This window comes from Candidatus Pantoea gossypiicola (assembly GCF_008632075.1).
GTDB lineage: Bacteria > Pseudomonadota > Gammaproteobacteria > Enterobacterales > Enterobacteriaceae > Pantoea > Pantoea gossypiicola.
Window position 1 is genome coordinate 1 of the sequence record NZ_VWVM01000004.1, and the last position, 229,025, is coordinate 229,025.

Sequence of the window (229,025 nt, forward strand, 5' to 3'; positions counted from 1 at the left end):
AAGATTCGGCTAAGTTCGAAAATGTGTACTGATAAGTTTCTGTCCAACCAGTTAAATTCGGCGCTCCTGGACGATATTTATTGAATTTTAATTTCCTGAAATCACATTGATGATGTGTCCGCGCTGATGGCCCAGCATGGTCGGCAGCACCGCCGCGATGCCATAGAGAACCCCTTTGATGCTTACATCGATCATCTGATCCCACTCTTCGACTCTGAGCGAAGCCAACGGTGACAGCGGCATAATCCCGGCATTATTGATCATCACATCAACCTGTCCCCACTTCTCCAGCGCAAACGCCACAAACTGCGCCACATCTTCTCGGCGCGTAACGTCCAGCGCTTTGATCGCCACCTCAGAGCCATTAAACCGCAGCTCTTCAGCCAGCGCGGCCAGACGGCTTTCCCGCCGCGCGCCCAGTAACAGAATGGCATCGGTTTTTGCCAGTTCACGTGCGATGCCTGCACCGATACCGCTTGAGGCACCGGTAATTAAAATCACTTTCTGCGTCATTTTGTCTCTCCAGTCAGGTTGTCACTGGCGATCATACGGCGGCTGGATTATAAAGATAATCCACCTGACGCTTTACAGACTGGTAACCAAATCTGACCAATGAATGCGGACAAGAATGCCCTCGAAGTTTTTGTGATTGTGGCGCAGACCCGAAATTTCCGGCTGGCAGCGGAACAGCTAGGCGTGACCCGTCCGGCGATCAGCCAGAGTCTGCGGCGTCTGGAAGACCGGCTCAACATCACGCTGATGCAGCGCACCACGCGTTCGGTTCAGCTGACAGAAGCCGGACAGCGGCTCTATGTGGAGGTGGCTCCGGCGATCAACCAGCTTAACCGCGCCGTCACAGATATTGCCGAGCTGGCGGCCGAGCCGCGTGGTCAGCTGCGTCTGGCGATCTCCTCGATTGCTGAGCGGATGCTGGGAGGCGAACTGCTGGCGAGCTTTATCACCGCTTACCCGCAGGTCGAGCTGGATATCACTGTGACCGATGACGAGTTTGATATTGTCGGGCAGGGCTATGACGCAGGCGTGCGGCTGGGAGAAGTGATCGCGCAGGATATGATTGCGGTGCCGGTCTCCACTGCGCAGCGTCAGGTGGCAGTAGCATCGCCCTTTTATCTGGCGCGTGCAGGCACGCCGCAACATCCCGAAGAGCTGGTCAGCCATCGCTGCATAGGCTGGCGTAAAGGGCCAGGCCTGGCACCTTATCGCTGGGAGTTTGCTGAGCAGGGACGGGAATTTGATGTCGCCGTTAATCCGCAGCTCACGACCAATGATATGGGCGTGATGATCCGCACCGCCTGTGCCGGGGGCGGCATCAGCTTTGGCATGGAGGAGACCTTTCAGCCTTACATTGCACGCGGCGAACTGGTGACGGTACTTGATGAGTGGTTACCCACCTTTGCGGGGTTCTACCTCTATTTTCCCAGCCGTAAAAATCTGGCCCCTAAACTCAGGGCGTTGATCGATCACGTCAGGCTGTGAAGAGGGCAGAAATGTCTGTTCATCAGCGCTGAAATTGCCGGACGCTGACCGGCTCCAGCCCGTCAAACGCTGAGCCATTCAGAGACCCCGCAATTGCAATATATGTCATGACGTTAAGCGGGGTTAAGGCGTGTCAGTGCTTCAGGCTGTCATGTTGTATCGGGTGATGATATTGATTTTAGAGTAGGGCACAGGCGGGTCGGACGCGGGCAGGAAACCGTGGAACTCCAGCAGCGTTCTGAAGGCGTGCAATGCGTCTAGCTGTAAATTGTGCTCGATCAGCGCATCAATTTTTCCGGCCTGCAGCAGGGCACAATTCTCCTGGTCGAGATCGTGACCGATACAGGCGTTCACATGCCGTTTTTGTTCGGCAAATGCGCGCAGGATGCCGGGATTGCCGCCGCCGACCGTATAGACCGCATCCGTGTCCGGATGGCTCTGCAAAAATTGCGTCATCGACTGATACATCCGTGCATCGATGCCATACCCGCCCGCGACCACGCTCACCTGATGCTGAGGTGCAAACTGCTGCATAGCACGCTCAAAACCCTGGATTCTCTCCTGTTCACCCATGAAATCGCGACTGCCGGTCACCGCCACAATATGTGAACGGCTGACCCGCAGCCATTTTGACATCAGAAAAGCCGCCACCTTACCGGCATCAAAGTTATCCATGCCGATATAGCGCAGGCGCGCGCTGTCGGGTAAATCGCTCATCATGGTGACCACCGGAACGCGTTGTTTCAGGAGCGACTCAATAGTGGGATTCAGCTCATCGGAGCAGGCCGCTTTCAGAATGACACCGTGACTGTGAAGCGCCTTTTTGTTCAGCAGCACATTAATAGCTTCCGCCGTGAGATTCGCGCCAAAGTGGAAACGCAGCTGAAGTCTGAAAGCCGAAAAGCTGGCGATCTGACTGCTGAGCGCTTCACGTATCAGTGGCTGAAAGCGGTCAGGGGTATGCATGATGACGTCGAAGTAGATCGTTCTGCCTTTGGCGAGCCCGGCTTTTTGCATCAGTTCCAGGTCCGCTATCGCCTGCTGAATCCGATGCTGAGTGCGCGCATGAACGTTGCCACGCTGATGCAGGGCACGATCAATAGTGGCAAGGCTAAGCCCCGACTGGGCAGCGATCTGTTTGAGGGTGAACTTAGCCATGCAGGACTCGCGACAGCAGAGGATAACCAGAGTTTTATCATAATACTGGCTGACAACTGTGGTTCAACAGAAATACGCTGTTCAGAGCAGGGCAGATGACAGCGAAAAATGCGGTACCGGGGACAGGCATAACAGATTGTATAAACCTGAAACTCAGTGTTACGCTCAAACGATATAATTAATCGACCCACTTCCGGTATTGGTAAAGTCAGATTCAGGCAGTGATGACACTCTTTTGACTATTTACTGGCAAAAGCACACTGCTGGCTTAAATAATCTCAGAGCAAGCTTTGAATTGGATAATTTATAACCTGGTTGCCGCTTCGCTTATATTTCCGATGAAATGGCTTTTTTGTTTTTTGACCCCCGATAATGTTAGACTGTATATGCATACACCATCGGGAGGTCGTGTGAAGTACGATAACGAAAAAGAGATCCGTGCGCTGGTTGGCGCGGTCGTCAGTGATTTGATCAAGGCGGGAGAGCCTGTTCATTTTCACGACATTACGGACGCTCTGTTTCGCCTGAGCGAAGAGACGCGTGACAGTAAACTGAAAGCATTGTGCCATGAAGCGATTGGCTTTTTTACGCGCAAAATGCATTAAGGTTGATGGCACCGATGTCGGGTGCCATCCAGAACCTTCCCCTACAGCCATAACTCCGCAGTACCGCCTTAACTGAGAATAAGACGCAGTAACCAGACCTCAAAAATATTCCAGCTGAAGAGTTTTAATATCAGTTTTGTTATATTTCTGTTTTTTTTAATTTAGTCAGAATTACCTTTTTTTAGCCTGAAATGACAACGCAGTTATTAACTTCATCGGCCAGAATCTTTATTCAGAATAAATGCTTCGTGAGATTTTAATCTAAGGTATTAATGGAAATATCTGCAATATCAGCGGGCTGAGGCAGCGTTTTCTTCTGCTTCAGTTGTTGCTTATACTGTTCTGACTATGTTTGATTTGAGAAATGATTATGCACGGCTGAATATCCTGCGTTACCGGCCAGACGACGTTCCAGTGCCAGCACAGAATTTTCCATCGCTTCTGCCAGGTTCGTCACTCCATTTCACACGGGTAACACAACGAGATCAGCTGGCTGCGACATTCCGGTGGATGCGGCAGCCAGCTGAGAACCCATTAATGTCCGTTCAGGTGGCGCACAGACTCTTCACCTGAATCGGTCCCCTTATCCTGTGCGGAACGCCAGAAATGATGGCCGTTTATGTCACCGGCCATCATCGTTCAGGCATTTACGCTCTGTTTCAGCAACGGCTCAGCCATCGGTTGAACGTGTGAGATGCTCCCACCGATCGATTTCCAGACTCATTGCCGCAAGTTTTTGCCGTACCAGACTCAGGGCATCACTGCCTAACAACAGATGCGCGGGTGGATTCGGGCTTTCCAGCAATGCCAGCATAGCCTGAGCAGCCTTTACGGGATTGCCGGGTTGTTTCCCGCTTTTTTCCACGCGGGCCTGACGAATGGGCCCGAACAGGGTGTCATAATCCGGAATAGTGCGGGCGCTGCGCACCATTGAACGTCCCGCCCAGTCGGTGCGGAATGAGCCGGGTGCCACGGCGGTGACGTGTATGCCGAACGGAGCCAGCTCTTTGCCCAGCGTTTCTGAAATACCCTCCAGCGCAAACTTGCTGCCGCAGTAGTAGCTGATGCCGGGCAGGGTAATAAATCCACCCATCGAGGTAATATTGATGATGTGCCCTCGACGGCGCTCACGCATACCCGGCAGGACCGCTTTCATCATGGCCACTGCGCCAAAAACATTCACATCAAACTGGTGGCGCATTTCTGCCAGGGAGGATTCTTCCATAATGCCCTCATGGCCGTAACCTGCGTTATTCACCAGCACATCTATCTGACCGACTGTGAACTCAATCTCCCTGACAACTTCATCAATATGCGCAAAGTCCGTGACATCCAGCAGGCGGCCCACGGCACGCTGTGCATCAAGCGCCTCAAAAGCCTGCAGTGCTTCGCGATTACGCACGGTACCGATAACCCGATGCCCGGCATGGAGGGCTTCACGCGCCAGTGCCAGACCAAAGCCACTGCTGACGCCAGTAATTAAGATTGTTTTAAAAGATGACATAAATGAACTCCCATGATCCGTAGAGATTGCATGGTATTCTCAATACTGTTGTGTTTTCAGACCCTATCTTCTCGTTTTCTTGCCTGATCTTATGAGGTGCCGTAATGACCGGAATGATTGCCCTGATCAAAACCCTGGCACCGCATGAGGGGTACAACCTTACGGCCTTGCCTGGTGTGCGAATTCTGCGCGCCGACCGTCCTCTTGCCAGAACACCCGTGCTTTATGATCCGGGTATTGTGATTGTTTGTCAGGGCAGCAAACGGGGTTACTTTGGCCAGCAGACCTACTTATATGATGAACAGCACTACCTCGCGGTCTCCGTTCCTGTGCCATTTACTATGGAAACTGACGCGTCCGTAGATCATCCTCTGCTGGCTATTTACATGCATCTGGATTTTCAGCTTGCCGCTGAACTCATCCTGCAGATCGATCAGCATCATGCTTCACACCCTCCCGCCGCGCCGCAGAGTATGATGTCAAGCCAGATGGACGACGCGGTTAAGAGCGCTGTGCTGGGTTTGCTTGAGGCCCTGAACAGTCCGCTTGAAACCACGATACTCGGAGATGCACGACTGCGTGAACTCTACTTTCGTGTACTCACGGGCGAACAGGGCAACGCCATGCGTGCCGCGCTGGCCATGCAGGGGCAGTTCAGCAAAATTGGCAGGGTCGTTAAGCATATCCACGCCACGTATGCAGAGCCGTTGACCCTGACTCAGCTGGCAGGGGAAGCGGGCATGAGCGTCCCGACCTTTCATCTTCACTTCAAAGCCATTATCAGGATGCCGCCGATGCAGTATGTGAAATCGGTACGCCTGCATCAGGCGCGCATGCTGATGGTACGCCAGCAAATGACCGCTGCCGCGGCAGGCTACGCTGTGGGTTATGAAAGCTCCTCGCAGTTTAATCGTGAATTTAAACGTCTGTTTGGCCTGCCCCCGGCTGAGGAAATAAAGCGTATGCAGCGTCACTTCTCTGTTCCGCCTGTGCAGCAAACGCCGGTATTTGTATCATCACATTAGTCAGGAGAGTGGAATCTGAGGCCATTTTTGGGATAACAAAACGAAAATCCGCTTTGCGCCAGATGTGAGCATAACGATTCCAGGCATCTGATTTTCATCTATTGTTAAAAGTCAAAGTCTGGTGAGAGGGTGTGAAAATTGAGCCGCGATATTGGTGTTTATATAGTTAAAGAAAAATTACCACCGACTGATGTTCTCAGAGATGTCATCATCCGGGCCGGATTCCCGTGCGTACTGGATGATGAATTTGATCCTCTGACGTTCAACGGCTTTCTACTCTGTCCTGTCAATGGGGCTCCTTCAGGCTTCACTTATTTCTCACGCGAGTTAGATGAGAATGAACTTAAAGAGTTAAATGCCGACTTCGTACCGGACTTAGTGATTGTGTTATCCGCGGGGAGATATGGATCTGAATGGATTTCTGCAGCAGCAACAGCGGGCAGTCTCGCGAGTTTTACTGAAGGGCTATTAGTAGATTATTTAACTGGCAGTCAGTTTTTTGCTAACGATGCAGTTAAATGGGCTAAATCTCAGATGCCGATTCGGCAATGATAACCCGGGGAAGCAAGTGATGATTACCCGGGTTATAACAATGCAAAATCTCTTTCTATGTCAGGCTGATTGGTCAGAAACAGGAGTTGACAGAGCCTGCTTTTCGCTTCTGGCGGACCTCATCTACATGGCGGGACTTATGACGTTCATGCCCTTTTCGCCACAATCCGCATTTCCACCAGTGCATTTTCCGGGATGAACTCGGACACGCCTATAGCAGACCATGCCGGATAGGGCGCTTTTATATATTCATCCTTTACATTAGAAAACAGCGCGCTATGTTTTTTCAGGTCAATATGAAACGTCGTCATCTCAAGAATGTTTTCATAGTCTAAACCGGCGGCTTTTAAATAAACGCCCAGCTTATAAAAGGCATCGTGAAATTGTTCCTCTGGATCCTTACTGATAGGTTTATCCTTTCGCGCTGCAGTTACGCCTGACAGATACACCGTGCCATCAGCATCGATGACGGGAGAGAAGTGCCAGTCATCGAAATAATGCTGAAAGTCTTCAGGAACGATCGATTTTATCATGATTACCTCAGGTTGATGATTTCGTCCTATGCCGGTGCTATTCAGCGCCTTCATAACCCGTAAAGCGCCGCTGGCTTACTGGTTTTCTTCTCTTATTTGTCTACCTTAATCTAAACGTACCGCCAGAACTTCTCCTTTTGCGCCTGGAGCACTAGCTGACTAAAGTCATTCAGACTAAACAGAAGATAAGGCAGAGCGGAAAAGTTTTTCTGACGCTCAGGAAGCAGTTGAAAAGAATGAGATTCTTATCGACTATGTTCAGATGACATTCGGGAATGGTATCTGCTTAGTCTCCGTCACTCAGCGACACGATGAGTCAGCTTCCGGGAAACTCTTTGCCATGCCTGACTTTACCAAAGACAGTGTTGATTTCAGCCAGAAGTGATTTCTGGCCTGTTAGAAGCCTGTAAATAATATCAGGCGCATTCGCGCGGGGCTTAATGAATCCATAAAACCTGCACGCCAATAAAAACAGGCTCAGATTAAACAATATTATCAGTCCACTACGAAACAGACTGCAGCGGCATCGAGAAGTTTAGCGTGTGAAAGGTGATACAGGAAGACGATAGTTAATATCAGGGCGACGGTAAGTCAGCTGCATGTTTATACTGTTGCTAACGAGCGCCAGTTGCAGCTTTATATTTAACAGTGTGATACAGGGTGTTATATCTTTAACATACAGCAAGTGATGAGAAAAATAGTATTGCAGGCTAAACATAAAAAATACCGACCACCCCTGACGCAAGATCGATGGCGAATCCTGCACAATATAATGTGCAGGATGCGGAGTGATTAACTTTGTAATTTATCACACAGCAGAGTAATACGAGCGTCTTTGGGAAATGAGAGGGGGATTTTGCTCAAAAAAGCATAACTACACCAGCCTGTATAGGGTCGTTACGGCCAGCTAAACGATTTGCAACTACGGTCGGGCTTTTTATACATAGCGGGTGGGTTTGTTAAAGTTCTTCGTCTAAAATTGCCTCAAAAGCAGAGTGTTAATCTCACTGAGCCTGCGTCATCGCCGACAACGCAGGCGAGGTCATCAGATGTCGGTATCGTCAGGTGTACGGCCTACTACAATTTCCAGCGTTCTGCGCAACACATCCAGTCTGATCACGTCGGAAGTACATTCCAGTTCGGCAATCAGGTAAAGAATTATCGCTTTGTTGGTCACCCGTCCATGATCAGCCACGATGTCACGAATTACTGCGCCCAGCAGTTCTGTTTCCGGTGCCAGCAAATCGCCTTCACTACGAAAATAGTCAATGATGGATAAATCTGATGAAGAGTGTTGCATGATTTTTCTTTCTCTGAGGAAAATTCGTTATACGCAATGGGTGACGTCAAAACGAGTGTAGACGTTGTTTTCGTTTTGCCCAGCCAGCCAATAAAATTTCACTTAAAGGCTGCCGCTTCGCTTATCGTTAGCCGTGTGTAACAGGCACGCAATACCCTTTATCAGTGCTTTTTAGACCCATCTGGTGGACCATCGCTGTTCATACGATGCGTCGTCTTATCACGTTCAGCACCATCACCCTGCACACGTTTACGCGCGGTGACCATGCCGTTTCGAACTTCAATGATGGCTTTGCGAATCACAGACACTTTAGTGTCGTCATCGGCATTAGCAGCCATGAGTTCAAGTTGTGCGATTAAGGCGTTACTCGACACCGGTTTGTCTGACTTAAGTAATGTCAGGACGGCTTCACCGATCATGACATCTGTCAGTTTCTCATCTTCACTTCTGTACATACTTGCTTCTCTGATTACGAATCAATGGCCATGCTGCGGGTCCGTATACGTCAGCGGGTGCAACGTAGTGCACCAGATACGGCAAGGCAGTACCGGGCTTCGTTCCTGTGGGTAAATCTTCCTGATGTTAGCTAAGAGCAGGCCTCGTGAATACTCTCTGAAGCCGTGAGCGAGCATTAATCTTCACGACGGAAAAGCATCGCGATTAATTCATGCAGATGGCTCTCTTCTTCTGGTGTCGCAGCCAGTTCAAGGCGGCGCAACAGTTTACTGCAAATTGCTTTACGGCTAAGGCTATGACCTGCGCGCAGAATTTCAACCACAACCGAACCCAGTGTTTCCTGTTGAGAAGGTGAGCTGGCCTGATTGAAGTAACGGGCAATATCGCTGATCGTTGCCGGGGCTTGTCCGTTCTGACGCATGTTTATTTCCTCAGATGGTGAAAGTGTATAACATTAATGGTGCGCAAGTTATACATCTTTTCAAAACTTGTACAGAATTTTGGATTTTTGGAATAATTTTTTTTGTGCAAAAAGTGCTATAGCTTTAAAAACAGGGTGTTACGAGGAGGTGGTGGAGCGGAGAAAATTGTACCATTATCTTGTACAGGAACAAGCCCTCCGGTGTTCCGACCTGATTATTCAGGCCGGCAGAAGGTAAGCAGTCAGGTTAACGCTTGAAGAGAATATCGTCAGCTGAGGCGCTGGTGGCCGGTTCGATACCCACATTTCTGGATAACCAGGTTGACGGACCCGTGGTACGTGAACCAATTGTTTTAAATCCCGTCAGCCATTGACGTGCAGTTTGCATCTGCTCAAGGCGATACTCATTCACTTCTGAGTCAGCCATAACCTGCAATTCTTTAATCAGCAGTTCAACGTTCACTTCCTGACCAGCATTAAACAGGTTCATTGCAGCTTCGCCAATGATGACATTCGCTTTTTCGTCGCTGGAAAAATACAAAATATCCTCCTGGTTGATTGCGGTAAGTAACATTAACTGTAGCAAAAAAATTCACCGGGCTTAATTAATTCGGCCTATCAATAAGATAATTTTAATTGTGAAATTGCAGCGCCTGTTATGAGAGTGTCATCCGGTAATGCAACGTCCTTTTGTCAGTGGCAAAGCGTAGATAAACCCTTTTCTTCATATCAGTCACCCCTTTCCCACTGTGTGTTACTGAAGCAGGCGGTAGCGAAATCCGCCTGTCGCGAAACCATAAACCTGTTCAATGCCACGCATCATCAAAAATAATCTTAATTATATCATAGGTTAATCGGGCAGATTTACAAAAGCTGACATCTGGGCCTGAATGCTGAAGAAACTTCACATCTCCCTGCTGGTCGAGAGATATAGCCTGTGCTATAAAAAATAGCCTATGCTAATTGTGTTCTGTTTTTAATCATCTCTGGAGCCCGCCCAATGGTCCCGATAAAAAAGATCACCACGCTGTTATTGAGTGCGCTGCTCACAACCCTGATGGTAAGCAGCAGCTATGCAGCAGAAAAATTTAAGATAGTGACGACGTTTACGGTAATAGCTGACATGGCTGAGAACGTGGCTGGCGATGCCGCGGAGGTCACCTCTATTACTAAGCCCGGTGCTGAAATACACGAATATCAGCCCACGCCCGGCGACATCAGGCGGGCGCAGGGTGCGCAGTTAATTATGGCGAACGGGCTTAATCTCGAACGCTGGTTTCAGCGCTTTTATCAGCATCTGGACGGCGTCCCGGAAGTGGTCGTTTCTGCTGGTGTCACGCCGATGGGTATTGGCGAAGGGCCTTATAACGGTAAACCGAATCCCCATGCCTGGATGTCACCGGACAATGCGCTGATCTATGTCGATAACATCCGCGATGCGCTGGTGAAATATGACCCGGTGAACGCAGAGACCTACCGTCAGAACGCTGCCGCTTATAAGCAAAAAATTACCGCTGCACTGGATCCGCTGCGCCAGCAGATTGCCGCTATTCCCGAGCAGAAACGCTGGATGGTGACCAGTGAAGGTGCGTTCTCCTATCTGGCGCGTGACCTGGGCATGAAAGAGCTCTACCTGTGGCCGATCAATGCTGACCAGCAGGGTACGCCGCAGCAGGTGAGAAAGGTGATTGACCTGGTGAAAAAAAATGCCATTCCGGCGGTGTTCAGTGAAAGCACCGTATCAGATAAGCCCGCCCGCCAGGTCGCCCGGGAAACCGGTGCCCATTACGGTGGTGTGCTTTACGTCGACTCCTTAAGTAACGCGCAGGGACCGGTGCCAACCTATCTTGATCTGCTCAAAGTCACGACTGAGACACTGGTGCAGGGCATTAAAGCGGGAGAGAAAGCGCAATGACAGACACCATTGTGGTTTCAGGCGTCACGGTAACCTATCGCAACGGACATACTGCGCTACATGATGCCAGCTTCAGCGTGCCGGGCGGATCGATCGCCGCGCTGGTGGGCGTTAATGGCTCCGGCAAGTCAACCCTGTTCAAAGCGCTAATGGGATTTGTGCGGCTCGCCAGCGGCAGCATCTCGGTGCTGGGGATGCCGACCCGCCAGGCGCTGCGCCAGAGTCTGGTCGCCTATGTGCCACAGTCGGAAGAGGTGGACTGGTCATTTCCGGTGCTGGTGGAGGATGTGGTGATGATGGGGCGCTACGGTCATATGGGTCTGCTGCGCAGGCCAAAGCCGCATGACCAGCAGATTGTCAGTGAGGCACTCGCGCGGGTCGATATGCTGGATTATCGCCATCGTCAGATCGGCGAACTCTCTGGCGGCCAGAAGAAGAGGGTATTTCTGGCACGCGCGATTGCGCAGCAGGGTAGCGTAATCCTGCTGGATGAACCCTTTACGGGCGTAGATGTGCAGACCGAGGCCCGAATCATCAGCCTGCTGGGGGAACTGCGCGATGAAGGTAAAACCATGCTGGTTTCCACCCATAATCTGGGCTCGGTTACGGAATTCTGCGATTACACCGTGATGGTAAAAGGCACGGTTCTGGCCAGCGGCCCGACCCGGACCACTTTTACCACCGCTAATCTTGAGCGCGCGTTTAGCGGGGTATTGCGTCATGTGATGGTGAAGGGGCTGGACGATCAGATCATCACCGATGATGAACGCCCCTTTATTGCACCTCATGCCGCACGGGAAGAGGGGAGCTGAACATGGCGCTGTTACTGGAACCTTTTGGTTATCACTACATGCTTAACGCGATGTGGGTTTCCGCGATGGTAGGCGGACTCTGCGCGTTTCTCTCCTGCTATCTGATGCTCAAGGGCTGGTCGCTGATAGGTGACGCGCTGTCACACTCTATTGTTCCTGGCGTAGCGGGCGCTTATATGCTGGGACTGCCGTTTGCGCTGGGGGCATTTCTCTCCGGCGGGCTGGCAGCGGGCAGTATGCTGTTACTTAATCAGCGCACCCGTTTAAAAGAAGATGCGATTATTGGCCTGATATTTTCCTCTTTCTTTGGTCTGGGTCTGTTTATGGTGTCGCTCAATCCGACTGCCGTGAACATACAGACCATTGTGCTGGGCAACATACTGGCGATTGCACCAGCCGATATTCTCCAGCTGGCGCTGATTGGCGGGCTGTCGATTATCATTCTGCTGTTTAAGTGGAAAGATCTGATGGTCACCTTCTTCGATGAGAACCACGCACGCGCCATTGGTCTGCGGCCTGAACGGCTGAAAATCCTCTTCTTTACTCTGCTCGCAGTTTCAACCGTAGCGGCGCTGCAAACTGTTGGCGCGTTTCTGGTGATCTGTCTGGTGGTGACGCCCGGCGCGACCGCCTGGCTTCTCACCGATCGCTTTCCGCGTCTGCTGATGATTGCTGTCGCGATTGGCAGCATCACCAGTTTTCTGGGTGCCTGGGCGAGTTACTACCTGGATGGCGCAACGGGCGGCATTATCGTGGTGGCGCAGACGCTGCTGTTCCTGCTGGCATTTGTTTTTGCACCGAAACATGGTCTGCTGGCTAACCGGCGTCGTGGCCGCCATCACCCTGAAAAGGAGCCTGGCTGATGTGGATACTGGAACCGTTTCAGTTTGCATTTATTAACAGCGCACTGCTAATCGCGCTGGTCGTGGCGATTCCCTGTGCGCTGCTGTCGGTATTTCTGGTGCTGAAAGGCTGGGCGCTGATGGGCGATGCCATGAGCCATGCGGTTTTCCCGGGCATCGTGCTTGCGTGGATGGCGGGACTGCCGCTGGCGGTGGGCGCGTTTGTTGCAGGGCTGTTCTGTGCCGTCGCCAGTGGTTTTTTGCAGGACAACAGCCGTATTAAGCAGGACACCGTGCTGGGCATTGTCTTCTCCGGCATGTTTGCGGTGGGGCTAATCCTCTACATCGCCGTGAAGCCCGAAGTGCACCTCGATCATATTCTGTTTGGTGACATGCTTGGCATAACCGGCGCAGATATCATTCAGACAGCGATTATCGCATTGATCATCGTTATGGTGATTGTTGTGAAGTGGCGTGATTTTATGCTGTTCAGCTTCGATCCTCAGCAGGCGCAGGTCTCTGGCTTACCCGCCCGTCTGCTGCATTACGGGCTGCTCTGCATGGTCTCGCTGACCATTGTAGCGACGCTAAAGGCGGTGGGGATAATCCTGTCAATTTCCCTGCTGATTGCGCCCGGCGCAATTGCGGTGCTGCTCACTCGTCGTTTTTCACATGCGCTGCTGGCGGCGGTTGTTGTGGCGGTGATCGTGTCACTGAGCGGCGTGTATCTTTCGTTCTTTATCGACAGTGCGCCTGCGCCGACGATTGTGGTGTTGTTTGCAGTGGTCTTTATTGTAGCCATGATCATTGCGGGGCGGAAAACCCGGCAGCTGGAACGGTTGAAACATCGTTATAACGAAAAGAGCGTCTGCGTTGATAAAAAATCCTGATGCAATAATAGGGCGTGATGAAATTCAGATTTCAGAGTGGATAGCGTCTCGTCACACTTCTTCTCATGCCTGAAAGTTGATGTTTGAAATGGCGAAAGATTCATCTTGTCGGGTCTGGCAGTGATATCCGCTCTGTGCCCGGAGCGGATAATTTAATCACTCAGTAATTATTAATGGTGGTATCAGCACAGATTCAGAGAGTTATGCGAAAAAACTAAAATAGCGCACTCCCTTAGAAATTTATGATTCCGGCAATGTATGTAGCCGGTTGAACAAAAAACACGCTTAGAAATAATTTGTATCAGAAATGTTTTTTAACACTAATTAATTTACTGAATTTTATCATTTTAAGTGTTTATTATCATATAGTTATATTTTTATTCAGACGTCATTCTCTCTTTCTCATCTCGTCGTTTTTCCCTCATCGTCTATATATCTTTCCTGTCGCGCCGTTATTAATGGCGCGGCCAGATAAAGTTTTCATGGTTTTTTATTCAACCTCACTTCTTAACACCAGAGCAACATAGCAATCTCAAAAATATAACGGAAATAATATGAAAATAGCCACGCGTCTTGTCGCAGGGTATAGCCTGCTGATCATTCTTTTTCTTCTCTGCACCGGGACGGCACTTCAAGCACTCAGGCAGGCCAGGGACGATATGGAAAACGCAGTAAATAACAAAATTTACCGCTATGAACTGATTCAGAACATGCGAAATGCGGCCAGAGACATGGCGATCGCAGTCAGGAATATTGCATTACTGAATGAACAGAATGACAGACAGCCTGAATGGAACAGGATGGTCGCTCAGAAAGCCATCTACATTCAGAACAGGGACAAACTGACTGCCAGTATGTCGCAAAACGTCTCAGCGGAAGGTAAACGTGCGCTGGAGAATCTGACCTCGACGGATGAATCCGCACTGAGTTTACTCATGACGGCGGGCAGGAAAGCGATGGCGGCGCCTCAGTCCGAAACCGTTGATTACCTGCTAAAAACCGTAAGGCCAGGTCAGCGAACAATGCTGAATGCCCTCGATCGGCTTTCGACTATTCAGATGCAGGTAAGCAGGAAAACCGTTCTGGATGCCAGGGCGGCCGCTGCGCAAACGGCTACGCTGATGTCGGTGATGGTATTGATTTCTTTCCTCGTCGCTATCGCAGCCTGTTACTCCATCATTCGTATGCTCATGCGTCAGCTGGGCGGAGAGCCTGCACAGGCACAGGCGCTGGCCGCGGCAATTGCGTCGGGTAATCTGACATCGCCTGTCCTGTTACGGCACAACGATACCTCCAGCCTGCTGGCCTCGCTGGATGTTATGCAGGTCAACCTGCGCAGCATGGTAGCGAATATCAGGGATAGATCGGCATCCGTTGCACTGGCCGCGGATGAAATCTCGCAGGGGAATACAGAACTCTCATCCCGAACCGAACAGCAGGCCGCTGCCCTGCAGGAAACGGCAGCAAGCATGGAACAGCTCACCGCTACCGTAAAAAGCAATGCAAGCGGGGCACATGAGACCGCCAACTCAGCCCGTGAAACCGCGCGCCTTACCCACGCCGGGGAAGCGGATGTCAAGCGTATGGCAGAGACGATGCAAGCCATATCAATGAGCGCGACTAAAGTCCGGGACATTACCTCCGTGATTGAAAGTATTGCGTTTCAGACTAACATTCTGGCGCTGAATGCAGCCGTTGAGGCTGCACGAGCAGGAGAAGAAGGACGCGGCTTTGCTGTAGTCGCGGGTGAGGTCAGGACACTGGCGCAGCGCAGTGCTTCTTCCGCCCGGGATATAAAACTGCTGATCGAAGAAGCGGTAACGCAGGTGGAAAGCGGCGTCATGGTCGCCTCGTCAACCGGTGACAGCATGATGAAAATTGTTGGCATGGTGAATGAACTGGCTGTGTCGATGGATGCGATTTCCCTTGCCTCATCAGAGCAGATGCAGGGCATATCTCAGATCAGTGTCGCCGTGACGCAGATGGACGGCGTGACACAGAATAACGCCGCACTGGTGGAAGAATCGTCTTCAGCCTCTCAGTCGCTCTCTGAACAGGCGCACGCGCTGCGCGGCATGGTGGCCGCATTTCAGGTGTGATGATCTCTGTTGATAGCGTTCATCTGCTGAAGCTGCCGCCGGTATCCCCACCTCCGGTGGTCTGCTTTTCCGGCAGATGACGATGGGTAACAGGCATCTGTCTGTCACCCAGCGGTCAGACAACATTCGTCTTTCAGTTTCTGACTACAGGAAAAAGAGCATGAAAGGGAACAGGGGGGAGAGTAAAGATACCCCTGTTGCCTCGTGATTCCACCTGAAGTCAGCCATGCCGCCTTAATGCGCTTTATGGCCCGGCTCGAACTGAATAAGAGTGCCGCAGCCTGAGCTGGGACGCTGAGAAATCTAACTCCCGCGCTAACCATTTTAATCACGCTTCGGGTGGAAGGGCAGATGACAGCATTGTGAATGATTCGCTTAGCGCTAAGCCTGAGCAAAACTGCCTGTACTGTACCCCGCGGCACTGCCGGTTAAGCTAGTGCATAGAACTTTCGACCTGCCGTTAACGCTGGCAGACCTTGCAAAATGTAAAATAGCACCTATGTGCACTGTGCGGGGATGGTCATCGCATCATTTACTGGTGCTAAAAAACCTCACTTCAGAAAACATCTCTTCTTATTGTCGTTATCGTTTCATTTCTCTTTTTCCCCCTAAGGCGGATATTTGCCAGCCGCACCAGTTGCTCGCCTCAAAACAAATTTCTGGCCGGGCAAAAGAGGGGCTGATGACTGACGAACTGCGAAATAACAAAAATAATTAATGTTTTTCAAAAAGTAGCCGATGAAGGAATTTGCCTTAACGGACAAAGCTGCGAGCGAAAAGGGTTAAAAAATCCGCGGCTTCGCATGGGCCGTCGCGCAGGCTTTCGTCAGGGCTTCGGGGCTTGTACCCCCGCAGGTGAGTAGAGAAGCGCAGCAGCCGTGCTACGAAAAGAACGGCGCTGCTGTACAGGGATTATTTTTATGGATATGGAATTGAAATGAAAAAAAGCACCGTTGCAGTGATGATGATGGCGACTCTGTCAGGCGGAGCCTGTGCAGATACAGATCGATTTTCACCGAATTTTTCCCCGGAAAGCTTTACTGTGTCGACGTCAGCCGGGATGCTGAGTGGCAAATCTCATGAGATGGTTTACGACACCGGGACAGGCCGAAAAGTCAGTCAGCTGGACTGGAAAATAAAGAATGTTGCTATTCTTAAAGGCGAGTTATCCTGGGATGCATACTCATTTCTGACGCTGAATGCGCGAGGCTGGACCTCACTGGCTTCTGGTTCGGGTCATATGGACGACTATGACTGGCTCGATGACAACCAGTCTGACTGGACGGACCATTCATCCCATCCTCGCACAGATGTTAATTACGCCAATGAATACGATCTCAATGTAAAAGGCTGGGCGTTACAGGGCGATAACTATAAAGCCGGGCTGACTGCTGGTTATCAGGAAACCCGTCTAAGCTGGACAGCTTTTGGCGGTTCATACAATTACGATAACGGCGCTTCTACGGGTGATTTCCCAAGAGGCGAGCGCGGTATTGGCTATAGCCAGCGTTTTTCCATGCCGTATATTGGCCTTGCGGGCCAGTATCGTATTAACGACTTTGAATTTAACGCCTTATTTAAATTCAGTGACTGGGTGCGGGCACACGATAATGACGAGCATTACATGCGCGATCTTACCTTCCGGGAGAAAGTGACTCATTCGCGGTACTACGGAACATCGGTAGATGCCGGCTATTATGTCACGCCAAATGCCAAAGTGTTTGCCGAATTCACCTACAGCAAATATGAAGAAGGCAAAGGCAGTACTCAGATTATTGACAGATTCTCTGGTGAATCAGCATCCCTTGGTGGAGATGCGGCTGGTATATCAAACAAAAACTATACCATTACAGCCGGTCTGCAATACCGGTTCTGATTCGCCTCTGCATGCCAGTTGATAATGTAACGTAAAGCCCCTTTGGGGCTTTTTAAAAGTTCAGCAAAAAGATAAAAATAGTCATTTCGTATGTAAATTCACAATTAAATTAATATGCTAACTTTTTGAGATGAAATCTCATCCCGGCAGGTCTGCCTCTTTTTTTATCGTGATTGAAAATCTTATTCAGTCGATACATATCGTTAAAAGCTATTGCCGTTTTCTGATAGCGTCCAGCACAACGCATCTTAGGAAGAGAAAATAAATGCCTGTCATCCCGAATGTTATGAGAATTGCTGCGTTTTTCCCCGTTATTTTGCTCACTGGCTGTTCCACGCTGTTACCCCTTAATTACACAGATTACGAAGGTAAAGATGCAGCGACGGTGGTGGCCATCAATCCAGAGGGATTTGTGGGTACATTTTATCTTTCGGTCTATGAGAAGAAAGGCAACTGTTATGACAGGGTTGATCGTCATCAGCTGGAGTCAAATCTTATCCCCTCTGCAGGGCGAGTTATGACCGCAAAGGTCAAGCCTGGCAGGCTCATGGCTTTTCAGCAGCTCAACACGATAATGAGCGATTACGACACACAAGGAAAAAAAACGAGATTCCCGGAAAGCTATTTACTCTCACAGTGGGTTCCATTTATTCCACAACCAGGCAAACGCTACTTTCTTGATACTAAATATGGTCCTCGGGAGATTTCGGCGGATTATTCTATTACTGTTCATTCAGACCCGGCCAGAATTGCGTCTGATTTTAAAACGCTCCCTCAGAATAACTGGGATGCCAGAAATCGTTGTCAGCATCTTATAGGCGGCAGCTGATCATGATTCAACTATCACTGTAATATCGTCACACTGAAGGCATGTTAAAAAATCGGCCAGTATCGCTGACACAGGAAGGGTTTGAGCATTTCTGCCACTCTCGCAGAGGACATGTATAGCCTTTAGAAAAGACTGGCATATCAATCCGCCAGAGACCCTCTTTCTGACCAGACTTCTCATCTGAAACATGTCTGATTAAGCACACCTGAACGCGCCAGTTCTTCTGCAAGAGCTGGCGTCATCAGGTGATCAGCCTTTTCATTCCGCCTGCTATCAGCCTTGCCACTGCGACTGGCGGATGATGTCGGGGCTGCCATTTGTGGAAAAATTAGTGAGGCGGCCACATCAATCCTGTAAGCGATACAGGCTGGAAAAATCAAGTAATATATCCTTTAAATTCAATAAAATGAATTCGCTATAGCTAATGTTATATAGCGCTGTGCTTGCCTTTTTGCCTCGGATAACGCTGACTTTTTCCCGACATGCCCGCCAGATTGCTAAAAAGCTGCTAAACCTTAAGACACAGATACGCGCGTAAAGATTAGGGTTATCACGATTTTCCCCGATTTAACTCCCGTCAGAACAAAACCTATAAAAAACCATCTTTTAGCCTCCAACAAGGGGAAGCAGACAATGTCGGAAAAAATATCGCTAACAATGCAGGTCAATGGTCAGTCGCAACAGATGCAGATCGATCCGCGAGTTACTCTGCTCGACGCCCTGCGCGAGCATCTTAATCTGACCGGCACCAAAAAGGGCTGCGATCAGGGACAGTGCGGTGCCTGCACCGTACTGATTAATGGTCAGCGGGTGCTGAGCTGCCTGACGCTGGCAGCCCAGGCGGATGGTGCTGACGTCACCAGCATTGAAGGACTGGCTTCCACCGAAGGTGAATTGCATCCGGTGCAGCGCTGCTTTATGGAGAAGGATGCCTTCCAGTGCGGTTATTGCACGCCGGGTCAGATCATGTCTGCTGTTGCCTGCATCAAAGAAGGTCATGCCGGTTCTGAAGATGAGATTCGGGAATATATGAGCGGTAATCTTTGCCGTTGTGGCGCTTATCCGCACATCGTCGATGCGATTAAACAGGCCGCTGCTGAGATGGCGAAGGAGTCCGCATGAATGAATTCAGCTGGAAAGTTGCGCAGTCACCTGAAGAGGCTGCCACTCTGAAACAGCAGCCCGGCAGCCAGTTGCTGGCGGGCGGCACGACGCAGCTCGATCTGATGAAGTGCGGCGTCTTCACGCCTCCGCAGTTAATTGGCATCAGCGGGATAACGGCGCTTAAAAACCTGCAATTTGACGACGAAAAAATCACTGCCGGTGCACTGGTGACCATGAGCCAGTTGGCCGACCATCCCGCCTGCCAGCAGAATGCACCTGCCATCTATGGCAGCCTGTGGCAGGCTGCATCCCCGCAGATTCGTAATATGGCGTCATTGGGCGGGAATTTACGCCAGCGCACCCGTTGTAACTACTACCGTGACCCGGCAACGTTCCCGGCCTGCAACAAACGCAATCCCGGTTCCGGTTGCGCCGCCCTGGATGGCGTTAACAGCAATCATGCGATTCTGGGTGCCAGCGACAGCTGCATTGCGGTCTATCCCGGCGATCTGGCGGTTGCGCTGGTGGCGTTTGACGCCATTGTCGTTCTGCAGAATCAGCAGGGCGAAACCCGCCGCATCGCAATTGATGACTTCTTCCTGCTGCCGGGCGACACGCCTGATCGTGAGCACGATCTGCGCGATGACGAGATCATTGTGGCCATTGACGTGCCACAAACTGAGTCACTCCGGCACTCACACTACCTCAAAGTCCGCGACCGCAGCTCCTATGAGTTTGCAGCAGCCAGCGCGGCCGCAGGCTTCACGCTGGAAAACGGCGTGATGCGTGACGTGCATATCGCGCTCGGCGGCGTCGCGACCAAACCCTGGCGCGTCCGATCGGTCGAGCAGGCGCTGGAAGGGCAGCCGTTTAATGAAGAGAGGGTGTTTCAGGCGGCAGAACGGATTATTCAGGAGACGCAGGCGCTGACCCACAACGCGTACAAAGTAAAACTGGCACCGCGAGTCATTGCACGCGCGCTAATGGCAGCAGGAGAAACCGCATGAGTGAAGTAAACGACAAAGCGCGTCCGGATGTGATCAACGCGAACTCAGCGGCAGACACCCGGGTTGAAGGCCTGGGCGCTGCCCGCTCGCGTGGCGATGGTAAAGTGAAAGTTACCGGTGAAGCGCGTTATGCGATTGAACATCAGCCGGAAAATCCACTCTACGGCGTGGTGATCCAGTCTACGGTTGCCAGCGGCCGCATCAGCCGCATGTCGACGGAAAAGGCGCAGCAGGCCGCAGGCGTGCTGGCGGTGTATACCCATCTGAATACGCTGAAGATCAACAAGCCCACGGCGATTGCCGATGGCGGCGCGGCGCAGTCAACCTACACCCCGATTCAGGACGATGTGATTATTCACAACGGTCAGAATATTGGTCTGGTTGTCGCCGAAACGTTTGAGCAGGCGACCTATGCCGCCTCGCTGGTGGAAGTTGAATATGAAACGTCCGATGCACTGATTTTTGCTACCGATGAGGGCGTGGAGCCGAAACCGCTCCCGAAGCAAGATATCGATATCGGCGATGCCGAGTCGGCTATGCAGCAGGCTGAGGTACGCCTGAGCCAGCGTTACACCACTCCGCGTGAATACAACATGCCGATGGAGCCGCACGCCTGTGTGGCGGAGTGGCAGGATGGGCGCATTACCGTCTGGGAGCCAAGCCAGTGGGTAGCCGGCGCGCAGGTGGAAATTGCCGAATGGATGGGCATTGAGGTGGAAAACGTGCGGATCATCTCACCGTATGTCGGCGGTGGATTTGGCTCTAAGCCGGTGCCTTACACCCACGTTGCGCTGGCGACAGTCGCCTCGCGGGCACTGCAGCGCCCAATCAAAGTGTCACTGACCCGCCCGCAGACGTTCACCGGGCTTGGCGGGCGTCCGGCGACCTCGCAGCAGCTGGAGCTGGGCGCATCGCGCGACGGCAAAATCCAGGCGATTATCCAGCGCAGCTTCAGTGAAACGTCACTCATCGACGTCTTTGCCGAGAACTGCAGCAAAGTCACCGCCCGCATGTATGCGGTAGGCAATGTCTCCGCCCGGCATCAGGTCAGGCCAATCAATACCGTGACGCCAGGCTGGATGCGCGCACCAGGTGAAAATCCAAGTGCCTTTGGACTGGAAGTGGCGATGGATGAGATGGCCTATGCCCTGAACATCGATCCGCTGGAGCTGCGTCTGCGCAACTGGGCAGATAAAGATTATCAGCTCGACCTGCCGTGGAGTTCTCGCCGTCTGAAAGAAGCCTATCAGAAAGGCGCAGAAGCCTTTGGCTGGGACAATCGCATCATGACGCCGCGCTCAATGCGCGAAGGGCGTGAACTGATTGGCTGGGGCATGGCCTCCGGCACCTATCCGGTCAACAAACTTCCTGCTGAAGCGAAAATTATCCTGACGCCGCAGGGCAAATTTGTGGTGCAGTGCGGTGGTGCAGATATCGGCACCGGGACCTATACCATTCTGGCGCAGACCGCTGCGGACATTCTGGGTGTCGCCTCTACCACCATTGAAGTAGAGCTGGGTGACACCGAGCTGCCGCGCGCGGGTGTAGCGGGCGGATCGCAGCTGGCGGGTAACGTGACCGCGGCGGTGAACGACACGGCCAAACGGATGCGCGATCAGCTGCTGAAGCTGGCCAGTGAACTGCCACAGTCGCCACTGAAAGGCACGCCTGCGTCTCAGCTCACGCTGAAAGGCAACGGGGTACAGCATAATCAGCGTAGCGATCTCGCCGTTTCCTTTGCTCAGCTGGCGACGCTGGCCCCGGCGGAGAGTCTCACCGTGAAAGGCGGCACCTTCCCGGACGATATGTCAGAAAGCGAGCGCGACAAGATGGTGCGTAATCTTAATGACGGCACCCGCCCCGAAAAATTCTCTGCCCATAGCTGGAGTGCGCAGTTTGTTGAGGTCCGGGTCGATGAAGATTTCGGTACCATTCGGGTTAAACGGATGGTGGCAGCGCTCGACAGCGGTCGTCTCTATAACCCGAAACTGGCGCGCAGCCAGTGGATTGGCGGCATGATCATGGGGGTGGGTCAGGCGCTGATGGAGGAGGGCATCGTCGATCCGCGTAACGGTCGGGTAATCAATAATAACCTCGCAGACTACCTGGTGCCGGTTAATGGCGACATCCCGAGCATTACGACCATCAACGTGGGCGAGCCTGATTTCGAGGCGACCACAATGGGCGGCAAACCGGTGGGTGAACTGGGTATTGTCGGCGTTGCGGCAGCGATCAGTAATGCGGTGTTCCATGCCACCGGCAAGCGCGTGCGCGACCTGCCGATTACGCTCGACAAGCTTATCTGAACCGGTTCCTGACCTGCTGCCAGCAGGCCGGACTGTGGTTATGCGGGCGCGGGCTAAGCCTGCGCCCGTTTTTCACGCATAGCGGAGAAAGAGAGTGAAGATTGCGCTGATTGTACTGGCCGCCGGGCTGAGTCAACGTTTTCGCCAGCAGGCGGGCGGGCATAAGCTGCTGGCTGATCTTGAAGGCAAAGCGGTATTGCAGCGCACGCTGGAGCAGGCCGCTGCCAGCGGGCTTGACCTGTTCGTGGTGACCCGTCCCGACGCACTGGCAATCCAGTCGCTTTGCTCGCGGGCGACTGTCGTGCTGTGCGACAGCGGCGGGCTTGGCGAGTCCATCACGGCGGGCGTGAATGCCAGCCGTGACTACGACGGCTGGCTGATTGCGCTGGGCGATATGCCGTTTGTGACGCCCGAAAGTTACCGCGCCGTCAGTACCGCGCTGGCGCATGCGCCGATCGTCAGGCCATTTATTGAGGGCAAGCCGGGCCATCCGGTGGGTTTTCAGAATCACTATTTCCCAGTACTGAGCACGTTACAGGGCGATGCCGGACGCCAGGCGATAGTGAAGTCACAGGCCGTCCCGCTGGAGCTTCACGATCGCGGTTGCCTCTGTGATATCGATTTCCCTTCTGATCTGCAGCTGATAAAGGAATTTTCATGATAACGCTGGATCAACGCGTGATTAATGCAGCACTGAGCAGTTGCCAGGCGGGCCAGCAGGTCTGGCTCTGCACGGTGCTGCGCACCTATGGCTCTTCGCCGCGCGCACCCGGGACACTTATGACGGTTAACGAAACCGGCGCGTATTGCGGATCGCTGTCAGGCGGTTGCATCGAAGAGGACTTTCTGGCGCAGCTGGCGGCGGGGGCGTATCGCGCCAGCAGTCAGCGGGTACGCTACGGTGAGGGCGGGATGCGTCCTGACGTCAGCCTGCCGTGCGGCGGCAGTCTGGAAATCGTCATTGAGTTTTTGCCGCCCGATGATGCCACGCTGGCGCTGCTGACGGCGATGCAGCGTGCGCTGAGCGGGCAACAGCCGCTGGTAAAAATAATACGGCCAGGCGAGCGCGCGCAGTGGGAGGCGATAGCCGCCGACAGGAGGCTGCCCGCACTGGATGCCAGCGAGCAGCAAATGTTATTGCCGGTAGGCGCGATTCCGGAACTCCTGATCGCGGGCTACTCCAGCGTGGCACATGAGTGCATCCGGCTGGGACAGATGCTGGGCTTTCACGTGCGGGTCTGTGAGCACCGACCGGAAATGCGAACGGAGCTGGAAAGTCACTTCAGCGACGCGGATAACGTGACGCTGGTGTCACAGCATCCGGCGCGCTGGCTGGAGCTGAACGGGGCGCACGCCGCGGTGGCGATTGTGGCACTGACCCACGATCCGCGCATTGATGACCTGACGATGATGGAGGCGATTGCAACCCCCGCATTCTACATCGGCATCATGGGTTCGGCGAAAAACAGTGAGAAACGACGGGCACGTCTGCAACAGTTCGCCGGGATGGATCGGGCCGAGCTGGACCGCATCCATGCGCCCATCGGCCTGCCTATCGGCAGCAAGACCCCGGCGGAGATTGCGGTGTCGGTCATGGCCGATATCGTCCGGGTGAAGAATAACGGGCAGTCAACTGCCTGAGCCCGCCGTCTTCTCAGGGGCCAGCCGATAAAGATAGCTGCCGGAATAAGGGATAGGCAGGAAATTACGAAACAACTGCTGTAACGTCTGCTCGGGATCGACGTCGCGGAACAGCTGCGGATAGAGCGTGGTAGCAAAGAATTCGGTCGCTACGACGTGCCACGGACTCAGGTAAAAGTTGTGCCAGATAGCTCCGGTATGCCCCTCCCGTAGCGCGGTCAGCTGCTTCAGCGCATTCTGCTGACCGGTCAGTGCCAGCAGGCTCTGCCGGGTCTGCAGCGTGGTGACGGCGGGGCCGAGCTTCAGCGCGCTCACCTCATCGGCGCTGCCGGTGCCGGTGGCAAAGTAGTACTCCGGCTGGGCCACAATCACGCTCTCCTCACTCAGCCGTCCGAACACGCCTTTGATCTGCTGGCTGGCGATGTTATTGCCACCAGCAAACGTCAGCAGCTCACCCAGATTGCCATTCACCGAGGTGACGCAGCATTCGCTGCGTCGTCCAAGATGTAACTGTAACAGCACGGACGGTTTCGGGCCGTGATAATCCGCCAGCCGATCGGCAATGCGCTGCATGTGGCTGCGGTAGAAGTGATTAAACTCAGCCGCGCGCTGCGGCTGATTTAGCACCTCACCCAGCAAAGTGATGCTGCGCTCGGTGTTTTTCAGCAGATTAACCCGCAGATCGATCTTCACCACCGGGATATGCGCCGCAGCGAGCATCTTCTCCAGCACGGCGCTGTTTTCACTGTCGCGCGCCAGCTGCGGCAGGATCACCACATCGGGTTTAAGTGCGATGACCTGTTCGGAGTTCATATCGTTAACGCCATCCAGCCCCACCACGGGAATCGTCTCCATTTGCGCAAACTGGCGGGCAAAAATCTGCCAGGTTTGAGGATCGTACTTTTTCAGATCCTGCGGCCAGCCGACAATATGCTGCAGCGGATTACCGGGCGTCAGCAGCGCGACGCTGTAGAGCATCCGGCTTTCACCCAGCACAATGCGCTGCGGATGGTCGGGAATCGTGACCTGGCGACCGGTGATGTCGGTCAGTGTTCGGGCATGTGCGCCAGCACTGAACAGCATCACGGTGATCGTCAGCAGCACTGCGCGTAGCGAGTTAAAATTCAACACGGGCCTGTACCACCAGGTTACGGGTTTCGCCTTCACGGACGCGCAAATTGCCGCCGCTTGAACTGTAGTAGTGCTGGTTAAACAGATTATTGATATTCAGACGCAGCTGGGTTTTTTCACCGAACAGGCGGTTGTTCCATACCACGAAGCTGTCTGCCACTACATAGTCGGGCAGGGTGAAGCTGTTATCAGGATCGCCCGCACGGCTGCCGACATAGCGCGCACCGCCGCCGAGCCTGAACGTGCCGGGCAGGGCGGTGATCTGCATATCATGACTCAGATAGAGCGCACCGGCATGACGCGGCGCATTCTGCAGGCGATTGCCGTTGTTATCCGGATTCACACGGTCGCTGACGATCTCTGCCTGATCATAGCTGTAGTTCGCACTCAAATCCCAGCCGGGTGCGATTTCACCGTTAAGCTCAAATTCAGCGCCGCTCGAACGGGCTTTATCAATCGCTCGCGTGCTGCCATTGATGTTCAGCGACATCGCTTTTTCATCAATCCGGTAGAGCGCCACTGTTGCCAGCAGTGTCGGCGATAGCTGCCATTTGCTGCCGACTTCCCAGCTCGTACCCTGTTCCGGCTTGCCAACATTACCGTCATCATCCACATCGGTGGATGGCGTAAACGATTTGCTGACGCTGGTGTAGAAAGAGAGGTCAGGCGTGAGTTTGTAAATCACCCCGGCCTGCGGCAGAAACTTATTGCCCTCATCGTTCAGAATTTCTGACTGGGGATTAACGCCGCGGGAGGCGCGCTGTTCATAATGCTGATAACGGCCGCCCAGCACCACTATCCAGTCCTGTGTGAGTGAAATACTGTCTTTGGCGTAGAGTGATCGGCTATGAATACGGTTCAGGTTGTTGGCCCCGGTAGTGTTTTCAGTGCTGTCATCTGTAACCGGTGACAGCATGTCATAGTCGGGATTGAAGTAGTTGAACTGGCGGTTGACCTTACCCTGATACTGATGGGCGCGATAAGTCTGATTCATCTCATAATCAGTGCCTGCCACAAGTGCATGTTGCATGCCCAGAATCTCCGGGTTGCCCAGCAGATCCCAGCTCACATATTTGGTTTTGTGGTTAAATCCGCGATTGGCATCGGCGCGACGAGTCACCACGCCCGTGCTGGCATTGACCGCCGTTACGCGCACCTCATTGTTGTCATAGCGCCGTTGATTCCAGCCCAGGGTGAGCCGGGTGCGCCACTCATCATTAAACTGCCAGTCATAGTGGGCATTCAGCGTTTTGTTATGGCCCCAGGCGTGGTTGGCTTTGTCATCCAGACGATCTTTGTAAGCAATATCGATCGGCCTGCCGTCGATAAAGGCCGTGCCGCGGTCGTAGGGAATGTCATAACGGTAGTCGGCATAGCTGATCAGAAAGCTGGCCTGCTCGCCAAACCATTGCAGAGAGGGTGCCAGCAGCGTGTGCTCTTCGCTGCCAAAGTTGCGCCAGTAATCCTGATTCTGCTTTTCGGCGATGAGCCGGAAGGCAAAACCATTGCCCAGCGGGCCGGTGACATCCAGCGTACCTGCACCGCCACCTTCACTGACATAACGTCCGGTAACGCTGGAGTGCCAGCTGTATTGCGGTTTTTTGCTGACCACATTGATAATGCCGCCCGGATTCTGAATGCCATACAGTAGCGAGGAGGAGCCTTTCAGCACCTCAACCCGTTCGGTCGTGGCATCAAAATTGAGCCCCTGACTGCTGCGGATGCCATCCCGGTAGACCGACCCATCAGCGTTACTGCCAAAACCGCGTCGTACAAAGCCATCTTCGGTACCCGCCAGCGTGTTGGCCTCTGAAACGCCGCTGACAAAGCGCATCGCATCCGCCAGTGAGCTGGCCTGGAAATCCTCCAGCTGCTGTTGTGTCACCACGCTGACCGATTGCGCCTCATTGAGTCGCGCCGTCGGCATTTTGCTGGTAACGCTGCTCTCGCTGGCGCTGTAATTTCCCTCTGAGTTAGCATCGGCGGTCACGGTTATATCCGAGGCGCTGTCGGCGGCTGCATTGACCTGCGGCATCATCATGCTTCCGCAAATCGCCACGACCAGAGCGGGGTGCCGGGCCGGATATCGCGAGTCTCTGTTTTTCATTTTTCTTTTCGTGTCTGTTTCTGGCAGTTTCTGAAGCAAATTCGCCCTGATGACTGGCTGTTATACAGGGCTTCCCTGGAGGTGGTCTGCAATATGCAGCGCTATAAGCAGAAGAGAACGGCATTCGGTTTCAGACATCATTATGTTGCCCGGACGACAATGCTTCTCATCTGTAATTGATAATCATTCAAACATTCGGTAGTGTAGTAGTAAATATAATTTGAACAGAATTTACTACATTTTTGCCGTATCGATTTTTAATGGCTCACAGTTCAGGCGACTGATTTATTTTATTGAAAATAATAATTATTATTTCATGTCGAGATGACAGGATATTTTTAAACCCTATCATTTGCAGGTGAAATCCAGCATGGCATCACGCTTTCACTACATTTTTTACTGTGAAATGTCCTCCATTAACCCGATCGGTAATAAGCCTTTCGGACCTGTAACGCGAGCAGCAGGAACAACATGAAACAGAACCGGCCAGGTAAAAACAGGGTGGATGTAATGGCAGAGCGTCTTCGCGCCCGCGAAAAGCAGCTTTCTCCTCGTCTGCTGGCTGTGGCGCGTTATATCGATCAACAGCGTGAAACGGTACTTGAAAGCACGGCGATGGAAATCGCCGTGGCGAATGCTACCTCTGATGCCACCGTGATTCGTGCTATTCAGGCACTGGGATTTAGCGGGCTGCGCGACCTTAAACAGACGCTCAGGAGCTGGTTTGGTGCCTCGCTGACCTCGGAAGATAAGATGATCACCACGGTCAGTGAGGTGACCAGTGACGTAAACAGCGCCATCGACTTTGTACTTGCGGGCCACCGGCATGCCTGTGAGGTGCTGTCGCAGCCGCAGAACCGGGTGGCGATGGCAGACGCCGTGGCGCTACTGAGTGAGGCGCGGGAAGTGGCTATTTTTGGCATTAACGCCTCAGGGATTCTGGCCGACTACAGCGTGCGGCTGCTGAACCGCATCGGCCTGCCCGCCTTTTCGCTTAATCGCGCCGGGATTGCGCTGGCAGAGCAGATGCTGGCGCTACAGCGTGGCGATGTGCTGATAATGATGGCGCAACAGTCGGCGCACCGGGAAGGGACCACCGTAGTGCGAGAGGCGAAACGGCTGGATATCCCGATTATTCTGCTCACCAACGCCACCGACTCTTTTTTTGCACGCGAGGCGGATGTGGTGATCAATGTGCCTCGCGGTGGCGAGAAGGGAAGGATTCCGCTGCACGGCACCATTATGGTCTGTCTGGAGATGCTGATCCTGTCGGTAGCTTCGGCGCTGCCGCAGCGCACGGTTAAAACCATGAAACGGTTACAGGATTTCAACCGCGGGCTAAAACCTGCCAGCAAAAAGTAGCCTGCTTAACTGCGTCATGACCGGAGTTTTCCGGTAAAAACTGGCTCACCTTTAAGTCAAATTTCTCCGCTTTGCGAGCGCGATCGCGTCTTTTCATCAGCCCGTTTATCAGGGCGACTACGCTTACAGCGTGCTGTGCCTCCGGGTGCGGCTTTTACTCTTTCTCACTCACTTTGTTTTGTGCGGAGCTGCTGATGAAACCCCTTCACGCGCAATACCTTTTCTGTTGTGCCACCCTGAGCCTCCTGTCGCCGCTGCCTGCGCTGGCATGGAGCGATCTCACCGTCTTTGGCGACAGCCTGAGCGATGGCGGAAATGTAGGACGCTTTACTTATGATGGTGCGACCCATCCGCTCTATGACGAGATCCTGGCGCAGTCGCTGGGCGACACGCTGCGTCCTTCAACCCAGGGCGGTAACAACTATGCCGAGGGCGGTGCCGTCGCAGTGCCCGCGATCAATCCGCTGTTCAATACGCAGGATCAGCTTGATCGTTACCTTGCAGCGCGCGACGGACGAGCCGATCCGGACGGACTCTATATTCACTGGATTGGCGGCAATGACTTAGCGGCGGCAGCTCTTGCGCCGCTCGCTGCACAGCAGATAGTGGATAACAGCGCCAGCGCGGCGGCCTCACAGGTCAGCCGGTTACTGGATGCCGGAGCCGGCACGGTCATTGTTCCGACGGTGCCGAACGTCGGGGCAACGCCCGCGCTGCTTCAGGCGATTCTGCAGGTGCTGGGTCCGGCCGCGCAGCCTGCCACCGCAGCGCTGTTTCAGTCGCTGAGCACCACCGCCACGCCCGACCGTGCCGCCAGAGAACAGGCGATTGAAACCGCGCTTAATGAGGCAGCTGGTCAGGTCTCATCGATTCCGCTGATCCGCGATGCGCTTGCGCAACAGCTGATCGCCGCCTGGCAGTTGCTGAGTCAGGAGGCGGCGGCGCTCACCGATAGGTACAACCAGGCGGAGGAACAGGGACTGGTAGCGGCACGCGGCAATATCGCGCGGGTGGATATCAATGGCCTGTTTAATGAGGTGATTGATAACCCGCGCCTGTATGGGCTCAGCAACACGGCGGGCATGGCGTGTCCGCCCGGCGTCTCATCCATGGACTGCACCGCCTCGACGCCAGGATTTTCGCAGTCACAGCAATATCTGTTCGCCGACCGACTGCATCCCAGCCCGGCAGTGCATGCGCTGATCGCCGATTATATTCAGTCAGTGCTGAATGCGCCGCTGCAGGTGGCTGCGCTAATTCAGGCACCGTCGATGCTGGTGGGCGATGCGCAGAATACGCTGGATGGACATCTGCAACAGCAGCGTCAGCAGCCCGCCAGCGCTGGAGAGTTTACAGTTTTCGGTGGCTATGCCGGACAGCAGCGAGATTTCCGCGGTGACAGCCTGCTGGATGGGGATGCGACAAGCGCGACCGGCACCGTGGGAGTAGGCTACCAGCTGACCGAACACTGGCAGGCCGGTGCAATGCTCTCTGCCACCTCGCAACGACAGGATCCCTCGTCGCGCTTTGATTATCGTTTACGTGGCAATCTTGTGGCGCTGTGGAGCCAGTTAAATTATCTGGATCGGGGATGGATTAATGCAGATGCCCATTACGCCGATCTTAACTTTGATGATATTGAGCGTAAGGTCAGGCTGGGACCGGCGACCCGCACGGAGAAAGGCAGCAGCGACGGCAACGTGCTGGGAATGCGGGTGCAGACCGGCTGGGATTTACCGCTGGGCCGCTATGTCACTACCGGCCCGATGGCGAGCTATGCGCTCGACTATACCCAGGTGGATGGCTACAGGGAAGAGGGCAACAGCAGTACCTCGATGCGCTTTGGTGACCAGACGCTGCACGCCCAAATCGGCTCGGTGGGCTGGCGTATCGACAGCAAAGATCTCGTGATCAATCCCTGGGCGCAGGTCAGCTACAACCATCAGTTCGGTGACAGCGACGCTGCTGTTACTGCCGGATTGAAATCGACCCGTACCGCTTTTACCCGCAGCAGTGGCTCACGGGATGATAACTGGATTGACATGGCTCTGGGTGCGAGCGTGCCAATTGGCACATCGGTGAACGCGTTTGCCGGCGTTTCAGCGGTGACAGGTAACAGCGACTACCATCAGGTGACCTGGAACGTCGGGCTTAACGCCCGTTTTTGAATAATAAGTTGTATCAAAAAGCCGTGAAGGGATCGTCTGCCGCTGTCTGAAACGTTGCGGCAGACGATGTTGCGCGTTGTTCGTTACGCCGTGGCGACAGAGCGTTGAATTCGCCTGGGGCGCGCGGTTTTCACACTTCGACCAGTGCCGCCTGCGCCTCCAGCTCACGAACGCGCGGTATCACTTCGCGGCCAAAGAACTCAACCTCTTCATGAAAGTGGAGAAACGCCAGCAGCAGCAGATCGACACCGGCCTGCTTCAGTTCGAAAATCCGTTCAGCAATCTGCTGGGGGGTGCCAATCAGATTGGTTTTGAAGCCGTCATTGTACTGCACCAGATCCTCAAACGACGATTTCGCCCAGTTTCCCTCTCCTTCGGGTGAGGCACTGCCTGCATTTTTGACCTCATGCTGGAAGCCTTTCACCGCATCCGGGTTGGCTTTGCTGATGATCTCCTGAAGTACCGCCTGCGCCTGCTGTTCACTTTCACGCGCAATCACAAATCCATTCAGTCCCACTCTGACCTGATGTTGATTGCGTGCCGCTTTTTCACGGATATCCGCGATCTGCAGACGGACGCCGTCCGGCGTATTCCCATTAGTGAAATACCAGTCTGACACCCGGGAAGCCATGTCACGTGCCGCACGTGAGCTGCCGCCCTGGAAAATTTCCGGTAACGGAGACAACGGCTTAGGTTTCATGGCGTAATCGCGAAAGCGATAAAAATCACCTGCAAAAGTAAAGTTCTCTTCGCGCCAGATGCCTTGCAGGCAGCGAATAAACTCTTCTGAGCGCAGATAGCGCTCTTCGTGGTCGAGCCAGGGTTCACCAATCGCTTTGAATTCGCCCCGGAACCAGCCACTGACAATGTTAACGGCGATACGTGGCCCATAGAGATGGCTGATGGTGGCGATCTGCTTTGCCGCTAATACCGGATTCCATGGGCCAGGCAGCAGCGCGGCGATCACTTTCAACCTCGAGGTGTGACTGAGCAGATCCTGTGAGAAGGTGACTGATTCGTGCTGGTTATCTGCACCATATCCGGCCGTAAAGCGGATCTGCGTCAGCGCATAATCAAACCCCGCCTGTTCGGCGATCTGCGCCAGCTTACGATTGTAGGCGGCGTCCCAGCGGGTTCGCTGCTCTATCTGACTGATCACCAATCCGCCTGAGACATTCGGAACCCAGTAGGCGAACTGTAAAGGCTGTGAAGCGGACATAGTCTCTCCTTATATAGCTGAATTAATGTGGTACTCATTTTTTCCAAACTTTCAGATATAACGAAAAGCCAAGCAGTAAACGTGCCATAAAGTAACTTACTGTTTTTATTGCAGTAAACAGCCTGGGGCGAGCCGGTCGTGTTGCAAATGCGGCACGGCTGAGACAACCGGGTTGCCAATGCAGCAGGGATGCCTGGAAGGAGGTGTGAACGGCGAATGCACTCCGTCACGCTATTGACGGCAACAGTGCCAGAATGTCAGTAACGCCGGACATGCTGTGATAACGTAGCGAAGCGCGACACGATTAGAGCCGGAGGGGAAAATGATAGTCAGACAGGCATCACCTGAAGAGGCGCATCGTTTATGGAATATCCGAAATCAGGCACTTCGTTACGGCTGCCAGCAGGTCTATCCACCCGATGTGCTCGCGGCCTGGACGCCGGACCGCATGCCCGCCAGCTTTCCTGCGATGATCCGCGTCAATCCCTTTTTTGTGATTGATGGCCCGGACGGCACGCCGGTGGCTACGGGTTCGCTGGATCTCGCCGCCGCCAGTGTTGAGGCTATTTTTACGCTGCCCGATTTCACTGGACAGGGAATGGCTGGCCTGATCATTGACACCATCAAAGCGGAGGCGCGGCAGCGTGGCTACCACCAGTTGACCCTTGCGTCGACACCGAACGCCGTCAGCTTTTATGAGCAGCATGGCTTCCATTCGCTGGGGGAAAGTCTCTATCCGTCAAAGCTGGCGGGCAGTGCCTTGCGCTGTATGGCGATGGCGATTGAGCTATAAATGCCTGCTGCGGCAAGGCTGGCGAAATGCGGCAAAAGTTTCCCGCGCAAAGACTTCGCAAGCCCACGCCGGTAAGGTATAGTCCGCGTTTTTTGGAGGAATCATGCTGACTGGCTCATCAACACGTCTTAATAAATACATCAGCGAGAGCGGTATCTGCTCCCGTCGTGACGCCGATCGTTACATCGAGCAGGGCAACGTTTTCATTAACGGCAAACGCGCCTCTGTGGGCGCGCAGGTATTTGCAGGCGATGTGGTGAAGGTCAACGGTCAGCTGATTGAACCGCGCGATGAAGACGATCTGGTGCTGATTGCGCTGAATAAGCCGGTGGGCATCATCACCACCATGGAAGAGGGCGAGCGGGATAACATCAGCGACTTCGTCAATCACAGCAAGCGCGTCTTCCCGATTGGTCGCCTCGACAAAGATTCTCAGGGCCTGATCTTCCTCACCAACCATGGCGATCTGGTCAACAAGATCCTGCGCGCCGGTAACAATCACGAAAAAGAGTATGTTGTTACCGTCGACAAGCCGATCACCGATGAGTTTATTGCCGGGATGAGCGCGGGCGTGCCGATGCTGGGCACGGTGACTAAAAAGTGCAAAGTGAAAAAGGAAGCGCCATTTGTCTTCCGTATTACGCTGGTACAGGGTCTGAATCGCCAGATCCGTCGCATGTGTAAGCATTTCGGCTTTGAAGTGACGAAGCTTGAGCGCACCCGCATCATGAACGTCAATCTCAAGGGATTGCCGCTCGGGGAATGGCGCGACCTCACCGATGACGAACTTGTTGAGCTGTTTAAACTGCTGGAGAACTCCTCTTCAGAAGACAAACCCGCGAAGAAAGCCAAAGCTCCGGCTAAAACGTCGACCGCGAGAAAACCGCAGAAGAATGGTGCCAGACCCGCTGAAAAAGCGGATGCGGCTGGTGCCTCGCGCAAGCGCTTTGTCCAGCCGGGACGTAAAAAGAAAGGGCGCTAAACCCAGCCCGATGCAGAGAGCGATATTCTCGCTCTCTGTGCTTTCACGGACGCATCACGGAATAACGCGCGCCGCCCGAAAGCGGGCAAACAGATCGCAGAACATCGCATCCGTCGCGCGATAACCGTGAAAGCCTGCCCGCCGCAGCTTACTGCCGTCGCCAAACATGTCGTAATTCCAGCCGAAAACAAAATCAGCGAAAGCACCGTCACTGAGTGCCAGAATATCCGCTTCAATTAAGGCGTGCTCCACGGCGATTTGCCGCCACAGCAAACGATAATCCTGAACACAGCTCACTCCAGCGCCAGAGATCACCATTGTTAATATTGAACGCCTGATTGCGTGCGTCAGGGCTGCGTGAAGCCCAGAGGGTGGCACTGGCCAGCAGTTCAGCATCGGTAAAATCGACCATGCTGTGCCAGGTTTCCGGCGAACCGGGAAAACGGAAAGGCAGTCGCGCTGCGCGACAGATCGATGCGTAGAGCGCCAGGCTCAGCGCCAGATTCATGCTGTTTCCATGCCGGTCACTGCCAACAACACCAGGGCGTACTGCGCTCCAGTGCCAGGCTTTACCCTGCTGTTGTGCGCTCAGCCAGTTCAGCTGTGCGGCGTTGAACTCAGCCCCCGGCACGCCGGGATCGCTTTCCCGCGCCGGGGTTTTGAATCGGCCCAGATGTGCGCCATACACCTTGTATCCCTGCATCAGACTGACATGCTAAAGGGGGGCGACATCCTCCATTTCCTGAACCAGATTCTGCAACATGGTGAGATTCGGTCCCACCATCGCCGCCCAGTCAGCAGCATTCAGCCAGGCGCTGTAGAAGATATGCGTAACGTCGGTGAGTGATGCCAGCCGTTGCTGGCTTTGCAGCCGATCGCGCAGATCCACCGCAATCGTCTCTATGCCGTCTGTGGCAGACCCTGAGCGATGACTCAGCGCGATTACCTGCCACTGGTCTGCGACCAGCGCCTGAGTCAGTTGCTGACCCACAATTCCACTGGCACCCGCTACCAGCGCAACCTGTTTACCCTGTGTTGTTTTCATGATTGTTATCCGATTAATAAAGAAGCCGCATTCTCACCTGCGTTAAATTCTGATTAAATCCCCTAAACCGGATATCACTTATCAGGAAAATCAATAAATGCAGAACAAACTGACTGCGATTCAGACCTTCGTCAGGGTGGCGGAAGCGGGTTCCTTTTCGGCGGCAGCACGACAAAACGGCATGAAGCAGTCGGCTGTCAGCCAGCAGATTGCCGCGCTGGAGGAGGCGCTGGGCGTGGTGCTGCTACATCGCACCACGCGAACCATGGCGTTAACGGAGTCGGGTCAGCATTATCTGCAACAGGTCAGGCAACTGCTTGGTGCGATGGATGAACTGGAGCAGCAATTGCGGCCCGGCTCGCAGCCGCTTCACGGCAGAGTGCATATTCAGTTGCCGAGCGGCATCGGTCAGCGACTGATGCCGCATCTGATCGCTTTCCAGCAGGCGCATCCAGCGCTGCGTCTGAATATAGCGCTGGAGGATCGCCTGTCGGATCTCGTTGCGGAGGGCGTTGATGTGGCCATCCGTCTCAGCGAGTCGCCACCTGCCACGCTGGCTGCCCGTTCGCTGGCCACGGTTGAAACCGTGCTGGTGGCTTCCCCTGAGTGGCTAGCGCGCAACGATCCGCCGCAGACACCCGATGACCTTATGCGCCATCCACATATACGTTTTAGCGGTATAGCGACTGATGCGCCGCTGCAACTGATCTCTGCGACCGCGAAGGTCTCGGTCCCGGTGGAAAGCGTGTTTCGGTCTAATAACAGCGATGCCTTGATGCAGGCCCTTGAAGCCGGCCTCGGGATCGGCGGCTTACAGACGTTGCCTGGCGCAGAGGCGCTGGCCTCCGGCCGACTGGTGCGGGTGTTACCGGACTGGCGACTGCCCGACCGCTATCTTTATGCCGTGTTCCCGGATGCCCGTTTTATTCCTGATAAGGTCCGTAAGCTGGTCGGGCGGTTGAGTGAGGTGGTGCGGGTAGCAGGGCAAAACGTCAGTTGATGGGCGCTGGAAAAAGAACAGACTCTGTTTGAAGTGTCCCCAACTTAAGGATAAAATATCCCCCGCGCGAGGATAGGGAATACACTGTACATGGACGCATTATTCATTGAGCTTTCCAGTTTTCAGAAATACCGGGCTGACTATCTGAGTGATGATCAGTATCGGCGATTTCAAAACATGTTGCTGGCTGACCCTGAAAAGGGTGACGTGATACCGGATACCGGTTGACTGCGTAAGGTTCGTTACAGGGATGAGCGCCGGCACAAGGGTGCCAGAGGTGGCATCAGAGTTATCTATTACTGGATGGACGAACAAGGCCAATTCATCCTGTTTACCATCTACGATAAAGATCAACGCGACGATCTAACGAAGCAACAACGTGATGCCCTGGCGACTGCGTTGAATATGATCAAAAAAGGGTTGAGACATGACTGAACGCGATATTTTCAGTGAACTGATGACGGGTATGCAGGAGCTCAAGGATCATCAGGAGGGCAAAATCACCCTGAAGAGTCATAAGGTTACTAAGCGCGCCCCTATGACCATTGCGCCGCAAGAGCTGCGTGACGTACGTGAAAAACTCAACCTCTCCCAGGCCGTCTTTGCTCATTATCTTCACACTGGCGAGACGACTTATCAGAACTGGGAACAGGGCAGAGCCAGACCTAATGCCCAGGCGGTTTTATTAATTCGCATGGTGCAACAGAACCCGGAAGCGCTTAAAACCCTCGCTAAGCTCTGATATCGACGTCCGGATGCCAGGCGCATTTTTTCACATATGCGCCTGGCATCCGATGTCCGGCGGGCTAACACAGCCTTCTCTTTCGCCTGACCAGACAGCGCTTTTCCCACCATAAGCCAGATTTTGAAAGACCCATATTCAGAGCAACGACACTTTTCACCCTGATCAGGGCGTGGCAGGATATGCGCAATCTATCAAGGAGTGAGCCTGATGTTACTGAAAGGTATGAACGATCCGCTGCTGAAAGCGTATCAGCATCCCAAATCACGGATGATGATCAGCCGTTTCAGGGGGCTGGCGGGCGACAGAAGACTCAGTGACTGGCAGGCGTTCTGTATTCTGGTGACCGGCTTTACCAATTACTGGTATGTGCAGGCTGGTCACTACACCATTAATGTTACGCTGACCAAAACCCGTCAGTTCGACTTCCTGCAGGACTTTCTTCATTTTACAGTTACCCTGGATGGATTGATCGGCGATGAACATTTTCGCAGCCCGGACTTTGTACTGCCACATTACGATGTGCCTTATGAATTCTGCCGCTGGCGCAACAAGCGCGGCTATGACGCGTTAACCACCTATGTCAGTAAGCAGGGAGTGAAATCCCATAAAGGGATGTTTGTCGCCTCGGAAGGCGTATCTCCGGAAGAGCAGGTGATGAAATGGGAGGGGGTGGTCAACGTCTATGACAAAACCTTTTTCAGTATGACTAACTTCAATACTACTCAGGAATTCCTGATTAAAGACATCCGTAAATCCATTCAGGACGGATTACTGAAGCACCTGAGTTTTTACCGCGATCTGTTTCACTACATCTTTCCCACACCGGCAGAGGCACGGTTGCAGGCGCGTGACGACAGGCGCTATCTGGCGAAAAGATAGCGCCCGGTCATCTTTACTCGCAGCCACTGGCATCCGCACTGAATGGTCGCTGAAAGGGAGCTCACTCTGTCGTTAGCGGACCTCTCTGCAGGTTTACCACTTCATCTCGCCGGTATTCACTTTTGCGCTGAGTTCCAGTGAGGCCGGCTCAGCCAGTTTTGGCCAGGCGGTGTTCATGGCGGCAATCACTGCTGCTGAGGTTTTGTGTTCTGACAGCGCCGCTTCAAAACTCTTCAGATAATTCAGCGTGAAATCTACAGCCTGCGAACCGGCTGGACGCGCACCCAGATAGTGTCCCGGAATAACATTTTTCGCGTTGAGCGTCTGCATTTCTGTGAGGATATGTCGCCACTCATTGCGGCTCTTAATGGTCTGAGTGTCAGCCGTCCAGACGTGGATGCCAGAGGAAAGGGCCGTACCGCCCAGAATGGTGCGCACAGAGGGGATCCAGATGTATGCAGCATATTGATCAGGATGACGCAGTTCCAGCGCCTCGCCATCCACGCTGAAGCGGGTCTGATGCGTAACGTCTGGCACAAAGATTTTATCCGGCGCGCCCTGTTTCATCTGAGGGCCCCAGTATTTCAGCTTGGCGTCATGGGTCTGCTGGATATGCTTTACCACTGCAGGTGCGGCAACGACCTTGACGTCCGGCCAGGCTTTAACAATCGGCTCCAGACCGAAGTAAAAATCGGGATCGCCAGAGGTGATCACAATCTCCTTCAACTTTTTACCCCTCTTTTTAATCATCTCTACCAGCTTCTCACCATCCTGGGTGCTGAACTGGGCATCAAACAGAATCGCTTCGGTTGGCCCGGAGACCAGGGTTGAGGAGACGGCAAAAATACCCTTCTCCTGCGGATTATAGGTTTCCAGTTGCAGCGTGGCTGCGCTGGCGGAGGCGGAAGCCAGAACAAGCATCACAGGTAACAGCACAGTTTTCATTGATCATCCTCAGAGATAAATGCCCGACTCAGGCAGGTGTAACGGGCGATGTTCAGAATCAGTAGCGCTATTCTACGCATCTGGCTATCTGTTAGAATTCCCGAAATCAGAGATGCTGAGTTTCATAATCCGAACAGGTGAGCAGAATGGACAGAGTGACGGCAGCTGTCGTTTTTAACCGGATATGCGAACTGGGCAGCCTGAGTGCTGCTTCGCGTGCGCTGGGGATCTCGCGCCCGATGATCAGCCGTTATCTGGAGGAGATGGAAAGGTGGGCGGGAACGCGTCTGTTGCATCGCTCGTCACGCCGGCTGACCCTGACGCCTGCCGGTGAGGCGATTCTGCAAAAGACCCGTCAGCTGGCCCTGCTTTCAGAGGCAATCCAGCAGGAGAACACGCAGGGCGTTCCGGCCGGAACGTTACGCATCGCCTGCGCGCACTTTACAGCACTTCATCTTGTCGGTCCGGTGATCCCCGATTTTCTGGCGCGTTACCCCGCACTGCGCATCGAACTGGAAATTAACAATCAGCCGGTGAGTTTGATTGGAGAGCGCATCGACCTTGCTATTCGCATCACTGATGCGCCAGAGCCGGGCGCTATCGCACGCCGCCTTGGGGAATGTCGCTCGGTACTCTGCGCCTCACCCGGCTATCTCCAGATGCGAGGCACCCCGCAATTGCCTGGCGATCTGACGCAGCACAACTGCCTCTACTACAGTCGTTTTGCCGGACAGAGCTGGCATTTCACCGCGGCAGGTGGAGAGAAAATCTCTGTCGCCGTTAAAGGGAATTTCAGTGCGGGTATCTCGTCACTGTTATGTGACGCAGCGATTGCAGATTGCGGGATAGCGATGGTGCCTGAACTGGAAGCACGCCATGCGCTTGAAGCGGGAAAGCTGGTTGAGTTATTGCCCGGTTTTGAGCCGCAGCGCATTGGCATCTGGGGGCTTTACCTGTCGCGTGAGCACCAGTCTGCCGCGCTGCGTCTGATGCTGGATGAACTGCAAAACAGCATCCAGAGCCGGTGATGAGAGGAAGTCACACGGATACTGATGGAGATGTTTATGAATGATGATCAACAACGGTACTGGAACCCTATGGTGCCAGAACTCACCGTTACTGACTTTGCCATTTCGCTGCATTTTTACACCGTTGTGCTGGGCTTTGACGTGCGGATCCAGCGTCAGAATCCTGACTTCGCATACCTCTGTTATGGTGAGGCGCAATTGATGATTGAACAGTACCACCCGCAGGGCTGGAACACCGCTGAACTGGAGAGGCCACTGGGGCGGGGCATCAATTTCCAGATCGAAGTCGATGACATTGAACCTGTGCTGACGCGTTTACAGCAGTACGTCGTTCCGCTCTATCGGGCGCTACGGGATAATCATTACGAAACTGACGGGACAACCGCCTGCCAGCGGGAGTTTCTGGTACAGGATCCGGACGGTTATCTGCTGCGCTTCAGCCAGTATCTGGAATAAGCCAGAAGCGTTTTCGGTACTATTCGCGTTGATAACGCCATTGTGCCTCAAGTCAATGCGCGCCGTATTTTATTTTGAACGTTCATGCATATTAATTAAAAGATTTTGATACTGACAAACGCTTTTCTGTTGCAAAAGAATGAAAGTCTTTGCGAGTCTCATTTTTTCTCAACTGTTCTGAAGAAATTATTTCAACTATGATTTTTTCTAACGATGAACTACACTCACGTAGCCTCGCTGGATTAGGATAATTCTTAACAATTGTTTCATTGCGGATTTCATTGGGCCAGGTGTTCGAAAATTTACATTTCTTCTCTTACTTAGCACTTAATTTTTGAGGATGTGAGCCGATAACGGATATTACATACTCAGGAGGACAACCAATGAAATTCTTATTAACGACCTGTTTAAGTTTGCTGCTGATGGCCCTGGCTGGTCCAGCGCGTGCAGACTCACAATCAGGCACTATCATCTTCAGGGGAGCCATAACGAACGGTTCGTGTAATATGAATATCGGGCAGAATCCTGTTGTGTTTGACTGCTATGATCCCGCTCGTGGCAAGGCTGTCGTCACGACTGCTGACGTGATGAACCCTGAATCCCTGACTGGCTTGCCTGTAGAAGTAAAAATGCACTGGTTTAACCCTGAGAAATCGAAAGGAATTATTGAGGTAAGCTATCTCTGATTCCCATAACCGATTTTAGTGTTTACCTGAAAAATCCAGCGCGTTGCAGGTCATAACTCGCAGAGAGTGAGGCAAGCATAAAGCCCCTCACATAATAAGGTTTAATCTTCCGTACAGATATTCAGCAAGAAACAATGAGCTGCACCTTGACCAGGAGATTGGAATGAGTGAATTCTACGGTGCAGGCTGATGATACAGGCGATTTATTAAACCTCTTTTATCCTATGTGTTATTAAGCGCTATGCCGGTTCGCGGATGGAAAAAGATAAATGCCCACCTTTATTGCTAAAGGTGGGCATTTTTTAGTTTTACAAAAAACATCCGGGAATCACGAAGGATCAGAAGAACGCTGAGTGAAGTACTTCGTGGTCTGACGCTTTTCCTTTTTACGACGCAGAACCAGACTGGTGGTAATAATCAGCAGCGTTAATCCGCCGGTTGCCAGTAATTCAGCCTGATGCTTCGCGTCAAACAACATGATCACCAGTACGGTCGTGATAAACAGAATCGTTACCCACGTGAGGCCTGGGAATAACCACATCCGGTAATTCAGGATTTCACCCGCCTTTTCGCGCTTTTTACGCAGCACCAGATGCGATACGGCAATCACCAGATAGACCAGCAGCGCAATCGCCCCCGACGTCGCCAGTAAAAACTCAAACACCACACTCGGCGCAAGGTAATTCGCGATGACTGCCAGAAACGCAGCGGCGGTCGAGAGCAACACCGCAACCCACGGCGTGCCGCTGCGATTGGTGCGTGAAGCGGCAGCAGGCGCATCTTTGCGACGAGAGAGAGAGTAGAGCATGCGCGATGAAGTATAGAGTGCAGAGTTAAGACAGCTGCACACCGCCACCAGCACAACCAGATCGACAATCAGTCTGGCATGCGGAATGTTCATCGCCGTCAATACCGTCTGCCATGAACCCTGTTCAACCAGGCCAGGCGTGTTCCACGGCACCAGCGCGACCACAAAGAATATCGACAGCAGATAGAACAGCGCAATGCGCCAGATAACCGAGTTAGTTGCCTGGGTAATCTGCTTGCCAGGATTCTTCGACTCGGCAGCGGCAATGGTGACGATTTCGGTACCCATAAAAGAGAACATCGTGGTCAGGATGGCCGCTACAACCGCACCTATACCGTTCGGCATAAACCCGTGCGTGTCATAAAGATGCGACAGGCCACTGGTGTTGCTGTCAGGCAGCAGACCCAATACTGCCGCACCCGCCACAGCCAGGAACAGGATGATTGCCACAACCTTAAGCAGCGCAAACCAGAACTCAAACTCCCCATAATTTTTAACGCTGAGCAGGTTGGTAATGGTCAGCAGTAACGTGATGGCAAAGGTATATTGCCAGATAGCGACTTCGGGGAACCAGGCGTGCAGAATTGTCCCCGCTGCATTGGCTTCCAGTGGGATCACCAGCACCCAGAACCACCAGTAGAGCCAGCCGATGGTAAAACCGGCCCAGCGGCCCAGCGCTTTATCCGCATAGGTTGAAAATGAGCCAGAATCGGGTGAAGCAACGGCCATCTCAGCCAGCATCCGCATAATCAGCACCACCAGCGCACCGGCAGCCGCATAAGAGATCAGCACCGCAGGACCCGCTTCAGAAATAGCGTGGCCGGAGCCGACAAACAGCCCTGCGCCAATCACACCCGCAATTGAGAGCATACGCACGTGGCGCGGTTTCAGGTTTTGAGCCAGCGAATCTTCATTCGCACTCTGAGTCATCGTCATGTAAACGTCTCCAGGCGACGCCCGGCCTGCGCGGCCGGACGAAAGGGGAACAGGCTTGCGTTAACGCACAGCGAAATCAGGCCGGGACGACGGGATGTCCGGCAGAGGCAACACAGTGATTAATTACTGTGGAGAGAATGGTCAGCGCCTGGCTGAACTGGGCATCAGGAATAGTGAGTGGGTAGAGGAAGCGAATGACGTTGCCTTTAGCTCCACAGGTCAGCAGCAGCAGGCCCTGTTCCATTGCCATCTTCTGAACCGCCTGCGCGGTGCTGGCCTGATAGAACTCCATCGCCACCATTGAACCCAGCGCACGTACGTCAGCAATGTCCGGATGTTTGCGTTGATGTTCCTGCAGTTCAGCTTCAAGCCGGGCACCGAGATCAACGGCGCGCTGGCAGAGCTGCTCCTCTTCAATCACATCCAGCACCGCATGGGCTGAGGCGATAGCCAGTGGGTTACCGGCGTAGGTTCCGCCCAGGCCCCCAGGCGCAGGCGCATCCATGACCTCTGCGCGACCGGCGATAGCGGAAAGCGGCATGCCGCCTGCCAGGCTTTTTGCCATGGTGATAATATCGGCCTTCACGGGATAGTGCTCCATGGCAAACAGTTTGCCGGTCCGGGCAAATCCGCTCTGGACTTCATCCGCAATCAGCAGAATGCCGTGGCGATCAGCCAGCTCCCGTAGCTGCACCATAAACTCTGCCGGTGCGGCATGGAATCCGCCTTCACCCTGCACCGGCTCCAGCACGATCGCGGCTACATCATGGGGGGCAATATCCTGGGTAAAGATTTCGTCGAGGCTGGTCAGTGCCGCCTCAATGCTGATCCCCTGAACCGCGCTGGGGTAGCGTGCATGAAATACCGACGGTGGCATCGGGCCAAAGTCCCGTTTGTAGGGTGCCACTTTACCGGTCATCGCCATCGTCATGAATGTACGACCATGGAACGCGTTACCAAAGGTGATGATGCCGTGACGACGGGTATAAGCACGCGCCACTTTGACCGCATTTTCCACCGCTTCCGCGCCGGTCGTGAAGAAGGCCGTTTTGGCCGCTCCGGCGATGGGCACCCGCTGATTGATGCGCTCGGCCAGGGCGATGTAGCTTTCGTAGGGGGTGATCTGGAACGCAGTATGGGTAAACTTTGTTAACTGATCGGCAATGGCCTGTTCGATACGTGGATGGCGGTGTCCCGTGTTCAGCACCGCGATGCCGCCAGCGAAATCGATCCAGCTGTTACCGGCCTGATCCCATAAGGTGGCGTTTTCTGCCCGGGCAACGTACCAGTCGCACAGCGTACCGATACCTTTAGGGAGAGCCTGTGCTTTGCGCTGCTGCATCAGGTTATTATTTTCGCTCATTTCATCCACCTCGTTAATATGCGTGTTTACAATTCCCGACAAACACGTTTATTTATGCCTGAGGCGTGGTGAGTTGCCAGAGCCAATTCTCAGAGGAAAGGTGGAGCCAATTGCGACTCTTGTACGCAGATCATCTATTAGCACGGTTACAGTTTTTAAGAACCGGCTCATTACATCAGCGGCTGCTGAATTGTATGCAGGCCGCAATCGCGGAAGAGGTGTTTCCCCGCGGAAGCCGTTTGCCGCCAACCCGCGATCTGGCGCGGGAACTTGGCGTGTCGCGAAACACGGTAATGCATGTCTATGAAAGTCTGATGGCGCAAGGGTATGTCACCGCACGTACCGGCAGCGGTACGTGGATTGCCGAGACGCTGCCGGAGAATGCTCTGCAAAGTGATGCGATTGCCGATCTGCAGGCGGTGAGGGCGCAACGACCCGCTACGCTGTCGAAGCGGGGTGCCAGTCTGCTGGGGCATGCCACTGCATCGCCCTGGCAGTGGGGCGCGTTTGTGCCCGGCGCGCCCGATGTCACCGAATTCCCTCACAAGCTGTTCAGCCAGATTCAGGCGCGGCTGAACCGCGAACCTGACGTACATCGCCTGGTCTACAGTAGCGGCGGCGGTTGTCCCGATCTTCGCCATGCGCTGGTGGACTATCTGCGGGTGGCGCGTTCCGTACGGGCCGATGCTGACCAGATCCTGATTACCGAAGGCGTTCATCAGGCGGTTGATCTGGTGACGCGGGTGTTATGTGATCCCGGCGATCGGGTCTGGATGGAGGAACCGGGCTACTGGGGAACACGTAATCTGCTGCGCATGAATGGCCTGAAGATTCGCGCGATGCCGGTGGATGAGCATGGCCTGGTACCGGACAGTGGTCCGGCCCCTAAAATGGTGTTTGTAACGCCTTCTCATCAATATCCACTGGGGGTGCACCTGAGCCTTGCGCGTCGTCAGGCATTGATCGCTCTGGCTCGCCGTCATCAGAGCTGGATTGTTGAAGATGACTACGACAGCGAATTTCGCTTTTCCGGTCAGCCTCATCCCTCACTGCAGGGGCTGGAAACCGATGCACCGGTTATCTACATGGGAACATTCAGCAAGACACTCTATCCCGCTCTGCGTATTGGCTACATGGTGGTGCCGAAACCACTGGCACAGCCGTTGCGCATCGCGGCGGCAGAACTCTATCGCGGCGGCCATCTGCTGATACAGCGGGCGCTGGCGGAGTTTATCCGGCTGGGCCATTACATGGAGCATATTCGCCGGATGCGCCTGCTTTATCGTCAGCGGCGGCAGTTTCTCTGCAGGCTGATTGAGCGCTATCTGGGGCCAGCCTTTTTACCGGCATTCAATCATGAAGCGGGACTGCATCTGGTGATGCCGCTACCAGCGGGCGCGGATGACGTGGCGATAGCTGCGGAGGCGCTGAAACGCGGGGTCAAAGTGCGGCCGCTTTCGCAATACTATATGCATCCGCAGGAGGCGCGCGGATTGCTGCTGGGTTATGCCTGCGTCAATGAGCGGCAGTGTCAGGACGCTTTTGGCACACTCAAAGCCTGTCTTATGTCCGCAGGGATGGTCTTTAGTCCGCCGCGTTAGCGGTTCATGGGGTGTTAAAACGCAGCCGTTTCAGGGCTGGAGCTGTGCTAACACATTGACATTTCATCAGCGTCACCGAGAATACAGCTCTTTGCGTTCCGACCAGAAAATACTGGAGTTTATCATCGCCCTTAATCCCTTTTCTGCACAGGCCAGAGCGGCTATTAAGCGAGGCGCTGCGCTGGCTGCGGCGTTATTGCTGGTCAGTTGCGCATCCGAACCGCCAAAATCGCTGGTGACCCCTTTTCCGCCGGTCACGAAACAGCCATTACCTGTGCCCGGCAAGCCAGCACAGCCTCAGGCTAATCAACCAATGCGGGGCGTCTGGTTAGCCACGGTGTCACGTCTTGACTGGCCACCCGTCGCGTCGGTGAATGGCACGAGTCCGGCGCTGCGTATCCGCATGCAGCAGCAATCCCTGACCGACAAGCTGGATAAGCTGAAAAGTCTGGGTATTAACACGGTATTTTTTCAGGTGAAGCCGGATGCCACGGCGCTCTGGCCCTCAAAAATCCTCCCCTGGTCCGATATGCTGACCGGCAAAATCGGTGAAGACCCGGGATATGATCCGCTGCAGTTTATGCTGGATGAGGCGCACAAGCGCGGCATTAAAGTTCATGCCTGGTTTAATCCCTACCGGGTATCGGTCAATACCAAACCCTCTACCGTCAGCGAACTGAACCGCACGCTTTCACTGCATCCGGCCAGCGTTTTTGTGCTGCACCGCGACTGGATCCGCACCGCAGGGGATCGCTACGTGCTCGATCCGGGCATTCCTGAGGCGCGTGACTGGATCACCAGCATTGTGGCCGAGGTGGTGGCGCATTATCCCATCGACGGTGTGCAGTTCGATGACTACTTCTATGCCGAATCAGCAGGTTCGCTGCTCAACGATAATCAGACCTTCAGTCGCTACGGGCAGGGCTTTGCTGGTAAAGCGGACTGGCGACGTCACAATACTCAGCAACTGATTGAGCAGGTGTCACGGACTATCAAACAGCTGAAGCCAGAGGTTGAATTTGGTGTCAGTCCGGCGGGCGTCTGGCGCAATCTGTCGCACGATCCTGCTGGTTCCGATACCCGAGGCGCCGCGGCGTACGACGAGGCCTTTGCGGATACCCGCCGCTGGGTGCAGCAGGGTCTGCTGGATTACATCGCCCCGCAGCTCTACTGGCCTTTTTCCCGTCAGGCTGCCCGATATGACGTGCTGGCAAACTGGTGGGCAGAGGTGGTGAAACCGACTAAAACCCGGCTCTACATCGGTCTTGCGCTCTACAAAGTCGGCGAGCCATCAAATATTGAACCTGACTGGACGCTTCAGGGTGGCGTGCCTGAACTGAAAAAGCAGCTCGACCTGAATGATTCAAATCCCAATATTGATGGCACCATTCTGTTCAGAGAGAACTATCTGAATCAGCCTCAGACTCAGCAGGCGGTAAGCTATCTTAAAAGCCGCTGGGGAGGCTGACATGCCCGGACAGCATGACCAGTACGGTTAAGTTTTTCCCTGTGACTTACTGCTATTGTTGCGCTATATAACAGGCTCTTTTCCTTATGTTTTCTTTAGGTTCCCAGCTATTCCGGGTATTACCGCGATAGCTGGCGAATCGCCAAAAAAAGCCAGTAACATTTGGGTATACTATTCCTCAATGTTCCTGTGGTTTCCCTTCACTTCCCTTTTTTCGTGTACATACTGGTGTACATAATTCCCAATCTCCTACGAATCTATGGCGCTCTCAGATGCTGCCCTGCGTTCAATGCTGGGCAAGGAAAATGAAAAAGTTCAGGTAAAAACGGATCGTGACGGACTATCTGCCCGGATATCCTGCAAAGGTCGAATCACCTTTCAGTACCGCTACCGCTGGAACGGGCAGGGCGAACGTGTTGATATTGGCACCTATCCCGCTACCAGTTTAAAAGATGCGCGTGAAGAGGCCACCCGACTGCGTGGCGAGCTTGAGCAAAACCGCAATCCTCGTTTACTAAAGCGCATGGCACGCAATGAGGCATATTCTGCGCTGACCGTTGAAGACGTGATCAGGGCATGGCTCGAAAGATATGGCGTCGAAAACAAGAGTGATTATCAGCAGGTATTGCGGTCATTTGAACTGCATCTTTTTCCGCAATTAGGCAGTGTTCCCCATGAGAATGCGCCCATTAGTATGTGGTTAAATTTACTGGAACCACTGGCACGAAAAGTGCCGTTTATTACGGTCCGGCTGTTGAGCAACGCAAAGCAGGCTCATAACTGGGCTGTGCGCCGCCAGTTAATCAAAACCTCACCATTAAGCGATCTGCGTGTTGCTGATTTAGGGATCATACTGACGCAGTGTGATCGTGTTTTATCCAGTGATGAAATCGTGACCATTTTCCGTGCGATGCAGGCCAGCAGGCTGGCGCCAAAATTTAAATTGCTGGTTCAGTTGTGCTTGCTGTTTGGTTGTCGTGGCGGTGAACTATCGTACGCAGAAAAGTACATTTTGATTTTGAAAAAAAGCTCTGGTCAATTCTGCCAACGCATCATAAAACCGGTAAACGCACGCGAAAGCCGCTGGTTAGACCAATCATTCCAGAGGCAAAGGAAATGCTGAAGAAATTATTCGATCACTCTTCCCATAGCCAGTATGCGATTGCAAAGAAACAGCGCGACGTGCCCCCAGGGGCGCGCCACCCCTTCTGATATTCCAGAATTAATAATTAACGCTGGGCGGCGGTACCTGGGCATTGAAATGGAACATTGGACATTACATGATTTGCGCCGAACGGCGCGCACCAATTTTTCCGAACTGACGGAGCCACATATTGCGGAAATAATGCTGGGGCACAAACTGCCGGGGATATGGCAGGTTTATGACAGGCATGACTATATTGAGGAACAGCGGCGCGCCTACTCGTTGTAGTGGGCGCGCGTCACGGCGTGGGTTTATGGGGAGGGTAAAGTGTCTGTGCTGGCGGCGCTATCTTCGCGATAACTCATGATGTCGCAGGTTCGAAACGTCAAACGGCTGCGGCGAACCGGTACCGGGAACGCGGGATTGTGAGGTCGCTTTGTGCGCCCGTTTACGGATACCCACTTGCGTATAGTTTGCGGCGCAACGCGCAATAGCAGGGCGGTTTCAGTCAGATTTAGATACGGCATCTGTAGTAGTGTTGCTATGTCAATTTTTGAATCTTCATGTGTCATTGCCGATTTAACTTTTTTCATTGTTTTTCGCTCTTTCTATTTCCAACCTGAACCAATGCCGTTGCGTCCAGGCTGGTGGCCAATGTAGTATTTCCCGCAATGTGGGCAGCGGTAAACGCTCATTTGCCCGCGATGGCCATATCTCTGATGTAGTTTTCGAATTGCTATCACAGCGCCCGCCACAGTCGTATGGCGGGCCTTTTCTTCACACTGTTTGCGTCTCAAGCGGCGCTTACTTGCCACAGTTAATCCCAGGCCAGTATTTCGGTGTGTACATGGTCTTCGGCGTCCAAATAACACTCCATTAGCTCGTTATCGTTTACAGCGTTAAATGCCGTATATCTGGCTTGCTCGCGGCAAAATGCTTTCCATGCTTTTTTGCTGCGAAAATGCGTATGCCAGCCATAGGTTTTGGTAACGTTGCGCCATGCTTTATTAGCCAGCCAGGCGTAATCCTCGTCGGAGTTGATGAAAACCCAGAAAAATTGATCCAGTCCGGCCACGTCGCAATACATGGCGGCACTCAGGTGGTAATCGCGGCTGATTATTTCGCGGGGCAGCCGCGCTTTAACCTGGTCCTGTTTAACGCCCCACATCGAAATAGTTTTCAGATCCAGACCGATGCGCGCAGTACCAGTATTGATTTCCACATCCGGACGCACGCGCAGTTCTAACCCGGTATCGTCATCAAAACCGAAATATGAGACTTCGCTTTCGCGGTTCGGATGCTGCAGCAGCAGCTCAATCGTAGGGTGTACCAGCAGGGCAGATCTCAGCGCTTTGGCGTGCTGCATTTGCTTCTGCGTAATCAGCGTGCGGCCGTCGTCGCTGCCCTTCCAGGTGGCGTAAATCTCGTCGGCAAACGTGGCGCCTGGGCGGATTTTTTTAACCGTGGCGATCAACTCTTCTTACGTGCCGGACGTGTTCACCAGCTGCGCTCAGTGGCCACCCGTTCCGGATCGATGGTTTCCAGCGTTGCCAGCAATTCGTCGCGGCTGCCTGTTGTTTTGGGCAGTGGCGGCAGCGTGAGCGGGGGCTATTTCTGTCATGAGTCTGATTTTTTCTGATTCGCATTATATCGGCGCCAGTACGATCGCCGGCGGTGGTGTTTTGCCATCAAACGCCCAACAACTGACGCCGGATGATTCCGCCAAAACGCTGACTATCAGCCTGCAGGCCAACGAGATAGATCCGCGCCTGACCTATACCGGGCCGGCGCATTTTTACCGGACCGAATCCGGACATCTGGCGCTCAGTGCTGCGAATGAATGGCCACTTGAATACGTCAACGGCATAGCAGCAGAGCGCCACGAACCAGAACCAGCGGCGACTAATCTGCAGGCATATAGCCGTGGGGCTACTGTCTCGGAGTACCTGGTAAAAAGCGACGATTTCGATCTGGTGATCGACACCACCGGCGCGCCTGATGGCGGCGCGATCGGGCGCATCCCGGTGGCCTGTAATTCCTACATCATTTCACAGGATGTAGATAGCGTTGAACATGTTCATCGGACGCAATATGGCGCATTACCAGATAACTGGCAGCGCAAGACGTTTGCTATTACCGCCACAAAACGATCTCGCCTGAGATTGCGTTACGGGCAGTCATACAGTCAATCAACGCCATCAATCTGGCAAACGCAAAATGCTGATTATGGCCAATGGCCAGCAGCTGGCGATTACGCGATCAGTTGGTTTGTTAAATCGGGTGATGGGGGCACGTTCCCCGCTGGATTTGCCCAGCTGGAGACGGGCGCATTATGTACATCCCCGATCGTAAATGAGACGACAGAGAAAAACAGCCGTGCAGCGTCTGCGGTTACGGTGAATACAGACGGTTATGTCTCAATGCGGATTGCATTCAGCAATGGCGATAGCGAGACGCACGACATTACCGGCGACACGTTTAATTTACCGCTGGCCACTGAGCATTGGGGGCTTCGTTATATCACCACAATTGAGCTAATGAGGTAGTCATGGGAGAGGCAGAAAACATCGCCGTTACAGAAGATTGGGCGGTAGTTTATGAGGGTACCGACGAACGCACGATCGCGGTTGTTTCCGGGCAGGCAGAAATGTGGACAACTGCAGATGTACCGGAAGAGAACGCGATCGGGTTAACCATGGCGACAGGTGGCGCGTCCTGCAGGGGCAGTGGTCGAATTCTGGGCCGTGCTGTCTATGGCACACGCCGTGCCGTGTTTATTGTGCTGTGATGGCCATTCGTCGCTGGGCGCTATTTGGCGTCATTTTACTGGCTGCTGGCTGGGGCTGTGGCCAGATGCGCTGTCTGGCCGGCTGGTATGCACATGGAGATAAAATTAACCAACAGGCGCAGGAGAAACGCGAACGCGCGGCCACGACGCTGCAGGCGTCCGAAAATACCGCCGCTGCAGCTATTGCAGAACAGCAAATTGTTTACCGAACCATATACAGAGACGTAATTAAATATGTCAGCAAACCAGATCGTAATAAATGCGATTTTGATCCTGATGCTGTCCGGATGCGTCAGCGTGCCATCGACGCGGCCAACAATATCGCCGGATTTGATGTTACCACCATGCAAAATAAGTAATTCTGCTGTTAATAGCGATGATGATTTACTGGCTGATATTGCAACTGCAGAATGCGCTGCCCGCCTCCGAACGAATATTTACCGCTGGCAGGCGTACTACAAATCCATTTCTCAACAATGAGTTATGACGTTTGATCTGTATCATCGATCAATCTGCCAGAATTGATCGGCACAACCAGTTAGAGCCAATGTAAAACTGCGTATATTTTGATCACAGATACAGGGAGTTAAGTTCATGAAAAGGAGAACGGCGTGGAAGTTTGTAATAACGGGATGTGTGATAGCCTGGGTAATAACAATATGTTTAATAATGAAATTTTATAGAAAGTTTTTGTTTTTAATTTGATCTGCCAACACCAGCCCGGCTATTGCCGGGCTTTTTATTGCCTACGCTGTATGCCTTTCATTCCATGCGTCTGCATGCTGAATATTACCGTCTACAATTTTCCAGGTAATTTTTTCATATTGCATGCTCACACTTTCAACATGATTCATCTTATCATTTCCCGCTAACTTTACATTAGGCACGCCGCAATTGACGCCGGTTATTTTAACATTCTCCATTAAGACACTGTAATAACAAACTTCCTGCCCAGCATCATTTATATGGTAAAATTTAATCTCGGCGCTTTTTAGCGTCTGGCCTGTAGTTGCTGCTTTATAGAGATACGGCGTAGAGCTATCAACCTCTTTTTCAATCATCATAGGAGAGTGCTGCCGCGTACCGGTTATTCTGCCGTTTGCGCTGTCCACTGGCAGGTTAATGCCGTGGCTAAGCCCAATAATTTCGATACTGCCGTCACGGTCTTGTACGTCTACGGATCCTTTAATATCAGCGCCGCCGTCGTCTTTGAGCCACATGTATGGAGGAATTGGCATTTTATTTGCTCCTTAATTTTTTAAATAACTTCATTGTAAAAAAATAAATTGCTGATGTGATTAAAATTACAGTGGCTAAATCAATATAAAAATAAGCATCATACATTGATTCACTATTTACATCGCCACTGATGAACAAGGCTAATTTCTTGACGAGGTTTTGACTGATATATTTATCAGGGACTTTAACCGATAGCATCACTACGCTCATAATAAAAGCAAAAATAATTATTTTTGTAATGTTATGGACAAGTTTGCGTGCCATTAGCCACCACCTCTACCCAGCCTCGCGCCATTAGCGAGCGCATACAGGGAACCTGTATTAATGTTGTGTTCATCAGTGCAGTACGGATCATTGCAAAATCAGAGTTATGCGCAATGGTTATGCAACCTTCAGAGATTGTCCCAGGATGCAACCTAAACAGGCCGCGATATACGCCATCTATCCATGTACCATCGTCAATACTCCAGTCCTCGCGGTATAACGCAAACCATTCATCGCGCCCAAAGGCTGCACCGTGTCGAACCTTATTCCATGTGTCCTGAAATTGTGCTTTTTTTCTGGAGAAAAAGCCTCCTGCCCCACGATCAACAATCCAGTATTTTCCTGGGGGTAACGGCCCATCGCCCTTGATCGCACCACATGCCCCCTTATTACGGTAAATGCCATTACCAGAGAACGCCATGAATACGCCCACACCATAAAGATTGAATGGCGCATAATCAGCGCCGTTGAGAATCATTTTTCCATGAAGTGCCATGCTGAATCCCTTAGCAAAGAAAATGAGAGTACATCACCAACCAGCTAATCCTGTAACTAGCGCCTGTTATGGCAAGGTGATTAGCCATATTAAATATATGGTCTATTGGTGATTATGTAAACAAGATTCAGGGAACTATCGTGCTGGAAAAAGTCACGACCACGATTGTAGCGGTGTATGAGCCGCTGCGGCCTACAATGTAAATTTGGCAACTTTCGCCATATAATTTTGAAGGTGTACATAGGCGTGTACATAATTAAAGACAGTCACAAAATCCTGCGGTAAAACCCATTAATTACCAAGCGTGTAGAAATAGTACTGTTATAGTTGCGCTTTATATGGGAGGAACCATGAGCGAACTGATTAATATTTTTACAAGTCATAAAAGTGAACGCAGTTTCACTGAGCAACCTGTCGATGAAGCGGTGCTGGATCGGATTATCAGTACCGCTTACCGCGCACCGACATCAGTAAATTCACAGCAGGTTTCTGTGGTGATCACGCGTGATGCCGGACGTCGCGCAGAGATCGCCGCAATTGCAGGTGGTCAGCCTTGGATTGCCAAAGCACCGGTCTTCATCACTTTCGTGCTGGACATGCATAAATCGGCGGTGGGAATGGCGGCTGTCGATCAGCAGCAGATTGCCCATCAGAGCATTGAGAGCATCGTGTCGGGTTCTACCGATATCGGTATTGCGCTGGGCTCGGTTATGGCCGCTGCGCGTGCAGAAGGTCTGGGCATTGTGCCGATTGGCGGAATTCGCCGCGATCCACAGGCGATGATTTCACTGCTGGAGCTGCCGCCGCTGACCTTCCCGGTTGCGGGAGTGGTCATCGGTCACGTTGATGAACCCGCTCATCAGAAACCACGTCTGCCAATAGCAACCTTCCGCCATGATGAGACCTATCAGACGCAGGGGCTGGAGCAGCAGATTGCAGCTTACAACGACGAGATGGTTCAGCACTGGAAAAACATCGGTCGTCACGACGGTGAGAGCTGGAGCGAAAGCGTCAGCGGTTACTATAAAAACATCTACTTCCCGGCTGTACTGCCCGCCCTGCTGAAACAGGGTTTCGGCACGGATAAATAATCCTTCCCACGCGAAGTGAAAAGTATCAGGCCATTCGTACAGTGTGACGGATGGCCTTTTTCATTTTGTTACTATAACGAAATGTGACTTTCTTCTTTGTAACACATAATTTCCCTGTTAACCGAAGCGCTACTGCCTTTAACACTTACCTTCCAGGGAAATAACATGTCTCAGCGTTCACTCTATGCGCTCTGTTTAATGAGCTTTTTTCTGGCCGATGTCCGCGATGGGTTAGGGCCTTTTCTGGGCATATTTCTGACGGAACGGCACTGGCGTCCTGATGAAATCGGACTGGTGATGACCTGTGGCGGCATCGCCGGACTTCTTGCCACGCTGCCTGCAGGGATAGCTGCCGATGCGACCCGCCATAAAAAAATGATTGTGCTGCTGGGTTGTCTGGTGATCACCGTTGCTACGCTGCTGCTGTGGTACAGCAATCAGACCTGGACGGCGATGGTCTCACAAATTGTGGCGGGAATTGCTGCGGCGTTTATCGGTCCAACCGTGGCGGGGATTACCCTGGGTCTGACCGGTCAGCGCGGCTTCAACCATCAGATGGGACGTAATGAAGCCTTCAATCATGGCGGTAATACCATTGCAGCATTGCTGGCGGGTTTTTCAGCCTGGTACTGGGGCATGGGTGCCGTCTTTATTCTGATGACAGTAATGGCGGTTTTTGCTGCCTTCGCCACCCTGGCGATTCGCGGTGATGAGATTGATAACGAGGTGGCGCGAGGCTATGAACAGAATGAAGAGCGTCAGCCAGCGCTGAGCTTATTGATGCTGATGCGTAAGCCAGCACTGATGATAGCGGGCGTAACGCTGCTGCTGTTTCATCTTGCCAATGCCGCACTGTTACCGATGCTGAGCATGCGCGTCGCCTCGGCAGGCGGACAGTCGGCGGTGAGTCCCGGTCTGTACGCTGCGGCAACGGTGGTGATTTCCCAGCTGGTGATGATCCCGGTCGCGCTGTGGGTCTCTAAACGGGTGGAAACGCACGGCTATCGCCTGTTTATCATGGTCGCCCTGATGATTTTACCGCTGCGCGCGGTGATTGCAGCAGGCTTTGCCGAACCGCTCTTTGTCATTCCGGTTCAGGTTCTGGATGGTATTGCGGCAGGGATTCTTGGCGTGGCGGTGCCGGGCTATATTGTGTCTCTGATGCGGGGGACCGGCCATGTGAATGCCGGGCAGAGCGTCATTATGCTGATGCAGGGCGCAGGTGCTGCGCTAAGCCCGGCCATGACCGGAGCGATCGCCGCACGTTATTCTTACAGCACTGCGTTTGCAGTTCTCGGAGCGATAGCCCTGGCGGCGCTGATTTTATGGTGGCGCACCGGTAGCTCGCCTGCCACCCGTCTTGCCTGATCAGGCACAAAAAAGGCTGCCCACTGGGCAGCCTCTTCTGGCAAATCCATCTGCGACCATCCGTTATTTATACAGTTCTGCGGTCATGTGAACACGGTTATTGGTGTTCGCTTCTGTAATTTTATACTGTGCGCCCTGTTCCTGAGCCTGAGCGGCGATTTTCGATTCTGCGCCATCCAGTGTGGAAGAGGTGACAGAAATGCTTTCGGCAAAGCTGCCAAATGAGATCAGTGAAAGAGTGGCAAGGGCGGCAATTGAGAGTGCTTTTACATTTTTCATGGTCATATTCCTGAGTTATGAATGAGGAGGATATTGGCCTCCGATGGGAATAATAGTAACTCAGGTTATCATATCAATATTAACTATTAGTGCGGCAATGGTGACCGTGCTAACTGTTTATTTGAGGGTCGGCCAGCGCGTGGGCTGTTTCTGCAACTACACCCCTGAACCAGCGATGTGCAGGATCGTCGCGATAGCGCGCATGCCAGCCCATTTCAACCGGAAAAGTGCCGAGGTCAACCGGCGCGGGAACAATTCTGAGCCGCTGATCTCGGGAAAGATGCTGACAGATCAGGCGAGGCAGGGTCGCGCAGTAGTCCGTGACCGCAATCATCTCCGGTACAGCCAGAAAATGTGTCACCGACACGGCAACCTGACGACGCAGGCCACGCTTTTCAAGTGCCTGATATAAACCTGCGCGCATACGGCCAGGCGGCAGGACATTAACGTGTTTGAGCTGCTCATACTGTTCTGCGCTGAGGTTTTCGCCCACCAGCGGATGATCTGCGCGTATCACACAGGCCAGACCTTCATTCATCAGGTGCTGCACAACCAGATTATCAGGAGGTTCAACGATACGACCCAGCACCATATCAGTATTGCCTGAAATTACGCCGGTTTCGGTTACGTCGTTGCCAAAAGGGGTAAGGCGAAGCCTGATACCGGGCGCACAGTCACGAAGACGTGCCACAATGGCAGGCATCATGATGAATTCAACATAGCTGTTAGGTGCGAGGGTAAAGAGTCGGGTGGCGTGCAGCGGATCAAAGTCCTGCTGGCCAAGAATCACCTTATCGATGGATGACAGGGCAGTACCAACCACCTGGGCCAGCTGTTCCGCTTTTGGTGTCGGGCGCATACCGTAGCGCTCGCGGATAAACAGGGGATCGTTGAGCGTTTCCCGCAGCCGGTTTAAGGCATTTGAAAGTGCCGGCTGGGTAATACCCAGCCGCTCTGCGGCGCGAGTGACGTTGCGCTCTTCTATCATTACCAGCAGAACCGGCAGTAAATTCAGATCGTATTTCATTAAGTAATAATGCTGTGTGAATATCTTAAATTAAAGAAATAAATTACATAAATATTCTGAAGCGCGCCATGATTAACAGGTCAACAGAGAAGATAGCGGTTTACGCGCTGGTTCTGACTATCCTTACACCTGAGACCGACTGACTGTTATACGGAGCATAAATGAAGATTTTAATGGTTTTGACCTCGCATGATGAGTTGGGCACCACTGGCAAGAAGACCGGTTTCTGGCTGGAAGAACTTGCGGCACCTTATTATGCATTCCTGGATGCGGGCGCTGAAATTACCCTGGCTTCACCGAAGGGCGGACAGCCTCCACTCGATCCAAAAAGTGACGAGCCCGATTCTCAGACTGATGAAACTCGTCGTTTTCATGCGGACTCTGCTGCTCAGGCCGCGCTGGCTTCAACCATAAGGCTTGATACGGTTAATCAGGAAATGTTTGATGCCGTTTTCTATCCGGGTGGTCATGGTCCTTTATGGGATCTGGCCAACGATAAACACTCCATTTCGCTGATTGAGCAAACCCTGCAGGCTGGCAAGCCGGTGGCGCTGGTTTGTCACGCGCCAGGTGTTCTGCGCGATGTGAAAAACGCCGATGGCACCCCGCTGGTAAAAGGCAGGAAAGTCACCGGGTTTACTAATAGTGAAGAAGAGGGCGTTGGCCTGACTGACGTTGTGCCTTTCCTGGTGGAAGATGTACTGAAACAGAATGGCGGTCTTTACTCACGTGGTGATGACTGGCAATCCTACACTGTGCAGGACGGGTTGCTGATTACCGGACAGAACCCGGGTTCATCAGCCGAGACAGCCAAAGTTTTACTGGCAAGTCTGGTGAAATAAGCTTTTTAACGTATACAGAGTTCTGAGGGCACCTGCGGGTGCCTTTCTTTATTGCGGGTATTAAGTGAGAAGATGAATAGTGACGGTATAAATTATTTTTTTAATCAATCAGGTTTCTATTTCTCTGCACGTTGATAATAAGCTTTCGGTCTGCTTTTGCGACTTAAATATAAATATTTTTGTTCCACTGAAAATATAAACATGTTTTTAAAACCAGTGTTGACATCATTTTTCCTATCCGTAAAGTAGGACTCTTCAGCGGCATACAGTTGCCCTGATAGACTGAAAAACCAAAGGCGTTATGAGTAAAGGTGCCGACAAATTTTTGAGTTGATGTTGTCGGTGGTTCTGTTAAACATTGTTCTTTGAAACTGTTCGTTAGTTAATGATAACCCTGTTAAATGGAGTCGAAGTAAGTCTTTAAGAAGTCTGTCGTTGGATGTTAGTAGCAAAAAGCATGCAACAGGACGTTTGTAGTATCGCGTCGCGATGATGTAAGGCCTCGTAGTTCTGAACGTTACGTTACGACAGGATACGATTGCGGTTTAATGTCGTAATGAAAGTAAGGCAACGCATCAAAGAGTATATATCGCGATGGGGGTGTGCAGATTTATACGGGCCTGACCTGTCTTTGTCTCATTTAAGACTATCAGGTGGTTGAAACCGCTAATGATAATGACATTTCTGTATCGTGATCATTATTATCCGCAGGATCTGTTCATAAATAGCAGTACCGAAGCAGTATCTATCAATTAAGTTAGTTAATGTTAAATGCTAAATGTGTAGTACCTTAAAAGCCCTGACTATTCCTGTCAGGGCTTTTATCATTTAAGCCTGTCTGTCAGATTTTGCAGTTGGGTCATTATTGATTCTCATTTTCGAATTCTTTCCCGTTAACCACTACCTGCCGCATTCGCGTATGCTTCATTTTTCTTCAGTTCAGGCATCTTCTCCTTCGCTTCGCATCAGGGGTCCTTGCTCTGCTGAGAGTCGTCATAAGACGTGGCTTTAGCAGGGTCATCTGGAGTGTTGCTGGCATCTACCGTGCGCAACACCCTAAGCGTTGAGCTCAGCAATGAACATCACATCGACTCATAACAAGACATATCAGTTATATGGCAGAGCTGATGCAGTTGTGCCATCGTAAGCCACTCTTTGACGAATGCTGTCCTGCGCTGATTCGGCAGAACTAAAAATCATTAACTCTTTCATTATTCTTTAAGCCTTCCCTGGCTAAGATCAGCTCAAGCAGAAGATGCCGACCGCATTTTTTGTTGATACTAAACTCCCCGAAGTCAATCCTTTCACGGTTTGCTTATGAAACATTTGCAAGCTCCAGCGCTGATGCGGTCTGCCGTCTTCATCTGATTAAACGCTATGCGCTGATTAAAATCGGTCGTCATGATGACGAACAGCGAAAAGCACTGGAATAATCAAATGTCTGCCGGGTCGCTTATGGCAAAATCGATAATCTGCGCCATAGTCAGTATTCACCGATTACTTGCGCTTTAGCTTTTATTAAATCCAACGGCGCATAGGTTATGCGTTACTTTAACAGAGGTTAAAATGTCTACAGAATCTCCAGAGGATATCTCCAGCGACCTGTCTCAGTTCGTTGGCACACATTTTGTTTATACCTATGATAATGGCTGGAAATATGAGTGGTACGCGCGCAATGAAACGACCTGCGACTACCGTATTCATCAGGGGCTGGTGGGTGGTCGTTGGGTGACTAACCAGAAAATGCACGCAGTGCAGTTTGCACCCGGCATCTATAAAGTAGACTGGCATGAACCCACCGGCACCTGCGTCAGCCTGCTGTTTGATCTGAATCGCACTCTTGTTCACGGCACTATTTTCTTCCCGCAGTGGATCGCCGGTGAAGGCCAGCATCCGGAAAAAACCATCTGCTATCAGAATGACTTCATTGAAGATATGCACCGCTTCCGCGACGAAGGCCCGGCTTATCCTTATGTGATCATTCCTGAGTTTGCGAAAGTGACTTACATGAAAAACGAAGGGCCGGATAACGATGAAGTGATCAATCAGGCACCGGGGCAGATGCCTGCTGACTATTTTGAGGGTAAGTAACTGATAGCACGACCCGCCGCTATGGGCGGGTCGCTTCGGCCTGGCGTGCCAGCGTGCGGGCCAGTATGGATGAATAGAGTGGTTTTCCCCCCAGAAACTGCGCCAGCAGCGTCGCGCCCAGACAGGTAATGATCATCGGCAGTATCAGCTGATAGTTATCGGTCATCTCCAGCACCAGCACGATCCCGGTTAGCGGTGCCCTTACCGAAGCCGCAAACAGTGCGCCCATCCCGGCAATCGCAAAGGTCCCTGCGTCCAGATGATACAACGGGAACAGGTCCGTCATCGCTACCCCAAAGGTTGTGCCGAGCAGCGTGCCCAGTGCCAGCATCGGCGCAAAAATACCGCCCGGCGCACCTGAGCCAAAACAGAGCAGGGTGGTGAGCAGTCTGACCATGAAGATGAGCATTAGCAGGGTGAACGGGAACACACTATGAACCGCCTGTGGAATCAGTTCTGAGCCGCCGCCTGCACCAGGTGCGAACAATAGCGCCAGAACACCGCAGCCACCACCCAGTAATGCACCCGCCAGCACCACGCGTGCCGTTTTGCCGGCATAAAAGCGTGCAAACAGGTCTTGCGTAATAAATATCAGGCGGTTAAACAGCACGCCGACCATGCCGATGATCATACCCAGCACCAGATACATCCACAGCGTCTGCACCGGCGCATCAGCCAGTTTGCCAACGGAAATCACCGCCTGTTCACCGTTGAAACAGCGAAATACGATGCTGGCCATAATCACACCGGTAAACACCGCTTTAATCGAAATCAGGTTATAGCGAAACTGTGGGCGCATCTCCTCGATAATGAACAGTATGCCCGCCAGCGGCGCGTTAAACGCGGCGGCCAGGCCCGCAGCCGCGCCCGTTGCCAGCAGCGTATGACGCGCTTCGTTGCTGCGCATCCCCAGAACATCAATCACCATGCGGCCAATGTTGCCGCCCAGCTGCACCGTCGGGCCTTCACGTCCCAGCACCATGCCGGCACCCAGCGTGCCCATGCCGCCAAAAAATTTCACCGGTATCACCCGCCACCAGCGCACGGGTCTCAGCTCTTCCAGCGCCCCTTCAATTTCGGGAATGCCGGAGCCACCCGCTTCGGGCGCAAAACGTCTGACAAGAAAATAGCCGACCATCGCCAGCAATGCCGAAATGGTAAAAGCGGCGGCGTAGAGCATCCAGCCCTGAAAATGCGCGGGGATAAGCGTATCGGCGCGCCACTGCTGTATTGCTTCAACGGCCCGGGCAAATGCCACGCCCGCCAGACCGACCAGCGTCCCGACCAGCGCGGCGCAAAACAGCATCGCCAGCGGCGTTTTGTCACGATAGAGCAGGGCGCGAAACATCCGGCTGCGCGCCGCCAGGGAACGGGGAACATAAACCGGCTGCGGTGATTCTTCATTCATTGAGAGGCATTCTTGTTCAATCAGACCAGCGTGCCAGTTTACTGAGTGATAAGGTGAAAACAAACGTCAGGATCAATTCCAGCCGGGAAAAGAGTTAATCGGTCTGCGGTGGACAAACCACTTGCGCCATGCGTTCGCGGTAGGCTGGGTTGTCCTGGTTTCTCAGCGCCTGAGCCGCGGCGGTCAGCGTGAGCTGATTCTGTTTCAGGTTCTGCTTGTCATTGAGAAATGTCTGGCGCAGTTTTTCATCTGAGTAGGCTGGAGGTATCTGACACTTCTGGCGCAGATCATCGGTTATCTGCTGCTGACGCAGTGTAAACTGCAGCGTTTCATAGGGCCCGGCGGCCACAAGCATGGGACAGACTGACAGCAGCATAAACAGCGTATTGCGGATCATGTTCATGATGATCTCCTGACTGCTGAGGACAGGAAAGGCTCTTCGGCAGTTTACAGTTGAGTTTAATCGCATTGAGTGTTGAGCCTGAGCAGCACCATCGACCGGGTGCGGCAATGTCGCCACGGTTGACGCAATAATCATAGCAATACTGGCGCGACAGGGAGCTGACATGCAGCCACATTCCACTGAAATTCTTACCGCTGACTGCTGTATCGTCGGCGGTGGCCCGGCCGGGTTGATGCTGGGCTATTTGTTTGCCCGCGCGGGCCTGCGCATCGTCGTCATCGAAAAGCACGCCGACTTTCTTCACGACTTTCGCGGTGACACCATCCACCCTTCGACGCTGGAAATAATGCATCAGCTCGGACTGCTGGAATCCTTCCTGACACTACCGCATCAGCGAGCCGAAAAGCTGGAGGCGGAAATTGCAGGACAAAGCATTACGATGGCTGACTTCTCACGTCTGCCGGTTCAGTGTCGTTTTATTGCCTTCATGCCGCAGTGGGATTTCCTGAACTATATGGCCGGGCAGAGTGCCCGCTATCCGGCCTTCAGCCTGCTGCAGTCGACTGCCTTCGAATCGCTGATCGAAGAAAATGGCACGGTCAGCGGCGTGACGGCTTCACGCGGCAATCAGCAGTTGCATATCCGCTGCAAACTGGTGGTCGGTGCTGACGGTCGCCATTCGCGCGTACGTGACGCGGCCGGGCTGATCGGACAGGAATTTGGCGCTGCGCGCGATGTTATCTGGTTCCGCTTAAGTAAGCAGCCGCAGGATCCTGAGCTGGGCATGGGGCATAAAGGGCCGAAGCAGAACTTCATTGTTATCGATCGTGGCGACTACTGGCAGTGCGGTCTGACCATTCCGAAAGGGGAGTTTAAGGCGAAACAGGCCGCCGGTCTTGACGCATTTAAAGCAGAGGTGGCGGCGGTGTCGCCTTTTGAGTCAACGCGTATGACGGAAATCAAGAGCTGGGAGGCGTTTAAGCTGCTGTCGATAAAAATTGACCGGCTGGATAAGTGGGCGAAACCTGGCGTGCTCTGCATTGGTGATGCTGCGCATGCCATGTCGCCGATTGGCGGGGTTGGCGTCAATCTGGCTATTCAGGATGCGGTGGCGACGGCGAATCTCCTTACCGCCCCTCTGAAAAGCGGTGAGCTGCAGCTGCGCGATCTGGAAAAAGTGCAGAAGCGCCGTCAGTTCCCCACTGTCGCCACGCAGTTTCTGCAGATTAAAATGAGCCGCAACAAAGCCAGAAGAAAAGCTGCGGGCAGCAGTAAAGTTCCGGCGATTATCCGTCGCCTGCCGTTTCTGCGTTTTGTGCTGGGCCGCCTGATCGGTCTTGGCTTCAGGACGGAGACACCGCAGGTTGCACGCATGAAAGAAGAGCGTTAAATGATTTCGACAGCGATCAGATATCGTGCGACACTGTTTCGCTGTGAAAGTACTGTCAGATTGAGCCGCTATTTATCTGATAATTGGGCGCTAATTGAGCATTGTTAAGCTAAATTTATTTCGATTTTTGCGCCTGCATAGGAGAGGTTTCAGTGCATAACGAGCAAAATGGCAGCGACGTAAAACGTCTGAGCGCGATCAAAGCACTTCTGTCACCGGATGAAGCCCGGGATAAAGTGCTGGCGAGATTCGTGAATCTCGCCAGTCAGGTGCTGGGTATTTCGGGCAGCTTCATTTCGATTATTGACGATCATAATCAATACATTAAAGCGTCACGGAATTTCGATCTTAAACAATCAACTCGTGATGAGTCTCTCTGCCGCCACGTCGTGGATGGTGAGGGGCACCTGGTAGTGGTTGACACCTTACTGGATGAGCGCTTTGTCACGCACCCGTTTGTAAAAGGCGCTCCGCATATTCGTTTCTATGCGGGCGTTTCGCTGCAGAATATCGACGGCGCGATGCTGGGCACGCTCTGCGTGACCGACACGCAGCCACATCCTTTTGCAGATGAGAAACTCGCCACGCTACGCTCACTGGCGACGCTGGTGACTTCTTTTCTGGATGCCTGGAACAACGCAGGTTTTGCCGATGTCATAACGCACCTGCCAAATCGCCCAAAGCTGATTCGTGATATTCAGCAACTGACCGTTACCGCGCCCCACAGCCGTTTTCGCCTGATCCTGATTGACTGCCTCGATATCATTCGCGCGTATGAGCTTTCCCGCGCGGTGGGCATTGCGCCGATGGAAAAATTGCTCAGACAGATGGCTCAGGATGTGGCACACCGGCTCAATCTGTCTGAGAGCGAGGCGCTCTACTCATTCGCTCCTGGCCGTTTCGCCATTGTTCAGCCTTACTCAGGTCGTTATTCAGCGCATAACATGATCGATCTGTTTAAAGGCATGCGGGCCGACCTGGCGGAAAATATCACGCTCGACCTGGATGTCTTTACCGGCGAAACAGAGTTTGTACCTGAACAGATGGATGCCAACGAAACGGTGCGTCAGGCCGTCAGCGCGTTACATGAAGCGATTGATGAGAATATCAGTGCGATGTCGTTTGACGAGAGTTACGACTCTCGGCGCACTGATGACTTTATGATCATGAACGATCTGGCTCAGGCGCTAAAGAAAGATGAAGAGCTCTATCTCGCCTGGCAGCCCAAAGTGTGTCTCAAAACCGGTAAAACGGTCGGGCTGGAGGCGCTGATACGCTGGAATCACCCTGAGCGGGGTGAGCTTTTCCCATCAGAATTTATTCCGTTAGCTGGCAAAACCAACCTGATCTCCGATTTGACCAACTGGGTTATCGATCACGCTGTTGAGCAACTGGCGCGCTGGAATCGTGAGTACGACCTGATTCCGGTCTCGATCAACGTCAGTGAGCGCGACTTTGCCAGGCCCGATTTTGCCGATCAGCTGGTGGCGAAATTAGCGGCAGCGCAGTTACCTAACTCGATTATGGGTATCGAGTGTCTGGAGAATGAGCTGATCACCAAAAGTGATGTGGCGATCAAAGGGCTGGAAGCGCTGAAATCACACGGCTTTATGATCTCACTGGATGATTTCGGCACTGGCTACAGCAATATCAGTTACCTGCAGGATATCCCGCTGGATGTGATTAAGATCGACCGATCGCTGATCTCGCGTATGGGCGAGGACGACGCATCTAAAATCATCGTCAGATGCATTATCCAAATGCTCAAAGAGCTGAATTACACCGTACTGGCCGAAGGTGTGGAAGCAGAAGCCACGCTGGGACTGCTGAAAACCTACGGCTGCGATCAGATTCAGGGCTACTTCTTTTCAAAACCGCTGCCAGCCAGCGACATTGAACACTGGCTTTATCAGAAGTCACGCTAGTCAACCCGCCCGCAGCATCCGCTGCGGGCGCGCTTATCACTCACTGCCGATAGCGTAACGCTCAACCGGCGTAATGTGTTTAATCAGCTTGTTATCAAACAAAAATTGCTCATAAGTCTGATAGCGTGCGCGATCCAGTTTTGCCGGATCGGCGGCGAACAGCGGCAGCGTGGCCTGCCATGCCTGATGATTTAGTGGTGTGTTCAGCTCCGGATGCGCCTGTGCAAATGCCTGCCAGCTCTCTTCAGAATGTGCCTGCAACTGTGCATTTCCCTTCTTCAGTGCCCGCAGAAATTTTTTAATTTTCGCCGAATGCGCCTCATCACGGTTAGCAACGATTATCAGCTCGTCATAGGCCGGCACGCCATAATCCTCGACGTTCCATACCACCGGATCGTTGCCAGCAAGTTTCATTTCCAGTGCTTCGATATTGCGATAGCCGCCAATGACCGCATCAACCTGTCCGGTCATCAGAGCGCTGGTGAGCTGAAAATTGACGTTAACCCGCTTTACCTGATCGGCCTTAATGCCGTCATGGCTCAGCATGGTCGCCAGCGTTGCTTCTTCAATGCCGCTGACTGAATAGCCAATGCGTTTTCCTTTTAAATCCGCTGGTTTTTTCACCGCTTTGTCCAGCGTTATCAGCGTATTCAGCGGCGTATTAATCAGCGTGCCCACCCGCACCAGCGGCAGACCCTGGTCGGCGAAGAAATGCAGCTGCGGCTGATACGTTAGCGCTAAGTCCGCCTGCTTAGCGGCCACCAGACGCGGCGGTAGCGCGGGGTCGGAAGGCGGCACAATGTTAACCTCCAGACCCTCAGCGGCAAACGCACCGGTCTGCTGAGCCACCATAATGGGTGCATGATCGGGGTTGATATACCAGTCGAGCACCAGCGTCAGTTTTTCCATCGCCTGAGTCTGTGAGGTTAAGGCAGCGCTGAACAGCAGGACAATCAGGGGCGTTTTAGTCATAGGTTTTCTCATCAGTAGGGTCGTCAGTGTGGCTCGGGAGTCCAGGTAATCAGGCGGCGAAGCAGAAGATCGATAATCAGCCAGAGTGTCAGCGTCATCAGCACCAGAATAAACAGGGCGGCGAAACAGAGGTCGCTCTGCATCCGGGCGTTGGCATTCAGCATCACGTAGCCCAGCCCTTCAGCCGATCCGACCCATTCACCAATGATGGCACCGATCGGCGCGACGGCCGCTGCCATCCGTAAGCCCGAACCCAGGGCAGGCAGTGCGGCTAACAGCCGGACATGACGCAGTTGTGCTATGCGTGAAGCGCCCATCGTGCGAGCCAGATCGAGATAGCCGGGTGTTGCGCGACGCAGGCCATCAAAAAAAGCGGAGGTTACAGGAAAGAAGATCACCAGTACCGCCATTGCGACTTTGGCGCTCATGCCAAAGCCAAACCAGAGCACCAATAGCGGTGCGAGGGCAAATACCGGAATCGCCTGGCTGGTGATCACCAGCGGCATCATCCAGCGCTGTAACCACGGCGAAAAGGTCATGCCCAGTGCCAGCATCGCGCCCAGCAGCACGCCGAGGGCCATACCGCTGAGGATTTCAGTCAGGGTAATCAGGCTGTGATGGCTCAGATAGTCAGCGTTGTCCCACAGTGCGCTAGCAACCGCAGCGGGCGAGGGCAGCAGAAAGGCCGGAACGGAAGTAAGTGTGGCGAGCCACCACAGCGCAATCAATCCGGCAGAGAGCATGACTCCACGGCGAAGCGCGGCGAAACGTAATCTCATCCGCCCAGCCTGCTTAGCTGCTTCAGCAAAGTGGCCTGACTCTGGATCACGCTGATGTCGTCTGCTGCCCGTGGTGGCAGGCCCCGGAGTGGCGGGCAGGTATCAATGCCTGCTGCACCCATTACCAGCAGGTGATGACTGAGGCGACAGGCTTCCGCGGCATCATGAGTGATCAGCAGCACGGTATGACCGACCAGCACCTCTGCCGCCAGGGTCTGGATCTGTGTCCGGGTCAGTGCATCCAGCGCGGAGAAAGGCTCATCCATCAGCACAATCGGCTGACGGGTGTAGAGGGTACGCGCCAGCGCTACTCGCTGACGCATCCCGCCCGAAAGCGTCGCGGGTCGCGCACGGGCACAGTGGCTCAGTCCCACCCGTGCCAGCAGATGCTGCGCCAGGTCGCGATCGGCTTTCTTACCTTTCAGACGGCTGGCGAGGCAGACGTTCTGTTCCACCGTCAGCCACGGATAGAGCAAATCCTGTTGCCCCATCCAGGCGATGCGTCCGGCCAGCGGCAGACCATCGCTGCCGTTAATCTGTCCCGAAGTGGGCGGCGTCAGACCGGCAATCACCCGCATCAGGCTGCTTTTACCTACGCCGCTGGCACCCAGCAAAGCGGTAAATGCACCGCCGACGATATCCAGATTAAGCTCGCTGAACAAGGGCCGCTGATCCAGCGTCAGGCAGAGCTGGCGAACGGAAATACCCGGAGGCACGGCATCGTTCAACGGCCTCATGAGCTGACCCGCAGACAGTCAGCGTGATTAAGACCCATCTGCCAGAATGCGGCTTCCAGCCGGGTTGCGGTAGTAAAAATCTCCGACAGTGAGTTGATACGTTGTTCACCGGCGCGCTGCTGGGCCAGGGTTTCAAACAGCAACAGTGAGGAACCTACGCCCGCCAGGTAGGATTCATCGCCGTAATTCTCAATCCATGCGGCGTAAGGATTCCCCTCTAAGCGGGTCGCCGGATCGTCCAGCAGCCTCAGGCCGATTTCTGCATAACCGGCGACGCACGGCATCAGCGCCGTCATCAGCTCCAGCACATCTCCGGTGTGACCCACGTCCAGCACGTAACGGGTATAGTTGATTGTTTCCGTTGCCTCAGGTTCGCCTGCAACCGCCTCTTCGCTGATGCCCCATTGCTGGCAGTAAGCGAGATGCAGCGGCAGTTCGCTGACAATGGCGTTCAGCGATGCCGTCGCGCTGCGTAACGCAGCCGGTTCAGAGAGTTTACTGATCAACAGGCCCCACGCACGGGCGAAGTGCAGCAGGAAAAGATAATCCTGGGTGAGATAGTGGCGGAAAGCGGCGGGTGGCAGCGTACCCTGACCGAGCTGCTGCACAAAATTGTGTCTGACATAATCGTGCCATTGCGTGCCCGCCTGCTGGCGCAGACGTCCATAAAAGCCGGTTTTGAAAAGCGGATGTAACATAGGATCTCCAGTAGCAGGGAGATCCGGGCATACGGTCTGGAACAGGGGATAGAGCAGGAGATGAGGCAGATAAATCTGCCGACCCGTCCCTTCGCTGGCATGACCCAGATCAGGTTCAAAGGGTTCGGCTTGCGCCATCTCAGCCCATTACAGGACACCCCTCGGAGGCATTTGTTATACGACAATTATTGCCGGAGCACAATGTATGCGTGAGCGTTCTGCTCCGGCACGGCTGATGCGGGACAGGTCATTCAGAGATGACTTTTATGTGACAATGTCACGCAAGATCAGCCCCGTTACTGGCAATCACTTTCTTATACCACCAGAAAGATTTCTTCCGCGTGCGCGCCAGCGTGCCGTTGCCCAGATCGTCGCGGTCAACGTAGATGAAACCGTAGCGCTTGCTCATTTCACCGGTTGAGGCGGCAACCAGATCGATGCAGCCCCAGCTGGTATAACCCATCACCGGCACGCCATCTTCAATGGCATCGCCCATGGCACGGATATGCTCCCGCAGATAGCTGATGCGATAGTCGTCATTGATCTCGCCATTCGCATCGATTTCATCGCGCGCGCCCAGTCCATTTTCTACCAGGAAAAGCGGCTTCTGATAGCGGTCGTACATCATATTCATGGTGATGCGTAAGCCCAGCGGATCGATGCCCCAGCCCCACTCACTGCGTGGCACATGGGGATTGGTCAGGGATTTCACCACATTAGCAGCACTACTGTTCTGCTCGTTCATTTCCGCCGAGGCGCAGCGAGAGGCGTAATAACTGAACGAGACAAAGTCGACGCTATTTTTCAGGATTTCGGCATCGCCGTCAGCGATCTCAAGCGTGACGCCTTTTTCCCGGAACACACGCGCAGCGTAAGCCGGATAAGCACCACGTGCCTGCACATCAATAAAGAACAGGTTTTCGCGATCCTTTTCCAGCGCTGCCCAGACATCTTCCGGTTTGCTGGACCATGGATAGAAGTTGCCCCCTGCCAGCATGCAGCCGACCTGATTCGCCGGATTGACTTCATGCGCGATTCGCGTGACCAGCGCGCTGGCGACCAGTTCGTGATGTGCCGCCTGATACTTCACCTGCTCCCTGTTTTCACCCGCTTCGAACACCAGACCCGCCCCGGAAAACGGGCTGTGCAGCAGAATATTGATCTCGTTGAAGGTCAGCCAGTATTTCACCAGGCCATCAAACGCCTCGAAACAGCTGCGGGCATAGCGCGCAAAGAAGTCGACCATTTTGCGATTGCGCCATGAGCCATACTCGGTCACCAGATGCATCGGCACATCGAAATGACAGAGCGTAACCAGCGGTTCGATATTATATTTCCGGCACTCCTCAAAGACCGCGCGGTAAAAAGCGATGCCTTCCGGGTTGGGCGTCAGTTCGTCGCCGTTGGGATAGAGGCGGCTCCAGGCAATGGACGTCCGGAACACGCTGAACCCCATTTCCGCCATTAGTGCGATATCCTCCGGATAGCGGTGATAGAAATCGATGGCATCATGGCTGGGATAAAATTCATCATCACGCAGGGTAAAGCGCTTTTCCAGACCCAGTTTAACCGCCATACGGTGTGGGCCATGCGGGATCATATCGACGGTGGTTAAGCCCTTTCCGCCCTCACGAAAACCGCCTTCACTCTGGTTGGCGGCTAACGCGCCGCCCCATAAAAACCCTTGCGGGAATCTTGACTCAGACATGCAATCCTCTTTTCCGGGTCAGCGTGACCCTTTCCTTTAGTGGCTATTAATCGCGTTGGTGCGTTCAGTAACCGGCGCAGATTGCGCGGCGGTCGCGGATTCGGATTTCGTTTCAGTTTCCGCTTCAGGAATATCTTCAAACCCTAACAGCAGCGTCAGCACAAATGACAGCACGACAGACAACACCATGACCGCGCCGACCCAGACGATACTCATGGGATTGCTGGGGTCAAAAAACTGGACGCTGGTAAACAGGCCGGGAGAGGCCATTGAGTGGCTGGCCAGCCCGCCAATGCCCGCGACCGCGCCGCAGATAAAACCGCTGATCAGACAGGCAATCAGCGGACGTTTCAGACGAATCGCCACACCATACAGCGCCGGTTCAGAAATACCGGCGATAATGGCTGAAGCCGCCGCTGCCAGCGCCGTCTGGCGCAGTTCACGGTTTTTTGTGCGAAACGCCACCGCCAGCGACGACCCGCCCAGCGACAGGTTGGCACCAATCTCTGACGGCATGACCATGCCCTCTTTGCCGGTTTCGGCAATGGTCTGGATGATGGTCGGTGTGAACACACGATGCATCCCGGTCATCACCAGCAGCGGCCAGATGGCACCCATAATCGCGACGGAAAGCCAGCCAAGATAGCCATGCACGGTGTAAACCAGCGCGGAAATACCGCTACCGATCCAGATGCCAATCGGGCCAATCAGCACAATCGCAATAGGGGCAGCAATCAGCACAATCAGCATCGGTTTCAGGAAGTTCTTCGTAACGGCGGGTGTAATACGGTCTACGCCGCGCTCAATGTGGGAGAGAATCCAGGTCATCACCAGTGCCGGGATCACCGTGTAGGTATATTTCACCGCCGTCACCGGAATGAAGGCGAACTCGACCGGCTGACCCTGCGCCGCTTTTGCCATCAGCTCTACAAAATTGGGGTGAACCAGGACACCCGCAATGGCGATTGCCAGCGACATATTGGTTTTGAATTTCAGCGCCGCAGAGGCGGCCACCATAATCGGCAGGAAGAAGAATGCGCCGTCGCCAATCACGTTGAGGATCACCAGCGTTGACGAGCCTTTCTCAAACACGCCAGCCATATCCAGGATCATCGCCAGCAGCTTCACCATCGATCCGCCAATAATCGCCGGGATGAGTGGTGACATGGTACCCACAAGCGCATCCAGAATGCCCGCGCCGATGCCTCGCAGGGTAATTTTGCGCTTCACCGGTTCAGTGGTTACCCCACCGGGCGATCCCAGTGCCAGTACCGCCTGATAAGCCTGAGAAACGTTATTACCAATGATCACCTGGCACTGCGTGTCGTTGTGTACCACGCCCATCACACCTTTAATCGCTTTAAGGCGAAGATAGTCGACCTGAGTTTCATCTTTCACCACAAACCGCAGACGCGTCATACAGTGAGTGACAGCTTCAATATTGGTGAGGCCGCCTAGCGCATCGACAATGGCGCGTGACACCTCGGCATAGTTCATGGGCATGATGGTTCTTCTCTGTAGGGTAAATCGGTTAGCATTTTTATGTTTTTAGCGGCTGCTATCAGTTAAATAGGAAACCGGTTTCACAAAATCATGAAGTGCTTTCTTTGGGCCGACAAGGGGATAAATCAGTCAGATTTATTTTTTGTGAACTTCATCACTCAGGAGGATCAGGTATCTGCACCAGCAGACAGGGTAAATATTTCCAACATTGAGAGGCTTAGGTAGACTGCAGAGCGATGCAGCGAGGGAAATTCACCATGGCAACAATTCTGGAAGTGGCAGAGAGAGCAGGCGTCTCAAAAGCGACAGTGTCACGTGTGCTCTCTGGCAACGGCTATGTCGGGCAGGAGAAGCGTGAAAGGGTGTTAAAGGCGATTGCCGAGACCGGCTACCGTCCCAATCTGCTGGCCCGCAATCTGGCAACTAAAACGTCTCAGACTATCGGACTGGTGATCACCAATACGCTCTATAGCGGCAGCTACTTCACTGAGTTGATGGCGCACTCCGCACGCATGATGGAGCAGCAGGGCCGCCAGCTGATTCTGGCAGATGGTAAACACACCGCTGAGCAGGAAGAAGCGGCGATTCAGTTTTTGCTCGACCTGCGGTGTGACGGCATCATTATCTACCCGCGCTTTCTGAGTATCGACGCGCTGGATGCGATTATCTCCCGCCATAAACAGCCGATAATGGTCATCAACCGGCGGCTACGCGTCAACCAGAGCTACTGCATTTACAGCGATCAGCACGCCAGCAGCGCCACAGCGGTAACCCATCTGCTGAATCAGGGGCATCGCGACATCGCCTTTATCACCGGTTCGCTGGATTCCCCGACCGGCGTCGAACGCCTGTCAGGCTATCATGCTGCGCTGGCCGAACAGGGTCTGGAAGCGGATGACCGCCGTATTGTGGCGGGTAAATGGACGGCGCAGAGCGGGATGGTTGCCGTGGACCAGCTGCTGGAACGCAATGTGTCATTCACGGCGCTGGTGGCAAGCAATGATGAGATGGCGATTGGAGCCATCAAGCGGCTGATCGAATGCGGCATCGCGGTGCCCGAGCGGGTGTCGGTGATAGGCTTCGATGATATCCCGCTGGCACCTTATATCACGCCGTCGTTATCCAGCATGAAGCTGCCGGTGACGGAGATGATCGATGAGACGATTACCCGCCTGCTGACCATGCTGGATGGCGGTGACTGGCACAGTCAGGCGTCTTTTACGGCCAGCCTGATGTTGCGCGATTCCGTTACTAAAGGTCCCTGGTCCGCTTAATTCGCTGCGATTTGTATCACCTCAATGGCCTGTTCTCTGAGATACGCGACGGTTCCGGCATCCAGCGTCTCATCGGTAATCACATGGCCGACCTGGTAACCGGATGAGAGCGGATAAGGGTGAATCTGCCCGAATTTAGAGGAATCGGTCAGGGCATAGCTTTCAGCGCCTTTCGCCAGCACGGCATCCACCACATCACAGCGCAGCATATTGCGGCCGGTGAAACCGGTCTCCGGGTGCCAGCCATCCACACCCACAAACGCTCTGTGAAAATGGACCTGCTGAATGGAGTAACGCGTCAGCGGGCCGACCACCGACTCACTGCTTTTCTGCAGCAATCCACCCAGTACAATGACTTCACACGTGGCATCCCGCAGAAGCTGGGCGATATAGTGGCTGACGGTGATCAGCGTCAGATCGGCACGGTCAGCCAGCGCACGTGCCAGCAGCGCATTGGTACTGCCCCCTTCGATGAATACCGATTCACCCGTCTGCACCAGGCTGGCGGCGTGTTGCGCCAGCGCCTGCTTGGTGGGATAGCGGGTATTCATGCGGGTGCCGACATTGTCACTGTCCAGCGCCAGCGCGGAGCCATGCACCCGGCGCAGCAGTCGGTCACGCTCCAGCAGCGTGAGATCCTGACGCACCGTCACTTCAGAAACACCGGTCAGCTGCGCCAGTTCACTGACCGTTACGCTGCCCCGGCTATTAACCAGTTGAATAATCTGATGATGTCGCGGATTCATAATTGGGTTTCGTCAGGGATAAAACGTGCAGTGTATCAGGGAATCCCCCGCGTCGGTGCACAACGCGGGGTCAGGGTCAGGCTAAATCCAGTGAACGACGTCCGTTAATATTCAGATCTTCCGGCTTAAAACGTTGCTCCCATCCGGCCTCATAATCTTCCGGCGGAAAATCACCCGGCGAACGTCCCTGTTCCAGTGCCTGCGCAACCTGGCGGGCGTAGACGCGGTTTTTATCACACATCGGCGCAGCGGGGATATACATCACATTGCCCCAGCCCTGCTGATCGTCCACCGGTGCAACGGAATGGATCACATCACAGTGCCACCACACTGAATCGCCCGCCTCCAGAGCCGGGATTGAACAGAGTCCGGCGATCAGGTGCGGATGCCACTGCGCAGTGACAGGTAACACCCGACCCGGCGCGACGCCACAGAGTTCATCTTCAGGCACATCGGAAAGCAGTGGGCGCAGCAGAATATACGCCATCGCCTGGGGTACCGGCACCACATGCAGCAGACCCTGACCGGGGATCATATCAGAGAGTGCGGTCCAGCCCTGAAACGTGCGGAATACAGAACACTTAGTCGTGCCAGGCAGGTCATACTCATCAACGTCGGTACGGTGTGCCGCATCCCAGGGATCGTAAGCGGCAAAATCACCGTGAAACAGCTTGCTGAAAACCTGCTGGTAAGCGGGCAGTAACCAGCGTTCCAGCGCGCCGGAGTCGGTATGTGCGCCTAATCCTTTCGACGTCGTGCCCGGCAAACGGCGACGGATGCGATCGGGATAGATCACGCTGACATCGGGATCAAACCACTGTTTGCCCTGAGAGTTAAACATCCATAAACGGTTCAGAAACGATTGCGCATCAGCCATCGCCACACTCTGTCGCGCTTCCATCTGCGCATGTGACCAGTAAATCGGGTAAATTTCGGGACGTGAGGCAGCGAGCGTGCCAAAGAAGTCATCACCGGGACCGCGATACTGCGCATCAAAACGGTTGTGATCCAGGTAATTCAGCATTGTCTTATCCCAAGCCAGGGCCTGATCACGCGCGAAGTGCTGCTTGATCACGACACAACCGCGACGTTTAATCAGCGACCGGGTTTCATCCGAAACCTTCCCTTCTGTAATGTCCTCCATCGGCACCACTGGCCAGGCACTGCCGGATCGCGCTTCGTCCGCTTTTGCCTCAGCAATCGCGGCAGTAACGTTCTCGCACACCTGCCCGAAAAGGGCATCGACGTCGCCGATTTGACGGCGTAGCTGCTGTTTCATCTCGCGGATAGCGCTCTTAACGTTATCAGGCAAAGGTGTTGCTCTGGATTCATCACGCATTTCACACTCCTCAAAGTTCGGGGTTGAGTTACGAATGCAATTAAAATAATCTTCATTCGTAATATGCGGCTGAGGTTAACATTCTTTTAACGATTAAAAACGTGCGCTGTAACACAACTTCCCTACCGGAACGCTCTGAAAGCCGTTAGCAAAGTCACTATTTGCATTCTCATTAATCCACACAGCGAGTAAGCTTTATGAATCAAATCAATCAGCCGACAGGACAGAACGGCGAACGTAAAGGGGCAGGCGAGATGGCGGTTAAGATGATTGCGGTGGATATGGACGGCACCTTTCTGGACGATAACAAGCAATACAACGTTCAGCGGTTTTCACGTCAGTATGCGCTGCTGAAGCAGAAGGGCATCCGTTTTGTGGTGGCCAGCGGTAATCAGTATTACCAGCTGCAGCGCTATTTTCCCGACATTAAAGATGAAATCGCTTTCGTGGCAGAAAATGGTGCCTGGGTCTCTGACTGCAATGAAGAGATTTTCTGTGGTGAATTAGCGCAGGAGAAGGTGCATAAGATCCTCGATATTCTGGCGCATGAACCCGACATCGCAGTGGTGGTCTGTGGACGAAATGGTGCTTATATGCATTCTTCTGCCTCTGACGAGGTGATGGACCAGCTGGCAAACCACTATCACCGTCTGGAAAAGCGCGATGACCTGTATGCCATTGATGACACCATCTTCAAGTTCTCGCTAAAGCTGGAGAATGAAGGGGTGGAAGCACTGCTGCAACGCCTGCATGCGCGTCTGGGCGAGCTGGAAAATATCATGTATCCGGTTTCCAGCGGCTTTGGCTTTATTGACCTCATCATTCCCGGTTGCCATAAAGCCCACGGCATCGCGCTGTTGCAGGAAAAATGGGGCATCAGTGATTGTGAAGTGCTGGCGATTGGCGACAGCGCGAATGATATCGAGATGCTGCGCCAGGCCTGCTTCAGTTTCTCAATGGCCAATGCAGCCGACGCTGTCGCCGCCGTGGCACGCTATCAGACGCAGAGCAACAATGATGAAGGCGCGCTGAATGTGATTGCGCGCGTGCTGGCGCGCGAATTCCCGTTCGACTAAAACGCGTTAATCTGCATAACGGGCGGCGCTTTATCCGCCACTCTCCTGATGGCTGCGCGCATGATTTTCCATTTCATCCAGCGCAGCCTGATTCTCCAGTCCCCACTGATACATCTGCTCAATCGGTTGTGCGAAGGTATGGCCCAGCGCCGTGAGGCTGTATTCCACTTTTGGCGGCACCACCTGCCACACATGGCGTGATACGAGTCCGCGCTGCTCCAGCTCACGCAGCGTCTGAATCAGCATTTTCTTTGAGATGCCCTGCAGGCTGCGCTCCAGTTCGCCCGTACGCGCCCGATTATCCGGCCAGTGAAAAAGCGCATGTAGCACCATTGTGCTCCACTTCACCGAAAACAGTTCCAGCAGGCGGCGTGGCGGTGAGTCCGCATAAAAACAGAGTTTTCCGTCAACCCAGACTGGCATAGTCGCCTTCCCATTTCATCTCATGGTAACCAAAAGGTAACTACTATCAAAAGCGGTTCCGTGTGTCTATAGTGTGCCGCTTTCTTTACGATCATCAGGTAAGAAGAGGCAACAGATGAAAATTAACGCGCTGGTAGCTACTCAGGCAGGTCAACCACTCAGGACAGGTCAGGTTGAATTACGCGATCTGCAGGCTGACGATGTAAAAATTGAGATTCTCTACTGCGGCGTCTGCCACTCTGATCTGCATATGGCACGCAATGAATGGGGCGTCAGCCGTTATCCGCTGGTGCCCGGTCACGAGATTGTTGGTCGCGTGGTTGCAACGGGTGACAACGTCACGAAATTCTCTGTCGGACAGACGGTGGGGGTTGGCGTGATGATCGATTCCTGCCGTGAGTGTCACTTCTGCAAGCAGCACGAAGAGCAATATTGTGAGGCGGGTTTCACGCCGACCTATAACGGCACCGATAAATATACCGGCAACACGACGTTTGGCGGCTATGCGCAGCATGTTATCGCCGACCAGCATTTCGTCGTCACGGTACCGGATAATCTGGCGCTGAACGCGGTTGCTCCGCTGCTGTGCGCTGGCGTGACCGTCTGGTCACCCTTGCAGCACTTTAATGTCAAAGCAGGCGATCGTGTAGGTGTGGTCGGTCTCGGCGGACTGGGTCATATGGCGGTTAAGCTGGCCAGTGCGCTGGGTGCAGAAGTGACCCTGTTTACGACCTCTCCGGCGAAAGGGGCGGATGCGCGTCGGCTGGGTGCCAGTAACGTCGTGATTTCGCGAGATGCAGCCCAGATGGCCGGGTGTCAGGCGTCGCTGGATATCATACTTGACTGTGTTGCTGCACCTCATGACCTCGATCCTTATCTCAGTACGCTGAAGACCAACGGTCAGCTGGTGCTGGTGGGGATCCCCGATCAACCGCATCCGTCACCGAATGTCACGCCAATGGTGTTCCGCCGCCTGAGTATTACGGGCACCTCAATCGGCAGCATTCAGGAGACGCAGCAGATGCTCGACTTCTGTGGTGAACACAACATCACGGCTGACGTAGAGATGATCACCGGTGAAGAGTTGGAGACTGCCTTTGAACGCATGCTGACCAGCGATGTGAAATATCGTTTCGTTATTGATATGCAGAAAACCCGCTGGTAACTCGCCTGGCCCGCGGTGAAAGCGGGCCTTCAGGCAGCGTTCAGTAAGTTGCAGTGTAAAAGGTGGAGGTTATCTATAGTTACAACATACAATATGTTGTCAATTCGCCGTTCCATTCGTCTCGGTGCAGCAAAAGCTTTTTAGCGAAAGCGTCTTTTAGCAGCCAAAAAATACCCGACTCACTGGCCGGGTATCTGCTTTAACGTCAGGGAAGGTCGTTAATCCTGCTCTTTATCCGCGTTACTCTTTTCGGATTCGTCTTTTTCAACCACATGAATAAAAGGCTTGAGCAGCTGAATATCCAGAATGACATAAACCATCGTGCTGATGAAAAGCGAGATAACACTGCCAAACACGCCGCTGGTGGTAAACGTCAGATAGTTATAAATCACCAGCCAGGTCACACAGATAAACAGTGCGAGCGAAATATAAAGATTGGGTACAGAGTAATTGCTGGTACCACCGCCCTGAGTATGGGTGGCTTTAAACAGGTTACCGATGGCGTACTTCTCAAGCACCAGAATACTCTTTTCCCAGTTACGCTGCTTACGCGCGCTGGCGCGGGTCAGGAAGAGATAAAGAATGGAGATGAAGAAGCCGGAGAAGGCGATGAGCACCGGAATCGCTTCCAGCGCATACTCAATACTCTTATGCGCCGCGCCTGTGGTGCTGAGATCCAGCGTCAGCGAGGCACCCAGCGCAGCATATAAAAAGAGAAACAGCAGCAGAAAAGTCAGGCTGCGCTTCCAGTCGCTGTCTGCTTCTGCATTTTTCTGCTGAATGGCCAGCTGAAGCGATTGCTGAATATGTTGCGCCTGAAGTGAGTCAGTATCAAAGGTATCGCAGGGTGCAGCAAAGAAGTTGTGCATAAACAGCGCATCTTCTTTGTGAATAGTGATTTTCATCAGAAACCTGTGTGCGGGAAATTTTCTCTATTTTAATCAGCACGGCATGAATTAACAGTAACTTCACCCGTAAACCCGCAGCTCCATGCTGACTTAGCGGGATATCAGACCCAGAAGAGAGCTGAACAGCGAATCCGTTGCGAAATTCTGCGCAGCGTTACCCTCATCGTGACGCAACTGCTGATAGCGCAAAAGCGCCGCATTAGCGCTATCGGCATTGACCACGTCCCATACTACCTTATAGCCTGCCGCTGCTAACCGGTCCTGCTGATCCTGGCTTACATGATTCACGGCCCTGACGGTCTGGTTTTTCTGAAACAGGCGATAATCTGGCATGCTTATTCCTCCGCAGGGTTATCCAGCGCTTTAAACTGCTTTATCGCTTCATTGATATTATTCGTTTCGACAGTCGCGATACAACGATTGCCATTGAAAACTTCATAACGGGCATTATGCAGCTGAAACAGTAAATCCCTGCCACGAAAGTGTATGCGTTTCTGCTTCACGCCAATCCCATGCCGCCGTAATAACGCCTGTGACAGACGATCGGTCTCTTTAATCATTCCTTCAGCTCCTCGGCAGTACGTGGTCACTGCCAGTAAACCTGATGAACATTAGTTTTATATTAAGAGATAACCTTGTTTTTAACAGGGCTAAGGCGCGGCTTTCAGAGAAATTACCTGATAGCAGGGACGTACAGGAACATGAGCCTGCCATTCGCTGCGTTAATGGGCGCTGAATGCGGTACACTTGAGCGGACAATTTGCCACAGGACACGCCGCTATGAACGATAAAAAGATGATTTCGATTGATCAGTTCAATGCTGATGAACGTCTGGCCGTCGAACAAACCTATAAAGGGCTGGCTGAAAAGTACCGTCAGCGAACCGGTAAAGAGCCGGATGGTAAAAAAGAGAAAGAATTCAATAGTGAAGCCCGGCAGATGGTGATGGCCAGTAAGCTGGAGAAGGAGAGAGCGAAGGCCGAAAAGGAGAAGAAAAAACCGCTGCGCAAAAAGAAACCTGAGTCACTTACCGCCAGTGAAGTCAGCGATTTCAACTGGTCTGCCTCGGTTGTCAAAGGCCGCAGATAATTTGCTACCGCGCGCAACAAGGCGCGTGGCATTTTCCGCCACAGCTTCTCTCCGAATAAACATCATTACAGCCTGTTTAATTAACCAACATGCAATAAGAACTTTCTGTAAAAACTTTTATCTTATTTAACTTAATGCCGATAAACTGCGTTATCCGTCACTGCTTCAGTTCACCTATGAATTATTACACTCCCGATGATGTTCAACTGAAGCGCCGCTCGACGCGATTTGTGCGACGTATGTTCATGATGCGCCAGCTCGGCACCGTTCTCTGTTTTCTGCCTATTCTGTCCGTTCTGATGGAGATGGGAAAAAGCATGGAACTTTGTGCTCTTCTCTTTACGAATGCCTTTATCTGGCCATATGCCGCATACAGAATGGCGTTACGGTCACGCGACTCTACCGGTTTTGAGCGTAAGAATCTGACACTGGATGCCGCTTTTGGCGGCGTCTGGGTTGCTGTGATGGCCATGAGTCCCTTGCCCTCAATTATTATCATGGCAGTGCTGATTTCCGATCGCTATTCGGCAGGCGGCTGGGTCCAGCTGAAATCTGCGCTGCAGGCCTTTCTGTTTGCCTTTGTGATGGTCTGGTCAGCGGAAAAAGCTCCGCTGGTGCTGACGTTCAGTACCCGAACCGTCTGGCTGACACTGCCGCTGGCCAGCCTGTATCTGCTGGCACTCAGCGTGGTGTCACACAATCTGACGCTGAATCTGCGGCAGAAGAACCGCGAACTGGAACGGATCGCGCTGATGGATCCGGGCCTGAAAATCCCTAATCGTCGACTGTTTGAGCGCCGGCTGGAAAGTGAGTTTTTGCGTACGCAGCGAGGCGAGGGCAAAGCCTGGTTAATGCTGCTGGATGTCGACCACTTTAAACAGGTTAACGATAACTATGGGCATGAAGCGGGTGACTTTCTGCTTACTGAGATTTCAGCACTGCTGCGTGACAGCGTCGGCCTGAAAGATGTGCCCGCCCGCTTTGGGGGTGATGAGTTATGTGTAATCGTACGGGATGCGGATGAAACCAGCATCCTGCAGCTGGCAGAACAGATCAGACAGGGAATTGCCCTGTTGCGGCTGCCAGCGTCATCCACCTTACAGTGCTCGGTGAGTATCGGGATTGCAGCAGCACGTGATGCCGCATCGATTCATGAGTGGCTGAGATGTGCTGATGAGGCGCTTTATCAGGTGAAGCGCGCAGGTCGCAACAATGTGCAGATATGGCATTCAGACTCGCTGAGCATACTCAGTGCAGTCAGGAGCAAATGAAGAAGTCAGCCTGAGACGCGTTCTCAGGCTGAGTGATCAAATCGCCGGGCAGTCGCCCGTGCCTTCAGGCCACGGTGTCAGCAGATCGAAACCCTTTTCGGTGACGGCGACGGTATGTTCCCACTGCGCCGAGAGCGAGCGATCTTTGGTAACGACCGTCCAGCCATCAGACAGCACGCTGGTTCCGGCTTTACCGGCATTAATCATTGGTTCTATGGTGAAGATCATACCCGCCCTCAGTGGCATCCCTTCGCCCGGCGTGCCGTAATGCAGCACCTGCGGATCGGTGTGATAAATCTCACCCACGCCATGCCCGCAATATTCACGCACTACTGAGAAACCGGCAGCTTCTGCAACACGCTGAATTGCCGCGCCCACATCGCCCAGCGTCGCGCCTGGGCGGACCGTTTTGATTCCCGCCACCATCGATTGATAGGTGATCTCGACCAGACGCTTTGCACGGACTGATGGCGTGCCGACAAAGTACATCCGGCTGGTATCGCCATACCAGCCATCCTTAATAACTGCCACATCGATATTAACGATATCGCCGTCCTTAAGCTTTTTGCTGGCTGGTATACCGTGGCACACAACGTGATTGACCGACGTGCAGGTCGTGCGAGTATAGCCTTGATAGCCGATATTCGCGGGCGTCACCTTGAGTTCATTCACAATGAAGTCGTGACAGATATCATCCAGTTCTTCGGTGGTAATGCCCGGGCGAACGTGCGGTGTAATCATCGCCAGTACCTGAGCCGCAGCTTGCCCGGCTGCTCGCGCCATCTCAATCTCTGCGGCGGTATGAATCTTTACGGTGTTCATGACACGTCTCCTTGTGTGATGAGGCTCTCTTTATGAAGCATATTGCGGATATCAGCACTGCCGTCCAGTTCAAGCCGAATCAACATCTGCGCCAGCTGGTGTTGGGTCTGCTGCGGATAAAGTTCAGCCAGCATGCCGAGTTTAAGCCAGTGTTCTGCCTGTGCATTAATTGAGCGGCTCATCGCCTGGCTGGCGATGCGCAGATTTTCATGCATCAGGTCGGAGATTTTTACGATACCCATATGAGCCTTATATGAAACGTATATGTTTCGTATAGCATAACGCGTGCGAGCCAATTTGCAAAGCGATGAAATATTTATCTGCCTGAATCGGCTCAGGAACCACTAACGCCTCTGCCAGCTGGGACGCCTTAACTGAAAACCGAGAAAGTTATTCATCACGGAAAAGATTCTTTAGCGGATATCAGTGCTGTAAAAAATTGCCCATAACTGGCCTCATCAGGTCCTGCATCCGACTTTTTATAAATGATGGGTCTGCCTGCCTGGTCGAAGCCAGCGTCACACGCTAAGTCCGTGGAGGATGCCGCTCAACGTCTGGTCATCCGTGCGTTGGCCTGACACCTGACAATTAATAAAAGCCAGATTCACATATTTTCGGACATCCTTCTTTTCGTTTTGCTGACATACATTTTGGTGCTGATTAATTAAACTGCATGCTGAGAATGAACGTTCATTACAGGGCTTTTATGAGAAAATTTCAGCGCAGTATCATCGCCGGACTTGTGATGATTGTGGCGGCCTGCGATCAACATAGTCAGCAGCCAGATGGAAACATGACCGCAGAAGTCGGTGTGAAAACATTGCAAACCGAATCTGTGACGCTGGAGAGCCAGCTGGCTGGGCGCGTAACGGGCAGTATGACGTCAGATGTCAGGCCCCAGGTGGATGGCATCATCCAGAAACGCCTGTTTGCAGAGGGTGATGAAGTCAAAGCCGGGCAGATTCTTTACCAGATCGACCCCGCCAGCTATCAGGCCAGTTACGATCAGGCCCTGGCACAGCTGAAAAATGCTCAGGCGCTGGTGAAAAGCAGTAAATTAAAAGCTGAACGCTATGCTGTGCTGGTCAAAGAGAATGGCGTTTCACGGCAGGATGCGGATGATGCCCAGGCAACGTATCAGCAGAACGTCGCTTCTGTTGACCAGTATCGCGCTGCCGTGGAAAGTGCACGTATCAATCTGAACTACACCCAAATTAAAGCGCCGATCAGTGGTCGTATTGGCATCTCATCGGTGACGCCTGGTGCACTGGTCACCGCCAGCCAGACTTCTGCACTGGCAACGATACGCGCGCTCGATCCCATCTACGTCGATCTCACCCAATCCAGTGTGCAACTGCTGAAACTGAAGCGCCAGCAGGCGTCGCTGCAGCAGAGTGCCGATGCCGTTCCCGTGACGGTGAATCTGGAAGATGGTACTGCCTATGAGCATCCCGGAAAGCTGGAGCTGACCGAAGTCTCAGTGGATGAAGCCACGGGTACAGTAACGCTGCGCGCGATCTTCCCGAATCCGCAGCATGAACTACTGCCTGGCATGTACGTTCGCGCCAGCGTCACCAATGGCGTACAAAGCGATGCAATTCTGGCACCGCAGCAGGGAATTACCCGGGATGCGAAAGGCAACGCCACTGCGCTGGTGGTTGATAACGATAGCAAAGTTGAAAGCCGGGACGTTGTAGCCGACCGTGTGATTGGCAACAAATGGCTGATTACCTCAGGACTGAACCGGGGTGACAAGCTGATTGTGGAAGGCACCGCTAAAGTTCAGCCGGGCATGCGCGTCAAAGCTGTTGAAGTGAAGCCAGGCGCTAAAGCCGCAACCAGCGAGGGCAAATGATATGCTGGCTCAGTTCTTTATTCGTCGTCCGGTTTTCGCCTGGGTAATCGCCCTGTGCATCATGATGTTCGGCATCCTGAGCATTAACAGCCTGCCGGTGGCGCAATATCCGGATGTGGCACCGCCGCAAATCAGTATTCAGGCAACCTATACCGGTGCCTCTGCTGAAACGCTGGAGAGCAGCGTGACTCAGGTCATAGAACAGCAGCTTACCGGGCTGGATGGGTTGCTCTATTTCGATGCCACCAGCACTGCTTCCACCGGCCAGGTCAAAATCAACGTCACCTTCCAGCAGGGAACCGACCCGGATATTGCGCAGGTTCAGGTGCAGAATAAGGTTCAGCAGGCCGAGAGCCGCCTGCCGACCGCAGTCACGTCACAGGGTGTGACCGTACAGAAAGCGCAGAGTGACTTTCTGCTGATCATGGCGCTTTACGATAAAACTAATAAAAGCAGCTCATCAGATGTCGCCGACTATATGGTGAGTAATATGGAAGATAGCCTGGCGCGTGTGCCGGGAGTAGGTAGCGTTCAGGTATTCGGTGCTGAATATGCGATGCGTATCTGGCTCGATCCCGCCAGGCTGACTTCCTTTTCTCTGATGCCTTCCGACGTCACAACGGCACTTGAGAGTCAGAACACGCAGGTCTCCTCGGGACAGTTAGGGGCACAACCCGCGAGCAAAGAGCAACAGCTGGTGGCAACGGTCCGTTCACGATCCCGACTGCAAACCCCTGAACAGTTCCGCAACATCGTACTGAAAAGCCAGGCGGATGGGTCAGTGGTACGACTGAGTGATGTCGCACGTGTTGAGATGGGCAATGAAGATTACAGTTCTAACGTTCTGGCGAACGGTCATCCTGCATCCGGTATTGCCGTGCAGCTGGCGTCAGGTGCCAATGCACTCTCAACCGCCGAGCAGGTGAAAGCGAAAATTAATGCGTTCCGCAGCACTATGCCTGCGGGTTATGAGATCGCTTATCCGCTCGACAGCACCGATTTCGTTAAAATCTCCATTGAAGAAGTGGTGAAAACGCTCATCGAAGCGGTGATCTTAGTGGTCATCGTGATGTTTGTTTTCCTGCAAAACATCCGTACTACGCTCATCCCGGCGATTGCTGTCCCGGTCGTGCTGCTGGGCACCTTTGGTGTGTTGTCCCTTTTTGGCTACTCGATTAATACCCTCACCATGTTCGGGATGGTGCTGGCCATCGGCTTACTGGTTGATGACGCGATCGTCGTGGTTGAAAACGTCGAACGTGTGATGCGTGAGGAGGGCTTACCCCCGCGTCAGGCGACTGAAAAATCGATGAAAGAGATTACCGGTGCGTTGATTGGTATCGCGATGGTGCTCTCAGCCGTGTTCCTGCCTATGACCTTTTTCAGCGGTTCGACGGGTGTGATCTATCGTCAGTTTTCAATCACCATTGTTTCATCGATGGTGCTGTCGGTGATTGTGGCGCTGACGCTGACGCCCGCACTCTGTGCCACCCTGCTCAAACCGCATAATCACGAAAGCGGCAGCACGGGCTTCTTCGGCTGGTTTAATAGCAGCTATGAAAGAGTTCAGGCACGCTATCAGAATGGTGTTGGTTATGTTGTGAACAGTTCCGTTCGTTATCTGCTTCTGTATGGCGTGCTGTTGATTGGCTGTGCGGTGCTGTATATGCGCCTGCCTACGGGCTTCCTGCCTGTTGAAGACCAGGGTTACATCATGGTGCAGTATCAGCTTGCTCCTGGCGCCACGGAAAACCGGACAAGTGACGTGCGTCGTCAGGTTCAGCACTACTTTGCCACCCAGGAGAAGGATAACGTCAACGTCAGCATGCTTGTCAACGGCTTCAGTTTTGCGGGTAATGGTCAGAATGCCGGTATTGGCTTTATCGCGCTTAAGAACTGGAGTGAACGGGAAGGCAGCGAAAACAGTGCTGATGCTATTGCGGGCCGTGCGATGAAGGCGCTATCGGGCATTCGTGATGCGCAAATTTTTGTACTCACGCCCCCGCCGGTTTCTGGGCTGGGTCAGTCGAATGGCTTCACCTTTGAACTGCAGGCGCGTGGGGCGACCAGTCGCAACGAACTGCTTAAAATGCGCGATCAGCTGATTGCCGAGGCCAATAAAGATCCCGACCTCAGTGCCGTTCGCGCCAACTCACTGCCGAGCCTGCCGCAGCTGGACGTCGACATTGATGACGCTAAAGCCCAGTCGCTGGGTCTGACGATCAGCGATATTAACAGCACCTTAAGCGCGGCAATTGGAGGGAGCTACGTTAATGACTTCACCGACCGTGGTCGTGTGAAAAAAGTCTACATACAGGGGGAACAGCAGTTCCGCAGCAAGCCGGAAGATATTGATCAGTGGTATGTGCGCGGCACGGACAGCAGCAGTAACACCACGATGGTGCCGTTCTCATCCTTTGCCTCGATGAAGTGGGCGTATGGCCCGGATGTCCTGTCACGTTATAACGGCCTGGCGTCTTACGAAATTCAGGGTTCGCCGGCCTCCGGCAAAAGTTCGGGGGATGCTATCACCGCGATGGAAAAGCTGGTGGCGAAGTTACCCGCAGGAAACACCTTTGCATGGAGTGGCCTCTCGTATCAGGAAAAACTCTCTGGCAATCAGGCAATGTCGCTCTATGGCATCTCACTGATTGTGGTGTTCCTGTGCCTTGCTGCTCTGTATGAGAGCTGGTCTGTGCCCTTTTCGGTCATGATGGTGGTGCCATTAGGCGTCATTGGTTCGCTTCTGGCGACAACGCTGCGCGGACTGGAAAACGACGTTTATTTCCAGGTCGCGTTGCTCACTATCATCGGACTCTCGGCGAAGAACGCCATTCTTATCGTGGAATTTGCTGAAGAGCAATATCGCAAAGGAGAGAATCTGGTCAGGGCCGCGACGCATGCAGCAACGATGCGTTTGCGTCCGATCATTATGACCTCACTGGCCTTTACTGCAGGGGTACTGCCGCTGGCTATCTCGACAGGCGCGGGCGCGAACAGTCGTATCGCCATTGGTACCGGTATTATTGGCGGGACCTTAACCGCGACGCTGCTGGCCATCTTCTTTGTCCCGCTGTTCTTTGTTCTGGTCCGCCGTCTGTTTCCGGCCAAACCGCATGAGGAAACACAGTCTTCAGAATCCGCAGTAAGGGTTAAGGAATAATGACAATGTCTGCAAAATGTTTAGCGGTATTTTTTCCCTGCTTCCTTACGGGATGTGTTTCGCTCGATCCGCATTATGCACGCCCTGATAATGCCGTCGTTGCCGCAACACCGAGCGGGGAGGCTTACCGCAACCTGCAACAGAACGCGATTAATTATCGTGATGTGGGCTGGCAGGATTATGTGCAGGATCCCCGGCTTCGTCAGGTTGTCGCAATGGCTCTGGACAATAGCCGCGACCTGCGGGAAGCCGTGGCAAATGTGAAGTCTGCGCATGCACAATATGGTGAGCAGCGATCTAATCTCTTTCCCACGCTCAGCGCTGATGTGAGTGGAACCCGCTCTCGTACGCTGACAGGAGAGGGTAATCAGACTGCGCTGGGCAACAGTTACTCTGCTGAAGGGAGTGTCAGTTCATTTGAACTGGATCTGTTTGGCAAAAATCAAAGCCTGTCTCGCCAGGAGTATGAAACCTATCTTGGCACACTGGAAGGGGCGCGAAGTACGCGCCTGACCTTACTTTATAACACGGTAGATTACTGGTTACAGCTGGCGGCCGATCGCAGCAATCTTGAGATTGCGAAAGAGACAGCAGAGAGTACGCGGCAGTCACTGGAGGTGACACGTAAACGTCTGCAAAATGGCGTGGCTTCAATGGTGGATGTTGCTTCAGCAGAAACCACATATCAGTCTGCACAGTCGGATGTGGCCAGCTATACCACCAGCGTGGCGCAGGATAAGAATGCCCTGGACCTGGTTGTGGGTAAAAGCGTGCCTGATAATCTGCTGCCGCAAAATATCGAATCTGTTGGTCAGGCATTGCGTGACGTGCCAGCGGGTGTTTCATCCGAAGCCCTGATTAATCGTCCTGATGTCTTGCAGGCTGAGCATAATCTGAAGGCAGCAAATGCCAATATCGGTGCGGCGCGTGCAAATTTCTTCCCGAGCATCTCATTGACGGCGAGCGGTGGCGTCGGCAGTTCCGATCTCTCATCACTGTTTAATAACGGGCCAGGCATCTGGTCTTTTGCGCCTAGCATCTCGCTGCCGATCTTTAAAGGTGGCTATAACGTTTCTTACCTGAACTACACCAAAGCGCAGAAAGAGTATTATGTGGCAGCGTATGAAAAGGCGGTGCAAACCGCTTTTCAGGAAGTCGCAGATGCTCTGGCTCGTAAGGGCACCATTACAGATCAGCTAAACAGCCAGCGCAACAATGTTGCTGCTTCACAGACTTATTATCATCTGGCCGATCTGCGTTATCAGAACGGAGTGGACACGTATCTGAATGCGTTAACCGCTCAGCGTACGCTTTATACCGCCAGAACCAGTCTGGTCAGCGCTGAGCAGGCGTACTATCAGAATCTGAATACGTTTTACAAGGTGATGGGCGGCGGTACGGCGTTGCAGGAATCGCAACTGAAAATGTAAAGACAGGGTGCGCATTCAGGCGGAAATGCGCACCCTGGTTAAGACGTAGTCTCAGCGTAAATTTCAGGAGATGAGAGGGTGAAATGATAATATTTCATGCCTGAATTTCCGGCTGATATGTTCTCGCACTCCTGCCTCGGTTATCATTGAAGAATGAATATCAGGGCTAGTGTGACGTCAGTTAACAGGAGGTGATTTGAGCAGGTCAGACAGTGAGGTTTTCCTGCAGCAGCGTCAGCAGCAGATAATTTCGGCAGCGAAAAACTGTTTCAGTCGTTCTGGTTTTCATGGTGCCAGCATGGCTGATATAAGCCATGAGTCAGGTCTGGGTGCCGGGCAGATTTATCGCTATTACAGTAGCAAAGAAGTCATTGTCAGTGAGACGATAAAAAGTATCGCAGAAAGCTGGCGAATGTTTTTACTCAAAAACCTCCAGTTAGAAACCACCATCTCAAATATCATCGATACGGAATCTGACTTCTGGCGGGACTGGTCTTTCAGAGAACGTTGTTTACTGCTGGAAATGTATTCAGAGGCATCTCGTAACAAATCAGTTCGCGCGTTGCTTGTACATGAAGAACAATTGCTTTTTACGGAGCTGGAAGCAATTTTTAAGCGGCAAATGCCAGCAGCGACCCCTGAAGAGCGTAGTGACCGTATTCAGTTTTTGCTGATGCTGGTGGATGGTGTGGCCTGTCGTACGTTTGGCGATAAACACCTTAATCAGCAGGAGTTAGCGCGGATTAACACCCTGCTCGCCGGCTATCTTTTCTCCTGAGTCAGGCGACACCGTTCTGATTAATGTCATGACTGATGACATCCAGGAATGACATCACGCTGCCATCGATTTCACGCTGTTTCATATAGCGGCGAATAGTCATCCCGTCTATGATCAGTGACATAATATACAGGCGTGTCTGGATAATCTCAGCATCCAGCGACGGATTAAGCGCCTGCTCCTGAATAATAAAGTTCTCTTTCAAAGTCTGCCAGGCATCGTAAATAATCTGACGGATCCGCTCATTACGTGTGGCTTCTGCAGATATATCAATAAGCAATACAATGCTTTTTTCAACGTCGACTGACACAACGCCGTGCGCAGAATGGGCGACTTTACCTGCATGAGTAAGATTGTCGAGAGCATCTTTGAGTGAATCAATCATCCGTTGCACCACGTTTTTAATCAGTGCTTCGATAATCGCTTCTTTATTTTTATAATATTTATAAATGAGACCGACGCTGACATTTGCCTGTCGGGCTATATTCTGAATCGAAGTCTGATAAAAGCCTTTCTGTCGCATGCAGTATTCTGCTGCCTCAAGAATTTCCTTGCTACGATTCATACCAACACCTACATTATAAAAATATTACTCTACCTCCTTTCACTTAGCATGGCTATACATCGACGTTCCCGGCTCCCGCATGGCCTGCCGCTATCCGCATGTCCACGTTTCGCTCAGAGTCTGATAATCAGCAGAAACCGGCCATTGCGACGATGCGATCAATACGCCTTAAGTCAGCTCTGCTTCAGGCATTAACCCCGGAAAAGCGAATGCCGGTGGTGAATGTGATTTAGCTGTGACCACTCTGACGTAGTCGTTTACTCCGGTATGCTCTCCATTCATCCCAGCATTTATCAGGGTTGATATCAAAGTATCCGCGGCATTCCGCCATTGTAAAAGCAATATCGCGCGCCACTTCGATACAGGTGGCACTATCCCTGATACGGCTGACTTCCTCCTCTGTAAGCGGGCTTCCTTTCTCATTCTCTTTGTTCAACAAGAGTGGAATGAGAGCTGGTATATAAACGAGGCTCATTAGCTATTTTCCTGATGATTAAATATCGCGCTGTGACTAATAACCGAAATCACACCACTCCTTAATGACGGGCTGTACATTGCAGTTTCTCAGTAACATCGATTCAACGTCGTTCTTCTTACGACAGGATCGCAATCGATAATTGCTTCCGGGGCAGAGAGGCAAGTTTGTGTAACCTGACTGGCTTGTCAGCAACAAAGGTAAACACGTCGTAGCCCTTTTTATTCGGTTCTCTTCGTATCCTTTACTACATTCTCGACAGCTGGGGCGATATCTTCAGCCAGAAAGTTGATATTTTGATCATGACTTAATCAACACAGGTCTATCCTTAAGCCAGGAGGTGCCTATGTGTGGACGGTTTGCGCAGTACAGTAGCCGAGACGATTACTTTGACTCTCTGGGACTGAAGCCCGATGAAATCATTTATGATCCGGAGCCGATAGGGCGTTTCAACGTTGCGCCAGGCACCAACGTGCTGCTGCTCAATGAGCGGGATGATGAATTTCACCTGGACCCGGTTTACTGGGGTTACGGTCCTGAGTGGTGGAATAAGCAGCCGCTAATCAATGCCCGGAGTGAAACAGCTCCAACCGGCCGTATGTTTAAGCCGCTATGGGAGCAGGGACGTGCCATTGTTCCCGCCGATGGCTGGTACGAGTGGAAGCGTGAGGGTGACAGGAAACAGCCCTATTTTATTCACCATAAAGCGAATCAACCGCTGTTTTTCGCCGCTATCGGCAGGGCACCTTACGGTAAAGACCATGGACATGAGGGATTTGTTATCGTCACTGCGGCGAGCAACAAAGGGATGGTTGATATCCATGACCGCCGTCCACTGGTTTTACGGGCGGACGCGGTATGCGAATGGCTCAGTGTTGAAACCTCATCCCAGCGGGCGCAGGACATTGCCCATGAAGCCGCATTACCCGAAAAGGATTTCACCTGGCATCCTGTTTCAGCCAATGTCGGGAACATCCATAATCAGGGCGAGACGCTTATTAAAGAGATAAATCCTGAAGGCACATGAAGCGCAGGTGCAGATACACAACGCATTCGGCAATGTTGAGCGTTACTGATTGTCATCATCCTGAAAAAATGCTCAGCTTAATGGCATTTGCGATCGCTCATCTTCACACCAAATACACAAAAGCCCAGTAAATCTTTGGCCTCATCTTCTACCCGGGTCACCATGACCAGATCGGACGACCCGTCGGGTAACACAACCTCGTATCGCTCATCTTCACACCAAATACACAAAAGCCCAGTAAATCTTTGGCCTCATCTTCTACCCGGGTCACCATGACCAGATCGGACGACCCGTCGGGTAACACAACCTCGTAAGGTGGATAAGGGAGTCCTTTCAATCTGAATTCCTGCAGCCAGAGTAATTTTTCCGCCTGTGACGGAATAACTTCATAAATATATTTATGGATAAGATCCTGCGGAGCCCAGCCGACGCGTTCGGCAAACGTGTCGCTGGCATCCACGATCACCAATTCCGGATTAAGAAAACATATTGACGTGCCGGGAATGGCATACATGGATGAAATCTGATGTGCTCGCTGATCGAGGGAAAGACGCGCAACCCGTCGCAGAGATCCCTTATGCGGTATCGCATTGAGCATCCGGCAGCTTTCCGCTCCTGAAACAGGCTTCCCGAACAAATAGCCCTGCGCATAGAGGCAACCTATCCCCCGTAGCATTTCAGCCTGTTCTTCGGTTTCAACGCCCTCCGCGATCACATCCATATCAAGACTCCGGCCCAGACCGACGACGCTGGAAATGATTTTGCGACTGTCCTTTTTGTGCAGCATGGAGCGAATAAAACTGCTGTCAATTTTAAGCGTGTTAACCGGTAACTGAATCAGCCAGGCGAGGCTGGAATAGCCTGTTCCAAAATCATCCATTGCGATTGTACAGCCCATACCTGACAGGGCTTCAATCTCTGTCCGGGCGGTATTGATATCATTTAACAGGGCTGTTTCAGTGATCTCAATCTTCAACCTTGCAAGATCGAACTGAAATTCCCTGGCTGTATGTCTTATCGTTTCAGTGAGATACCTGCCATCAAGCTGCGAAGGAGAAACATTCATCGATAAAAACTGCTGTTCAGGCCATGTGGCAGCAATTTTGAAACCCTGCACCATAAGACTGAGCATTAATTCGTCGAGCAGACCACTTCGCTCCATAGCAGGAATGAAGTCAGAAGGAGGCGTAACGATCCCCTCCGGAGATATGTGCCGCGCGAGCATCTCAAACCCCATCACGCGCAAATCCTCCAGAGAAACTATAGGCTGAAAAAACGGGTGAAACTCGCCCAGCTTAATGCGCTGCCGCAAAAGTTCGCGCGTTTCATCATTTTCCACACCTGGTTTCATTTCATTCCCGTCAATACATGATTTTCAGCCTGTTAACAAAAATGTCTCTGCAATTCAGGCTTTATAAGCTCAGCGAACTCTGTCGACAGTCGCCTACTGGTTTAATCTTTTTTTCAGCATAATCATTATGATAACCAGTTTTATAGACGGCTTATCTGAACGCTTTCTTACTGTTTACTTCGGCAATCTTTTATTATATTTACTGTGTGTTCATATAGTATGCTGACGAGTAAGACTACTTACTCACTATCGTTATCGGCGTCGGATTACTTTTCATTACATCGTAATAGCATGACATCGATACGGGTATCGTCCCCCATTCAAAATGGTCGCTTAGCTTATAGCAGATCAATAAGGTTTTAGCAGGAAAAGTTACCCATCATCGTTTTGATCTTAAATCAGGTAAATAACGACACAGGCTGACAATGAATATTAGCAAAGGTAATGAGTTCCAAAGTCGTAAAATTAATAAACGTTTCAATTAATGAAGTTTAAATGTGTGCACAACTGTTAAATAATGAGGTTTCTTAATGACCATTCATATCGTTATTCCAGATGATTATCAGTTTGCCACTCAAAAACTGGATTTTCTCCATAGTGATAACAACTTTCACTGCGCTGCAATGGGCGATCTCAGCAGGGATCCGATGGCAGATGAACAGCTGTCATCGGCTGAAGCATTAATACTTATCCGCGAAAGGACTGTCATTGACGAAGCCTTTTTGCGACGCACGCCAAATCTTAAATTGATCAGTCAGACGGGTAAGCTGGCGAGAAATGTCGACATTGATGCCTGTACACGGGCAGGTGTTGCTCTTGTGGAAGGGAGTGGTTCTCCGGTTGCTCCTGCGGAGTTAACCTGGCTGTTGATCATGGCATCCCGCCGAAAATTTGTCTCGTCGGTGAAAGCAATGGCCGAAGGGCACTGGCAAACAGAAATCGGCTCGGCGGTTCACAATCAGGTCATCGGCATACTGGGATATGGAAAAATTGGTAAGCGTCTTGCGTCCTATGCTGCCGTTTTTGGTATGCAGGTGCAGGTATGGGGAAGTCTGCGAGCCCAGGAAGAGGCGCGTGCTGATGGATGGACGGTGCCCGAAAGCCGCGAGCAATTTTTCGCTACGAGCGATGTAATAACCGTGCATCAGCGGCTGGTGGCTGCGACACAAGGCAACATCACGGCAAACGATCTCGCGCTGATGAAAACGGATGCGTTATTCGTGAATACCAGCCGTGCTGAGCTGGTTTATGACGGCGCGTTGCAGAATGCCCTGAAACAGGGACGACCTGGATTTGCGGCGCTGGATGTTTACGAAGATGAACCGATCTACAACAGCCGGCATCCATACCTGCAGATGCCGAACGTGCTTTGTACGCCGCACCTGGGATATGTTGAAAAGGACAGCTATGCGCTCTATTTCAGAACGGCGTTTGATAATGTAGTGCGTTATTTCAGCGGTGACAGGTCGCATGTGATTAATTTCTGACTCCTTTGAGAGACTTCAGGGTGTAACTTTTTCAGAAGTTGCCAGTTCAGGGCCAGATAAATAAGCAAGTAACAGAATCAAAGGCATAATGCGCCAGAGTGCTATCCTCACACTTTACACACACCTTTTGGGTAAAACTGCATACTTTACCTCGCAAAAAGAGGTGGAAGATCTTTCACGTCTCTGGCGCTCAGTCATACTAAAACTCACTCTCTTATGGCATCCCTCATCTATTGATAGTCCCCTCCCCAGAAATTATTGCGCCTCGCATGCTTCCTGACTGCAATTTCCTTGCTTGCTGCCGATAAAGAGGGAAGGGACCAGCGAGCCACAGGTGTGGAACGTCGGTAATAACTTAATAAATCAGACGTCGGAGCGCTCAGCGATGAGCAATAAAAAAACAAAATTAAGCGTTATGCTCACCGCAGCATTTCTCACTGTCATCTTAGCGGGCGTTTTCGTAACAGGCTTTGCCGGGTTTAAACTTAATACCGCCAGCGAACAGCAGGCATTGACCCGCGCGCGCCTTGGCGATCTTCAGGTGCTTCAGACGTTAAAAGACAACCTGACTCAGCAGGCGCTTCTTTTAGTCACTGCGGCTGCTGGCACGCAGCCACAGACAGAGGAAAAACTTAAAACACAGTTTTTTGCATTACAGACCGCGAATGACAATACCACTGCGCATTTCCGGGGGCTAATCAACGGCGCTAAAAGCATTCCCGGAATTAATCTTGCTGAAGTTGAAGAGGCTTCCACGCAACTCAATAAAATTGAAGTAGCAACAGGTCCGCTTCGTCAGGCAGAGCAGAATCTGTTTACGCAAGATGCTATTGCGTTACAGGATAAGCTCCGGAGCGAACTGATTCCTGCGCTTACTCAATATCGTATCGCAGTGGACGGCATGGTAAATTATCAGGCGCGGGTTACAGGTAAAACGGTGGAAACGTCAACGCAGGCGCTCTCGGGTGTTTATGTAACGCTGGCTGTTCTGACAACTCTGTTTGTAATGTTGGGATTTGTGATGAGTGGCCTGATTACCCGCTGGCTCAAGGTTCAGCTGGGTGGCGAACCTTCTCATGCTCAGGGTCTGGCTGCCGCCATTGCGGCAGGAGATCTGACAACGACGGTGACACTTCGTCAGGGGGATACCGCAAGCATGATGGCGTCCCTGGATAGCATGCAAAATAATCTGCGCAACCTGGTCTCCCATATCAAAGACTCCTCCGCTTCGGTAGCGATGGCTGCTGAAGAAATTTCCCAGGGCAATACAGAGCTTTCCTCCCGTACAGAGCAGCAGGCTGCCGCGTTACAGGAAACTGCTGCCAGTATCGAACAGCTCACCGTCACGGTAAAAAGCAATGCAGCGGGGGCGCAGCAGACTGCTGACTCTGCCCGCGAAACTGCGGCCCTGGCGCGGTCAGGTGAGCAGGATATGCAGCGGATGTCAGAGACGATGAATGATATTTCCAAAAGCGCAGTGAAAGTCCGCGATATTACCGCCGTTATCGAAGGGATAGCCTTTCAGACCAATATTCTTGCGCTTAACGCTGCGGTTGAAGCTGCTCGTGCCGGCGAACAGGGGCGGGGTTTTGCCGTCGTTGCCGGTGAAGTCAGGACGCTTGCTCAGCGCAGCGCTACGGCTGCCAGAGACATCAAACATCTGATTGAAGAAGCGGTAGCACAGGTCGAAAGTGGTGTTGTTGTCGCAACCGGAACAGGCAAGAGCATCCTTGATATCAATGCTATGGTTGGAAAACTGGCCGACGCGATGGACAACATCTCACTTGCCTCAGCAGAGCAGATGCAGGGCATTTCTCAGGTCAGTATTGCAGTCAATGAGATGGATGGCGTCACGCAGAATAATGCTGCACTGGTCGAAGAATCTTCTTCGGCATCACAGTCACTTTCAGCCCAGGCACATTCGTTACGTGAAGCAGTGAATGCCTTTCGTCTGTAAGCGTCATGTATTGCGTTCACACTCATTAAAGCCCTCTATGAGAGGGCTTTTCTTCGGGAGAACATTCAGGACCGCTCAGAGAACTAAGCATCACTGTTAAGTAAAGTTATCATCCCCGACGCGTTTCCGTCAGTCGTCATTGCCTGAAAGCCTTTAGCGCCCTTTGTATCTGCCAGTTTCATCGGGCCTCACTGAACAGAAATTTTTGTTAAGAGAGGCAGATGCAGGCCAGTGCCCGGTTAGCTCGCCACCATCCAGCGCAGACTTTCGCGCCGTACTTGCCCGCTAATGCCCTATCGCCAGATGATTTGCAGCGTTTTTACACTTCCTCAGCCTCTTTTTACGCCATTTTTACGGGCCACCCGGTTTAATTGACGGCACCGGGCGCGTGCGCCTCTCTTCAGGAAAGCCGTAAATGAAATGCCTTAATAAGCCCTGGTCTATATCAGTTTGCCGCGAGGTGGCATTGGCCGATCTTGCTCGGCAGCAGCGCCTTCGCCTTATTTGGTCCCGCAAGTGGTTCCGGGATGCCATTGAGGCCAGTACCGATCCGTCGCTGCTGAACTATCGTCTGATTGCTCAATGGCTGGGCGCAACGATACCCGACAGCCGCGCGCTGATTCTGGCGCTCAACAACAGCCTGTGCTTCGGACTTTATCGAAATGGCCGACAAATCGGTTTTGCCCGGGTCGTCACTGACATGGCTGAAACCTGGGTGATCCGGAATCTGTTTATATCTCCCGAGTATCGCTTTGTCGGGCTTGGATCATGGCTGCTGCACTGCTGTCTTTCTCATCCTGGCACCAGAGGCTGCCGCCATATTGTTGCAATGGGTGAACCCGTGCCGGATTTTTTTGAACGCAACGGCTTTATCGCATGTCCCTCACTGCCCGGCATCTGGGTGACGGCTTCGCATGATGGAATTAATGACCCGATTTGCGCCAGAAGCGCCAGCAGCCATTAAGCCGGCAGGGCGCGCACTCATGAGCGGTTTTCTCCCGTTTATCCTCCGACCTCAGCTTAATAGCCGCAGGCTGCCAGGCTCGACTGCCTGTCCACAGCCTTCACTCAGGGAACACACCATGTCAGGCCTTATTCTTGTTTCACATAATCAATCGCAACGCTCGACGCTTACTGCAGTCTATGACGGGATACTCTCCCGGCAGGGCGGCCTCTGGATTAGCTGGAATGGTGAAAGCACAGTAATCTCTCAGGATGCGTCAAGACCCTGCGATGTGCAGCAGCACGATCAGTATGAAACCGTGACCTTCCCTTACACGCCGGGCGAGCTTAATGAGGGATATCACAATTATATTCATAAAGGTCTCTGGCCTGTTTTCCACCAGCGTCCTGACATGGCCCGTTTTTCCAGCAATGGATTTCAGGAATATAAAAACATTAATAAAGCCTATGCGCGGGCCATTTGCGAAAATTCCACACCAGACGATGTTATCTGGATTCAGGATTATCACCTGCTGGGCTGTGCCAGCTACATCCGCAAAGAGGGCTTGCCCAATTCAGTCGGTATCTTTCTGCATCAGCCTTTCCCGGCAGGCAGAATGTTTGAAACCATACCTGAGTGGCGCTGGTTCACTGACTCGCTGCTGTGTTGTGACCTGATTGGCTTTCAGACCGTGCAGGATATGAATAATTTCCTGGTCTGGCTGGAGAGTGAATTCCGGCTGGAGCAGCTGGAAGCGCACTGCTTCCGTATTCATGGCCGGATTATCAAAGTTGGTGTGTTCCCGGTCGGGATCGATCTCGACGATGTTGAGTCTCTGCGCGAGAGTAACAGTTGCGCCTTTATGGAAATGCAGTGCCGAGAAAGTCTGCCCGAAAATAGCGTACTGAGCGGCGGCCATCTTGATGAGAGTTCAGGACTGCCTTATCGAATCAGCACGATGGAAGTGTTACTGCGGAGGCATGATTGCTACCAGAAAAATATCACGCTGTTGCAGCTTGCGCCGCCGGCAGCCGGACATGCACATGATGCGTCACAACTCAGTCACACTCTGGAAGCGCTATGTGGAGAACTTAATGGTGTGCATGGCACCATGAACTGGTATCCGATGAACTATCTGACTCACGCTTACAGCCGGGAGGAGCAGGCCGGTATCTATCGTGCCTCACGCGTTGCGCTGGTCACGCCGCTGATGGCGGGCATGAGCCTGATGGCCAAAATGTACGTCGCGCTGCAGGACTCTAAAAATCCTGGGGTGCTTATCCTCTCCCAGTTTGCCGGTGCCGCCGGGCAGATGGAGGGTGCCATCATCGTCAATCCTTATGATCCTGATGCAATGGCCAGTGCGGTCCATCGCGCCCTGCAGATGCCGTTACACGAACGGCGGTGTCTGCATGCCCGTTTGATGAAAGGCCTGCATATGCACAATAGCCATTACTGGGCTGCGTCATTTTTGCGGATGCTGAACAATGTGCCTGAAGACCCGGAAGCGTTGCCGCCACCCGGGGCTTTTCTGCACCTGAGCAGTAGTCGGGCGAGGTACTGATTTTTCAGGTTCAGTCAGTACTGTATAAATCGGGTATGCTGGAATTGAAGAGCAGGGCAGATCAAGTTTTTATTCTGCATGTTCAGGTAATGATCTTTTAATCACTTTTTTTAAAAGGTACCTGCTATCCGCCACGAGCAGAAAGCAGGCATCCGATAAGGTCATAACAGCGAAAAAAGTTCTCAGGAGGAAACCAGGCTTGAATTATGTTTATCTGAATAGCGTAAACCGGTTTTAACCTTTAACTAAGGGGGAATTGTGCGCATTCGGCCGTCATCCCGACTCATTATTCTATCGCCTCAAAACCACGTGCTGCTGTTTAAGTTCTGTCATAAAAATGATGCGCTAAAGGGAAAATCATATTGGGCAACGCCAGGTGGAGGTCTTGAGCACAATGAATCCTATGAACAGGCGGCTTTGCGCGAATTATTTGAAGAAACCGGCCTGACAAGAGCCACAGCCGGATCGCAGATAGCGTCCCGGAGTTTCACAATGATGCTGCCAGATGGGGAGACCGTACTGGCTGAAGAACGATACTTTATTATTGATGCCGATAAGAGAGAACCTGACCACTCAGGCTGGAGTCGCAACGAAAAGGACGTTATTCGCGGTCATCATTGGTGGACGCTGGAAGAACTTAGAAGCGCAACAGAAACGATTTTTCCACGCGAACTCATCATTAACATTCTTGAGAACAAACTAACCGCCTCCTCAGCGTTGATCATATCGTGATGAGCTGAACATCTGCACCTGGCTATATCCTGATGCTGAGCATTGATAAGTGAGATCGTCCTCAGCACACAGCGCGAGTGTAAAAGGTGCAGCAACATTCAGGTGTTGTGTAGGGATGCGTGCTGTCAGGCCTGTCACTGACCACTGTAAAAAGCCCGCACCGCACGGACTTTAGCCTGCCTTACAATCCTACCAGCGTAATATGTTTCTTCATCGTCAGCGCTTTATATAGTGCATTCGCCAGGCTGCCTGACGCTATTTCAGGGTGAGCGCCGTCTGAATCGGTCCAGAATGATTTAATACGCAATAAGGTATTAATGCTGGTGACTCGCTCCATCTCAAGCACAGCCAGCACAGGGTGGCGCATTTCGCCGAGTTGCTCTGTGGTATCTGCCTCGATCACTGCGGCGCGGGAGGCCTGACTATCAAAGATAACGTGGCATCGTGCGCCGTTCAGGTTGAGTATGTCGATAACTTCGTAAAGGCACTCAACAGCCTCTGCACTGTAGGTTGCGGGTACGTTAAACATAGCAAATCCCTCTGACGCAAAATGTCGTGAGCAGCCAGCATAGGCGAACTCTAATGAGAGGAGAAGTTACTGTTTTTGCATGAGAAATGTAGAGTTCTAAGGTTACGGTAACGCGCGTTATTTTTACTCTTATTTACGCTGGCACTAAAGTTAAGCGAGGCGCAAGCGGGTCATGGCGGCAGGGCGCGGATTTGACTTAAAGAAACATTCGCGCAGGGCGGGCTAATCGTTCCAGTGCGGAGTGTATTTATGGCGGCACGCAGCGCGTCAGCTGCATGCTTTCGCGATTTTACAGGATGAACATTAGGTTAAGTTTAAGATTTATCGCTGTGTTAAATCATAAACTTCTTATACCCGCAGCGCTGAATGCTAAAGGCGTAATGAACTAAAAAGCCTGATTAGGCTTAGGGATTAACTGGATATTCTTACGCATGAAAATGAGCAGTGGGTCTGCAGGACAAGAGGAAGCGAATGCTGAGCGCCGCAGGCAATATGTCAGCGGCAGGCACCCTTAACCACAGGCTATCTCTGTGGCACGTAGCTGATCCTGCGTTGCGTTTGAGGCAGATTGGTTCTTATCAGCCTGTATAATTAAGCCGTGTTGCCTGTCATAACGCGCTAGTAAACGCCTAATACACATCTAATAATTAACGGGTATAGTGACGCAAAAAAACTCGTGACGGAAGTTTATCTATGCTGAATAAATACCGGGGTTCGCAAATTCTTTTCCACTGGCTGACGGTCTTACTGATTATCGTCGCCTACGCCACCATCGAACTGCGCTGGATGGCAGAGAAGGGAACCTGGCAGCGAAATGCGGTGATGATCACCCACTTTTCCGCAGGTTTCTGCGTCCTGATCCTGATGATAGCGCGCCTCTGGCTGCGTACCCGTTCTGTAACGCCGCCGATTACACCGCCCGTGGCACGCTGGCAGACAGGTCTTTCACATCTGGTGCACACGTTGATTTATGTGCTGTTTGTGGTTTTACCGGTTCTCGGGCTAAGTTCGCGTTACCTGCGTGGAAAAGAGTGGGCCCTGTTTGGGATCAATATGCCTGTGGCGACATCGCCCGATCCCGTCACGGCCAGTATGCTGATTGACTGGCACGAAACGCTGGCCCCGCTCGGATACTGGTTAATTGGTCTGCATGCGCTGGCGGCGCTGTTCCATCACTATTTTCTGAAAGATGACACCCTGCGCAGGATGATGCCGTAACTGCGTCTGCTGAAATCCCGGAGCGGGACGATCGTAAACGCTCCGGCACACAGGTGCCGGATGAACAGGAATATTGAGGACAATCATGCTCTGGCTGATATCAAAATATGCTATCACGGCTTTTATGATCGTGCTGATTTCAGAAGCGGCTAAACGTAGCGATCGCCTGGGTGGCTTACTTGCCGCCTTACCGCTGGTCACCGTGCTGGTGCTTATCTGGATGAAGATAGAAGGGCAGACACAGGCAAAAATCAGTGCTCATGCCTGGTACACCTTCTGGTATGTGGTGCCGACACTGCCCATGTTTATTCTGTTCCCCTTTCTCTATCAACGCACCGGCTTCTGGCTGACGCTGCTCATCTCCTGCGGTATCACTATCCTGCTTTTCGCACTCTGGGCTCTGCTTCTGAAACGTTTTGGTATCGTACTGATGTAGCGCTAAAGCCGCTCAGGTAAGCAAGTCGTCTTTATTCATGATCGCGTGCAATAATAAAACCGCCTCGCCGGGCGGTTAATTTCGTCTTACCGAGCACTACGCGGGCCGGACTCTGGCCTTCGTCGGATGCCCGTCACGCCCGTCATCATGGGTATGGTCCGGGTCAGGCTCAATGATAACAATGTAATCTTTGCCAACTCCGTCGCGCGTTAATGTCACTAAATCGCCGGCAACAGGCTTGGTATCAAAATCATGTTCCTCTTCGACGCCCGTATCTTCAAATATCACACCGAATTTCATATTTCCGTCCTCTTTTTGATGAGTCGCGCCGTTAACCCGGTTTTATGCTGACGCTTACCTGTGTAATTCTAGCCTGGCCTGAAAAAGCCACTTAGCTCAGTGGATTAGCGTGTCACGATCTGGAATGAAAAACGGGCGGGTGTCAGGTGACGCGAGGCCATCGTACGGTCACGTAATGCCGTCATTAATGCCGATGGCTTCGCGATTTTTCGCTGTGGCTAATATCTGGTTTCGCATGCTGCGTACCAATGCGACGGGTATTAAGCGCATTGCTCAACAGCAGGATCAGAGTGCTGCACTGGTGCTGGGCATTGTGATCGTGGCCTGTATCGTCAGCATAGTGGCCATACTAAGTGAACTCCCCACGCTTAAAGGTCTCACCGGCACGCCGAGACTGCTGCATTTGTTGCTGACGGCAATGACACTGATTGCATCCTGGGCCATGTTACCCAGCGCTTTTGCGATGCATTATGCCCATCAGCACTATCTTTACCGGGATAACAGCGTGAGTCCGCTGATCTTTCCGGATAAAACGAAAAATCCTGGCTACTGGGACTTTCTCTACTTTTCATTCACCATCGCGGTTGCGTCGCAAACGGCAGACGTCGCCACCGGAACAACAGAAATGCGTAAGCTGGCGTTATTGCAGTCTGTTATCTCATTTATTTTTAACCTGGCTATTCTGGGTTTATCGGTCAATGTTAGTGCCGGTTTGCTTAATCAGACTGTTTACATCAATCGACAGCGGGCAACGTTTACCCTGCACGAGCTTCTGAAATAATCTGGTCACTTATCGTGATTATAACAATGTGTAATAAGGTGTTATCTGCCTCTTCACCTGCTACCCGCTGCCATGTAAGTTCCGGGGAGTATTACGCTATTGTCCTCCAAATCCCATAAGGAGAAATAGAGTGAAAACCACCGCCATGGTCACCACCAGCCTGTTAATGCTGATGAGCAGTGTTCATGCTGAAGGTCTGACGACATCAGCAGAGGGTAACAAGCTTACCGTCGGCTTTGGTCAGCCCACCATCAAACAGGTTCTGCACTACCGAAAAATGTATGACAAAAAACCCTTTCCGGATGCGGAGATTTATTATTACGACAACGGCACCTATAAGATCATTTCTCAGGGAGAAAACCACTACGGTGTTTACGTCATGCAGGGCAGGTTTGATGATGAAACCTTCACCGTACGCTTTATCTCACTGCCTTCATCCGACTGGGGCAATAAAACGGCCTTTCACCAGTTAACCTTTATCAGAAATGAAAAGCAGAACGTTTTTATTCAGAACGCGATTGTGGATACCGGCGAAGCCATCGCGCAGCAGAACGGCACCTATACGCAGGAAAAAAACAGCGTAACCAATCCGGTTTCTACAAGCTGGGAAAACAAATAAGTCTCGTATAGCAGGTCTGTCACGCTGGTGCCGTTACCGGGCCTGACACGCTTGCTGTTTTGACCGGCTGTAGCCTGTCCGGTTACAGTTGCTCCCAAAAGATGAACAGCCGCAGTGTAATGCCTTATGCTTTCCCTCTTAGCCAGATGTCTCTGATGCGCCATTCCGTTTGCGTTTAAAGGCTGGGAAGTACACTACCGGTTATTAATCCGTGAGCCATAGCACCAGCTTTTTTCAGATACTAAACTCCATCCATTCTGAATTTTGTCAGGCCCCGAGGCGTAATTATGGACAAAGCTTTGCCCCTGCTGGATGCGCAGGATATTACTTTTTCAGTTGGGGACCGCCAGTTACTGCGACCGGTATCTTTGCAGGTCACTCAGGGCGATTACGTGTTACTGACCGGTCCATCCGGCAGCGGAAAAAGCACGTTTCTGAAAATCCTTGCTTCACTTATTACCCCGACTTCCGGACAAATTCTTTTCAGAAACAGAGATATCACCACGCTAAAAGCCGGGTCCTATCGTCAGCAGGTTTCGTACTGTTTTCAGACGCCACAACTGTTTGGCCAGTCGGTTTATGACAATCTTGCGCTGCCCTGGCAGATTCGCCGTCAGAAGCCTCAGCGGGAGACGCTCGTTGCTGCGCTGGAAAGCGTTAATCTTTCTCCGAACATGCTGGATAAACCGGTTGAACAACTTTCAGGCGGAGAAAAGCAGCGTGTGGGACTGCTCCGTAATCTGCAATTTATGCCTGACGTACTGTTACTGGATGAAGTGACCAGCGCTCTTGATGATGAGAACAGGCTGGCCGTACTTGCACTGATTAACCGGATCGTAGCTGAAGAAAAAGTGGCGGTGGTGCGGATCAGTCATGATGTCAGCGATATTCAGCAGGCCGGGCATGTGCTGCGCCTTGAGCCGCCAGAAAAGGAGAGTGAGCGTGAATCAGCATAATATCAGTGACAGCTCGCTGTTGCTGTCGCTGACGCTGGTCGTCATCGCGCTGCTTATCAGCCAGAAAGAAAAACTTGGCATGGGCAAAGATATTGTCTGGAGCGTTTGTCGGGCGATTGTTCAGCTGGTCATTGTGGGCTTTGTGCTGAAATCGATTTTTGATGTCAATAACAGCTGGCTGACAGTATTGATGGTGCTGTTTATCTGTGTGAATGCCGCGATCAACGCCCGCAAACGCGGTCAGAATATTGATAACGCTTTTGCGATAGCATTTGTTTCAGTCTTCAGCAGCACCGTCATAACCCTGACGATTCTGGTATTGAGCGGCGCGATAGCGTTTGTGCCGATGCAGGTCATTCCCATTTCAGGCATGATCGCCGGAAACGCCATGGTTGCCGTAGGGCTCTGTTTCAGCAACCTGAATCAGAGCTTCAGCGACAATCACCAGAAAATTATGGAGATGCTGAGCCTGGGTGCATCGGTGAAGCTTGCCTCAGGCCGGATTATTGCTGACAGCATTCGCACAGCGATGATCCCGACAGTGGATGCAGCCAAAACTGTCGGACTGGTCAGCCTGCCGGGCATGATGTCCGGACTGATTTTCGCCGGAATCGATCCGCTAAAGGCAATTAAGTACCAGATTATGGTGACGTTCATGCTGATAGGCACAGCCAGTCTGTCAACCATCATCGCCGTCTGGTTATCCTATCGTCGTTTCTATAATGCCAGGGCGCAGCTGAAGATATCGGGTGCAAAGCGGGATTAACAGCGCTGATGATGGTGGTAAATAGTGCAGTCATTGAAACCATCATTTTTTAAAATCAGAATTAAACATTTAAGCGTGCGGATGTGATCAGGACTAAGGGAGATATGGGTTGCCTCCGTTTAGTCTATTAAGATTGCTTTTATAAAGAACAGGGATTCTCCCGAAATGCTGAACTCATCGCGATGGGTCAGTCATTGAAATTAGTGACATCATACATGATGCCGTTTTTTCAGGAGCGTTCCAGGCGACATCCTGGCGGCTATATCGCCTGGAAGTAAGTCAGACGTCTGCAAATAGAGTTTAGCAGCCTGCCAAATTTAGTACTGTAGTGAAAATTATCTGGCCCAATTTACCTGCCTGCGGTCGTCTTTTCAGGGCGGGGAATAGGGACGGATTGCGTCTCAATCTTTAAGAACTGAGTTAACAATGGTCATGCCTGCCGCATTGCTACGTTTGGTAACATGAAGCATTCCCCCACCAAAATAATTGCCCGCAGGTTCGCACACTTTAATCCGTCTTTGCAGATCTGGATCGTTAACATCTACGCCAGAACAGTTGTTACGACTGCCAGGCGAAAACTCACTATATGCCGTATAGGTGCTGATGGTACCCGGAAGTAGCCAGACCAGAGTGGTGAGCAGCATGTAACCTAAAAAGAGAACCATCAGAACGGCCCCCGCGAAAAGTTTGATGTTATTCATCATGCCTTTCACTGGCTCCCCTTTACCCCATTTTTTTATGATCAAAAAAACGGACAGTCCCAGAGGGAGAACGGCGCACCATAATGCTTTGAGTACGGGTTGTGCCAGAAAGGTAGTGCGGTCGATTTCATTGCGCCACACAAAAAAAGTAAATATGCAGCCCAAAGCACTGGTGATTATCAGCGCCAGACGAGGTGTCGAACAGGAATTCATCTGTAACTCTCTCCATGAGTCAGTTTTAAGCAGTACGAGTCACGAGATTAATTCTGCGACTGGCACATTGTCTGAACCAGCAGGTAGTGAGGTGGGGCATGGATCAGGCGAAATTATTTTGCGGTTAAAGATTATCATGCTGCTCTTACCATAGACAAAGAACATGGACTTTTTTTATGTTTTAAATCGTTCCACAACATGAGGAGAGCGAAATGATTGTCAGAACATGGCACGGATGCGTACCACTCAGGCATGCAGAGGGCTTTGCGGCTCACCTGCAAAAGACCGGTGTAGAACATTCAGAAGGGACACCAGGCAATCTGGGAGCCCGTGTGCGCAGAGAAACGCAGGGTGAATGGGAGCATTTCTTTCTTGCTACATACTGGGAAGACTTAGAGGCGATTAAAGCTTTTGCTGGCGAAAAGTATCAGATTGCCGTGACATATCCTGATGATGAGCAGTTTGAACTGCTATCCGATCCCTACGTTTTTCAGCACCACGTGCAGAAAGTGACGCCTTTGTAGTTAATTCACCGCTGCCGCCCGGCAGCGGCTTATGTCTGATTCAGCAAATTTTTCAGAAAACGTATTGGCCAGGAATAGGGTGAGAATAAAATCTTTTAATTGTAGATTGGTCGATCTACAATTAATCGTCAACACAGGAGAATCCTATGAAATCATCTGCAGGCAGGCCCAGAGAGTTTGATCCAGACGCATTCCTCAACACAGCACTTGATTGCTTCTGGCAGCATGGCTATCAGGCCACATCTATGGCTGATCTGATGAAAGCTTCAGGACTGGCCAGTGCCAGCATCTATAAGCTTTACCCGGATAAGCGCGCTATCTATCTTGCTGCTTTGCAGCGCTATATGGATGAGGGCACTTCAAGAACAAAAAAGCGAACCGCAGAAATGACGCCAGAAGCCGCATTGCGAGAGATGCTCGACTTTGCTGCTCAATTATCTTCTGCGCCTGCCGGAGAGAGGGGGTGTTTTACAATTGCCGCAGCCAGTGAGCTTTTGCCTGGTGATGAAGAGGTTAAATCTAAAGTTTTTGCAAAATTTGAAAATATAATCGACGAATTAGAGTGCATATTGCTCAGAGGCCAGCAACAAAAGGTCTTTCGCCAGGATGAAGAGGCGAGAGTAATAGCAAAAAGTCTTTTCATGATGATTGAGGGTATGCGGATATATGGAAAGATTCAGCCAGAAATTGAAGATATCAGAAGAAGTAACGATTTTATTATCAGAACATTACTTTTGAATGTTAATAATGGAGCCGGGGATCGCACAGCTAAGGCATCAGCATGATCGCGGCAGGCACTATTGTCCGACGGCGAAAAAGAAGAAAAACAATGATTGTGCTGGAATGTACAAACAGCGTTGTCCTATGTGGTTGGGTCGATAAAGGGCGGTTTTATAAAAGACGTTTCCCTCTCTCTGAACTTAAGATATGTGTCCCTTATTCAAATTTCTGGTCACTGACGTAAAAGTGACATAATGTCTGGTATCCATGATGACAGTTGGTGTTAATTATGCTGGACAGTTTGTATTGCAGGGACATTTCCGGATTAGGGGGGGGGCAGATTAAAAAATCAGTCATGTTTCGTATTTTGACTGCATCAGTCTGGATGAAAGTATTAATACGGCTAGAGAATAAAAATCTTATTAAATGTCGTAATATTCACTAAGCTTCTTACATTGCTCATCGTGATAAACGGGGCTCAATTAAATTGCGGCTAAAATTTAAAATTGGACTATTGCTTAAATTCTGGCGATTGCCGGACAGCACCTTGTCCGGCAATCCGTTATTTAACCTCTGAATCAGCGATTAGCTTAATTGTGCGCCGACTGATTTTTTTCCGCCTCTTTCTGTTTTTTCTTCGCCATATGATGACCGACGGCGCAACCTGCTGCGGCTCCGGCAACGCCATGATGATGAGCAACATGACCTGCCACGCCGCCGACTGCGGCACCTTTCAGACATCCTTCGGCGTTAGCCTGTAAATTCACAGACAAAAACAGACCGGTAGCCATAAAAATAACTGATAATTTTTTCATCTATTATATCCTGATAGTCAGAGTTGCAGGTTGAACTCCGCTGAGCATAGCCAGGCGTTGGACTGTTTCGCTCGTCAGGATACAGGAATCGCGATGTTAGTTACCTGTCGTTACGCTTTTCCCAAAATAAATGGGATGCTGTTTTTTTCAGGAGCACGGCAACCCATGTGTTACCCCAAATGGCGGGTGTGGTGTGCTTTGCAGAGAAGAAGGCTTCATTTTCCTGATGCCTGAAATGTTAGTCCTTCAATGAACTATCTCAAATTCCTGACATGTGTTATCTACTGGCGGATAGAACCAATATGATAATAATCAAACGCCAGCTAAACAACGGTTAAGTATGGTTGGCTAAATCGCCTTCATTTAATCTGTGAATATATTATGACGGGGATGTGGGCTTAATGAATTCTTAATGAAAGTAAGTTATAAATGACTGGCTGTGTTGATTGATAATAAATCAAATAAAAATGAACCAGGATGAGAAAAGTTGTTCATATGTCGCAGGGTGATCAAGCAACGTAAAGCAGCTTATTGCCATACTTTATGAGGAAAAAGTAAACAAAATCTAAATGGACAGATTTGTTGAAATATCTTTAGTGTTGTTGAGCCGGGAGTTAACTTTCAGCCCTATACTGGTCTGGTTAGCTCACTGATGCGTTAGCAACAGGTGATCGCCGGATAGAGCATTAAATCTGATTTTTAGTCTGCTCGCTATACATTATTTATTCATAACAACACATTCATTTATTTGAATGGTTTTCTGTTTGGGAAAACGTTTGTTAATGCTTTCCTTTCTTCAACCAGCGTGAATGGCACTATCATGAAAAATATCCTTATTACCGGTTCAACAGGGTTTTTAGGCGGGGCTGTCGTAGCAAATCTATTGCAGAACAGCGTTCAGGAACGACTGCTGCTGCTGGTCAGAGGCGAGACCGTTGATGAAGGGTTGAAGAGGCTTAAAGCCAACCTGAAGAATTTTGGCTTAAATGAGTCAGTAATCAATACGATAGCACCTGATAATATTATTTTGGGTGATCTGGCATTGACGGATAATTTTATTCATGACGCACGACTTAATGATGTTACCCATGTCATTAACTGCGCCGCCGTCGCCTCATTTGGTAATAATCCCACTATCTGGAAAGTGAACGTTGAGGGTACGTTCCGGTTTGCCGAACGAATGAGCCGTGTTGAAGGGTTGAAGAAATTTATCCACGTTGGAACCGCTATGTCCTGTGCGCCGGAACCTGGCTCACTGGTGACTGAGGGCGGACTCAACTCCAGTCGGGATCAGCATGTCGTTGAATACACATGGAGTAAGGCTTCAATTGAGAAGCTGATGATCGAAAAACTACCGGGTCTGCCATTAGTTATCGCCCGTCCGTCGATTGTGGTGGGTCATTCCGATCAGGGATGCCTGCCTTCAGCCAGCATTTTCTGGGTATTCAGGATGGCACTGGCGTTGGGTAAATTCACCTGCGACCTTGACGATCGTATTGATGTGGTTCCGGTTGATTACTGCGCGGACGCGCTGGTTCTGCTGCTTGACGCAGAAAACGTCATTAATGAAGTCATTCACATTTCTGCCGGAACACACAGCAGTGTTACGTTTGCAGAGATAGATGAGGCGATGGCCAGAGCGTCAGGAAACAAGGCGCTGGGTGTGGATTACCAGAAGGTGTCCTATAAACAGCTGTCAGATAGCAGAAGAACGTTTAAGGATCTGTTCGGACCCTGCAATGAACGCATCATGCTGCGCGCGATGAACCTTTATGGGCACTTCTCAAACCTGAATGTGGTGTTTGATAACTCTAAACTGCTTCAGCCTGGCATGAATAAGCCTTCCAGATTCACCGATTATCTGGATCGCTGTGTGCTGACAACACGTGATTCAACGATTGCCGAATTGATGCAGGTCGATTTTAAGTAGTGGGAAACGAAGTAAGGGAAGAGGGTCGTTTTTCCTGATAAAAAGCGCTTCCGGTTGGAAGCGCTTCGGTTGATTAAAACGTCATGGTCAGACCCGCATAATAAGCACGGCCTGGTTCATTATAGGTCGATGCCCCATCTGCTTCCCGGTAGAGCTGCTTATCCAGCAGGTTATTGATTCCGGCGTTGGCCCGCAGATTTTTAGTAATGTCATAATTGAAATTAACCCCGAATACCGAGTAAGCTCCGACTTCACGATTCGACATTGAGCCATTTTCTGTGCGGGATTCCGCATACTGTCTTGGTTTCTGGCGGCCATACATTGTCCAGTTCAGGTTGGTAGAGAAATCCTGCGTCACCTGCCAGTCCAGCATGGAGTTGATGGTGTATTCCGGAATAATCGACAGAGGATTGCCGGTCTTTTTATCCTTTGACTGGATCATGTAAGTGGCATTAGTCCGCCACTCAAGTTCGTCACTGACCAGCGGTATCGTAACGTTACCTTCCAGACCTTCAACCACCGCTTTGCCGCCGTTGCTCCACTTCAGAATGTTGTTGCCATTAGAGGCGTAACCCAGCACATCGGTCCCGGCGACGATCTTGTTCTTATAATCATTGCGGAACCAGGTAAGACCCGCCACATATCCACTCTGACTGAACTCAATACCCAGCTCTTTATTAACGCTGACTTCAGGATCAAGATTTTGATTACCCAGCAGATAACAGCTGCCGCTCGTCACATTAACAGGGCACCCATTGCCTCGTGTAGCCAGCAAATAGCCCTCGCTGGACTGATAGAGGTTAGGGGCTTTAAATGCACGGGCGATACCGGCTTTCAGAGTAAAACTTTCTCCCAGCGCCTGAGAAATATTCAGCGACGGACTCCAGTTGGCCCCAAAAGTATCGTGATAATCAAAGCGCAGACCCGGGATCACCTCAGTGCTATCGGTCGCGGCGATATTATCTTCGAAATAGAGCGAACTCAGCGCCGCGCTGTTTTTGCTGTTGCGGCTGCCCGCATCACCACTGATACCGTTAATTGAAACGCCTGGCGCACTGGTGCCATTCATGGAGTTTGGATCGTTCAGCTCATCACGGTTCCACTCGGCACCCAGCGTAACGGTCTGTTCACGCAGCAATTCCAGCGGGAAGCTGACTTCGCCTCCCGCCCGGTAACTTTCAAAGCGACTGGTCGAAAACGTATTGCTGTTAATTCGGCCTTCGCCCGAGCCCGCAGTGCCTTCGTTCAGACGGGTATTGTTGGTCTTCTCATAGTTAAAAGTCAGCTTTGACTGTCCCCAGTCCCAGATGCCATTGTGCACGAGGCCCCAGGTCTGACGATAAAGGCGATTAGTTTCCGACCCGTCGAGAGATTCGATAAGCTTATTACCGGCCCCGTTGCTGTACTGGGTATCTCCGGCGTAAATATTGCCCTGACGACTGTAGCCATAGCTGAAATCCAGCACCTGCAATGGCGTAATCTTCCAGGACAACACACTGTTGATGTCTTTGTTGCGAACGCCTTCACGACCGGCCGCGCCGGAGCCGTTATGCGACTGATTGATATCGAAAGCATCACTGTCGGTTTTATTGATGTTGCCATAAAGCCGCATAGTCAGCGCATCACCCGCCAGCGGACCACTCAGGTTAAAGTTTGCGCGTCGGGTTGCCCCTTCTTTATCATCTTCTGGCTGGTTGGTGTAGAGCGACAGCGATCCGCTCCAGTCATTTGTCGGACGTTTGGTAATGATGTTCACCACACCGCCAGCCGCGCCTGAACCGTAACGGGCTGCCGCTGGTCCACGAATAACTTCAATTCGTTCAACCATTTCCGGCGGTACCCAGTTAGAGTCGCCACGGGAATCACGCTCGCCGCGCCAGCTGTAACGCACTGAATTGCGTGAGGTCGTCGGCACGCCGTCGATCAGAATCAACGTATTTTCCGGCCCCATGCCGCGAATATCGATTTGACGATTGTTACCGCGTACACCATTGGCGCTGTTACCGGTGAGATTGACGCCCGGCATTTTACGGATAATGTCGGAGAGGTCGTTGACCGGTGGATTCTTTTCAATGTCCTGTGAGGTAATGACTGAAACGCCGGGCTGCTGTTTTAACTCCTGTTCAGCCGTGACCAGCATCGTTTCATCATCAGCCAGCTTTTCTGTCTCTTCCTGAGTAGCGCCGTTAGCAGAAGTACTCAACAAACCAGCCAGCAGCAGAGCGGCAGGGCGCTTATGGACACGCATGGTTACATTCACTTAGAAAATCTCCCTGAATCGTTAAGGTATGTAAGCAAATGCGTATGATAATGATAATAGTTATCATTGTATATCTCGGTAGGGCACCTTTACATCCCCTGACAGTGGGCTGCTTATTCATCAGCTGCTCGGTCAGATGAGCAAAACAGACCGCAAAAACACTTCTTTGTCATGACCCGAAAATTTTCTCAGAATGGCTCAGAATACGTCATTGTGACTCCAGACTTATTAGGTCTGGAGTCACAGATTGTGAGTGGTTAGAATGGCGGCTCAATGCCGTTTAAAGAGAATGTTGTGATAACAGATTTAATAACCCCTGCAGCGCGTTCACCACATGTTGGTCGTCATGTTCTTATCTGGCTGGAGCAGGTAAAAGCGGCTTCGCTGAGCGAGCTGGATAATTTTGGCGATGAAGGTACGGTAGAGCAGGTGATGAAGGTCTGGGTAAAGCTGTCACTGTTAATCAGCCGGCGGCGTCCTGAGATCGCCATCTCGTCTCTGCTGAAACATGTTTTGCCCAACATCGGATCGCAGCCGCTCAAAACCTTGAACCGTTTGCGCCTTAACCGGCTTTACAACATCCTGATTGCCGACGGTAAAAAGGAGGAGGCGCGTCGGGTTTTCGCGCTGACCAAACAATTCCTCGCCTGGGCCGAGATGCAGGGCTACCTCGATCATTCGCCGATTGCTTCGATGAAAAAACGGGATGTCGCAGGCCGCGCTACGCCACCGCGCAATCGGCAACTGACCGATGCGGAAATCTGGGTTTTCTGGCACGGTCTGGATAACTGGGCATTATCGGAACAGGCGCGCTGGGCGCTGCGTTTATGTCTGGTGAGTGCCCGACGGCCGGATGAGATTGTGCAGGCGCAGAAATCGGAATTCGATCTGCAGTTAGGATTGTGGATGCAGGGCACCCGAAATAAATCACAGCGCGAGCATGTGCTGCCGATTACACCGCTGATGCGGCAGTGCATCGAAGCGTTACTTAATGCCGCCGATCCGGACTCGCCCTGGCTGGTGCCCGCCCCACGCGATCCCCAACAGCCGCTGTCAAAAGGCGCGCTGAATCAGGCACTGCGGCGGATGATCCGCGCACCGCGTGGGCTGGGACTGGAGCCGTTTACCCCGCGCGATCTGCGTCGCACCGCCCGTTCAAAACTTTCTGCCCTCGACACGCCTAATGATGTTGCCCGTAAAATCATGAACCATGCGCTGGAGGGGATTGATCGGGTCTATGACACCCATGACTATCTGAGCCAGATGCGCAGCGCCATGAAGACCTTTTCAGAGGCGATTGAGCAGATTATTGAATGCGAAAGCTATCATCTGCTGCGACATCGCTATGACGGTGAGACCCTCACTCTGAGCAATCTCTCCATCATGGCGATGTCACGCTAACGCTGCTGTTTTGGCGATCAGAAGTGGTAGCGCAGCCAGGCAAAATAGACGTTACCGTTATTGTGCGTACCCGGTATGTAGGTCATCTGGAAATCGAGATCGCCATAGCCGATGGAAGCCAGCGGCAGCAGCGCAGGCACCGGAATATAGTCCCAGTTATGTCGGGCGGTGACGCCGGCTGTGTAACCTGCACCCCAGTGAAAATTCTGGTCAGCCAGCGGACGCCATGTCGCTACCCAGCCATAACCCCCAAAGGGCTCCCATTTATTGAAGGAGTCCTTGAACGCCATTAAATAGATGCCGTTCCAGTTGCCTTTCTCATCGTAGCGGGAGATACCACCGCCCGCGCCCCAGGGTCTTTCATTATATTTATTGATATGTTCCCGATCATACGTGGCACGGTTGTGCCACGTAATCGCGGGCAGATAAAAGTCGATTCCTTCTGGCTGCTGCCATGTTGTGGCAACCTTATCCGTGAAGCTTTCCCACCCTGCGCCGACATTCTGAACCAGCGTGGCGGAGTGAGCTGTAAAAGCGGTGAGAACGGTGGTTGTCATCATCAGCGCTTTAAGAGTTGAAGTTTTGCGCATGTGCGAATACCTGCAAAGTCTGGTGTTAAATAAGGAAATAAAAGCATCAAGGCGGGTATTGTCGCACAAAGAGTGGCAACTTCAGGTCAATGAGCGGCTGAAGCAGGATTTTATAATTAATAAAAGCGAGACGGCATTCCTGCTGCTCTGATCGTTCGCTTATCCATCGGCTATTTTAAGAACCTTTCCTTACTCTCAGGCTTTAAAAACCTGAACGCACAGACGAAATCCTGAAAAAACTCGCATTATTTGTTAACAAAATCTTGCAATGATAATCGCAATGCGTATATTTCTCATTTGCTTTGAAAGTTCATCACACCCGCGCACAGGCGCTTACGGAAAGGGTTTCTGGTTCCTCGAACCCAAAGCAGGGCAGCGATGCCCGCAGGATGCAAGGTCGTGACAGTGGCAACATAAAAACATAAAGATAATTGAGGAATTAATGAACACTTTCGATCTTCATGACCCCAGGGTTACGGGTAAGCCTGCTCTGCAACGCCCATTCCGATTCTCTTTACTGGCCGTCATCGTCGCCTCGTCGCTGGCGCATAACGTCGTCCGCGCTGCAGAAACGTCCACACCGGCCGCCAGCGATAGTCAGACATTGACGGTCAGCGCGTCAGCCGATGATGTCGTGACAACGTCACCGGCAACAGATTACAGCGTTCCGGTTACCCGTGCCGGTACTAAAATGCTGGGCACCGTACGTGATGTGCCGCAGTCCGTCAGCATCGTCAGTACTCAGCGTATGTCCGATCAGCAACTCCAGTCACTGAATGATGTGCTGTCCAACACCACCGGCATTCAGGGTATCAGCGCCGATATGGACCGCACTAACTACTATGCGCGCGGCTTTTTGATCGATAACTACATGGTCGATGGCATTCCTACCGCCTTTGCGGAGCGCTGGAATCTGGGCGATGCACAGACCGATATGGCGCTGTATGAGCGCGTTGAAGTGGTACGTGGGGCGACCGGGCTGCTGACCGGGCCGGGCAATCCGTCTGCTGCCATCAACATGGTGCGCAAGCACGCGGACAGTAAAGAGTTCGGTGGCACCGTTTCCGCCAGTTATGGCAGCTGGAACAAGCAACGCTACGTCGCCGATCTTTCCGCGCCACTCAGTGAGTCCGGCAATGTTCGTGGCCGCATGGTCGCCGGCTGGCAGGACAACAACAGTTTCATTGAGCGCTACGGTGCAAAAAAACAGTTTATCTATGGCGTGGTTGACGCTGATCTGACTGACTCTGCCACGCTTTCGGTGGGTTATGAGTTCAGCCAGGTTAATACAGACTCCACGATGTGGGGCGGCGCACCGCGCTGGTACACCGACGGCACGCAGATTCATACCCGTCGCGGCTACAACACGGCACCAGACTGGGCCTACAACGATAAAGAGAACCGTAAAGTCTTTGTGAACCTGAAGCAGGACTTCGACAATGGCTGGAACCTGACGTTAAACGGCACGCACACCGATATGCGTCTGGACAGTAAGCAGATCTATCTTGATGGCTATTTCGATCGCAACACGGGCGCGGGCGTCTCTTCCTATGCCAACTATCCCGTGGTGGGCGGCACCGGCTATAACACCGGTAAACGCAAAGTAGATGCCGTTGATGCCTTTGCCAGCGGCCCGTATGAACTGCTGGGCCGTCAGCACGAGCTGATGGTGGGCGTCAATTATACTCGCCAGGATAATAAGTACTTCAGCACCTTTGAGAATATTTCCTCTGAGTCGCTGGGCAACTATAACGATTTCAATGGCCAGTACCCGGAATCTGACTGGACGCCACGTCTGCCCGCCAGCGATACACAGCTGGTTCGCCAGAAGTCGACGTACATGGCGACCCGTCTGTCGCTTGCCGATCCGCTGCACCTGATCCTGGGCGCGCGATACACCAACTGGAATCGTGAAACGCCAGGCGGGGAAGCGGAAGAGAATAACATTACCCCATATGGCGGGCTGATTTATGACTTTGCTGAAAACTGGTCTGCTTATGCCAGCTATACCTCGGTATTCCAGCCTCAGGATTATCGCGATGCCAGTGGCGCTTATCTGTCGCCGGTTATCGGGAAAAACTACGAAGCCGGGCTGAAATCTGACTGGATGGACAGTCGCCTGACTGCCTCTGTTTCTGTATTCCGCACCGAACTGGATAACGTCGGAGAAGCCACCACCCAGACCATTCAGGGTTCAGGCGATGTTGCCTACATTGGCCGTAAAGGCGTAGTGAGTCGTGGCGTCGAGTTTGAAGTCAATGGCGCATTGACCGACAACTGGCAGATGACCTTTGGCGGCACGCGCTACATAGCGGAAAACCTGGATGGCAGCACCTTTAATCCGCAGTTACCGCAGACCAGTTTTAATCTGTTCAGCAGCTATCGCCTGCCGATGCTGCAGCAGCTTACGCTGGGCGGCGGCGTGAACTGGCAGACACATATCTGGAACGACGTCGGTGGACCGGAAGGCAACAGCACATGGCGCGCCCGTCAGGGCAGCTATGCACTGGTTGATCTGTTTGCCCGCTATCAGGTGAACAAAAATCTGTCGTTGCAGGGCAACCTCAATAACCTGTTCGACAAAGAGTATGACACCAACGTGGCCAGCTCCGTTGTCTACGGTCAGCCACGCAACTTCGCGGTAACCGCAAGCTACACTTTCTGATTTATCTGCGCGGGTAAGCCTGTGAAAAACGCCTCGGTTGAGGCGTTTTTTTATCCAGCCATCTAACTCTCGCCGCTGTTGGCATAATTTTTTCAGAAAAAGATTTCAGAGCACAGGCAGCACTATCGTCCGACAGCAAAGTGCAATGTTGCCTGTGCATTTTGATGATTTGTATCAGCAACCCTTTATCAATTCTCATATTCGTGAAGCCTCTGCCAGCATTTTTACATCAGCTTAAGGCGTATTAAGGACTCGGGAACAAGCGGGTTTCTGCGTTTCCAGCTTGTCAACGCTCAGCCGTTTTGAGAAGATGGTTTCCATAATGGAAACAGTCAGGAGCCAATGGAATGCATGTTATTTCACGCGTGCCGTTTGACGAGGCGGCCAGAAAATATCCCAATGCAGCGGCAGCACTGGATCTGCTTTACCGCCACCTCAGACAGGGCGATTTCAGTGGTCCTGACGATCTCAGGGCGCTTTATGCAAGCCTTGATCGTATGAAGTATCGCGCTAAATGGTGGGTCATTGACGTCAGTGGCAACCATTTGCGCGTGATATTTTTCGCGGATTTTGAGCGCAGCAAAATCTTCATCAAACATATCTGCACTCACGCTGAGTACGACAAGCTTGTTAAGAAATATCGGGAGGTAACCGAATGAATACTGAAGCTATCAGGCTGTCAAATCAGCTGGCAGAAGCGGTGCCGCTGCTGGCCGGCAGCAACCAGCGACATGATTATGAAGGAGCACTGGAACTGGTCGAATACCTTATTGAACATGAGCCGAATAATCCGCTGGTAGATTTGCTTTGTGCCCGCATTGCTCATTATGAAGATAATGATCCTGCGATGGCCGACTTTAATAGCCGCCAGCGTGAAATCAGCACCGGGCCTGGCGTTCTGAGGGTACTGATCGAGCAGCACAACCTCAGCCTGAGTGACTTCGAAAATGAAATTGGCAAAAAGTCGCTGGTCAGCCGAATCCTCAGCGGCGAACGTCAGTTGACCGTGTCACACATACGGGCATTGTGCGCGCGGTTTGGCCTGTCACCATCGTTGTTTTTTTGATTTAAGACGACTTTCAAAGGCCGATCGAACTTTAAACGTCATTATGACGTAACACTACAATTGATAAAAAAACGCCTCAGCCGAGGCGTTTTTTATCACATCTCAGGCCCGCACTTCACGTAAAACGCAGGGCCAGATTAAACCCTTCACCTGACTCCACGACAATCGCCTCAGTGTGCTCCTGAAAAGCAATCTCACCTGCCTGCAGTGCGTTTCTGACCTGCGCGAGATTCCCGGTCTCGAAACCCAGCGCAACCATCCGGGCGCTGCCATCATAGTCTTCTGGTAGCGGACCAAAGCGACGTTGCGCATACTCTGCTGACGCAAACCGAACTGTGGCGGCACCGGCGCGCAGCACAAAAGCGCCTTCAGGGCAGGCAAGCACTTTTGCGGCACCAAAGAGACGACTATAAACCTGAGCCGAATGCGCCGGATCCTGCGCCACAATGATAAATTCACTGATGTTCCGCACGCCATTAGGATGACGTTGCCATGCAGGCTGCCATACCGCGTCAGGCGTCAGATGCTGGCAAAAAAAGCTGCGGCCATTGGGTATCAGCGAAGGGCGCAGCCTGACGGTTCGAAAATGCGCTTCAGTTACCGTACCGTCGGGCAGATCGACAGGACGATGAAAAGAGGCGGGCGGATCGCCATCCAGATCCTGACGTTCCAGATGCTGAAACTCACTGTCGGCGTCACTGCTTTTCCACACCAGGCCACTCAATCCCAGTGGCGATTGCCAGAGATCGGCGCGCTGGTTGCCTTTGCCGGGTTCATAACCAAGCAGCTCAAGATAATTTTCGCCAAAAATGGCCAGATGATTACTCGAACCCAGCGAATGATGACCGCGCTCTGTGAGCTGAAAGCCAAGCCGCCGGAAGCGCGCGCTGGCGCTGTCGAGCTGGTCGGCCACGTTAATCACCGCGTGATCCAGAATCGGTTGAGGAACCGGAACAGACATAGCTGCACTCCTTTTTTTGGTCATCGCGCCGCCACAATCTGCAACGCACGTGGTACCAGCTGCGTGAAGTATTCCACCGCCGGGCCGATCAGCGCTTCATCCGGATCGAAGGCGGCGTGATGCAGGCCAAATTCGCTGGCGCTGCCAATGCTGACAAATGCGCCCGGCACCTGTTGCAGATAGAAGGCAAAATCTTCTCCGCCCATCTGCGGCGACTCAGCATGCTCTGCGAGATAGCCGCTCTGGTGTGCGACTTCCAGCGCCACATCCACCCAGCCTGGCGTGTTAATCAGGGCAGGTGGCCCCGCGAACCACTCCAGCTCAGCAGTCGCGCCAAATCCGGCAGCGATGCCCTGAATCAGCGAGCGTATGCGGTGTGGGATCTGCGTCCGAATCTCAGCATTGTGGGTGCGTACGGTGCCCTCAAGCTCAACGCTTTGCGGCAGCACGTTCCAGGTATTCCCGGCAGTAAAGCGCGTCACGCTCAGCACCACCGTCTCCAGCGAGCTGAATACCCGGCTCGGCAGGGTTTGTAAAGCGGTCACAATATGGCTGGCAATCACAATCGAATCGATGCCCTCCTGGGGTCGTGCCGCATGCGCGCCTTTACCTTCAACGCGGATCACAAAGCGATCAACGTTGGCATAAAACGCGCCCGCCCGACTACGCAGTGTACCGAGCGGCAGGTCGGGCGCATTGTGCAGGCCAAATATTGCCTCTACGCCTTCCAGCGCACCGGCATCCATCAGCTGACGTGCGCCATTAAACGTCTCTTCAGCGGGCTGAAACAGAATCCGCACCCGGCCTGGCAACGTGGCTTCCTGCTGTTTAAGCTGCAGGGCGACGCCCAGCATTACCGCGCTGTGAACGTCGTGACCGCAGGCGTGCATGACGCCCGGCGTCTGCGATCGCCACGGGCGATCGGTGATTTCATCAATCGGCAACGCATCGATATCCGCGCGCAGGGCAATCAGTGATTCACCATGACCGATTTCTGCCACCACGCCGGTTTTCAGTCCCAGCGGCAACAGCCGGATACCCGCCTTTTCAAGCCAGCGGGTAATACGTTCAGTTGTGGCAAATTCATGGTTTGAAAGTTCCGGATGCTGATGCAGCTCGCGACGCCACTGCACCAGTTGTTCAGTTAAAGGCAATGTCATGTTTATCCCTGTTGTTCCGGCAGAAAAGGCTCGCCCAGCGTCAGCATCAGGCGATTGGCCCAGGCAAAGAAGGCGGTGGACTGAATCAGGTCGAGCAGGGCGAGTGTATCCAGACCCTGCTCGCGCAGTGCAGCGATCTGCGACTGGCCAGGTTGCGATGGGGTCAGCGACAGCGCCGCCGAAAAGGCGATGATCGCCTGCCAGCGGGCAGTGTGTCCGTGGGATAACACTGCGCCGGGCGCGACATTCAGCAGTTTCTGTATTGCGTCATCTTGCTTTGAAAGCTGGCTGGCTTTACGCGCATGAACCGAGGCGCAATAAATACAGCCGTTGACCTTACTGACCACGGTGGCGGCCAGCTCACGCTCGGCGCGCGGCAGCCCGCCAGCGGTGTAGAAAATGCCTTTGTCGGTCAGGGTACGCTGCTCCAGCAGCGGCAGGTTACGCCCCAGCAGACGGAAATAGTCGGAGTCGGTGTGACCGAATTTTGCCAGTGTCGCCTGCTCCTCCTCACTGAATTCAGCCAGCGGTCTGGCGGGCAGCCACGGCTCCCAGCCGAGTTCCTGCTGTGTAAACGCGGTCAGCGCCGTTTTGCCGCTGGCGGTTTTTAATGCCTCGTGCCAGTGACCGGCGACGACCGGGGCAGCTTCACCCGCTGCTTCATGGCCCTGCAGGCTGCGCAGGCCTGTGATTAACCGGCTCTGAAAACTGACGAACGCCACCAGCTGTGCCAGCGTGACAATGCCGCGCGGGGTCCATCCCGCCTGCTTCAGCGTCTCCAGATGGGCAGGTGTCGCGGCAACCGGCTCAAAGGTGAGGCGATGCGCGAAGTCCAGCGCGGCGCTGATCCGATCACTATCGGGCACGGGCTGCTGCGGCTGATAGTGCGTCTGCAGCTCCGACCGGGCATGCCAGCCTGCGACTTTTGCGGCCAGAAGACGCCGCTCGGCTAACGGAAAATCGTCATCGCCCTGGTCAAATAACACGTTGTAGCTGCCCTGGGCATGGCGCGTCGCGGCGTGACGCGTCTGCCGCGCGTGGGCCAGTCCGGAATCGGGATCGATATCCGCCAGTGCGGCAATCAAATCGTCAGGTTGACTCATGAAATTCTCCTGTCTGGTTCGCCAGCAGCACGAAGTGCGGGCGCAATATGTCCGGCAATCAGCTCAATCGAGCGCAGCGTGTCGGCATGCGAAGGCTCTGCTGAATGCACCTGGAATGAGATGTCGGTGACGCGAGGCAGCACGCTGTCCTGCGCCAGCGAGCGCGCGACCTGATCGATGCCGCCAACATGGGCATCAAACTGTGCCAGCAGGTCATCAAAGCTCTCCCCGCGGATTTCGCCACGGTGCTGAGCAGCCTGCTTGCGAATGCCAGGTTCAGCGATCTGACGTGCGTAGTGGTCTGAATCCGCGACAAATGCAGTGCGGGAGGCAAGAATACGCGGCTCAGTTCCCGCCGGAAGTGCCGCGAGATAGGCATCAATCAGCGGATTCTGCAGCGCATCGAGCGTAAGTTCTGCCTGGCCTGCTGGCCGTGGCTGGGTGCGCGACAGCATCAGACCGTGTCCGCCCTGGCCGGCACGGATTGCACCCTCAACCGAAAAGGTGGCAATCCACACCCGTCCGGCGAGCTGCGGCGCGGCGGGCCAGAGATGATTGTCCGGATGTCCCAGCGAATCACCGCGCCAGGCACTGAGCAGCGTATGCAGATTGTCTGCAAATGCCGCGCCGCGTTCGGCAAACGTCAAGCCAAAGGGTAAAAACGAGTCCGGCGTGCCGCCCGAACCCAGCCCGATCTCCAGCCGTCCGTCCGACAGCAAATCCAGTACTGCAGCATCTTCTGCGACCCGTAATGCATTTTCCATCGGCAGCGTGATGATGGCAGTGCCGAGCCGGATGGTACGGGTATGGGCGGCGGCGTGCGCCAGAAAAACCAGCGGCGAAGGCAGTCCGCCCTCATCCTTATGAAAGTGATGTTGAGCAATCCATGCCGCATCAAAGCCACAGCGCTCGGCATGCTGAATCTGCTCAATGGCCAGCTGATAACGCTGTTTAGCCGGGACGTTATCCAGCAGTCGGGTAAAAAATCCGAGACGTTGGCTCATGCTGACTCCTTATGCGTTAACGGCACGAGTGGCGGAATCGCACCAATCAGTTCGCGCGTGTAGGGATGCTGAGGTGCGCTGAATATAGTGACAACGTCACCTTGTTCCACCGCTTCGCCCACTTTTAAAACGGTTACGCTGTCGGCAATCTGTCGTACCGTCGCCAGATCGTGCGTGATAAAGAGATAGGTCAGCCCCAGTTCGGCCTGAAGCTGCTGCAACAGGTCAAGGATTTGTGCCTGCACCGTGACATCCAGCGCCGACGTCGCCTCGTCCAGCACCAGGATTTCAGGCTCGCAGATTAGCGCCCGCGCCAGGGCTACACGCTGCCGCTGTCCGCCCGAAAGTTCATGTGGCTGACGTGATAACAGGGAAAGTGGCAGTGCCACCCGCGAGGTGATCGCTTCCACCCGTTCACGGCGCTGGCTGCGGTCCAACTTGTCAAAATTACGCAGGGGTTCTTCGATAATGGAATAGAGCGTCTGGCGCGGATCGAGCGAGGCAAACGGGTTCTGATAGACGAACTGGATCTTGCGGCGCAGCTGTCGCAATGCCTCGCCGCGCAATCCATTGACCACAATGCCGTCCAGCGTCACTGCGCCACTATCGACGGTTTCAAAGCCCAGAACGATACGTGCCAGCGTCGTTTTGCCGGATCCCGATTCGCCGACCAGCGCATGCGTGGTGCCGCGTGCCACCTGAAAACTGACATTGTTCAGCGCCTGTAATCGCTGCTGTTTACCCAGCGAAAAGCTTTTCATCACGCCGGTTGCCCGAATTGCCGGGGCAGAAAAACGGGCGGCCGCAGGTTTAACGCGGGCGGGGCGCTCCGGCGCAGCATCATTCAGTAACTGACGGGTGTAGGGATGTGATGGCGCGCTGATGACCTGGGCGGTGCGGCCCGACTCCTGGATTTCACCATGGCGAAAAACAATGATGCGATCTGCACGCTGCGCCGCCAGCGCCAGGTCGTGGGTAACGAACAGCACGGCGGTACTGGATTCCTGCCGCAGGTCATCCAGCAGATCGAGAATACGCTTCTGCACCGTGACATCCAGCGCGCTGGTCGGCTCATCCGCAATAATGATCTCCGGTTGCAGGGCGAGGGCGATGGCGATCAAAACACGCTGCTTCATGCCGCCTGACAACTGATGCGGAAACTGCCTGACCCGCTGTTCCGGGTGGCTGAGACCGACGCGGGTCAGCAGATCAATGACCCGCTGCCTGCGCTGTGCTGCCGGTAATCGCAGATGCAGGTGCAGAATCTCCTCCACCTGTTCGCCGACGGTTTTAACCGGATTCAGTGAATTGCCGGGATCCTGCGGTACAAGGCTGATGCGCGCACCGCGCAGCGAGTCAAAACGCTTCTGCGACCACTGGCTGATATCGACGCCGTTGAGTCGGATTTCACCCGCTTCGCGGCGGCCGTTTACCGCCATCAGGCCCATAATGGCCTGTGCCGTGGTGGTTTTACCTGAACCGGATTCCCCGACCAGTGCCACCATCTCACCAGCGTGCAGTTCGAAGCTGACATTATGCACCACCGGCTGCCACTGGTTGCCGCGGCGATAGCTTAGCGTCAGGTTGTTGACTGCGAGTAACGGCTGAGCGCTCATCGGCGTCCTCCTGAAAGTTGCTGACTGATGCGGTTCGCCGCGAGCACGACAGCCACGACCACCACACCAGGAAATGTGGTCAGCCACCAGGCGGTAGCCAGATAATTACGCCCTTCAGCGATGAGCAGACCCCATTCCGGGACCGGCGGCGGCGTGCCGTAGCCGAGAAAGCTCAGTGTCGACAGCGCCAGAATCGCCTGACCAAACTGCAGGGCTGCATAGGCGATCACCGGCGTCAGCGCATTGGGCAGAATGTGACGCCACAGCACGCTAAAAAACCGGCCGCCGCTGCCGTAAGCGGCTTCGATATACTCGCTATGGCGAATACGCACCACTTCGGCCCGCGCCAGCCGGGCGAAGCTGGCAATGGAGGCGATGCCCACTGCGAGCGCGGCATTCAGGGTGCCGAAGCCGAGTAGAATCAGCACGCTCAGTGAGAGCAGCAGGGACGGGATCGCCAGTAATACATCCACGGCGCGCATCACGATCGATTCAGTTTTGCCGCCCGTGGCGCCCGCCATCACGCCCAGCGCGGTTCCGGCCAGCAGGCCGATGGCCACTGACATGACGGCGGCAGAGAGGGAATGTGACGCGCCGTAAACGATGCGGGCAAAGAGATCGCGGCCCAGTTGATCGGTGCCGAGCCAGTGTCCGGCCTGCGGTGCCAGCCGCTGTGCGCCCGCGATGCCTTCCAGCGGGTTGGCCTGGGTAAAAAGGGCCGGGAAAAGGGCCGCCAGCACGGCCAGCAGCATCACGAACAGGGCGAGCCACAAGCCCGGCGCGAAGCGATAACGCTCAGACGGGACGGATTGACGGGCGGCCGCGTAATCTACCAGACTCATGTTGCACCTCTTAAGAGCTGTAAGCGCGGATCAAACAGCGGCATCAGCAGATCGACCAGCAGGTTGATCACCACAAAACCCAGCGCGGAGATCATGACCACCGCCTGTAAAACTGCGACATCCTGATTGTTCACCGCCTGCTGCGTCAGCTGACCCAAGCCACCCAAGCCAAACACCGTTTCGGTAATCAGCGCACCGGCAATCAGTTCCCCAAGCAGCAGACCCGCCACGGTAAGCACCGGCAGCATCGCGTTACGCAGGATGTGCCGCCACAGGACATAGTGCTCGCTCGCGCCTTTGGCCCGCGCCACCGCCACGAAAGGCCGGGTGGAAACCTCATCAATGCTGCGCAGCAGAATCTGTGCCAGCGGCGCTGAGATCGGAACCGCGACGGTGATGATGGGCAGAACCAGTCCCTGCCACGGCGAGGGATTAATGACCGGAATCCAGCGCAGTTGAAATGAGAAGAGCTGAATCAGGGCAATGCCGAGCCAGAAGGTCGGCACGGAGATAAACAGCGCGGGCAGGGACTGCAGCAGATTACGCAGGAAGCGCAGGGCGGGCAGCCTTGAGAGAGTCGCCAGCACGAAAGCCAGCAGCGTTGCCAGCAGAAATCCGCATAGCGCCAGTCGCAGCGTGCCGGGCAGGTTGCTGGTCAGCAGTTCACTGACCGGCACGCCCGCCTGCACCGAATAGCCGAAGTCGCCATGCAGCATCGCCGCCAGCGTATGCAAATATTGCTGCCACAGCGGGCTGTCTGCGCCATAGGCCTGGCGCATTTCAGCAATCTGCCGGGGACTCAGGCCAAGATCCGGATTCTGAAATTTGATCAGCACCGCATCACCCGGCAGCACCTGCAACAGCACAAAAGACAGGGTAAACGCAGCCCACAGTACCAGCAGTCCCAGACCGGCGCGTTGCAGCAGATAGTGGCGCATCCTCACCTCCGGTTACTGTTTTTCCAGCCAGGCACCATAGAGCGCCGGACGGCCTACCGCTTCAAAACTGACCCCTTTCAGCCAGGGCGCGCCCGCATAAACCTGCGGTTCTTCAAAGATTGGAATCACATAGGCCTGGTCCAGCAGATAGCGCTGAACATCACCGGTCAGCTGCAGCCGTTTTGCCGGATCCACTTCGGAGGAGACGTCCACCAGCAGCTGATTGAGTTTGTCATCACGGAAGCTTTTTACTTTGTCGCTGGAGCCGCCTTTCTGCAGCAGGCTGTCGCGGTTAGCCGGGTAGAAACTGCTTTTGATCACGTCGGGATCGGCGCGGCCAACTTCCGTGACATTCAGCGGCGTTTTCAGAGGATCCAGGTTATCCAGCGTTTTACTGCCTGCATCACCGGCTTTGACGGTGAGGGCAACCCCCACCTGTCGCCACTGCTGGGCGACCAGTTGCAGGACCTCTTTGTTCTGCGGCTGCGGCAGGGATTCATAGACGGTCAGAGCCAGTCGCTGGCCCGCTTTTTCACGGATGCCATCTGCACCCGGTTTCCAGCCTGCCTGGTCGAGCAAGGTCTTCGCTTTCGCCAGATCAAACGTCAGTTTGTCCGCCAGGTTAACGTAGCCCGCAGCGGTGGTCGCGACGACCGAGGTTGCCTGCGGATAGTTGGGAGAGAAGAGGGTTTCAACCACCTGTTTCGAATTGGTGGCGTGCAGCAGCGCCTGACGCACCCGGATATCACTCACCAGCGGGTTGTCGGGGCGGAAGCTCAGGCTGTCGTTGACGCCCCGGGTCGGTGCGGCATAAACCGGGAAATTCTGATCTTTAGCCTGCTTCTCATCGTATGCCTGCACCTGACGGATCAGGCCCGCCTGTCCCGCCAGCAACGCACCAATACGCACGCTGTCCTCCGGCGTGACAATCACTTTAATCCCATCGAGATTAGCCGGACCCTGCTGCTTTATGTTTTTCGGGCCCCACTGGTACTCTTTGCGCGCCACCAGATCCACTTCACGACCGAGCTTCTCATCACTGACCACAAATGGCCCGGAACCAATGATATGCCGGGCATCACCCAGTTGATCGAAACTGCGTGCCAGAGTATTCAGCGACACCAGGCCGGAACCAATGGTGGCGGTGCCCTGCAAAAAGCCGGGGGAGGGTTTTTTGAAATAAAACTTCACCGTCAGCGGGTCGATCACTTCACTGTGATCATAGTTATTAATCACTTCCGATACCGGCAGGCGCAGCGCTTTATTTCCCAGCCCGTAAGTATCAAAGTTTTTCGCCACCGCGTTAGCATCTAATGGCGTGCCGTCGGAAAAAGTCACACCAGGACGTAATTTAAAGGTGTATTCGGTTTTATCGGCATTGGTGGTCCAGCTTTCCGCAATCCAGGGTTCAACCTGTAATGTTTCAGGATTCTGCCAGGTTAATTTATCGGTGATCTGATTGAGAATGCCGCCATTAGGGTAAAAGCCCCCGGCGGGCGGATAGAGATTGGTATGTGCCTGCTGTTCCAGATAAATCAGCGTGCCGCCTTTAACCGGCGCGGCGGCTGCATTGAAGGTGAGCGTCCCGGCAAGTAACGTAAAAAACAGCGTCTGTGCGCGTGGTTTAAGGGGGAATAACGTCGTCATGATAAATTCCTTTGTTATTAATTGCCTCAGCAGGCGGAATCATCATCGAATGACGCAACACACAGATAAAGTAACGATTTGGTCAAAGCTTATCTGAAAATAATAAATACGGGAGTGGGTGGGAATTTACAGATGTTCAAATTTACGGAATGGCAAATAAACATCTGCCATTCCGCGGGTTTATATTTTCTTAACGACCTGCAGTAGCGTCATTACAATTCGGCACACAACTTACGCTGTCCGGCACGCAGGAACGCACTCACCAGTCCCAGCCACAGCAGGCCGCAGATCAGGTTCACCAGGCTAAAGCCGCCGGTTCCAAAGCTGAAATACGCGATTTTGGCGGCTTCAATGCCCAGCGCAATAATCAGGATGCTCACCATGCCCAGCATTGCCGCCACGCTGCCTTTTCCGGCGCGGCTGGAAAACAGCGTCATGCGATACAGTCCGGCGTTAATCAGCCCGGTGCCGAAGCCATAGAGACTCATTCCGGCAGTGAGCCACAGATAGCTTTGCGGATCCAGCAGAGTAGCGACCACCGCAATGCTCAGTCCGCAGACCACTGGCCAGGCACCAAGCCGTACCGGCTGTTCAATCGGCAGACGGCTGCACAATCGTCCCAGCATCAGGTTGCCCGCAATCATCGCGGCAAAGACCGGCAGCTGAAGCAGGGCATAGTCGATGCGGCTGAGTTGCGCGCCGTGGATCAAAATCACGGGTGAAAGCGCCACCCAGGCGATGCAGGGTACGGTGACCAGGCCGATAGCCAGTGAACCACGCATCACCTGACGATCCTTCAGCAACGCCGCGTAACCGCTGATAATCGATCCCAGCGACAGCGGTTTCTGACGATCGCCCGCCGTTTCAGGCATCGCATACCACAGTCCGGCCAGCGCCAGCGCCGCGACAGCACCAATCAGCCAGAACAGGGTTCGCCACTCTCCCACGGTCAGAAAAGCCGCGCCCGCCAGCGGCCCGGCCAGCGGGGCCAGCAGGGCGACGTTGGCCATCAGCGCCATCATTTTAATGCTGAGCGACTCCGTGAACGCCTCCTGTACCGCCGCATAGCCTACTGCACCGATAAAGCAGAGGCTGATCCCCTGCAGAAACCGCAGCAGGACAAACTGCTCAATGCTTTGTACCCAGTGGGTCGCGATGCAGGAGAGCATAAAAAAAGCCACGCCGCTGAGCAGTACCGGACGCCGCCCGATGCGATCTGAGAGCGGACCCAGCAGCCACTGCAGCAGAATGCCACCGGCCAGATAAGCGGTGAGCGAAGTGGAAACCCACTCCGGCCCGACCTTAAATTCCTGGGTTACCAGCAGCATGCCGGGCTGGATCATGTCATGAGCGATATAGGTGGCGAACTCGAACAACACCAGAGAAAGCGGAAAGATCAGATGTCGTCGGGACAGCTGTGCCAGCGGTTGAAAAGAAGCCATTGAAGATTCCTGCAATAAAACCATTAAAAAAGCGGCCACCAGGGTGACCGCATAATTATCGAGTGACGGTGTAACGCTTAGCGCCAGCGGGCAATCGGGTTGACCAGCGTACCGGCGAACTTAAGGTTCTCGGCGGGATCGGAGAGATTGATCATCTGCTGGTTATTCGCCAGCTGCAGGCGGTTCAGGCAGGAGCGGGTAAACTCGGGCGCGAACATGTCATAGCGCGCGAACTTAGTCGCATGCTCCGGATGCGCCTGCTGATAATCCTTCACGCACTGCGCCACTGCCTGCCAGAAATCCTCTTCCGGCAGCGTCTCTGACTGGTCCAGAATCGCGCTGATAAAGCGGAAGATGCAGTCAAACACATCGGTGAAGATGGAGAGCAACTTAAGTTCTTCCGGCACTTCTACTGCCAGACGCTGCACGCCCTCCGGCAGCATCGCGTCCGGGTTCATCACGGCAATTTCTTCGCCGATATCCTTCATATAGGCGCTGACCGGCACGTTGTTCTCCAGTAGCATGATCAGGTTTTCACCGTGCGGCATAAACACCAGATCGTGCTGATAGAAGCAGTGCAGCAGCGGGCTGAGATAGCAGGTCAGATAGCGTTCGATCCACTGCTTCGCAGGTAAGCCGGAGTCCGCGATCAGTGCGGGCAACAGTGGCTGCTGGTGGTGATCGACGTGCAGGAAAGAGGCCATCGTCATCAGACGCTGGCCCGGTTGCAGGCTGGTGGCAGGATTATCCCGCCACAGCGCCGCAAACATCTTTTTATAGGCGGAGTCGCCTTTGATCGCCTGCTCATAGTAGCGGTTGTGATAGCCAACTGACGCGACTTCACGCAGGATGCGGAAATCACAGCGTTTCAGCCAGGCATCGCCCGCGACCAGCTGTTCCAGCCAGCCGTTTATGGCAGGTGTCGTCGCCATATAGTAGGGCGACAGACCGCGCATAAAGCCCATGTTAAGCACCGACAGCGCAGTTTTCACATACCGTTTTGAGGGCTGGCTGCGGTTAAAGAAGGTACGGATGGACTGCTGCGCCTGGTAAGCATCGTCGCCGGTGCCGAGATAAACAATATCGTGACTGGCAATATCGGCCGCAAACACGGTCAGCAGTTTGTTTTGCCACTGCCACGGATGTACTGGCATCAGGATATAGTCTTCAATCGCCAGCCCTTTGTTCACCAGCTGCGCATTGAACTGTTCCACGGTAGTGTCGCCCAGCTCATCACGCATCAGTTGCTCATAGCTCAACTCGTTGAGGCTGGAGAAATGGGCGTTGCGGCGGTGGACCGCGACCCAGATGAGCTGCACGGGCGCGGCGGCTTCCGGCGCATAGGCCAGATAGTCCTGTGCATCGAAGCCAATACGTCCGTTGTTGGCAACAAAGCAGGGGTGGCCTTCAGTCATCGCCGCTTCTACCGTCTGGAAATCAGCTGCGACCAGCGCCTGGCTGTCGGGATTATTCTTCTGCAGCTTATAAACGCTGCTGCACAGCGTGCTGCTGATCTCTTCCATGTAAGTCGCCAGCAGCGCCTGCGGAATCCCGATCTCACCGTTGAACTCCACGATAAACTTCAGCGCATCCAGCGGCAGCGCGCGACCGTTCTCCTGCTTGCGCAGGGAATCTGCGTCGATCTCCCAGTGATCCAGCGCCAGCCGCGACGCCCGGAAATGGTAAGTCGCTTCTCCGCCCGGCACCGCCAGCTGATAGCTGCCATTGCCCGTTTCCTGCGGCGCAATGATTTTTTCATGCGCGAACTCAGCAATCGCTTTGCGAATCAGCATGCGGTTTGCCTGCGCCCAGTGGTCGCCCGTCAGATGCGTGCCGTCTGTCAGTGATGAGAGGGTGTTCATGGTCTGCGACTCCTGCTGTAACGCGTGTTGATAATCTTCCCGCTGGCAAAAGGCCAGCCAGGCGGTTTTATGACCCATGTCGATGGTGTGCTGGTAGCGGAACCCGGCGCGCTTATTCAGTACGTGAATTTTTTCATTGCGCACGTCCGGCTCGACCACCACGCGCCGCACCTCGGGGCGGCTGAACATATAGTCCATCACCAGCGTGAAGACCTGCCAGCTGAAGGCTTTGATCGGCTGGCTGGCCGGGGCAATCAGAATGTGCATGCCGTAATCATCAGGCGCAGCCGGATAAAACTTGCCAACCTCGTCGTCACACGCGCGGTAGCACTCAATCAGGCAGACGGGCTGATCGTTGCAGCAGCCAATCAGCACGGCATGAGGATCGGATGCGGTCAGCGTCTGGTAGAACGTCGCGACCTGCTCTAGGCTCTGCTGCTGCATGCCCCAGAAGCGGGCGTAATCGCGGGTGACCCAGCTGTGGATTAGCGTCGCATCACTCTCCAGCATGGGTCTCAGGGTGAACGTGCCTGCAGGGCGATCGGCACTGAACAATGGTTGTGATTTCATCTCAGTGCTCCGATTTAGCCGGGAAGGTCTGGAAGGCGATCTGGCGCTCAATCGGGTAGACCTCGCGTCCGGTCAGTTCACGCAGCAGCACAGAGTTACGGTAGCAGGCCATGCCGAGATCCGGCGTGACAAAGCCGTGGGTATGCAGCTCGGCGTTCTGCACGAAGATCTGATTATGATGGTCGATGCTGTAGTTGCGCTGCACGTCGTAGCGGCCTTTTTCATCCCAGCGCAGGCGTGCGGTGATGCCCTCTAAAAACATCGGTGGCTGATAGTGATAGCCGGTCGCCATCACCAGTCCTTCGGTGCGACGGGTGAAGGTGCAATCCTGCTCCTCCTGATGCAGCGTCAACTCGAATTCGCCCTGCGGCAGCCAGCGCATCGCGGTCAGCGCGGAGTGGGTGAAGAGGTTGACGTTGAGATCACCGTCGAGCTGTTTCACATACATCAGGTCATAGATGTCATTGATTAAGCTGCTGTTGATGCCTTTATAGAGATTCTTATGGCGCGCATTCAGCTCATCACGGGTGGTGGCGGGCAGCGCGTGGAAATAGTCGACCCACTCCGGTGAGGTCATCTCCAGCGTGAGCTTGGTGTACTCCAGCGGATAGAAGCGTGGCGCGCGGGTGATCCAGTTGAGCTGATAACCAAAGCGGTCAATATCGGTCAACAGGTCGTAGTAGATTTCTGCGGCGCTCTGGCCGCTGCCCAGCACCGTAATCGAACGTTTCTGCTGCAATTCTGCTTTGTTAGCCAGATAGTGGCTGGAGTGCGTCAGGCGCTGGCGGTGCGGCTGGCTGCACGCTGGCATCCAGGCTTTTGGCCCGGTGCCGAGGACCAGATGACGCGCCTGATAGCGCTGTTTTTCACCACTTCGGGTGTCGGTCACCTGAAGATGATAGATCCCGGCGGGCTCATCATAGCTGACATACTCGACATGGCTGTTCCAGCGCAGATTAGAGAGTTTTGAGCTGGCCCACTGGCAGTACTGGTTATACTCTTTGCGCATCAGGAAGAAGTCTTCACGGATATAAAAAGAGTATAATTTTCCCTTTTCCTTCATGTAGTTGAGCAGACTGTACGGGCTGGTAGGATCGGCAAGCGTCACCAGGTCGGCCATAAACGGCGTCTGCAGATGCGCATTTTCCAGCATCATGCCGGTGTGCCAGTCAAAGCCCGGATTCTCATCCAGAAACAGACCATTCAGCCCCTCAACCGGCTCGCTCAGACAGGCCAGGCTCAGGTTGAACGGGCCGATGCCGATACCAATAAAGTCATAAACGGGATTATTCATTTCACATCTCTCCATGATTCGCCGCGCTCAGCGCAGAGGCACGCACCTGTTCGCGGCCATAGTGCGCAATCAGGCTCAGTACATCTTCAATGTCGGCCGTGGTCGTGGTGGGATTTAATAGGGTGAATTTCAGATACTGACGCCCATTGACTTTGGTGCCCGCAATCACCGCATTACCGGAACGGAACAGCGCTTTACGGATGGCAGCGTTGATCTCGTCAATCTGCGCATCGCTGGCATGTTTGCCGGGAACGTAGCGGAAAATCTGGGTCGTCAGTTCAGGCGCATGCAGCACTTCAATGGCAGGATGCGCAGTTAATCGCTGGTGCGCGGCCTGGGTCAGATCTATCAGCGTGTCGAAGGCGTCACCCAGCGCCGCGGGGCCCATCACGCGCAGTGTCAGCCACATTTTCAGGGCGTCAAAACGGCGTGTGGTCTGAATACTTTTGTTAACCAGATTCGGCGTGCCTTCCTGCTGAGCGCTAAGTGGATTCAGGTAATCTGCATGGTGCGTGACATGCTTCAGGTTTTGGCTGTCGCGCACAAAGAAGGCACCGCAGCTGACGGTCTGGAAGAACGATTTGTGATAATCGACAGTGACGGAGTCAGCACGCTCAATGCCGTTAAGCCGCGCGCGATGATTCTCAGAAACCAGCAGGCCGCAGCCGTAGGCGGCATCAACGTGCATCCAGAGACCATAATCGTCACAGAGACGGGCGATGTCGGGCAGCGGATCGATGCTGCCAAAGTCGGTGGTGCCGCTGGTGGCGACCACGGCAATCGGGATCAGCCCTTCATTGCGGCAGCGTGCGATCTCCTCTTCCAGACATTTTGCGTCCATACGGTAGTGGTCATCGTGATCAACGGCGATAACCGCGTCATAGCCCAGTCCCAGAATCGCCATCGACTTCTGAATACTGAAGTGGCTGAGTTTCGAGGTAAACACCCGCCACTTAGATGCCGTCTCCGGCAGGCCGCGATGCTTAATCAGATGCCCCGGATGATGTTCCGCGCACCAGCTGTCACGCGCCAGCAGCATCGCCATCAGGTTGGACTGGGTGCCGCCACTGGTAAAGATCCCATCCGATCCGGCAGGCAGACCAATACGGCCCAGCGTCCAGTCGATCACCTTCTGTTCAATCAGCGTGCCGCCGGCACTCTGATCCCAGGTATCAACCGAGCTGTTTACCGCCGCCATAATCTGCTCGGCCATCAGAGAAGGCAGCACGACCGGGCAGTTCAGGTGCGCCAGGTATTTAGGATGGTGGAACCAGACAGCGTCACGCAGATAGAGCTGACTCAGCTCTGCCAGCGCGTCATCGTTATTGCCCAGCGGACGATCGAGATCGACCTCGCTGAACTCCGCCGCCAGTTCGTGGGGCAGAATCCCGCTGAAAGGCTTCTCTACGCCAGTAACGGTGCGCGTCATCAGCGCCAGCACCTCCTGAGTCTGCTGCGACCAGGCCGCCAGTTGCTGATCGTTAAAAATAGCCGTTTCGGCTCCGCTGGCATTGGAGGCTGGCGCGAGGTCCAGTGCCGTCTGAGTGGATGAGCGTAAAAGCATTTTCAGTTCCTGTGCGTGAATACCAGTGACCCTGCCGACACAACGTCAGCAGCGTTAGAAATCCGCTCAACAACTCCAGTAAACATAAAACTAACTAACCAGATAAAAACCCTGACCATTACGTGGATTAGTGTTTTCATCCTAAAAAGAGAAAATACCGCATATTATTTGTGGATTTTGCAGCGTTTAACGCTTTGTTATATGCGGATGAGAGTGTAAATGTTAATCATTATCATTCAATTGTTTTGTTGTTAAATTTTATTTATTAGTATGTCTAATGTTGAAAGTGTGATTCAGATCACTTTTTGCGTTCGGAATAGTCCTCTTTTATGAGAAACCAGGACCGGTTTGAATCAGAAATGAGGGGTGCATTAGAGTTGTGCATTACCGTGTGGGTAAAACAAAGGAGGAAAACTGACATTAATCGATATCAGGATGGGCGTACTGCGGTCAGTCACTGTGGGAATACCGGAGGTTCGGCCAAACCGGTCGGTTAGTATTACAGTGCCTCATTACACTTCGTTCGTTTCAGCAGGAACCTTCTTTTTAGCCATGAAGTTATAAACCACTAGCAGACCAAAAATGCCGCTGATAATCAGGGTGATGGTTCCCTTATTCATAAAGTGCGCCATATTACCGAGCAGGATGCCTGTGACGCCAAAGTCTGTATCCGGGAAAGTGGTGTTGGTCAGTCCAGTCTGTCCGGGTACCGGCGACAGGGCGACAGGGCGACAGGGCGACAGGCAGGAAGGTGATCAACAGGCCATGAGCAAAGGCACCACAGATTGCTCCGCGTTTGCCGCCGGTTGCATTACCAAACACGCCAGCTGTCGCACCACAGAAGAAGTGAGGGACCACACCGGGCAGAATCAATACCCAATGCAGCTGACCCAGGACAAACAGTCCGACCAGGCCACCGACAAAGCTGGAGATAAAGCCAACCAGCACCGCATTCGGCGCATAGGGAAAGACAATCGGGCAATCGAGCGCGGGTCTGGCTTCTGGCACCAGTTTTTCTGAAAAGCCGGTAAAAGCCGGGACAATTTCGGCCAGAATTAAACGCACGCCCTGCAGAATGATAAAGACGCCAGCGGCAAAGGTAATGGCCTGAATGAAGGCGTAAACCAGCTAATCATATTCCAGAGGTTGTCTGACACATAATCTCTGATTAAATCAGACGCCCGCCTGAAAAAACATAAGACGATTTTCTGCATAACTTTGCCACGCGCTGGCTTTAAGCAGATGATCATCAGGTCAAGAAGAGCGTTAAACGCAAAATATCACCCGGATATCCAGCCCCAGCGCCTGATTATCTCCTGTCGACGTCATTATCTCCCCATTATGACGAATTCAATAAAGCATAAAACAATATGATGTTTTACCAATAATCGACTGCGCAGCACACTGGTCCGCAACCGGAATGAACAAGGACCAGGTGAATGGCATATCGACTAAGTCTGTTAGATAAAGCGCCCGTGCTGCAGGGCGAGTCGCCTGCAGCAGCACTGCAGCGCACGCTGCAGCTGGCGCAGTTAGCTGAGGAGTGGGGTTATCACCGCTTCTGGCTGGCGGAACATCACAATACTGCGCAGCTCGCCAGTCCTTCACCGGAAGTGTTGATTGCCTGGATCGTTGCCCAGACCCGCCATATTCGTGTCGGCTCGGGTGGGGTGATGTTGCAGCATTACAGCCCGTATAAAGTGGCGGAAAATTTTAATCTGCTCGCCTCACTGGCACCGGGCCGTATCGATCTCGGTGTGGGCAAAGCGCCGGGCGGACTGCCACTTTCTACCCATGCACTGCAACAGGGTGTCGATGCGGCTAAAAAAGGCAGCTTTGCCGAACAGCTTCAGCTGCTGGATAGCTGGCTTAAACATACACAGGTACAGCCTGATGACGAAGGTTTAGCCGCGACGCCGCTGCCATCACGTCCCGCTAACCGTTTTCTGCTGGGTGCCAGTGAAGAGAGTGCGCGGCTGGCGGCCAGTCTGGGCTGGCAGTTCGTCTTTGCAGCTCATATCAATGGCGACCGCCAGTTGCTGGAGCATGCACTGAGTACCTTCTCTCGCCTCAGTAACGGCCAGCGCGCACTGGTGGCTGTTCAGGTGGTGGTAGCCGACTCGCCCGCCCAGGCTGACCTGCTGGTTTCCACGCTGCGTCATTACCATGTGTCGGTGAAAGACGGGCCTGGCGTTAACGTCGCCAGTCTGGAACAGGCTGAGCGCTATGTGCGGCAGGGTGGATATCGCGATTATCAGATTGAGCCGCGCACGCCGTCACTGCTGAAAGGTACCGCAGCACAGGTTCATGCCCAGCTGGATGCGCTGCACCATAATTTCGACATTGATGAGTTCGTTATCGACACGCCGATTACCGAGCCGGTTGCCCGCCTGCAGTCACTGGAGTTGCTGGCTACACAGCATCTGGTTGCAGCCTGAGTCTGAGTGGAGAGTCATCATGAGCAATGCATCACAACTGATTGAATGGCGGCGTGAACTGCACACCTGGCCAGAGCTGTCGGGTCAGGAGTTCGCCACCACCGCCCGACTGCGGGGCTGGTTGCAGGCGGCGGGCATCCGGCTGCTCGACTATCCCCTTGAGACGGGTCTTGTGGCGGAAATTGGCAGTGGAGAGACCGTCATCGCCCTGCGCGCCGACATCGATGCCTTGCCAATCCATGAAGCGAGCGGTGTGCGTTTTCACTCCCGTCATCCCGGTGTGATGCACGCCTGCGGTCACGACCTCCATAGCGCTGTGATGCTGGGCGCGGCGTTACAGCTTAACGAACAGGCCGATCAGTTGCCTGGTCGGGTGCGCATCCTGTTTCAGCCTGCAGAAGAGATTGCACGCGGAGCACGCCAGTTTATCGAGGCGGGCGTGCTGGATGAGGTGCAGGCTATTTTCGGCATGCACAACGAGCCTTCACTGCCTGTTGGTACGTTTGCTACCCGCTGCGGGGCGTTTTACGCCAATACGGACAAATTTATTATTCGCGTCACCGGCAAAGGCGCACATGCCGCGTATCCGGAGCAGGGCGTGGACAGTATTGTCACCGCCAGCCAGATTATCCAGGCCTTACAGGGACTCACCAGCCGCAGCTTTAGTGCGCTGGACAGTCTGGTGCTGAGCATTACCCGCATCGACGGCGGCAAAAGCTGGAACGTATTGCCGGGCGGCGTGGAGTTTGGCGGCACGGCGAGAACGCACGATTTACAGCTGCGTGCCGAACTGGAACAGCGGGTGCGTACGCTGGTTGAGCACTTTGCTGAGGCCAATGGCGCGCAGGCGACCCTGAGCTGGCATCCCGGTCCGCCAGTGCTAATCAACGATGCGCACTGGGCAACCTTCAGCAGTGATGTCGCGCAGCAGGCAGGCTATCGGGTGCAGTCTGCCGAACTGCATCTGCTGGGTGAGGATTTTGCGTTCTATCTGCAACAGGTGCCGGGTGCGTTTGTCAGCATCGGCAGCGCCAGTGATTTTGGTCTGCACCATGCCAGCTTTACCCCGGATGAGGCGCTGATTGCCCCCGCCGCCGACTACTTCGCCCGACTGGCCCGCCAGGCGCTGCAACACCTCAATGCGCGATGTCGGGAAGCCATTCTGAACTGAATTCATCTGCAGTCCGTTTAAACACGGGGGTTCTGACAACCCTCGTCGGGCATCGCTACGACTAAAAAAGAGAGAGCATCATGACCACAAGACAACTTCGGCTGGGCACTATTCTGCATGGCGCGTCGGGAAACATGTCTGCCTGGCGCCATCCTGCGGCGCAGGCCGATGCCAGTATTAATCTGGAGTACGCCAAAAAAATCGCCCGCAAGGCGGAGCAGGGCAAGCTCGATTTTCTGTTTGTTGCCGACGGGTTGTTTATTAATGAGAAATCGATCCCGCATTTTTTGAATCGTTTTGAACCACTGACGCTGCTCTCGGCACTGGCGGGCGTCACAGAACATCTGGGGTTGGTCGGCACCGTTTCCACTTCTTACAGCGAGCCGTTCACCGTGGCACGTCAGTTTGCCAGCCTCGATCACCTCAGCGGCGGGCGTGCGGGCTGGAACGTTGTTACCTCGCCGCTGCAGGGTTCCGCCAAAAACTTTTCCCGCGAGAAACACCCGGAACACGCGTTGCGTTACCGCATTGCCGACGAGTATCTGCAGGTAGTGAAAGGCTTATGGGATTCGTGGGAGCAGGATGCCTTTGTACGGGACAAGGAGAGCGGGCAGTTCTTCGATCCGGCGAAGTTGCACACGCTCGATCATCATGGCGACTTCTTCCAGGTGCAGGGACCGCTAAACATCGCCCGCACGCCGCAGGGCCGTCCGATTATCTTCCAGGCAGGTGCGTCCGACGACGGTAAAAAGCTGGCGGCGCGTCATGCTGACGCCATCTTTACCCATCAGCCCACTCGCGAAGAAGCGCAGGCGTTTTATCAGGATGTGAAACAGCAGCTGGTAGCAAACGGTCGTCAGCCAGAGGATCTGCACATCTTTCAGGGTGTCAGCGTGATCGTGGGTGATGATGCGGAAGACGTAGAGCGCCAGTATCAGACCACGGCGGCGCTGGTATCGATTGCCGACGCGCTTAACTACCTCGGTCGTTTCTTTGACCACCACGACTTTTCACAATATCCGCTGGATCAGCCGTTCCCGGACATCGGCGACATTGGTCAGAACAGCTTCCGCAGCACCACCGACGAGATCAAACGCAAAGCACAGCAGCATAGCCATACGCTGCGCCAGGCGGCACTGGAAGCCGCAACGCCGCGTCCGCTGTTTCACGGCACGCCCGAAGAGGTGGCCGATGGCCTGCAGCTCTGGTTCGAAACCCACGCCACAGACGGCTTCATTATCAATGGCGGCACACCTGACACCTTTGAACGTTTTGTCGACCGCGTGGTGCCGATTCTGCAGGCTCGCGGCCTGACGCGCCACGACTACCCGGGCAGTACGCTGCGCGACAGCTTCGCTCTGAAACAACCCGTTAATCAGTTCACCTCACAATAAGAGCCCACGTCATGAAAAAAACATCGCGTCTTCTTGCCCTGCTTATTCTGACCGCCAGCAGCCACGCGCTGGCAGAAGGCACCAGCGTTTCCTATAACGGCCAGCGCGTCAGCCTGGAAGCCAATAAAGCGCCGATTAATACGGTGAAGAATCCTGACGCCATCGCGCAACTGCCCGCGGGGCATCACTTTGTGGTACCGGGTTCCTTTACCGTGGCCGTGGCGGCGCAGAACTCTCCGCCGCTGACGGTATTTTCCGATGACAACAAAACCCTGCTCGGCAGCGAGGTGGATATTGCCCGACTGGTTGCGGATAGCCTGGGATTAAAACTCAATATCGTGCCGACGTCGTGGGAAGGCTGGCCGCTGGGTGTGGCCTCGGGCAAGTATGATGCGGCAATCTCCAACATTACCGTGACTAAAGAGCGCAAAGAAAAGTTCGACTTCGCCACCTACCGCAAAGACTCGCTCGGCTTTTATGTCAAAACCAGCAGCCCGATTAAGTCACTGACCAAAGCGGAAGACATTGCCGGATTGCGGATCATTGTGGGATCCGGCACCAATCAGGAGGCGATTCTGCTGGCGTGGGATAAAGAGAATCAGGCAAAGGGTCTGAAAGGCTTTACTCCGATCTATGCGAAAGATGACGCCGCCCAGACGCTGGCACTGCAAGCGGGGCGGGCCGATGCCTGGTTTGGTCCTAACGTCATTGGTGCCTGGAAAGCGGCACTGACCGGTAAAACCCGGCTGATCGGCAGTGTGGATGGTGGCTGGCCAAAAGCGGCGCACATTGCCGTTACGGTGAAAAAAGGCAGCGGCCTCGCAGAACCGATCAGCACTGCGCTGAATGGCGTCATCAGCAATGGCGATTATCAGAAGGTGCTGAACCGCTGGGGGGAAGACGTGGAGCATATCGATCGTTCTGAAATCAACCCCGCCGGGCTGGGCGACTAAGGAGCTGAGCATGAGTGAATCGACTTTCCGCGAAGTTTCGCCCGAGGCCCCCGAGCTGCAACCGATTCTGGGTGATCTGTTTGGTGAATATTCGGCACGTTATGGCGACTTTTTCTCCCGCCGTAACGAGCAGGAGCAGGAGCTGACCGAATGGTATCTGCCGCCGCAGGGGCTGTTTATTGTGCTGGAGCGCGACGGCGAAATCATTGCGATGGGCGCTTATAAACCTTATGACCCGCAGACCGCTGAGCTGAAGCGTATCTGGACCCGCAGCGATCTGCGCCGCCAGGGGCTGGCGCTGGTGGTGTTGCAGGAGCTGGAACGGCGTGCGCTGCAGGCGGGCTATCAGCGGCTGTTTCTCACCACCGGCTTTCGCCAGCCGGAGGCGGTGCGGCTTTATACCGGTCACGGCTATCAGCCACAGTTCGATCTGAGCGGCGATCTGGAGCGTTACGGCCAGCCGCCACATGACGGGCGACTGCGTTTTATTAAAGTAATCGGCGTTTATAACGTCGCTGAGGCGAGTTAAGGAGGGACGATGAGCAAACATCAACATCTGCAGGTGGTCCCGGCACGTTATCCGGCGCGCACCGCCGGCGCTATTCTGGCGCTGTTTATCCTGGCGGGCGTGATTCAGTCAGTGGCCTTTAACCCTCGCTGGGAGTGGGGCGTGTTTGCCCGCTGGTTTTTTGATCCGGTGATCCTGCACGGCCTGGGTCAGACGCTGCTCCTGACTCTGCTGGGCACTATTTTCAGCCTCTTCTTTGGCGGTCTGCTGGCGCTGGCACGTCTCTCCTCGTCGTGGCTGCTGAGCACCCTGGCGTGGGGCTATATCTGGCTGTTCCGCTCTCTGCCGCTGATTGTGGTGCTGATCATTCTCTATAACTTCTCCTACCTCTACGACACGCTGTCGATTGGTATTCCGTTTACCGGCCTGTCGTGGGGGGCGTTTCAGACGATTAATGTGCTGGGCCAGTTCCCGGCGGCGGTAATTGGTCTGACGCTGGTGCAGGCGGCTTACAGTGCAGAGATTATCCGCGGCGGGATCCTCGGCGTCGATCACGGGCAGGTTGAAGCCGCTTCTGCGCTGGGGCTTTCTGCCTCACGCCGGACCTTCCGCATCATTCTGCCGCAGGCGCTGCGCGCCATTATTCCGACCGCATTCAACGAGATTATCAGTCTGGCAAAAGGTACTTCGATGGTTTACGTGCTGGCGATGCCGGAGCTGTTTTACACCATCCAGATGATTTACAACCGTAATCAGGAAGTGATCCCGCTGCTGATGGTCGGTGCCGCCTGGTATCTGATTATCACCACCGTCCTGTCCGTGATTCAGTATTACGTTGAGCGCTGGCTGGCCCGCAGCGTGAACCGTGAGCCGCAGCCTTCGCGCTGGCAACAATGGCGCAGTCGCGTCACGCCACTTCATCCGACCGAGGAGATCAGCCATGTCCGAAGCCATTGATTACCGCACTTCACACACAACAGGTGCCATTAGTATTACTGGCGTGACCAAGCGTTTTGGTAAACACACAGCACTGGATGATGTTTCGCTGTCGCTGGAGCCTGGATCGGTCACGGTGATCCTGGGGCCATCCGGCTCCGGCAAATCCACGCTGCTGCGCACCATTAATCATCTGGAGCGGGTCGACGAGGGCTTTATTCAGATTGATGGCGACTACATTGGCTATCAGCAGCGCGGCGATAAGCTGTATGAACTCAAAGAGAAGGCGATTCTGCGGCAGCGTATCAACGTCGGCTACGTGTTCCAGAACTTCAATCTCTTTCCGCACCTCAGCGTGCTGGATAACCTGATTGAAGCGCCGATTGCCCATCGTCAGCTGACGAAATCTGAAGCGATAGCGCGGGCGGGCGAACTGCTGGACATTGTCGGTCTGCGCCATAAAGCCGACGCCTGGCCGCGTCATCTGTCGGGCGGGCAGCAGCAGCGTATCGCTATTGCGCGCGCTCTGATGCTCAATCCCCGCGTGATGCTGTTCGATGAGCCGACCTCGGCGCTGGATCCGGAGCTGGTTGGTGAAGTGCTCGACGTCATCAAAAAGCTGGCGCGTTCCGGCACCACGCTGGTAATTGTGACCCATGAGATTGGCTTTGCCCGTGAAGTGGCGGACAAGGTGGTCTTTATGGTGGATGGCCGGATTGTTGAGCAGGGCAGCACCACGCAGGTACTGAACAATCCGCGCCACGAACGTACCCGCCGTTTTCTGGCGCGCGTGCTATGAAGGCGCTGACCTTAACAGCGCTGACGCTGCTCCCAGTGCTGACCTGTAAGGCGGCGGAGAAGCTCGATGTGCTGAAAAATGAGACGCCGATTCATGCCCCGGCGAATCCCCGGGCGATCGCGAAAATCCCGGCTGACTTTCACTTTATCGAACCCGGCACGCTGACGGTAGCAACCGCCGCGACTAACTCTCCACCGCTGTCGCTGCTGGCGTCTGACAACGTCACGCGGATCGGCAGCGATCCGGACATCGCCAGGCTGCTGGCTGACAGTCTGGGGTTAAAGCTGAAGCTGGTTCCGGCCTCGTGGGAGGACTGGCCACTGGGCATCAGTGCCGGACGCTATGATGTCGCCATGTTTAACATTGCCGTTACTGAGGAGCGTAAGAAGAAGTTCGATTTTGCGACCTATCGCGCTGATAACCACGCCTTTGCGGTAAAAAGCGACAGTAAGATCAGCCAGATCAGCAGCCCGCCTGATATTGCCGGTAAGCGGATTATCGTCTCATCGGGCACCAATCAGGAGCGCATATTGCTGAGCTGGGATCAGCAGAACCGGGCCAAAGGTCTGCCTGCGGTGACGCCAGTCTATCTTACCGATGATGCCTCTGCGACGCTGACGCTGCTGTCGGGGCGGGCCGATGCGATCTTTGGCCCGCACTCGATGGCCGCCTGGAAAGTGGCTTCACGCGGCCAGACAAAGCTGGTGGGCAGCGGACCGTTCCGCGCCTGGGTCGCCGTGACCACTAAAAAGGGCAATGGGCTGGCACCGGCTTTACAGGCCGCACTGGATAGCACTATCACGGGTGGGCAGTATCAGCAGGTGCTGGCCCGCTGGGGTGAACAGGATGAAGCTGTGACGCACTCCACAGTGAATCCGCCGGGCATTGTTTACTGAGTCGGCAGAACCGGCTCTCCTGCTGAAGCCGGTTCTGCCATTTAATGACCCCAGAATTGAACTACACTCTCCAGCGTTAGTGATTTATCCTGCCCGCCTGTTTTCGTAAAAAATCCTCACTGCGTGGCGGAGTAATTGACCTGGAAGCCCCATGAAAATCAGATTCCTTTCTGCCAATGAGCAAAAGCTGGCGGAGGTGCGTAAGATACTCGAGCCTGTCGGGGTCGAAGTATTACCCATCGCCCGTCGTATCGAAGAAATTCAGACTGAAAACGAGCTGGACCTGGTGCGTGATAAACTGACCAAAGCCTTTTCGCTGATTGGGCGGCCACTGTTTGTTGAGCATACCGGTCTCTATCTGGATGGCCTCAATGGTCTGCCCGCCGGGCTGACCCGTATCTTCTGGAACCGCCTCGACGCTGAGCGCTTTACCGCACTGGTGCAGGGACTGGACAGCCAGGCTGTGACGGCCAAAACGGTGCTCGGCTACTGCGACGGTCGCAAAATGTATCAGTTCTCGGGTGAACTGCGCGGCACCATCGCCGCTAAACCCGCCGGGACACGCGGCTTCCAGTGGGACTGCGTGTTTATCCCCGAAGGCTATGAGCAGACCTTTGCAGAAATGGGCGAACTCAAGAATGAGATTTCGATGCGGCGCATCGCGCTGGATCGCTTCGCCACCTTTTTAAAAACCTCGCGGGGAGTGGCATGAAACCTGAACTCAAACGCGCCTATGATTCCGGCAAACTGATTCTGTTTGCCGGTGCCGGTATTTCGCGTAATTTTGGCCTCCCCGAGTGGCATGAACTGATTGCTCACCTTGCTAACGAGTTGGGTTACGATCCCAAAATCTTCAATACCTATGGAACGCACCTGTCGCTGGCAGAGTATTACAAGCAAAAGAAAGGCTCGCTAGGCCCGCTGCGCAGCTGGATGGATCGTGAGTGGCACCGGCCGGATATCGATGTCCGGTCTTCTGAAATTCATACCATGATTACCCAGGGTAACTTCTCGCGCATCTACACCACCAATTACGATCGCTGGCTGGAAGCGGCGCACGAGGCGCACGGCGTCCCCTATTACAAAGTGGCGAACGCCGCAGACCTGGTCTCGCTGACTGAAGATAAACGTCACATCATCAAGCTGCACGGTGACTTCGATGATGACACCTCTATCGTGCTCGATGAGAGCAGCTATTTTGAACGCCTCTATTTTGACTCCCCTCTCGACATCAAACTGACCCATGACGTAATGGGCAACTCCGTACTGTTTGTCGGCTACAGCATCAGTGATTTCAACATACGCCTGCTGTTTTATCGTCTGACCAAGATGTGGGGCCGCACCGGGCTGGCGACCGCGCGACCCAAGTCGTATCTGTTCACAAATCGCAACAACCCGGTAGCCAAAGAGGTGCTGGGGCAGTGGGGGATCGAGGTGATCGTGTCCGAAGAGGACGATCCGCGTAAAGCACTGGCGATGTTCCTTGAAGAGCTGCTGGTGTAGTCAGTCTGGTTTCCGGCAGAGAAGCGGCAGGAAAATGAAAAAAACCTGCGCCCGGTTAAAGTTAGCCTGCGCGTAACCGGTAAACTCCATTCTCTGCTGGCAAAGCATAACCGGCATGATATACTGTATGCATACACAGTACCTGAGGGCAAAAAGATGGCTGTTGAAACAAAATTTGTTGTAGTCAGAAAGGGTGAAGAGAAGATGACGTTTGCCAATAAGAAAGAGGCCGATGCCTACGACAAAATGCTCGATATGGCCGAAGCCTTCACTGACTGGCTGTTACAGCATCAACCGGCACTGGACGAATCTCAGGCAGAAACGCTTGGTCTGCTGATTGCGGAGCAGAAAGATGCGGTCCAGCATATTCTGCGCACCAGCAAACTGCCGGACGTAGCCGCAGGCGCGACGAAGCCTGAAGCCGTGGCAGAAGAAGGTGCGGATGAGCAGGCGGAAGCGCCTGCTGCGAAGAAAGTACGTGCCGTTAAAGCTGCGTAACTGCCACAACGCCGGAAGCGACCCTTCCGGCGTTGTTGTTTCTGATTAACGGCTTTATCTGACCTTTTGTCAGGTCATTCAAAATAAATCCGCCTGTGGTTCCTTTATGCTGAGTGCCCGCCTGCAATCATCTCCCTGTAAATCACGCAAATCAGCCAGCTAAAATTTGGAACTCAGCGTTATAGTATCAATCAGGATTCAATAATCTGGATTTTTGATCATTCATTTTTAAGCGTCAGACGCCGTTTGATTATTTTAATTCTACGCATAAATATCAACAGTCTTGATTAAATGAATTAGCAAGTAAACTAATATGATATTCTCCTGGTGATTTCCTTACCTCATTTTAATTATTAATTAACACCAGAGCTGTGAAATAAGAGATATTAATTGTTAATTGGCTCACATTTTCTTGTGAAATAACCCGGCAGTACTATTAAACTTTAAAAATCAGTGTTAGGTTAGAGCCGTTTTCAGCGTAGGGTTGTTACTGGATAACAGGCAAAACCTAAGCGTTCCACAGTCATTACCACTGTGGGGTGCTTAGGTTTTTTTTTGCCTTAAATTTACTCCGATAATGTGTAAGTCATTAATAAAACTAGCAATAATTAATCGGCCTGTTCAGGCCAGGGAAGCATGACGTAGATGACAGCAGGTTCAGGGCTCTCCTGCGAACCGTACATCATTAAAATCAAAAACAGGTTGCTAAGATGAAATATAAAAGCATGCTGTGCGCACTCTCATTATTGACCTTTTCACCCTTGTCGGCAGCGCAGGAATGGAGCGGAACAGTATTAGGGTTTGAATCTCCACCTGATCCTGTTCTGGGTGATATGTATGGCCTTCGTAAATTGCTTAACGACAATGGATTTACCTATAACCTGGGTTATCTGAATGAAATTGGCTGGAATGGCGGCGGTGGATACAATCATGCTTCACACGTCGCTTATATCGATCAGTTTGCTTTGACCTTTAATCAGGATTTGTCGCGCTGGACAAATATTCCCGATGCACGTATCGAAGCGAACATTGTTAACCGCAATCATAACGATGATCTGACCACGCGACGCGTGCAGGATCCTCGCGTGAATGTGAACGATCTCACGCAGGAGAGCTGGGGCGGACAATCAATTACCCGACTGGGCTGGCTGACCTTTGCCCGAAGTTTTGATGATCGGCGTATGACATGGCGTATCGGAATGATGAACAAGGTTCAGACCTTCGATCAGATTATACCCTGTGATTTCCAGATGCTTTCACAGTGTGGCGGAAAATCCGCGAACTCACTGACCTGGAATAACTGGAACGTTCATACATGGGGAACCACGCTCGAATACCGGTTAACTCCCGTTGTCACTTTGAAAGGTGGTGTGATGGAGCAGAACCCGGATGCTGCCAGTCGTCATCACGCCTGGAGTGGCTCCACCCGACGCAGCAAAGGTGTCCTGCTGCCGGTAGAAATTGAAGCCCGCCCGATCATTAACGGCCTGCCGGGTGCCTATAACCTGGGGGTGGTTTTTACCAATGCCCCGCAAACTGACCTCTATCGCGGCCGGTCCGGTGGCGCAGGTGCCAGTGATCCCGGCGGTTATGAGAAGCATAACCGGACAGGGTTTCTTTACGCCGGACTTAATCAGCAACTGACGCGACATCAGGATGACGCCAGTCGCGGGTTGAGTACTTCATTCAGTATGAGCCTGGCCGATCAGCGAACTAACTACATGCATTCGGTCTATGCCGCGTCACTCCGCTATCGGGGGCTGTTTGACGCCCGTCCTGAAGACTGGATAGGTTTTGGCCTGACCTGGACGGATATGAGCAATCAGTACGCGCGTAATCAGCGCTACATGAACACGATCAGTGGTATTTCTGACTACAACGATGCGGCTTATCATCCGGTGCCTGGTCATTCGCTGAATGGGGAATTCTATTACCGATTCCGCCCCGTTTCCTGGCTGGAACTTCAACCCGGGCTTCAGTACTGGCATCGTCCGGCGGGGATATCCCATACGCAGGATGCCTGGGTGACGGAACTTAAGACGGTCGTGACTTTTTAAGCTGAAAAAGGTTCTCGATCGCTGTCACGCTTTTTACCCTGACAGATTGAGGTCGCGAATAAAAATGATAGAGTGCCCGGAATGGATTGTTACTGCTTAGGCAGGCAAAACCTGATTTCTGGCTTCTGCCGGATGTCAGGTTTTTTTGTTTCTGGGGTTCCGATGAAAATCGCCAAAATTCTGAATAATAACGTGGTGATGGTTCATGATGAGCAGGGGCGCGAGCAGGTCGTCATGGGGCGAGGGCTGGCCTTTCAGAAACGCGTCGGTGACAGTCTCAACGGCGCGCAAATTGAGAAAGTGTTCGCACCGCAAAGTGATGTGCTGGTTCGTCGGCTGGAGGAGTTGTTACACCAAATCCCGCCTGAAGTAATGACGACCTGCAATTGCATTATTGATCTTGCGATTCAGCGTCTGGGGAAATTGCAGGAGAGTCTTTATATCACATTAACCGACCACTGCTATTTTGCCATTGAAAGGCAGAACAAAGGTCTGGCAATTAAAAATGTATTGCTCTGGGATATCAAACGTCTCTATCCCAAAGAGTTCGAACTGGGGCAGGAGGCCAGGGCAATCATCGCCCGTCGTCTGAATGTCGAACTACCTGAGGATGAAGCCGGGTTTATCGCGCTACATCTGGTGACAGCACAGCTCCATAATGACATGCCGGAAGTGATGGATGTCACCCGGGTCATGCAGGAGATCCTGCAACTGGTGAAGTATCAGTTGCAGCTTGAATATAACGAATCGTCACTGAGTTATCAGCGGTTTGTCACCCATCTGAAGTTTTTCGCGCAGCGGATGCTGACGCGAACCGTGGTCAACGATGACGATGTTTCATTGCATACGGCAGTAAAAGATAACTATCCCAAAGCCTGGAAATGCGCGGTGAAAATCGCGCAGCATTTGCAAAAAAGCTATCAGCGAGAGCTGACGGCGGAAGAGATTATGTTTCTCGCCATTCATATCGAGCGGGTGAGAAAAGAGGGGCAGTAAGCCCCATAAACTGGATTGTTACTGCTTAACGCAGGCAAAACCTGAGCGCGTCCTCTGAAAAGAGGACGCTCTCGGGTTTTTTTATTTTTGGCTCAGTCAACGGATGTCAACGGACATCGGTTTAAGGAAATTGAGATGGAATATCACACGCTGGCGCAGGATATCCTCGGCCATATTGGTGGCAGAGAGAACATCGTAAGTCTGGTTCATTGTGCCACCCGGCTTCGCTTTAAACTGAAAGATAACCACAAAGCCGATGCGGAAGGACTTAAGAAGAATCCGGGTGTCATTATGGTCGTCGAAAGCGGCGGTCAGTTTCAGGTAGTGATTGGCAACCATGTTCATGATGTCTGGCAGGCCGTTCGCGCTGAAGCCGGTCTGGCTGATGAGACTTCAGAAGCAATAAAGGATAATGAGAAGGCAGGTAACCTTTGCAGTCAACTGATCGACATTGTTTCAGGCATTTTCACCCCCTTTATCGGCATTCTTGCCGCCTCCGGTATTCTCAAAGGTCTGCTGGCGCTGGCCGTGGTCTGTGGCTGGCTATCTGTGGAGGGTGGAACCTATAAAATCTGGTTTGCGGCAAGTGATGCGCTGTTTTATTTCTTTCCGCTGATACTGGGCTTTACCGCAGGTAAAAAGTTTGGCGGTAATCCCTTTATCACCATGGCCATCGGCGGTGCACTGATTCATCCGACGATGATTGCTGCCTTCAATGTCAGCCAGCAGTCCGGCGTCTTGACTGATGCGTTTCTCGGCATTCCTGTGACCTGGTTTAACTACAGTGCGTCGGTTATACCCATCATTCTCGCCGCGTGGGTGAGTTGCTGGCTGGAAAAACAGAGTACCCGGCTGCTGCCCGCCGCCATGAAAAACTTTTTTGCGCCAGTGATCTGTCTGAGCATCACTGTGCCGCTGACCTTTTTGGTAATTGGCCCACTGGCCACGTGGCTGAGCCAGATGCTGGCGAACGGTTACCAGTGGATTTATGCTCTGGCCCCCTGGCTGGCTGGGGCCGTCATGGGTGCACTGTGGCAGGTTTGTGTAATTTTTGGTTTGCACTGGGGACTGGTGCCGCTGATGATCAACAACCTTGCTGTACTGGGACATGACTCGATGCTGCCCGTACTGTTGCCTGCTGTTATGGGTCAGGTTGGTGCGGCACTAGGGGTTTTACTGCGCAGCCAGGATGCGCGCCAGAAGATGCTGGCGGGTTCATCAGTGACCGCAGGGATCTTTGGTATCACTGAACCGGCTGTCTATGGCGTTAATCTGCCGTTACGCCGTCCCTTCATCTTTGGCTGTGTGGCGGGTGCCATCGGCGGTGGCATTGTCGGCTTCAGCAGTAGCCACGTCTATTCCTTTGGCTTTGCCAACATCTTTACCCTCGCGCAAATGATCCCGCCAGGTGGGGTTGATTCAACCTTATGGGGTGGGATTGCCGGAACACTACTGGCGCTGATCCTGAGCTGTGTCATGACGCTGGTAGCGGGAATACCCCGTAACAGCACGCCAGACGCAGCGATCCCGGTAATGCCCGGCGAAGATGACATCCTCTCACCGATGACCGGCACCGTACTGGCCCTTGATCAGGTGCCGGACGCGACGTTCGCCAGTGGCCTGCTGGGACAGGGTGTGACCATCATTCCTTCAGACAACAAAGTCATTGCGCCCTTCGCAGGTGAGGTTGCCTCGCTGTTTCAGACCCGACACGCCATCGGCCTGTTGAGTGACAGTGGGATTGAGCTGCTGATTCATGTGGGTATCGATACCGTCAGGCTTGAGGGCAAACCTTTCACGGCACACGTAAAAGTGGGCGACGCGGTTAAGCCCGGCGATCTGCTGCTGACGTTTGATCGTCAGGCCATTCTTGATGCCGGATATGACCTTGCAACACCGATCATTATCACTAACAGCGATGCGTATCGTGACGTTTTGGCGGTGGCAGGGACAGCTGTCACCGCAGGAACGCCGTTACTCAGCATCATTCATCAGTAAAAGGAGCACAGGATGAAAACTTTCCCGGATACATTTTTATGGGGCGGTGCGGTTGCCGCTAATCAGGTTGAAGGTGCCTGGCGTGAAGAGGGGAAAGGCCTTTCCACCTCTGACCTTCAGCCACAAGGGATTTTTGGCCCGGTAGTCGATCGCGTTGCGGGGAGTAAGAGCCTGAAAGATGTAGCGATCGATTTTTACCATCGCTATCCGGACGATATAAAACTGTTTGCAGAGATGGGATTTAGCTGTCTGCGAGTATCAATCGCCTGGACGCGTATCTTTCCCAATGGTGACGAGCAACAACCCAATGAAGCAGGCCTGGCCTTTTATGACCGATTATTCGATGAGCTGGCAGCACATAACATTACCCCGCTTGTGACACTGTCACATTATGAAATGCCCTGGGGTTTAGTAAAGCAGTATGGCGGCTGGGGAAACCGTCGGGTGATTGGCTTTTTTGAGCATTACGCGCGTACGGTGTTTACCCGCTATCAGAAAAAAGTCAGGTTGTGGCTGACCTTCAATGAAATCAATATGTCTTTACATGCGCCGATGACTGGCGTAGGCCTGCCAGAAACCAGCAGTAAAAGCGAGATTTATCAGGCCATCCATCATCAACTGGTTGCCAGTGCTATGGCGGTAGAAATTTGTCATGACATTAATCCCGATGCAAGAATCGGCAATATGCTGCTGGGAGGTCTGGTTTATCCGCTGAGCTGTAAGCCCGATGATGTCTTTGAGGCGCTGCAGGAGAACCGAAAATGGCAGTTTTTCGGCGATGTACAGTGTCGGGGGGCTTACCCTGGCTATATGTTGCGCTTCTTCCGCGAAAACGATATCCAACTGGATATTACCGATGCCGATCGCCAGATACTCGAGTCGACCGTCGATTTTATCTCTTTCAGCTATTACATGTCCGGCTGCGTCACCGCCGATGAGACACTGAATCAGCAGATGCGCGGTAATATTCTGAGCATGGTACCCAATCCCCACCTGCAGAGTTCTGAATGGGGCTGGCAGATAGATCCGGTGGGCTTACGTACCCTGCTTAATCTGCTGTGGGACCGTTATCAAAAGCCACTGTTCATTGTTGAGAATGGACTGGGCGCGAAAGATATACCGGATGCAACGGGCGTCGTGCAGGATGACTATCGCATCAGCTATCTCAACGATCACCTTGTTCAGGTGCGTGAAGCCATTGAGGATGGTGTAAAAGTTATGGGATATACCAGCTGGGGTCCGATCGATTTGGTCAGCGCATCCAAAGCCGAACTCTCTAAACGTTACGGCTTCATTTATGTGGACCGCGATGATAATGGCGAAGGCTCGCTGGCGCGTAGCCGCAAGAAAAGCTTCTACTGGTATCAGGAGGTGATAGCGACAAACGGAGCCTCACTTAAAGGGTGAGATGACTGCCTGTTAATACCCATCATTGTGGCTCACGACAGGTCGCGATGCCACATTGATGTTTGTCAGCAAAACGATTACGGGATGATGAAATGAAACTGATCGTGACAGATAATTATAATGAAATGAGCCAGATCGCAAGTCATCATATGCTGGGTTATATGACTCAAAACCGACGTGTGAATCTGGCAATTACGGCAGGTCATACGCCTGCTAAATTGTACGAACACCTTGTTTCAGCCATTGGCGGACGTTCCGGCTATTCACATGTTCATTACTATAACTTTGATGAAATTGCGTTCAAAGGCCAACATCGTGAGGGCGTCACGATATCCAATCTGCGTCAGCTTTTCCTGTCGCCGGCACAAATTAAAGAAACGAACATTCATAAACTCACCAATGACAATTTTTTGGATTTTGAGCGTCTGTTAAAGGAGGAGGGTGGATTAGATTTAGTGCTGATGGGACTGGGGTCAGATGGCCATTTTTGCGGCAACATCCCTGGCCTGACCCGATTTCATCACACGGTGGTTAAGCATCCGATAGAGGGCGATCTCGCTGAATTCATCGCCCGGACTGAAATGAAGGGTGATTTAAGCTCTGTACCTGATCATTATGTGACTATGGGGCCGATGAGCGTCATGGCAGCAAAAAATCTGTTACTCATTGTCAGCGGCGAAAATAAAGCCTGGGCTTTGGCGCAGGTAATTGAGGGCGCGGTGACGGAGCAGATTCCTGCATCCGTATTGAAATTACATCCTTCTTTGTTGATTATCGCTGACAGGGCTTCTGCCTCTCAATTAAGTCCTGAGTCGCTTGAGCGTTATGTTCAGGGTTAAACTCACCTGGCAGTTAACGTTGCAGAACATCACGTGATTAACGCTATAGCTTTATAGCATCTGTTACTACCTGGTAGCGGGTGCTTCTGCCGCCGCCCTCCAGCCGGTAAAGGCAGCCTTTTTCAACCAGATCCGCCAGATGACGGGTCGCGGTTGCTTTGCTCACTTTAGCTACCTTCTGATACTGGCTGGCGCTGATCCCCAGTTCAAAACCCTGTTCCCCGCCGTCTAGCAGCCGGTTCAGCACTTTCACCTGTTCCGCGCTTAATCCCATCCCCTGATGACGCAGCCAGAAACGCGCTTTTATCTGGGTGCGATCGATGACGTCCATCGCCTGCTTCAGGCTCTCATCCAGGATATCAAGAAACCACACCAGCCAGTCTGTGATATCAAGGCCGCCTTTCTGCGTCTGCTCCAGGATGCGGTAATAACCGGCACGCTGCGCCAGGATAGCGGGTGACATGGCATAAAGGCGGATGCTCTGACTGTCGGCCTGCGCCAGTGCCAGATCGGTCAGCGCTCGCGTGATACGGCCATTACCGTCATCAAACGGATGCAGCGTAACAAACCAGAGATGACAGATGGCAGCACGCAGCAGCGGGTCCAGCATTACATCCTGCTGACTGTGGTTGAACCACTCAATAAACTGTGCCAGCTGCGGCTCCAGCCCCTGTCGCGGTGGCGCTTCAAAATGCACCGTGGGGCGATCAATGCGACCAGAGATCACCTGCATGGGCTCACTACCGCGCAGCGTGCCGACGCTCAGGCGCTGCACCGTCCATTCATCGGCCGGAAAAAGCCAGTGATGCCATTGACATAATCGGTCGAGCGTCAATGGCTGGCTGCGATTGTTGATGGCATCCAGCATCATGGCGGCCAGCCCTTCTGAGCGATCGGAGACCGGATAAGGCTGTTCTTCTCTGACGCCTAGCCGGCGCGCCAGCGATGAGCGTACTGACTGCACGTTTACCCGCTCCTCTTCAATTGCGGAAGAAGAAAGGATATTACTTAGCAGGGTATCCAGCGTCTGCGAATCACTGTCTGACTGCAGGCTGGCTCGTCCCAGCAGTAAACCGCGCTGCTGCTGCAGATGGCGCAGGCGCGGTAACAGTACAGTATCCTGCCATTGAAAATCGGGCCAGTCCGGCTGCTGCCAGATCCAGTTAACGCTCATAGTTGGCTCACAATAAGAGGCGATGAGCCGAATAGGATTTGCTATTCGGCTCACAGAATGAGTCGATAATAGCGAAGATCCGGCTCACAGGCCAACCATAAGGAATTAAGGGCGAAAAAAAAGGACCCGAAGGTCCTGTTTGCTCAGCGGGAGAACTGCATAAAGGTGTCTGAATAGTAGTGAACAATCCAGGCAACATACGCCAGCCAGACAACCATCCCAATGGCTAATCCTGATTTTCCGATCATTGATCTCTCTCCACAGTGACAAGGGGCTACAGCAACTGTTGACATAAACTGACAGTAAAGGCGGGCAGCAATATTGTTGCAGATCAAAAAAAGTCCGTTCATACGCAGCGCCATATCCCCTTTGCGATCACTTTCTCTGAATGACTCACAGCCAGACAGGCTGCACGTCAGGATTACGGTGACTAAAGTTCAAAAAAACGCCGCCGATAGATGATCTCAGGAGCAACGTAATCACAAGGAGGGAAAGAAACAGGTAAATTCCAGGGGAATCACTATGGCAAGTCAGTTAACACATAAGAAAAGAATGAGTACACGTACGCAGATGCTGATCATGGGTGGTTTGACAATCATGCTGGGATTTACTGTGACTATCGGCGTCCTCAGCTGGCAATCAGGTAAAGAACAGAAGGTGCTCGCAGAAAACTATCTGCAGCAGATTGCACAAAGCCGTGCGCTTCAGGTGCAGCAGGAGCTGGGGCATGCCCGTGATGTTGCCAGTCATCTTGGACAGAGCGTAATTGCCTTACCGCACGCGGGTATTACCGATCGTAAGGTGGTTGATAAGGTCATGGAGTATGCGCTGCGCGCCAACCCGGACTATCTGTCTATGTCTGTCACCTTTGAACCTGATGCGTTTGATGGACGCGATGCGGAGTTCGCTACACAGCCGGGTCAGGCCCCACAGGGTCGCTATGCCTGGTTTGTCGACCGCGATACTTCAGGCAACTACGTGATGCATCCGCTGCTCTCCTTCCTTACGCCAGGTGAAGGGGATTACTACCTTGTCCCACAAAAAGCCAAAAAAGACACTCTGATCGAACCTTACAGCTATGCCTATAACGGCGTACCGACCTTGCTCACCTCTGTAGCTGCCGCGATTATCGAGCAGGGCACCTTAAAAGCGATCGTCACCTCTGACATTTCACTGGCCTCACTGCAGCAGAAAGTGAATCAGATCAAACCCTGGCAGGGCAGCGGCTATGCGCTGTTGCTCTCGAATGGCGGAAATGTGGTTTCCTCCCCCGTGAAAGAGGAAGCCGGTAAACCCTGGAAAGGCGAAAAAGATGGTTTTACGACGAAAGTCGTACAGCATTTTGATGCCGTGCTGGGCGAAGATGCATTAATCACCTGGCAGCCGGTGGTAATTGGTAACAGTGACAAGCCCTGGTATCTCGGCGTCGTCGCACCGGTCAGTCAGGTGATGGCTGCTGCCAACCGGCAACTGATGTGGGCGCTGCTGCTGATGGTGGTGAGTATTCTGCTGGTCGGCACCGTACTCGGCATGCTGTTCAGTCGTAAGGTGCTGCGTCCGATTGGCGGCGAGCCGATTGAAGCGGCAAATATTGCGCTGGCCGTCGCGGATGGCAAGCTGGATAACGCGATTGCTGTGAAAAACGGCGATCGCAGCAGCCTCTTTTTTGCGCTTCATACTATGCAAAGTCAGCTCCGGCAGATTGTCGGGCAGATTAAGGATTCCAGCGAATCGGTAAGACAGGGCGCGGGCGAAATTGCCAGCGGCAACCTCAATCTGGCCTCACGTACCGAAGAGCAGGCCGCCGCGCTGGAGCAGACTGCCGCCAGCATGGAGCAGATCAGCGCCACGATCCGCCTGAATGCCGACAATGCGCAACAGGCGACCAGCCTGACCGAAAACGCGACGCATATTGCCAGTCGCGGTGCCTTGCTGGTGGGTGAGGTGGTGCAGACCATGGCGCAGATTGATGACAGCTCGAAAAAGATTGGCGACATTACCACGATGATCAATAGCATTGCCTTCCAGACTAATATTCTGGCGCTCAACGCAGCGGTAGAAGCAGCCCGTGCCGGTGAGCAGGGCCGTGGTTTTGCGGTGGTCGCTTCGGAAGTGCGAAATCTGGCCCAGCGCAGTGCTAATGCGGTGAAAGAGATTGGCGCACTGATTGAAGAGTCGAGCGTACGGGTTGAGAGTGGCGTCCGGCTGGTGAATGATGCCGGTAAGACCATGCAGGAGATGATGCATGCGGTAAATTCAGTGCAGGGAATTATCGGTGAGATTGTTACCGCATCAAGCGAACAGGCACGTGGCATCAGTCAGGTCACGATTGCGGTCAATGAAATGGATGGCGTCACCCAGCAGAACGCCGCGCTGGTGCAGCAGATGTCGGCGGCCGCCAATTCACTCGAAGATCAGGCGCAGCAGCTGTCACAGACGGTGGAGCAGTTTCATCTGGCGTAAAGCGTGCTGATACGCCTGAAAAACCGTCGCTGCTGGATAGAGCGGCGGTTCAAATAGCATACGTCCTTCGCAAAGAGATAAGAGCGCCATCCCTTTTCGCTAACACTGATAGGGTGATTAGCGACCACCGGTGAAGCAGAGTACGTCCGTCTTCGTCCTTGTAGCCATTGCCACACTGAAACTTATTTAGCAGCACATGGCCCCAGCGTCACCTTTTATGCCAGCAAATCCAATTCATACTGCATATCTGAAAATAATCCTGATTATTAATTCATCGGGGGATAAATTCCCAAACATAAAAAGCCAATTCTCGGGAAGCTTAATACTTCTGTATTTTCATTATTTAAGTTTGTCTGCACTTTATGGGGAATACAGCCAGTTGCGATAAAGCGTGCAGAGCTATACGTTTCAGCGGAACTTGAGCTGTCAAAGCGATAAGGTCTTGCTACATTGATGCTCTATGTCCCTCTTAATCGTCGTGACAGATGTCTGCCGAACGCATATCTGCTCGTGTTGACGCTGCGGGAATTGATGTCAGACATGCGTTTGCTCTGGCGTATTTACTGGCTGCGGCTGTTATATGTAAAACGAATGCCGGGCACAGAAAATGAATACACGGTTCTTCAACGTATTGGCTAAATTTGTCTGATTTGTGGACGCAGAACTCTTCTTTTGTACCAGGAAAGTAAGGGAAATTGCCTGTTCTGAAGAGGTATAACAGGAAAGAAGACAACCTTATCTGATAAATGAAACGTAACTATGTTGAATACCAGGGGCAGTATAGTATTGAAATGACGAATTGACTGAGTTATTTTCAATATCACGGTAAACCACCAGTCTTACTGGCGCGTGCAGTAGAAAGAGTTTTTTAACATTAATGACTAAAAAGGCAAGGCGATGAAGTTCAGATATATAGTCCTGATGGGAGTGGTAACACTTAGTCTGGTCTTCACACTATTACTTCCTGGTGTATTTTCACAGTTAAAAAATACGCCTGAAATTAATTATTATAAAGGTCATGCTGATCTGGCTTATAGTGTATATAGTGGTTGTAAAGATCATCCGGCCAACATTGATGACTGCTATGCGGCATACAGTGCGGCCGTTTATCTGGCAAGCTCAGGAGATTGCACTCCTGCAGGTAAAGAAGTAAAGCGTAGGTTTAAGATCCTTGTTGAAAACATTAGTGAGAAAAATGTTACTGAAGAAATAATATCTGATTGTCAGGTTAAAGATGATGAGCCTTTCTTTAAAAAAATGATGAAGAAGTTTAGCTGACGTTATTGGCGAAGAAATAGCGATAATACCCAGTGGCTCTGCCGCCCACTATTTAGATCGGCCACCGTTCAGAAAAAATTCATTCGGGCAATCACGTTCACCTCCTGAAAACGTCTCTAGCGACGACTGAGTGCAGCTGAAGTTGGGGGGGAGTGTTAATCAATAATTTCGGCGACGGTCAGATGCGGATAAAGCGCATAGCTCTGAAACACCCTGGCAATATCCCGGTCAGCGGGATTGAGGTCGTTGATCTGCTTTTTTATCCAGCAGAATTGCCCCGCCAGAGACGCTATCCAGACCGGCAAACGCTTTCACGGTACAGCGCGCCACCTTAACTCCTTTATTTATCTCTACTTCGGCACCGGTCTGGGTGCCGGCATCTTCACGGATGGCCACAGCTATACCGGTCGCGCCCATAATGCGGGCGTGATTGGCCACATTGTGGTGAAGCCAGGCGGACGCGACTGTTACTGCGGTAATCAGGACTGTCTGGAACGTTATGTCTCGTTACAGGCCGCCTGTGAATTCTGCGGGCTCGGTCCGATGCGGGCGCTGCCTGAAGTTCTGATGCAGATCGAACCCGCGCTTTTCACTGCCTGGATTGAGAGCGTGATGACTCCGTTACGTCAGGCGATCAATATTCTGGAGTCGGTGTTTGATGCAGAGGCGGTGATCATTGGCGGGATGATGCCTGCGCCATTGCTGGAGCAGATGGTCGCGCGCCTGCCGCCGCTTTATCAGTCGGTGTACGGACGTTACCTGTCAGATATGCGGCTGAAGAGGGGCATGACCGGCAGCGATACCGCTGCACTGGGTGCCGCTGCGTTACCGATCTTTGATGAATTTAATCCGCAGTTTCAGGTGCTGATGAAGTAGAAAAAAGGCGCTATTGCAGACAACAGCGCCATAAGCATTAACCCGGGTAGATACCGCGATCTTTACGCGCCATCAGGATCCGTTCACACGCCACGATATACGCCGCAGTGCGCAGCGAGCAATCCTTCTCCTTTGACTTCTCCCAGATATGAACCATCGCTTCGGTCATAATCTTATCAGAGCGACGATTGATCTCATCTTCACTCCAGAAGAAGCTGGCCATGTCCTGAACCCATTCGAAGTAGCTGACGGTCACGCCGCCGGCATTACAGACCACATCCGGCACAACGATAATGCCGCGCGTTGCCAGCATGTCATCGGCATCCGGATAAGTCGGACCGTTTGCGCCTTCCAGCACGATTTTGCAGCTGAGGATCTCTGCCCGCTCACGGGTAATCTGACCTTCCAGCGCCGCCGGGATCAGGATATCCATCTCAGTGGTCCAGAACGCCTCTTTCTCAATACTTTGTGCGCCCGGAAAACCGGCAATCTGCTTATTGGCGATCTGCCATTCGGTCAGGGCAGCCATATTAATGCCGTCTGCATTAAACAGGGTCGCGGTGTGATCCTGAATCACCACTACACGTGCGCCTGCTTCATCAAACAGGCGTGCCGCTTCGCTGCCGACGTTACCAAAGCCCTGAACCGCCACGCGGGCACCTTCGATTTCAATACCTGAACGACGAGCCACTTCACGGCCGGTAATAAACACCCCACGGCCAGTGGCTTTTTCACGGCCCAGCGAACCACCCAGGTGAATGGGTTTGCCGGTGACCACGCCGGTAATCGTGGTGCCGTGGTTCATGGAGTAGGTGTCCATCATCCACGCCATCACTTTGCTGTTAGTGCCGACGTCCGGTGCCGGAATATCTTTTTGCGGTCCAATGATGATGCCGATCTCGCTGGTATAACGACGGGTCAGCCGTTCAAGTTCACCCTCAGAGAGTTTGAAAGGATCGACCCGGATGCCGCCCTTAGCCCCACCGTAAGGAAGGTTAACCGCCGCACATTTGATGGTCATCCACGCAGAAAGCGCCATGACTTCATTCAGGTCGACAGCCGGATGATAGCGAATACCGCCTTTACCCGGGCCGCGCGAAAGGTTGTGCTGAACGCGATAGCCTTCGAAATGGCGAATTGAGCCATCATCCATCTGGAGAGGAATGTCGACAATCAGCGCACGTTTTGGATGCCGCAAAGTATCTATCCAACGTGAAAGATCGCCCAGATAGGGCGCAACCCGGTCAATTTGCTGTAAGTAAGTGGACCAGGCAGATGTGCTGCTTTCAGACGCATAAGATAACTTATCCATAAAAAACCTTTCTTAATGAAGTTATTTATTGTGTGGAGCCGTGGATGGTGAGCGCATTGTATGGCGCGGACATAATCTAACACTTCTGAAACAAATAAGATGGGGTGCCTGCCCTGTAAAAGTGCATTCGCGCCCCATTTTAGGGCGGAATCAGTGAATAGATTTTGCGAGATGCCCCTTAAAGGCGAATAATAATGCGCTCCAGGTGCGTATGGACTGCATATAAGGAAGGATCTCGCTATCTTTCAATTCTTTGAGGGCGTTCAAAAAGTTAAATAATTGGTCTTAACTTTATTGACTTTGGTGCACCAATTAAGTGCATGAGAATAAGTAATTAAAGGATTACCTTAAGTAATGGATTGAGCAGCAAATAAGCAGTCCAATCATCTGTTTACAATGAAAAATGTTGCTGAGGGCGGGGGAAGAGAAATAGCGGGCCAGTATTGAAAAGCTGGCCCGGGAGATTTACTGATGCAAAGCCTGTTCAGCTTCTTTCAGCTCCTCACGCGCTTCTGCCAGCTTATCTTCGCGTTTCTGAATCTTGCTTGCACTGCGTCCTTCCGCTTTTGCTTTTTCCAGCTCCTGTTCACGCTCCTGCACCTTAAACTTTTTCTCTGCCACTTTTTCCTGGCGCTGCTTTAACAGGCTTCCTTCAGTGCAGTTCTGATCAACTTCGCGCAGCGCTTTTTCAAGGCCGGCAACCTGATGGGTGTTATTGTGCTGGCGGGCGAAGGAAATCTGGGTCTCAATCTCCTGCTTTTTGGCGGCACAACCGGTCAGATTAGATGCCGCATGCGCAGCGGTGAAAGTCAGTGGCAACAGGCAAAGGGTCAGTAAAGTCTTTTTCATCGTAGTCTCGTCAATGAGTCAGGTTGAGGCACCAGTATACGTAGACACCTTAAGAGATTCTTAACGGAAAGAATTATTTACTGGCGCAGAAAAAGCGAAGAAATAGAGAAGCTGCCTGCTATCAGGCAGCGCTGGAAGAGGAGGTTTGTGAAAAATGCAGCTTACAATCAGGTCCACTGAGCATGACCGGAAAACCCTTCTGACTCTGTTGTTCAAAATAGTCCTGCATCACCGGACTGATTCCCGCACCACACCACATCACATGATGCTGGTGCTGATGGATGGCACTTTTAATGGCAGGCTGTCCGGTGGCACGTGAGTCAACCGCGACATTAAAGCCCATCGCCGTCAGACGAATAGCCTCCAGCCAGATCTCCGTTTTATCGAGCACGCTCACCGCTTCCAGAAACAGAGGAACAGACGATTTATTGCGCGATGAGATACGCATCACTTTGTCCGCCTGCTGCTTAACAGTTTGCTCAAAACGGTCGAGACGTCGTGACGCGCCCTGACGGTGATCGGCATAGAGCCAGGCACTCAACGGCCGCAACAGATTAATGATGAAATCATCGCCGCTGTAGTTACTGGACATGTTGTGCATCTGACGTGAAAGCGACAGCGGTGTGCCAAATTCAAGCTGCCAGAGCATGTCGCCTTTACGCGCCGCCCAGCCATAGGTCTGGACTGCCGATGCGTCCTGCTGACCCTGCCTGATCTCATTCAGGGTTGCGCCGGTTGCCGTTAAACCAACCAGAGTATGGATTTCGCTGAGATGAGCATTGGTCCACTCGTCTGCATTCTGCGGTGATGTCAGTAATCCCTGCTTCATCCAGCGTTTCAGATTCGCGTGATGCGTGCCGGTTATCGCACAAACAGTATCGGTAGTATGAAATTGCATATCGTGCCCTCTGCTGAGGGAAAGGCCGCCGGGATTAGCCGGGGATGAACAACCACTATGAACCTTATAAAGGTTAATTAACAGGGGTAACGCCTGTTAAAAGCGCAAAACAGCATGCGTTACGCTGCGCTTACCTTGACTGCTGAACAGGTTAAATTCAGGGCGATCAGCAGGTTAAATGCGCTATTACTCATCATAAAAAGACTGTGTATTTATTCAGTAAAGATTCTTTACGTAAATAGTCCGCAAAAGCAGCGCTGTTTTGTCCATTTTAAGAGCATGCTGACTTCCCACCCCCTTACATCCGGCCTGCAAACCGCTAAAATAATCGGTTCTGATGATCAGGAGAAAGAGTGCCCAATGCGTTATCGTTTTACTCTCGCCGTTATGACGGCTGCTGCTGTACTGACCGGTTGTGCAAAACACGCCGCCAGCGATGCACCAGATGAATTTGCTGCTGGTCCGACGCAGATCGACGTCTCCCATATCAAGACACGCGCGGATGATGGCTCCAGTGTATTCCTGACGGTAGATGGCAAAGACGCTGGCAGATTGCCGAATGGTGAAAGCAAACTGCTGCATGTGCCGGCGGGCAAGCATCAGGTCGGGGGGTATGTACCGACGCTGTTTGGTTTAGGCCGTGTCACCATTGCGCCGGTTGAAGTGACCACGTCACCTGAAGATGTCAAAAAAGTGGCCTATACGGTCACCCGCAACAAAGCCACCTTTGTCGAGAACAAGGGCGAGCAAGGCTGAGTTAATAACGGCGGAGAGCCGCGCTCTCCGCTGGAAATGCCTGTTATAAACCCAGCTCGCTCAGCGATGGATGGTCATCCGGTCGGCGACCCTGAGGCCAGTGAAACAACCGCTGTTCTTCGCTGATTTTCAGGTCGTTGATGCTGGCAAAACGCTGCGTCATCAAGCCCTGCTCATCAAATGCCCAGTTCTCGTTACCATAAGAGCGATACCACTGTAGCTGCTCGTCGTGCCATTCATAGGCAAACCGCACCGCAATCCGGTTCTGGTCAAAACTCCACAACTCTTTAATCAGCCGATACTGCTGCTCCCGCTGCCATTTTTGCTGCAGGAACGCGACAATATCTGCCCGGCCTGTCAGAAAGGTATCGCGATTACGCCACCGGCTATCTGCCGAATAGGCCAGCGCGACACGTTCAGCATCCCGACTGTTCCAGCCATCTTCGGCAAGCCGTACTTTTTCCATTGCCTGTTCAGGCCGGGTAAAGGGCGGTAAAGGCGGGCGTAAATTTTCCAACTTTCTCTCCTCGACGGCGCAGATAGATGCGTTATCCGCATCGATTACAGGTTTATCAGAGATCGAGCGCGTGTATCTGGCAGACAGCGCGTGCCGCTTCCTGACCCTTTTTAACGAAGTGCTGGGTATAGAAGTCGATGAACTCTGCCGATGGCTGGAAATTGTGAGGTGTCAGTGACACGGAGAAGACGGGCACGTTAGTGGTCAGCTGCGCCTGCATCAGACCACTCACGACCGCCTGAGCGACGAAATCATGGCGATAGATGCCACCATCCACCACCAGTGCCGCACAGACAATCGCATCGTAATTGCCAGTCTGTGCCAGACGTTGCGCCAGCAGCGGCATTTCAAAAGCGCCAGGAACATCCCATGTTTTAATCTCGTATGAGGCACCGCGACTTTCCAGTTCCTGTTCAAACCCGGTCAGAACCTGAGAAACAATTTCGCTGTGCCAGTTAGCTTTGATAAAGGCGACTTTCAACGGCTGCATGACTTACTCCAGTAATAGATAACATTCAGTGGTAACGGGCCAGACTGAGCCTCAGCACACTGAATCAAAATAGTGAGCATTGCAGGTCAGTAACCTGCTGAGAGCCTTCACTATACTGCAATGTAAAGAGTCTGTGTCCATCATTGTGATTATATGTAAATAACAGATGACGTCATAAGCCTTACTGGCTGCAGGAAATGGACACCGGGCATCGATCTACTCGCCATGAACACGCCTTCCAGACTGGAAAAACGCCTTCTGCTCCCTTGTTTGCGTAACCGGTTCCATTTACGTTACTGCTTAAATAAAATACTGGATATTTGAACAGTTGTTTGTATAATAAATGGACTACCCGCCGGGTATTGGTAGCGTTAGCGAGGGGTGAACCCATGATGATTTCGACTGAAAGCCTCAAATCTCTGGAACAATCGGTCACAATGAGCAGCCGTGAACTGGCTCAGATGACCGGCATTACACACGGAGAAGTGAAGCGGTTAATCAAAAGTCTGGAAACGGCTCAGCGTCTTTCTCAGCCACTCAAAGTGAATGACTACGAGCGGGATGGAGAAGTGCGTCAGGAGTATCGTCTCAGCAAGCGTGACTCACTGCTGGCTGTCGCGCGTCTTTCTCCGGGCTTTACGGCTGAAGTGCTGGACCGCTGGCAGGATCGTGAAAAGACCACGCATCTGCCTGACTTCACCAATCCGGCTGAAGCGGCTCGCGCGTGGGCTGAGCAGTTCGAGCAGCGTCAGGCGGCGGAGCAACAGCTGGCCCTCTCGGCTCCCAAGGCAGCGTTCTTTGATAGCTTCGTAGAAGTTGACGACTCGCTGGGCTTTCGTCAGCTCTGCAAGATGCTGAAAGTGAAAGAGCCAGAATTCCGCCAGTTTCTGCTGGAGCGCAACATCATGTACCGCGCCAAAGGAACACTGACGCCGCAACACTACCATCTGCAGGCGGGCTACTTTACGCTGCATACCGGCACCGGTGAAAACCAGCACGCTTTTTCTCAGGCGCGCTTCACCTCTAAAGGGGTGAAATGGGTGGCGAGTCTGTGGGCGGGGCATCTTTCTGCTCAGCCTAAAGGTGCAGCTGCGTAACTTCCCCTCTGGCTTTCCTGACGGTCGCCTGCACGCAACCGTGCCGACAGACGTGCAGATGAAAAAGCAGATATGAAAAAGGCCGCATCAGAGTGCGGCCTTTTTTGATCGTTCAAAATCCATTACGGGCGATTTACCAGCCTTTAATGGCATCACCTTTATAGACTTCCTCCGCTTTTGCTGCGACCTCCGGCGACTGCAGCGCTGACTTCAGTTTCTGAATTTTGTCACTGTCTTTATTATCTTCACGTGATACCAGCGCATTGACGTAAGGCGACGAGGCACTTTCCATAAATAAGCCATCCCGATGTGCTGATAATCCAGCCTGAGCCGAGAAGTTGGTATTGATGATGGATAAAGAGACGTTCGGATCGTCTAACGTACGGGTAAGCTGTGGCGTATCCACTTCAACCAGCTTCAGATTTTTTGGATTTTCGATGATATCCAGCGAGGTCGGTAAATAACCCACACCGTCTTTCAGTTTAATCAGACCCTGCGCCTGAAGTAACAGCAGGCTGCGTCCCAGCGTGGTCGCCTCGTTAGAGATGGTAACAGTCGCACCATTCTGCAATTCACTGATGTTCTTGATTTTGTGCGAATAGGCCGCAATCGGGAACACGAAAGTCTTACCTACGACCGCAAATTTATAGCCGCGCTCTTTCGACTGGTCTTCAAGATAAGGCAAGCTCTGAAAAGCGTTGGCATCCACCTCTTTGTTATTCAGGGCTTCATTTGGCAGCACATAATCATTGAAATTCAGGACTTCGACATCGAGCTTGTATTTATCTTTGGCAACCTGCTGTACTACCTGCCAGATTGCTTCATCCGGCCCGGTGTTAATTGCTACTTTGACTTTGTTATCGTCGTCTTTAGAGCAGGCGGATAATAATAAAACAGAACTGGCGAGTAATGCCGTAAACAGACCTTTCATTATCAGAAATCCCTCAGATAGTAGATGGCTTCAAAGATAATACAGAACGCACAGGTTGCGTACTGACGGTGGAATATATCTTATAACCGCAGAGCAAATTTCGGACATTAATTAACCATCTACTCTGCTGACCCGGTCATTCCCGCTATTTTTTTGTATTGTCTGCATCAGCGCCATTTTCTTCTACGCTTACTGCTCGGTCACTACTGGCATTCTATTGAGTAACAACAGGGATTAACCATGTCAAAACAGGATAACGAGATTAACGCGGTCGAAGTGATGCGCAGCAGCCAGGCCTGGAACGGTGAGGTAATTAATGCTTATCCCACCGGCGAACCTGAACTGACAGTGATGCGACTGTCACTGCCTGCCCACACGTCATTGCCCTGGCACACCCACCCGATGCCAAATGCGGCGTTTGTTCTTTCCGGCACACTGATTGTTGAGGATAAAGAGAGCGGCGAACAACGCACGTTCACAGCAGGTGAAGCGCTAAATGAAACGGTCAACAGCGCGCATCGTGGTTACACTCTGGATGAACCCGCTGAACTGGTGATCACTTATGCCGGTGTCAAAGGGCAGGAACTAACCGAGCCGCTGCCGGGAGAACCTGAAGAGTTTTAAGTAGTGGCTTTTGTCATAACTCATGACGGCAGTGTTTCCGCTGCCGCTGTTTAACCCTGAAATAAACCCGCCCGGCTTTGATTCGGATCAGTAAACGGTGTGCCTGCACAGACCAGGATGAACGTTCTTTGCTCCATCCATACCCACAATGTAAAAGGATTTTTTCATGGATAAGAACGTTGCCCTGCTGCTCGCGCCCGGTTTTGAAGAAGCTGAAGCCATTATCACGCTCGATATTCTTTCACGTCTTGGCATTCGCGTGACCACTGTGGCCTGTCAGCCTTACAGGGAAGTGACCAGCTACCATCAGGTTAAGGTCGTGGCTGATGAGTTGCTGGAGGAGAATCGCGAGCGGCTGTTTGATGCGGTGATTGTGCCAGGCGGCCCGGACGGCAGCAAAAATCTGTCAGCGAATGCTGCGGTGATTGATTTTATTCGGCGACATGATGAAGCCGGTCGCCTGGTCTGCCCAATCTGTTCCGCAGCGGCCAGAGTACTGGCACCTCACTCACTTTTAAAGGGACGCCGTTATGTGAGTTCCGGCATCTCTTCAGAGGGAGTGACCGATGGCGTTTACGTTAACGCATCCGTTGTGAAAGATGGCAATCTGCTGAGTGGACAGGATCTGGGCGCGGCGTTTGATTTCGCCTTCGCCATCGCTTTTATTCTGACAGGTGAGGGCGACAAAGCCACTGAACAGGCGGAACACATCAGTCATAAGCTTAACGTGGATTTCGCTAAGCTCTGATTCGATTTTTCGCCCCCAAAGCGTCAGGCTGACGGGGCGAAAAGTAATAGCAAGAACGCTTTTTATTCACAACCAAATCCCGCATCCCGCAATACCGCTTTTGCCTGCTCTGAACCTAAGAACGTCGCCAGCCTTTGTGCCTCTGGCGTGATGACCGCACAGGCGTAGCGTGCAACAGGATTAACAGCCACCGGAATATCAACAACCGTCAGCCTGGCAGCCCGACTCAGGGCTGCCCGATAGCTGGCATAGCCGATAAACAGATCCGCCATATCCGCCTGAATAATCCACTCCGCTGCCAGCCTGCCAGCGGGAATTGCTGGTGAGTCTCGCCCGCCCACAAGCGGGAGGGCGCGCTGGCGCACCGCTTCACCGGCATTACCCATCCGGGAGAAAAGAACCTGCGTATAGTCACCCGACGGGTCGGTACCTGGTGTGGACGTGGCGATTCGCAGCGTGTCACGGGTGAGCAATGTGAACCAGTCGTCCCCAGGCAGAAGACAATCGCTGCGCACCGTAATGCAGAGCCGATTGCTGGTAAACGGCATGACTGACAGCGCGTGTCCGGCAGCCAGCAGCGTTTGCGGATGATCCTCACTGGCTGAAGCAAAGAGGTCGCACGACTCACCGGCCTCAATCCGTTCGCGGAGCAGGCCGGCGGGACCAAAATGGGTTTCAACCGGCTCCGGAAAGTACGCCATTAGTGCTGGCCAGACGCCTTTCAGGCTGCCCGCCGCCAGTACCTGCATCACTCTGGCCCCTGATAAGGGGTGCGATAAAAACGCAGATACCAGCGGTTAGCCAGTTTGTTCATGTCGACATCCTGAAATTTCTGCGGGTAGAGTTTTTTTGCCATCCACAGTTCGCCAAGCCCCATCGCTTCCGGCATCGGATAGCCCCAGGCTTTTGCGTAGTCAGGCATCAGATAAATGCGATGATTTTTTACTGCATCAATGGCCTGCCATTGCGGCGAACTGTTGATCTCATTGATGACAGAAGGATAGCGATCCTGGACAAAAATCACCTGCGGATCCCAGGCGATCACCTGCTCCATCGACACGGTTTTAAATCCTTTCACGGTCGCCGCAGCAACGTTAACCGCTCCCGCATGCTGCATCATCAGACCGGTATATTTCCCGGAACCATAAGTAGTCAGTTGCGGATTGGCCATATAGGCGCGAATACGTTTCTCCGCAGGTATATCTTTCAGACGGTCGCTGACGATTTTGCGACCCTGATCGGTGGCGTCAATCAACGCTTTCGCTTCGGCGGGTTTATTGACGATCTCGCCAATCAGCGTAATGCCTTCGCGCAGACCTTTGTCATAGGCCATTTCCTCATCAGCGAGGGTCGGGTTCATTTTGTCCTGTTCACCCGGCAGGCCATGACGCAGCGAGATAGCCACGACGGGGATCCCCAGCGCGGTAATCCTGTCGATCATCTCATGCGGGGCATAGTTGGTGACAAATACCACCTGCGGATGCAGCGCCACCAGCTTCTCCGGATCAACGTGCGTCAGATCGCCAAGCGTAGCCATATGGTTCAGCTCAGGTGCCAGTCGGGCATAGCCGTCGCCGAGTTGCTGCTTCCAGTTCGCCATCACCCCGACGATTTTATCGGTGGCGTTCATCTGCACCAGCAGGTTCAGCGTCTGATGCTGAAGCACAACAATGCGGTCAACGTGGTCAGGAATCGTAACCTGGCGGCCAATCTGATCGGTGAAGTGGCGTGATGCGTGGGAAGAGAGCGGAAGAAATATCAGTAAGCCGAGTGTGCATACCTGCCAGAAGCGCTTCATTAACTATCCTCGAAAATCGTTATGCATTGGATTATATAGCGATGGGTGATGCGCGTCACGGTCTGGGGCATTATTTTGGGAAAGCAGCAGGTAGAAAAAGAGACTAATTGAGCAAATCGCCCTTATCCCCCCCGCAGCACTGATTATGTGCAATGCCCGTTGCTGGTTCACCATCCCGGTGCTTTCTGTGCCAGAACCTGTCTACCTTACTGATATGGCTTGCTTTAATTTCTGGCACGCCATTTGCTGAAGTCTTAGCAGTAAGCAGCGTATGACACATTGATAGCAAATAGCTGGCTAGGGTTCCGGTTCACGCAGGTGAATGTCTGGTCCGAGAGCTGGCGACCTCTGCGAGGTTACACGGCGGGACAAAAGCCCGGGAGACAGCGGCACCATCTGGTGTCCTGCGCTGCTCCCGTTTTTTGTGCCAACCAGAGGTCAACCATGAAGAAATCCCCCCTCCTGACGCTGATTCTTTCGCTGACGCTGCTGGTCAGCGCGCCGTCTTTCGCCGCCGTCAAAAAAGAGTTCAACATCTGCTGGACCATTTACGCGGGCTGGATGCCGTGGGGCACCATCAGCAATGAGAAGATCATTGATAAATGGGCCAGCAAATATGGCATCAAAATTCATATCACCCAGCTCAATGACTACATCGAGTCGATCAACCAGTACACCGCCGGGCAGTTCGTGTAGCGCGAAAAATTATTTGATACTGATTTGGAAAGTATTTGATTCAGGTTTTATGCTGTGTCGCTGTATCAAATAGCTTTCAAATTGATCGAAATGTAACCGATTCCGTAATTTTCTCAAGTCCATCCTTGTCCCTCCAATATCACAAAGCCTAGCCTTATTGATCACTTATAACGATCAGTATCGCATAATTGATCGTTCAGTCTGATTAATGTGATATTGATCATTTTCACAGCTGAGCTGAAGTCGCATCATTTATGTATGTCTGTTGAATAAGAGGGAATTTAATTGAAAAAAAGACTACTCACGGAGCAAATTCAAAGAGAAATCCTCACTGCGCTTGCAATTGCTTATCCCGATCCTCTTACCGGGAAACAGTATTTCACCGCTTTTGCACGTTACAGCGAGCAAGTAATGGCTGAAAACATCGAGGCTCTGGTTAAACGAGGGCTAATCAAAAAGACAGATGTTCCTAGCTGCGGCGGGGTTAAATTCCTGTCTCTCGCTGAACTGACACTGACATTCGAAATTTGTTGATTACCGGTAATGGTTTACAGATAAAAATTCAATATAATCATACAGGTATAAATTTTACGCTAAGCACTAATGAACTTTAACTGAATTGCTTTCACTATTTAATAGGAAAGCTTATATCTATCGGGAGGTATTAGATAAATGGGTGACAAACTTTTGTCGGTTAAGCTACAGAAGGATATTCTCAGGGCATTGTCAATTTTTCATCCCCGCCCAATGACAGCAAAACAATATTTGAGCTGCTTTGACGATGTTAATGAGTTCGTAATGTTGATCAACATAAGCGAACTCATCCGGAGAGACCTGATTCATCCCGAAGCCATTCGCTATTGTGACGATGAGCCATTCCTGTGTGTGGGCCGTCTGAGATTACAAGCTAAAGGACTTGAGGTGGCAACAAGAGAATACCATCACGGAGCCGTAAAACAATTGCAGTCAGATTTATCAAGAAACTCACAACCTCATTAAACAAATGGTAAATGGCCAATCACTTTTTTCATATACAATCCTTTATATGAAAATACAGCAATTAAATGAAATGCCGGGCTTTATCCCTGCCCGGCTAGGGATTTTAGTGGTACAGTTTTTTCGCCTCTTTTCTTCGCAGGAGCGGGGGCGAAAAATTACCACCTCAGGAGTAAACCATGAACGATAAAGACGAAACTGAAGAGTCCGGATTATGGACTGCTACCATGATCCCTTCATTCGATGGAGCTGTGCCGTGCCACGCGCTGCATAAACCAGCCCCACCGGATGACAGGGATAATAACGAACAGGAGTAACACCTAAATGAAAAACCAGCCAACTGAATATGATTATCATTATCGCATCTGGTATTGCTACTGGCTTGAGATAATGACTGAAACTCTTAATCGGCGCACTGAAACTGCCATGAACGCAACAATGCTGATTCTGGGTGCCATTGTTTCGGGGTCTAATCAGTTCAGCTGGCTGCTCGGACTTGTAATAGCAATACTCAGTGGTTGCCGGGTTGCGTGGCAATATGGTAAGAAAGCCGAAGCAGCAAGGCAACAGGCTAAACGCTATGGTAAACTTCTTGACAGCATGCATGAACTTACCCTCACGGAGATTAAAGTAAGACTTGATTTGATTGAGGAGTTCGACAGTATCCCGCTTTGTTCGCTGTTCAATCCTGCCAGAAACAGGGCCTGCATTTCTCTTAATATCCGCCATCGCGAACACCTTTCATCTCATGAAAAATTCATCAGCTTTCTGAGCGGTGGAATCCCTCAGTGATTACAGCTTTTTAGCCTGATGAAGTAAGTTGAATAGATCCGGCATACCTGTATTTTCAGTCAGTATTATCTGTATGGCCGGATATGGTTTCACGGTAAATGTTAAGAGCCGACTGATACTCAGGCTCGATTTCCTGCAGCGCCTGAGTCAGCCTAGTCTGCACTTCAAGCAACTCAAGCAACTCAAGCAACTCAAGCATGCGCACGGCTTCGCTCTTGCTGGCCAAATCGATGCCACTCATAGAGAAGTGATTTCTGTTTATCTGGTCCATGCAATCTTTACGGGCCGAGCACAGAGCATGATAACGCCCAATAATTATTAACTCTTAATTGCTGTATAGCTTCACCTGAAAACCCTCTGAATAACGGAGAAATGCGCCAGATTAACTGGCGCATGATGGCCGGACTTATCGCGTTGATTAAACCGCTTCAGCCGGTTGTCCCGCGTTTACCGCATCCTGACCATCGTCGATGCTGTGTTTATATTGCAGATTATCGACATAAGTCTGCACCTGCTGTTCTACTTCAGCTTTGTCCGCATCAATGACGGCGTCGGCCAGTTTCTCAGCAATGCCCTGAGCCTGGTCGGCAAATGCCGACTGGATCTTATCGAAGTTGTCACCGCAGGCGGTGCGCACGGATGCCTCATCGCTGAGTGACAGATGACTGACGAAATCAGCCGCAGCAGCAGTGGCATCATCTTTAGTCGGGCCGGTATAGATTGCGGCCAGAATGCCATCAACAACCACTTTACTGCGCAGTTGATTGATAGCGGCTTTCTGGATATTGCCGGTGATATTAATTGTGCTCATGGTGTTTTCCTTTTTGGATTTACGGGTAAAGAACGTGCGCAGCCATGCCAGTATTTTCATGGAATCAGCTCGCTAAATTTAGGATGTAATTAATGATTCTGGTTGATTCAGCATTTAGTCTGAATCAGTTATTCTCTTGGACCGCTCTATATATAATTATAATTGAAACTCCGAACCCATTAGCGCCCGTACTGGGGCGCTTTTTTTAACCGTTATTTACGGTTTATCTGGTCAGATAATTGCGCTATATCCCGTCTCATCGCTGACGCTGCTGAGATCCAGCTTACGCAGAGCTTTGGCGTATTAAATCTATTTGGTCAGGCTGTTCTCATCCAGCCCAGAAGATGCACATACTCATTCTGTACGCTGAATGCCTGGCCTGATCCTGCTGCACTGGTCTGCATCAGGGCATAACCACCTTTGGCATCCGTACCAAATCGACCCGTTCCCCACTGTCCTGCACCCTCATCGGGTTTAGTGGAAGCATCACCTGTAGCGCCGCCTGCGTGCCGGTGTGGTGGCAGGTGTGCTTCTGCCAGCGTTACCGTATTACTCCCGCCCACTGCCAGTGGGTCAGTACCCAGCACAATGGCGCGACCGTCATAGCCAGTACCATTAAGATATTGCCAGGTCGTTCCCGGAAAAAGCCCATTCGGGTCGGTTCCGTTGCCCATCAGCATCACATAACCCACAGGAAAGGGGCAGTTGGCCGGACTGTAAACTCGCCGCCCATTCTCGTAAATCTCTCCGTTACCACTGATGGACACTTCACCGCTCTGTTTCGTATTGTCACTGTTTACAATGCGAAAATTGAACCCGCCCGATCCCGAACCTTTATTATTGATAAACGCGGATTCTCCCTGGCCATTGGTTTCATTCCATTCAATCCAGGTGCCTTGCTGATTCAGAGGAGCGCCGTGCCCGTTGGCGAACAAAAACGGAGTGGTAACGCCTTTGCTACCAACAGTGCCACCCTCTGCCGGAAAAGCGTTACAGTCAGCGGCCGTGGGCGGGTTTTTCTCGTAAAACAGCGCGCCCATTGGCGAAGAATCTACTTGGGCAATGAGTTTTTTGCCGTTCCATCCCGCATAAACCTTATTGGTTAACATTCCAGTGCCTCCGCCCTGCTGGACGGCAACCCAGTTACCGACCTTATCAAGCGAAAGGGCTTCTCTGGCTTTGGCTGAGTCGATCAGATCGGACAGGTTTTTATCTTTCTGCAGCGCACCGCTGACGCGGCTGTCGTCTTCTGCCAGAAACAGGGATTTCAGCGCATTTAAAAGCTGGTCATTAGTTGCGTCGGCGGGCTTAATGCCTGCGGCAGTTAATATGCTGATGACTTCTCGCTGCAGGCTGCGGGTTGCACCCTGCGTATCGTTCATATAAACCGGCGTGACGATAGTGGCTAATTGCCCGGTCTGATTATCTCGACCGTGAAACTGGCCGTCGTCGGTATTAATCGGATCAATTAAGGGTTTCATTTATTGCTGCCCTCAGAATATTTAAACAGGCACTCGGTATGCGCCGGTTTTAAACGTTTAAATAAGGTTTCAAGGTCGGGATCGCCTGTTTCTTCCAGACGGTCGCCGACAACGGATTCACCCACGCGGAAATACCACACGCGCTCAGGTGCACCGTTCACGTTCACTATCCAGCGCCACTTTGGATCGTCTGGTTCATCAATCGTTATGTCATAGCCCAGCGCTTTTGCCAGGTTAATAAAGTACTGGCGGCTCAGTCCCCCGGCCTCAGCCAGCGCGGCCATGACTCTGGCGCGGCGTTGCTGCAGGGTGTCGCTGTCGTTCACGGTCAGCGCGTAAACCCGCTCCCAGTCCGGCAGCGTGAGCGTGGCCAGATTGGGATCGGTGGAGCTGACCAGCCCGGATATCAGCGCATCCACTGTAGCGAGTAGTTTTGCCTCGGCGCTGAGTTCGGCGCTCAGCTGCTCACCCGAGGCATCGTAGGTCACCGGCGGTAACAGTTGCGCCAGCAGACTGTAATAATCGTCTCTGGTCACGCGCGCTATTCCTGCAGCTGAGTGAAGGTAAACGTGCCCGGCCTTACCCACTCGACGGTGTTTTCGTCCACGGTCGGCGTGACGTTGGCGGTGGGTTTTGCCAGCTCGTAATCCAGCACGCCATCGACGTCTGAAATCAGCGCACCCATCTGGCTGCGTATCGCCTCCTGACCGGGGATGAGCGCGTTAAACCACGTATTGAGGCTGGTTGTGATTGCGCCCTGTACCGCATCAAAGGTGACGCTCTCACTGATGCCGACCGCCGCCGTGACGTCCACGGTTTTGATGGTGGGAGCCAGCACCTTGCAGCCCGCCGCACCCGGACCGACCGGGCGGACGCTGTCGATATAGTCCTGCACGGCCTTCAGGGTTTCGGCTGACGGCAGACCGCCGGTCGCGGTGATGACGACGTCGACCGTACCCAGCCCGCGCCGCAGCGGAAACACGTAAGCGCCACTGACGCCGTTCACCGACTCGGCCCAGACCTTGTAGTCGTGGGCGTTGCCACCCGCAGGTGGCTGGCGCATCACGTCCAGCAGACGTGCCAGCAGCTCGTCGTCGGTCTCGGTGTCCGTTGCGCCGGTCATGGTGACAACCGTCACGGCGCTGTCGATACCGGATGGCGCGGAGACCAGCGTACCGGTACTGCCTGCGGTCAGGTTGCCCGCCGTGCCGGTAGTGGTGGCCTTCGCGGCCACGGTGAGTGCGCCATCGCTGCCGGTCTTACCCGCCTCAGTGGTCTGGTACAGAGTGTCATTACCCTTAACCCGGAACTGAAGCCCGCTCGCTACAGTGGTTGCCGCCTTACCGGTCAGCGTGACGCTGCCGCCTGCGGCGGTGGCCTGCTTGCGGGTCAGACTGCGCAGGCGGGCGTGCATCTCCAGATACTCCGTGTCCGCTGTGTCCGGGAAAGCCTGACGCAGCGCCCATGCAACGTACTGGTACAGACCCCAGTGCGCTGAGGCTGTGGCGTTAGCCCGCACCCGGTAGTCGCTGTCGGAGTAAACATCCGCATCCGGCAGCTGATTGCTGACCTCATCCAGGTAATTTCCGGCGATGTCGTCCTGTGACGGGATAGTTAACGGCATGTCAGCTCACCTTCACCGGATGTTCAAACGTGGCCACGTCACCCGTGGCCTGCGTAATGCGGACAGAAAGAGAGAGCCAGCCCGGCAGCTTCCGGGTTGCGGTGACCGAGATCGCCGTCGCGCGACCGTCCGTGATGAGCGGCGAGAGCGCCTGAAAGGCGTACTGCTCAGCCAGCGCGCGGGTCTGCTCCGTATCCTTACGGGGCAGCAGATGCAGCTTCGATCCCAAATCCTTATCAAAGAGCCAGCTTCCCAGCGGGGTCTTCAGGCGCATCTGTACGGCGTTCTCCAGGCCGGTAGTGCGTTTACCGTTATAGTCGCCTGTAGCCGGATCAATCATTCTGTCCATGCCGGGCAGACTATCGCGCGCGCGTGAGGTGCGCCCGTTACGGGGGTGGAGTGGTGGTCTGTCTGTGACGGGAGGTTTTAGTGCGGGAGCGGGATATGGGTGCGGAGATGGCCCGGCAGTGCTGCGCCGGGCTAAGGGCCGGACGGGATTAACCCGCCTGCATCGGGCCGGAATCGCCGTCCGGGGTGGGATGGATGTGTTTATCAACCTCGACGCCGTTAATTTTGATGCTGAGGGAGCTGATCGAGCCGGAGGTATGGCTGATGCTGCCCGCAAAGCTGGCCGTCGCGCCGCTGCCGTTATCACCTGAAATGCTCATGCCGCCGCTGCCGGTGAGCAGCCCTTTGACGGTGGCGTTTTGTGAGGTGGAGAAGTCCGGCGTGTCGTATTCGGCTGACTCACTGGCGGTCACTTTCCACGTTTTACAGTCTGCAGTGAATGCATCACACGCCATGTGAATGGCTTTGCCGTTCTTCAGTGTAATACTGGCCCCGTCGCTGTTGTAGATGGACACCTCGCCCGGCTTCAGGGACTGAATGCGGTATTCACTGTGCTCTGTAGCCACGACCACGCCGTGACTGGTGTCCCCGCCGACAGGCAGGATGATGGCCATTGCGCCTTCAGGCGGCACGGAGGTGATACCGAAATGCTGAAACACCTCAAGCGCCTGCAGAGTCTCGCCCTGCAGCCCGTCAAGCTGGGCGGTCATCACACCGCCCTCAGTGGTGATGCGCGAGATAACTGCGCGAAGAGGTCTGCGGATGCTGGCCAGCGCAGTGGCGATGCGCCGGTTGATGATGCCGGTGACGTCCATCAGTTAATTTCCTCCCAGGTGTGATAGGTCGGCACCTGCTGTTTCCCTTTTTTCTTATGGCGGGAGCGCGGGTATGCATCCGGCGTCCAGATGCCGTCCTCTTTCAGGGTCAGCGTGGTAACCAGCTCCTGGCCGCGCCCGCAGCGGATGGTGCGGGCCATGATGAAATAGATTGCGTCGATGTCGTGAATGTCACTTCTGACCGCCACACGCTGGCCGGGCTGCCAGGCTGTTCCGCCGGATGTGCGCACGCCCCGGACGGTGGCCGTAATGGTCAGCGCCTTCAGGCGGGAATCCGAGAGGATTTTGCGGGCGCGGGCGGTGGCCATGTCGTCGGTGTCGGTGTCGCCCATCACCTCGATAAAGGGGCGGTACAGCGTCATGCCGGTATCCGTCGCGGTGCCGTGCCGGTTGTGCACGCCATTGTGCTCGGGCGTGCCGTGCCCCTGGGAGAGGACGGTCACCTGCGAATAACGACCGGCGATGCTGGTCAGCTTACCGAGCTGCAGCAGGTTGCCGGTGCCGTCTTTCCGCATCACGAGCGAGTCCACGGGGGCGGCACTGTAGTCCGGGCCGCCGATAATCAGCGTACCGTCCGGGGCAATCCACGGCCAGAGGCCATTAACCTCGGCGACGTTCATCAGCGCACTCCAGGCGGTCTGGCCCGGCTGGATGCTGAACTTCTTCGGTGCGGTGCTTTTGTCGGCATGAATGGCGATTTTCGTGATGCCAGACGGCTTCACGATTTTATTTATCACCTCAGCCAGCGTCATGTTTTCGGCGGTAAATATCGGTGCGGAGCAGTCAACCAGCGCACCGGCGTTGTCGCGACCGGCGAGGTTGAGTACGTGCCGGCCATTGGTAACGTCGTGATTGATGTCATCAATCAGCCCGGTCATCAGAATATCGCTGCCCGCACTCAGGACGGCGCGCGCGCCGGGGTGGACATCAGCGGGTGGGCGGGCCTCGTTAAGACCGATGCGGAGCGACCAGGCACCCGCTGGTGTCAGAAAAGAACTGTCGACGCTGGCGCTTTCCCAGTCGCTGTGGGTTACGCCGCCCACGGTCAGGGTCAGGCGCTCATCGGCTGCCTTGGTTGTGTTACGGCTGTTTTTTGCTGTGGCGTTATTTTGCGTAGGCATAGAGAGTCATTCCGGGCTGAATATCATTAGGGTTGCCGAGGGATGGATTCAGACGCAGCAGCTCTCCGGCGCGGCTGGCGTCGGCGTACCACTCAAAGGCCAGCAGGTGCAGGCTGGTGCGGCGCGTGGCGGTGCGGGTGATAAGCGGCGGGCGTTGCTGAATCAGCGACACGGCCTGCCGCTGCAGGGTCAGGGCCAGCGTCTGCAGGTGCGTGATAATAGCGACATGGACACGACCGTCGGAGGTCAGGCCGCTGGCGCGCGCCTGTGCCTCAAGGGTCTGCAGCGCGGCACGCTGGCCGGTCAGGGCTTCCACAATCACGGCACGCACGTTGCCGGTGACCTGCTCAATCTGGGTGCTGGTCAGCGACGGCGTGCTGGCCTCGTTCTGCAGAACAGTGGCCGCAACCTCAGCCATCTCGCTCACGGCCACCAGGCGGACGGTGCGCGTCACCAGCTGCGTGTCGCTGTCGCGCACGGCGGTGACCTGACTCAATGGCAGCCGAAACGGCTTTGTGATGCTGGTGACGCTGCGATTCTGAACGTACTTCGCCGGGTAGCTGACGACGTGCTTCGCCAGACGGGTTACCTGCTGCCAGTCGGAGGTAACGCCGGTGCCGGTCAGGGTGAGCGTATCGCTGAAAGTGCTGACCAGGCTTTTTAAGTCACTGACCAGCGCGGCGGGCGTATCCAGCAGGTTGCTGACGCTGGCGGCGGTGCTCTGAATCTCTTCGCGCACACTGTCGAGCACGTACTCGCCTTCCGCGACGATGGTGTTGATGCGCTCAACGCCGTTTTCCAGCGTGCGCAGGTCGGTCATGGCGGTGCTGAAGGCCGAAGCGGCGCTGTCGAGCAGGCTGCTGCCGGTTGAGGTGATGCTCTGTGCGGCCTGATCGGCTGACGCAGCGGCGAACAGCGCCTGCTCCTCGCCGGACTCAATAAACACCAGCTCGACGGTGACGGCGTCCATTGTCTCGGCCTGCTTCTCAATGCCCGCTTCCAGAAACTGCGCGCGCGGGATCGAACCGTAGACCGGGTGGATCAGCTCGCCGGGGCCGCTGGATTTAAACGCGGTTATAAGCGCCTTTAACTGCTGTTTCCAGTCATGACCCCAGAGAAAGGCGGTAATGCGGAAGTTGACCGGGTTCAGCCCCTGATCCTCGACAGTTGCGCCGTCGTGATATGGGTATGCATAGTTAACGGTGGTACGTGCCAGCGTGTCGCGGGTGGCCAGGCAGTCAAACTCAACGCCCCGGAAGGATGCCTGCATCAGGGTATCAATGCCCGCCAGCGCAGCGAGCTGGGAAATAAAGTCTGTCATGCGCCGTGCCTCCGGGCGTTCTGGTCCACATGCGTCTGGAACCATGACAGCAGCTGCTGCCCGTCGACGTGGACATTGACGCTCACCACAGGCGCGGGTTGCGCGGGAAGCTGCAGAACGGGCTGACCGCCGGGTGTTTTCTTCTCGCCGTTCCAGTTCTGCAGGTAGCTGAGTGCTTCAGCTGAGGTCTGACGGGCGTTTACACCCTGATTGTGGTTTTTGAGGCGCGCCAGTTCGGCGGACTCATTCTTGCCGCTGACGGTGTCGGAGGGGATGATTAGTCCGGCAATAGTCATTGCCAGAGGGTTACCAATCAGGCCATCAGTGACCAAGCCTTTTCCACCGCTAACGGCTGCACCACCCAGTGTGCGACCACCTTTAATAAGCCAGCGTCCGAGAGACTTAAGCCATCCCGGTTTCCCGCCCGTCGCCTCAGCTGCATCCTCAGCCGCTTCAGCCACTGCCCCTGGGTTCCCACGTATGCGCCCCAGCAGCCCGCCGCCTTTGCCGCCGCCGGTAAGCAGGTCAGCGCCGCCCTTGACGATACCAAAAGCTGCAACCGTGGATAGCGCAATGGCCGCACCTTTCGCGGCGGTCGCCACTTTCGGGAATTCTTCGGCCAGCTCTGCTGCCTTTAACTCAATATTTCCCAGAACATCAGAAAGGGTCTTTGTGGCTGCATCACTGGCTTTCTCATCCTGCGTCTTGAGCTGCTGAGATTTATAATTGGCCGTGTCTTGCATAACGGCATAATCAATGTCTGTTGAGCGCTGTCCGGGCTTAAGGCTGAACTGCTTCTCAACGTCTTTTGATATGGCGTCAAACTGATCCGTATTGCGCTCATAGCCCAGAAAAGCATTGGCTGACTGCTGGTTATGCAGGAACTTGCCAATATTGTCGCGATGCTCTTCATCGATAGCGCGCTGAATATTTGTGCGCTGCTCAGGGGTGCTGGCTGCAGAGAGTTTTTTATTCAGCGCCAGTAGCTTAGGATCATGTCTGTCAACAGCCCTGACAAGATGCTCCAACGTATACAGCGCATTGTGACCCTGCTCAGCGTCGTGTGTTGCCATGCCCTGAAAGTCGAGACGATGCCCGTTGATTCTGACCCGCTTTGCGCTGTTGTTCAGATTGGTGGATGACAACTCGGTGATCAGATCGTTGGTGTTAGTCGCACCTTCATCTGCATTACCGGCGATGGAAGAGGCAACTTCATAAAGCGCCATCACATCCGCAAAGCCCTTTTGTCCCGTAAAGCCCGCACCGCGTGCGTTCTCCAGACCGCGTGGCGCTTCTCGCGCCAGCAATGACACATCTGCCTTACCGTGCTGTGAGGCTGTGGTGGCCGCATCAAGCGCGGCGCGCGCCTGTTCACCCTTAAAACCAAAGTTGTAGGTTGAGGTCATCAGCGAAGCGACGTCCGATGCGTCAGCCCCGGTTGCCGTGCTGACCTTCATCACTTCCGGGAGTGCGCCGTAAACATCACTGGTGCCCATCTTAGAGCGGCCCATAACCTCAGAAGCCGCCAGCGCGCTTTGTCGGTCGCCGCCGCCGTATTCCACCGCAGCATAGACATTATTTCTGAGGGCATCGACTCCGGCTAAGCGTTCGCTTGCACTGTTTTTGTCGCGATAAAGGAAGTTGCTGGCCTGATGCAGCTCGCTGTCAAAATCACGCTGCTGGCCAATGGGGCGTCCCAGCACCATAGCTGCGCCCGACACTCCGGCAGCAATGCCGCCGATGGTCTTAAATGTGCTGGTCAGACGACTCTGGGTGCGCTCGGTCTCCCCCAGCTCACGGCGCAGCCTGCCGACCGTTGAGGTCATCTGTTCATAGGCGCGCTTCTGCTCAGTTGCGGACAGGACGCCGGACCGCTCAAGCCGGTTATAGGCGGCTGTCGTTTTCTGGATCTCACGCTGAATCTCGTGCTCGCTGCGGATTCCCAGCGCCATGTAAGCCTCGCGGGCGGCGTTGCGGCTGGTATAGCTGCGCACCTCGGCTTCGGCCATCTCCTTCTGCAGGCGGGTAATTTTCGCGGCTGCTTTTTCCTGAGCGCGGGACATCTCAGCGGCGCTGAGCGTGCCGCTGCGGGCAAGGCGGTTCAGAGAGGCTTCGGTCTGCTGGATGGCACGACGGATTTTGTGCTCGCTCTGCACGCCGAGGCGCTCGCGCGCCTCCTGCATGCGCGTCACTTCATTGCGGATGCTTTTAATACCGGCGGTGGCGTTGTCCTTAACACCAATGCCAATCTGCGTGTCGAACGGACCTGCCATAGGTTATTTCCTGCGGGAATGGCGGCGGCGCTTTTTGTCGCGCCGCCTGCTGACAAAGCGGACATTCTGGCCCCGCTGCTTCTTCAGCCAGGCCTTCGGGTCCTGAACGTGATCGAGGGCATCGGTCAGCCCCAGCAGCTCTACAGCGTTAAGCGCGCGGAGCTGGCTTTCGGTCCAGCCGTACTGTCCGAGCCGGAGACAGAGACAGCGGAAGTGATGACGCTGGCGCTCATCTCTTTGCGCTTTTTTTTCAGATCGTCAGCGGCCTTCACCAGAATGGCAAAATCACTGCTGCTCAGCTCGTCGTGGAGCAGCTTATAGGTGATCTGCTCAGCCGGGAGTGTGCCCAGTGCGGTCAGGCTGCGGGCAATAACCGCCACGCGAAAGCCGCTGTCAGGGATGCTGTCATCTTCCGACACGTCGATTTCATCGCCCACGGTGGGCAGGCGCAGGGTGAAGTCGCGGTGCAGCTGGCCGCTGAACTCAATGCCGATATCCAGCGTGCCGCTGATGGTTTTGTTTCCGTTCATCATTATTCCTCAATGCAGTTAAGGGCGAAGCCGCTGATGCTGATGCGGGCCTCGTTGTCGACGCTGTACTGTTCACCCACCGTCGAGACGGTAAAGTTCTGGTAGGTTTTGGTCAGGCCACCGCTGGCGGCATCTTCGGGATACAGGGTCAGTTTGGCGTCCACGATGTTTTCCCAGACAATGGTGCCGGTTTTCGGGATGACCGCCTCCAGCGTCAGGTTGTAGGTAGCGATGCCGTTCACATGCCCCTTTGCCCGCCCGGTGGAGTTCATGGTTTTCACCAGTTTGCGACCGGTATCGATGGTCGGGTTGACGCTCACAATTTCAATCTCGGTCCCGTTGACCTCAAGCACAATCGGGCCGACGTATACGTCACTCATGCTCTGCGCTCCTTAATACAGATAAATGGTGCCGGTCAGGATGTGCAGTCCGCGTACGACCGGGGCCGGAATGGTGGTATCAGCACGGGTGTCGTCCTGCGCGTTGCGTGTGACTGCCACCTGGTCCTTATAGGTGTCGACGTTCTCCACCATCTCCAGTCGCTCCAGCGCATAGAGCACGTCGAGCGTCTCCGAGCGGATCTGCAGCAGACGGCGGTCGGTCAGCTTGCCCCCGTTCGGGAAGCGCTGCGACATACGGGTGCGCCACGCCTTGCGCACGTAATCCAGGGTGCGGATTGTGTTGATATCGAGCAGGGTCGGGTCGTCAATACCCTGGCTGTTCTTCACGTAATTACTGATGGCGCGCGTCAGCTGCACCTTACTGTTCACCACCTCAAATGGTGACAGGCCGTTGTGCAGCGCCTTCTCCATCTCGGTGCGCATCGGCCATGAGGCCTGCGGCGTGACGTCCAGCCCGGTCAGCACGGCATTGTCCAGCGGCTCAGACGGGTCGTCCTCAGCGGCAATGATGGCCGCGTACACCGCTGCCAGAATGCCGTTGCTCAGCACCGAGGCCGGATGCCAGCCTGTGGTAATGCGCGCGGCGTTACTGGCGGTGGTGAGTGTGGTGCCGGTAGCCAGCGTGCCGTTCCAGCCGGTGACGCCGACCGCGCCGCGCTGCTCAATCGGGCCGGACACGTTCCCCAGATGCTCTGACAGGGCGCTCAGGGCATCGGTGGTGCTGTACGGCATCACAATCAGCGTGTGACCGGCGCTGTAAATGGCGGTCAGCGCCAGCGTCACGTCCGGGTTACCTTCACCGCCCGCCATCGGACTGAGCACACCACTGACGCCGGTCGCGGTGATGGTCAGCGACAGGCCGATCTCGCTCCCGCACGCGCCTTTGTTCTTCGCGGTCAGGATAAGAGTGGTGCCTTTGCCTGCCGGGCTGTCGAGAGTCGCCCTGACCGGCAGGTCAGCTTCTGCCGCCATCGCCTCATGCAGGCTCTGCAGCAGGGCATTGGCGGTGCTGCCGTTCTTCACGGCCACGGCGACAGTTTTATCCCCCACCTGCAGGCGCACCTGGCCGGAACTGGTTGCCGGGCCGCTCAGGGTCAGCGCGCCGGTTGCGGCTACGCCCGCCTTGTCGTCGTCCAGTGCGCAGATGGCCAGCTGAATATTGCTGTTTGCACGAATGGCTGCGGCGGCCATCAGGTGCGCCTGTGAGCCGTGACCGAAGTACTGCGCCGCCTCATCGCTGCTGTAGACGTCGGTCGGCACCAGCGCCTTCACGGTGCCCGTGTCAAGACGCTGCGCCAGAATCACCACGTACTGGTCGTCGGTGGCCAGCGTGCGGGAGCCGTTGGTGAAGTTGTAATTGACGTAGGTGCCCGGCACGCGGGTCGTGGTCGAAATCTCGTCGGTATCAGCCATGACTCAGCTCTCCTTTTTAGCGTCGGCAGCGCGCTGCACCACCGGCTCGTCGCTGTCGGCCTGCGCGGGCCTTGCCGGGGTGGCCGGTGCCAGCTGCAGGTCGCCGTCGTTCATGCGGCGGCGGTAGTAGGTGCTCAACACCACATCCACGGCGCTGCCATCCGTGATGTACTCGCGGCTGCTGTTCTCCAGCGGCACGCACACGCCCTTACGGGCAATGACCTTAACTGTCTGCATCGTTATTCTCCGCTGGCAGAGTGTTCAGTGTGTCTTCCGCGACTACCTCACCGTCACGGATGTAGTCCGCGTGGGTGGTGACGTGATCAGGGTATGGGGTATCAAGTCGGCCAGCCCAGCGCACAAAGTCATGATCCGGGTCGGACTCGTCCGCCGGTGCCTGTGGCCAGTGGCGGTTTTCCAGTGCATCCTCAAACCACATCGTGTCGAAAACACACTCGTACATAGCCACCGCCTCTTCAGCAAAAACCTTCCCGTTAACCATCCGGACCACGGACGGGCGCAGCTTCTGAATCTCCAGCCCCATATCCTGCTCTGTCAGCAGGCGTCGCACCGCCCGGATAAGCCGGTAACAGCCCGGCTCGTCGTCCCTGACATCACCGTGACGGACGGCTTCGTTCTCACGAAGGTTGCAGTCAGCTACGAAGACGGAGAAGCGGCCCGCCACTTTATAGCGGGTGCGGCGGGTGTCATGCGCCTGGCTGGCCGTGATGCCATTAAAGGTGACAAATACGCCCGGCAGGGTGCTGAGAATGATGCCGACGTCGTCGGTCATCACGTCCCAGCTCACGACCTCCGTCGCCATGCCACCCAGCCCCTCACGAAGCCGGTTACAGATGGCGTTCTCAATGGCGGTAATAGTGACCATCAGTAGCAGCCTCCGTTGGTGTTGCGGCGGCTCCAGAGGTCTTCGCCCCCGGAATAAAAGAACACGTCCGGCGCGGAGCCGTCGACGCTTGCGCCGTTCTCCGGGTTGGTGCCGATGCCCGCCTTGCCGGTGGCAACCAGCTTCAGCCAGGCGATAGCGTCTTCATAGCGCAGGCGGATCTCCTCCGTGCAGGTGCGTTCTGTTCCGGTCAGAAGGTAGCGGGCAATGTCACAGCAGTAATCGCGCAGCGCCTGCGGCACGTCGGTCAGCGGCAGGCGGTAGCGCGCGCCGATATAGGCATCGATGCGCGCGCTGGCCCCCTCCAGATGGTAGGTAAGGCGATCCCTGTCCGGGACCGCTTTACCGCGCTGCGCTGACGCACCCACTGCATCCCGCTCACCAAAATAGGCGATGTAGTTATCCGGGGTGGCGTAGCGCATTTCAGGCACCTTTACCGGTTGAGCCGTAGATCATCTGCCACAGGCCATAGCCCGCCGCGCCGCGCGCCTCTGCGCCAAACTTAAGTTTTTTGCGCATGAAGACGTCCGGGTTATTCAGATCCTGCTGTGAACAAACACCGGTTTTTTACGCTGCTGGAAAATAAGCGGCTTAATGGCGCGGGTGGTATCCATCAGGAACCAGGCGGTGTCGCTGGTCAGCCACGGCACGACCATAACTTTTACGGTGCCTTTATAAATGTTGGCTTTGCCGTCATCCAGACGCTCAGCCGTCATCAGGGCATTAGCGGTATCCTCAAGCGCCGGTGGTACAACCAGCAGCGTCGGTCGCACGTTGAGCGGTCGACCTTCCACATCTTTCATACTGCGCAGTGCAGTGCGAGCCGCACCATAAGACGCCTTAGCCTCCGCAAGCGACGCCGCAGAAAGAGGCGCGGTACCCAGATTACTTACCGTAACCGGCTTGCCATCTTCATCCTTACCATTGGGGTGCTTAGCTGAAATAAAGGGCTGGCCGTCATAACATTTTTCCGTAAAAGCGCGGTTCAGCACGTCAAAGACCAGCTCATCTGGCCACTGCTTGGCGCTGAAGCCCGCATCCTGCGCCTGCGGGGCATAGATACCGATTTGATCATCATCCAGATCGTCACGGTCCACCTCGACAGTCGCCTCGTAAGAATCGTTGACCAGCGTATAGTTGTGCTGCGCCAGGGCACGCACTACTTTGTCGCCAATCCATTTTCTCAGGCGCGGAAAGCGGCCAAGCCAGGTGTAATCATTCTGGCGGGTGGTGGACGGTACGAGCGTCGCCACCTGGTCCCACTGCGCGGGTGCGGCGTCAAACGCCTTGTTAAACGTGGTTTTAATGGCGACGAAGAGCGCCACAATATTGGCTTTATTTAAAATCATGGGACATTCCTTCCTTATTCAATCCACACGCCATCGCTTTCGATGAGGATGATGCTTCCGGCCTTTGACATCGTGGCCTCCGTTGCCGGGGTGCTGCCGGATGCAGGTTTGCTCCCATCGCTGCCGCTCAGCGTACGGTTATCCAGCACAAAGGCGTGCTGGCCGAGCATGGCCTGCGTGATAGTGCCGTCATTCAGCCAGCGAAATGCTTTTTTACGACGCACAAGAACAAGGATCGAACCGTCATCACCACCCGTGTTATCTGCGCGCTCTTCGGCCCGACCGGCATAAGTGAGGCCCGTCGCAGCCTGACCACTTACCGCAAAGCCTTTCGCATTGATGCAGACGATAGTGCCCGCCGGGATAAGTTCACCTTTGGCAACTGGCACCGGGGTCAGTTCGCCGTCGCGATAAGGGGCGTCAAAATCGGTTTTCTGTTCATCAGTCAGCGGCATAACCCATCTCCTTCGCGTAGTCTTCAGCAAATGCCTTCTCATCAATGCCACCGAACTCAGCGAACTGGCTGCATACCGCCATTGCTGATGCTTCCGGGGCAGGCTGACCTTTGGTGTCCAGCCGCATACCCTGAGTCTGAAGGCTGCTCAGTGCGGCAATGGGCTTACGGACGCTGATCGCTTTCTCCAGCAGAGCAAAATCTCTTTTGCCCAGCTCGCGCATGACCTCCTCATCAGCCCCCTTAAATACACGGCCATCGCTGAGTGCGGCGGTCAGCAGAGCATCGACTTTGTCGCCCTGAACCTGTGAGGACAGTGAGGCCAGTTCGGTGCGCAGATCGTCAACCACCGCCACCGGCACGAATTTTGTCGGATCGGGGTTGCCGCTCTGCTGGCCGGGAACGGAGAGCGCGGCAATCTGCGTTTTTCCTTCCTGGATGGCCTGATCCTTCTCCTGCAGCTGCGCGTTATGCGCTTCAATCAGCGCGGCGACGCTGGAGCAGTTCGCGGTTTTCAGCGCGCCGTTCTGCAGCGACTCGGTGGCGGCCAGAATGGCGCTTTCGTCTGCCTTGCTGTCCAGCCCCATAATGGCGCAGAGTGCAAGTCGCAGGTTTTCGTTCATGGGTTGTTCTCCGTTATCAAAAAACATTAATGACGCAGCGACCTGCCGCATCCCGTCGAGTACCGGCATATTGGTGAGCGCAGCATTGACCAGCTCGCGCACGTTTCCCTTTTCGTCATAGCGAAAGGTTGGCGAAACATAGCGATACTCGTCGGCCTGAATCAGCGAGGCGGCGCGCGCCGTCCACTTCACGTCCGCAAACAGCCCCTGACCCTCGACCCAGCTCAGTGATTTAAACCAGCCGGAGGCGGGCACCGGTCCGGTGGCACGCGGGGCGTTCAGGGACTGGTGCTCATAATCAAACTGGTAATCGTTTTTGCGCTTTGCGGCCTCATCAATGAGGTTTTGTGCGAGCGCGGCATCCATGTACCAGCGCTGGCCACCTTTGGGCGAACCGAACCAGCCCGCCGGAAAAAGCTGTATCCGGGCGCAGTCGCTGGTTTTGTCGATGGCCGAAACGGAGGCCGTGGCAAGTTTCCACATCGAATGACAGTCCCTTTATTCGTTACGCTCAGCGCAGAATAACGGGCATCAGAACCGGGAAGCAGTGACAGGGGTGGAGTGGGAGTTTCGGAGTAAGCGGTCGGATTAGCGTAAGGTTACGGTGCAGAGACGCACCGCAACCCGATTTAAAACCCGTTTAAATCGCGTCAGATGCGTTTAAACTTTTTCAGCCGGGCAAGCGTTGCGCTTTAACGGTAAAATGCAGCACAGGCCGTTACAGGCCGTCATCAGAATTATTCAGGATATGGTCAGCGATAGCCTGGCTGACCTCCTCATAATCCTCATCCGTGAGCGTCAGAAACGGACGCGCCGGAATTTTCGATCCGGGGTGGTTCACCTTTTTAGCAAATCGCCCGTTAAAACGCAGCGCCTTTTTATGGCGTGGACGGATCTCATGCGGGCGGGTCTGCCCACCATAGTTCTGGATGGCAGCATACACCACGTTGGTGCCGACCACCGCCATGTCGTTATCGTGCCACGGCGTAATGCTGTTGTGCAGCCGCCCGGAGAGCAGCAGCGGCTTACCGTCGCGGTACTTAAGCCCCTCCCATGCCGGACGGCCACCGGCAATAAAGTTCTCGTCGACCGCGTTCAGCATGATGTCCGCGATCTGCTCCATCAGCGGCGCACGCTGCGCCACGCGCGCCGCCAGCCGGTCCAGCCACGCCTGCAGGTCATCGGGTAGCGTTATGTCAATCTCAGGCTGCATCGTCACCTCCGCTCAGGTCACCCTCTAACACATCATCACCGGCATCCGCCGCCGTCCAGGGTCGGACGCTGTCCACATAAAGCCCGTCCGCCTCGGCGCTTAAGCCGATCAAGGCGCGGCCGTCACCCGCAGCGGTCACCACGCTCAGCACCTCCCCGTGACGCAGTACGGCCAGCGGGCGCAGCAGCGCGGAGACCAGACGCGCCCACAGCCCGCCGCCCGCCTCACGCAGCGCCAGCGTCCGGTCGGCATCGAGCGTGATAACGGAAGACGACAGCGCACCTTTACCCAGGCGGGAGACCACTGCGGGGGACAGCGCACCCACTCGGCGAAAATCCCCGGAGGACTGCGGGGTAAGGCCGTTTATCCAGGCCTCCGTGTCGCGGTTCATGGCCGACACCAGCCGGTTATTGCCGGTAAGCGTCTCACGCACGGCCACGGCGGCCAGACCCGGCTCAGCCTGCGCGCCTTTCTCCAGCAGCGTCTGACCGAGACCGGCCAGATAGCCGCGCCCCGGATTCAGATGAAAACCGGCGTCAGGGGTCAGTATGTGCCCCGTAACCGGATCGCGGTACGCCCGGACCGGGCGGGTCTCCCCCTGCGTGCCGTAAGGCTGCTGAATTGTCACCATGCGCCCGGCACTGCTTTCCAGCCCGACCGGGTGGCGGTCAAGCTGCGCCTGCGTCAGAGCGCGCACCCAGCAGCGGCACCGGTAGCCGTTCGGCGGGTAGATGGTTGCCCAGATGGGATCGTCTGCGGCAAAGACGCGACCATTGAGCATCGCATGCACAGGACGCGTGCGGCTGTCCATGACCGCGTCATACTCCCAGTACGGACGCTGCGCGACGGTGCGCATCTGCTGCTGATAGCGCCCGGCAGCATAGGCGGATTGAATGTTGGTGCGGAAAATGGTGTCGAGCCGGTACGGCATCAGCTTTTTACCCTGCAGCTCGCCGTGCTCATCGGCAACCAGTCCGCTGCCGAGCCAGCCCTTACGGCGCAGGGTGGGGATTAAATCATCCTGAAACTGGCTCAGCGTGCCGCCGTTCTGCAGCACACCGGTCAGGCTCTGCTGAATATCACTCAGCACGTCGAGCTTCGTGATGCCCGCCACGGTGAACTTCACCGCATGCGCCTCATCCTTCATGTCCGACCAGGCCAGCGTCGGCTGCAGCCCCTTCGATTTAAAATAACCGATGGCCTTTTCAGGCGGCAGGGTCATGGCGAAGCCTGCGCTGACGTCACCCATGCTGCTGCCCCAGCACGTCAGCCACAAAGACCGCCTGACCGACCAGATCGCGCAGCGCCGAATCATTCAGGGAGGGATAGCTGGCCGCCAGCAGCGCATAGACCTCATCGGGCGTGGAGGCCGCCTTTATCCGGTCAATCAGGGGCTGCAGCATCGCCTCACTGGCGGCGGCGACCTGCGCGGCCAGCAGCTGCGGCGCAGCGTCAAGCTGCTGCTGCACCCCGTCGGTTGTGGTCTGCGGCACGGACAGCGCCGCCATCTGATGCTGCACGGCGGCGGACAGGGCCGCATCGGCGGGGATTTGTCGCGTCAGTGGCTTCAGGACCGTCTGGCCCGCCTGCGGCAGCGGAATACCACTTTCCTCTGATAACCACTCGCGGGTGATCTCAAAGCCGGTGGCCTGCGCACGAATAGCGACATTCATCAGCCGCTCCAGGTCAACCCGCTCACGGGTATCAAACACCAGATGTGGTGCTCGGTCAGGATCGTACTTACCACTAAGAGCCAGGATGGGCCACAGCAGCTGCTGGGTCAGGGTCTCAGCTACCATCTCCGCATCACCGACAAGCAGGTCGTGGCGCACCTCGTTGTGTACGTTGCCCAGCGCGTTAGTTGACGTTTTCCCGTCCGCCTGGCTTGTCAGCGTTCCGCCCAGAATGACCTTTGACTGCACCTTTTCGCACCAGCTCACCATATCGAAGAACGGCGCGCTCTGGCCTGCAGCAGGCGAGACCAGCTGAATCTCGGCGTTGCTGGGGATAATGCCGCCACCTTCGCGGGCCATCATCATGACGCCGCGAAGCAGGCGGTTACGCCCGGCAGCATCCATTGACGGATCGTATTTCCCGATGCGAAACGGAAGACCGTAGAGGTTCAGGAACTGCGCCCAGTCGCGTGCTGAGAGATTTTTAAAAAGGTAGGTCCAGACAAGCACGCGAAACAGGCCGCTCTGCGCTACGGGACCAGACTTAGATTTGTGGCGATGCACCAGCCAGCCCAGCTCCTGCAGCGGCTCACCGTCAGCGCCGCCCCTGTTGAGACGTATATCATCCAGATCTGCCTGGGGCATGGTGAAGGCTCGCGCAGGACGCTTTAGAAACTCGGAAGGCAGCCAGAGATCGCCTTTTCTCGCCCACGGCAGCTCAATACAGGAAAAGCCGTGCCCCAGCGCGTCGAGCATGTCCATCAGCATGCCGCGCCAGCCAGGCAGCTTGCTCAGACGCCACTCCATCTCGCGTGCCAGTTTCTGCTCGGCCTCCGTTGCATCAGGCGGCGTCTGAAGGCTCCACGGCAGCGTGAGCAGCGCGCGCTTGCGTTTGGACAACTCGGCAAAGATATGGCCGTCCCGCTCCTCGATGTCGGTAAACAGATCGCTCTGAGCCTGTATATCGCCCTGTTCGGCGGCCCTGAGCAGGGCGTAGACCCGCCTGATATTCAGACCCTCAGATGGATGCTCTGACTGATCCTGATAAAGGTAAGCATCCTCATCGCTCTGGATGGGCGGTCTTTTGTCATGACCAAAAAAGCGTTTAAACGTGGTTTTAAGATCCATTTACCAGGCCCCCTCACCGAAACCGTCGCCATACGCTGGCTCATCATCGTCATCATCCAGCTGTGCCAGCACGGCACTGATGGGAATAAATTCAAAGTTCCCCACGCTGGTTGAGGCTATCGCCCACAACATGTGCAGAGCGTCCGGCCCGTCATCATGATCGGCCATCGGAAAATGCATCAGCTGCTCACGCAGCGTGGCCAGCATGCGGGCGATCAGAATGCGCTCGCTCTCCATGAACGGCTGCAGCGACTCAATACGCCCGGCCTTATCTGTGGTCGGAATAACCGACCGCGCCGGGACGGGCACGCCAGCCTTCAGGGATTCTTCAATAAGCGTTTCGCGCAGAAAGTCCTGAAACTGTACCGACTCAAACGCCCAGACCACGCAGCCAAATTCACGCTGTAGGGCAATAACGTCGGTAATAATCTTTTTTGGGCGGCGCACGCGAATGTCAGCCCGGACAACCTTCAGCACCTTTTTGATGCGGTGCCAGCCGCCAACCAGCAGTGCGCTGGGGTCATTGCCCCGGCTGTTGTGTTTGCCCAGCGACGGGTCGCAGGCACCGAAATAAATCAGGTCAGGCTCCAGCTCACGCCACTCATGGATACAGCCATGAAATATCGCGTTTTCACCGCTGACCGGATCGTTCTGATACTCCGCATCAAAGGCGCGGGTGCCGACGCGCACGCGGATGAGCATCAGGGTCAGCAGTGGACGCGCTGACCACGAGACGCGCGACCCCTTCAGCATGGCTTTCTGGTTGCGCTTATAAAACGCATTTGCCACCGCTTTGCCTTTCTCCCGCAGCACCGCCTCCCAGTCGTCCCACAGCTTGAGATTGGCAGGCCAGGCGAGGATCGCCTGAAAGCGTTTCGCGTTCCAGGAGGGATTTTTCATGGTCCGCGCCAGCACGGAGTCGTAATGCAGGATCGAACCAACGTAGATCACATCCAGCTTGACGCCGGGACCGCCGAGCGGCAGAACGGTGCTGTTCAGCCACTTCTCCAGCTTGTCGCGCTGCTTAGGCGTCACCACGTTTTCGTCGTTTTCGAGGTCATCCAGATGCACGAGATCGGGACGATAAGCACCATGCTTGCGACCGCGCAGACTCTGACCCTGACCCGCCGCCTCAATTTTGATACCGCTTGCCGTCAGGATGCAGCCAATGCGCCACACGCGGCCCTGACCGCACGCTTCCGGGTAATCCATCCACAGGGCGCGGTTGTAAAGCAGCTCCGCCTTAATCACCTCCAGCGACTCCGCCGCCTGCGTGGCGGTATCAAAGGCGATAATGATGAATTTCTTCAGCTCCCGTACCACGCACCACAGGTCAAACAGCTGCTGGCTCAGCGTGGTTTTTGCCTCACCGCGCGGGGCGGCTATCACCTCGTTCTCACCCTCATCACTGGCGACCACCTGCGGCAGACGTTCAAACAGATACTCGTGCAGCAGGCTGGTTTCGGGGTGACGGACGTGATGAGGGAAATAGGTATTCACAAAGTAGCGAAACCCGTTCACCGGATCGCTGACGCGTGCGCGACGCTCTTTGATGGCCTCCGGGCTGGAGTCCAGCCCGACACTTTCGTTTTCAATGCGGGTGCGCAGCTCACTCTGAATCTGCTCAATACGCTCACGGAAAGATTTAAGAGAAGATTTAGACACGCCGCCTAATCCTGCTTTCTGACCGCCAGCGCAGCTTCAATCTGCTCTAACAGCGCAGATTTTGCATACCACACTGACCGTGCATAGAGGCCATCAGCCTGATGAATCTCGCCATCTTCAGTCTGCACCATCAGATAATCGCTCTGAACATACACACGAACGATGGTATCGGCTCGTACCGCATTGCGGTCGGTAAGTAAGATGAACTGGTTAACCGGCTTAACAACGTCAGCCATATTTTTTCTCCACGATTTGCTGAAACTCCGGCAGGACATCAAGAAAGCGCACCATCAGCGCCGGATGTCTGTCACTGAGAAAGGCCGCGAAATCCTCAACCACGCCAGCGGCCACCATCAGGCGGTCGGTCTGGGGCAGAATGCGACGGCTTGCGGCCATCATCTTGTTAAAGCCGTCCTGAAGCCCGACCAGGCGCTTTGTATATTCATCAATAGGAAGCGCTGTACCGTCCGGGCTTCCGCGCATTTTGCGCAGCTCAGCGATGGCGAACTGGTTGTGCTCCAGGTATTCCAGCATCAGCGCCGTGGCGATTTCCTCCGGCGCACCGGAACCGAGGCGACGCGCAGCACGCAACCTGTCCCAGTCGTCGCCGGTATCCCGTGCCTCTCTGCGCCAGCGGATCACGGTGGCCACGCCTACACCGTGCATCGGCCCCAGCACCTCCGGGGCCATGCCCTGTGTGATGTAGTCACGGCGGACCGCATCACGCACTTCTTTGCCATGCGCCATCAGTGACTACCCGACCCGCTGATCAGCCTGTCAATCCGCTCAGTCGTGCGCTCCATTGACGACTTGATCTCCGCCAGCATCGACATAATCTGCTCCTGATCGCGAACGGCGTCGGACTTGAGCTGATACAGCTCGCGCATGCGGATATTCTCTTTACGAAGCTCATCAATAGCGCCGTGCAGACTTTTAACCCAGTAGGTCAGGCCGCTGGCAACCAGGCCGAAAAAAAGCGTCTGTAGCGTGTCCAATGAAATTAACTCCATGTTATTTGCCCTCCGGCCAGAAAAACGCTTCCAGCGCTTTCAGCTTCGCCGCATTCGCCTGACACCAGGCACCATAGTCTGCTGCGTGACGTAACAGCGCTGCCGGAGGCAGGCCAGACGCCTTGCCCGCATACGCGGACGGGGCGGGCGGCATCGTGCCGACCGAGACCATCGCGCGCGGCGGCTTCATCGCCTGCTCAATGACCGGCGCGGGCGTCACCGTTACCGTATCCAAGGGCGTTTTCGTAGAGCTGCACCCCGTGAGGACCAAGCCCGTTAAAACCACAGCCGCCAGCCTTACCCGCTGTCGCATTGTCATCACTGATCGCCTTATCTATCTGCGTGCCGAGCAGCAGCCTGGCCTGCGCCAGCTCAGCCGTTTTATCCGCCAGCGTGGCCGCGAGCGCATCCGCCCGAGACTGCTGTGCCTGTTCACTCTGGCGCGCCTTAAGCAGCGCGGCGGTTGTCGCTTCACTGATACGCTGGCGCTCGTCAGAACGGGCTTTTTTCTCGCTGGCCAGCGCCACGTCACCGGCGCTTTTCGCCGCTGCGAAACCCGACTGATAACCGCTGTGACGCAGCCACCACACACTACCCGCAAGTACCGCGCACAGCAGTACACCCGGTAAAATCCGCGTTAAACACCACTTAATCAGCGCCGCGCTCATCCGGCTTACCTCTTGGCTTACCAGCTTCAGGTGGATCATCGTCCGCCTTGCTGTCGTGATATTTCTGGACCCCGGCATGCGCAACCCATGCACCGACGTAGACCGCCAGTGCGTCCACCGGCGCATGATTCCAGTACGCACACATCAGGACCACCGCCGAACTGACCAGCAGGGCCGTCAGCGTGGTGGCGTCCGTTGTTGAAAGCTGCCCCTGACGGTTGGAGACCAACTCCGGCAGGCGTTTAAGAAAGCCCATTGCAATGACCCCGCGCCACATCAGCGCCTCAGCCTGCGTTCCAGGCGGCAAAGCGCCTCTGGAATAAATGTCACGTACACAAGCAGGGTCGCCAATACCACTAATGAAACTGACCAGCTAAAACCGGCAGCAAAATGCCACATAAGCAAGGTAAAGGCCGAATAACCCACATTCAGAAACCACATATCAAGCCAGAGTTGCCAGCAGGCTTTCAGGTAGTCTTTCATGCCGGATACGCTGCAAAAGGAAGCTGGAAATGCGCACCATCTTTGAGCGTGGTCCAGCTGCCGCCCCATTCAACAGGGATAGAGAGATCGGCAGACGCCTGTTTAAAGGCGATATTAATCTGTTCATAGAGGGACCATTCCCATGACACCTGACCGCCCACATACGCCACGACGTCTACTGCATGGCCGGTAAGATGACGGCTGTTCAGCGTCTGACTATGGCCACCGGCGACCATCTCTTTCTGGCGTTCGGCGGTGCGTAAGCCTTCGGTGATGCCGAAATCAACAGATGAAACCTCAAGCGCATGGCGAACCAGCTTCACCAGGTCAGGATGCACACCCTGCATATTGTTTTCGCTGCGCTGACTGAATTTGAAAGAAGACATAAAAAACCCTCACGTTGCTGTGAGGGTCATTGTGCGGGGATGATAAAGGAGGCCGTACTTACAGGGGTGGAGTGGCAGCACATCAGAACAGGCGCTGCTGAACCTGCGGCTCGTCGGGCCTGTTGCGCTCTGCCAGCAGGTGCCACGCCCAGCTGTCGCCGAACCCGTAGCGCGGCGCGGTCAGCATCAGGGCAATACTCAGCGACTTACCCTCATTCACCAGCGCATCGACGTCGCTGTAAAAGCAGCGGTTGCGGTACTCACGCAGCGCCGTGGCACAGCGGGGAATGACCAGCGTACTGTCGCCCCCGAAGTGCTGCATCATTTTCTGGGTATTTTCCTCCCCAATCGTTTCACGCAGCAGCGCCAGACGCGGCTCGCCGTGGCTCATGATGCCGCGCCCGACCGGGAAACGGGCACCGCCGAACCGCTCGACCAGCTTTTGCGTCGCCTCAAATCCGATCACGCTGGCCAGCTCGCGCGCGGTATCCGGCAGCAGGGATGCCATCGACTCCAGATCAAACCCGCTCATTACAGCCTCCCGTGACGTTTCGCGTCAACAATCAGCATCTGCATCACCTGGCGAACCTGATCGTCGTTCAGCCACTCAACCGGCTTTTTCTCACCCAGCATGCGCTCAACCACGCCATCCAGATAGCTCCACGGGCGACCGGCCTCGGCCAGCAGCGCCTCAATCTTTGACAGCATACCTTTACGCCCTGACGCCACACGCGGACGGCGGCCATGTGACGCAGACGGCGTAAAGCCCGCGCTGCGCATCCAGGCGACGACCTTTTCAAGTTCAGCCTCTGAGCACGCACTGGCCGAACGGTGCCCGGTCAGTCGCGCCAGCACGTCGCGATAGGTTTCATCGTCCCAGCCGAGCCGCGACTTGCCGGTATGGACGATGCGAATAAGGTTACGCTTCATAGGGAGCACCTCAAACGAAGGAGAAAAACAGGAAGCCCGTAAACGAAAAAAGCCCCTCAATGAGGGGCTTTTAAGGGCTGATTCAAATTGTCACACCAGTACTGCAGTGGGTGACATTGGATCACGGTCGAAATTGATTGTCAACAATATTACGTAACACCTGAAATATTTGGTGTACAACCCTACTTACAAGGATACATTCTCCTTAGAGTATTTGAGTAAACTGCAGCCACATCCAGTTTCATGTCTGGGTTTTCGCCAGCAAGATACAGCTCAATAAATTGGTTAACCAATTTATCGTTCATTAATAATGTGTCGGGTACACAAGCGTAGGGTTTAAAGCTCTTATCCTCCCTGTGGATTACTACATCACTCATCCTCGAATAGCCTTCACCTTCTGCAACACCCTCCAAATAGAAAACTAAAGCCACTTTAGCTGACTGATTATCTTTATTATTAATATCATAGGCCTTGCTCCTTATATCTACATATTTTTCCAATGTCATTGCAGAGACCGCATGGAGACTTAGACTCATTAAAGCCAAACTAATAAAGACACTTCTAAAAACTGTTTTTCTCATAAGCTTCATCTCGAAAATTCACTTTTAATACCTCATACAGGTATCTCTAGGCTGTCATCATGTTTTAATAATCTGCCATCTACTGGCAACCACCGCACAACGTACTGCGAAATATCCCGCCCGGTATTGCGACAAATCATGCCAGCGTAATCAACATCCAGATAAGCCCAGACGAGCTTTGGATAACCCTGTTTCTGCAATTCTTCGCTTACCTCGCACACCGCGCAGATTGCCTTACCTGCGCCGGTTTCATAGGCCGCACTCAGCACGTCAGTGGGGATATCACCATTCCCCTCAACCCATTTATAACTTTTCACTTTCCACCCCCCAATGAATAAGTAATTTTCGCTATACCAATGATGCTTACTGAAAGTGTCATTAACCGGAGCGCATCAATCATGCGCTGCATTTCGGTATCACTGACACGCTCCAAATCTATCCCCAGCAAGGCCGCAACAGCGTCCAACACATAGTCACGCAGGGCATCTTCAGGCGACCAAATCATTGATTTGTGGTCATTTGCAGAATTCATACAAATTTAAACCTCTTTTTAAACCGCTCAGCAGCCCGCCTCATTTCTGATTGTGCAGACCTTTTATAAATACGGTGACCGCGATTATCCCAGCACAGCCAGCGGGACACTTCCGGCAGGCTGCGGCGTTCTTCTACCGTGCCGCCATCATTCAGGTGGTACACACGACGATCACCGCCGTCATAGTGCTCACAGCCCGTCACGCACAGGTACATCGCGCACCTCCGAACCACTGAAAGCCGTGCCACAGAACGGACAGAATCGCATCATTATCGCCGTATCGCTTTTAGTCTGACGGGTTTCAGGCTCTCCATTCTTGCGCCTGCGGTAGTAGCGAAAGCGGTATTTCAGGGAAACCGGCGCATGATCGCCCGCACTCATCACCCATACGGCATTTTCAAAACCCGACTCACCCATTTCAGCCAAGTCAGAACCGATTACGTCGCGAATCTGTTTATCGCAGGCCTCAGCGACCTTATCGAAACAATTACAGGCCATCACACGCCTCCATTTCATTAATGCGCACAAAGTCATTAAACGTGGTTTCGCAAAAGTGGCATTTCACAACGACCATCAATTGCTGCGGGTCATACATTTCAGGCATAACTTTCAGTTCAAGCACTGCCGTACGCTCACAACAGGGGCAGGCAGAATCGAGAAGAACATTTTCAGGATTAATCATCACCTTATGCCCCTTTACCAGCGCCGGTGCGGAGTTGACAAAGTTTGACCGCTGACTCATTTGCGAGGTCATCTTCTGTTTTTAGTGTTGGCTCCGTAATGTCGCCTTCCTCACGCTCAATTACCCACCGACCAAATGCTGTTATGTGCCGTATTGAATGCGGCCCTTTAGACGCTAAACCCAGCTCAACAAGACGGCTCATTGCATCCTTGCCAATGTCATATCCTTCGCCGTCATCGCAGGTCTCATTAAATCTCAGCAAGGCTTTCAGGTCTGGATCCTGGATTTTAGGCCCAGGGCTTAATCGGTTACTCAATTCACTTTCCATTACATTTTCAGGATTAACTCTCATATCTGACCTCTCATTTGCCCTTGCGGCAAAATTCGCAAAATTCATCCAGAATCACACAAGCACCACAAAGAAGGGCACCAACCCAAGCGACAGGCCAGAACACAGTTATAAACAAGGGGTCGGGAAAGCCGCTCCCATCGAAGATATAGCGTGCCGCCACCGCAAGCGTGAGCAACCCCACCGCCAGGTAACCAATTACAAATAAAAGAACTGCCATATTCATTAATAACCTCTTAGCGAATTTTGGCGTGAGCAGTCCCCTGACGGTTCACGCCATATTTAAATGATGATTAATTGCGGTTTAAATCAGACTACTTTTGCATCAACCGGCGTCAGTATTAGAGATGGCGTGGCGTATCGCGTCGCCAACCGCAATCTGACTTTCAGACATTGCCAGACTCCAGCCCATGACTACGCGTGAACGGCCATCAATAATCAGTGTGATTTCAGGTCTGAACGGCTTGCCCGTATCAGGATGCAGCACCTCTAACTTCATGCCGTGACCATCGCCGATCCAGACCCCGTTAACCGGTATCACTGACCAGTCACGACGCACGAACGGCATCAGCGACTGCCAGGCTGAACCTGCCACACGACCCCGCATGCGCTCCGCCTTGGGGATTTTGTTCAGCGCATAGCGTACCGTATCAATTAATGGCAGCTGGGCCAGCATCAGCTCATTACCCGCATACTCATCACGCCAGTCCTCAGCAAAGGCTTCATACGCCATTGTCACGCTGGGCTGATTGGGATTGCGCCAGTACTGCAGAAAGCGGCCCATCCATGGATACTGCTCAACCTTCTTAGGTCTGACCTGGCCGGGTGCCAGTATGGCCAGCTTCTCACCCGGCGTTTTAGCCAGATCGTAATCTGAAAACCAGCGCTGCAGGCTACTGACGCCCACACCCGTGCGCGTAGACCCTTTACGGGCGTTTGCGACATCTGCTGCTTTCTGGACTTGCTGCGGCAACGTTCCGGCTCTGGACTCCAGCGCGACGTGTGTCACGGCCTGCTTGCGATTCATACTGAGACCACCATTTACCGGCTCCTGCATAAGGCGAAGCACCTCACGCACCAGCATCATGCGCGCATCAGCAATTTTTTTCTGGTCATCAGTCAGCTCACGCAGCCTGTTATCCATCAGCGCAGGGCAGTTGCGATAAAGCCCGATCAACTCTTTTGATTTCTGCGACCCCGCATCAGCCTTGACAAAATTGCTACGTACCGCAGTTAAATCAGCCCCTGCAGACTGAGCCAGCAACTGACGAGCCATGCGAGTCTGGACTGCATCGCGTGCCACATCTGGCAGACAATCGATGTGGTATTCAAAAGCTCGTGACCCCTCTCGCTTTCTATATAGCCATTGTTTAGTTTTAGCGAGCTTCCTGATCCCTCTATCTGTAGCCGGAAGTCCCTGAATTCCCAATAATTCAGATGATGTGAACCAGCTCATAGTTATTCCTCATCACAAATAACACCGGATTCTTTGGCAATCAGCTCGCGTAGCTGAGCTCCTTTGGGGCCATTCCATACACCCATTAGCGCTTGGCGGGCATTTGGATACAAAACATTGTTGTTAATACACCACCGATGAAGAGTTGAGCCATGTGATATGAATCCAGCCCTAACTCTGTTAAGCAAGAGAGCGCCTGGGGCGATACTTTTATTCATTTTGTATATACTCGTATCCGGTTTGATTAATGATAATGAACAAGGTATGCCAACATATGTTGGCTGTCAACAGGTGTTGCTATGGAAATACTGCGAGTTGAAATGGCAGGGCGGCTTATCGAGGAGCGCACCCGTTTGGGTTACTCACAAGTAACTTTTGCAAATCAATTAGATATGACTAGGGAGGGATTGCGACTTTATGAGACAGGGCAGCGGGGTATCGGGGGTGAATTTCTGGCGAAAGCAGCCATGCTTGGGCTTGATGTCCAATATGTTCTAACTGGAGTTGAATCACCAAATAGAGCTGAAATACCACAAAAGCTTCAAGACAAAGCACTCAATATACAGACTCCGATAATCACAGTGTCTCCTGAAGGAACTGCCAATGTTGTTCATGTCGCCCAGACTGGAGCTACCGTCAATTTCTATAACAACCAGAAGCACGTGGTTAACACTAAAGCTGAGGTTAAGCCCGGCATAGAGCATATAACGGAAGCTCAGGCAGCCAAGTTGACAGAGCTTGTGGAAAACGTAGTTAACTTGGAAGGCAGGGTAAGGAAGAAGCCCGCTTCAAGACAGAGCGTTTGGGGCAAACTGAATAGGCATTGCGGAGTGACTCGATATAGACTCATTCCACTGGAGTTATATGAGAAGGCTGAAAAATTTCTTCGTCAATGGATTGGTCGGCTCAATTCCCAGCCAATGGCGTCAATTTCTGATAACAATACGTGGCGTAAGAATCGTTACGCTTACATAAAATTAAAAACCAACGGGGAACTTGAGGACTGGCGACAGAAGTACTTATGGAAGAATTTCCAAGTCGATAGTTTAACAGCCTTATCTGATGACGACCTTGATAAAGTTTATCGTGCAGTTACAACCAAGGTTCGCCGCAAATAGGTCCAACCCCAGTTCCTTTTTACAAAACAGGAATATGTGATTTCAATAAGTTAAACCGGAACTGGGGATCCATAGGCTGGAACACTAACTGGAACGCTTTGTATGATGGGTGCGTAGGTTATTCAGGCTAACTTTTTAGCTTCTGGCGCTCTAATACCGGTGGGAGCAACGCTCATTAAAACTCTCTTAAACTAACTCAAACGACAGTCATTTCATCCAGAAAAGTTTGCAAAAAAAATCATTTTTCGGTCATTTTTTTGCGGCAAGTCCAAAATCTCTAAATCCTCGCCAAGCCCCGCCAGTAAAGGATTTTCGGCTATCTTGCATGTTCTCCGATCAGTCCAGAAATGATTACCACCCCACATTCGACGGCTGCACCATGACCAACATGGATGCTCTGACCATTCCTGCAGCCGGCGGCATTGATAGCACGGCGCTGATTACCGGCAGCTATTCGGATGGTAACGACGGCGTAGTCCTGAAAGGGGAAAATAAAAAGCTCAGCGATCTGAAAGGGATGTCGGTCTATCTGCCTGCGCTGTCAGTGTCGCACTATCTGCTGGTACGCGGGCTGGAGAAGGCCGGACTGCAGGAAAAAGACGTTAAAGTCGTGAACACCTCCGATGCCGATATCGTCTCAGCGTTCGGCACCAGCAACGTCAAAGCGGCTGTGGCCTGGAACCCGCAGCTTTCGGTTATCAAAAAGACGCCGCAGACGACAGAAGTATTCAGCTCATCGGCCGTGCCGGGCGAGCTGATTGACATGATGGTGGTCAATACCGACACCCTGAAAGATAACCCCGCACTCGGCAAGGCGCTGACCGGTGCCTGGTTTGAGATGATGGCGAAGATGCAGGCCGGTGACACTCAGGCGCTGAGTGCCATGGCGGCCGATTCCGGTACGGACCTCGCCGGTTATAAGGCGCAGCTGAAAACCACCCACCTGTTCTGGACCCCTGCCGAAACCCAGACTTTTGTCTCTTCCCCCGATCTGGCGAAAACCATGCAGCGCGTCGCGGCGTTCTCCTTTGATAAAGGGTTGCTGGGCGAGGGCGCGCAAAGCGCTGACTTCATCGGCATGCGCTTCCCGGGCAACGTCACTGTCGGCGACACCGCAAACATCAAACTGCGCTTTGACGACAGCTATCTGAAGCTGGCCGCTGTGGGCAAGCTGTAACCACCGGACTCAGGAGTTTTTGCCATGCGCCACATCAACCGCTATCCCCGGCAGGGAATGCGCCTGACGCTGATGCTGTTACCGTTTGTGTTGCTGATCGCCGCATGGTTTATCAGTTCAGCAGTGCGTCTGGAGACAAATCCCCATGACAAACTGCTGCCCGGCCTGTCGCAAATGATCGCGGCCATCGACCGGATGGCGTTCACGCTGGACAAGCGTAGCGGGGAGTATCTGCTGTGGGCGGATACGTGGATTAGCTTAACCCGTCTGCTGACTGGCCTGGCACTCTCTTCGGTAATTGGCTTGTGCATCGGCATTGCTGCGGGCGTTTTTCCGATGACCCGCGCGGCGCTGTCACCTTTCATGACCGTGGTGTCGATGATCTCGCCGCTGGCGCTACTGCCAATGCTGTTTATCGTCTTCGGCCTGGATGAGCTGTCAAAAGTGATGCTGATCGTCATTGGCATCACACCGATGCTGGCACGCGATCTCGAACATCGGGCGCGGGAAATCCCCGTTGAGCTGTTTATCAAAGCGCAGACCCTGGGGGCGAACAGCTGGACGGTGGTGCTTCGGGTTGTGCTGCCGCAGCTCTTATCCCGGCTAATCACCTCGCTGCGTCTGCTGCTGGGATCGGCATGGCTCTTTCTGATCTCCGCCGAAGCTATCTCCGCGACTGCCGGGCTGGGTTATCGCATCTTCCTCGTCCGTCGCTATATGGCGATGGATGTGATCATTCCTTATGTCATCTGGATAACGTTGCTGGCGTGGCTGATGGATCTCGCGCTGCGTCAGCTGCACAAGGCCTGTTTCCCCTGGGCAGAAGGAGGCCGGGAATGAGTTTTATCGATATCAAAAATATCTGGCAGGAGTATGGCGACCACGTGGTGCTGGAACGCATCAATCTGCAGGTAAAAGAGGGCGAGTTCTGCTCGCTGGTAGGCGCATCCGGCTGCGGTAAGTCGACGTTTTTACGTCTTCTGCTCGGTCAGGAAAAGCCAACGCGGGGAACGATCACACTGGATGGCGAGCAGCTGCCCGGCGAGCCGGATCGCAGCCGTGGCGTGGTGTTTCAGCGCTACTCGGTTTTCCCTCATCTCAACGTGCTGGATAACGTCGCTATTGGCCTCGAACTCCCGGCGTCACCCTTTACGGGTCGGCTGTTTGGTGCCCGGAAACGTCAGGCCCGTGAGCAGGCAAAACAGATGCTGGTGAAGGTCGGGCTGGGCCATTCACTCGATAAATATCCGGCGCAGCTTTCCGGCGGAATGCAGCAGCGGCTGGCGATTGCGCAGGCGTTTGTGATGCAGCCACGCGTGCTGCTGCTGGATGAACCGTTTGGTGCGCTGGATCCCGGTATCCGCAAAGATATGCATGCGTTGCTGCTCCAGCTCTGGAGCGAAACCCGCATGACGGTGTTTATGGTCACGCACGACCTTGCCGAAGGCTTCAATCTGGGGACCCGGCTGCTGGTGTTCGATAAGGTGCGCATCGACCCGCAGGCCCCCAATGCGTGGGGCGCGCGTATCACTTACGACATCCCGCTTAATGAGACGCGACTATCTCAGCTGACGACCGGCAGCAGAAATAACATTTACCCCTTAAAGGAGACCGCTCAATGACAGAACTTTTTCATTCAGCCCCGAGCCTGCGCGAAGAGCCGCTGCCCGGTGGCGCGCATACCTCGCTGATTCTGCGTAAAGGGCAGATCCTGCGCCTGACCGACATTGAGGGCGGTGCCAACGTCAGCATGATGATGCTCAATCCGCACGAGAAAAGTGAACGGCTGAATCTGCCGGACACCCTGAAAGGCCAGCACACTGCTCGCCTGACCACCGGTCACTGTTTCTACTCCGATATGGGGCGCGTGATGGCCGCGATCGTTGCGGATAGCTGCGGCTGGCACGATCCGTTCGGCGGCGTACTCAACGCGGCGGAAACACGTGAAAAATACGGTGCCGGGCGTTATCAGGAGCTGCGCAACGGCTTCTATCGCAACGGCGTGGATAATCTGCTGGTTGAGATGGGCAAATGGGATCTGGGTCTGCAAGATCTGTTGATGGTCGTTAACTTTTTCAGCAAGGTCACGGTTGATGAGCAGGGCCGCTTCGGGTTCAGCGCAGGCAATAGCCAGGCGGGTGATTTCGTTGAGCTGTACGCGCCCATGGACGTGCTGATGGTGCTGACCGCACTGCCACATCCGCAGGATCCCGCCACGGACTATCTCCCGCGTCCGGTCCAGCTGAGCTGGTATCAGGCCGACGATATGCAGGTTGTCAGCGATGCGATGATCACTCGTGGTGAAAATCAGCGTGCGTTTCACAACACTCGACTTTTTGCCCTGTAAGGAGGCTGCGATGACCCTTATCCACTCTGATCGTCGTCCTGATGATGCTGTCTATCGCCACGTAATCCCGGCAGGCGAGCCGTGGCTGTTCGAAGTCAAAAAAGGGCAAACGCTGCGCCTGCTCGACCTCGAAGGCAATCAGGCGATTGATACCCTGTTTTACAACACTGACAACCCGCGTGAACGTTACGATCCTCAGCGCACGCTGCGTCGTCAGGGCAAGGTCTATCTGACCACTAGCAGCGTGCTCTATTCGAATCTCGGCAATCCGTTGCTGACGATCGTCGCCGACACCTGCGGTCGCCACGATACCCTGGGGGGTGCCTGCTCCCAGGAGAGCAATACCGTGCGCTATGCCCACGATAAACGCTACATGCACAGCTGTCGGGATAACTTTCTTTGCGCCTGCCTGCATGATGGCCGTCTGCACAAGCGGGATATCGGCGCCAACATCAACTTTTTCATGAACGTTCCCGTCACGCCCGAAGGCGGTCTGACCTTTGAGGACGGCTTATCTGCGCCCGGCAAATATGTCGACCTGGTAGCCGAATGCAACGTAATGGTGCTGATCTCCAACTGTCCGCAACTGAATAACCCCTGTAATGGCTGGAACCCGACGCCCGCCGAAGTGCTGGTGTGGAACTGAGTCAGCCCGCTTAACCTCTCCGGCCACCTTTTTTTGCCGGTCAGCCCCGGGGACGGCCCCAGGGAATATCGTATTTTGCGGGACGACCCGCATCCCTGAGAGTTCGCCTATGTTTGATACCTTACTGATTGCTAATCGCGGTGCGATCGCCTGTCGTATTCTTCGCACGCTGCGTGCCATGCAGGTGAAAGGCGTCGCCGTTTACTCCGAAGCCGACCTGAGCAGCTTACATATTCGCGAGGCGGATAGCGCGCTAAGCCTTGGCGAAGGCCCGGCCGCACAAACCTATCTGGTGACGGAAAAAATCATTGCTGCCGCGCAGCAGAGCGGGGCAAAAGCGATCCATCCTGGCTACGGTTTTCTTTCCGAAAACGCCGCCTTTGCGGAAGCGTGCGAGGCCGCCGGTCTGATTTTTGTCGGTCCCACGCCGCAGCAGTTACGGACCTTTGGCCTGAAACATACAGCCCGCGCGCTGGCGAAGGCCGAAGGCGTGCCGTTGCTCGAGGGCAGTGAGCTGCTGGCGGATGTCAGCGAGGCCCGCCGCGCCGCAGAGCGGGTCGGCTATCCGGTGATGCTGAAAAGCACGGCGGGCGGTGGCGGTATTGGGATGCGCGTCTGTGGTGATGCGAATGAACTGTCAGACGCGTTTGAAACCGTACAGCGCCTCGGCCAGAACAACTTCAGCGACGCCGGGGTTTTTCTCGAAAAATATATCGAACGCGCCCGTCATCTCGAAGTGCAGATTTTCGGTGACGGGATGGGCGAAATTATCGCACTGGGCGTCCGCGACTGCTCGGTTCAGCGACGTAATCAGAAAGTGATCGAAGAGACGCCTGCGCCGAATCTGCCAGCAGGCATGGCCGACGCACTCTGCTCGGCGGCTATCGCCCTGGGGAAAGCGGTGAACTATCGCAGCGCGGGAACGGTTGAGTTTGTTTATGACAGCGCAGCGCAGCAGTTCTATTTCCTTGAAGTGAATACTCGCCTGCAGGTTGAACATGGCGTGACAGAGCAGGTCTGGGGCGTGGATCTGGTGCAGTGGATGATTGAGCTGGCGGCAGGCGATCTTCCGCCACTAAGCGCATTAGCCGCCACGCTGAATCCACAAGGTCATGCTGTACAGGCGCGTATCTATGCAGAAGATCCGGGTCGGCAGTTCCAGCCTTCGCCCGGACTGTTAACTGAAGTCCATTTCCCGGCAGCCGACGGCAAAAACCTGCGCATTGACCGCTGGGTGGAAGCCGGATGCGAAGTCCCGCCATTCTTTGACCCGATGCTGGCCAAAGTGATTGCCTGGCATCCCACACGCGAAGACGCTATCGCCACACTGGCTCAGGCGCTGGCAGAAACCCGTTTGTATGGCGTTGAAACCAATCGCCGCTATCTCCAGCAGATTTTAGCCTTTGCGCCCTTTACAGCGGGTGAACCCTGGACCCGCTGCCTGGCGCTGCTCAGCTATCAGGCGGCAACCGTTGAGGTGCTGAGTGCCGGCACCCAGACCAGCGTGCAGGACTATCCCGGACGTCTGGGATACTGGGCGGTGGGTGTGCCGCCATCAGGGCCGATGGACGACCGCGCCCTGCGTCTCGGTAACCGTCTGCTGGGCAATGACGAGGGTGACGCTGCGCTGGAAATCACGCTGAACGGACCTACGCTGAAATTTAACACAGAGATTCAGGCGGTGGTGTGTGGCGCGCCGCTCAGTGTCACGCTCGACGGCGTTGAACAGGCGATGGACGCTGTGTTTACCCTCCCGGCGGGATCAACCCTGAAGCTGGGCGCGATGCGTGGCGAGGGCGTCAGAAGCTATCTCTGCCTGAGCGGGGGTATTCAGGTGCCGGACTATCTAGGCAGCAAAAGCACTTTTACGCTCGGTCAGTTTGGTGGCCACGCCGGGCGAGCCCTGCGAAGCGGTGATGTGCTGCATCTCGCGCCGCGGACTGCGAACACAGCCGGAACAGAACTGCCCGCTGCGCTGCGCACCGGTCTCGCGCCGGTACGCACGCTGCGCGTGATTTACGGTCCCCACGGCGCGCCGGAGTTCTTCGCGCCTGACTATATGGCAGCGTTCTTTGCCACAGAATGGGAAGTGCACTTTAACTCCAGCCGCACAGGCGTGCGCCTGATTGGGCCAAAGCCGATCTGGACCCGCGACAGCGGCGGCGAAGCGGGACTGCACCCCTCGAATATTCATGACAACCCTTACGCCATCGGTGCGGTCGATTTTACCGGCGATATGCCAGTGATCCTGGGACCCGATGGTCCGAGTCTCGGCGGATTTGTCTGCCCGGTGACGGTCATCGAAGCGGATCTCTGGCAGCTGGGCCAGCTCAAAGCCGGTGACAAAGTACAGTTTGTGGCGGTGGATATTCCGACGGCCCGGCGGCTGGCTAAAGGCCGACGCACCGAGCTGACCACACTCCAGCCACAGGACATTTACTGGCAGCCTGCGCCGCTGACTTCACCCATCGTGATGACCTGCGGTGAAGCGGATAAACGTCTGGTCGCACGGCTTTCAGGCGATACGCATCTGCTGCTGGAGGCAGGCGAGCCGGAGCTGGATCTAGTACTGCGTTTTCGGATTCACGCCCTGATGCAGGCGCTGGAAGCGCAATCACGCAACGGCATTATTGATATCACGCCGGGCATCCGCTCGCTGCAAATTCATTTCCAGCCGGAGACACTGAAGCCAGACGTGCTGCTGGCGTGGGTGCGCGGTGAATGGGAAACGGTCTGCATGAGTGATGACCTTCAGGTACCTACACGCGTGGTGCATCTGCCGCTCTCCTGGGACGATCCCGCCTGTCAGCAGGCGATCGAAAAGTATATGACCACCGTGCGCCCGGACGCGCCCTGGTGCCCGAGCAATCTTGAGTTTATCCGTCGGATAAACGATCTGCCTGATGAGCAGGCCGTCTGGAACACGGTGTTTAAGGCCAGTTATCTGGTCATGGGACTGGGCGATGTCTATCTTGGCGCGCCGGTTGCCACGCCGCTGGATCCGCGTCATCGGCTGGTGACGACGAAATATAATCCGGCCCGCACCTGGACGGCGGAAAACTCGGTTGGCATAGGCGGCGCTTATCTGTGTGTTTATGGTATGGAGGGGCCAGGCGGCTATCAGTTTGTGGGCCGCACGCTGCAGATGTGGAACCGATATCGCGAAGTGGCCGATTTCGGCGGAAAGCCCTGGCTGCTGCGCTTTTTTGATCAGATCCGTTTTTATCCGGTCTCTGCTGAGGAACTGCTGCAGATTCGTCGCGATTTTCCACTCGGTCGTTATCCGCTACGCATTGAGCACAGTACGCTGCGGCTGGCGGCATATCAGGATTTCCTCATCCGTGAAGCGGAGAGTATCGGCGAGTTTCGGGATCATCAGCAAACCGCGTTTAATGCAGAACGTGACCGCTGGATAGCCAGTGGTCAGGCCCATTTCGACAGTCAGGAAAACGTAGCGGATGAAGGCGGCGACGCACCGCTGCAACCGGGCGAGCAGGGGGTTGAAAGTCCGGTATCCGGCAATCTCTGGCAGGTGCAGGCGACCGCAGGCAGTCGGGTGCGGGAAGGGGATATCCTTGTGGTGCTGGAGTCGATGAAGATGGAGATCCCACTTCTGGCCCCGTGCAATGGCATAATTCAGCAGGTCAGCGTCCAGCCAGGCAGCGCAGTACGTGCAGGGCAACGCGTGGCGGTAATCGTTGAAGATAATGCGTAACGACGATCACAACCGACCAGCCGGATAAGATCATGCTGAATGCCGCTGCGCCCGTCAGCGGCAACATGCTGGCGGGCGCAGGCAACATGCATCACAGCAGCCGGATATCAGCACCGCGCGCCCAGTTCTTTTAGCCAGCCGATCATCGCTTCACTGCCAGGCTGACTCAGCGTGCGTTGCGGCCACGCCAGGAAATAGGGTTTGCTCAGAGGCAGGCAAAGATCATCCACCACCACCAGATCGCCACGCGCCAGCTCTGGCGCGATAAGGCGTCGCTGTCCCAACAACAGTCCCATTTCCGCAACAGCCGCATCAATCGCCAGTGAGGTCAGGTTAAAGCTGAATGCAGGTTGAGGCAGCGGTTCATCCATGCCATTTGCCTGAAACCAGCTTTGCCAGTCCGGCAGGAATCGTCCTTCATTACCCCAGTCGAGGTGGATCAGCGGGGCCTGACTTAAGATCGATTCCGGCATGACGCGTTGTAATAGCGCCGGACTGGCCACCGGCAGCACGTCATCCTGAAATAATCTGATCTTATCCAGCTGCGGGTAACGATCTTCACCAAAGCAGATCACAAAATCGGCGGGCATCGCCGTGAAATCGACCGGTGAATGGGTGCCGTTTAACGAGATAGCGATATCCGGACAACGGTCTCGCCAGCTCGCCAGTTCTGGCAGCAGCCATTTCGACGCCAGCGCCGGTAGTGCGTAAATCGTAAGTTTTGGGGCGCTGGCCGCATGGCAGATATTTTGCTGGCCGAGGTGCAAAATATCAAAAGCTTCGGTGACGTAGCGCAGATACTCTTTGCCGGTTTCGGTCAACATCACGCCGCTTTGCGTGCGCAGAAACAGCGCGCTGCCGAGTTGTTCCTCCAGCTGGCGGATCTGCTGGCTGACCGCCGCCGGGGTTAAGGCCAGCTGGGCGGCGGCTTTTGCCAGGCTGCCCAGTTCGGCAGCCACTTTAAAGGACTGTATGACGCTGATTTTGGGCAACCTTGGCAATTGAGCGGGCATTAATTCTTCCTTATCAGGGCAGTAAGTTTTTATCGTTACGCAGCGTGGCAGGCGACAGGTAGAGTAACATCACACCTGCCCATCATGAGAAATGTTGCTATGTCTGGATCCCTCGTTCGTCTCGATCTTCATCCGCTGGCCGATCATGACTGGCGTCAGCGCTGTCGTGAGCAGTTAAACCACTCCGGTGCGCTGGTACTGCGTCAGTTTTTACAACCTCACGCTCTGGAGGCGGTTATTGAAGAGGGCAATGCCCGGCGTCATCTGGCCTATCACACCCGCAGCAAACACAATGTCTACCTGATGAAGCCGGATGAGGCGTTCAGCGCGGATCACCCGCGTAACCGGGATGTGCTCAGCACCAAAGGATGCATTACAGATGATGTTATTGGTGCCGACTCACCGCTGCGCCAGCTTTATAACGATGACCTGTTTAAACATTTCCTTTGCGATGTGCTGGGAGAGGAAGCGCTCTATCCTTATGCCGATCCGCTTTCGTCGATTAACCTGCACTATGCGCCTCACGGCCAGGAGTTGGGCTGGCACTTCGACAACTCCTCATTTGCTATTACTTTACTGGTCCAGAAACCGCTGGCGGGCGGCGTGTTTGAGTATGTGAAGGATCTGCGTAATGCCGATGCTGGTGAGATGAACTTCGACGGCGTTGACGCAGTACTGGACGCGCGCCAGCCGGTTGACGCGCTGGAGATTGATGCCGGCGATCTGGTGCTGTTTCGTGGCCGTAACTCCCTGCATCGCGTGACGCCGACCGAAGGCGAGGTCACGCGGATGCTGGCGGTGCTGGCTTACAACACGCAGCCTGACATCGCGCTGTCAGAAACAGCCCGAATGACCTTTTACGGCAGACTATAAAATCAGGGCGTGTCTGTCAGGGCACGCCAGCCGCGCTGAAAGATTTGCTGCGTGCGCAAAGCCACTAACATACGCCAGTCCGCATCTTCGGGCCAGAATCCCTCGACCAGCTGCTGTTTCAATGCCCGACCAGCCGTACTATTCAGTGTGCAGGTCTTCACACCAGAGGCCGGGTTTTGAAGACATTATCGGATTAGAGTTACCGGTCAGACACGCCTGGATTAAGACAGATAATGGCTTTCTGACCCGACACAATATAATGCGCACAATCTATCTTATGTTAAATAGCACAGCTGACTAGCCATTTGCTTCGTTATCCTGCCCCCTCTGATTCTGATGTCTGCTGTGAACCAGAAATCTAAGACATCTCACCAGTAACGCTGTACTGACACTCTTCAAACTCAAGCTACCCTGACACTGCTCTGAGACCATGCCCCGCAAGAGCAATGTCTGGGTTTAAAGCAAATAAAAGTCATACGACTTTGTAAATGTCCAGTTTTACCCCTGTCTGCGTTCTTTCTGCTGCACAGACGAAAATGGAGGTCGTTAACCAATTAAGTTCCGGGGAATCGACTTCAAATACTGGCACTGTCCTGAAATAGATTTGTGAGGGTAATAGTTCATCGAAGAAGCGCATGTCATTACCAAAGAGCTGGTCTCTATATTCTTCGGGGATGATGCGTATACCGTTGTTTTCAACGTAGACAGTGCCTTGCTCGACCTGTAAAGCGTAACGAGCAGAAAGCCGACAAACGCCTGCTGAATCTACAAACTGGCTGTCAACACCACCTGGCATGACGTGCCCCTTCAGTTCGCCATAAACAGATCCAGACAGAATAGGAATAAGCTGTCTTTTACCCTGTGAATTGCGGTTAGAAACAACAACGGGCTTATCAACTTTTATCTCAATGGTAAAGCTGTGTTTAAGAGCGGGCAACATACAACCTCCTGTTATCAATCCCGCCAGTTTAAGAACTCATCACGGATAGGATAGTACTAATCATGCGGCGTCCGATTTCTGGCTTTCTTTGAGGATAAAAAATCCCGACACCAGAGTGCCGGGATTTTTTTATGGCCAGTTACTCCTTCGCTATCGGCGTCTCGCTAACGTCAATCTTCGTGTCGCCCTGAATGCCCTTAATGCGTTTCTCAACGTCATTCACCTGCTCGCTGCTGTGCAGCAAGGTGTACGTCAGATCAAATGCCGTGCTCGCGCCCGGTTGCAGTTGCTTCACGCGCTTTTGCTCACGTTCAATGGTGACCGGATAGGCGTAACTGGTGCCTGGCTCGATGCCGGTTACGTAACCCTGTTTCAGGGTGTCGGTGTTTTTCCATAAGGTCAGCATCGGGAGCTGACGGGTATCAAACTGAATCGATGCGCCGCTGTTTCCGACCTTGTTAATCACTGCAGCGACGGTCTGATGATTGCTGTCGGAAAGTGGTTTGATGTTGAAAACCATCTCATCGAAGTCTTTGGTCGGACCTTTGTAGGTCTGCCACTCCTTTAACCCGGCTTTTGCATAATCATTGAACGGGCTGATGCCGGACATCGGGGCAAGGAAACGTGCGCCCTCTTCCAGGATTGGCTGGCCGAAGTTGCTGTGATAGATAATCTGATAATCGTGCGGATAGTCAGCATGATTGGTTAACACATCATGCAGGCTGAAACTATTACTGCCTGGCACATAGCGCAGCTCAGTCATGGTCTGCAAATCCGTCTTCTTAAAGGTGCTCTCTTTAACCAGACCGCGAATACGGATCTCATGCGGTGCCGCATCAGCCACTTCAACTTCGAGCTGCGAAACCGGCGTGTTACCCGCTTTACCGTGTAGCGTGTAAATGCGGCCCTGATCGGTCACCGGATGTCCGGTCCACTCATAGCCACAGCGCACCATCATCTCATTGAAACCGTCCAGCCAGCCCAGACCGTTGCGGCTTTCCAGATTGATATAAGCGGGATTAACCACCTCTTTCACCGGAGAATCCCAGCCCATACGCGTGCCAAAGCCCTCAACGCGCAGTAAGTTCATGCCGCGTGTCGGACTGAGTGTGATGGTGAGACCATCCTGACTGCGGATGGTGACAATTTTACTGCCTTCCTGCTTGCCGCCATGAAGCACTTTTTGCTCGATGCTGAACGGCTTACCCTGCAACTTCAGCTCACTGCTGGAAATCTGCCAGTTTCCCTGCTCTGTGCCCTGTTCAGCACTTGTCAGCACCCAGGTTTTCGCCGCTGCTGAACCTGAAACCAGAACCGCCAGTACTGTTAATGCCAGTTTAATCTTCATCATCCGCCTCATTTGCTGAATCGTTTTTTCATTCCATAAATGGAATCTACTGTCTGAAGCCGGTCAGAAACGTGACGATGCTCACCTGTCAGAAAACCGGCGCTTTTCAGCAACATTATTGCGGGTCAAATCACATAAATTTTGCTTACAAAGGAATAATTACGACGCAATCTGTGAGTCACTGAGGGGCGAGGTGAACTCGATTCAGCATCCCGATGCAATGAAAATCAGAAACCGGGATTAATGTCCTCCTAAATAAATCGTTAAAAAATTTCAAAACCGCGCAACTTTTTCCCGTTTTAAACGAACCTTAGAAAAGAGACGTCAGACAACCCCGTCTGCTCGTTAATGGAGAGAGTCACGCCAATGAAAAACACCCTGAAAACCCTGGCCGTCGCTACGCTGCTGGCACTGAGTGTTCCGGCAACATCCGCATTTGCGGCCTTACAGGTCGGTGAAAAAGCACCGGATTTTAAACTCGACGCCGCGCTGGCGGGTAAATCCACCACCTTTTCATTACAGCAGGCGCTGAAGAAAGGCCCGGTTGTGCTTTACTTCTTCCCGGCTGCGTTCAGTGCGGGTTGTACGCTTGAAGCGCATGATTTTGCTGAAGCGACCGATGAATTCAAAAAACAGGGTGCGACCGTCATTGGAGTCACCGCCGGTAATACCGATCAGATTGCTAAATTCTCGCAGCTTGAGTGTCGAGACAAATTTACCGTAGCCGCCGATCCGGGTGCCAAAGTTGCCGAAGAATATAAGAGCACTATGGAGATGAAGGGCCAGAAAGTCTCAGACCGCACCTCGTATGTGATTGCGCCGGACGGCAAAATCCTGCTGAGCTTCACTGATAAAAATCCTGATACGCATATCCAGAAAGCGATGGATGCCGTTAAAAAATATCGTCAGGCCAATCCGGCATAACTTCATCATCTGAGCAGGTACACCATGCTGACTGCGATTGCAGCCGCCTTCCTGGGCGGCATTATTCTGAACCTCATGCCCTGCGTGTTTCCGGTGATCTCACTGAAAGCACTGAGCCTGATCCGCCACCACGAATCCCCCTCCCACGCCCGTGCTGAAGGCCTGGCCTTTTTGCTCGGCGTCGTGGTGACGATGGTTGCCCTGACCGCCGTATTGCTGCTGGCCAGGGCGGGCGGAGCGTCGGTAGGCTGGGGATTTCAGCTGCAATCGCCGCTGGTCATCGCTGCACTGATTCTGGTGATGCTGGGTTCAGCACTGAATTTGCTCGGTCTGTTTGAAGTCGGACTGTCAATACAGCGGGTTGGCGAAGTGGGCGGCGATCGCGGGGGTCTGGTTGGTTCAGCCCTGACCGGCGCACTGGCTATCATTGTCGCCACTCCCTGCAGTGCGCCGTTTATGGCCAGCGCGGTAGGCTATGCGCTGACCCAGCCTCCACTGGTCAGCCTGGTGATCTTTATATCGCTGGCGCTGGGCTTTGCTGCGCCCTTTACCCTGATCTCATTCTTCCCGGTTCTGGCGAGAATATTGCCAAAACCGGGTGCCTGGATGATCACCTTAAAACAGGGTCTGGCGTTTCCAATGCTGGGTGCGGTGGGCTGGCTGATCTGGGTACTTGAACGTCAGGCGGGATCGGCGGCGCTGGCCGCGATTCTGGCCTGCTGTTTACTGTTGAGTTTTGCTGCCTGGCTGTATGGCATGGCGCAGAAACGCCGTATGATGGGGCAGCGTCATGTGGTGATGCATGTTGCAACCGCGTTCTTTCTGGCGCTGGTTGTAGTGCCGTTATTAAATCTGAATAGCGTAGCCAGGGCACCGGCTGAGACGGAAAGCGCCTCACAGCCTGCCGCCACGGTGGCCTGGTCGCCCCAGAACGTTGATGCCATCAAAGGCCAGGGCAAACCCATCCTGGTGAATTTTACTGCGTCATGGTGTATTACCTGCCAGGTTAACGATCGCACGTCGCTGTCGACACAGGCAGTAAAAGCGGCAATGGCGCGTACCAGCACCATTTACATGGTCGCGGATTCGACTAAATACAATCCCGATGTTGAACAGGCGCTGAGCGATTTCGGACGCGGTGGATTACCCCTCTACGTGGTCTATCCGGCTGACGGCGGCAAACCGGTGGTACTCCCGCAGGTGCTGACGCCGGGCATCGTGATTTCAGCGCTGGATCAGGCAACGGAAAAAGGAAAGAAAACCTGAGACGATTGATGAAACAATTTTCTGCTCCGGTATCAGCACACAAAGACAGTGTGCTGATCTGCTGATGCCTGATGTCAGACACTGATCAACGCGCACAGCACTGGCCAGCCTTAATGGCCCGGGCACAGGCGGGCGACAAAGCAGCCTACAACCAGGTACTCAAAGCGATGGTTCCGGCCATCCGGGCACTGGTGTGCAGAAAAATCAGTGATGAGGTGCTGGTTGAGGATGTGATTCAGGAGACGTTGCTGGCAATCCATCGGGTGAGGCATACCTACGATCCGCAGCGCCCGATATTGCCGTGGGTAGCCGCTATCGCCTCTGCCCGAACGATTGATGCGCTGCGCCAGCATGGTCGTCGTCAGGAAGTCCAGGATGATGAGGCGCTGCAGCAACGGTCCGTTGAAAGTGCAGAAGCCACAGCCGATCCCGCTATCCTCTCAGGCTATCTCGATACTCTTCCGCTACGTCAGCGAGAGATCGTCGAATCCGTGCATCTGCGGGAGCAGAGCCTGGCGCAGGCAGCCGCTGAAACCAATCAGTCTCTCTCTGCCGTTAAATCCCTGTTGCATCGCGCAATGGTCAATCTTCGAAAATATGGACGGGGTCATCATGAGAAATCATGACCAGTTAATCGATCAGCTCAGCGACTCTGCCCAGCCGGTGCAGCGTGTCTGGCCTACTGGCTGGCGCGTTGCGGGCTGGATCGCGCTCGCCCTGCCTTGTGGCGCACTGACCAGCTGGGCGTTTCACAGCAGGTTTACTGACTGGAGTCAGCCTGGCGCATGGCTGGCGCTAGTTGCCGTACTGCTCTCTCTTGTCATCGCGAGCAGCACGCTGGCGGCAGCCTTTACGTTAAGTATTGCAGGCAGAAAACCCGTCAGCCTGCGCTGGCCGCTGCTACTGGCGGTAATGTGGCTGGGGCTGAACCTGATCAACATGTCATCTGAAACCGCGGCTGCGGGCGCGAGCCGCTTTGGTGAAGGAATACACTGCTATCTGTTTATGCTGTCGGCCAGCGTGCCGATGATGCTGATGTCCGTGATCGCCCTGAAACGCACCCGTTCACTCTATCCCGCGCGCAGTCTGGCGCTGAGCGGTTGTGGCAGTGCGTTTACCTCATCGATGTTACTCTCGCTGTGCCATGACACCCATCTGCATATGCTCGATTTTTCCATGCATCTGGCGGCGGGCATCACCATTGTGGTGCTGACGGTGGTGGCCGGACGCCGCTGGGTCCGATTAGGACATTAAAGAAAAAAAGCTCGCTCTTACCCCTTCCGCTGCTCTGGTCAGAGGATAGCGGGCAGTAGCGAGCCTGCTTCAGATCAAAGATATTTTGCAAACCACGCCGTCTGCACCTTGATGACTGACGCGAAGTGCTGACCGCTGTAGATATCGTAATGACGGGCCTCATCGGCCACAAAGAGCTGTTTGTCCTTCGCAGCGACAGCCTCAAACAGTGCGCGCCCCTGCTCGGGCGGGTTCACGCTATCCTGACCCGCAACCACGACCAGTGTCGGGCAACTGACCTTTGCAGCATTCACGGCGGGCTTGTAGAGCAGGGTTTCTCTGACGGTTAAAAACGGAATTTTGATGTCCATTTTCGGGTGCTGATGCCGGTTTTCCTCAAAGAACGCTTTCGATTCGTCATCATTCAGCACGCGTGTGATAGCAACAAACATCTCCTTGCCACTGTCCTGGCGCTTTTGATCCATTTTCTCCAGCGTGGCAATAAAGCCTGCTTTTTCTGTCGCGTCCATTTGCCCGGTAACGATTGCTTCGCCATCCGCAAAAGCCAGCTGACTGACAACACATTTCACATCCGGGTTGTTGGCTGCCGCACCAAAGACGTGACAACCACCAAAAGAAGTCCCCCATAAGCCGATCCTATCCGGGTCCAGCGCCGGTTGCTGTTTAGCCCACGCGATAACTGTGAGAATGTCATCAATCTGCATTGACGGTACCAGACGGCCTCGCTCGCCTTCACTGTCACCGAAACCACGATAGTCAAACGTTACGGTGGTGAAACCTGCCTGCGTAAACGCCTCTGCGAAAGAAGGCAACAAAATCTCACGAATTCCGCAAAAGCCGTGACAAAGAATAATCACAGGGGATTTAATGGCCGTTAGGGGCTGACGCAGCGTCAGCACGATGCCTTCGGGCAGGTGGTGGGTTGATGACTCCATCATTTTTAATGCTCCTTGTTAAGCGGATAAAGATATGAAAAGTCAGACCGCACCCTTTCATAAAAGCACCATTTTTACTTCGATCCAGATCAGATAGATGATACTTACCGCCTCACTTGTCGACGCCGCCTTGCTGGATGCTGCCAAACCCCCAACTTTGGCGTAGGCTGAAAGCTGGCGGGTTAAACGACACAGGAGATCACGATGCAGAATGAAATAACAGCACAGTGCCACTGTGGCGCGGTGGCATACCGGGTAACGCTGAAGGATGGATTTAACACGGTGCGCCGCTGCAACTGCTCGTTTTGCCGGATGCGCGGCGCGGTAGTGGTATTCGCGACAAAAGTTGAGCTGACCCAGGGTAAAGCGCAGCTCACGGAATATCGCTTCAACAGCAAAGAGGTAGGGCACTATTTCTGCTCTATTTGTGGTATCTACACCTTTCACCAGAGCCGCTCGCAACCCGATCAGTTTGGGGTTAACGTTGCCTGTCTTGAGGGAATTTCACCCTTCGATTTCACCGACGTGCCCGTCTCCGATGGCATCAATCACCCTAAAGATGGCGGCGCGGGCGGTGTAGCCGGTCATCTGATCTACACCCCCTCGCAGTCCTGAACTATTCCCGGCTGGCTTTGCCACTGAATCGGGTAATCGGTTTCTGCTCTTCGCGGTCAATCTGTTGTGAGAAGACTTCAAGCGCGGCGAAGATCGGGCGCAGTCCACGCCACAGATCTTCATCATTGAGCAACCGGATAATGCCGCGAATGCCTGGCGCGGCTTTCTCCTGACGTGCCTCATCGCGCGCCGGTTTAACCGCCATTGCGGCATCACGAACCGCCAGCAGCAGATGATTAAAACGCTCTGGCGGCATGCTGCCCAGCGTCATCATCAGCAGCGAAAGGTTTTGCAACGCGTTCTGGGTGCCGGGCTGATTAAGGCCCGAGACCAGAATTTTCCCCACCTCACTGTTTGACTTAACCAGATCGTTCGCCAGCCGCAGAAAGCCATGCTGGTGAAGATTTTCAAGCAGATCATCCATCTCCTCGCGGGCGGTCGGCTCGGTGCGTGTTGGCGTGACCTGATATTTCATCCGTTCTGCCATTAAAATTTCTCCGGTTTGTCTACGTGTTCAGGCGGTTCACGGTAGCCTGCCTGCTGCCATTTTTGTTCAATCGGCAGATGGTCCAGCGGGGTCCGACTGCCGTAGCGGAAGTTATGCAGCGGCAACGGATTGGGCTGCGTCCGCCGTTCTAGCCGCTTCATATTCACGGCAAGCTCTTTATAAGCCGGTGTGTTGACATCGGGGTCATGATGTTCGCCGGTCAGTGCGTTGACGCCATCCTTACCATGATGAATTGGCATAAACAGCACGTTACCCGCCACGCGCTCGGTGATGACAACCGGGACATCCATCGAGCCGCGCCTTGAGGTAATGCGCACCCACTCTCCCTCAGTCAGTGCGCGCGAGGCAGCCAGTTCAGGTGAGATCTCAACAAAGGCATTAGGTGACAGTGACATCATGCGGCCACCCTGCCCGGTCTGGTTCATCGACTGGAAATGCTCCAGCATCCTGCCGTTATTCAGCAGCAGATTGTACTCTGCATCCTCCTGCTCGGCGGGCGGCTGCCAGCTCAGCGGATAAAGGCGCGCTTTACCATCCGGGAAATTAAACCGTTCCGTGTAGAGACGCGGCGTGCTTTCACCTGCGGCGCTGACCGGCCAGAGTTGCGACTGCCAGCCGACCAGTTGCTCATAGCTTACGCCTGCGAAAATCTCCGCAATACTCGCCGCTTCCGCCATAATCGCGCCCGGGTTCGGGTAGTGCCATGGGTGACCGAGACGGGCGGCGAGTTCGGTGAAAATCTGCCAGTCGGGACGACAGTCGCCCAATGGCTTCATGGCGGGGGAAAAGTGCTGAATGCGCCGCTCGGTGTTCACAAACGATCCTTCTTTCTCCACGCTGGGCGCACCGGGTAACACCACATCGGCAAACTCAGCCGTGCGCGACATGAAAATGTCCTGAACCACCATAAATTCCAGTTTGCTGAAGGCAGCATGCACGTTATCTGAGTCAGCATCGGCAAACGCAGTCTCTTCGCCGGTGATGTACATCGCGCGGATTTTGCCTTCACCCGCCTCCTGTACCATTCTGAAGTTATCCGCGCCGGGCTGGTCAGAGAGTGCCTCAGGCGCGACGCCCCAGGCGCGCGCCCATTTCTCCCGCACCGCAGCGTCTGTGACTTTTTCATAGCCGGGATAGAGGTTGCTCAGGCAGCCGAAGTCGCTGGCACCCTGCACGTTATTGTGCCCGCGCATCGGATAGCCGCCAGTCCCAGGCCGGCCATAGTTGCCCGTGACCAGCAGCAGGTTCGACAGCGCCGTGCTGGTGTCGGCCCCGTGGCTATGCTGGGTAATCCCCATCGCCCACAAGATACAGGCGCTGCCCGCCTGGCCGATCATCTCCGCCGCCTCTGTGAGTTCAGCTTCGCTCAGGCCACAGATCTCGCTGGCATAGTCGAGTGTAAAAGCACCGAGCGAGGCGCGGTACTCTTCAACCTGATTAACCCGCTGTGACAGAAACGCGTCATCGGCATAACCGTGATCGAACATATATTTCGCCATCGCCGAGGCCCAGACAAGATCGGTGCCAGGCCGGATGCGCAGATAGCAGTCAGCCCGCTCCGCCATTTCGTGACGGCGCGGATCGACAACCAGCAGTTTCTGACCGCGATGTTTATGACTCTGTTTGATGTGTGAAGCGATAACCGGATGGTTCTCGGAGAGGTTGCTGCCGACGAGCACAATCAAATCGGTCTGCTGCAGATCATCAATCGTTCCGGCATCGCCGCCGTAACCCACGGTGCGGAACAGCCCTTCTGTGGCCGGGTTCTGACAATAGCGGGAAGAGTTATCGACATTGTTTGTGCCGAAGATTAAGCGGGCGATTTTCTGGGTCAGATAGGCTTCTTCATTACTCGCCTTGCTGGAGCCGATAAAGCCTATTGCGTCACCGCCATAGTTCTGCGCAACGCCACGTAATCCATCGGCAACCCGCTGTAATGCCTCATCCCAGCTGGCAGGCCGGAAGCGGCCATTCTCGCGAATCAGCGGCGTTGTCAGGCGTTCCGGGCTGTTGACGAAATCCCAGCCAAATTTCCCTTTAACACAGGTGGAGATGCCATTGGCTGGCGCGTCGGCAACCGGCTGTACTTTCAGGATATGACGATCGCGGGTCCAGATCTCAAAGCTGCAGCCCACACCACAGTAGGTGCAGACTGTTTTGGTGCGTTTGATCTCAGACTGGCGCAGCGCCACGTCAATTTTTGACACGCCGGTAATCGGCTCCATGCCGATACTGTTTTCCAGCGTTTTCACAAAGTCGATAAGCGGGCGCTTCAGCCCTTCATCCATGGCGGTAAACGGGCCAGCATCGGGCTGCATGGTTTTTTCCAGCAGTGCATTGCACGGGCAGACCGTAACGCAGTGTCCACAGCTGACGCAGCTGGAACCGGCGATTTCTGTGCCGCCATCCCACAACACGCGTGGGTGCGCCTGGGTGTAGTCAATGGAGAGCGTCTCGTTGACCTCGACATTCTGGCACGCCTCGACACAGCGACCGCACAAGATGCACTGGTCAGGGTCGTAGGTGTAAAACGGATTGGAGTGATCTTTCGCGTAAGGCTTGGGCTGATGAGGATAGTACTGAATCGGAATGTGCATATCCGCCACGGCGTTATGAAGCGTACAGTCACCGGTGTTATGTTCGCAGACGGTGCAATAAAGCTCATGACGATTAAGCAGCCTATCCATGCCCTCCTGCTGCGCGGCTTTCAGCACACTGCCCTCACTCCGAACCGACAGACCCTCTTCAGTACGAAGCGTACAACCGCGAACCCGCTCGCCATTCGCATCTACCCAGCAGACATCACAGCTTTGCAGCGGCGTTAACGCCGGGTGATAACAGACATGAGGCAGTTTTTTCCCGTGAGTATCCAGAAAATCGATAAGCGGTTGATCAGCTAATCCTTCTAACCGTTCACCATTGAAAAGAATGGTGCAGTAATTTTCACTCATATGAGCCTCATGACGACATGGCGAATAGCGCTGGCTGGAAAAATATCCCCGAAATTAAAGGGTTGCTTCACAAGCTTAGTGAGGATTATCAGCCGCGCCATGAATACCGCTACGCTTATTGAGGTTACTCGCTGACAGGTAAGGCTTTTTTAAAATGTAATGACTTCTTACCGGATGAAATCGGGGGTTTTTATGACAAAAACTTTCATGGTAATGACATAGAGAACCGGAATGCTGCCTGGCAATGATCACTCTGTTGCCTGACCTTTGATAACTAATCTTATTATTTGTATGTTGTAACTACAGAGTGTTTTTTTGATGTGTATCGTATGAATCGTCGCGCTATTCAGTCAGAAGTAAGTTAACCACTCATTGTCGGTTACCGTGTCGCTTATTCCAGAGATGAATGACGCGCTGGCACGAACTTATTACAGCATTAAAAATGCCTGGAATATTTAATCCAGTGAGTAATTTTATGGACTATTTCAGCGTATGGCGATCACTATTCAGCTGGCCGCAAGGAAACGCTCTGTTGAATGCAGAAATATGGCGCTCAGATTACAGACCAATACCCATCAGATCGGAATGACGACGCTCAGCCCACAGAATAACGCTCACGATTTAATCATATCTATCAGTAATTTATCTGATTTTTAACATGCTGTTAATTATAAGATGATAATGATAACTGTTATGGTAACATCCTGTTGACCCTGCCGGATGCTCACTGTTCAGGGCCTCTTTACACATCATGTTTAATTAAATTATCAGTAAATCCCTGGCTGGATTGAGGTCCCTATGAATCCCATCGTATATATTGTTGACGACGACGCTGCTGTGACTTCAGCATTGCGTAATCTGCTCAGCGCCGACGATTACACGGTTATCTCTTTTTCATCGGCTGATGATTTTCTGGCTCATGTAATGCCTCCCCTCCCCTGTTGCCTGATTCTCGATATTAATCTGCCCGGCGCAGATGGATTCGATGTCGCACAGGCGTTGCTTGATCGCGGTTACACGATCCCCACCATCTTTTTAACCGGCTTCGGCACCATTCCGGTCACAGTGCGGGCGATGAAAACCGGCGCTTATGAGTTTCTGACTAAACCGGTAGATCCCGATCGTATGTTGCAGGCGGTAGCGGAAGCGTTGCGCATCGCTGAAGAGAATATGGCCTCCTCTGAGGAGCGGCGGGAAATATTCCAGCGACACCAGACCCTTACGCCGCGTGAAAGCGAGGTGATGCTGCTGGCGATTAGTGGCCTGCTGAATAAGCAGATTGCCGCCGAAATGGGCGTCAGTGAAATTACGGCTAAAGTCCACAAGCGGCGGGTGATGGAGAAGATGAATGCGCGCTCGCTGACCGATCTGGTGCGTGCGGCTGAGCGGCTCAATATAGATCATACCCGCCGTCGCTAAGGCCAGCTTCTAAAGCTGGCCCGCACGCTTATTCCAGTGGCAGCGTAAACCAGAAACGGCTGCCGCCTTCCGGCCGGTTCTCTGCGCCTAACTCTCCGCAGTGCTTTTTGATGATCCCTTTGCTGATGGTTAATCCCATGCCCATGCCGCTTTTTTTGGTGGTGTAGAACGACTCAAAGATTCGTTTACGCACTCCATCAGGCAATCCGCAACCGCTATCCAGCACCTCAAATCGCAGCGTATCATCCGTGGGATTCTCTGAGGTGAGGCGAAGCACGGCAGCACGCGGTAGATCATCGGACATAGCATCGATAGCATTGATGACCAGATTAAGGAGCACCTGCTGAATCTGAACGCGGTCGCAGAAAATATCTGCCCTGGCCGCCTTAAGTTTCAGTTCCAGGGATATGCCCCGCCGTTCCAGCTCGATCCGGGAGAGCGCCAGAATATCACGGGCAATCAGATGCAGATTTTCCTGGGCAAAACGTGGTTCATGATTGCGGGTCAGCGCCTGCAGACCGCGAATAATCTCTCCGGCACGTTTACCCTCTTTGATGATCTCGTTCAGACTGCTGCTGGCATTTTCCAGCATCAAGGGGTCACGCTTTAACCAGCGCAGGCTGGCACCCGCGTTAGCCACGATTGACATCAGCGGCTGATTAATCTCATGGGCGATGGAAGCCGTAAGCTGCCCGACGGTGGTGGCGCGGCTGACCCGAGCCAGGTCTGCCTGCGCCAAACGCGCGCTATCTTCTGCCTGGCGCTGTAAGGTGATATCCGAAATGGTGCCGAAATACTCTTTCACCTCCGGGAAATTGTCCACCGGTTCTCCGATGCCTTTAATATAGCGGCATTCTCCATCCGGCCTGAGCACACGGAACTCAGCCTGCATACTGCGCCCCTGGCTGACGCTAAGCGTGACCAGTTCACTGATGCACGCATGATCATCGGGATGAACGCGGGTGAGAAAGTCAGCCATCGACAGCCCTTTTTGTTCCGCTGGCAGGCCAAGAATGCGGCCATATTCTTCAGAGACCATCATCATGTCCTCTGTCACTTCCCAGCGCCAGGTGCCGGTATGACTGATCTTCTCGCCAAGCATCAGCGAGGTTTTACTGGCTCGCAACTGCTTCTCAACCCGCCGCCGATGCGTGTTCTCCTCCAGCAGCTCTGCGTAGAGCCGTGCGTTTTCCAGCGAAACGGCCGCCTGCGCACTCAGGGTTTTCACGATGTGGGAGTGCTCAGCAGTAAACGCATCGGGCATCAGGCGGTTCTCCAGGTAGAGCACCCCGACCAGGTTGGCCTGTCTGAACATCGGGACACACAACACCGCTGCGCCCGAAGCCACCAGATAGGGATCCTGGCTGAAGGGACTGAACGCCTCCGGTTTGCCGGTGCGTATCTCCTGGCCGGTTCGGATCACCGCTGACAGCACGGATAAAGGCAGGTCGGTCGCGAGAGGTCGCTCTTTGACAATCTGCACCCGCACCCCCTCTGCCCTGCTCTCTGCCCAGGCCTGCGTCTCCGGCAGATTGCCATCCAGAATCCGGATGAGCCGACAGCGCTGAGCACCGGCGCGCTCCAGCAGCATGCGCATCAGGGTATGTATCAACCGATCAAGGTTGATCTCCTCCGTCAGGGCGCGCACGGCAGTCAGCACGCTCTCCATGTCATAGAATGCGGCATCCTGGGTAAACGGAATCGTCGCCAGTGCGCTGTTTTGCAGTGGCGCGGACAGATGCGGATAGCGCTGCTCCAGCTGGCGCACCATCGCCTGCGCACCCCAGTTTTCCCAGCTTGCCATTGCCGCTTTAATCCAGGCATCTGCCGCGGTATCAAGCTGCAAAGCCTTACAGCAGCGGCCTGCCAGCTGATTCGCCAGCGCATGAATGTGCAGATAGCCCGCCTGTCTGGAGAGACGAATAGCCAGTTCATACTGCTGCAAAGCTTCGCCCGTGTTGCCATCAAGACGCGCACACTCGGCCCTGAGCAGAGCATATTTGTCTGCAAACAGACCGGGGTTGAGGTCAGCCCAGTCAGCAAACTTGTCGAGATGGCCGCGCAGGGCGTTGCTGTCAGCCGCTTCAGGCTGGTGACTCAGTGACAATGCGCGGTAAAAATGAAAATCCATCAGATAGATATAAGCGGGCACTGCGCTAATCAGCGGACGAACCTCCTCAAAACAGCGTAACGCCGCCCGGTATTCAGCCGCAAAGAAATAAGCCATTCCCCGATACAGACCGGCCCAGAACCGCACCATCGCTTTAGGGCCAGATATCGGCCCCGGCTCACTGCCCGCAATCAGCGGCAAAGAGGTGACGCAATCCTCTGCCCTGAATCCGTTACTGTTACGCAGTTGCATCACCAGTTGCTTCTGCATAACCAGAACGTTCTCGACATCGGGATAATACGATTTGCGGGTAAACGCGAGTCCACGCTCAATGGAGGTCAGCACCGACTCAAGATGATCGCCGCGTGTCAGCGTGTTCATGATCTGATGACGCAGCGAGAGGCAGGCAAAAGAGCGGTCGCCATGCATCACAGCCACGCGAAAACTTTCGCGGGCATACTCCACGGCGACATCCAGCGGCTGTGTCCAGATCCCGACCTGATCGAGTGGCAGCAGCGTGCGTGCTTTATAGCGGATAAAGTTATGCTTTTCCACCAGCTCACGCGCCACCCGGCCACAGGCATAGCTAAACTGCCAGGCCTGATAGCGGTCGCCAGTCAGCACGCTGAACCAGGCAAGGCCAAACGCAGAAGCCCCTGTCATGCCCTGGTCCAGCGTCATCTCCAGCATCCGGCAGACCAGCATCAGATGCAGCTGCGGGCAGTCATAGGCGGAAACAAAAATCGTGCTGGCCATCAGGTTCAGCACCGACTCCGTTTCGGCATTGTTGTTCAGCAGCAGCCGTGAAAAAGCGGCCTGCGGGGAGTCGCCAATCCGCGTTCTGAGCGACAGCCAGGCGGCGTCGATCTCCGCCTCATCCGGATTACGGTTGAAATGCTCACCAAATACCGCCAGCCAGGCGAGTGCGGTTTCCAGCGCCAGATGATTGTCAGACTGGCGCATATGAATTTCAGCTGAGAGACAGGCAGCCCTCGATTTTTCACTGAGCGTTCCCGGCTCACGCAGCAGTCGGGTACAGAGCGATTGTGCGTGGCTGAGATTACCGTGCAGAAACTCGCACTCTGCCTCATCAAGAGCCAGCATAAAGTCATTGCCGGTCACCATCCGCTGGCTAAGCCGCTGGGCGGTGCGCAGATAGCGCAGCGCCGAGAGATAGTCTCCCGCACGCTTTGCTGCCTGTGCAGCGCGCAGACAGAGCGGATAATAATGTTCCCGCTCTGCGACACTCAGCGGCAGTTCAGCAATCATGCCAATGTGATAAACCGCGCGGAACAGTGTTTCACTGTTATCCGCCGTCATCACCGCGTCTGACAGCCAGGCCGCCGCCTGCTGGTGAAGATGCTGTTGCTGCCGGCGGTCTGGCAGTAAAAATGCCGCGTTGTGAACCCGATCGTGGGTAAAAGCGTAGTTGCCGCCCGTCAGGGTGATAAATCGACTGCTGACAGCAGGTTCAAGCTGCTGCTGAAGCCGTGTAACAGGCGTTCCGCTGATATGACCTATCAGGGAGAGTTCGCCGCTGGCGCCCAGGCAGGCCAGATCGCCCAGTAGCTGCCGCGTTATCTCCGGCATCCGTACCAGCTGATTCAGCACCAGCGTTGCCACATTGTCGGTGTACTGACGCGTACTCAGTGCCTGGCTGTCGTAATGCCATTTCAGCGCGTTCTGACGAAAGTAAATGACCCCATCGTCCACCGCCTGACGAAAGAACTCCTGCACAGAGAGCGGATTACCGCCGGTTTTGTCAAAAATAATCTGGGCCAGTTCGCGATGGCCGCCGGGACGGGTATGCAGCCTCCCCGCCAGCCAGCGACCGATCCTTTTCACGCTGAGCGGCTGCGGCGTCAACGCCACGACCCGCGCCGCAGATTCTCTGATCCGCAGCAGAAAACCGGCAATCATCGGACAGGGCATCGATTCGCCCTCCCGGAAAGCGAGCACCAGCATAAAAGGCAGATGTTCACTACGACTAATCAGCGTTTCCAGCAGTTGCAGCGTGGCATTATCTGCCCAGTGAACATCATCAATCAGCATCACCAGCGGGCGACCCGGCGTGGCAAAAGCCTCAATCAGCGCACACGCCATCTGGTTAAACTGCTCGCGGGCGTCCGGGGCATGGCGCACCACGGGCGGCAGTGCCCGGATATTCAGCAGCTGTTTTAATTCGGGCACCAGTTCAATGGCTAAATCGGTATAACCGCCCAGTAACCGCAGCAGTCGCCCCCGCCATTTGCTGACTTCCGGGGCGGACAAACCCAGCAGATAGAGCGTGACCGTGCGAAACGCGGAAGCGATTGCGGCATAAGGGGCGGCTGGCGAATGCTGATCGGCCTTGCTGGCGGCCAGCAGAATCTGTCGGTGCTGCAGGTTTTTCAGTGCGGAGGCGAGAATGGCAGATTTCCCCGAGCCGGGCGCACCGCTCAGCATCATCAGGCTCTGCGTACCGCTGCGGTTAACGGCCTCCAGTGTGGTCAGTAACAGACGCGCCTGCGGATGCTGCGTGAACAGCGTTTCGGGCCGGAAACTGCTGCTGAACCGCTCCTGCAGACCAGGCGTGAATGGCGCAATGGTGTTTTCCGCTGTGAGGGTTGCCTGACAACGCCGCAGATCGGCCATCAGTCCCTGCACGGTCTGATATCCCTCTGCGGGCGACTTTGCCAGCAGGCGCAGCAGAATCACCGAGAGCATTGGCGGCACATCCTCTCTGACCTCATCGGCGGGCCGGGGTGCGGTCGCAATGTGATGATGAATCCACTCCGCTTCACCCGCGTCGAGTGATCCAAACGGCAGTCTGCCGGTCAGGTACTCGTACAGCACCACACCCAGGCTGTAGAGATCGCTGAGGCTGCTGACAGGATGCGGCGTGCGGCCGGTATGCTCAGGAGACATATAGGCCAGTGTACCGCCTGAGGCGCGCAGACAGGTTTTGTCCGCCGACTGTGCTGCCAGCGAGGCCAGTCCAAACCCACCCAGGCGGAAGCGCCCATCGTCAGTGACAAAAAAGTGACCCGGCTTGATATCCCCATGCACGATGCCCTGATGATGCGCCTGACCGAGCGTGTGGCAGAGCTGCAACGCCACCTGCAGGTAGTCGGCGATGTGTTCAGGTGGCGTGGCGAGATTGTGAGCCAGAGTACGAAACGGAAACGAAGGGTAAATCAGGGCGTAACGATTGTGATAACGGGTGGTGCCGGTGGCGGTGATTGCCCAGCGCGGTGAAAGATAGCCTGCCAGGGCACGCTCATTTTTGAGCCGCTGCGTCGCCTGAAAAGTGACATCGTCACTTTGACCGGTGGCGATAATCAGAGATTCACCTGAGTGGCAGCGCGCCAGTATCCAGAGCAGGCAGCCATCCTGCGCCAGCGGCGTCAGCGTATCGAAATGGTCAATCGCGATCCCTGCGTCGTCACTTTCCTGGACATTAACCGAAAGCATGCTCATCAGCGGGCTTCTCCCCGGGATAACTCACAACGGATCAGTGTCAGCAGCGTATCAACATCAATGGGCTTTCGCAAAAACGTGACCGCACCCAGGGCGATGGCATACCACAGTGTTGTTTCTTCCGGATCGGCTGAGATAAAGATGACCGGGGGCAGCGCTGTCTGCTGTTTCAGGAGGACAAAAAGCTCAAAGCCGGACATGCCCTTGAGCCCGACATCAATAATCAGCATGCCCGCCTCGGAAAGGGCATCGTCATCGCTCAGGAGCGCCTCACCGGACTCATATAAACGCGTCGGGTAACCGTCTGAGTGCAACAGATTGCTCAGTCCACTGCGGACCGCGCGTTCATCATCAACAATGATAATACGCTGTGACAGCGCCATGCCGTTATTCTCCGGAACGCCTCACTGTGCGGTACACGAGGACTTAAGGGGTATTATCGCCATCGGGTGGCGGTGTCCCACTGATTTTTGGCACACACTCATGGCGAAACCACTTCAGCGTCACCGGCTGACGGCGAAGCAGACGCTTAGCCAGCGGAATGATCTGTTCCCCCACCAGCATACCGAACAGCCCCAGCAGAGCAATAATCGGCGGTGCCGGAGAGTTGACGTTAATCAGCGCATAGATTACCCCGGCAAGCAGGCCCACCGCGAGAGAAATGATGTAGGATTTCAACATGTTCAGCTTGTCCGCAACAGGTTTATTTCAGGCTGAGCGCTGAGCGGCTGAGGGAGGGACGCATGCGCTGCTGGAATAACCGCCTGCATCAGCGCCCCGCCCAGTAACATGCCCAACAGGCCCACCAGCGCAATCGCGGGCGGAGCGGGTGAACGGACGTTAAGCAGGCCATAAAACAGGCCAATCAACACCCCTGCCGACAGGGAAAGAAGTAAAGGATTCATGACCGGGCTCCTGTGATGCCTGTCTGCTGACCGGCAGCGCTTGCCGACCAGCAGAGTGACGCTTAGCGTACCGGCGCGTGAACCGGTGCCAGAGTACGGTGTTCGCTTTTCTGACGTGATGGCGCTTTATGCACCATGGTGTAAGCGTAATCCACACCAATGCCATAGGCTCCTGAATGCTCTTTAGCAATATTCATCACCGCATCGTAAGTATCACGGTTGGCCCAGTCACGCTGCCACTCCAGCATCACCTGTTGCCAGGTCACCGGCACGACACCCGCCTGAATCATGCGCTGCATTGCGTAGTCGTGCGCTTCTTTGGTCGTGCCGCCTGACGCGTCGGCCACCATATAGATTTCGTAGTCGCCTTCCAGCATCGCGCAGAGCGCAAAGCTGTTGTTACATACTTCCGTCCAGAGGCCGGACACCACCACTTTTTTCCTGCCGTTTGCCGCCAGCGCATCACGCACTTTCTGGTCATCCCAGGAGTTCATTGAGCTGCGCTCCAGAATGTCCTGTCCAGGAAAGACATCCAGCAGTTCCGGATAGGTGTGACCCGAGAAGCTTTCGGTTTCGACCGTGGTGATGATGGTCGGGATGTTGAAGACTTTTGCCGCCTTCGCCAGCGCAACGGTGTTGTTTTTCAGCACCTGGCGGTCAATCGACTGCACGCCAAAGGCCATCTGCGGCTGCTGGTCGATGAAGATAATCTGGCTGTTATGAGGCGTGAGGACTTCAAGCTTAGCGTTGGACATGCGTTCACCCATAGAGGTTAAGTAACGGAATTTCCGCCAACTGGCGCGGAGCAAAAAGACGGGCAGGACAGGTTTATTTTCCTGCTGCTGCCTTGTCTGGTCGCAGTGTAGGGCGACGTGCCACGGCAAACTATTATCTCTGCGTATAACTATACGAAGGTATAGGTATCCCTCTGTATAACTAGACGGCCCCTCAGCCCGCTCACCATAATCCGGCTTATTCGTGCCCTGCTTATTGCGGCACTTCCTGTCCCGCGCTGAGTCGGACAACCCCGTTAAGGAGGATCTATGGTTACGCTGGGTAAAGCTGCACTGATACTGACCCATGGCAAATTTCATACTGTTGACCGCAGCAATCCGGTCGCAGAAGCCGTGGCAATTCGTGATGGCAAATTTGTTGCGGTAGGTACGCTGGCAGAGGCGATGGAGTATCACTGTGACGGCACCAAAGTGATCGATCTCAAAGGCCACACCGCCGTGCCAGGCCTGAACGATTCACACCTCCATCTGATCCGCGGCGGGCTGAACTATAACCTTGAGCTGCGCTGGGAAGGTGTACCGTCGGTGGCCGATGCGCTGCGAATGCTGAAAGCACAGGCGCTGCGTACCCCGTCACCGCAGTGGGTACGTGTCGT

At 53.9% G+C, this 229,025-nt stretch carries 220 protein-coding genes, 11 pseudogenes and 2 riboswitches (1 of these 233 running past the window's edge); of the genes and pseudogenes, 110 read left to right on the forward strand and 121 right to left on the reverse strand.

The annotated features are described in order from the left end of the window. Positions 1-96 precede the first annotated feature (96 nt). Positions 97-513 (reverse strand): annotated as a pseudogene (locus F3I20_RS06200) (SDR family oxidoreductase); the annotation flags it as partial. Between the two features lie 99 nt (positions 514-612). Here F3I20_RS06200 and F3I20_RS06205 point away from each other — a divergent pair. Then, positions 613-1,497, forward strand: coding sequence for a LysR family transcriptional regulator (locus F3I20_RS06205; RefSeq protein WP_150037454.1), 885 nt, complete (start codon positions 613-615; stop codon positions 1,495-1,497). A gap of 141 nt (positions 1,498-1,638) precedes the next feature. On the opposite strand, the gene F3I20_RS06210 is transcribed toward F3I20_RS06205, so the two are convergent. Then, the gene (locus F3I20_RS06210; RefSeq protein ID WP_150037453.1) at positions 1,639-2,655 is read right to left on the reverse strand and encodes a substrate-binding domain-containing protein; all 1,017 of its coding nucleotides are present in this window, start codon (positions 2,653-2,655) and stop codon (positions 1,639-1,641) included. A 410-nt stretch (positions 2,656-3,065) separates the two neighbouring features. Here F3I20_RS06210 and F3I20_RS06215 point away from each other — a divergent pair, with 410 nt between their 5' ends. Continuing rightward, entirely contained in the window at positions 3,066-3,260 is a 195-nt protein-coding gene (locus tag F3I20_RS06215; RefSeq protein ID WP_150015994.1) for a hypothetical protein, read from the forward strand. A 670-nt stretch (positions 3,261-3,930) separates the two neighbouring features. On the opposite strand, the gene F3I20_RS06220 is transcribed toward F3I20_RS06215, so the two are convergent. After that, the gene (locus tag F3I20_RS06220; RefSeq protein WP_150037452.1) at positions 3,931-4,764 is read right to left on the reverse strand and encodes an oxidoreductase; all 834 of its coding nucleotides are present in this window, start codon (positions 4,762-4,764) and stop codon (positions 3,931-3,933) included. A 104-nt stretch (positions 4,765-4,868) separates the two neighbouring features. Here F3I20_RS06220 and F3I20_RS06225 point away from each other — a divergent pair, with 104 nt between their 5' ends. Together F3I20_RS06225 and F3I20_RS06230 are read left to right on the forward strand one after the other, a co-directional pair. Continuing rightward, positions 4,869-5,789, forward strand: a complete 921-nt coding sequence (locus F3I20_RS06225) for an AraC family transcriptional regulator (protein ID WP_150037451.1) — start codon at positions 4,869-4,871, stop codon at positions 5,787-5,789. A 138-nt stretch (positions 5,790-5,927) separates the two neighbouring features. After that, on the forward strand, positions 5,928-6,341 hold the full coding sequence (locus F3I20_RS06230; RefSeq protein WP_150037450.1) for a hypothetical protein: 414 nt from the start codon (positions 5,928-5,930) through the stop codon (positions 6,339-6,341). Between the two features lie 146 nt (positions 6,342-6,487). Here the strand turns inward: F3I20_RS06230 and F3I20_RS06235 are convergent, their stop codons facing one another. The 5 genes from F3I20_RS06235 to F3I20_RS06255 all read right to left on the reverse strand — a co-directional run bounded on the left by F3I20_RS06235 (position 6,488) and on the right by F3I20_RS06255 (position 9,592). Next, entirely contained in the window at positions 6,488-6,874 is a 387-nt protein-coding gene (locus F3I20_RS06235) for a Rid family hydrolase (protein WP_150011785.1), read from the reverse strand. Between the two features lie 1,045 nt (positions 6,875-7,919). After that, complete coding sequence (locus tag F3I20_RS06240; protein ID WP_150011761.1) at positions 7,920-8,174, reverse strand: biofilm/acid-resistance regulator YmgB/AriR; 255 nt, start codon at positions 8,172-8,174, stop codon at positions 7,920-7,922. A gap of 161 nt (positions 8,175-8,335) precedes the next feature. Next, positions 8,336-8,629, reverse strand: coding sequence for a hypothetical protein (locus F3I20_RS06245; RefSeq protein ID WP_150037449.1), 294 nt, complete (start codon positions 8,627-8,629; stop codon positions 8,336-8,338). Positions 8,630-8,805: 176 nt separating this feature from the next. Beyond that, a complete protein-coding gene (gene ycgZ, locus F3I20_RS06250) occupies positions 8,806-9,051 on the reverse strand; it encodes a regulatory protein YcgZ (protein WP_150011757.1) in 246 nt (81 codons plus the stop codon). Positions 9,052-9,298: 247 nt separating this feature from the next. Beyond that, entirely contained in the window at positions 9,299-9,592 is a 294-nt protein-coding gene (locus F3I20_RS06255; RefSeq protein ID WP_150011755.1) for a hypothetical protein, read from the reverse strand. Between the two features lie 459 nt (positions 9,593-10,051). Here F3I20_RS06255 and F3I20_RS06260 point away from each other — a divergent pair, with 459 nt between their 5' ends. From F3I20_RS06260 to F3I20_RS06320, 13 genes and pseudogenes are all read left to right on the forward strand, one after another. Continuing rightward, a complete protein-coding gene (locus tag F3I20_RS06260) occupies positions 10,052-10,966 on the forward strand; it encodes a metal ABC transporter substrate-binding protein (RefSeq protein WP_150011753.1) in 915 nt (304 codons plus the stop codon). Then, positions 10,963-11,778 (forward strand): manganese/iron ABC transporter ATP-binding protein, encoded by an 816-nt coding sequence (locus F3I20_RS06265; RefSeq protein WP_150037448.1) that lies wholly within the window; start codon positions 10,963-10,965, stop codon positions 11,776-11,778. Before F3I20_RS06260 ends, F3I20_RS06265 begins: the two co-directional genes overlap by 4 nt. 2 nt (positions 11,779-11,780) lie before the next feature. After that, positions 11,781-12,641: an iron/manganese ABC transporter permease subunit SitC gene (sitC, locus tag F3I20_RS06270; RefSeq protein ID WP_150011749.1), complete on the forward strand. Its 861-nt coding sequence runs from the start codon at positions 11,781-11,783 to the stop codon at positions 12,639-12,641. Further along, the gene (locus tag F3I20_RS06275; protein ID WP_150011747.1) at positions 12,641-13,510 is read left to right on the forward strand and encodes a metal ABC transporter permease; all 870 of its coding nucleotides are present in this window, start codon (positions 12,641-12,643) and stop codon (positions 13,508-13,510) included. The genes sitC and F3I20_RS06275 overlap by 1 nt, the downstream gene beginning before the upstream one ends. Positions 13,511-14,064: 554 nt before the next feature. After that, the gene (locus F3I20_RS06280) at positions 14,065-15,609 is read left to right on the forward strand and encodes a methyl-accepting chemotaxis protein (RefSeq protein WP_150037447.1); all 1,545 of its coding nucleotides are present in this window, start codon (positions 14,065-14,067) and stop codon (positions 15,607-15,609) included. Positions 15,610-15,840: 231 nt separating this feature from the next. Next, positions 15,841-16,046: pseudogene (locus F3I20_RS24115) on the forward strand (hypothetical protein); the annotation flags it as partial. 500 nt (positions 16,047-16,546) lie between these two features. Then, on the forward strand, positions 16,547-17,485 hold the full coding sequence (locus F3I20_RS06290) for an omptin family outer membrane protease (RefSeq protein ID WP_150019469.1): 939 nt from the start codon (positions 16,547-16,549) through the stop codon (positions 17,483-17,485). A gap of 265 nt (positions 17,486-17,750) precedes the next feature. Beyond that, the gene (locus F3I20_RS06295) at positions 17,751-18,314 is read left to right on the forward strand and encodes a hypothetical protein (protein ID WP_150011741.1); all 564 of its coding nucleotides are present in this window, start codon (positions 17,751-17,753) and stop codon (positions 18,312-18,314) included. Between the two features lie 657 nt (positions 18,315-18,971). Then, positions 18,972-19,436 carry a (2Fe-2S)-binding protein gene (locus tag F3I20_RS06300; RefSeq protein WP_150011783.1) on the forward strand — a complete coding sequence of 155 codons (465 nt, stop codon included), beginning with the start codon at positions 18,972-18,974 and terminating at the stop codon, positions 19,434-19,436. Further along, on the forward strand, positions 19,433-20,425 hold the full coding sequence (locus F3I20_RS06305) for an FAD binding domain-containing protein (protein WP_150019468.1): 993 nt from the start codon (positions 19,433-19,435) through the stop codon (positions 20,423-20,425). Before F3I20_RS06300 ends, F3I20_RS06305 begins: the two co-directional genes overlap by 4 nt. Next, the gene (locus F3I20_RS06310; RefSeq protein ID WP_150011737.1) at positions 20,422-22,731 is read left to right on the forward strand and encodes a xanthine dehydrogenase family protein molybdopterin-binding subunit; all 2,310 of its coding nucleotides are present in this window, start codon (positions 20,422-20,424) and stop codon (positions 22,729-22,731) included. The genes F3I20_RS06305 and F3I20_RS06310 overlap by 4 nt, the downstream gene beginning before the upstream one ends. Before the next feature lie 94 nt (positions 22,732-22,825). Next, entirely contained in the window at positions 22,826-23,392 is a 567-nt protein-coding gene (locus F3I20_RS06315) for a nucleotidyltransferase family protein (protein WP_150011735.1), read from the forward strand. Next, complete coding sequence (locus tag F3I20_RS06320) at positions 23,389-24,372, forward strand: XdhC family protein (RefSeq protein ID WP_150011733.1); 984 nt, start codon at positions 23,389-23,391, stop codon at positions 24,370-24,372. Before F3I20_RS06315 ends, F3I20_RS06320 begins: the two co-directional genes overlap by 4 nt. On the opposite strand, the gene F3I20_RS06325 is transcribed toward F3I20_RS06320, so the two are convergent. Next, positions 24,361-25,455 carry an ABC transporter substrate-binding protein gene (locus F3I20_RS06325; protein ID WP_223811681.1) on the reverse strand — a complete coding sequence of 365 codons (1,095 nt, stop codon included), beginning with the start codon at positions 25,453-25,455 and terminating at the stop codon, positions 24,361-24,363. The two genes, F3I20_RS06320 and F3I20_RS06325, sit on opposite strands and share 12 nt — an antisense overlap. A 34-nt stretch (positions 25,456-25,489) precedes the next feature. Further along, the gene (locus F3I20_RS06330) at positions 25,490-27,610 is read right to left on the reverse strand and encodes a TonB-dependent siderophore receptor (protein ID WP_150011729.1); all 2,121 of its coding nucleotides are present in this window, start codon (positions 27,608-27,610) and stop codon (positions 25,490-25,492) included. A 471-nt stretch (positions 27,611-28,081) separates the two neighbouring features. Between F3I20_RS06330 and F3I20_RS06335 the strand changes: the two genes are divergently transcribed. Together F3I20_RS06335 and F3I20_RS06340 are read left to right on the forward strand one after the other, a co-directional pair. Then, a complete protein-coding gene (locus tag F3I20_RS06335; RefSeq protein WP_150011727.1) occupies positions 28,082-28,972 on the forward strand; it encodes a MurR/RpiR family transcriptional regulator in 891 nt (296 codons plus the stop codon). 194 nt (positions 28,973-29,166) lie between these two features. Continuing rightward, entirely contained in the window at positions 29,167-31,140 is a 1,974-nt protein-coding gene (locus tag F3I20_RS06340) for an autotransporter outer membrane beta-barrel domain-containing protein (protein WP_150011725.1), read from the forward strand. A 130-nt stretch (positions 31,141-31,270) separates the two neighbouring features. Here the strand turns inward: F3I20_RS06340 and sfnG are convergent, their stop codons facing one another. Beyond that, a complete protein-coding gene (sfnG, locus tag F3I20_RS06345; protein WP_150011723.1) occupies positions 31,271-32,359 on the reverse strand; it encodes a dimethylsulfone monooxygenase SfnG in 1,089 nt (362 codons plus the stop codon). Positions 32,360-32,681: 322 nt separating this feature from the next. Between sfnG and F3I20_RS06350 the strand changes: the two genes are divergently transcribed. Next, the gene (locus tag F3I20_RS06350; RefSeq protein WP_150011721.1) at positions 32,682-33,152 is read left to right on the forward strand and encodes a GNAT family N-acetyltransferase; all 471 of its coding nucleotides are present in this window, start codon (positions 32,682-32,684) and stop codon (positions 33,150-33,152) included. A gap of 103 nt (positions 33,153-33,255) precedes the next feature. Beyond that, positions 33,256-34,134 (forward strand): 23S rRNA pseudouridine(2604) synthase RluF, encoded by an 879-nt coding sequence (gene rluF / locus F3I20_RS06355; RefSeq protein WP_150011719.1) that lies wholly within the window; start codon positions 33,256-33,258, stop codon positions 34,132-34,134. A 54-nt stretch (positions 34,135-34,188) separates the two neighbouring features. Here rluF and F3I20_RS06360 read toward each other — a convergent pair. Then, positions 34,189-35,179, reverse strand: a pseudogene (locus F3I20_RS06360) (SDR family oxidoreductase). A 97-nt stretch (positions 35,180-35,276) separates the two neighbouring features. Here F3I20_RS06360 and F3I20_RS06365 point away from each other — a divergent pair. From F3I20_RS06365 to F3I20_RS06380, 3 genes are all read left to right on the forward strand, one after another. Beyond that, positions 35,277-36,179 (forward strand): LysR family transcriptional regulator, encoded by a 903-nt coding sequence (locus tag F3I20_RS06365; RefSeq protein WP_150011717.1) that lies wholly within the window; start codon positions 35,277-35,279, stop codon positions 36,177-36,179. Between the two features lie 427 nt (positions 36,180-36,606). Continuing rightward, the gene (locus tag F3I20_RS06375; RefSeq protein ID WP_150011715.1) at positions 36,607-36,921 is read left to right on the forward strand and encodes a helix-turn-helix domain-containing protein; all 315 of its coding nucleotides are present in this window, start codon (positions 36,607-36,609) and stop codon (positions 36,919-36,921) included. A gap of 210 nt (positions 36,922-37,131) precedes the next feature. Next, entirely contained in the window at positions 37,132-37,803 is a 672-nt protein-coding gene (locus F3I20_RS06380) for a hypothetical protein (protein WP_150011713.1), read from the forward strand. Positions 37,804-37,896: 93 nt separating this feature from the next. Here F3I20_RS06380 and F3I20_RS06385 read toward each other — a convergent pair whose 3' ends face one another. Next, positions 37,897-38,748 carry a Vmh family MBL fold metallo-hydrolase gene (locus tag F3I20_RS06385; RefSeq protein ID WP_150011711.1) on the reverse strand — a complete coding sequence of 284 codons (852 nt, stop codon included), beginning with the start codon at positions 38,746-38,748 and terminating at the stop codon, positions 37,897-37,899. Between the two features lie 146 nt (positions 38,749-38,894). Between F3I20_RS06385 and F3I20_RS06390 the strand changes: the two genes are divergently transcribed. The 3 genes from F3I20_RS06390 to F3I20_RS06400 all read left to right on the forward strand — a co-directional run bounded on the left by F3I20_RS06390 (position 38,895) and on the right by F3I20_RS06400 (position 40,918). Next, entirely contained in the window at positions 38,895-39,776 is an 882-nt protein-coding gene (locus F3I20_RS06390; RefSeq protein ID WP_150011709.1) for a LysR family transcriptional regulator, read from the forward strand. A gap of 36 nt (positions 39,777-39,812) precedes the next feature. Continuing rightward, complete coding sequence (locus tag F3I20_RS06395) at positions 39,813-40,232, forward strand: bleomycin resistance protein (protein WP_150011707.1); 420 nt, start codon at positions 39,813-39,815, stop codon at positions 40,230-40,232. 383 nt (positions 40,233-40,615) lie between these two features. Beyond that, positions 40,616-40,918, forward strand: coding sequence for a YmdA family protein (locus tag F3I20_RS06400; RefSeq protein WP_150011705.1), 303 nt, complete (start codon positions 40,616-40,618; stop codon positions 40,916-40,918). Positions 40,919-41,246: 328 nt separating this feature from the next. Here the strand turns inward: F3I20_RS06400 and gabP are convergent, their stop codons facing one another. Together gabP and gabT are read right to left on the reverse strand one after the other, a co-directional pair. Further along, positions 41,247-42,656, reverse strand: a complete 1,410-nt coding sequence (gabP, locus tag F3I20_RS06405; RefSeq protein ID WP_370452844.1) for a GABA permease — start codon at positions 42,654-42,656, stop codon at positions 41,247-41,249. Between the two features lie 82 nt (positions 42,657-42,738). Beyond that, the gene (gabT, locus tag F3I20_RS06410; protein ID WP_150011701.1) at positions 42,739-44,025 is read right to left on the reverse strand and encodes a 4-aminobutyrate--2-oxoglutarate transaminase; all 1,287 of its coding nucleotides are present in this window, start codon (positions 44,023-44,025) and stop codon (positions 42,739-42,741) included. 110 nt (positions 44,026-44,135) lie between these two features. On the opposite strand from gabT, the gene pdxR reads away from it, so the two are divergent. The 3 genes and pseudogenes from pdxR to F3I20_RS06425 all read left to right on the forward strand — a co-directional run bounded on the left by pdxR (position 44,136) and on the right by F3I20_RS06425 (position 48,526). Further along, complete coding sequence (gene pdxR / locus F3I20_RS06415; RefSeq protein WP_190285927.1) at positions 44,136-45,626, forward strand: MocR-like pyridoxine biosynthesis transcription factor PdxR; 1,491 nt, start codon at positions 44,136-44,138, stop codon at positions 45,624-45,626. A gap of 91 nt (positions 45,627-45,717) precedes the next feature. Next, on the forward strand, positions 45,718-47,094 hold the full coding sequence (locus F3I20_RS06420) for a glycoside hydrolase family 10-like protein (RefSeq protein WP_150011697.1): 1,377 nt from the start codon (positions 45,718-45,720) through the stop codon (positions 47,092-47,094). A 259-nt stretch (positions 47,095-47,353) separates the two neighbouring features. Further along, positions 47,354-48,526: pseudogene (locus F3I20_RS06425) on the forward strand (tyrosine-type recombinase/integrase). Between the two features lie 529 nt (positions 48,527-49,055). Here F3I20_RS06425 and F3I20_RS06435 read toward each other — a convergent pair. Further along, positions 49,056-49,712: a PD-(D/E)XK nuclease-like domain-containing protein gene (locus F3I20_RS06435; protein WP_150011693.1), complete on the reverse strand. Its 657-nt coding sequence runs from the start codon at positions 49,710-49,712 to the stop codon at positions 49,056-49,058. 145 nt (positions 49,713-49,857) lie between these two features. Between F3I20_RS06435 and F3I20_RS06440 the strand changes: the two genes are divergently transcribed. The 3 genes from F3I20_RS06440 to F3I20_RS06450 are packed head-to-tail and all read left to right on the forward strand — an operon-like array spanning position 49,858 to position 51,385. Further along, positions 49,858-50,784: a hypothetical protein gene (locus F3I20_RS06440; RefSeq protein WP_150037446.1), complete on the forward strand. Its 927-nt coding sequence runs from the start codon at positions 49,858-49,860 to the stop codon at positions 50,782-50,784. A gap of 2 nt (positions 50,785-50,786) precedes the next feature. Beyond that, complete coding sequence (locus F3I20_RS06445) at positions 50,787-51,026, forward strand: hypothetical protein (protein ID WP_150037445.1); 240 nt, start codon at positions 50,787-50,789, stop codon at positions 51,024-51,026. Next, a complete protein-coding gene (locus tag F3I20_RS06450; RefSeq protein ID WP_150011687.1) occupies positions 51,026-51,385 on the forward strand; it encodes a hypothetical protein in 360 nt (119 codons plus the stop codon). The genes F3I20_RS06445 and F3I20_RS06450 overlap by 1 nt, the downstream gene beginning before the upstream one ends. Positions 51,386-51,772: 387 nt before the next feature. On the opposite strand, the gene F3I20_RS06455 is transcribed toward F3I20_RS06450, so the two are convergent. The 3 genes from F3I20_RS06455 to F3I20_RS06465 are packed head-to-tail and all read right to left on the reverse strand — an operon-like array spanning position 51,773 to position 53,025. Then, on the reverse strand, positions 51,773-52,264 hold the full coding sequence (locus F3I20_RS06455) for an Hcp family type VI secretion system effector (protein ID WP_150019466.1): 492 nt from the start codon (positions 52,262-52,264) through the stop codon (positions 51,773-51,775). Position 52,265: 1 nt separating this feature from the next. Beyond that, positions 52,266-52,529 (reverse strand): hypothetical protein, encoded by a 264-nt coding sequence (locus F3I20_RS06460; protein WP_223811675.1) that lies wholly within the window; start codon positions 52,527-52,529, stop codon positions 52,266-52,268. Further along, entirely contained in the window at positions 52,507-53,025 is a 519-nt protein-coding gene (locus F3I20_RS06465) for a DUF2778 domain-containing protein (protein WP_150011685.1), read from the reverse strand. The genes F3I20_RS06460 and F3I20_RS06465 overlap by 23 nt, the downstream gene beginning before the upstream one ends. Positions 53,026-53,375: 350 nt before the next feature. Here F3I20_RS06465 and F3I20_RS06470 point away from each other — a divergent pair, with 350 nt between their 5' ends. After that, positions 53,376-54,116 (forward strand): nitroreductase family protein, encoded by a 741-nt coding sequence (locus F3I20_RS06470; protein ID WP_150011683.1) that lies wholly within the window; start codon positions 53,376-53,378, stop codon positions 54,114-54,116. A gap of 165 nt (positions 54,117-54,281) precedes the next feature. Continuing rightward, a complete protein-coding gene (locus tag F3I20_RS06475) occupies positions 54,282-55,484 on the forward strand; it encodes an MFS transporter (RefSeq protein ID WP_150011681.1) in 1,203 nt (400 codons plus the stop codon). A gap of 63 nt (positions 55,485-55,547) precedes the next feature. Here the strand turns inward: F3I20_RS06475 and F3I20_RS06480 are convergent, their stop codons facing one another. After that, positions 55,548-55,763: a YdgH/BhsA/McbA-like domain containing protein gene (locus F3I20_RS06480; RefSeq protein ID WP_150011679.1), complete on the reverse strand. Its 216-nt coding sequence runs from the start codon at positions 55,761-55,763 to the stop codon at positions 55,548-55,550. Between the two features lie 109 nt (positions 55,764-55,872). Beyond that, positions 55,873-56,790, reverse strand: coding sequence for a LysR family transcriptional regulator (locus F3I20_RS06485; RefSeq protein WP_150037444.1), 918 nt, complete (start codon positions 56,788-56,790; stop codon positions 55,873-55,875). A 161-nt stretch (positions 56,791-56,951) separates the two neighbouring features. Between F3I20_RS06485 and F3I20_RS06490 the strand changes: the two genes are divergently transcribed. Together F3I20_RS06490 and F3I20_RS06495 are read left to right on the forward strand one after the other, a co-directional pair. Further along, positions 56,952-57,632, forward strand: coding sequence for a type 1 glutamine amidotransferase domain-containing protein (locus F3I20_RS06490; RefSeq protein WP_150037443.1), 681 nt, complete (start codon positions 56,952-56,954; stop codon positions 57,630-57,632). Between the two features lie 1,566 nt (positions 57,633-59,198). After that, positions 59,199-59,723: a phenolic acid decarboxylase gene (locus tag F3I20_RS06495; RefSeq protein WP_150037442.1), complete on the forward strand. Its 525-nt coding sequence runs from the start codon at positions 59,199-59,201 to the stop codon at positions 59,721-59,723. Between the two features lie 19 nt (positions 59,724-59,742). Here the strand turns inward: F3I20_RS06495 and clcA are convergent, their stop codons facing one another. Together clcA and F3I20_RS06505 are read right to left on the reverse strand one after the other, a co-directional pair. Next, positions 59,743-61,131, reverse strand: a complete 1,389-nt coding sequence (gene clcA / locus F3I20_RS06500; protein WP_150037441.1) for a H(+)/Cl(-) exchange transporter ClcA — start codon at positions 61,129-61,131, stop codon at positions 59,743-59,745. A 94-nt stretch (positions 61,132-61,225) separates the two neighbouring features. Next, positions 61,226-61,534: a YicS family protein gene (locus tag F3I20_RS06505; RefSeq protein WP_150011669.1), complete on the reverse strand. Its 309-nt coding sequence runs from the start codon at positions 61,532-61,534 to the stop codon at positions 61,226-61,228. Between the two features lie 163 nt (positions 61,535-61,697). Between F3I20_RS06505 and F3I20_RS06510 the strand changes: the two genes are divergently transcribed. Together F3I20_RS06510 and F3I20_RS06515 are read left to right on the forward strand one after the other, a co-directional pair. Continuing rightward, positions 61,698-62,924, forward strand: coding sequence for an FAD-dependent oxidoreductase (locus tag F3I20_RS06510; protein ID WP_150037440.1), 1,227 nt, complete (start codon positions 61,698-61,700; stop codon positions 62,922-62,924). A 152-nt stretch (positions 62,925-63,076) separates the two neighbouring features. Continuing rightward, positions 63,077-64,849, forward strand: a complete 1,773-nt coding sequence (locus tag F3I20_RS06515; protein ID WP_150037439.1) for a sensor domain-containing phosphodiesterase — start codon at positions 63,077-63,079, stop codon at positions 64,847-64,849. A 36-nt stretch (positions 64,850-64,885) separates the two neighbouring features. Here F3I20_RS06515 and F3I20_RS06520 read toward each other — a convergent pair whose 3' ends face one another. The 6 genes from F3I20_RS06520 to ascF all read right to left on the reverse strand — a co-directional run bounded on the left by F3I20_RS06520 (position 64,886) and on the right by ascF (position 71,246). Continuing rightward, the gene (locus tag F3I20_RS06520) at positions 64,886-65,821 is read right to left on the reverse strand and encodes an ABC transporter substrate-binding protein (protein WP_150037438.1); all 936 of its coding nucleotides are present in this window, start codon (positions 65,819-65,821) and stop codon (positions 64,886-64,888) included. A 23-nt stretch (positions 65,822-65,844) separates the two neighbouring features. Then, a complete protein-coding gene (locus tag F3I20_RS06525; RefSeq protein WP_150037437.1) occupies positions 65,845-66,600 on the reverse strand; it encodes an ABC transporter permease in 756 nt (251 codons plus the stop codon). Then, on the reverse strand, positions 66,597-67,337 hold the full coding sequence (locus F3I20_RS06530) for an ABC transporter ATP-binding protein (protein ID WP_150037436.1): 741 nt from the start codon (positions 67,335-67,337) through the stop codon (positions 66,597-66,599). The genes F3I20_RS06525 and F3I20_RS06530 overlap by 4 nt, the downstream gene beginning before the upstream one ends. Beyond that, on the reverse strand, positions 67,334-68,035 hold the full coding sequence (gene tenA / locus F3I20_RS06535; protein WP_150037435.1) for a thiaminase II: 702 nt from the start codon (positions 68,033-68,035) through the stop codon (positions 67,334-67,336). Before tenA ends, F3I20_RS06530 begins: the two co-directional genes overlap by 4 nt. A 69-nt stretch (positions 68,036-68,104) precedes the next feature. After that, positions 68,105-68,207: riboswitch (TPP riboswitch) on the reverse strand. Positions 68,208-68,312: 105 nt separating this feature from the next. Then, positions 68,313-69,743, reverse strand: a complete 1,431-nt coding sequence (locus tag F3I20_RS06540; protein WP_150037434.1) for a 6-phospho-beta-glucosidase — start codon at positions 69,741-69,743, stop codon at positions 68,313-68,315. A gap of 36 nt (positions 69,744-69,779) precedes the next feature. Then, positions 69,780-71,246, reverse strand: a complete 1,467-nt coding sequence (gene ascF, locus F3I20_RS06545; RefSeq protein WP_150037433.1) for a PTS cellobiose/arbutin/salicin transporter subunit IIBC — start codon at positions 71,244-71,246, stop codon at positions 69,780-69,782. 257 nt (positions 71,247-71,503) lie between these two features. Between ascF and F3I20_RS06550 the strand changes: the two genes are divergently transcribed. Next, complete coding sequence (locus F3I20_RS06550; RefSeq protein ID WP_150011651.1) at positions 71,504-72,520, forward strand: LacI family DNA-binding transcriptional regulator; 1,017 nt, start codon at positions 71,504-71,506, stop codon at positions 72,518-72,520. Here the strand turns inward: F3I20_RS06550 and F3I20_RS06555 are convergent. Further along, positions 72,517-73,266, reverse strand: coding sequence for a DeoR/GlpR family DNA-binding transcription regulator (locus tag F3I20_RS06555; RefSeq protein WP_150011649.1), 750 nt, complete (start codon positions 73,264-73,266; stop codon positions 72,517-72,519). The two genes, F3I20_RS06550 and F3I20_RS06555, sit on opposite strands and share 4 nt — an antisense overlap. Positions 73,267-73,342: 76 nt before the next feature. Continuing rightward, complete coding sequence (locus tag F3I20_RS06560; protein ID WP_150037432.1) at positions 73,343-74,605, reverse strand: DUF1479 domain-containing protein; 1,263 nt, start codon at positions 74,603-74,605, stop codon at positions 73,343-73,345. A 254-nt stretch (positions 74,606-74,859) separates the two neighbouring features. Here F3I20_RS06560 and F3I20_RS06565 point away from each other — a divergent pair, with 254 nt between their 5' ends. Next, positions 74,860-75,681 (forward strand): Cof-type HAD-IIB family hydrolase, encoded by an 822-nt coding sequence (locus F3I20_RS06565; protein WP_150037460.1) that lies wholly within the window; start codon positions 74,860-74,862, stop codon positions 75,679-75,681. 30 nt (positions 75,682-75,711) lie between these two features. On the opposite strand, the gene F3I20_RS06570 is transcribed toward F3I20_RS06565, so the two are convergent. Continuing rightward, positions 75,712-76,104 carry a winged helix-turn-helix transcriptional regulator gene (locus F3I20_RS06570; protein WP_150037431.1) on the reverse strand — a complete coding sequence of 131 codons (393 nt, stop codon included), beginning with the start codon at positions 76,102-76,104 and terminating at the stop codon, positions 75,712-75,714. A 115-nt stretch (positions 76,105-76,219) separates the two neighbouring features. On the opposite strand from F3I20_RS06570, the gene F3I20_RS06575 reads away from it, so the two are divergent. Continuing rightward, positions 76,220-77,269: an NAD(P)-dependent alcohol dehydrogenase gene (locus F3I20_RS06575; protein ID WP_150037430.1), complete on the forward strand. Its 1,050-nt coding sequence runs from the start codon at positions 76,220-76,222 to the stop codon at positions 77,267-77,269. Positions 77,270-77,487: 218 nt separating this feature from the next. Here the strand turns inward: F3I20_RS06575 and F3I20_RS06580 are convergent, their stop codons facing one another. From F3I20_RS06580 to F3I20_RS06590, 3 genes are all read right to left on the reverse strand, one after another. Then, positions 77,488-78,174 carry a RipA family octameric membrane protein gene (locus F3I20_RS06580; RefSeq protein WP_150037429.1) on the reverse strand — a complete coding sequence of 229 codons (687 nt, stop codon included), beginning with the start codon at positions 78,172-78,174 and terminating at the stop codon, positions 77,488-77,490. A gap of 93 nt (positions 78,175-78,267) precedes the next feature. Continuing rightward, the gene (locus tag F3I20_RS06585) at positions 78,268-78,510 is read right to left on the reverse strand and encodes a hypothetical protein (RefSeq protein WP_150037428.1); all 243 of its coding nucleotides are present in this window, start codon (positions 78,508-78,510) and stop codon (positions 78,268-78,270) included. Positions 78,511-78,512: 2 nt separating this feature from the next. After that, positions 78,513-78,737 (reverse strand): hypothetical protein, encoded by a 225-nt coding sequence (locus F3I20_RS06590; RefSeq protein WP_150037427.1) that lies wholly within the window; start codon positions 78,735-78,737, stop codon positions 78,513-78,515. Positions 78,738-78,957: 220 nt separating this feature from the next. Here F3I20_RS06590 and F3I20_RS06595 point away from each other — a divergent pair, with 220 nt between their 5' ends. Together F3I20_RS06595 and F3I20_RS06600 are read left to right on the forward strand one after the other, a co-directional pair. Continuing rightward, entirely contained in the window at positions 78,958-79,266 is a 309-nt protein-coding gene (locus tag F3I20_RS06595) for a hypothetical protein (protein ID WP_150019464.1), read from the forward strand. Positions 79,267-79,442: 176 nt separating this feature from the next. Continuing rightward, on the forward strand, positions 79,443-80,537 hold the full coding sequence (locus F3I20_RS06600) for a sensor domain-containing diguanylate cyclase (protein WP_150037426.1): 1,095 nt from the start codon (positions 79,443-79,445) through the stop codon (positions 80,535-80,537). A gap of 36 nt (positions 80,538-80,573) precedes the next feature. Here the strand turns inward: F3I20_RS06600 and map are convergent, their stop codons facing one another. Together map and F3I20_RS06610 are read right to left on the reverse strand one after the other, a co-directional pair. After that, positions 80,574-81,359, reverse strand: a complete 786-nt coding sequence (gene map / locus F3I20_RS06605) for a type I methionyl aminopeptidase (RefSeq protein ID WP_150011633.1) — start codon at positions 81,357-81,359, stop codon at positions 80,574-80,576. Then, complete coding sequence (locus F3I20_RS06610; RefSeq protein WP_150037425.1) at positions 81,356-81,601, reverse strand: ParD-like family protein; 246 nt, start codon at positions 81,599-81,601, stop codon at positions 81,356-81,358. The genes map and F3I20_RS06610 overlap by 4 nt, the downstream gene beginning before the upstream one ends. A gap of 464 nt (positions 81,602-82,065) precedes the next feature. On the opposite strand from F3I20_RS06610, the gene F3I20_RS06615 reads away from it, so the two are divergent. The 4 genes from F3I20_RS06615 (at position 82,066) to F3I20_RS06630 (ending at position 88,585) form a co-directional block, all read left to right on the forward strand. Continuing rightward, a complete protein-coding gene (locus tag F3I20_RS06615) occupies positions 82,066-83,214 on the forward strand; it encodes an efflux RND transporter periplasmic adaptor subunit (RefSeq protein ID WP_150037424.1) in 1,149 nt (382 codons plus the stop codon). A 1-nt stretch (position 83,215) separates the two neighbouring features. Continuing rightward, positions 83,216-86,377: an efflux RND transporter permease subunit gene (locus F3I20_RS06620; protein ID WP_150037423.1), complete on the forward strand. Its 3,162-nt coding sequence runs from the start codon at positions 83,216-83,218 to the stop codon at positions 86,375-86,377. Beyond that, complete coding sequence (locus tag F3I20_RS06625; RefSeq protein ID WP_150037422.1) at positions 86,377-87,807, forward strand: efflux transporter outer membrane subunit; 1,431 nt, start codon at positions 86,377-86,379, stop codon at positions 87,805-87,807. The genes F3I20_RS06620 and F3I20_RS06625 overlap by 1 nt, the downstream gene beginning before the upstream one ends. A gap of 196 nt (positions 87,808-88,003) precedes the next feature. Next, positions 88,004-88,585, forward strand: a complete 582-nt coding sequence (locus tag F3I20_RS06630) for a TetR/AcrR family transcriptional regulator (protein ID WP_150037421.1) — start codon at positions 88,004-88,006, stop codon at positions 88,583-88,585. A 1-nt stretch (position 88,586) separates the two neighbouring features. Here F3I20_RS06630 and F3I20_RS06635 read toward each other — a convergent pair whose 3' ends face one another. Beyond that, positions 88,587-89,150 (reverse strand): TetR/AcrR family transcriptional regulator, encoded by a 564-nt coding sequence (locus tag F3I20_RS06635; RefSeq protein ID WP_150037420.1) that lies wholly within the window; start codon positions 89,148-89,150, stop codon positions 88,587-88,589. 821 nt (positions 89,151-89,971) lie between these two features. Between F3I20_RS06635 and F3I20_RS06645 the strand changes: the two genes are divergently transcribed. After that, on the forward strand, positions 89,972-90,652 hold the full coding sequence (locus F3I20_RS06645; protein WP_150011627.1) for an SOS response-associated peptidase family protein: 681 nt from the start codon (positions 89,972-89,974) through the stop codon (positions 90,650-90,652). A gap of 157 nt (positions 90,653-90,809) precedes the next feature. Here the strand turns inward: F3I20_RS06645 and F3I20_RS06650 are convergent, their stop codons facing one another. After that, positions 90,810-92,003 (reverse strand): EAL domain-containing protein, encoded by a 1,194-nt coding sequence (locus F3I20_RS06650; RefSeq protein WP_150019463.1) that lies wholly within the window; start codon positions 92,001-92,003, stop codon positions 90,810-90,812. Between the two features lie 530 nt (positions 92,004-92,533). On the opposite strand from F3I20_RS06650, the gene F3I20_RS06655 reads away from it, so the two are divergent. The 5 genes from F3I20_RS06655 to F3I20_RS06675 all read left to right on the forward strand — a co-directional run bounded on the left by F3I20_RS06655 (position 92,534) and on the right by F3I20_RS06675 (position 98,686). Next, complete coding sequence (locus F3I20_RS06655) at positions 92,534-93,490, forward strand: D-2-hydroxyacid dehydrogenase family protein (RefSeq protein ID WP_150011623.1); 957 nt, start codon at positions 92,534-92,536, stop codon at positions 93,488-93,490. Positions 93,491-93,875: 385 nt separating this feature from the next. Beyond that, a complete protein-coding gene (locus tag F3I20_RS06660) occupies positions 93,876-95,447 on the forward strand; it encodes a methyl-accepting chemotaxis protein (RefSeq protein WP_150037418.1) in 1,572 nt (523 codons plus the stop codon). A gap of 415 nt (positions 95,448-95,862) precedes the next feature. Then, the gene (locus F3I20_RS06665) at positions 95,863-96,411 is read left to right on the forward strand and encodes a GNAT family N-acetyltransferase (protein ID WP_150011619.1); all 549 of its coding nucleotides are present in this window, start codon (positions 95,863-95,865) and stop codon (positions 96,409-96,411) included. 118 nt (positions 96,412-96,529) lie between these two features. Continuing rightward, positions 96,530-97,954, forward strand: a complete 1,425-nt coding sequence (locus F3I20_RS06670) for an alpha,alpha-trehalose-phosphate synthase (UDP-forming) (protein ID WP_150011617.1) — start codon at positions 96,530-96,532, stop codon at positions 97,952-97,954. Positions 97,955-98,212: 258 nt separating this feature from the next. Then, entirely contained in the window at positions 98,213-98,686 is a 474-nt protein-coding gene (locus F3I20_RS06675) for an NUDIX hydrolase (protein ID WP_150011615.1), read from the forward strand. Between the two features lie 181 nt (positions 98,687-98,867). Here the strand turns inward: F3I20_RS06675 and F3I20_RS06680 are convergent, their stop codons facing one another. Further along, the gene (locus tag F3I20_RS06680; protein ID WP_150011613.1) at positions 98,868-99,215 is read right to left on the reverse strand and encodes a hypothetical protein; all 348 of its coding nucleotides are present in this window, start codon (positions 99,213-99,215) and stop codon (positions 98,868-98,870) included. Between the two features lie 693 nt (positions 99,216-99,908). On the opposite strand from F3I20_RS06680, the gene cybB reads away from it, so the two are divergent. Next, entirely contained in the window at positions 99,909-100,433 is a 525-nt protein-coding gene (gene cybB, locus F3I20_RS06685) for a cytochrome b561 (protein ID WP_150011611.1), read from the forward strand. Between the two features lie 85 nt (positions 100,434-100,518). Then, complete coding sequence (locus F3I20_RS06690; RefSeq protein ID WP_150011609.1) at positions 100,519-100,869, forward strand: DUF3147 family protein; 351 nt, start codon at positions 100,519-100,521, stop codon at positions 100,867-100,869. A 96-nt stretch (positions 100,870-100,965) separates the two neighbouring features. Here F3I20_RS06690 and F3I20_RS06695 read toward each other — a convergent pair whose 3' ends face one another. Further along, positions 100,966-101,169 (reverse strand): hypothetical protein, encoded by a 204-nt coding sequence (locus tag F3I20_RS06695; protein ID WP_150011607.1) that lies wholly within the window; start codon positions 101,167-101,169, stop codon positions 100,966-100,968. Positions 101,170-101,383: 214 nt separating this feature from the next. Between F3I20_RS06695 and F3I20_RS06700 the strand changes: the two genes are divergently transcribed. The 4 genes from F3I20_RS06700 to fetB all read left to right on the forward strand — a co-directional run bounded on the left by F3I20_RS06700 (position 101,384) and on the right by fetB (position 104,291). After that, positions 101,384-101,950, forward strand: coding sequence for a DUF1345 domain-containing protein (locus F3I20_RS06700; protein ID WP_255467305.1), 567 nt, complete (start codon positions 101,384-101,386; stop codon positions 101,948-101,950). A gap of 145 nt (positions 101,951-102,095) precedes the next feature. Then, a complete protein-coding gene (locus tag F3I20_RS06705) occupies positions 102,096-102,569 on the forward strand; it encodes a hypothetical protein (RefSeq protein WP_190285929.1) in 474 nt (157 codons plus the stop codon). Between the two features lie 287 nt (positions 102,570-102,856). Continuing rightward, positions 102,857-103,525 (forward strand): iron efflux ABC transporter ATP-binding subunit FetA, encoded by a 669-nt coding sequence (gene fetA, locus F3I20_RS06710; protein WP_150011603.1) that lies wholly within the window; start codon positions 102,857-102,859, stop codon positions 103,523-103,525. Beyond that, positions 103,512-104,291, forward strand: coding sequence for an iron efflux ABC transporter permease subunit FetB (gene fetB, locus F3I20_RS06715; protein WP_150011601.1), 780 nt, complete (start codon positions 103,512-103,514; stop codon positions 104,289-104,291). Before fetA ends, fetB begins: the two co-directional genes overlap by 14 nt. Positions 104,292-104,692: 401 nt before the next feature. Here the strand turns inward: fetB and F3I20_RS06720 are convergent, their stop codons facing one another. Next, positions 104,693-105,205: a hypothetical protein gene (locus F3I20_RS06720; protein ID WP_150011599.1), complete on the reverse strand. Its 513-nt coding sequence runs from the start codon at positions 105,203-105,205 to the stop codon at positions 104,693-104,695. A 212-nt stretch (positions 105,206-105,417) separates the two neighbouring features. Here F3I20_RS06720 and F3I20_RS06725 point away from each other — a divergent pair, with 212 nt between their 5' ends. After that, positions 105,418-105,729: an antibiotic biosynthesis monooxygenase family protein gene (locus F3I20_RS06725; protein ID WP_150011597.1), complete on the forward strand. Its 312-nt coding sequence runs from the start codon at positions 105,418-105,420 to the stop codon at positions 105,727-105,729. A gap of 146 nt (positions 105,730-105,875) precedes the next feature. Then, positions 105,876-106,514: a TetR/AcrR family transcriptional regulator gene (locus F3I20_RS06730; protein ID WP_150011595.1), complete on the forward strand. Its 639-nt coding sequence runs from the start codon at positions 105,876-105,878 to the stop codon at positions 106,512-106,514. A gap of 525 nt (positions 106,515-107,039) precedes the next feature. Here F3I20_RS06730 and F3I20_RS06740 read toward each other — a convergent pair. After that, the gene (locus F3I20_RS06740; RefSeq protein ID WP_150011591.1) at positions 107,040-107,264 is read right to left on the reverse strand and encodes a hypothetical protein; all 225 of its coding nucleotides are present in this window, start codon (positions 107,262-107,264) and stop codon (positions 107,040-107,042) included. An 820-nt stretch (positions 107,265-108,084) separates the two neighbouring features. Here F3I20_RS06740 and F3I20_RS06745 point away from each other — a divergent pair. Continuing rightward, a complete protein-coding gene (locus F3I20_RS06745) occupies positions 108,085-109,194 on the forward strand; it encodes an SDR family oxidoreductase (protein ID WP_150011777.1) in 1,110 nt (369 codons plus the stop codon). 73 nt (positions 109,195-109,267) lie between these two features. Here F3I20_RS06745 and F3I20_RS06750 read toward each other — a convergent pair whose 3' ends face one another. After that, positions 109,268-111,442, reverse strand: a complete 2,175-nt coding sequence (locus F3I20_RS06750; RefSeq protein ID WP_150011589.1) for a TonB-dependent siderophore receptor — start codon at positions 111,440-111,442, stop codon at positions 109,268-109,270. Positions 111,443-111,727: 285 nt separating this feature from the next. Here F3I20_RS06750 and F3I20_RS06755 point away from each other — a divergent pair, with 285 nt between their 5' ends. Next, entirely contained in the window at positions 111,728-112,855 is a 1,128-nt protein-coding gene (locus tag F3I20_RS06755) for a tyrosine-type recombinase/integrase (protein WP_150037417.1), read from the forward strand. A gap of 17 nt (positions 112,856-112,872) precedes the next feature. Here F3I20_RS06755 and pagP read toward each other — a convergent pair whose 3' ends face one another. Further along, positions 112,873-113,445, reverse strand: a complete 573-nt coding sequence (gene pagP, locus F3I20_RS06760) for a lipid IV(A) palmitoyltransferase PagP (RefSeq protein WP_150037416.1) — start codon at positions 113,443-113,445, stop codon at positions 112,873-112,875. Positions 113,446-113,887: 442 nt separating this feature from the next. Here pagP and fhuE point away from each other — a divergent pair, with 442 nt between their 5' ends. From fhuE to F3I20_RS06780, 3 genes are all read left to right on the forward strand, one after another. Next, on the forward strand, positions 113,888-116,110 hold the full coding sequence (fhuE, locus tag F3I20_RS06770; protein WP_150037415.1) for a ferric-rhodotorulic acid/ferric-coprogen receptor FhuE: 2,223 nt from the start codon (positions 113,888-113,890) through the stop codon (positions 116,108-116,110). Positions 116,111-116,457: 347 nt separating this feature from the next. Continuing rightward, on the forward strand, positions 116,458-116,769 hold the full coding sequence (locus F3I20_RS06775; protein ID WP_150011581.1) for a type II toxin-antitoxin system HigB family toxin: 312 nt from the start codon (positions 116,458-116,460) through the stop codon (positions 116,767-116,769). After that, the gene (locus F3I20_RS06780) at positions 116,766-117,176 is read left to right on the forward strand and encodes a helix-turn-helix domain-containing protein (RefSeq protein WP_150037414.1); all 411 of its coding nucleotides are present in this window, start codon (positions 116,766-116,768) and stop codon (positions 117,174-117,176) included. The genes F3I20_RS06775 and F3I20_RS06780 overlap by 4 nt, the downstream gene beginning before the upstream one ends. Before the next feature lie 115 nt (positions 117,177-117,291). Here the strand turns inward: F3I20_RS06780 and F3I20_RS06785 are convergent, their stop codons facing one another. From F3I20_RS06785 to F3I20_RS06845, 13 genes and pseudogenes are all read right to left on the reverse strand, one after another. Continuing rightward, on the reverse strand, positions 117,292-118,137 hold the full coding sequence (locus F3I20_RS06785) for a VOC family protein (RefSeq protein ID WP_150037413.1): 846 nt from the start codon (positions 118,135-118,137) through the stop codon (positions 117,292-117,294). Positions 118,138-118,157: 20 nt separating this feature from the next. Then, positions 118,158-119,297: an amidohydrolase gene (locus F3I20_RS06790; protein ID WP_150011575.1), complete on the reverse strand. Its 1,140-nt coding sequence runs from the start codon at positions 119,295-119,297 to the stop codon at positions 118,158-118,160. 2 nt (positions 119,298-119,299) lie between these two features. Further along, on the reverse strand, positions 119,300-120,400 hold the full coding sequence (locus tag F3I20_RS06795) for an alkylhydroperoxidase domain protein (RefSeq protein ID WP_150011573.1): 1,101 nt from the start codon (positions 120,398-120,400) through the stop codon (positions 119,300-119,302). Beyond that, a complete protein-coding gene (locus tag F3I20_RS06800; protein ID WP_150037412.1) occupies positions 120,397-121,404 on the reverse strand; it encodes a putative FMN-dependent luciferase-like monooxygenase in 1,008 nt (335 codons plus the stop codon). Before F3I20_RS06800 ends, F3I20_RS06795 begins: the two co-directional genes overlap by 4 nt. Then, on the reverse strand, positions 121,401-123,020 hold the full coding sequence (locus tag F3I20_RS06805; protein ID WP_150037411.1) for a dipeptide ABC transporter ATP-binding protein: 1,620 nt from the start codon (positions 123,018-123,020) through the stop codon (positions 121,401-121,403). The genes F3I20_RS06800 and F3I20_RS06805 overlap by 4 nt, the downstream gene beginning before the upstream one ends. Then, entirely contained in the window at positions 123,017-123,862 is an 846-nt protein-coding gene (locus F3I20_RS06810) for an ABC transporter permease (protein WP_150037410.1), read from the reverse strand. Before F3I20_RS06810 ends, F3I20_RS06805 begins: the two co-directional genes overlap by 4 nt. Beyond that, entirely contained in the window at positions 123,859-124,800 is a 942-nt protein-coding gene (locus F3I20_RS06815) for an ABC transporter permease (protein ID WP_150011565.1), read from the reverse strand. The genes F3I20_RS06810 and F3I20_RS06815 overlap by 4 nt, the downstream gene beginning before the upstream one ends. A gap of 12 nt (positions 124,801-124,812) precedes the next feature. Next, positions 124,813-126,447: a TIGR04028 family ABC transporter substrate-binding protein gene (locus tag F3I20_RS06820; RefSeq protein ID WP_150037409.1), complete on the reverse strand. Its 1,635-nt coding sequence runs from the start codon at positions 126,445-126,447 to the stop codon at positions 124,813-124,815. A gap of 212 nt (positions 126,448-126,659) precedes the next feature. Continuing rightward, the gene (locus tag F3I20_RS06825) at positions 126,660-127,889 is read right to left on the reverse strand and encodes an MFS transporter (RefSeq protein ID WP_150011561.1); all 1,230 of its coding nucleotides are present in this window, start codon (positions 127,887-127,889) and stop codon (positions 126,660-126,662) included. A gap of 77 nt (positions 127,890-127,966) precedes the next feature. Further along, positions 127,967-130,321 carry a GNAT family N-acetyltransferase gene (locus tag F3I20_RS06830; RefSeq protein ID WP_150037408.1) on the reverse strand — a complete coding sequence of 785 codons (2,355 nt, stop codon included), beginning with the start codon at positions 130,319-130,321 and terminating at the stop codon, positions 127,967-127,969. Between the two features lies 1 nt (position 130,322). Further along, on the reverse strand, positions 130,323-131,615 hold the full coding sequence (locus tag F3I20_RS06835) for a lysine N(6)-hydroxylase/L-ornithine N(5)-oxygenase family protein (protein ID WP_150011557.1): 1,293 nt from the start codon (positions 131,613-131,615) through the stop codon (positions 130,323-130,325). A 1-nt stretch (position 131,616) separates the two neighbouring features. After that, positions 131,617-133,179 (reverse strand): pyridoxal phosphate-dependent decarboxylase family protein, encoded by a 1,563-nt coding sequence (locus F3I20_RS06840; protein ID WP_150011555.1) that lies wholly within the window; start codon positions 133,177-133,179, stop codon positions 131,617-131,619. 512 nt (positions 133,180-133,691) lie between these two features. Further along, positions 133,692-134,307 (reverse strand): annotated as a pseudogene (locus tag F3I20_RS06845) (PTS transporter subunit IIC); the annotation flags it as partial. 311 nt (positions 134,308-134,618) lie between these two features. On the opposite strand from F3I20_RS06845, the gene F3I20_RS06850 reads away from it, so the two are divergent. The 16 genes from F3I20_RS06850 (at position 134,619) to F3I20_RS06925 (ending at position 151,572) form a co-directional block, all read left to right on the forward strand. Next, on the forward strand, positions 134,619-135,617 hold the full coding sequence (locus F3I20_RS06850; RefSeq protein WP_150037407.1) for an MsnO8 family LLM class oxidoreductase: 999 nt from the start codon (positions 134,619-134,621) through the stop codon (positions 135,615-135,617). Between the two features lie 19 nt (positions 135,618-135,636). Further along, a complete protein-coding gene (locus F3I20_RS06855; protein ID WP_150037406.1) occupies positions 135,637-136,788 on the forward strand; it encodes an amidohydrolase in 1,152 nt (383 codons plus the stop codon). An 80-nt stretch (positions 136,789-136,868) separates the two neighbouring features. After that, the gene (locus F3I20_RS06860; protein WP_150037405.1) at positions 136,869-138,182 is read left to right on the forward strand and encodes an LLM class flavin-dependent oxidoreductase; all 1,314 of its coding nucleotides are present in this window, start codon (positions 136,869-136,871) and stop codon (positions 138,180-138,182) included. Positions 138,183-138,193: 11 nt separating this feature from the next. Then, positions 138,194-139,135 (forward strand): ABC transporter substrate-binding protein, encoded by a 942-nt coding sequence (locus F3I20_RS06865; RefSeq protein ID WP_150037404.1) that lies wholly within the window; start codon positions 138,194-138,196, stop codon positions 139,133-139,135. 10 nt (positions 139,136-139,145) lie between these two features. After that, positions 139,146-139,664 (forward strand): GNAT family N-acetyltransferase, encoded by a 519-nt coding sequence (locus F3I20_RS06870; RefSeq protein WP_150037403.1) that lies wholly within the window; start codon positions 139,146-139,148, stop codon positions 139,662-139,664. A 9-nt stretch (positions 139,665-139,673) separates the two neighbouring features. Next, positions 139,674-140,600, forward strand: coding sequence for an amino acid ABC transporter permease (locus F3I20_RS06875; RefSeq protein ID WP_150019461.1), 927 nt, complete (start codon positions 139,674-139,676; stop codon positions 140,598-140,600). Further along, positions 140,584-141,378, forward strand: coding sequence for an amino acid ABC transporter ATP-binding protein (locus F3I20_RS06880; protein WP_150011543.1), 795 nt, complete (start codon positions 140,584-140,586; stop codon positions 141,376-141,378). The genes F3I20_RS06875 and F3I20_RS06880 overlap by 17 nt, the downstream gene beginning before the upstream one ends. Beyond that, on the forward strand, positions 141,375-142,274 hold the full coding sequence (locus F3I20_RS06885; RefSeq protein WP_150011541.1) for an ABC transporter substrate-binding protein: 900 nt from the start codon (positions 141,375-141,377) through the stop codon (positions 142,272-142,274). Before F3I20_RS06880 ends, F3I20_RS06885 begins: the two co-directional genes overlap by 4 nt. 151 nt (positions 142,275-142,425) lie before the next feature. Further along, positions 142,426-142,986 (forward strand): non-canonical purine NTP pyrophosphatase, encoded by a 561-nt coding sequence (locus F3I20_RS06890; protein WP_033735745.1) that lies wholly within the window; start codon positions 142,426-142,428, stop codon positions 142,984-142,986. After that, positions 142,983-143,777: an SIR2 family protein gene (locus tag F3I20_RS06895; protein ID WP_010247078.1), complete on the forward strand. Its 795-nt coding sequence runs from the start codon at positions 142,983-142,985 to the stop codon at positions 143,775-143,777. The genes F3I20_RS06890 and F3I20_RS06895 overlap by 4 nt, the downstream gene beginning before the upstream one ends. 156 nt (positions 143,778-143,933) lie before the next feature. Further along, entirely contained in the window at positions 143,934-144,275 is a 342-nt protein-coding gene (locus tag F3I20_RS06900) for a YebG family protein (RefSeq protein ID WP_150011539.1), read from the forward strand. A gap of 725 nt (positions 144,276-145,000) precedes the next feature. After that, positions 145,001-146,332: a carbohydrate porin gene (locus F3I20_RS06905; RefSeq protein ID WP_223811678.1), complete on the forward strand. Its 1,332-nt coding sequence runs from the start codon at positions 145,001-145,003 to the stop codon at positions 146,330-146,332. A gap of 162 nt (positions 146,333-146,494) precedes the next feature. Beyond that, positions 146,495-147,328: a BglG family transcription antiterminator LicT gene (gene licT, locus F3I20_RS06910; RefSeq protein WP_150037402.1), complete on the forward strand. Its 834-nt coding sequence runs from the start codon at positions 146,495-146,497 to the stop codon at positions 147,326-147,328. A 135-nt stretch (positions 147,329-147,463) separates the two neighbouring features. Further along, positions 147,464-149,326 carry a PTS beta-glucoside transporter subunit IIABC gene (gene bglF, locus F3I20_RS06915; protein WP_150037401.1) on the forward strand — a complete coding sequence of 621 codons (1,863 nt, stop codon included), beginning with the start codon at positions 147,464-147,466 and terminating at the stop codon, positions 149,324-149,326. A 12-nt stretch (positions 149,327-149,338) separates the two neighbouring features. After that, positions 149,339-150,733 (forward strand): glycoside hydrolase family 1 protein, encoded by a 1,395-nt coding sequence (locus F3I20_RS06920; protein WP_150011531.1) that lies wholly within the window; start codon positions 149,339-149,341, stop codon positions 150,731-150,733. Between the two features lie 92 nt (positions 150,734-150,825). Beyond that, a complete protein-coding gene (locus tag F3I20_RS06925) occupies positions 150,826-151,572 on the forward strand; it encodes a glucosamine-6-phosphate deaminase (protein WP_150037400.1) in 747 nt (248 codons plus the stop codon). A gap of 43 nt (positions 151,573-151,615) precedes the next feature. On the opposite strand, the gene F3I20_RS06930 is transcribed toward F3I20_RS06925, so the two are convergent. Next, entirely contained in the window at positions 151,616-152,746 is a 1,131-nt protein-coding gene (locus F3I20_RS06930; RefSeq protein ID WP_150037399.1) for a Fic family protein, read from the reverse strand. A gap of 522 nt (positions 152,747-153,268) precedes the next feature. Here F3I20_RS06930 and F3I20_RS06935 point away from each other — a divergent pair. Together F3I20_RS06935 and F3I20_RS06940 are read left to right on the forward strand one after the other, a co-directional pair. Next, a complete protein-coding gene (locus F3I20_RS06935; protein ID WP_150037398.1) occupies positions 153,269-155,209 on the forward strand; it encodes a methyl-accepting chemotaxis protein in 1,941 nt (646 codons plus the stop codon). An 897-nt stretch (positions 155,210-156,106) separates the two neighbouring features. Then, complete coding sequence (locus F3I20_RS06940; protein ID WP_150037397.1) at positions 156,107-156,487, forward strand: hypothetical protein; 381 nt, start codon at positions 156,107-156,109, stop codon at positions 156,485-156,487. 167 nt (positions 156,488-156,654) lie between these two features. On the opposite strand, the pseudogene F3I20_RS24125 reads toward F3I20_RS06940, so the two are convergent. Further along, positions 156,655-156,802 (reverse strand): annotated as a pseudogene (locus F3I20_RS24125) (ABC transporter); the annotation flags it as partial. Between F3I20_RS24125 and F3I20_RS06950 the strand changes: the two are divergent. Continuing rightward, a pseudogene (locus tag F3I20_RS06950) lies at positions 156,788-157,363 on the forward strand (ROK family protein); the annotation flags it as partial. The pseudogenes F3I20_RS24125 and F3I20_RS06950 sit on opposite strands and share 15 nt — an antisense overlap. Before the next feature lie 37 nt (positions 157,364-157,400). Here the strand turns inward: F3I20_RS06950 and F3I20_RS06955 are convergent. From F3I20_RS06955 to F3I20_RS06965, 3 genes are all read right to left on the reverse strand, one after another. After that, on the reverse strand, positions 157,401-158,675 hold the full coding sequence (locus F3I20_RS06955) for a Glu/Leu/Phe/Val family dehydrogenase (RefSeq protein ID WP_150011521.1): 1,275 nt from the start codon (positions 158,673-158,675) through the stop codon (positions 157,401-157,403). 465 nt (positions 158,676-159,140) lie between these two features. Beyond that, positions 159,141-159,524, reverse strand: coding sequence for a DUF1090 domain-containing protein (locus tag F3I20_RS06960; RefSeq protein ID WP_150011519.1), 384 nt, complete (start codon positions 159,522-159,524; stop codon positions 159,141-159,143). Positions 159,525-159,645: 121 nt separating this feature from the next. Continuing rightward, on the reverse strand, positions 159,646-160,422 hold the full coding sequence (locus F3I20_RS06965) for a MerR family transcriptional regulator (protein ID WP_150037396.1): 777 nt from the start codon (positions 160,420-160,422) through the stop codon (positions 159,646-159,648). A gap of 360 nt (positions 160,423-160,782) precedes the next feature. On the opposite strand from F3I20_RS06965, the gene F3I20_RS06970 reads away from it, so the two are divergent. Next, the gene (locus F3I20_RS06970) at positions 160,783-161,178 is read left to right on the forward strand and encodes a hypothetical protein (RefSeq protein WP_150011515.1); all 396 of its coding nucleotides are present in this window, start codon (positions 160,783-160,785) and stop codon (positions 161,176-161,178) included. A gap of 43 nt (positions 161,179-161,221) precedes the next feature. On the opposite strand, the gene F3I20_RS06975 is transcribed toward F3I20_RS06970, so the two are convergent. Both F3I20_RS06975 and F3I20_RS06980 read right to left on the reverse strand, forming a co-directional pair. Continuing rightward, positions 161,222-161,695, reverse strand: coding sequence for a nuclear transport factor 2 family protein (locus tag F3I20_RS06975; RefSeq protein WP_147788855.1), 474 nt, complete (start codon positions 161,693-161,695; stop codon positions 161,222-161,224). Between the two features lie 55 nt (positions 161,696-161,750). Further along, positions 161,751-162,185, reverse strand: coding sequence for a 6,7-dimethyl-8-ribityllumazine synthase (locus tag F3I20_RS06980; protein WP_033735722.1), 435 nt, complete (start codon positions 162,183-162,185; stop codon positions 161,751-161,753). Between the two features lie 389 nt (positions 162,186-162,574). Here F3I20_RS06980 and F3I20_RS06985 point away from each other — a divergent pair, with 389 nt between their 5' ends. Further along, positions 162,575-163,282: a phage antirepressor KilAC domain-containing protein gene (locus F3I20_RS06985; RefSeq protein ID WP_013196273.1), complete on the forward strand. Its 708-nt coding sequence runs from the start codon at positions 162,575-162,577 to the stop codon at positions 163,280-163,282. Between the two features lie 133 nt (positions 163,283-163,415). On the opposite strand, the gene F3I20_RS06990 is transcribed toward F3I20_RS06985, so the two are convergent. Continuing rightward, entirely contained in the window at positions 163,416-164,213 is a 798-nt protein-coding gene (locus tag F3I20_RS06990; protein ID WP_013196271.1) for a MetQ/NlpA family ABC transporter substrate-binding protein, read from the reverse strand. Positions 164,214-164,453: 240 nt separating this feature from the next. Here F3I20_RS06990 and F3I20_RS06995 point away from each other — a divergent pair, with 240 nt between their 5' ends. Next, positions 164,454-164,837 carry a cupin domain-containing protein gene (locus tag F3I20_RS06995; protein WP_150011513.1) on the forward strand — a complete coding sequence of 128 codons (384 nt, stop codon included), beginning with the start codon at positions 164,454-164,456 and terminating at the stop codon, positions 164,835-164,837. 166 nt (positions 164,838-165,003) lie between these two features. Beyond that, positions 165,004-165,585, forward strand: a complete 582-nt coding sequence (locus F3I20_RS07000) for a DJ-1/PfpI family protein (protein WP_150011511.1) — start codon at positions 165,004-165,006, stop codon at positions 165,583-165,585. Between the two features lie 62 nt (positions 165,586-165,647). Here the strand turns inward: F3I20_RS07000 and F3I20_RS07005 are convergent, their stop codons facing one another. Together F3I20_RS07005 and F3I20_RS07010 are read right to left on the reverse strand one after the other, a co-directional pair. Continuing rightward, positions 165,648-166,334 (reverse strand): molybdate ABC transporter substrate-binding protein, encoded by a 687-nt coding sequence (locus tag F3I20_RS07005; RefSeq protein ID WP_150011773.1) that lies wholly within the window; start codon positions 166,332-166,334, stop codon positions 165,648-165,650. Further along, complete coding sequence (locus tag F3I20_RS07010) at positions 166,334-167,383, reverse strand: ABC transporter substrate-binding protein (RefSeq protein WP_150037395.1); 1,050 nt, start codon at positions 167,381-167,383, stop codon at positions 166,334-166,336. The genes F3I20_RS07005 and F3I20_RS07010 overlap by 1 nt, the downstream gene beginning before the upstream one ends. Before the next feature lie 286 nt (positions 167,384-167,669). Further along, positions 167,670-167,768, forward strand: a riboswitch (guanidine-I (ykkC/yxkD leader). Between the two features lie 59 nt (positions 167,769-167,827). On the opposite strand from F3I20_RS07010, the pseudogene F3I20_RS07015 reads away from it, so the two are divergent. The 5 genes and pseudogenes from F3I20_RS07015 to F3I20_RS07030 all read left to right on the forward strand — a co-directional run. Then, a pseudogene (locus F3I20_RS07015) lies at positions 167,828-168,073 on the forward strand (putative urea ABC transporter substrate-binding protein); the annotation flags it as partial. Positions 168,074-168,364: 291 nt separating this feature from the next. Then, positions 168,365-168,613, forward strand: a complete 249-nt coding sequence (locus tag F3I20_RS07020) for a hypothetical protein (protein WP_150037394.1) — start codon at positions 168,365-168,367, stop codon at positions 168,611-168,613. Between the two features lie 138 nt (positions 168,614-168,751). Continuing rightward, complete coding sequence (locus tag F3I20_RS07025; protein ID WP_150037393.1) at positions 168,752-169,078, forward strand: hypothetical protein; 327 nt, start codon at positions 168,752-168,754, stop codon at positions 169,076-169,078. 176 nt (positions 169,079-169,254) lie between these two features. Continuing rightward, positions 169,255-169,392, forward strand: coding sequence for a hypothetical protein (locus F3I20_RS23870; protein ID WP_190286153.1), 138 nt, complete (start codon positions 169,255-169,257; stop codon positions 169,390-169,392). 7 nt (positions 169,393-169,399) lie between these two features. Then, positions 169,400-169,867, forward strand: a complete 468-nt coding sequence (locus F3I20_RS07030; protein WP_150037392.1) for a hypothetical protein — start codon at positions 169,400-169,402, stop codon at positions 169,865-169,867. 55 nt (positions 169,868-169,922) lie between these two features. Here F3I20_RS07030 and F3I20_RS07035 read toward each other — a convergent pair whose 3' ends face one another. From F3I20_RS07035 to F3I20_RS07240, 41 genes and pseudogenes are all read right to left on the reverse strand, one after another. Continuing rightward, entirely contained in the window at positions 169,923-170,108 is a 186-nt protein-coding gene (locus F3I20_RS07035; RefSeq protein WP_150037391.1) for a hypothetical protein, read from the reverse strand. A gap of 177 nt (positions 170,109-170,285) precedes the next feature. After that, entirely contained in the window at positions 170,286-170,678 is a 393-nt protein-coding gene (locus tag F3I20_RS07040) for a hypothetical protein (RefSeq protein WP_150037390.1), read from the reverse strand. A gap of 317 nt (positions 170,679-170,995) precedes the next feature. Then, positions 170,996-172,159: a hypothetical protein gene (locus F3I20_RS07045; protein ID WP_150037389.1), complete on the reverse strand. Its 1,164-nt coding sequence runs from the start codon at positions 172,157-172,159 to the stop codon at positions 170,996-170,998. Continuing rightward, a complete protein-coding gene (locus F3I20_RS07050; protein ID WP_190286154.1) occupies positions 172,156-172,695 on the reverse strand; it encodes a YmfQ family protein in 540 nt (179 codons plus the stop codon). Before F3I20_RS07050 ends, F3I20_RS07045 begins: the two co-directional genes overlap by 4 nt. Before the next feature lie 5 nt (positions 172,696-172,700). Then, positions 172,701-173,783, reverse strand: coding sequence for a baseplate J/gp47 family protein (locus tag F3I20_RS07055; RefSeq protein ID WP_150037387.1), 1,083 nt, complete (start codon positions 173,781-173,783; stop codon positions 172,701-172,703). 1 nt (position 173,784) lies between these two features. Further along, complete coding sequence (locus tag F3I20_RS07060; protein WP_150037386.1) at positions 173,785-174,123, reverse strand: phage GP46 family protein; 339 nt, start codon at positions 174,121-174,123, stop codon at positions 173,785-173,787. A gap of 157 nt (positions 174,124-174,280) precedes the next feature. Beyond that, positions 174,281-174,946 (reverse strand): phage baseplate assembly protein V, encoded by a 666-nt coding sequence (locus F3I20_RS07065; RefSeq protein WP_150037385.1) that lies wholly within the window; start codon positions 174,944-174,946, stop codon positions 174,281-174,283. Further along, positions 174,946-176,088: a phage baseplate assembly protein gene (locus F3I20_RS07070; protein ID WP_150037384.1), complete on the reverse strand. Its 1,143-nt coding sequence runs from the start codon at positions 176,086-176,088 to the stop codon at positions 174,946-174,948. The genes F3I20_RS07065 and F3I20_RS07070 overlap by 1 nt, the downstream gene beginning before the upstream one ends. After that, on the reverse strand, positions 176,072-177,409 hold the full coding sequence (locus F3I20_RS07075) for a DNA circularization protein (RefSeq protein WP_190286027.1): 1,338 nt from the start codon (positions 177,407-177,409) through the stop codon (positions 176,072-176,074). Before F3I20_RS07075 ends, F3I20_RS07070 begins: the two co-directional genes overlap by 17 nt. Beyond that, positions 177,406-179,682: a phage tail tape measure protein gene (locus F3I20_RS07080; RefSeq protein WP_150037382.1), complete on the reverse strand. Its 2,277-nt coding sequence runs from the start codon at positions 179,680-179,682 to the stop codon at positions 177,406-177,408. The genes F3I20_RS07075 and F3I20_RS07080 overlap by 4 nt, the downstream gene beginning before the upstream one ends. 140 nt (positions 179,683-179,822) lie before the next feature. Continuing rightward, complete coding sequence (locus F3I20_RS07085) at positions 179,823-180,215, reverse strand: phage tail assembly protein (protein ID WP_150037381.1); 393 nt, start codon at positions 180,213-180,215, stop codon at positions 179,823-179,825. Then, positions 180,215-180,592 (reverse strand): phage tail protein, encoded by a 378-nt coding sequence (locus tag F3I20_RS07090; protein WP_150037380.1) that lies wholly within the window; start codon positions 180,590-180,592, stop codon positions 180,215-180,217. Before F3I20_RS07090 ends, F3I20_RS07085 begins: the two co-directional genes overlap by 1 nt. 12 nt (positions 180,593-180,604) lie before the next feature. Then, positions 180,605-182,026 carry a phage tail sheath C-terminal domain-containing protein gene (locus tag F3I20_RS07095; protein ID WP_150037379.1) on the reverse strand — a complete coding sequence of 474 codons (1,422 nt, stop codon included), beginning with the start codon at positions 182,024-182,026 and terminating at the stop codon, positions 180,605-180,607. 3 nt (positions 182,027-182,029) lie between these two features. Continuing rightward, the gene (locus tag F3I20_RS07100) at positions 182,030-182,263 is read right to left on the reverse strand and encodes a hypothetical protein (protein ID WP_190286026.1); all 234 of its coding nucleotides are present in this window, start codon (positions 182,261-182,263) and stop codon (positions 182,030-182,032) included. After that, positions 182,250-182,912 (reverse strand): phage protein Gp37, encoded by a 663-nt coding sequence (locus F3I20_RS07105; RefSeq protein WP_150037378.1) that lies wholly within the window; start codon positions 182,910-182,912, stop codon positions 182,250-182,252. The genes F3I20_RS07100 and F3I20_RS07105 overlap by 14 nt, the downstream gene beginning before the upstream one ends. Beyond that, positions 182,912-183,352, reverse strand: a complete 441-nt coding sequence (locus F3I20_RS07110; protein ID WP_150037377.1) for a gp436 family protein — start codon at positions 183,350-183,352, stop codon at positions 182,912-182,914. Before F3I20_RS07110 ends, F3I20_RS07105 begins: the two co-directional genes overlap by 1 nt. Before the next feature lies 1 nt (position 183,353). Then, positions 183,354-184,279 (reverse strand): annotated as a pseudogene (locus tag F3I20_RS07115) (Mu-like prophage major head subunit gpT family protein). 14 nt (positions 184,280-184,293) lie between these two features. Next, the gene (locus F3I20_RS07120) at positions 184,294-184,734 is read right to left on the reverse strand and encodes a hypothetical protein (RefSeq protein ID WP_150037376.1); all 441 of its coding nucleotides are present in this window, start codon (positions 184,732-184,734) and stop codon (positions 184,294-184,296) included. Next, positions 184,721-185,839 carry a phage protease gene (locus tag F3I20_RS07125; protein WP_150037375.1) on the reverse strand — a complete coding sequence of 373 codons (1,119 nt, stop codon included), beginning with the start codon at positions 185,837-185,839 and terminating at the stop codon, positions 184,721-184,723. The genes F3I20_RS07120 and F3I20_RS07125 overlap by 14 nt, the downstream gene beginning before the upstream one ends. Positions 185,840-186,074: 235 nt before the next feature. Further along, positions 186,075-186,569: a phage virion morphogenesis protein gene (locus tag F3I20_RS07130; protein ID WP_150037374.1), complete on the reverse strand. Its 495-nt coding sequence runs from the start codon at positions 186,567-186,569 to the stop codon at positions 186,075-186,077. Continuing rightward, positions 186,559-187,818, reverse strand: a complete 1,260-nt coding sequence (locus F3I20_RS07135) for a phage head morphogenesis protein (protein ID WP_150037373.1) — start codon at positions 187,816-187,818, stop codon at positions 186,559-186,561. Before F3I20_RS07135 ends, F3I20_RS07130 begins: the two co-directional genes overlap by 11 nt. After that, a complete protein-coding gene (locus tag F3I20_RS07140) occupies positions 187,811-189,370 on the reverse strand; it encodes a phage portal protein family protein (RefSeq protein ID WP_150037372.1) in 1,560 nt (519 codons plus the stop codon). Before F3I20_RS07140 ends, F3I20_RS07135 begins: the two co-directional genes overlap by 8 nt. Continuing rightward, positions 189,371-191,035: a phage terminase large subunit gene (gene terL / locus F3I20_RS07145; RefSeq protein ID WP_150059912.1), complete on the reverse strand. Its 1,665-nt coding sequence runs from the start codon at positions 191,033-191,035 to the stop codon at positions 189,371-189,373. A gap of 5 nt (positions 191,036-191,040) precedes the next feature. Continuing rightward, on the reverse strand, positions 191,041-191,271 hold the full coding sequence (locus F3I20_RS07150) for a hypothetical protein (protein WP_150037370.1): 231 nt from the start codon (positions 191,269-191,271) through the stop codon (positions 191,041-191,043). Continuing rightward, positions 191,264-191,782 carry a DUF1804 family protein gene (locus tag F3I20_RS07155; protein WP_150037369.1) on the reverse strand — a complete coding sequence of 173 codons (519 nt, stop codon included), beginning with the start codon at positions 191,780-191,782 and terminating at the stop codon, positions 191,264-191,266. The genes F3I20_RS07150 and F3I20_RS07155 overlap by 8 nt, the downstream gene beginning before the upstream one ends. Beyond that, positions 191,782-192,045, reverse strand: a complete 264-nt coding sequence (locus F3I20_RS07160) for a hypothetical protein (RefSeq protein ID WP_150037368.1) — start codon at positions 192,043-192,045, stop codon at positions 191,782-191,784. The genes F3I20_RS07155 and F3I20_RS07160 overlap by 1 nt, the downstream gene beginning before the upstream one ends. Before the next feature lies 1 nt (position 192,046). Further along, positions 192,047-192,280 carry a hypothetical protein gene (locus F3I20_RS07165; protein WP_150037367.1) on the reverse strand — a complete coding sequence of 78 codons (234 nt, stop codon included), beginning with the start codon at positions 192,278-192,280 and terminating at the stop codon, positions 192,047-192,049. After that, positions 192,243-192,713, reverse strand: a complete 471-nt coding sequence (locus tag F3I20_RS07170; protein ID WP_150037366.1) for a hypothetical protein — start codon at positions 192,711-192,713, stop codon at positions 192,243-192,245. Before F3I20_RS07170 ends, F3I20_RS07165 begins: the two co-directional genes overlap by 38 nt. After that, positions 192,694-193,020: a DUF2644 domain-containing protein gene (locus F3I20_RS07175; RefSeq protein ID WP_223813089.1), complete on the reverse strand. Its 327-nt coding sequence runs from the start codon at positions 193,018-193,020 to the stop codon at positions 192,694-192,696. The genes F3I20_RS07170 and F3I20_RS07175 overlap by 20 nt, the downstream gene beginning before the upstream one ends. After that, positions 192,990-193,196 carry a hypothetical protein gene (locus tag F3I20_RS07180; protein ID WP_150037365.1) on the reverse strand — a complete coding sequence of 69 codons (207 nt, stop codon included), beginning with the start codon at positions 193,194-193,196 and terminating at the stop codon, positions 192,990-192,992. The genes F3I20_RS07175 and F3I20_RS07180 overlap by 31 nt, the downstream gene beginning before the upstream one ends. Next, positions 193,193-193,582: a M15 family metallopeptidase gene (locus tag F3I20_RS07185; RefSeq protein ID WP_150037364.1), complete on the reverse strand. Its 390-nt coding sequence runs from the start codon at positions 193,580-193,582 to the stop codon at positions 193,193-193,195. The genes F3I20_RS07180 and F3I20_RS07185 overlap by 4 nt, the downstream gene beginning before the upstream one ends. An 82-nt stretch (positions 193,583-193,664) precedes the next feature. Further along, positions 193,665-194,114 carry a Mor transcription activator family protein gene (locus F3I20_RS07190; RefSeq protein WP_150037363.1) on the reverse strand — a complete coding sequence of 150 codons (450 nt, stop codon included), beginning with the start codon at positions 194,112-194,114 and terminating at the stop codon, positions 193,665-193,667. Then, complete coding sequence (locus F3I20_RS07195) at positions 194,114-194,512, reverse strand: gp16 family protein (protein ID WP_150037362.1); 399 nt, start codon at positions 194,510-194,512, stop codon at positions 194,114-194,116. Before F3I20_RS07195 ends, F3I20_RS07190 begins: the two co-directional genes overlap by 1 nt. Before the next feature lie 182 nt (positions 194,513-194,694). After that, positions 194,695-195,093, reverse strand: coding sequence for a hypothetical protein (locus F3I20_RS07200; RefSeq protein WP_150037361.1), 399 nt, complete (start codon positions 195,091-195,093; stop codon positions 194,695-194,697). A gap of 32 nt (positions 195,094-195,125) precedes the next feature. Next, positions 195,126-195,410 (reverse strand): hypothetical protein, encoded by a 285-nt coding sequence (locus F3I20_RS07205; protein ID WP_150037360.1) that lies wholly within the window; start codon positions 195,408-195,410, stop codon positions 195,126-195,128. Next, positions 195,407-195,625 (reverse strand): hypothetical protein, encoded by a 219-nt coding sequence (locus tag F3I20_RS07210; RefSeq protein WP_150037359.1) that lies wholly within the window; start codon positions 195,623-195,625, stop codon positions 195,407-195,409. The genes F3I20_RS07205 and F3I20_RS07210 overlap by 4 nt, the downstream gene beginning before the upstream one ends. 189 nt (positions 195,626-195,814) lie before the next feature. Beyond that, on the reverse strand, positions 195,815-196,123 hold the full coding sequence (locus F3I20_RS07220) for a hypothetical protein (RefSeq protein WP_150037357.1): 309 nt from the start codon (positions 196,121-196,123) through the stop codon (positions 195,815-195,817). Then, a complete protein-coding gene (locus tag F3I20_RS07225) occupies positions 196,113-196,310 on the reverse strand; it encodes a hypothetical protein (RefSeq protein ID WP_150037356.1) in 198 nt (65 codons plus the stop codon). The genes F3I20_RS07220 and F3I20_RS07225 overlap by 11 nt, the downstream gene beginning before the upstream one ends. A gap of 1 nt (position 196,311) precedes the next feature. Continuing rightward, positions 196,312-196,659, reverse strand: a complete 348-nt coding sequence (locus tag F3I20_RS07230) for a hypothetical protein (RefSeq protein WP_150037355.1) — start codon at positions 196,657-196,659, stop codon at positions 196,312-196,314. Positions 196,660-196,669: 10 nt separating this feature from the next. After that, complete coding sequence (locus tag F3I20_RS07235) at positions 196,670-196,882, reverse strand: hypothetical protein (RefSeq protein WP_150037354.1); 213 nt, start codon at positions 196,880-196,882, stop codon at positions 196,670-196,672. 99 nt (positions 196,883-196,981) lie between these two features. Beyond that, the gene (locus F3I20_RS07240) at positions 196,982-198,112 is read right to left on the reverse strand and encodes a DNA-binding protein (protein ID WP_150037353.1); all 1,131 of its coding nucleotides are present in this window, start codon (positions 198,110-198,112) and stop codon (positions 196,982-196,984) included. Positions 198,113-198,411: 299 nt separating this feature from the next. On the opposite strand from F3I20_RS07240, the gene F3I20_RS07245 reads away from it, so the two are divergent. From F3I20_RS07245 to uca, 7 genes and pseudogenes are all read left to right on the forward strand, one after another. After that, positions 198,412-199,230 carry a transcriptional regulator gene (locus F3I20_RS07245; protein ID WP_150037352.1) on the forward strand — a complete coding sequence of 273 codons (819 nt, stop codon included), beginning with the start codon at positions 198,412-198,414 and terminating at the stop codon, positions 199,228-199,230. 364 nt (positions 199,231-199,594) lie between these two features. After that, positions 199,595-200,407, forward strand: a pseudogene (locus F3I20_RS07250) (putative urea ABC transporter substrate-binding protein); the annotation flags it as partial. 24 nt (positions 200,408-200,431) lie between these two features. Then, complete coding sequence (locus tag F3I20_RS07255) at positions 200,432-201,247, forward strand: ABC transporter permease (protein WP_150037351.1); 816 nt, start codon at positions 200,432-200,434, stop codon at positions 201,245-201,247. Next, positions 201,244-202,029: an ABC transporter ATP-binding protein gene (locus tag F3I20_RS07260; RefSeq protein WP_150011503.1), complete on the forward strand. Its 786-nt coding sequence runs from the start codon at positions 201,244-201,246 to the stop codon at positions 202,027-202,029. The genes F3I20_RS07255 and F3I20_RS07260 overlap by 4 nt, the downstream gene beginning before the upstream one ends. After that, positions 202,026-202,754, forward strand: coding sequence for an urea amidolyase associated protein UAAP1 (locus tag F3I20_RS07265; protein WP_150037350.1), 729 nt, complete (start codon positions 202,026-202,028; stop codon positions 202,752-202,754). Before F3I20_RS07260 ends, F3I20_RS07265 begins: the two co-directional genes overlap by 4 nt. A gap of 10 nt (positions 202,755-202,764) precedes the next feature. After that, positions 202,765-203,400 (forward strand): urea amidolyase associated protein UAAP2, encoded by a 636-nt coding sequence (locus F3I20_RS07270; RefSeq protein ID WP_150037349.1) that lies wholly within the window; start codon positions 202,765-202,767, stop codon positions 203,398-203,400. Between the two features lie 109 nt (positions 203,401-203,509). Next, positions 203,510-207,115, forward strand: coding sequence for an urea carboxylase (gene uca, locus F3I20_RS07275; RefSeq protein ID WP_150037348.1), 3,606 nt, complete (start codon positions 203,510-203,512; stop codon positions 207,113-207,115). A gap of 107 nt (positions 207,116-207,222) precedes the next feature. Here uca and F3I20_RS07280 read toward each other — a convergent pair whose 3' ends face one another. Beyond that, positions 207,223-208,128 (reverse strand): LysR substrate-binding domain-containing protein, encoded by a 906-nt coding sequence (locus F3I20_RS07280; protein WP_150059913.1) that lies wholly within the window; start codon positions 208,126-208,128, stop codon positions 207,223-207,225. A gap of 99 nt (positions 208,129-208,227) precedes the next feature. On the opposite strand from F3I20_RS07280, the gene F3I20_RS07285 reads away from it, so the two are divergent. Further along, on the forward strand, positions 208,228-209,001 hold the full coding sequence (locus tag F3I20_RS07285) for a HalD/BesD family halogenase (RefSeq protein WP_150037346.1): 774 nt from the start codon (positions 208,228-208,230) through the stop codon (positions 208,999-209,001). Between the two features lie 2 nt (positions 209,002-209,003). Here the strand turns inward: F3I20_RS07285 and F3I20_RS24130 are convergent. From F3I20_RS24130 to F3I20_RS07300, 3 genes and pseudogenes are all read right to left on the reverse strand, one after another. Next, positions 209,004-209,141: pseudogene (locus F3I20_RS24130) on the reverse strand (DUF2817 domain-containing protein); the annotation flags it as partial. A gap of 332 nt (positions 209,142-209,473) precedes the next feature. Continuing rightward, positions 209,474-209,941 carry a DUF3237 family protein gene (locus tag F3I20_RS07295; RefSeq protein WP_150037345.1) on the reverse strand — a complete coding sequence of 156 codons (468 nt, stop codon included), beginning with the start codon at positions 209,939-209,941 and terminating at the stop codon, positions 209,474-209,476. Positions 209,942-210,080: 139 nt separating this feature from the next. Beyond that, positions 210,081-211,289, reverse strand: a complete 1,209-nt coding sequence (locus tag F3I20_RS07300) for an aldose 1-epimerase family protein (protein ID WP_150011771.1) — start codon at positions 211,287-211,289, stop codon at positions 210,081-210,083. Positions 211,290-211,655: 366 nt separating this feature from the next. Here F3I20_RS07300 and F3I20_RS07305 point away from each other — a divergent pair, with 366 nt between their 5' ends. The 4 genes from F3I20_RS07305 to F3I20_RS07320 all read left to right on the forward strand — a co-directional run bounded on the left by F3I20_RS07305 (position 211,656) and on the right by F3I20_RS07320 (position 214,733). Continuing rightward, complete coding sequence (locus F3I20_RS07305; protein ID WP_033735696.1) at positions 211,656-212,213, forward strand: peroxiredoxin; 558 nt, start codon at positions 211,656-211,658, stop codon at positions 212,211-212,213. Positions 212,214-212,237: 24 nt separating this feature from the next. Continuing rightward, complete coding sequence (locus tag F3I20_RS07310) at positions 212,238-213,479, forward strand: protein-disulfide reductase DsbD family protein (RefSeq protein WP_150011489.1); 1,242 nt, start codon at positions 212,238-212,240, stop codon at positions 213,477-213,479. Between the two features lie 71 nt (positions 213,480-213,550). Further along, positions 213,551-214,105 carry a sigma-70 family RNA polymerase sigma factor gene (locus tag F3I20_RS07315; RefSeq protein WP_150037344.1) on the forward strand — a complete coding sequence of 185 codons (555 nt, stop codon included), beginning with the start codon at positions 213,551-213,553 and terminating at the stop codon, positions 214,103-214,105. Then, positions 214,092-214,733 carry an NrsF family protein gene (locus tag F3I20_RS07320; protein ID WP_150037343.1) on the forward strand — a complete coding sequence of 214 codons (642 nt, stop codon included), beginning with the start codon at positions 214,092-214,094 and terminating at the stop codon, positions 214,731-214,733. The genes F3I20_RS07315 and F3I20_RS07320 overlap by 14 nt, the downstream gene beginning before the upstream one ends. Before the next feature lie 74 nt (positions 214,734-214,807). Here F3I20_RS07320 and uilS read toward each other — a convergent pair whose 3' ends face one another. After that, a complete protein-coding gene (gene uilS / locus F3I20_RS07325; RefSeq protein WP_150037458.1) occupies positions 214,808-215,668 on the reverse strand; it encodes a UilS family quorum-quenching N-acyl-homoserine lactonase in 861 nt (286 codons plus the stop codon). Between the two features lie 204 nt (positions 215,669-215,872). On the opposite strand from uilS, the gene F3I20_RS07330 reads away from it, so the two are divergent. Further along, on the forward strand, positions 215,873-216,283 hold the full coding sequence (locus F3I20_RS07330) for a GFA family protein (protein WP_150037342.1): 411 nt from the start codon (positions 215,873-215,875) through the stop codon (positions 216,281-216,283). Between the two features lies 1 nt (position 216,284). Here the strand turns inward: F3I20_RS07330 and F3I20_RS07335 are convergent, their stop codons facing one another. After that, on the reverse strand, positions 216,285-216,770 hold the full coding sequence (locus tag F3I20_RS07335; RefSeq protein WP_150037341.1) for a helical membrane plugin domain-containing protein: 486 nt from the start codon (positions 216,768-216,770) through the stop codon (positions 216,285-216,287). After that, complete coding sequence (gene fdhF / locus F3I20_RS07340) at positions 216,770-219,742, reverse strand: formate dehydrogenase subunit alpha (protein WP_150053487.1); 2,973 nt, start codon at positions 219,740-219,742, stop codon at positions 216,770-216,772. Before fdhF ends, F3I20_RS07335 begins: the two co-directional genes overlap by 1 nt. Before the next feature lie 798 nt (positions 219,743-220,540). On the opposite strand from fdhF, the gene F3I20_RS07345 reads away from it, so the two are divergent. Then, entirely contained in the window at positions 220,541-221,161 is a 621-nt protein-coding gene (locus F3I20_RS07345; RefSeq protein WP_150011477.1) for a response regulator transcription factor, read from the forward strand. A 28-nt stretch (positions 221,162-221,189) separates the two neighbouring features. Here F3I20_RS07345 and F3I20_RS07350 read toward each other — a convergent pair whose 3' ends face one another. The 5 genes from F3I20_RS07350 to F3I20_RS07370 form a co-directional block, all read right to left on the reverse strand. Then, a complete protein-coding gene (locus F3I20_RS07350; RefSeq protein WP_150037339.1) occupies positions 221,190-226,730 on the reverse strand; it encodes a trifunctional serine/threonine-protein kinase/ATP-binding protein/sensor histidine kinase in 5,541 nt (1,846 codons plus the stop codon). Next, positions 226,730-227,113 (reverse strand): response regulator transcription factor, encoded by a 384-nt coding sequence (locus F3I20_RS07355; protein ID WP_150037338.1) that lies wholly within the window; start codon positions 227,111-227,113, stop codon positions 226,730-226,732. Before F3I20_RS07355 ends, F3I20_RS07350 begins: the two co-directional genes overlap by 1 nt. A 43-nt stretch (positions 227,114-227,156) precedes the next feature. Beyond that, positions 227,157-227,411 carry a XapX domain-containing protein gene (locus tag F3I20_RS07360; protein WP_150037337.1) on the reverse strand — a complete coding sequence of 85 codons (255 nt, stop codon included), beginning with the start codon at positions 227,409-227,411 and terminating at the stop codon, positions 227,157-227,159. A 2-nt stretch (positions 227,412-227,413) separates the two neighbouring features. After that, entirely contained in the window at positions 227,414-227,635 is a 222-nt protein-coding gene (locus F3I20_RS07365) for a DUF1427 family protein (RefSeq protein ID WP_150037336.1), read from the reverse strand. A gap of 62 nt (positions 227,636-227,697) precedes the next feature. Further along, positions 227,698-228,390, reverse strand: a complete 693-nt coding sequence (locus tag F3I20_RS07370) for a hydrolase (RefSeq protein ID WP_013196231.1) — start codon at positions 228,388-228,390, stop codon at positions 227,698-227,700. Between the two features lie 288 nt (positions 228,391-228,678). Here F3I20_RS07370 and F3I20_RS07375 point away from each other — a divergent pair, with 288 nt between their 5' ends. Next, positions 228,679-229,025, forward strand: the start of a protein-coding gene (locus F3I20_RS07375; RefSeq protein ID WP_150037335.1) for an amidohydrolase. 1,531 nt of this gene lie beyond the right edge of the window; only the first 347 of its 1,878 coding nucleotides appear in the window; the start codon lies at positions 228,679-228,681; its stop codon lies off the right edge, out of view.

Excerpts from the sequence above, each read along its gene's own strand:
- F3I20_RS06205 (WP_150037454.1), top strand. The coding sequence starts at position 613 with ATGAATGCGGACAAGAATGCCCTCGAAGTTTTTGTGATTGTGGCGCAG.
- F3I20_RS06210 (WP_150037453.1), bottom strand. The coding sequence starts at position 2,655 with ATGGCTAAGTTCACCCTCAAACAGATCGCTGCCCAGTCGGGGCTTAGC.
- F3I20_RS06220 (WP_150037452.1), bottom strand. The coding sequence starts at position 4,764 with ATGTCATCTTTTAAAACAATCTTAATTACTGGCGTCAGCAGTGGCTTT.
- F3I20_RS06225 (WP_150037451.1), top strand. The coding sequence starts at position 4,869 with ATGACCGGAATGATTGCCCTGATCAAAACCCTGGCACCGCATGAGGGG.
- F3I20_RS06235 (WP_150011785.1), bottom strand. The coding sequence starts at position 6,874 with ATGATAAAATCGATCGTTCCTGAAGACTTTCAGCATTATTTCGATGAC.
- F3I20_RS06240 (WP_150011761.1), bottom strand. The coding sequence starts at position 8,174 with ATGCAACACTCTTCATCAGATTTATCCATCATTGACTATTTTCGTAGT.
- F3I20_RS06245 (WP_150037449.1), bottom strand. The coding sequence starts at position 8,629 with ATGTACAGAAGTGAAGATGAGAAACTGACAGATGTCATGATCGGTGAA.
- ycgZ (WP_150011757.1), bottom strand. The coding sequence starts at position 9,051 with ATGCGTCAGAACGGACAAGCCCCGGCAACGATCAGCGATATTGCCCGT.
- F3I20_RS06260 (WP_150011753.1), top strand. The coding sequence starts at position 10,052 with ATGGTCCCGATAAAAAAGATCACCACGCTGTTATTGAGTGCGCTGCTC.
- F3I20_RS06265 (WP_150037448.1), top strand. The coding sequence starts at position 10,963 with ATGACAGACACCATTGTGGTTTCAGGCGTCACGGTAACCTATCGCAAC.
- sitC (WP_150011749.1), top strand. The coding sequence starts at position 11,781 with ATGGCGCTGTTACTGGAACCTTTTGGTTATCACTACATGCTTAACGCG.
- F3I20_RS06275 (WP_150011747.1), top strand. The coding sequence starts at position 12,641 with ATGTGGATACTGGAACCGTTTCAGTTTGCATTTATTAACAGCGCACTG.
- F3I20_RS06280 (WP_150037447.1), top strand. The coding sequence starts at position 14,065 with ATGAAAATAGCCACGCGTCTTGTCGCAGGGTATAGCCTGCTGATCATT.
- F3I20_RS06290 (WP_150019469.1), top strand. The coding sequence starts at position 16,547 with ATGAAAAAAAGCACCGTTGCAGTGATGATGATGGCGACTCTGTCAGGC.
- F3I20_RS06295 (WP_150011741.1), top strand. The coding sequence starts at position 17,751 with ATGCCTGTCATCCCGAATGTTATGAGAATTGCTGCGTTTTTCCCCGTT.
- F3I20_RS06300 (WP_150011783.1), top strand. The coding sequence starts at position 18,972 with ATGCAGGTCAATGGTCAGTCGCAACAGATGCAGATCGATCCGCGAGTT.
- F3I20_RS06305 (WP_150019468.1), top strand. The coding sequence starts at position 19,433 with ATGAATGAATTCAGCTGGAAAGTTGCGCAGTCACCTGAAGAGGCTGCC.
- F3I20_RS06310 (WP_150011737.1), top strand. The coding sequence starts at position 20,422 with ATGAGTGAAGTAAACGACAAAGCGCGTCCGGATGTGATCAACGCGAAC.
- F3I20_RS06320 (WP_150011733.1), top strand. The coding sequence starts at position 23,389 with ATGATAACGCTGGATCAACGCGTGATTAATGCAGCACTGAGCAGTTGC.
- F3I20_RS06325 (WP_223811681.1), bottom strand. The coding sequence starts at position 25,455 with ATGCTGTTCAGTGCTGGCGCACATGCCCGAACACTGACCGACATCACC.
- F3I20_RS06330 (WP_150011729.1), bottom strand. The coding sequence starts at position 27,610 with ATGAAAAACAGAGACTCGCGATATCCGGCCCGGCACCCCGCTCTGGTC.
- F3I20_RS06335 (WP_150011727.1), top strand. The coding sequence starts at position 28,082 with ATGAAACAGAACCGGCCAGGTAAAAACAGGGTGGATGTAATGGCAGAG.
- F3I20_RS06340 (WP_150011725.1), top strand. The coding sequence starts at position 29,167 with ATGAAACCCCTTCACGCGCAATACCTTTTCTGTTGTGCCACCCTGAGC.
- sfnG (WP_150011723.1), bottom strand. The coding sequence starts at position 32,359 with ATGTCCGCTTCACAGCCTTTACAGTTCGCCTACTGGGTTCCGAATGTC.
- F3I20_RS06350 (WP_150011721.1), top strand. The coding sequence starts at position 32,682 with ATGATAGTCAGACAGGCATCACCTGAAGAGGCGCATCGTTTATGGAAT.
- rluF (WP_150011719.1), top strand. The coding sequence starts at position 33,256 with ATGCTGACTGGCTCATCAACACGTCTTAATAAATACATCAGCGAGAGC.
- F3I20_RS06365 (WP_150011717.1), top strand. The coding sequence starts at position 35,277 with ATGCAGAACAAACTGACTGCGATTCAGACCTTCGTCAGGGTGGCGGAA.
- F3I20_RS06375 (WP_150011715.1), top strand. The coding sequence starts at position 36,607 with ATGACTGAACGCGATATTTTCAGTGAACTGATGACGGGTATGCAGGAG.
- F3I20_RS06380 (WP_150011713.1), top strand. The coding sequence starts at position 37,132 with ATGTTACTGAAAGGTATGAACGATCCGCTGCTGAAAGCGTATCAGCAT.
- F3I20_RS06385 (WP_150011711.1), bottom strand. The coding sequence starts at position 38,748 with ATGAAAACTGTGCTGTTACCTGTGATGCTTGTTCTGGCTTCCGCCTCC.
- F3I20_RS06390 (WP_150011709.1), top strand. The coding sequence starts at position 38,895 with ATGGACAGAGTGACGGCAGCTGTCGTTTTTAACCGGATATGCGAACTG.
- F3I20_RS06395 (WP_150011707.1), top strand. The coding sequence starts at position 39,813 with ATGAATGATGATCAACAACGGTACTGGAACCCTATGGTGCCAGAACTC.
- F3I20_RS06400 (WP_150011705.1), top strand. The coding sequence starts at position 40,616 with ATGAAATTCTTATTAACGACCTGTTTAAGTTTGCTGCTGATGGCCCTG.
- gabP (WP_370452844.1), bottom strand. The coding sequence starts at position 42,656 with ATGACTCAGAGTGCGAATGAAGATTCGCTGGCTCAAAACCTGAAACCG.
- gabT (WP_150011701.1), bottom strand. The coding sequence starts at position 44,025 with ATGAGCGAAAATAATAACCTGATGCAGCAGCGCAAAGCACAGGCTCTC.
- F3I20_RS06440 (WP_150037446.1), top strand. The coding sequence starts at position 49,858 with ATGAGTCTGATTTTTTCTGATTCGCATTATATCGGCGCCAGTACGATC.
- F3I20_RS06445 (WP_150037445.1), top strand. The coding sequence starts at position 50,787 with ATGGGAGAGGCAGAAAACATCGCCGTTACAGAAGATTGGGCGGTAGTT.
- F3I20_RS06450 (WP_150011687.1), top strand. The coding sequence starts at position 51,026 with ATGGCCATTCGTCGCTGGGCGCTATTTGGCGTCATTTTACTGGCTGCT.
- F3I20_RS06455 (WP_150019466.1), bottom strand. The coding sequence starts at position 52,264 with ATGCCAATTCCTCCATACATGTGGCTCAAAGACGACGGCGGCGCTGAT.
- F3I20_RS06460 (WP_223811675.1), bottom strand. The coding sequence starts at position 52,529 with ATGGCACGCAAACTTGTCCATAACATTACAAAAATAATTATTTTTGCT.
- F3I20_RS06465 (WP_150011685.1), bottom strand. The coding sequence starts at position 53,025 with ATGGCACTTCATGGAAAAATGATTCTCAACGGCGCTGATTATGCGCCA.
- F3I20_RS06470 (WP_150011683.1), top strand. The coding sequence starts at position 53,376 with ATGAGCGAACTGATTAATATTTTTACAAGTCATAAAAGTGAACGCAGT.
- F3I20_RS06475 (WP_150011681.1), top strand. The coding sequence starts at position 54,282 with ATGTCTCAGCGTTCACTCTATGCGCTCTGTTTAATGAGCTTTTTTCTG.
- F3I20_RS06480 (WP_150011679.1), bottom strand. The coding sequence starts at position 55,763 with ATGAAAAATGTAAAAGCACTCTCAATTGCCGCCCTTGCCACTCTTTCA.
- F3I20_RS06485 (WP_150037444.1), bottom strand. The coding sequence starts at position 56,790 with ATGAAATACGATCTGAATTTACTGCCGGTTCTGCTGGTAATGATAGAA.
- F3I20_RS06490 (WP_150037443.1), top strand. The coding sequence starts at position 56,952 with ATGAAGATTTTAATGGTTTTGACCTCGCATGATGAGTTGGGCACCACT.
- F3I20_RS06495 (WP_150037442.1), top strand. The coding sequence starts at position 59,199 with ATGTCTACAGAATCTCCAGAGGATATCTCCAGCGACCTGTCTCAGTTC.
- clcA (WP_150037441.1), bottom strand. The coding sequence starts at position 61,131 with ATGAATGAAGAATCACCGCAGCCGGTTTATGTTCCCCGTTCCCTGGCG.
- F3I20_RS06505 (WP_150011669.1), bottom strand. The coding sequence starts at position 61,534 with ATGAACATGATCCGCAATACGCTGTTTATGCTGCTGTCAGTCTGTCCC.
- F3I20_RS06510 (WP_150037440.1), top strand. The coding sequence starts at position 61,698 with ATGCAGCCACATTCCACTGAAATTCTTACCGCTGACTGCTGTATCGTC.
- F3I20_RS06520 (WP_150037438.1), bottom strand. The coding sequence starts at position 65,821 with ATGACTAAAACGCCCCTGATTGTCCTGCTGTTCAGCGCTGCCTTAACC.
- F3I20_RS06525 (WP_150037437.1), bottom strand. The coding sequence starts at position 66,600 with ATGAGATTACGTTTCGCCGCGCTTCGCCGTGGAGTCATGCTCTCTGCC.
- F3I20_RS06530 (WP_150037436.1), bottom strand. The coding sequence starts at position 67,337 with ATGAGGCCGTTGAACGATGCCGTGCCTCCGGGTATTTCCGTTCGCCAG.
- tenA (WP_150037435.1), bottom strand. The coding sequence starts at position 68,035 with ATGTTACATCCGCTTTTCAAAACCGGCTTTTATGGACGTCTGCGCCAG.
- F3I20_RS06540 (WP_150037434.1), bottom strand. The coding sequence starts at position 69,743 with ATGTCTGAGTCAAGATTCCCGCAAGGGTTTTTATGGGGCGGCGCGTTA.
- ascF (WP_150037433.1), bottom strand. The coding sequence starts at position 71,246 with ATGCCCATGAACTATGCCGAGGTGTCACGCGCCATTGTCGATGCGCTA.
- F3I20_RS06550 (WP_150011651.1), top strand. The coding sequence starts at position 71,504 with ATGGCAACAATTCTGGAAGTGGCAGAGAGAGCAGGCGTCTCAAAAGCG.
- F3I20_RS06555 (WP_150011649.1), bottom strand. The coding sequence starts at position 73,266 with ATGAATCCGCGACATCATCAGATTATTCAACTGGTTAATAGCCGGGGC.
- F3I20_RS06560 (WP_150037432.1), bottom strand. The coding sequence starts at position 74,605 with ATGCGTGATGAATCCAGAGCAACACCTTTGCCTGATAACGTTAAGAGC.
- F3I20_RS06565 (WP_150037460.1), top strand. The coding sequence starts at position 74,860 with ATGGCGGTTAAGATGATTGCGGTGGATATGGACGGCACCTTTCTGGAC.
- F3I20_RS06570 (WP_150037431.1), bottom strand. The coding sequence starts at position 76,104 with ATGCCAGTCTGGGTTGACGGAAAACTCTGTTTTTATGCGGACTCACCG.
- F3I20_RS06575 (WP_150037430.1), top strand. The coding sequence starts at position 76,220 with ATGAAAATTAACGCGCTGGTAGCTACTCAGGCAGGTCAACCACTCAGG.
- F3I20_RS06580 (WP_150037429.1), bottom strand. The coding sequence starts at position 78,174 with ATGAAAATCACTATTCACAAAGAAGATGCGCTGTTTATGCACAACTTC.
- F3I20_RS06585 (WP_150037428.1), bottom strand. The coding sequence starts at position 78,510 with ATGCCAGATTATCGCCTGTTTCAGAAAAACCAGACCGTCAGGGCCGTG.
- F3I20_RS06590 (WP_150037427.1), bottom strand. The coding sequence starts at position 78,737 with ATGATTAAAGAGACCGATCGTCTGTCACAGGCGTTATTACGGCGGCAT.
- F3I20_RS06595 (WP_150019464.1), top strand. The coding sequence starts at position 78,958 with ATGAACGATAAAAAGATGATTTCGATTGATCAGTTCAATGCTGATGAA.
- F3I20_RS06600 (WP_150037426.1), top strand. The coding sequence starts at position 79,443 with ATGAATTATTACACTCCCGATGATGTTCAACTGAAGCGCCGCTCGACG.
- map (WP_150011633.1), bottom strand. The coding sequence starts at position 81,359 with ATGAACACCGTAAAGATTCATACCGCCGCAGAGATTGAGATGGCGCGA.
- F3I20_RS06610 (WP_150037425.1), bottom strand. The coding sequence starts at position 81,601 with ATGGGTATCGTAAAAATCTCCGACCTGATGCATGAAAATCTGCGCATC.
- F3I20_RS06615 (WP_150037424.1), top strand. The coding sequence starts at position 82,066 with ATGAGAAAATTTCAGCGCAGTATCATCGCCGGACTTGTGATGATTGTG.
- F3I20_RS06620 (WP_150037423.1), top strand. The coding sequence starts at position 83,216 with ATGCTGGCTCAGTTCTTTATTCGTCGTCCGGTTTTCGCCTGGGTAATC.
- F3I20_RS06625 (WP_150037422.1), top strand. The coding sequence starts at position 86,377 with ATGACAATGTCTGCAAAATGTTTAGCGGTATTTTTTCCCTGCTTCCTT.
- F3I20_RS06635 (WP_150037420.1), bottom strand. The coding sequence starts at position 89,150 with ATGAATCGTAGCAAGGAAATTCTTGAGGCAGCAGAATACTGCATGCGA.
- F3I20_RS06645 (WP_150011627.1), top strand. The coding sequence starts at position 89,972 with ATGTGTGGACGGTTTGCGCAGTACAGTAGCCGAGACGATTACTTTGAC.
- F3I20_RS06650 (WP_150019463.1), bottom strand. The coding sequence starts at position 92,003 with ATGAAACCAGGTGTGGAAAATGATGAAACGCGCGAACTTTTGCGGCAG.
- F3I20_RS06655 (WP_150011623.1), top strand. The coding sequence starts at position 92,534 with ATGACCATTCATATCGTTATTCCAGATGATTATCAGTTTGCCACTCAA.
- F3I20_RS06660 (WP_150037418.1), top strand. The coding sequence starts at position 93,876 with ATGAGCAATAAAAAAACAAAATTAAGCGTTATGCTCACCGCAGCATTT.
- F3I20_RS06665 (WP_150011619.1), top strand. The coding sequence starts at position 95,863 with ATGAAATGCCTTAATAAGCCCTGGTCTATATCAGTTTGCCGCGAGGTG.
- F3I20_RS06670 (WP_150011617.1), top strand. The coding sequence starts at position 96,530 with ATGTCAGGCCTTATTCTTGTTTCACATAATCAATCGCAACGCTCGACG.
- F3I20_RS06680 (WP_150011613.1), bottom strand. The coding sequence starts at position 99,215 with ATGTTTAACGTACCCGCAACCTACAGTGCAGAGGCTGTTGAGTGCCTT.
- cybB (WP_150011611.1), top strand. The coding sequence starts at position 99,909 with ATGCTGAATAAATACCGGGGTTCGCAAATTCTTTTCCACTGGCTGACG.
- F3I20_RS06690 (WP_150011609.1), top strand. The coding sequence starts at position 100,519 with ATGCTCTGGCTGATATCAAAATATGCTATCACGGCTTTTATGATCGTG.
- F3I20_RS06695 (WP_150011607.1), bottom strand. The coding sequence starts at position 101,169 with ATGAAATTCGGTGTGATATTTGAAGATACGGGCGTCGAAGAGGAACAT.
- F3I20_RS06705 (WP_190285929.1), top strand. The coding sequence starts at position 102,096 with ATGGTCACCACCAGCCTGTTAATGCTGATGAGCAGTGTTCATGCTGAA.
- fetA (WP_150011603.1), top strand. The coding sequence starts at position 102,857 with ATGGACAAAGCTTTGCCCCTGCTGGATGCGCAGGATATTACTTTTTCA.
- F3I20_RS06720 (WP_150011599.1), bottom strand. The coding sequence starts at position 105,205 with ATGAATTCCTGTTCGACACCTCGTCTGGCGCTGATAATCACCAGTGCT.
- F3I20_RS06725 (WP_150011597.1), top strand. The coding sequence starts at position 105,418 with ATGATTGTCAGAACATGGCACGGATGCGTACCACTCAGGCATGCAGAG.
- F3I20_RS06730 (WP_150011595.1), top strand. The coding sequence starts at position 105,876 with ATGAAATCATCTGCAGGCAGGCCCAGAGAGTTTGATCCAGACGCATTC.
- F3I20_RS06740 (WP_150011591.1), bottom strand. The coding sequence starts at position 107,264 with ATGAAAAAATTATCAGTTATTTTTATGGCTACCGGTCTGTTTTTGTCT.
- F3I20_RS06745 (WP_150011777.1), top strand. The coding sequence starts at position 108,085 with ATGAAAAATATCCTTATTACCGGTTCAACAGGGTTTTTAGGCGGGGCT.
- F3I20_RS06750 (WP_150011589.1), bottom strand. The coding sequence starts at position 111,442 with ATGCGTGTCCATAAGCGCCCTGCCGCTCTGCTGCTGGCTGGTTTGTTG.
- F3I20_RS06755 (WP_150037417.1), top strand. The coding sequence starts at position 111,728 with ATGCCGTTTAAAGAGAATGTTGTGATAACAGATTTAATAACCCCTGCA.
- pagP (WP_150037416.1), bottom strand. The coding sequence starts at position 113,445 with ATGCGCAAAACTTCAACTCTTAAAGCGCTGATGATGACAACCACCGTT.
- fhuE (WP_150037415.1), top strand. The coding sequence starts at position 113,888 with ATGAACACTTTCGATCTTCATGACCCCAGGGTTACGGGTAAGCCTGCT.
- F3I20_RS06775 (WP_150011581.1), top strand. The coding sequence starts at position 116,458 with ATGCATGTTATTTCACGCGTGCCGTTTGACGAGGCGGCCAGAAAATAT.
- F3I20_RS06780 (WP_150037414.1), top strand. The coding sequence starts at position 116,766 with ATGAATACTGAAGCTATCAGGCTGTCAAATCAGCTGGCAGAAGCGGTG.
- F3I20_RS06785 (WP_150037413.1), bottom strand. The coding sequence starts at position 118,137 with ATGTCTGTTCCGGTTCCTCAACCGATTCTGGATCACGCGGTGATTAAC.
- F3I20_RS06790 (WP_150011575.1), bottom strand. The coding sequence starts at position 119,297 with ATGACATTGCCTTTAACTGAACAACTGGTGCAGTGGCGTCGCGAGCTG.
- F3I20_RS06795 (WP_150011573.1), bottom strand. The coding sequence starts at position 120,400 with ATGAGTCAACCTGACGATTTGATTGCCGCACTGGCGGATATCGATCCC.
- F3I20_RS06800 (WP_150037412.1), bottom strand. The coding sequence starts at position 121,404 with ATGAGCCAACGTCTCGGATTTTTTACCCGACTGCTGGATAACGTCCCG.
- F3I20_RS06805 (WP_150037411.1), bottom strand. The coding sequence starts at position 123,020 with ATGAGCGCTCAGCCGTTACTCGCAGTCAACAACCTGACGCTAAGCTAT.
- F3I20_RS06810 (WP_150037410.1), bottom strand. The coding sequence starts at position 123,862 with ATGAGTCTGGTAGATTACGCGGCCGCCCGTCAATCCGTCCCGTCTGAG.
- F3I20_RS06815 (WP_150011565.1), bottom strand. The coding sequence starts at position 124,800 with ATGCGCCACTATCTGCTGCAACGCGCCGGTCTGGGACTGCTGGTACTG.
- F3I20_RS06820 (WP_150037409.1), bottom strand. The coding sequence starts at position 126,447 with ATGACGACGTTATTCCCCCTTAAACCACGCGCACAGACGCTGTTTTTT.
- F3I20_RS06825 (WP_150011561.1), bottom strand. The coding sequence starts at position 127,889 with ATGGCTTCTTTTCAACCGCTGGCACAGCTGTCCCGACGACATCTGATC.
- F3I20_RS06830 (WP_150037408.1), bottom strand. The coding sequence starts at position 130,321 with ATGAAATCACAACCATTGTTCAGTGCCGATCGCCCTGCAGGCACGTTC.
- F3I20_RS06835 (WP_150011557.1), bottom strand. The coding sequence starts at position 131,615 with ATGAATAATCCCGTTTATGACTTTATTGGTATCGGCATCGGCCCGTTC.
- F3I20_RS06840 (WP_150011555.1), bottom strand. The coding sequence starts at position 133,179 with ATGCTTTTACGCTCATCCACTCAGACGGCACTGGACCTCGCGCCAGCC.
- F3I20_RS06850 (WP_150037407.1), top strand. The coding sequence starts at position 134,619 with ATGGCATATCGACTAAGTCTGTTAGATAAAGCGCCCGTGCTGCAGGGC.
- F3I20_RS06855 (WP_150037406.1), top strand. The coding sequence starts at position 135,637 with ATGAGCAATGCATCACAACTGATTGAATGGCGGCGTGAACTGCACACC.
- F3I20_RS06860 (WP_150037405.1), top strand. The coding sequence starts at position 136,869 with ATGACCACAAGACAACTTCGGCTGGGCACTATTCTGCATGGCGCGTCG.
- F3I20_RS06865 (WP_150037404.1), top strand. The coding sequence starts at position 138,194 with ATGAAAAAAACATCGCGTCTTCTTGCCCTGCTTATTCTGACCGCCAGC.
- F3I20_RS06870 (WP_150037403.1), top strand. The coding sequence starts at position 139,146 with ATGAGTGAATCGACTTTCCGCGAAGTTTCGCCCGAGGCCCCCGAGCTG.
- F3I20_RS06875 (WP_150019461.1), top strand. The coding sequence starts at position 139,674 with ATGAGCAAACATCAACATCTGCAGGTGGTCCCGGCACGTTATCCGGCG.
- F3I20_RS06880 (WP_150011543.1), top strand. The coding sequence starts at position 140,584 with ATGTCCGAAGCCATTGATTACCGCACTTCACACACAACAGGTGCCATT.
- F3I20_RS06885 (WP_150011541.1), top strand. The coding sequence starts at position 141,375 with ATGAAGGCGCTGACCTTAACAGCGCTGACGCTGCTCCCAGTGCTGACC.
- F3I20_RS06890 (WP_033735745.1), top strand. The coding sequence starts at position 142,426 with ATGAAAATCAGATTCCTTTCTGCCAATGAGCAAAAGCTGGCGGAGGTG.
- F3I20_RS06895 (WP_010247078.1), top strand. The coding sequence starts at position 142,983 with ATGAAACCTGAACTCAAACGCGCCTATGATTCCGGCAAACTGATTCTG.
- F3I20_RS06900 (WP_150011539.1), top strand. The coding sequence starts at position 143,934 with ATGGCTGTTGAAACAAAATTTGTTGTAGTCAGAAAGGGTGAAGAGAAG.
- F3I20_RS06905 (WP_223811678.1), top strand. The coding sequence starts at position 145,001 with ATGCTGTGCGCACTCTCATTATTGACCTTTTCACCCTTGTCGGCAGCG.
- licT (WP_150037402.1), top strand. The coding sequence starts at position 146,495 with ATGAAAATCGCCAAAATTCTGAATAATAACGTGGTGATGGTTCATGAT.
- bglF (WP_150037401.1), top strand. The coding sequence starts at position 147,464 with ATGGAATATCACACGCTGGCGCAGGATATCCTCGGCCATATTGGTGGC.
- F3I20_RS06920 (WP_150011531.1), top strand. The coding sequence starts at position 149,339 with ATGAAAACTTTCCCGGATACATTTTTATGGGGCGGTGCGGTTGCCGCT.
- F3I20_RS06925 (WP_150037400.1), top strand. The coding sequence starts at position 150,826 with ATGAAACTGATCGTGACAGATAATTATAATGAAATGAGCCAGATCGCA.
- F3I20_RS06930 (WP_150037399.1), bottom strand. The coding sequence starts at position 152,746 with ATGAGCGTTAACTGGATCTGGCAGCAGCCGGACTGGCCCGATTTTCAA.
- F3I20_RS06935 (WP_150037398.1), top strand. The coding sequence starts at position 153,269 with ATGGCAAGTCAGTTAACACATAAGAAAAGAATGAGTACACGTACGCAG.
- F3I20_RS06940 (WP_150037397.1), top strand. The coding sequence starts at position 156,107 with ATGAAGTTCAGATATATAGTCCTGATGGGAGTGGTAACACTTAGTCTG.
- F3I20_RS06955 (WP_150011521.1), bottom strand. The coding sequence starts at position 158,675 with ATGGATAAGTTATCTTATGCGTCTGAAAGCAGCACATCTGCCTGGTCC.
- F3I20_RS06960 (WP_150011519.1), bottom strand. The coding sequence starts at position 159,524 with ATGAAAAAGACTTTACTGACCCTTTGCCTGTTGCCACTGACTTTCACC.
- F3I20_RS06965 (WP_150037396.1), bottom strand. The coding sequence starts at position 160,422 with ATGCAATTTCATACTACCGATACTGTTTGTGCGATAACCGGCACGCAT.
- F3I20_RS06970 (WP_150011515.1), top strand. The coding sequence starts at position 160,783 with ATGCGTTATCGTTTTACTCTCGCCGTTATGACGGCTGCTGCTGTACTG.
- F3I20_RS06980 (WP_033735722.1), bottom strand. The coding sequence starts at position 162,185 with ATGCAGCCGTTGAAAGTCGCCTTTATCAAAGCTAACTGGCACAGCGAA.
- F3I20_RS06985 (WP_013196273.1), top strand. The coding sequence starts at position 162,575 with ATGATGATTTCGACTGAAAGCCTCAAATCTCTGGAACAATCGGTCACA.
- F3I20_RS06990 (WP_013196271.1), bottom strand. The coding sequence starts at position 164,213 with ATGAAAGGTCTGTTTACGGCATTACTCGCCAGTTCTGTTTTATTATTA.
- F3I20_RS06995 (WP_150011513.1), top strand. The coding sequence starts at position 164,454 with ATGTCAAAACAGGATAACGAGATTAACGCGGTCGAAGTGATGCGCAGC.
- F3I20_RS07000 (WP_150011511.1), top strand. The coding sequence starts at position 165,004 with ATGGATAAGAACGTTGCCCTGCTGCTCGCGCCCGGTTTTGAAGAAGCT.
- F3I20_RS07005 (WP_150011773.1), bottom strand. The coding sequence starts at position 166,334 with ATGCAGGTACTGGCGGCGGGCAGCCTGAAAGGCGTCTGGCCAGCACTA.
- F3I20_RS07010 (WP_150037395.1), bottom strand. The coding sequence starts at position 167,383 with ATGAAGCGCTTCTGGCAGGTATGCACACTCGGCTTACTGATATTTCTT.
- F3I20_RS07025 (WP_150037393.1), top strand. The coding sequence starts at position 168,752 with ATGGGTGACAAACTTTTGTCGGTTAAGCTACAGAAGGATATTCTCAGG.
- F3I20_RS23870 (WP_190286153.1), top strand. The coding sequence starts at position 169,255 with ATGAACGATAAAGACGAAACTGAAGAGTCCGGATTATGGACTGCTACC.
- F3I20_RS07030 (WP_150037392.1), top strand. The coding sequence starts at position 169,400 with ATGAAAAACCAGCCAACTGAATATGATTATCATTATCGCATCTGGTAT.
- F3I20_RS07035 (WP_150037391.1), bottom strand. The coding sequence starts at position 170,108 with ATGAGTGGCATCGATTTGGCCAGCAAGAGCGAAGCCGTGCGCATGCTT.
- F3I20_RS07040 (WP_150037390.1), bottom strand. The coding sequence starts at position 170,678 with ATGAGCACAATTAATATCACCGGCAATATCCAGAAAGCCGCTATCAAT.
- F3I20_RS07045 (WP_150037389.1), bottom strand. The coding sequence starts at position 172,159 with ATGAAACCCTTAATTGATCCGATTAATACCGACGACGGCCAGTTTCAC.
- F3I20_RS07055 (WP_150037387.1), bottom strand. The coding sequence starts at position 173,783 with ATGCCGTTAACTATCCCGTCACAGGACGACATCGCCGGAAATTACCTG.
- F3I20_RS07060 (WP_150037386.1), bottom strand. The coding sequence starts at position 174,123 with ATGATTGATCCGGCTACAGGCGACTATAACGGTAAACGCACTACCGGC.
- F3I20_RS07065 (WP_150037385.1), bottom strand. The coding sequence starts at position 174,946 with ATGGACGTCACCGGCATCATCAACCGGCGCATCGCCACTGCGCTGGCC.
- F3I20_RS07070 (WP_150037384.1), bottom strand. The coding sequence starts at position 176,088 with ATGCCTACGCAAAATAACGCCACAGCAAAAAACAGCCGTAACACAACC.
- F3I20_RS07075 (WP_190286027.1), bottom strand. The coding sequence starts at position 177,409 with ATGACAGACTTTATTTCCCAGCTCGCTGCGCTGGCGGGCATTGATACC.
- F3I20_RS07080 (WP_150037382.1), bottom strand. The coding sequence starts at position 179,682 with ATGGCAGGTCCGTTCGACACGCAGATTGGCATTGGTGTTAAGGACAAC.
- F3I20_RS07085 (WP_150037381.1), bottom strand. The coding sequence starts at position 180,215 with ATGATGAACGGAAACAAAACCATCAGCGGCACGCTGGATATCGGCATT.
- F3I20_RS07090 (WP_150037380.1), bottom strand. The coding sequence starts at position 180,592 with ATGAGTGACGTATACGTCGGCCCGATTGTGCTTGAGGTCAACGGGACC.
- F3I20_RS07095 (WP_150037379.1), bottom strand. The coding sequence starts at position 182,026 with ATGGCTGATACCGACGAGATTTCGACCACGACCCGCGTGCCGGGCACC.
- F3I20_RS07100 (WP_190286026.1), bottom strand. The coding sequence starts at position 182,263 with ATGCAGACAGTTAAGGTCATTGCCCGTAAGGGCGTGTGCGTGCCGCTG.
- F3I20_RS07105 (WP_150037378.1), bottom strand. The coding sequence starts at position 182,912 with ATGGTCACTATTACCGCCATTGAGAACGCCATCTGTAACCGGCTTCGT.
- F3I20_RS07110 (WP_150037377.1), bottom strand. The coding sequence starts at position 183,352 with ATGCGCTACGCCACCCCGGATAACTACATCGCCTATTTTGGTGAGCGG.
- F3I20_RS07120 (WP_150037376.1), bottom strand. The coding sequence starts at position 184,734 with ATGCCGCTGACTGATGAACAGAAAACCGATTTTGACGCCCCTTATCGC.
- F3I20_RS07125 (WP_150037375.1), bottom strand. The coding sequence starts at position 185,839 with ATGTGGAAACTTGCCACGGCCTCCGTTTCGGCCATCGACAAAACCAGC.
- F3I20_RS07130 (WP_150037374.1), bottom strand. The coding sequence starts at position 186,569 with ATGCAGCCTGAGATTGACATAACGCTACCCGATGACCTGCAGGCGTGG.
- F3I20_RS07135 (WP_150037373.1), bottom strand. The coding sequence starts at position 187,818 with ATGGGTGACGTCAGCGCAGGCTTCGCCATGACCCTGCCGCCTGAAAAG.
- F3I20_RS07140 (WP_150037372.1), bottom strand. The coding sequence starts at position 189,370 with ATGGATCTTAAAACCACGTTTAAACGCTTTTTTGGTCATGACAAAAGA.
- F3I20_RS07150 (WP_150037370.1), bottom strand. The coding sequence starts at position 191,271 with ATGGCTGACGTTGTTAAGCCGGTTAACCAGTTCATCTTACTTACCGAC.
- F3I20_RS07155 (WP_150037369.1), bottom strand. The coding sequence starts at position 191,782 with ATGGCGCATGGCAAAGAAGTGCGTGATGCGGTCCGCCGTGACTACATC.
- F3I20_RS07160 (WP_150037368.1), bottom strand. The coding sequence starts at position 192,045 with ATGGAGTTAATTTCATTGGACACGCTACAGACGCTTTTTTTCGGCCTG.
- F3I20_RS07170 (WP_150037366.1), bottom strand. The coding sequence starts at position 192,713 with ATGAGCGCGGCGCTGATTAAGTGGTGTTTAACGCGGATTTTACCGGGT.
- F3I20_RS07180 (WP_150037365.1), bottom strand. The coding sequence starts at position 193,196 with ATGAAAGACTACCTGAAAGCCTGCTGGCAACTCTGGCTTGATATGTGG.
- F3I20_RS07185 (WP_150037364.1), bottom strand. The coding sequence starts at position 193,582 with ATGTCTTCTTTCAAATTCAGTCAGCGCAGCGAAAACAATATGCAGGGT.
- F3I20_RS07190 (WP_150037363.1), bottom strand. The coding sequence starts at position 194,114 with ATGAGCGGGTTTGATCTGGAGTCGATGGCATCCCTGCTGCCGGATACC.
- F3I20_RS07195 (WP_150037362.1), bottom strand. The coding sequence starts at position 194,512 with ATGAAGCGTAACCTTATTCGCATCGTCCATACCGGCAAGTCGCGGCTC.
- F3I20_RS07200 (WP_150037361.1), bottom strand. The coding sequence starts at position 195,093 with ATGAGAAAAACAGTTTTTAGAAGTGTCTTTATTAGTTTGGCTTTAATG.
- F3I20_RS07210 (WP_150037359.1), bottom strand. The coding sequence starts at position 195,625 with ATGAATTCTGCAAATGACCACAAATCAATGATTTGGTCGCCTGAAGAT.
- F3I20_RS07220 (WP_150037357.1), bottom strand. The coding sequence starts at position 196,123 with ATGGCCTGTAATTGTTTCGATAAGGTCGCTGAGGCCTGCGATAAACAG.
- F3I20_RS07230 (WP_150037355.1), bottom strand. The coding sequence starts at position 196,659 with ATGAGAGTTAATCCTGAAAATGTAATGGAAAGTGAATTGAGTAACCGA.
- F3I20_RS07235 (WP_150037354.1), bottom strand. The coding sequence starts at position 196,882 with ATGAATATGGCAGTTCTTTTATTTGTAATTGGTTACCTGGCGGTGGGG.
- F3I20_RS07240 (WP_150037353.1), bottom strand. The coding sequence starts at position 198,112 with ATGAGCTGGTTCACATCATCTGAATTATTGGGAATTCAGGGACTTCCG.
- F3I20_RS07245 (WP_150037352.1), top strand. The coding sequence starts at position 198,412 with ATGGAAATACTGCGAGTTGAAATGGCAGGGCGGCTTATCGAGGAGCGC.
- F3I20_RS07255 (WP_150037351.1), top strand. The coding sequence starts at position 200,432 with ATGCGCCACATCAACCGCTATCCCCGGCAGGGAATGCGCCTGACGCTG.
- F3I20_RS07260 (WP_150011503.1), top strand. The coding sequence starts at position 201,244 with ATGAGTTTTATCGATATCAAAAATATCTGGCAGGAGTATGGCGACCAC.
- F3I20_RS07265 (WP_150037350.1), top strand. The coding sequence starts at position 202,026 with ATGACAGAACTTTTTCATTCAGCCCCGAGCCTGCGCGAAGAGCCGCTG.
- F3I20_RS07270 (WP_150037349.1), top strand. The coding sequence starts at position 202,765 with ATGACCCTTATCCACTCTGATCGTCGTCCTGATGATGCTGTCTATCGC.
- uca (WP_150037348.1), top strand. The coding sequence starts at position 203,510 with ATGTTTGATACCTTACTGATTGCTAATCGCGGTGCGATCGCCTGTCGT.
- F3I20_RS07280 (WP_150059913.1), bottom strand. The coding sequence starts at position 208,128 with ATGCCCGCTCAATTGCCAAGGTTGCCCAAAATCAGCGTCATACAGTCC.
- F3I20_RS07285 (WP_150037346.1), top strand. The coding sequence starts at position 208,228 with ATGTCTGGATCCCTCGTTCGTCTCGATCTTCATCCGCTGGCCGATCAT.
- F3I20_RS07295 (WP_150037345.1), bottom strand. The coding sequence starts at position 209,941 with ATGTTGCCCGCTCTTAAACACAGCTTTACCATTGAGATAAAAGTTGAT.
- F3I20_RS07300 (WP_150011771.1), bottom strand. The coding sequence starts at position 211,289 with ATGAAGATTAAACTGGCATTAACAGTACTGGCGGTTCTGGTTTCAGGT.
- F3I20_RS07305 (WP_033735696.1), top strand. The coding sequence starts at position 211,656 with ATGAAAAACACCCTGAAAACCCTGGCCGTCGCTACGCTGCTGGCACTG.
- F3I20_RS07310 (WP_150011489.1), top strand. The coding sequence starts at position 212,238 with ATGCTGACTGCGATTGCAGCCGCCTTCCTGGGCGGCATTATTCTGAAC.
- F3I20_RS07315 (WP_150037344.1), top strand. The coding sequence starts at position 213,551 with ATGTCAGACACTGATCAACGCGCACAGCACTGGCCAGCCTTAATGGCC.
- F3I20_RS07320 (WP_150037343.1), top strand. The coding sequence starts at position 214,092 with ATGAGAAATCATGACCAGTTAATCGATCAGCTCAGCGACTCTGCCCAG.
- uilS (WP_150037458.1), bottom strand. The coding sequence starts at position 215,668 with ATGGAGTCATCAACCCACCACCTGCCCGAAGGCATCGTGCTGACGCTG.
- F3I20_RS07330 (WP_150037342.1), top strand. The coding sequence starts at position 215,873 with ATGCAGAATGAAATAACAGCACAGTGCCACTGTGGCGCGGTGGCATAC.
- F3I20_RS07335 (WP_150037341.1), bottom strand. The coding sequence starts at position 216,770 with ATGGCAGAACGGATGAAATATCAGGTCACGCCAACACGCACCGAGCCG.
- fdhF (WP_150053487.1), bottom strand. The coding sequence starts at position 219,742 with ATGAGTGAAAATTACTGCACCATTCTTTTCAATGGTGAACGGTTAGAA.
- F3I20_RS07345 (WP_150011477.1), top strand. The coding sequence starts at position 220,541 with ATGAATCCCATCGTATATATTGTTGACGACGACGCTGCTGTGACTTCA.
- F3I20_RS07350 (WP_150037339.1), bottom strand. The coding sequence starts at position 226,730 with ATGAGCATGCTTTCGGTTAATGTCCAGGAAAGTGACGACGCAGGGATC.
- F3I20_RS07355 (WP_150037338.1), bottom strand. The coding sequence starts at position 227,113 with ATGGCGCTGTCACAGCGTATTATCATTGTTGATGATGAACGCGCGGTC.
- F3I20_RS07360 (WP_150037337.1), bottom strand. The coding sequence starts at position 227,411 with ATGTTGAAATCCTACATCATTTCTCTCGCGGTGGGCCTGCTTGCCGGG.
- F3I20_RS07365 (WP_150037336.1), bottom strand. The coding sequence starts at position 227,635 with ATGAATCCTTTACTTCTTTCCCTGTCGGCAGGGGTGTTGATTGGCCTG.
- F3I20_RS07370 (WP_013196231.1), bottom strand. The coding sequence starts at position 228,390 with ATGTCCAACGCTAAGCTTGAAGTCCTCACGCCTCATAACAGCCAGATT.